Below are 162,110 nucleotides of genomic sequence, written 5' to 3'. Positions count from 1 at the left end.
GGCGGGAAGGGCGCAGCCTTGCGCACGATGCCGAGCACGACCTGATCGAAGTTTGGCGATCCGGAGCTTTGCAGGATGCGCAGGTCGTCGATGCCGCCACGGCTGCCGATGACGAATGTCACCACGGCATTGTTGAGCGCGGTGAGCTGCACCGCTGGAGGCACGGCACGATTGACCCGGCTGAGCTTGCGGATGACGTCGCCGCGATAGCTGTCCTCCGTGGCGCTGCCCACCTCTTTTTGCTTTTTGCCCTTGCTTGCGGTCTGCGCGGAGCGGATCTGGCCGTCGGCCGTGCCGCGCTTGTCGTCCGCTTCGCTTGCCGCGGCGGCTGGCGGGCTTGGCCTGGGGCTGGGCACAGGAGGTTGCGCGATGGCAGCGACTGTCTCGGGGGTTTCGGGTTGAACCTCCGGCTGTGCCGGCTCTTCGCTTTTTGCCGCAATGCTCTGATTGTCATCGCGAGGGGCATCGGTCACCAGTATATCGGGCGTCGACGAGGCCTGGCTCGCTGGCTTGGGTGACGGTGGCGTGGCCGCTTCCCGGACAGGTTGAGACGGCTCGACCGATTTCTCGGGCGGGATCGCGGCCTGGCGGGCCGGTGGTGGTTGGGGCGATGGAGCTAGACGAGCCGGTGCCGGTTTGGCCGGTTGCGGGTTGGGCACCAGTGTGACGTTCATCGCCTGCGGTTCGCGATCCAGCGCGCTGCCCGCCACCTTGTCGCCGGCCTGGTCGCTGCCTTGCGACTGCGCCGTATCCGGCAAGTCGGAAGCGCCTTTGGGCAGCGAGATCAGTAAAGCCGCCGCCACGCCGGCGTGAAGCAGGCAGGACACAACGATCGCCGCCGGCCATCTGCCTTTGCCTGCGGGCGGTGGCGTCAGGCCGATCGGTTCGGCTGGCGCTATCGCCAGATCGCTGCTGGCGTCGATGAGGGGGCTGGGTTCCTGCATGTCGCGGGGCGGAAATTGCAGCGGCCAGTGGAAGCTTGTCAAATCAAGATCAACCGCCCCGGACGGCGACAACGAGGCGCCCCACGGCGCGTGGGCCCCGGCGTTATTCAGGAATGCGGGATGAACGCCCACCGCCGCCCTCAGACGCCGAAGGCGATGCCGGTCTTGGTGTCGGTCTTCAGCCTGCGCATGCAGGCCGCTGGTTCGACGCCGGAGCCGGCGCATTCGGTCGCGCTGTTGATCAACACGCGGCTGACCTTGGCGCAGTCGGTGCCGGCGAGGTCAAACCGCGTCACCTTGGTCTTGCCGGACGGCAGGTCCTTGAAGTCGAGCACGGTCAGCCGGTCGACGACGCCGGCCTCGTTGAAGAGGGCGATCTCGAATGCCGCCTTGGTCAGGTCGGCGCCGAGGTTATTGTTGACCAGGAAGGTCAGCCGGCAGCCCTTGTCGGAAGGCTGCGCGGCATTGAGTTCGAGGGTCAGGACCGGCGCGGACTGTTCAGCCCACGCCGGAACCGTCGCAAGCGACATCGCAAGCGTCGAGGTCAGCAGACGAAGGGATGTCGTCAAGCTCGTCATGGTCATCAGCCTCCGAATCGCATTGTTGCCGCCAGCTTCAGCGTGATGCCGGGCTCGTAGGCCGCGAAGACCGGCTGCGACGGCTGGCCGGCCGTGGTGACGTTGAGCGGGTTGGCATATTTGACGTCGAACAGATTGTCGGCGCGGAAATCGATCTTCAGATTGTCTGTCGCTTGGTAGCTGGCGAAGGCATTGACCAGCGTGTAGTCGTCGGCGATCGGATTGCCCTTCGGCTTGACGTTGTACTGCACTTCGCCACCGACGGTCAGCTTGTCCTCGAGGAAACGCAGGCCGAGCTGGGCGGTGACCTGCGAGGAGGGGATGGTGGCGAGGTCGGCCTGCACGCCTTTGTAGGAAATGGTGTGGCCGTTGGTGATCGAGGCCGACAGGCCGGCATAACCCCACCCGGCGTCATACACGCCTTCCAGCTCAAAGCCGTCGATCTTGGCCTTGGCGAAATTCTGATACTGGGAGCAGATCGGGATGCCGGGTCCGAACGGACAGCCGCTGCCAGGAACGAATGGCGATAGCGTCACGGAATCGATGTAGTCGTCGACATCGTTGTTGAAATACGCCGCCTTGAGGCGCAGCGCGTCACCCGGCTCGAGAATGTCGTTCTGCTTGTAGTTGACGCCGAATTCCGTCGTCTTCCCGATCTCGGGCCGCAGATTTGGATTGGGCAGGAACGGGAAGGTCACGCCAGCCGGATGCATGCCACTGATCAGCGTCTCCGTCAGCGATGGCGACCGATATCCCTCGGCATAGGTGCCGTAGAATTGCAGCCCGTCGAGACCGGCGCTTTCGAAGGGCGATACACCAACCGTGATGCGCGGCGACAGCCGGTCGCCCGAGGTGTCGTGGGTGCTGTCCTTCAGGCTGTAATTGTCGTAGCGCAGCCCGGCGATGACTTCGAGCCAATCCCAGGTGAGCTTGTCCTGGACATAGGCGCCGGACACGTTGCGCTTGCCCGAGGGCGTGTAGAAGCTGTCGCCACCGGCGGAGCCGCCAGTTTCGACATTGTCTGCGACCCAATCGCCGCCATAGGTCAGTTCGTGCGCTATGCCGGCGGTCTCGAACCTGGATGTGTTCCAGATGTCGATGCTGGCCGTGCCGATATCGAAGGTCGAGGTCGATCCCGCCGGCAAAAGCGCGGGCAGGCCGGTGACCGGACTGAATCTGTTTTGCGGGATCAGGCTGGTGAGATCGAGATTGGTCTTGTTGTAGGACGTGTTGATATGGAGGTCGAGCCAGCTCTTGTCCTCGTCCGTGATGTTGTAGCGCGCGGTGAACGTATTCGACTTCAGGTCGACGTCATTGGTCGGAACGCCGCCGCTGATGTGATTGTTGAGCGGAACACCGCCGCTGATCTCGGTCCAGCCGTCGCTCGAGCCGACCCAGCCGAGCTTCAACTCGCTATTCTCTGTCGGCCGGATCGAGGTCTTGAGCATGCCGCTCAGGACGTCGAAGCCGGTGCCTGCGACGGTGTCGCCGCCACCTTCCTTGTAGTCGTCATAGTCGCGGTAGACGATGTTGCCGAGCACATCCCAGTTTTCGTTGATTTTGTAGGCACCCGTGGCGCTGGTGGTCCAACCCTTGCCGTTGCTTTCATAGCGCCCGGTTACCGAAGCGCCCCAGGTCTCGTCCGGCTTGAGGAAGTCGGCGGCGTCCTTGGTGTCGAAGAAGACGACGCCGCCGATCGCGCCCGAGCCGTATGTGTTGGCGACGGGGCCACGGATCACGTCGACGGATTTGACGAGCTCCGGATCGATGTAGAAGGTCGATTGCGTGCCGTGGTCGGAGCGCTGGAAATCCTGTCGCGCGCCGTCAACGATCACGGCGACGCGGCCGAAATCCTGCAGGCCGCGGATGTTGATGCTGGTGCTGACGCGCCGGGCGTCGGCCTGCGCGGCGACACCGGGCACGCCCAGCAGCATCTCGTTCGGCGTCGTTGCCATGCGGCGATCGAGCTGTTCCTGGTCGAGATGACTTGCCGAGGAAAGTGACTGGATCGCGGTCTCGCCGGTACGGCTGAGCACAAGGATCTTGTCGAGCAGGGTTGCGCCGGCGGGGGCTGCTTTTTCCTGCTCGGCTTTCGCGGTCTGATCCGTCTGCTGGCTCGCCGGCTGCGTTGCCTGCTGGGCGAAAGCCGAAGGCGCCGACAGTGCGATCGCCGCCACGCTTGCCCACAAAGCCGCCGCACCGTTCGCCGCCGATCGGCCGCGCCGTTCCCAAATCATCAACCCCATGCCCCAACTCCAAAGTCCATGTTCGATGCTGGCTGGCCCGGGGCTGGCTGGCATTTTTGATCGTATCCGGCGTCTTAAATGTTGACTCATTTAATCCGGTATTGCACTGACTAATAAACATGATTATTCAAGTCAAGAAATGAATCGGCAATCACGCAACGCCTAGCCAGATGCCCGGCACAGGAAGGGATCGACCCAGATGAACACCCACAATCCCAACGATTTTCGCTATCGCGTCCGCCGTTCCGATGACGCCTCCGCGCGCTTCGATCGGATTCCGTTGGCGGTGCGAACGCTGTCCAGCAACACGCTCTTCCAGGGCGAGCACGAGATCGGCATCGAGCATCATGGTGCTCTCTACCGGCTCAAGATCACCCGGCAGGGCAAGCTCATTCTCAACAAGTAAGACAAGGCAACAGGGGTAAGACATGGATCAGCGCGTAAAACCCGCCCCACATGAAATCCGGCGGGCACGGACGGAAAATCCGAAAACGCGCGAGCGTGACCTGGCAGGCCAGCTCGGCATTTCGGAAGCCGAACTGGTCGCCGCGCATTGCGGCGATGGCGTGGTGCGTGTCGAACCCCGCGTCAACGATCTTTTGACAGGACTGGAAGCGGTCGGCGAGGTGATGGCGCTGACCCGCAACGAGAGCGCCGTGCACGAAAAGATCGGCGTCTACGACAAGGTCGTTACCGGCAACCACAATGCGATGGTGCTGGGCGAAAACATCGACCTGCGCATTTTTCCGAAAGTCTGGGCGCATGGTTTTGCCGTCGAGAAGCGCGACGGCGACGACATCCGCCGCAGCCTGCAGTTCTTCGATACGGCCGGCGAGGCGGTGCACAAGGTGCATCTGCGCCCGGCCTCCAGCCTCTATGCCTACCAGAAGCTGGTCGCTTCGCTGGAATCATCGAACCAGGAGCCTACGATCGACATTTCAGGATCGGTTCCCGATGGGGAAAGCGAGACCGCCTCATCGACCGCGATCCTGGACGATCTGCGCGACCGCTGGAGCCGGCTGACGGACGTACACCAGTTCTTCGGCATGCTGAAGACTTTGAAGCTCAGCCGCCGCCAGGCGGTGCGCATGGTCGGCCAGGACTATGCGTGGCTGCTCGACAATGACGCGGTGCGCGCCATGTTCCATCACGCCGCCGAAGGCGAGATGCCGATCATGTGCTTCGTGGGCAATCGCGGCTGCATCCAGATCCATTCCGGTCCGGTCAAATCGATCAAGCCGATGGGGCCGTGGATCAACGTGCTCGACGAGACCTTCCATCTGCATCTGCGCACCGATCACATCCATGAAGTCTGGGCAGTGCGCAAGCCTACCAAGGACGGTCATGTCACCTCGCTCGAAGTCTATGCCGCCAATGGCGAGATGATCATCCAGTTCTTCGGCAAGCGCCACGAAGGCGAAAGCGAGCGCGACGACTGGCGCTTCCTGGCCGAGCACCTGCCGCGCATTCCAAGCCCGACGGCAGCCTGAGGAAAGAACCCCATGCGTTTTGTTGCGAGACTGTCCGCTTTGCGCGGATCGATGATCGGTTCTGCAATCGGTCTTTCCCTGACGTTTGCCGCATTGCAATCGGCTGGCGCCACCGAAGGAATTTCGGTCTTCGCCGACCCTTCGAAGGTCGTTGCCATTGGCGGGTCCATCACCGAGATCGTCTATGCGCTTGGTGAGGAAAAACGCCTTGCGGCGCGCGACTCCACCAGCCGGTATCCGAAAGCGGCACTTGACCTGCCCGATGTCGGCTATATGCGCCAGCTGTCGCCGGAAGGTGTGCTGTCAGTCAATCCGTCAGGCATATTGGCACTGCACGGCAGCGGCCCCAGGGAAGCGCTCGACGTGCTGAAGAAGAGCAGCGTGCCGTTCGTCGAGGTGCCCGACCGCTACGATCATGACGGTATTCTCGAAAAAATCCGCATCGTCGGCAAAGTTCTGGGCGTTGACGCCAAGGCCGAAGCGCTGGCTGCCCAGGTCGATGCCAGATTGAAGGCAGCCGAAAAGCAGACGGCCTCGATCGAGGAGCGCAAGCGGGTTCTTTTCGTGCTCTCGATGCAGGGCGGCAAAGTCCTCGCGGCCGGTAGCGATACCGCGGCCAACGGCATGATCAGGCTGGCCGGCGGCCTGAACGCCGTCGAAGGCTTTTCGGGCTACAAGCAACTGTCCGAGGAAGCGATCGTGACGGCCAGGCCCGACGTCATCATGGTGATGAACAATGCCGGCCCGCCGATCTCGGATGACGAGCTGTTTTCGAACGCGTCGATAGGTTCGACGCCGGCTGGCCTCGCCCGCAAGCTTATCCGCATGGACGGCAGTTATCTGCTCGGTTTCGGGCCGCGAACGGCTGATGCCATCCACGACCTGGCTGTTTCGCTTTATGGCGCCCAGGTCACGGACTGAACCGGCATGGCCGACCAATCCATTGCCGGGCCGGCCGGCGTGATGATGGCCGGCGAGGGCGATCGCTCCGGACGCGCCCGTCTCGTTATCGGCCTGTCCTGTGTCGTGCTTGCGCTGGCGGTGTTCCTGTCGCTGACGTCGGGGGCCTCGGATGCTTCCGCCGTCAAGGTCGTCGGCGACTGGCTGTCTGGCGCCGCACCGGTCGATGCGGCGCTGGATGCACGCGACCGTCTCATCGTCTATGATATCCGCTTGCCGCGTGTGGTGCTTGGCATGTTGATCGGCGCGGCCCTGGCGGTCTCCGGCGCGGTCATGCAGGGGCTGTTCCGCAATCCGTTGGCCGACCCCGGCCTTATCGGCGTTTCGGCAGGCGCCAGTCTCGGGGCCGTGTCGGTGATCGTGCTCGGCGCCTCGGTGCTTCTGCCCGTCACCGCCCTGTTCGGCACGTTTGCGCTGCCGCTGGCCGCTTTTTGCGGCGGGCTGACGGTCACGCTGCTGCTCTACACCGTTGCCACCCGGCAGGGCCGTACATCGGTCGCCACCATGCTGCTCGCCGGCCTCGCCATGGCCGCGCTTGCCATGGCGCTGACCGGCATCCTGATCTTCATGGCCGACGACCGGCAGTTGCGCGATCTGACCTTCTGGCAGCTTGGTTCGCTGGCCGGCGCGACATGGCAGAAGATCGGCTCCGTCGGCCCGATCATCGTGCTTTCGCTGGCGGCCATGCCGTTTCTCGCGCGCGGCCTCAATGCGCTGGCCCTGGGCGAAGCGACCGCCGGCCATCTCGGCATCCCAGTGCAACGGCTGAAATACACGGCCATTGTCGGTGTCTCGGCCGCCGTCGGCGCGTCTGTCGCGGTCAGTGGCGGCATCGGTTTCGTGGGCATCGTGGTGCCGCATCTGCTGCGCCTGCTGATCGGGCCCGACAATCGCTATTTGCTGCCAGCCTCCGCGCTTCTCGGCGCCTCGCTGCTGCTGCTTGCCGATGCGGTCGCCCGCACCATCGTGGCACCCGCCGAACTGCCGATCGGCATCGTCACGGCAATCGCCGGCGCGCCGTTCTTCCTGTGGATCCTGCTGCGCAAGCGCGGCATCGTCGATTTGTGAGATGTGCGATGATCGAGGCAAGAGACGTTTCGGTTGATATCGGCGGCAAGCGTATCGTCGGCGGTGTCGATTTCGACGCGCGGCCTGGCGAAATCGCGGCCATCGTCGGCCCCAATGGTTCGGGCAAGACGACCTTCCTCAAGGCGCTGTCAGGAGAGCTCGCCTATACGGGAACCGTCACTCTCAATGGCCGCAACCTCTCGGCGATGAAGCCGGTGGAGGTTGCCGTGCAACGCGCCGTGCTGCCGCAGGCAACGACGCTGTCGTTTCCGTTCACGGTCCGCGAAGTCGTCAAGCTCGGCCTTGTCGGCGGCCGCTCCGGCGCCCTGCCGGGCGAGGATGCGCGGCTGCCAGAGCGTGCGCTGGCACGCGTCGACCTCGATGGTTTTGCCGGGCGTTTCTACCAGGAGCTTTCCGGCGGCGAGCAGCAGCGCGTCCAGCTTGCGCGCGTTCTGTGCCAGGTCTGGGCACCGGTGCTCGACGGCAGGCCGCGTTATCTCTTCCTCGATGAACCGGTGTCCAGCCTCGATATCAAGCACCAGCTTATCATCATGAACATCGCCCGCGACTTCGCCAGGAGAGGCGGAGGCGTGGTCGCGATCCTGCACGACCTCAATCTGACGGCCATGTACGCCGACCGGATTTTCGTAATGCATCGCGGCCGCTTGGCCGCGACCGGATCGCCGCGGGAGGTGCTGAGCGACGATTTGATCGAGAAGGTGTTCGATTGCCGGCTCAAGGTCGGCGTGCTGCCGACCGGCAATACGCCATTCGTGTTGCCGCAGTCCGCCGCCTGAATCTACGGGTTTCTGGTCCGATATCGCCGGGAAAAAGGCTCAGGCGGCCGGCGCGCGGCGTTCCAGCAGGTCGATGCCAAGCAGGTTGCGGACATTGGGCCGTGCCGCGACGAGATCGGCGATGGTGTAGCGGGCAAGCACGGCGAAGAAGGCGTTGAGTGCTTCGCGCAGCGCCGAGTTCAAGGCGCAGCTGTCGACCAGCGGGCATTCGGCGGCATCGTTCTCGAAGCACTCCGCCATCGCGAAGCTTTCCTCTGTCACGCGCACGACGTCGAACAAGCTGATCGCTTCGGCGGCACGGCCGAGCCGTACTCCGCCATTCCTGCCACGCACCGTCTCGACCAGGCCGTTTTCGACCAGCGGCTGCAGGATCTTGAACAGAAACAGTTCCGATACGGAATAAGCGGCCGCGATCTCCGGTATACGGCTCAACCGATCATTGTTGGCGGCGCAATACATCAGGATGCGCATGGCATAGTTGGTTTGGCGGGTAAGCCGCATTTCATCCTCACAAAGCGCTGGCGCGGTGCGACCATGCCAGAGTCTAGAACTTTGCTGGCGTGGCTTTATCCGGATTTCGGATTCGGCACGCTGGCCTGAGCCGAATATGGCCTATACCTTGGAATAATTCCAGACTAGCTTGGTATTATAGCTGAATATTCTCGTCAACTTTATGTGCGCCGCCAGGCGAAGCGCACAGCGAATCCGATGTCACGGGCATTCCGGCCGTCGAAACACTAAATAGGCTGAGATCGACGAGGAGCGGCCATCCATGGATCAATCGGCCCATAGCCAGGCGCCAGCGCGTTTGGATGCAGACGCCGGCGCCAAGCTTTCCGCGCTGCGGCGGACAAAGTTCGTCGCCACGGCGGCACTGGCGCTGTGCGTGCTGGTCTTTGCCTTGGCCAAATCCTTCCAGAGCAGCTATCCGTGGCTCGGTTTCGTCGCTGCCTTTGCCGAAGCGGCAACCATCGGCGGCCTTGCCGACTGGTACGCGGTGGTGGCGCTGTTCAAGCGGCCGCTCGGGCTGCCGATCCCCCACACCGCCATCATCCCGGAAAACCAGGACCGCATCGCCGACAATCTCGGCCGTTTCATCGAGGTCAATTTCCTGGCGCCGGAACCGGTGCGTGAAAAACTTGCCGAGGTCGATTTTTCGGCGCTCGTCGCGGACTGGCTCGCCGATGCCGAGCGGGCGGCGGGCCTGTCGCGCTTCGTCGTGCGGCTGGTGCCGCAGACGCTTGCGGCGGTCGAGCAATCGGGCCTGCGCGGCTTCGTCACCAGCCGCATGCTCGAGCAGATCGAAAAAGTGCCGCTGGCGCCGCTCGCGGCCGAACTCCTGTCGGCGCTCACCGACGACCGTCGCCACCAGAAGCTGTTCGACGAGTTCATCAAGGTGATCGGCCGCTTCCTCAATGACGAGCAGGCGCTGGCAACCATGCGCGACAAGATCCGCGAGGAACTGCCGTCCTTGTTCAACCTATTCCGTGCCGATGCCTATCTCCTGAAGAAGATCGTCGCCTCCGCGGGCTCCCTGCTGGACGAGGTGCGGGCCGATCCGGATCACCCGATGCGGGCCGAGTTCGACCGTTTCGCGCAAGGTTTCGTCGAGCGGCTGCGGTCCTCGAAGCAGTATGCCAAGCGCGCGGAAAAGATGAAGCGCGATTTCCTCGCCAGGCCCGAGGTCAGGGCGCTGGCCGGCGACATGTGGGAGAGCCTCAGCCTGTTCATCGAACAGGATGCCAAGGCGCCGAACTCGCTGATCCGGGAACATCTTGCCAACATGTTCGTCGAGGTCGGCCGGCATCTGGCCGGCGATCCGCAGATCCGGGCCGACATGAACCAGGGATTCGTGGTGGCGCTGGCGTCCTTCGTGGAAAGCCAGAAAAGCGGCGTGTCGAAATTCATCGCGGATCAGGTCAAGCGCTGGGACCTTGCCCAGTTGACGCGGCTGATCGAGATGAACATCGGCAGGGACCTGCAATATATCCGTTTCAACGGCATGATCATCGGCGGGCTGGCCGGCATCGTCCTCTATACGATCGAGCTGCTGCTCCCGGTCAATTGATCGGTGTCGATCGCCGGGCTTGCGTTCGAAATGGACACGACACGTTCGAATGCTATTCTCCCGCTGAGGGCGTCCGCCAGTGCGGCAGAAGGGGAGAAGACAATCATGGCCAGACAACCGGAATCCGATTCCTTCATGGATATGTTCGGCAGATTCGGGCGCGACCTGAAGGTGCCCAATGTCGATGTCGAGGCGATCCTGGCGCATCACCGCAAGAATCTCGAGGCCCTTGAGAAATCCGCGCGGGCCGGCGCCGCCGGGGCTTCCTCGCTGTTGTCGAGGCAACGCGAAATGCTGCAGGATACGCTGCGCGAGATCGCCGAGATGGCGCAGAGCTACCGTGCTCCGGGCAATCCGCAGGAACTGATGGCAAAACAGACGGAATTTGCCAGGAAATCCTTCGAGGCCGCGCTCAAGAACGCCGGTGAAGTGGCTGAACTGGCGAGGAAATCGGGCACCGAATCGATCGATATCCTGCGCGCGCGCATCAAGGAGGCGATGGAAGAGGTCCGCTCCGGCTACGAAAAGAAATAGGCTGTTGGTGCTCTTGTTCTGTCTTCCGGCGGACACCCGCTCGCCATTCCGCAATCATGCGCATGGTTGTTGCATTAGCGTCACGCTATAAGCCCCGCGCGGCCCTGGCAGCCCCGAAAAACCGGATTCGGGCAGCAGTCGCGTGGTAAGGCAGGGTGCGAATGCGCCGGAACGGATTTGCGCAGAACGAATTGACAGAGACCGCCGGTTCGTGGTCCGGAAGCCTTGGAAGCGATCGGGAAAGCAGGAATGACGGAAGTACGGCCTAAAACGCCGCCAACCTACGAGCAGTTGAGAACGATGTCCGGACAGGAGCTGGGCATCTCGGAATGGACCACGGTCGACCAGAACCGTATCAACCAGTTCGCCGAATGCACCGGCGACCATCAATGGATACATGTCGATCCTGAACGAGCGCGGCGGCAAAGCCCGTTCCGCACCACGATCGCGCATGGCTATCTGACGCTGTCGATCATCGGCGCGCTGGCCCTCGAAATGGGGATCGTGCCCGAAAACACGCAGGCCGCCTTCAACTATGGGTTCGACAAGGTGCGGTTCCTGGCGCCGGTCAAGGTCGGCGCGCGCATCCGCCTGCGCACGACGCTGCTTTCCATGGAAGATAAAGGCCCGGGCCAATATCTGATGAAGGCCGCCAACACGGTCGAGATCGAGGGCGAGGAAAAGCCGGCGCTGATGGCTGAAACGCTGGTCATGCTTTACGAGCGGCGCAAACGTGCAGGGGCCTGACCGGCGCACCGCCAGGCCCCTTGGTCGTTTCCTTCAGCGGTCGTTGTCCGGCCTTGCCTGTCGGCTCCGCAAAAGCGTGAGTGAAAGCAGCGTTGCCGGCGCGAAAACAGCGGCATAGCAGGCCAGGGGCCAGACCGTGTCGCCGCCGAGCAGGAGCACGAAAAACGTTCCGGCGATGCCGACGATCAGGCTCTGGACGCAGAAATAGAGCGCCACTGCCGTGCCGGCGGCATCGCCGAAGGTTTCGAGCGCGCCATTGGCGGTCACCGATCCGGTAAAGACGATGCCCACGGCCATCACCCACATGGGCAGGACGAAGGTCGTAAAGGAGGGGGCGGCAAAGATCTGGCCGAGTGCCAGCATCGCCGCACCGACAAGCAACATCGCCATGCCGCGGGCGAGACTGCCGGCGACACCCCAGCGGGCGATGAACGATCTGGCAAATCGCGTGGTTGCGATCATCACCAGCGCCGCCGTTGCGAAGGCGATGCTGAAGCCGATCTGCGAGAAGCCGGCGCGATCGATGAGCACCCGGGGCGCTGTCGAAAAGAACACGAAGAACGTGCCCATCGCCGTGGCGAAGCCGAGCGTGTAGGTCCAGAAGGCGAAGCTGCCCAGGATCGTGCCGAACGCAGGACGCGCAGCAGAGCCCGTGGGCGGGCGCGTTTCATGCCATCGCAGCCATGCGTTGAACGTGGCCGCTACGGCCAGGATGGCGAGCGCGACGAAGATCGCGCGCCAGCCGAAACCTTTGGCGATCAGCGCGCCGGCTACCGGCCCCAGGGCAGGCACGAAAGCCAGCATGCCGCTGAACAGCCCGTAGATGACCGTACCCTGCGGTCGTCCGGCATAGACATCCCGGACGGTCGCGAAGGTTGCGACGAGAACAGCGGACGCGCCCATGGCCTGGACGACGCGCAGCGCGACGAAGGGTGTCGCGAGCGACGTGACGGCGAGCAGGATGGACGCGCCCGCGAACAGCAGTCCGCCGCCGATCAGGACCGGGCGTCTGCCGATCCGGTCGGAGACCGGACCGAACACGACCTGGCCGAGGCCAAGTGTGACCATGTAGAGGCTGAGCGTCAGCTGGATGATGGCTGGCGATGTGCCGAGAGCCTCCGGCATCTCCGGAACCACCGGCAAATAGATGTCCATGGCCAGCGAGGCGAGGATATCGAAAGGCGCCATCAGCAGGAGCGCCGAAGGCAAGGAATAGGCCCATGTCGAGGAGGGGCGTTTTGGGAAGGGCATGATTGAGCATCCGCACAAATGGTGAGATTTGGCGGCGATCTGCCGTTTTCATGGATGGTCTGATTTGACGGGGCAGAAGGCCGCAACAACGAGGTGTTGTCGCGGCTTACTTGTCTGCTGACTTGGTGGTTCCCATACTGCCGCCCCGAAGTTGAGATCGCGGAAAATGCGTTCGCGGGTCGGTCAGTACCAGCCTCGCAGGGGTTCGGCAACCTTTCGGGCCGACGCCGCAGCTTCGCCGCCGCCGATCACCGGCCGCTTCGGATCTCCGTGACCTTGGCCTCCGCACGGCTGACAGCGCGGAGCGACATCAGCGCCAGCAGCAGCGCGCACAACCCCAGGGCCGTCGCCGTCTGGAAGGTGACCTGCATGCCTCGGGCGGCCGAAGCCGCACTCAGAACGCCCTGGTCCGGTCCTTGCGGTCCGCCGGCGGCAACAGCGAATATGGCGCCCATCAGCGATGCGCCGGTGATGAGGCCGAGATTGCGCGACAGGTTGAGCAGGCCTGAAACCACGCCACGTTCATTTGCACTGACACCCGCCATGACGGCCGCGTTGTTGGAGGTCTGAAACAGGGCGTAGCCGAAGCAGGTGACGGTGATTGGAACGACATAGCTGGCAATGCCGAGACCGGTCAGGGCAAGCGACAGCAGGAATGTTCCCGCGGCGAGGATCGCCAGGCCGGCGGCCATCATCCTGACCGTTCCGAAGCGGTCTGTCAGCCGGCCAGCCAGCAGCGCCGACAGCGTCGAGACGAGCGGCCCGGTCGACAGCACCATGCCAACCAGCGTGGCATCCAGTCCGAGCCCGCGCGACAGGTAGAATGGAGCAACCACCAGGGTTGCCATCATCACAGTGGCGACGATCAAGCTCATGGCGAGGCCGGCACCCAGTCGCGGGCCGCGTAAGCTGGCGGGGCGGATGAGGGGTGCCTCGGCTTTCGCCTGTGCGATGGCGAACACGATGACGCCCATCCCGGCCGCGACCAGCAGGCCCAGATTGAGCATGCCGAAATTGCCCTTGCCAAGCGTCAACGCCAGGGCATAGGCACCGAGCGTGAGGGCGAGCAGGGCGGTGCCGATCACGTCAAATCTGCCTCGACCGGTTTCCGTTGTCCGGCTCCGCGCCGGCAAGGCACGCCAGGCGAGAGCGAAGGTCACGAGGCCGAGCGGGACATTGACGAGAAAGATCGCCCGCCAGCCAAGGCCGGCGATCAACAGACCCCCGAGCGAAGGCCCCAGTGTTGTGCCGATCGCGGACATGGCGCCGAGCAGCCCCATGGCGCTGCCGGTTCGTTCCTTGCTCACGGTTTCCGCGACGAAGGCCAGCGTCAGCGCCATCATCAGCGCGGCACCAAGCCCCTGGACGGCGCGCGCCGCGATCAGCAACCAGAGTGTCGGCGCCATGCCGCAAACCACCGATGCCAGGGTGAACAGCGCGATGCCACCAAGCAGCAAGGGCCGGCGCCCGAACATGTCGGCCAGCCGCCCGGCGCCGACGATCAGCGTGGTGATGGCGAGCAGATAGGCGAGAATCACCCATTGCACCGCCTGAAACGATGAATCGAAAGCCTGCATCAGGGATGGCAGGCCGACACTGGCGATGCTGGTTCCCAATGACGACAGCAGCGTGGCGAGCGACAGGCTGGCCAATGCCAGTCCGGCGGACCGGATGTGTTGGGGTGCCGATGTGAATTCCCGATCTTGCTCTGCGACTGCCAAGGCGATCTCCTTTCCGTCTGCTCCGGTGCTGGAGCTGTCGGAGATCTAGTCTCGTGGCTGATGCGGCGGAAGGCGCAGCATTTGCATCTTATTCATGCATCAAACGCCATGTCATGTTATGGTCGTCCCATGACATCCCCAGATCTCAATTTGCTGATTGCCCTCGATATCCTGCTTGCCGAAGGCAGCGTCGCGCGCGCCGCGCAACGTCTGCGTCTCAGCCCCTCGGCGATGAGCCGGACGCTGGCGCGGCTGCGCGAGGCGACAGGCGATCCTCTTTTGGTGCGCGCCGGGCGTGGTCTGGTGGCCACGCCGCGCGCGGAGGAACTTCGGCGACAGGTCGGCAGCGTCGTCCAGGACGCGGAAGGGCTCCTGCGCCCCGTCGAGTTGCTTGACCCCGGCAGGCTGGACCGGATTTTCACATTGCGCACCAACGAAAGCTTCGTCGAGGAGTTCGGGCCTCGCCTTGTCACCCGCGTCGAGGCCGATGCGCCAGGGGTGCGGCTGCGTTTTGCCGCGAAGTCCGACAAGGATGTGATGTCGCTGCGCGAGGCCGCGATCGACCTCGAAATCGGCGTTGCCGGCGAGACCGGACCCGAAGTTCGCATCCAGGCGCTGTTTCGTGATCGCTTCATCGGCGCCGTTCGATCAGGCCATCCTTTGAGCGAGGCGTTGATGACGCCCGAGCGCTATGCTGCGGGGCGCCACATAAGCGTCTCGCGGCGCGGTCGCGAGAAGGGGCCGATCGATGAGGCCCTGCGCGAGTTTGGCTTGCAGCGGAAGGTCGTGTGCATGGTCTCTGGTTTCTCGGCGGCACTCGCCATGGCGCGCGCCTCGGATCTGATCGCCAGCGTGCCCGAGCGCCATACGGCGGGAGCGCGCGCGGGGATGCACAGTTTCGCGCTGCCGGTCGCTACCCAGGAGGTGACGATCTCCATGCTCTGGCATCCGCGTCTCGACGCCGACCCGGCGCAGCGCTGGCTGCGCGAGTGCGTGCGTGCGGTCTGCGCCAGCCGCTGAGATCAGCACGCCATGGCGGTTTCCAGCACCTTGAAAATCCGCTTGTCTTCGCATTGGGCGACGTTGAAGCGCAGGAAACGGCTGGCCGTTCCGGACAGGCTGAACGCATTCCCGGGCGCCAGCACAACATTGTCGGTAAGCGCCCGGCGCGCGACTTGGGCTGCATCCACCCCATCGGGAAGTCTGCACCACAGGAACAGGCCGGCCGGCTGATCGATCCATGGCGTGATGCCGATCGCTTTCAGCCGGATGCCGGTCTCGGCCATAGCGCGCGCCAGCTTGGCGCGCAGCAAATCCATGTGCTTGCGGTAGCTGCCGTCCTTCAGCAGGGTCAGCACCAACTCGGCCGCCAGCCGTCCGCCGCCGAAAGTGGTGGCGATCTTGAGGTCGGTCAGGCCCTCGATCCAGTCGACGGGTGCTGCAATGAAGCCGCAGCGCACCGAGGCCGACAGCGTCTTTGAGAAACTGCCGATCTGGACGACGCGGCTGAGGCCATCGAAGGCCGCCAGTCTCGGGGCAGGGGTGTGCTCGAAATCGGCGAAGATGTCGTCCTCAACAATGGTCAGGTCCGACTGGTCGGCGAGCTTGAGCAAGCGGTGCGCGATGACCGGCGACAGGATCGCGCCGGTCGGGTTGTGGATGGCGGAGTTGGTGATGTAGAGGCGCGGCCGGTGCTCGGCGAGCGCCTGCGCGAACAGCTCGATATCGGGCCCCGACGGCGTGTAGGGCACGCTAACGACCTTGGCGCGGTGGGCGCGCAGCAGGGCGTGAAAATTGAAGTAGCAGGGGTCGTCGACCAGCACCGTGTCGCCGGGTTCGATTAGGAACCGGCATAAGAGGTCGATGGCCTGCGTGCCTGATTCCGTAAGCATGACTTGTTCGGGCGAGACCTCAATGCCGTGCCCGGCCATGCGCCGCGCCAGCAGTTGCCGCAACGGCGGCAGGCCGAGCGGCGTGCCGTAATCGGCCAGCGCGACATCGTCGGCGCGCGCCACCGTACGCAGCGTGCGGCGTAAGCCGGCCTGCGGCATCCACGAGGCTGGAAGCCAGCCGCAGCCGGGCTTCAGGGTCTCGTCGCTGGCGTCCAGCGACTGGCGCGAGACCCAGAGCGGGTCGACGGCACGGTCAAGCCGGGGACCGATCTCGGCCAGCGACAGCGGCGCCAGTGCGCCGGCGGCGTAGAAGCCCGAGCCCGGTCGGGAGCGGATCGTGCCTTCGGCGGCGAGCCGCTCATAGGCTTCGACGACGGTGGATTTGGACACCTGCATGGATTGGGCGAAGGCGCGGATCGACGGCAGCCGCGCTCCCGGTGTCAGGCTGCGCGCGGCAATCCGTTGGCGGATGGTGGCCATGACGCCTTCGACGAGGGTTCCGCCACTGTCGAGCTTCGCAGGCAGTTCGTCCATCTGTACCGTCCAGAAAGCCATTACAGTTTTGTCGAATTGTACTGCATTGTCTCTGGTGGCGCCATAGTCGCAGGCCCGATAGAGGGCGAAACGAACGGAGCCTGCGATGGACAAGACGGCGAGCGGCTGGGTGAACGGATTCTTGGGCGTCCTGATCTTCTCAGGCTCGTTGCCGGCCACACGTGTGGCGGTGATGGATCTCGATCCGACATTCGTGACATCGGCCCGCGCGGTCATAGCCGGCCTGCTTGGTCTCACGCTCCTGCTGGCGTTCGGTGAGAAGCGTCCGGCGCGTCATGATATCTTGTCGCTCGTCATCGTCGCGCTGGGCGTTGTGGTCGGCTTTCCCTTGCTGACGGCATTGGCGCTCAAACATGTCACCGCGGCCCACTCCATCATCTTCGTTGGCCTGCTGCCGCTGGCGACAGCCATTTTCGGCGTGCTGCGTGGCGGCGAAAGACCGAGGCCGGCCTTCTGGCTGTTCTCATGCCTGGGCAGCGCGCTGGTGGCGGGTTTCGCGCTCGCGCAAGGCGTGACGGCCTCGCCGGTCGGCGATGGGCTGATGCTCGCGGCCATCATCGTCTGCGGCCTGGGCTACGCCGAGGGTGCCGCACTGTCGCGCAGGCTCGGCGGCTGGCAAGTGATCTGCTGGGCGCTGGTGCTGTCGCTGCCGGTCATGCTGGTGCTGACCCTTGTCACCTTGCCGCCCTCCTTCGGCACGGTAGGGGCCAGCGCCTGGATCGGCCTTGCCTATGTCTCGCTGTTCAGCATGCTGATCGGCTTCGTCTTCTGGTATCGCGGCCTGGCCCAGGGCGGCATCGCGGCGGTCGGGCAATTGCAGTTGCTGCAGCCGTTTTTCGGGCTCGCATTGGCGGCGACGCTGCTGCATGAGCAGGTCAGCCCGCTGATGGTCGTCGTTACGCTGGGCGTGGTGGCATGCGTGTTCGGCGCGAAGAAATTCGCCAAGCGCGATTTGCCGAGGCGTGCCGCCGCTTAGCGGTTACTGGAACTTCGTCACCACGCCGATGCCGATGCCCTCGAAGCCGCCCATCGCCATCAAGGCCGCGGGCGCCTCGTCGAGGCCGATCTTCCTGCCGACCAGCAATTCGGGCTTGAGCTTGCCGGTGCGGATCATTTCCATCATCGCCTGGTAGCGGAAGGCCTGCATGCCGTGGCTGCCGAGGATCTCGAGTTCGAAGGCGATCACCTTGCTCATGGGTACGGCGGCCCTGGCATGGTCGCCGAGCATCAGTCCGACCTGAACATGGCGGCCGCGCCGGCGCAGGTTGGAAATCGAGTTGAAACAAGTGGTCGGATGGCCGAGCGCGTCCATGGACATATGCGCGCCGCCATTCGTGATCTGCTTGACGGCCTTCACCACATTCGGCGTGGTCGAGGCGTTGACGGTCGCAACCGCACCGATCTTCCTGGCAAACTCAAGCTTTTCGTCGGTAAGGTCGATGGCAACGACATTGGCTCCCATCGCGCTGGCGATCATGATGGCTGACAGGCCGACGCCGCCGCAGCCATGAACGGCGACCCATTCTCCCGGTCTCACCCGTCCCTGGTCGACGATGGCCCTGAAGGAGGTGACGAAACGGCAGCCAAGGCTGGCGGCCGTGGCAAACTCCATCTCCTCGGGCAGGCGCACGAGATTGGTGTCGGCAAAATCGATCGCGACATATTCGGCGAAGGAGCCCCAGGCGGTGAAGCCGGGCTGGAACTGATGCTCGCAGACCTGATGATTGCCCGATGTGCATTCGAAGCAGTGGCCGCAGCCGCCGACGAAGGGGACGGTGACGCGATCGCCGGCCTTCCAGTTGGTGACGCGCTTGCCTGCTGCCACCACGACACCCGCCAACTCGTGCCCCGGCACATGCGGCAGGCTGATATCGTCGTCGTGGCCCATCCAGCCATGCCAGTCGCTGCGGCATAGCCCTGTCGCCTCGACCTTGATGACGACGCCATCGGCGGCCGGTTTGGGATCGGGGACGGTCTGGATCGTCGGCGCTTCGCCGAATTTCTCGAAGACGACGGCTTTCATCGGTCACTCCACCCTTGAGACGGCACGCATCACCGGAAACGATTACCCGATTCCCTGGCCGGTCAAGCGGAAATCGATTCCGCCAGGGCTGGCGGTTTCCCGGCATGGAGCAGCGCGGTCAGCTGTTTTCCTTGGTGCGGAAATCGGCGAGCCTCGTATCGCCGGGGGCAAGAAGACGGCCGTCTTCGGCGTGAACCTCGAGCCGCCCGATCGGCCTGCCGCTCTGCGTGTCGACCATGAAGGTGTAGGGCTCGCCCGGGCCTGAGAAATAGGTCTCGCCCCATTGCCGCATGGCGACCAGCACATAGAACAGGCCGCGTCCTTTCTGCGTCAGCACATATTCGTGATGCGCGCTGCCATCGGGCGCCGGAACGGTCTCGAGGATGCCGTGCGTAACCAGATTGCGCAGGCGCGCCGATAGGATGTTCTTGGCGACGCCGAGGCTCTTCTGAAACTCGCTGAAACGCCGCAAGCCGTCGAAGGCGTCGCGTACGATAAGCAGCGACCACCAGTCGCCGATCGCATCGAGCGGCCGGGCTATGAGGCAGTCCGCACTCTGATGGCTCGTTCGTTTCACCATGGCAATCGTTGGTCCAGATCCATCATCTTGGTTGCAAGATAAAACTGTTCCGTCTATCCAGCAAGAGGTTTCAAGTTGAAACCTTTTATGGAGAGCGACATGAATCTGCAGGTGGTGAACGGCGCAACGGCAAGCGCGGAGCGGTTCGGTGAGCCGCCGCAGGTCGTGCCGGCGTCACCACCGGGACTGCCGGGAATGACCGCACTGGTCTTCGCCATTGCCTGTGGCTTGAGCGTTGCCAACGTCTATTTCGCCCATCCGCTGCTCGACGCCATGGCGCATGATTTCGCCATCGCGCCGGCCTCGGTCGGCATCGTGGTGACGGTCACGCAGATCGGCTATGCGCTCGGCCTGTTCTTCATCGTGCCGCTGGGCGACCTGTTCGACCGCCGCAAGCTGATCGCCGGGCAAGCGATCCTTTCCGCCGTGGCGCTGATCGTGGTCGGGGTCGCGCCGAACGCCGCGATGCTGCTGGCCAGCCTGGCGATTGTCGGGCTGCTCGCCGTGGTGGTGCAGGTGCTGGTGGCCTACGCCGCCGACCTCGCTCTGCCGTCCGAGCGGGGGCGGGCGGTCGGCACTGTCACCAGCGGGGTCATAACCGGCATCCTGCTTGCCCGCTTCGTCGCCGGCGTCGTCGCCGATCTCGCCGGCTGGCGCTGGGTCTATCTTGTCTCGGCGGCGCTGACGCTCCTCATGGCGGTGACTCTGTATCTCATCCTGCCGCGCCACGACGAGGCGGAGCGGCCCCGCACCCCCTATCCGCGCCTGCTCGGTTCGGTGGTGCAGTTGTTCGTGCAGGAGCCGCTGCTGCGCGTGCGCGCGGTGCTCGCCATGCTGATCTTCGCCAGCTTCAACGTGCTGTGGGCGCCGCTGGTGCTGCCGCTGAGCGCCGCGCCATTTTCGCTCTCGCACACCGAAATCGGACTGTTCGGCCTTGCCGGCGTCGTCGGCGCGCTGGGCGCGCGCTGGACAGGCGGCCTCGTCGATCGTGGGCGCGGCCAGCAGGTCACCGGCCTCGGCCTGCTTCTGATGATCGCGGCCTGGCTGCCGATCGCCTTCATGGGCCAATCGCTGTGGCTGCTTGTCGCCGGCATCGTCATGCTGGACCTCGCGATCCAGGCCGTCCATGTCACCAACCAGAGCCTGATTTTTTCGCGGCGGCCGGATGCGCGCAGTCGCCTGGTCGGCGGCTACATGATCTTCTATTCGCTCGGCAGCGCGCTCGGCTCCATTGCCTCGACCATGATTTTTGGCGCCTGGGGCTGGAGCGGTGTTTGCATGCTTGGCGGCGGTGTCGCTCTGGCGGCGCTGGTGTTCTGGGCGGCGACGCTAAGGCTAGGGCACTAGTTAGGGCGGGGTATCAAGCAACGGTTGCCGTTTGCGAACCCATTCGTCAGCTTCGGCATCCCACGGCCAAACCCCGGAAGTTGTTGGAAAAATTAGCTGCATAATCCGGAAATCCGAGCCGTCGTAGAACCAGATATCCCAACCGAAATGTTCAGGATAGTGGTCTGGATGGACCGAGCCGAACTGACAGTCGAAGCCGCCTCCCAAGAACCCTGACGCCCGCTCTGCGACGCTGAACCTCTCGCCGCTGCGTACTCGTCGGCAATACTCGTTGATGATGGTCTGCGAAAGTTCCGGCTTGAGTCCGACGACGACCAGTTCAGGGACTTTGAAATTGTGTTCTATCCCCACCGAGTACGCGAATGGCGGATGCTCGTCCTCCTCCAGCACATAGAGGATATGACAGCCGTACTCTTCGATATCGGCGAGCGTCTTGGCTTCCTCGGGATCTTTGGCTTCTCTACTCGGCATCGATCTGGTTCTGTGGAGCGGCTTTCTGGAAGGCCGGCAGCGCCATGCAGGCGGCGTTGATGCGGGTGATCGTCGGGTAGGGCGTCAGGTCGACGCCGAAGCGGGCATTGCTGGCGATCTGCGCGGCGAGGCAGATGTCGGCGAGCCCAGGCGTCTCGCCATGGCAGAATGTTCCGGTCTGCGGCGACGATGCCAGGATCTTTTCAAGCGGCTGAAAACCTTCGTTCACCCAATGGCGGAACCAGTTGGTGATGTCCTGGTCGCTGGCGCCGAACAAAGTGCGCAGCGAGGTCAGCACGCGCAGATTGTTCACCGGGTGGATGTCGCAGGCGATCATCTGCGCCAGCATTCGCACGCGCGCCCGGCCAAGGGCGTCCTTCGGCAGCAGCGGCGGTTCGGGATGGATCTCGTCGAGATATTCGATGATCGCCAGCGACTGCGTCAACAGCGTGCCGCCGTCGAGCACCAAGGCCGGCACCAGCCCTTGCGGATTGACCGCGAGATAGGCGGGTTCCAGATGCTCGCCATGGCGCAGATGATGGGGGACGTAGTCATAGCTCAGCCCCTTCATCTCCAGCGCGATCCGCGCCCGGTAGGAGGTGGAGGAACGATAGTAATTATGCAGGACGAGGTCGCTCATGAACTCACTTCGGTTGGCCGATGGTCACTTCGATCGTGCCGATGCCGTCGACACCGCCCGACATCGTCTCGCCCGGCCTGACCGCGCCGACACCTGCCGGCGTGCCGGTGAAGATCAGGTCGCCGGCCTGCAATTCCACGCCCTCGCTACAGATCGAGATGATGTCCGGTAGCGACCAGATCAGTTCGGCGAGGTCGGCATCCTGTTTCACCGCGCCGTCGACGGCAAGCCAGATGCGCCCCTTCGCCGGGTGCCCGGATTTCTGCGCGGCAATCAGCGGGCCGCAAGGTGCTGAACGGTCGAAGGCCTTCGACCAGTCCCAGGGCCTGGCCGCTTTCTTGGCGGCGTCCTGCAAATCGCGGCGGGTGAGGTCGATGCCGACGCCATAGCCCCAGACATGGTCCAGCGCCTCGTCGCGGGAAATACGAAAGCCCGGTGTACCGATCGCGACAACCAGCTCGATCTCGAAGTGGAGGTTTTCGGTCAGCGGCGGGTAGGGGATCACGGCACCGGAATCGACCACGGCATCGGCCGGCTTGGTGAAGAAGAAGGGCGGATCACGCTCGTCATTGCCGAACTCGCGCGCATGCGCCGCATAGTTGCGGCCGACGCAGAAAATGCGCCGCACTGCAAAGCGTTCGCTCGAACCCGCAATGGCGAGAGAAGGCGTTGGCGGGACAGGAAGGACGAAGGCGGTCATGGCGGTCTCTGCGTTTGATGCTGGCGGCACATTCGGCTGATTTCCGGGGCCGGGCAAGGCGTCGCTTTTCATAAAGCACGGGCTTTGCCGCGGCTGTACAAGGAATTCAAGCCTCCCATCATTTTTGCAGCGATGAACGCCGCAACCGGCGATAGACTATTTGCTAATAATCCGACCCTGGTCGGGAGACTATGGTATGGCCGGTAAACCGGAACGAGCCCCATGACGTCAGCCACCGATCGCGCCCGGTTTCTCATCATCGACGATCATCCGCTGTTTCGCGAGGCGCTGCATAGCGCGGTGCAGATGGCCTATCCGGAGGTCGATACGGTCGAGGCGCGCTCGATCGCCGAGGCGCTTGACCTGCTGGCCGATGCAAAGCCGTTCGACCTTGCGCTGCTCGACCTCAGCATGCCCGACGTGCACGGCTTCGACGGGTTGTTGCAGCTCAGGACCCGCTATCCGCGCCTGCCGGTGGTGATCGTGTCGGGCTATGAGGAGCCGAGGATCATTTCCGAGGCGTTGTCCTACGGTGCGGCCGGTTTCATCCCGAAATCGGCGCGCAAGAGCGATCTCGCCGCCGCCATCCGCTCGGTAATGGACGGCGCGATCTATGTACCGGAAACCTATGAAGGCCTCCCGCCGGGCGCTGACAGCACCGATCGCGCCGACATGCTCCAGCGCCTTTCCAAGCTGACGCCGCAGCAATTGCGCGTCCTGCAGATGCTGCGCCAGGGCCTGCTCAACAAACAGATCGCCTACGAGTTGCAGGTCGGCGAAACGACGGTGAAGGCGCATGTCTCGGAGATACTGCGCAAGCTCAACGTCTATAGCCGCACCCAAGCGGTTATCGAGGTGTCGAAGCTGGACAATGCGGAGTTGTTCAGGGATCTGGTCGGGTTCTGAGCCGTTGCCTTCCACGCCAGGGATTCAAGCCAGCAGATGCGCCAGCAGGGCGCGCAATTGCGCCGGCTTCAGCGGTTTGCGCATCAGCTCGATGCCGCCCGCTCGCGCCGCCTTGGCGACGGCTTCGGAACTGTCGGCGGTGACAATCAGCGCCGGCACGGCGCGGCCGAGATAGTCGCGGACTTCCGCTATCGTGGCGGTGCCGAGGTCGCCGCCATCGAGATGCTGGTCGGCAATGATGATGTCGGGCACCCAGTCGGTGTCGCCGAGCATGTCGAGCGCATCGTCGGTCGAGGTCGCGGCCCGCACCAGGCACTGCCAGCGTTCGAGCAGGAAGGTCATCGCCTCCAGCACCTCGGCGTCGTTCTCGATCAGCAGCACCTTGGTGCCGAACAGGCCGTAGCCGCGCGGTCGTTCCAGGCTGGCGGCGCTGGCGATGGCGTCGGCGGGCACGCCGATGCCGACGGGAACATCGATATGGAAGATGGTGCCGCGGCCGACCCTGGACGAAAATGTCACGGGATGGCCGAGCGCGCCGGCCATGCGGCGCACGATGGCCAGCCCGAGCCCAAGACCGCCGCCATCGAGTTCCGCATTGGCCGGCAAGGTGCCGCGATGGAATTCCTCGAACACCGCTTCGCGCTGATCCTCGGGAATGCCGCAGCCGGTATCGGCAACATCGATGCGGATGGTGTCGCCGCGATGGCGCGTGCCGACCAGCACCCCGCCCGAGCGTGTATAGCCCAGCGCGTTGGACAGAATATTCTGCAGGATGCGGCGCAGCAGCGTCCTGTCCGAACGGACCACGGCATTGACCGGCCGGAATTTCAGCGACAGGCCCTTCAATTCCGCCACCGGCTGGAAATCCGAGCGCAGCGAAGAGAACAGCGCCTCCAGGCTGACGTCGCTAACATCGGGCCGGACGACGCCGGCATCGAGCTTGGAAATGTCGAGCAAGGTGCGTAGCAGGTCTTCCATCGTCTCCAGCGAGCGCTCGACTTGCCGCACGAGCTTCCTGCCTTCATCGCTGGTCTGCACTTCGGCGAGCGCCGAGACGGAGAGGTGGGCGGCGTTCAGCGGCTGCAGCACATCGTGGCTGGCGGCGGCGAGGAAGCGTGTCTTGGACAGGTTCGCCAGCTCGGCGTTTTCCTTGGCGGCGCTGAGGTCGATGTTCGACTGTTCCAGCCTGCGCAGGGTCGAATGCAGTTCCTCGGTGCGATCGCGCACCCGGTTTTCCAGCGAGATCGCCGTCTGGAACAGCGAAAAGGCATTGCCCTGCTGGTCCATCGAGCGCTCGACGCGGCTGACCAAAGCGGCGTTGATCTTCTTCAGCCTGTCGAGATCGTTGATGTCCCTGAGAGGCATGCTGTCTTGCCGCCTATTCAGCCGCTTGCCGGTCGCCGAAAGCGATGCCGGTGAAGGTCTGGTTCAGGTGCATCGAGCGGTATTGTTCGCCATAGGTACCGAAGCCGACGACATTGTTGACCCTGTAGAGCTCGGAAATATCCCGGAAGACCTGCCGGTTGCGCGCGTCCAGCCGGCGCAGCACGCAATCGAAGCCGAGGATCATGTCGATGCCGCCAAGCCTTTTCTCGACTTCGCGCAATGCCGCGCGTGTCGATTCCACCATGTCCTTGGGCTGGGCGATCGACAACACGACACCGTCGTCGATGGCGCAGAAGAAGGACAGCGAGCCATCCGCGTGCATCCGCTGGATCGAACGGCAGTAATATTCTCCACCCACCTTCACCACGACGGGATGGGAAGCGAAGCTGAGCGGCGTCAGGGTCTGCGGCACGATGCCCACCGAAGCGGCATATTCCTCCGCCGCATTGGTGGCGTTGAACTCGCGCACGATGCGATGATCGGGGTCGGAGGCGGTCACCACCAGCTTTTCGTCGGTGGGAACGAAATTGTCGGTCTTGAAGACGTGGAAAGGTATTTCGGTGGCGACCAGCACGATGATGGCGCTGTCGGAGGAGACCTTGCCGTTGGAGATCAGGCTCGTCGTTTCGAATTTCAGGTCGTCGCCGGCCGAGCCGCCTAGCAGCGGTATGTCGTCGAGACCCCAGTGGATGGCCGAGCTCACCGCTTCCTCGGCATAGGACAGCCCGTCGATGAAGCAGAGTGCGAAGATGTTCTTGGACAGATCGCCGCCGACGCGGCCCCGCAAACTGCGCCGCAACGCCTCGACTTCGCCGGTTATCCTGTCCATACCCGACGAGGAGAGGTTGTCGACCATGGCGCTGACCGCGGTGAAGGATCTCGACGGAAGCAGCATCGCCAGCACATGACCTTCCTCGAGGCCGGCCGGCGTGATTTCGCCGGCGGTCGAGCAGCCGGCATGGTGCAGCGTGGGCGCGTGCGTCGACAAGGCCCGCGAGAGGGCGCCTGCCTCGACGAGGCTTTGGGAAAAGAACAGAAGGGCGAAACCGGCATCGATGGCGGCGGCCTCGGCGGCTACCGCGCGCGCGAAGACATCAGGGTCGGGCTCGTCCGTCGTCAGCGCCGACAAGCCGCATGCGTAGCGCGTCCGTGAACTTGTCAGCGGCGTTCTCCCGCATTTCCTCCAACGCCTTCTTATGCGCGGCTTTTCAAGTGCTTCTTGCGCGCGGGCGTCGAAGACATTGTTGCCGCCTGAAGCCGTTTTGGCAATGGGGCCACGGGAACGTGCTTTGGGGCCCTGGCCATGATCGAAAGTACAATGATCCGGCTTTTTGGTCCTGCTGTTTTTTGTGCGTTGTGCGGTGTACGAATAACGCATGGCCGAAGTGCAAACGGCTCGTCGGCAGCGTGATGACCAAGGTTGATACCCAGGGAGGATTCATGTCGGACGTCTCGTTGATGGTGAACGGCAAGCGCATCGGCGCCGCCGCCGAGGACCGAACGCTTCTGGTTCATTTCCTGCGTGAAAATCTCGGGCTGACCGGAACGCATGTCGGTTGCGACACCTCGCAATGCGGCGCTTGCGTGGTCCATGTCGACGGCAAGGCGGTCAAGTCCTGCACGATGCTCGCGGTTCAGGCGTCCGGATCGACCGTGGTCACCATCGAAGGTCTCGCCGACGGCACCGACCTGCATCCCGTGCAGGCGGCGTTCAAGGAACATCACGGCCTGCAATGCGGCTTCTGCACGCCGGGCATGATCATGACGGCAACCGACATGATCAACCGCCATCCCGAAGGCCTCGATGAGGCGACGGTGCGGGCCGAGCTCGAAGGCAATATCTGCCGCTGCACCGGCTACCACAACATCGTGAAGGCCATCCTCGCCGCCTCGAAGACGATGGCGAAGGGCGCCGCGAAGGGCAAGGCGAAGCAAGCTGCGTGAGTGACGAGTGAGTAGTCGGTAGTCAGTAGTCGGTCCGAATCGACGGCGATATTCACTACCAACTACTTCCTACTCACTACTTCCTACTCACTATCTCGGGAGATTTCCATGGGTATCGAAGGTGTTGGCGCTCGGGTTGCGCGCAAGGAAGACAAGAGGTTCATCACCGGCGCCGGCCGCTATGTCGACGACATGGTGGTGCCGGGCATGAAGCATGCGGTCTTCGTGCGCAGCCCTCACGCGCATGCGCAGATCAAGAAGATCGACGTGAAAAAGGCGCGAGCCATGCCGGGTGTCATCGGTGTGCTGACCGGCAAGGAACTCAAGGCCGACGGCATCGGCAACCTGATCTGCGGCTGGATGATCCATTCCAAGGATGGCTCACCCATGAAGATGGGCGCATGGTCGCCGCTGGCCGTCGACAAGGTCCGCTATGTCGGCGATGCGATCGTCATCGTTGTCGCCGAAACCAAGGGTCAGGCGCGCGATGCGGCCGAAGCCGTCGAGATCACCTACAAGGAATTGAAGGCGGTGGTCGACGCGACCAGGGCGCTTCAAAAAGGCGCGCCGCAGATCCATGCCGAGGCCGAGGATAATCTGATCTTCGACTGGGAGATCGGCGACGGCAAGGCGACCGACGCGGCGATCAAGGCGGCAGCCCATGTCACCCGCATGAAGATCGTCAACAACCGGCTGGTTCCCAACGCCATGGAGCCGCGCGCAGCCCTTGGCCATTACGACAGGGCCGAGGATCACTATACCTGCTGGACGACATCGCAGAACCCGCATGTCGCGCGGCTGGTGATGAGCGCCTTCTACAATGTCGCCCCCGAAAACAAGCTGCGCGTGATCGCGCCGGACGTCGGCGGCGGCTTCGGTTCGAAGATCTACATCTATCCCGAAGAGATCGTCTGCCTGTGGGCCTCCAAGAAGACCGGCGTTCCGGTCAAATGGGTCGCCGACCGCACCGAAAGCTTCCTTACCGACGCGCATGGCCGCGACCATGTCTCCACGGTCGAGATGGCCTTCGACAAGAACAACCGGATCACCGGTTTCAAGGTCGACACGATCGCCAATCTCGGCGCCTACATGTCGCTGTTCTCGTCCTGCGTGCCGACCTACCTCTACGCGACGCTGTTGTCGGGGCAGTACGACATTCCCGCCATCCACGCCAATGTGCGCACCGTCTACACCAACACGGCGCCCGTCGATGCCTATCGCGGGGCAGGGCGGCCGGAAGCCACCTATCTTCTGGAACGCACAATGGAAGCCGCCGCGCGCGAACTCGGCGTCTCCCCGGCCGAACTACGGCGCAAGAACTTCATTACGAGCTTTCCGCACCAGACACCGGTGATCATGAACTATGACGCCGGTGACTATGGTGCTTCGCTCGACGCCGCGATGAAGAGTGCCGACTATGATGGCTTTGCCAAACGCAAGGCCGCGGCGGCGAAGCAAGGCAAGCTGCGCGGCATCGGCATGAGCTGCTACATCGAAGCCTGCGGCATCGCGCCGTCGGCAGCGGTCGGCTCGCTCGGCGCCGGCGTCGGTCTGTGGGAATCGGCAGAGGTGAGGGTCAATGCCGTCGGCACGATCGAGGTGCTGACCGGCTCGCACAGCCATGGCCAGGGGCACGAGACGACCTTCGCGCAATTGGTCACCCAGCGCTTCGGCGTGCCGCTAGACTCGGTCTCCATCGTCCATGGCGATACCGACAAGGTGCAGATGGGCATGGGCACCTACGGTTCGCGCTCGGGCGCCGTCGGCATGTCTGCCGTATCCAAGGCGCTCGACAAGGTCGAGGCAAAGGCCAAGAAGATTGCCGCCCACCAGCTCGAGGCGGACGAAAACGACATCGTCATCGAGAATGGTGAAGTCAAGGTAGCCGGCACCGACAAGAGCCTGCCGTGGTTCCAGGTGGCGCTTGCCGCCTATACCGCGCACAATCTGCCGGCGGGTATGGAGCCGGGGCTGAAGGAAACGGCGTTCTACGATCCGGCGAACTTCACCTTCCCGGCGGGCTGCTATATCTGCGAGGTCGAGATCGATCCGGAGACTGGGACGACCGAAATCGTGCAGTTCGTGGCGGCCGACGATTTCGGCAACATCATCAATCCGATGATCGTCGAGGGCCAGGTGCATGGCGGCATCGCGCAAGGGGTGGGCCAGGCCCTTCTGGAAGGCGCCCATTACGACGCCAGCGGCCAGCTTCTGACCGCCAGCTACATGGACTACACCATGCCGCGCGCGGGCGACCTGCCGTCGTTCAAGGTCTCCACTTCCAACACGCCATGTCCGAGCAATCCGCTCGGCATCAAGGGCTGCGGCGAGGCGGGCGCCATCGGCTCGCCTCCGGCCGTGATCAATGCCATCACCGATGCCATCGGCATCGCCGATATCGCGATGCCAGCCTCACCGGCGACGGTGTGGGCAGCGATACGGGGGAAGAAATGAGTGAGTAGGGAGTGGTAAGTAGGGGATGGGCACTGCCGGAGATGGAAGCATCCCTACTCACTACTCACTACTCACTACTCCCTAATCACTACTGCCTAGCCACTTCACGGGAGGAACCCATGTACGCAGTCAACTACCACCGCGCCGCTTCTGTCACCGACGCCGCCAAGCTGGTGAAGAGCGGCGACGCCAAGCTGCTGTCGGGTGGCATGACGCTGATCCCGGCAATGAAGACGCGGCTTGCGGCTCCTTCCGACCTGGTCGACCTGTCGCGCATCAAGGATCTGCAGGGCGTCAAGGTGTCAGGCAAGACGGTCACCATCGGCGCTGCCACCACTCATTTCGATGTCGCCAATGACGAGAAGCTGCACAAGGCCTGCCCCGCGCTTGCCCATCTGGCGTCGCTGATTGGCGATCCGGCGGTACGCCACAAGGGCACGATCGGCGGTTCGATCGCCAACAATGATCCGGCGGCCGATTATCCGGCAGCGATGCTGGCGCTGGGCGCCACCATCGTCACCAACAAGCGCGAGATACCGGCCGACAAGTTCTTCAAGGGCTTGTTCGAAACCGCCTTGAAAGATGGCGAGATCGTCACGGCGGTCTCATTCACCGCACCGGCGAAGGCAGCGTACGAAAAATTCCGCAACCCGGCCTCTCGCTACGCGATTGTCGGCGTGTTCGTGGCCAAGGGTAAGGATGGCGTCAGCGTTGCCGTTACCGGCGCCGGCGATGACGGTGTCTTCCGATCGAAGGAGATCGAGGCGGCGCTTGCAAGGAACTTCGATGCGGCTTCGCTCAACGGCGTGAAAGTGCCGGCCAAGAACCTGATGAGCGACATTCACGCTTCCGCCGACTACCGCGCCAATCTGGTGGCGGTCATGGCCAAGCGGGCGGTGGCGGCAGCCAACGCTTGAGCCAGTTTCATCGCGAATGGGGAGGGGCCGTAACGGCCCTTTCTCGTTCCTGGCGCCAGCGGCTGTCGGATCCGCCGTGTTGCGTCCTTTGCTCAAAGCAGTTCCGGCTCATACTTGCCCAGGAACTGCATCGGCGACAATCTCGCACTTGCACAAACTTATATTGCACTGCAGTATGAGTTGGGGCGGGAATGCGAGCCGGGTTCGGACTTGAGTACCGCCGTGCCCTTTCGCATGCCAATGCGAAAGGATCGGCATGTCCGAAATTTCCGCGACAGACGTGGTTCCGTCCCGAACGGTCGCCGACAGACCGGCCAGGACCAGACTGGCCTATCTCGATGGCTGGCGCGGCCTGTCGATCGCGCTGGTGCTGATCGGGCACTTTTTTCCGATCCCCGGAATCAATCTTGGCGTGCTGGGGGTCGAATTCTTCTTCGTGCTCAGCGGCCGGCTGATGGCCGAAATCCTGTTCATCGAACGCTACCCCTTGAAGAAATTCTTCAAACGCCGCTTCTCGCGCATCTATCCGGCGCTGCTGGTTTTCGTCGTCGTCGCCTTGGTCACGCTCTCCGGCACGTTCATAACCTTCAAATGGAAGGCCGCCCTGACGGCGCTGACATTCACCTACAATTATGCCGGAATTCTCCTGAACCGGGCCGGCGCGCTCGACCACATCTGGTCGCTATGCATCGAGGAGCATGCCTACATCATGCTCGCGGCCATCAGCGCGATCGTTGCCAGCCGCAGCCGCGTCGTCCCGCTTCTGCTGGTCCTGGCACTGCTGGCCATGGCCAATGGCGCGGTTTCCTATTGGTTCCTGCACATGGACTATGAAGCCACATACTGGCGCACCGACGTGCACATCGCCTCGATCCTGCTGTCGGCCGCCATCTGCCTGCTCAAGGCCGACGGCAAGCTGCCAGGCTTGCTGAAGGGGCCGTATGTCGCCGTGACCGCGGCCGCGGCGGCGGTGCTCCTGTTCATGGACACGGTGCCGACCCCGATCCACTACCTGCTCGCGGTGCTGTTGCTGGCGATTGCCGTCAACACGCTGGATTTCAGCACGCGGTTCTTGTCCGGATGGCTGTCATCCCTGCCGATGACGACGCTGGGCCTGTGGTCCTACTCGCTGTACCTGTGGCAGCAGCCCTTCTACAAATTCGTCTACGAGCAAGGTAGCAATCCATGGCCGATGCTGGCCGGCGTCTTTGCCTGCGCGCTCTGCAGCTACTACGTCATCGAGCGCCCGGCGCGCGAATGGCTCAACCGCAATTGGTGATCTGGGCAACGCCACTGCGCCATACCGGAAAGTCAGGCTGCGGGCGGGCTATGGAGTGGAAGGCCGTATGGCATCCCGTCAGGCAGGCCAGCTCGTCTCTTCGGCCAGACAGGCCTTAGCCCGCTTCGCCCCGCGGCGTTGTCCAGCGATGGTTCCAGTGCCGGCAAATTATAGTCTAAAGGCCGCATCGGCGAGCAGTTGGCGGCCGAACAGATATGCGCCAATAGCCGACAGATGACCTTCGGGCAGCGCCAGCCATCCCCGTCCCTTGATGAATGGCTCGCACGTTCTGGCATCGGTGATCGAACAGAACAGACGAGCTGAATCGAGAGTGGTGAAGCGACCGCCTTCCAAGGCGCGCATCGCACTGAAGTTGCGTTCGGCTTCTGCAACAGTGGCAGGGATGGCGCCGATTGTGGCGTCGCCATTGGCCATGAGGTTTCGAGCCTTCCAGTCCTCTAAGCTCATGAATTGTGGCATATCGCTTAGCCAGTAAATCTTTGCACCCATAGGTCGCCAATAGGCAATAGCTTCGTCGATCTGAGCGGCGGTGTAGATCGTCGGTAGTTGCTTGTTGGCAATTATCAAGCGGCTGAAGGGATGTGCCTTCGCATATGTCCTCACCCGATCAAATATCGCTGCGCAATCCGCGCTCATCAAGCTCGGAACGGCAGAGCATCCCGCTCCGGTCATCTGAGCGACATCGATGCCGTTGAGTTTTAACGCCGCCGCTTTGTCTGCCGCATGGCTGTCACCGACAACAAGAACTGAAGCACCTGAAGCTGTACCGGTGCACGCCCAATCGCGAAGGAACTGGTTGATAGGCGGGCTCATGTCGGCTCGAAAGTGACATACGCCCATACCGATTGCTTTGTTGCGACGGCTGCCCTGATCGTCCACAGTGCCAACTGCCGCAAAGTACTTGTCTACCATGGCGCCGTACCGGAAAGCGAAGCCGGATGAAGCTGTTCCGCCGACGCCGAACGTAACGAATGCCGCGATCGAGCATAGAGTGGCGACAAAAATGCCGCGCCGATTGAACCTGCTCCTGTCGCGGAACGGCCTTTCCACATACCTCCAGGTGGCGACCGCCAGGACAGTGCTGGCGAGCAGCAATGCGGCCGTCTGTGCTGGCGAGAGCGGCCCCAGCTCTCGAACTCTGGCCAACGCTAGAAGGGGCTGATGCCAGAGATAGAGCGAATAGGAAATAAGCCCGAGGTGGGTGACGCCTGTGCTCCCCAGAACCTTGGCAACGCCACTCGCCTTGTCGGTCGATACCAACACCAGCGCAGTTCCCAGGCAGACAGGGATCGCTAAAAAAATCGGCTCCGCGCTTCCTAGGACAAACAGGGTTAGGACGATCAAGCCAATTCCAAGGGTCGCCAAGCCCCCTTGAAAGGGAAGCTTTCGTCCACTCAAAAATGCGCATGACGAGCCGATCAACAACTCCCATGCTCTGGTATCTGGCCGATAGAATGCAGCGTCGGGCGAGGACATTGCTACAAGATGAGACAGGGCAAGCGAGGCAACAGCCAGACCGGCAATCGCAAGAGCAAGCGACCTGTCCGCCGCGCGCACAAACACCAGAAGAGCCAGCGGGAACACTACATAAAACTGCTCTTCAACCCCCAGGCTCCAGAGGTGGATTAATGGCTGCTGGTCGGAGGCGGTAGAAAAGTAATGGGTCTGAGCCAGAAACCAGAAGTTCGCGCTAAAGGTAAAGGCTGAGATCACCGAGCCGACGAACTCGTCCATCCGGATAGGCGTCAGGACAAACCACGCGCCTATCGAAGACGCCGCCACCACGGTCACCAAGGCAGGTACGATCCTGCGCGCGCGACGTTCGTAGAACCCTAGCAACGATATTGTGCCGGTCCGCTGCCGCTCTTCGAGCAGGAGGCTGGTTATGAGGTAACCGCTGATGACGAAGAAGATGTCGACGCCCAGATAGCCATTTGCAAAGCCGGTGACGCCGGCATGGAAGAAGACAACAAGCAGCACGGCAACGGCGCGCAGGCCGTCAACCTGTGGACGGTAGGCGAGTTTTCTAACTGAAGCGCCGGTAAGCTGTTGCGGCTCAACAAATGCCACTGTGGTCAAGAAACGAAGCCCTCTGGGAAGGTTTGGAGACATGTACACTGCTGATCGAGGCAACTCCAGCCAAAGCCTTTCCAGCCGGCATGGCCGCGCGCCCGTGCCCTTGCGCGCGACCCGACCGATGCCTTGCCCTTGCCGTCGAGCGGCACGACTTCCTTGTAGACATCGCCCCACCACAGCGGCAGCAATTGGGCGTCGGACAGCACGTCCCACACTTGCCGGGGCGTGCTGGCCGGAATGTGCCAGCTTTCGTCAAAGCGGAAGACGTTGCTTGGCATCGCGGTTCCTCCGATCAATGAATGTTGCCCTGTTTGCCGGCGGCCGGCTTGGCGGCTGCCGACAATGTCGGGCAATTACACCGGCTATTTGGCAGACACCCCAAAGGTTGCCTTTCTTTCGGCAATATACTTATCATGATTGCTTGCCACGCAACGCGTCTTACGACGCTTGAGTGGTTGCGGACCGGGGTTCGGCGTCAGGTGGGTAGGCGCCTTGGGATGGGCGGTTGGATGCGTAGGGTTGTCGCGGCTCTGGGGCTGGTGCTGTGGTGCGTCTTGTTTGCCTTGCCGTCGTCGGCCGCCGGCAAGGTGGCGCTGGTCATCGGCAATTCCAACTATGAACATGTTGCCCAGCTTCCCAATCCGAAGAACGACGCCGACGACGTGGCGGCGGCTCTTGACCATATTGGATTTTCGGTAACGAAGGAGACCGATGTTACCTTCGACGGGCTGAGGCGGGCGCTCAGCGCGTTCGCGCGCGATGCCGCGCAGGCTGACATGGCCATTGTCTTCTTCGCCGGCCACGGTATCGAAGTCGACAAACACAATTTCCTGCTGCCGACCGACGCCAACCTCGAGAGCGACCTGGACGTCAATTTCCAGACCGTACCGCTGGATATGGTCGTGGATGCCGTAAGCCGGGCGCACGGCCTGAGAATGGTCTTCCTCGACGCCTGCCGAAACAATCCATTCGCCAATCGCATGCGTATGTCGGACGCGACGCGCTCGATCGGGCGGGGCTTGTCGCCGATCGAGCCCAAGGGCAGCACGATCGTCTTCTATTCCGCTCGCGATGGAACCGTCGCCAGCGACGGATCGGGGCGCAACAGCCCGTACAGCCAGGCCCTGCTCAAATATCTGCCGCAGGCCGACCTCGACGTCGACAAGATGCTGCGCAAGGTCCGGGAGGACGTGATGGAGGCCACCAACGGCATCCAGGAGCCGACGTCCTACGGCCTGTTGCCGAGCAAGGATATTTTCCTGTTTCAGTCACGGTCGGCGGTTTCCCTGGTCGAGAATGCAAAGGCGGATGCTCCGTCACCGACGGTCCCGCCGGTGCCGCCGGCCGACCAGGCCGCGACCGAATGGGCGGCGATCGAGAACACCAACAGCCCGGCAATGCTGCTGATATTCATCCAAGCACACGGCGATACCGTGTATGCGAAATATGCCCAGGCAAGGCTTGCCGAATTGCAGGAGCGTGAACGGCAAAGCCAGCAAGTCTCGGCACAGCAGCAACCCGCTCAGCCGACATTTCCGGCACCCAACCAGGTGTCGTCACAGCAATACAATGTCGCTTCCGCCGCGCCGGTCCTGCCGTCCCGTCACTGGTATCTGGCAACCTATTCCAATATGGATTTCTACGGTGGCGATCTGTATTCGAAAGGCTTGGCGTCCGCCTCGCTGGATCAATGCGCACAGATTTGTGCCGGCAACCTTTCGTGCAAGCTTTTTACCTATAACAGGGAAAAAAACCGCTGTTTTCCAAAATCGGGCTATTCCTACGCCCAGATCATGACGGGTGCTCAAGCCGGCTACTTCTTCGAAAGCGAGCGTCGGGACCAGGCTCCGACGTTCAGGGCCGAGTGGGAGATCTTTGTGAAGGCCGACCTTCTGGGCGGCGACCATTACTCCGCCAGGGCAAACTCCTATGACGACTGCCTGCTGATGTGTAAGTCGGACCAGTCGTGCCGCGCCTTCTCTTACGTGCCGTTCGGCAAAAGCAAGAGCTGCTGGATCAAAACGTTCGCGGCGACGTTGCCTACCCGCAGTCAAAAGACGGAGCGGGGCATTGTGTCGGGAAGGCGCGTCGACGCAACCGTCCAGCCGGACGGCGTTTACGACACGGCCGCCAGGTAGTGCGCGTATTGTTACCACCGTCACGGCTATGGTTAACGATCGGTTAGAGACCTCGACGTATTGATTGACGAGAAACCGTCAAACGGGAGATTCGAAGTGTTCTCCACCACTCTGTCAGCCGGACTTGTTTCGGTGCTGCTGATGAGTTCAGCGGTAGTCGCCGGCCAGCAGGCAAAGCCGATGCAGCAGTCCGGACAGGAGCCGGCGAGCACATCGAGCCTGGCGCCCGCTCCAGCCGAAACCGATGGCAAATCGGCCGCCCCGCGAGGCCCCGGCGATCCGAGCCTTCGCATGATGATTGGGCAGATGATCCTGGTCGGGTTCAGTGGAACCTCAGTGGACGCGCCATCGGTCGTCGCGGTCAGGCGCGAGATAGCCGACGGCAGTATCGGCGGAGTGATGTACCTTTCCGACAATGTCAGCGACAGAGCGCATGTCGCCGACATGAACGCCGCGTTCCTGGCCGCTAACCAGAAGCTGCCGCCGTTCATCTCCGTCGATGAAGAGGGCGGTGCGATCGCGAGATTGACCGCCGAGAACGGATTTCACGAGGTCCCGGCTGCCGTCGATGTCGCCAGGAAATTTACGCCTCGCGGCGCCTATGAACTCTATTCCGGCCTTGCGACGGAATTGCGCGAATGGGGGTTTAATCTCAATTTCGGCCCCGTGGCGGATCTTAACGTCAACCCGGCCAACCCCATCATCGGCAGACTGGGCAGGAGTTTCTCCAACAATCCGGAAATCGTTGCCCAATATGGCGCGGCCTTCGTCAGAGCGCATCGCGATGCCGGGGTCGTGACCACGCTGAAGCATTTTCCCGGGCATGGCTCCAGCACGACCGACAGCCACAAAGGGCTGGCCGACGTATCGGACACCTGGTCGAGCCTGGAGTTGGTCCCGTTTCGCAAGCTGATCAACGCGGGTTACGCGGATTCGGTCATGGTCGGCCATATCTACGACAAGGGGCTGCAGAAAGGCGAAGCGGTTGGCCCTGCCTCGCTTTCGTCGGCGATCGTGAGCGACTTGTTGCGCAAGAAACTTCGCTTCCAGGGGTTGGTCTTTTCGGATGATCTGCAGATGGATGCGGTGGAAAAACGCTATTCCCTTGCCGGCGCCGTGGTGCGCGCGGTCGAGGCGGGAGACGACATACTGATCTTCTCCAACCACAAGAATCCGGACGCTGATCTGCCCGCAAAGGTCATCGACATTCTCATGGCCGAAGCCCGCAGAAACAAGCTGGTCGCGACCAACATCGTCAAATCGTTTGCCAAGATATCGGCCCTCAAGGCTGGCCTTGCGGAGCGGGGTGCTTCAAAGGTGGATATGCTTTCGACCAAATCCATCGATCCCAATGGCGCAAATCAGGTGATGCCGGCCGATGTGGAGATGGTCAGGCGCGACGTCGCCTTGAAGGTCATCGGACTGCCGGGTTGACCGTGCGCCTTAGCCAGCCTTGGCCAGTTCCCGCACGTAATAGCGCACCGCCTTCTTGCCGCCATGGATCACCGCGTCGCCGACTTCGGTAAAACCGAGGGCGGCATGGAAGGCATCCGAGCCAGGATTGGGCGGGTCGAGATTGACCTCGCAGGTGACCAGCTTGTGGCCGGCGCTCTCGGCATGCTCGAAAAGGTCTCGATAGAGGCGGCGTGCATGGCCGCGGCCTCTGGCCTGCGCCGCGACGACGACGCGGTCGACATAGATGAACCTCTCGTAGCGCTCGCGGAACCAGACGAAGTTCGGACTGTCGTAGTTCGCGTCCTGGTCGAAGGTCATGATGAAGGCTTCGAGATCGCCGATGCGGCGGGCGTAGAAGGACTGGCCGAGCAGGAACGACAGCCGTTCAGCTTCTAGCCACGATAACTCGGCGGCGTGCTCGTTGTTGAGCGCCAATATGGCGGCTTCGTCGGTCTGCGCTATGCGGTCTATCGGAGAACTCATGCCTTGGCTGCCCTGATCGTTGCCGCCACCCGCGGTGTATCGGTCAGTGTGTTGCGGTATTCGCGGTCGAGATCGGAGCCGCCCATGCCGACCTTCGGATTGCGGTAGCGCATGGCGCTCGGCACGTCCTTCAGGGCGGCGAAATGCATTTCGGCAAGGCCTGTCTTTGCGCGCACCTCGGCGATGTTGCCGAGATCGAGCCCGCCGCAACCGAGGATGATGATGCGCGTGCCGGCCTGGCGTACCAGTTCCGCCAGCAAAGGCAGGCCCTCGACGGCTGTGTCGCGCTGGCCGCTGGTCAGCACGCGGCCGACCTTGCAGCGGATCAGCGCTTCCAGCGCCTCGGCGGGATCGCGCGTCATGTCGAAGGCGCGGTGGCAGGTGACGTTCAACGAGCCGGCAGCCTCGGTCAGTTCGCCCATGCGCTGCTCGTCGATGGTTCCGTCGGCCTTCAGGCAGCCGAACACCACGCCGGGCACGCCGAGTTCCCGGAGCGCCGCGACGTCGGCCAGCATCGAACGGTACTCGGTTTCACTGTAGAGAAAATCACCGCCACGCGGCCGCACCATGACGTGAAACGGCACGGCTGCCTGGTCGAGCGCCGCGCGCACCGTTCCAAGGCTCGGCGTGATGCCGCCCTCGATCAGGCTGGCGCACAATTCAACCCGGTCGGCGCCCGCGGCCTGCGCGGCGAGCAGGCCGTCAATGCCTTCGACACAGATTTCGATCAGCGGCGGGCGGATTTGCATGGTCAACGGGCGATCCGGTTCATGATGTCGTGGAGAGCCCTAGCATCAGGACGGCCGGCGCGAAAGCGTGAACGCCACGCCGCCATTTGGACCAGCGGCTACTGACGCAATTCCGTGTTCTTGGCGCCTTCCTCGACCTGATCGATCACCAGGAGCTTGACCTCGACATCACCGATATTGGTGGCCTGATGCCATTGCCCGATCATCTCGATGATGAAATCGCCCGTCTTGTAGGTGTTGCTGTTGCCGGTCTCGACATTGGTGACCTTGAGCGTTCCGGCCTCGACATAGGCGTAGCGCGGGAAGGGGTGGCGATGCACCGGCAAGGTCGCGCCAACCGCGATCTGGTATCTCGAAACCAGCACCTGCACGTTTTTCTGCGGCAGCGTGATCGGCTGGCCGGAGGCGGTGGCTGTCTTCGAAGCCAGCGGAGTGACGACGACGGGCGTGCCGCTGCTGTCGAGTGCCAGGGCACAATTTGCATAGAGCGCTGCCGCAGCCAGCAACAGTGAAACCGGAATTTTGCGCATGATGTCCTCCCTCAACCACCGCATCTATCGCGCGGAGGTGCCTGGTGCGCAAGCCGAATACAGCCGCCGCTGAGGGGCGCTTTCCGGAGGCGTTTAGTCCTGCAACACAGGATGATCGTGACCCCCTACGACGCCTGTCGAGAACAGGGTTTCGAAATACTCGACCTTGAGATCGAACGATTTGAGCAGCTTTTGGGTGCTTGGCTTGACGACGGCATCGTCGAAATCGCCTTTGATGAAATGGGCCGACGAATCCATGTCTTCCCAAAAGCTCATCACGACGAGTTCGTTGTCGGTTCCCCTGACCTTGCGCGCCAGCGTGGCGCCGAGGTGCCCGGGAAGGTCGGCCATCTCGACAAAAGTCGTTCGCCGCAAGTGGTCCGCATAGGCATCCAGCACCTCGGTGGAGCCGGCGACTGCCCGCCAGAAGCGAATGATCATGCTTTTCTCCCTTCCTCGCCCATATGCGACACGCATCTGACTGCCATGATAGCGGAGGGCGGAAGGACAGGCCAAGCCGCGCTTAACCCCTCGTGGCGAGGCGAAACGCGCTTGTGATTGTCGAGACCGGGATGCGGCGTGAAGGCCGATTCTGTTACTGTCGCATCGTTCGCGGCCCTTCCGCGTCCGCCATCGGCAGCTATGTCTTTGGAAATTGTTGGCTCCCCGGGCCGGATTCGAACCAGCGACCAACCGGTTAACAGCCGGTTGCTCTACCACTGAGCTACCGGGGAACAGAGGCTCTTCAGCAAGTGGCGCTGCCTATAGCAAACCCTTTTCGGCTTTGCAAAGAAGCATTTCGCATTTTTACGAGACTTTTTCACACAGCGGTTTGTGGCAATCGGCTGCGCCCGTCCTCATATTAGCCGTCTTGGCGGCGGGCGCGGAACCAAAATGGCGGTCGTGGCTTGGATAAACAGCCTGTGACGAGGCCGCGAACGGACCAGTCATTCGAGATGAGCGCAGCAAGCGAAAACCAGTTACCGGCTCGAAAAATCTCCGTTTTCGGGCGGGAATTCACAATGCCGCAATCGCGTGGGCTGCGAATCGCCATCGGCGTGCTTTTGACAATTGGCGGCATTCTCGGCTTCCTGCCGATTCTCGGTTTCTGGATGGTGCCGCTCGGATTGCTGGTGCTTTCCTATGAATTCGCCATGGTACGCCGCCATCGCCGCCGCTTCGTCGTCTGGTGGGAGCGCCGGCGTCGCCCGAATTGAATTGCGGCCCAGCCATATCCTCGTTGCACGGTCTCTTATGCCTTCGCCGGGGCCGCCTTGGGCTCAACTGGTTTGCCGCCCGTTCCTTGCCGCGCCCCCCTTCCTTGCCGCAAGGTCTCGCGGATCTCCTTGAGGACGGCGGCGGCCGAAGCGAGGCGCGCGCGCTCGCGCGGTGAAAGCCAGGCTGTGTCCAGCGCGATGCGGTCGATGGCATGACGCAGCAACTCCTCGCATGCCGCCAGCGGCGGATCGGTTGATGCCGTGGTTGCTTTCTCCAGGCTTCTGGGCTGCATTGGCGCACTCCTCCTCGTTTCTCAACGGTGGCATGCGCGCCGGGTTTCTCGCGATCGCCGGGCATGCTTAATGTTTGGCTAATGTGGAGGCGCCAGCCCGCCGGCCGCGGTGTCTGCAAAGGGGAGCCGAATTCGTGCAGGGGAAACCGCCTGGAATGCGCGGTCGCCGCTTGACGGCATTTTCGCCGCAACCTATTGGAACCGGGTGGAACGCCGGGAGCAACGAGGCCTCGTGGCGGAGTGGTTACGCAGAGGACTGCAAATCCTTGCACCCCGGTTCGATTCCGGGCGAGGCCTCCAATGCCCCAGGCTCCCGCGCGTCAGCGCCGGAGCCTGAAGTTCCTGTCCAATGAACCGCGACCGTGTCGCGGAAAGCGAGGCTTGGAACATGAGCGCTGATTTTTCCGAACTTCGCGTCAAGATGGTCGACGGTCAGGTTCGCACCACCGATGTGACCAGCGCGCCGTTGCTGGAAGCGATGCTTGTCGTGCCGCGCGAGCTTTTCGTCGGCGATCGCCAGCGCGACCTGGCCTATATCGACGAGGACATCCGCATCGCCGACAGTGCTGACGGCTCGCGCTACCTGATGGAAGCCTCGCCGCTGGCCAAGCTGATGCAACTGGCCGAGATCAGCCCGGCCGATTCGGCGCTCGATGTCGGCTGCGGCACCGGCTACGCCTCGGCAATCCTGTCGCGACTGGCGAAATCGGTCGTGGCGCTCGAAAGCGATTCGACCTTGGCGCAAACGGCTGCGTCGACCCTTTCGAGCCTTGGCTGCGGCAATGTGACCGTGGTTCAGGGCGCGCTGGCGCAAGGCCATGCGGGGAAGGCGCCTTACGACGTCGTCTTCGTCGGCGGCAGCGTCGGCAAGGTGCCGGCTTCGCTGCTCGACCAACTCGCCGAAGGCGGCCGCCTCGTGGCCGTCGAAGGGCAGGGCAATTCCGGCGTGGCGCGACTATTTTTCAAGGCTGGGGGGGTTGTAACCGGGAGAAGGGCATTTAATGCGGCAATTAAGCCACTACCCGGATTCGAACGTGAGCATGCTTTCGAATTCTGAATGATTTGGCCTTGCGGCAAAGGCTTTGTCATGGTCGCTTGGATTTGAACGATCGTCGCTGATCCCAGACTGGGGGCACTTTGGGCTGCGCGACAGGGAACATGAAACACGCCGTTCGGGCTGCTCAAAGGGAGAAGCTGGCGCGGCGCGGTTCCCATGGAAAACGAATGAGGGTTAAACCGTGCCGTCAGTACGCAAGTCACTTTTCACCGCCGTCCTTGTCTCGGCGACCGCGCTGTCCCCGCTGGCTGCTTCAGCTGAAACCATTTCCGGTGCGCTTGCAAAAGCCTATCAGTACAATTCCACGCTGAATGCATCGCGTGCCGGCGTGCGTGTCACCGACGAGGGCGTGGCCATCGCCAAGTCGGGCTGGCGCCCGACGGTCACCGGATCGGCCAACATCGACTATACGAATACGCGCCAGGCTAATGGCGGCGGCAATTCGAAGCTGACAAGCGGCAGCTACGGCATTCAGATCAATCAGTCGCTGTTCGATGGTTTTCAGACGAAAAACAATGTGGCGGCGGCCGAATCCCAGGTGAAGGCGTCGGTCGAAAGCCTGCGCAACACCGAGGAAAACACGCTGTTCAGCGCGGCCACCGCCTATATGGACGTGATTCGCGATCGCCAGATCGCGGTGCTGACCGAGCAGAACCTGCAGTTCCTGACCGAGCAGGCGCGCGCGGCGCGCTCTCGCTTCGAGGTTGGCGAAGGCACGCGCACCGACGTCGCGCAGGCCGATGCCTCGCGTGCTTCCGCGGTGGCATCGTTGAGCGCGGCGCGCGCGCAGGCGCTGGCCAGTGCGGCGACCTATCATCAGGTCGTCGGCGACGAGCCGGGCAAGCTCAAGCCCGCTTCGCCCTTGGGCAGGCTGCTGCCGTCGAGCCTCGATTCCGCGATCGCCATCGGCTCGGCCGAACACCCGGCCATCCTCGCCACCCAGCATCTGGTCGATGCCGCTGCGTTTTCGGTGAAATCCTCAGAGGGCGCGCTGCTGCCGCAACTGTCGGCTTCGGCCGGTATTTCGGAAAATTATCGCAACGCCATACCCGATGTCCAAGGTTCCAACGGCAATTCGACCTCGGCCAACATCGGCGCGACGCTCACAATTCCGATCTATTCCGGTGGCCGCACCTCGGCTGTCGTGCGGCAGAACAAGGAATCGCTCGGCCAGGCGCGTATCCAGGTCGACGTCAGCCGCGATCAGGTGCGCCAGGCTGTCGCCACCGCATGGTCGCAATATACCGCCGCGCAGCAGAGCGTATCGGCGAACAAGCAGGTGATCGACGCCGCGCAACTGGCGCTGAACGGCGTCATCGAGGAGCGCAATGTCGGCCAGCGCACGACGCTCGACGTGCTCAATGCGCAGGCAGCCGTCATCACCGCCAAGATCAACCAGGCCAATTCCGAGCATGACGTGGTCGTGGCGAGCTATGCGATCCTTTCGGCAATGGGCCGCCTTTCGGTCGAGCGGCTTGCGCTGCAGGTGACGAAGTACCGGCCGGAAGAGCACTACAACGCCGTCAAGGACAAGTGGATCGGCCTGCGCACGCCGGATGGCCGCTAGGCTCTCCGTTCGAACGGCGTTTCCGGCCCGGGCGATTCGACCGGAAACGCCCGGGCGACCTGTGGCCGGCGTCATTGCCGAAGGGGACCGTCACACGGTTCCGGCGGAATCGCTCTAATCTGTTGAAATCCCACATGTCCCCAGATTGGGGATTCTCGCGCGGCAATCCGTCGGTTACGCTGTCGCCATGATTCGAATCCGGCCTTGCCGGAGCGGAAAACCTGCAACGGGTCACAAGGGCGGCGGATGTGACGATGGCAACGGCAAGCAGCGCGCAGCGCGAACCTTCCATGGAAGAGATACTGGCTTCCATCAGAAGGATCATCGAGGATAGCGACAACGGCCGCAAGCAGCCTGGCGAGGGCGAGGAGTTGCGGCAGGACCTCGCGCCAGCGCCGGGTACTGTTCCGGCCGCCGACATCGATGCGTTCCGGGCCGAACTGCATGCCGCCCCTGAAGTCAGGAGCCCGGCTGTGGAAGTGCAAGCGCCGGCGACCGCGCGCATGGAAGCGCCGCCGCTTGCCGATACGCCTCCTGGCAGGGCGCCGATAACGCTGGCTGAAGTCAGCGCCCGGGTTGCCGCCGAGCCATCGCCTGCCGTCAGGCTCGACCCGCCGGCGGCGCCGGCGGAGGTTGCAACGAGTGAAGCCATCGTCGCCGATTGGCGCCGCGAGATCGCGGCGGTTGGCGAGCAAGCCAGGGCGATGCCGGACAGGAGCATCCGCAAGCCCGCGGCACAGCCGGAGGAAGCGGCGAGCGAACCGGTGACGGAACCTGCGATCGAACAGCCTTTGTCCGTCGATGCTACAGCGGCACAGGTGCGCGCCCAGGCAAACGAGGCGCTGGCGGCGCGTCCCGCGATTGTTTCCGAACATACCGGCCGACAGGTCGCGGCCGCCTTCGGCGAACTGTCCGACGCCTTTGCCAGCCGCAGCAAGAAGACATTCGACGAGATGGCCGAGGAGATGCTGCGGCCGATGCTCCAGGATTGGCTCGACAACAATCTGCCGACACTGGTCGAAAGGCTGGTGCGCGAGGAGATCGAGCGCGTCGCGCGCGGGGCGCAGTAATCTCCTCCAACGACCACTCTCGAAACGCCGCCCATGAGGCGGCGTTTTTTGTCGACGAGATCAGCCCGCGCTGGTCGCGAAGCAGACGAGGTTGCCGTCGGGGTCCTTCACGATGAACGTGCGCGCGCCCCAGGGTTCGGTCCGCAATGTCTGGTGGAACGGGGCCGTGGCCGCCTGATATTCCAGAAACAGAGCCTTGATGTTGTCGACAATGATCGTTGCCGCCAGCAGGTCATCGGCCGAACTGGCGGCGAGTGGAGGCTTGTCGACATGGCGCAGGTTGAGCCTTGCGCCGTCGCGGATGATCTGGGCGTAGAAGGGCGGCTCACCATAGGTGAAGCGCGTCTCGAAGCCGAGTTTTTGCCGGTAGAAATTACAGGCCGTTACGATGTCGCTGACAAAGAGCTGCGGCTCGGCAAAGGCAAGGTGCGGTTTTGCGGCGTCTGTTGCTGCATGATCGGTCACGGTTTGAAGACCTTCCGTCAGCGCCTGCCAGCTTTCGAAACCTGACTTCCTGGCGACAAGTTCCTGGGCATCGGCAAGCTTGAAGCCGTGATCGAGGATCTGGCTGTCGCTGAGGTCGTGAAAACGCGGCAAGAACCATCCGATCACAGCGGCGACGGGATAGTACCGCTCGCGGTGCCATTTCAGATAGAGCTTGGCCTGTTTCTTGTGGTGTTCGAGGCTCGTCATGGGCGCATTTGTGGGGTTGAGGTGGTGTAGGCGGGCAATGCCCCTCCGGCCGGAAGCCGATGCGCCCTACAGCAGCGCCTGTACGGTATGGCTATGACGCCCCGCGGTCAAGCGGTGAGTGCCTCGCGCCAGCACCTTCGTTGAAATGAGCGCGGGCAGGCCTATCTGCTTCTCATCAACCAAGGCTGCCTCGCGGTTGACTTGGCCAAGACCTTCCGATTTACACCGGACCAGAAAAATCCCGACAGCGCGGACCGTTTTCCCATGCTTGAAAAGACCTACGACGCAAAAACCGTCGAGCCGAAGATCGCCAAGGTGTGGGAGGACGCCGACGCGTTTCGCGCCGGCGCCGGTGCGGAGGAGGGGGCCGAGGCCTTCACCATCGTCATTCCGCCGCCCAATGTCACCGGCTCGCTGCATATGGGCCACGCGCTCAACAACACGTTGCAGGATATTCTGATCCGCTTCGAACGCATGCGCGGCAAGAACGTCTTGTGGCAGCCCGGCATGGACCATGCCGGCATCGCCACGCAGATGGTGGTCGAGCGGCAGTTGATGGAGAAGCAGATCCACCGCCGCGATCTCACTCGCGAGGAGTTTGTCGACAAGGTGTGGGAATGGAAGGCCGAATCGGGTGGGTTGATCTTCAACCAGCTGAAAAGGCTCGGCGCCTCGGCCGACTGGTCGCGCGAACGCTTCACCATGGATGAAGGCCTGTCGAAGGCCGTCCTGGAAGTCTTCGTCACGCTCTACAAGGAAGGCCTGATTTACAAGGACAAGCGCCTTGTGAACTGGGACCCGAAGCTGTTGACCGCGATTTCCGACCTCGAGGTCGAGCAGCACGAGGTCAACGGCAATCTCTGGCACTTCCGCTATCCGATCGAGGGCGTGGCGTTCGATCCGGAGAATCCGAAGACGTTCATCGTCGTGGCCACGACGCGCCCCGAGACGATGCTGGGCGATACAGCCGTCGCGGTGCATCCCGACGACGAGCGCTTCCGGCATCTCGTCGGCAAGAACGTCGTGCTGCCGATCGTCGGGCGCAAGATCCCTGTCGTGGCTGACGAATATTCCGATCCGGAGAAAGGCTCCGGAGCGGTCAAGATCACGCCGGCGCATGATTTCAACGACTTCGAGGTCGGCCGAAGACACGCACTGTGGATCATAAACATCTTTGATCGAGAAGCTAAAATCCTCAAAGAATTTGAGGTGACCAAATCGCTCTCTCGATCAAGTCATGAACGTACCGACGTTAATGTTTTCGTAGCCACCCCCGACAGCGGCCAACCCGGTTACGGGGAAGTGCCCGTTCAATTTCAGGGCCTCGACCGTTTCGTCGCACGCAAGAAGATCGTCGAGCTGATGGAAGCCGGCGGCTTCCTCGACAAGGTCGAACCGCACCGCCATGCCGTGCCGCATGGCGACCGCGGCGGCGTGCCTATCGAACCGCTGCTGACCGAGCAGTGGTACGCGGACGCCGCCGAACTCGCCAAGCCGGCCATCGCTTCCGTGCGCGAGGGCCGCACCAGGATCATCCCCAGCAGCTGGGAAAAAACCTACTTCCAGTGGATGGAGAATATCGAGCCCTGGTGCATTTCGCGTCAGCTCTGGTGGGGCCATCAGATTCCGGCTTGGTACGGGCCGGACGGACGCGTCTTTGTCGAGAAGACCGAGGAAGAGGCGCTGGGCGCTGCGATCGAATATTACCTTGCCTTGGAAGGGCCCTGGAAGGCCTGGGTCGAAGACAAGCTGGAGAACTTCAAGCCCGGCGAAATCCTGACCCGCGACGAGGATGTGCTCGACACCTGGTTCTCCTCGGCGCTGTGGCCATTCTCGACGCTCGGCTGGCCGGAACAGACGCCCGAGCTGAAGACCTACTACCAGACAGACGTGCTGGTGACCGGTTTCGATCTCATCTTCTTCTGGGTCGCCCGCATGATGATGATGGGGCTGCACTTCATGGAAGAGGAGCCGTTCCACACCGTCTACATGCATGCGCTGGTGCGCGACAAGAACGGCGCCAAGATGTCGAAGTCGAAAGGCAACGTCATCGACCCGCTCGACCTGATCGACGAATACGGCGCCGACGCGCTGCGTTTCACGCTTGCCGTGATGGCGGCGCAGGGGCGCGACGTGAAGCTCGATCCGGCGCGCATTGCCGGCTACCGCAATTTCGGTACCAAGCTTTGGAATGCGACGCGGTTCGCCGAAATGAACGAGGTCGCGCGCAATGACGATTTCTGGCTGAACGACGCCAAGCTGGCCGTCAACCGCTGGATCCTGACCGAGCTGACACGCGCGGCGCGCGAAGTCACCGATGGCATCACCTCATACCGCTTCAACGAGGCGGCGGGCGCCGCCTACCGCTTTGTCTGGAACCTGTTCTGCGACTGGTATCTGGAACTCTTGAAGCCGGTGTTCATGGGCACGGACGAGGCAGCCAAGGCCGAGAGCCGCGCCTGCGTCGCTTTCGTGCTCGACGAGATCTACAAGCTCTTGCATCCGATGATGCCGTTCATGACCGAAGAGTTGTGGGCGCAGACCGCGGGCGAGGGCAGGGAACGCGCCTCGCTGCTTTGCCACGCCGCCTGGCCGTCGCCGGATTTCGAGGACGCGCAAGCGGCCGCCGATATCAACTGGCTGGTCGATCTCGTCTCCGGCATCCGTTCGGTACGCTCGGAGATGAACGTGCCGCCAGCCGCAATTGCGCCGCTGGTCGTGGTCGGTGCCAATGAGGTGACGCGCGAGCGGCTGGCTCGCGAGGACTCGGCTATCAAGCGGCTGGCACGTGTCGGCGATATCTCGCTCGCCGATGCCGCCCCCAAGGGGTCGGCACAGATCGTGCTCAACGAGGCGACGATCTGCCTGCCGCTTGGCAGCCTGATCGACCTCACCGCGGAGGCCGCGCGGCTGCAGAAGGAACTGGTCAAGGTGACCGAGGAAATCGCACGCCTGCACAAGAAACTGTCGAACGAGAGATTCGTCGCCAGCGCGCCAGCCGAGATCGTCGAAGCCGAGCGCGAAAAGCTGGCTGAATATCGCGACGCCCAGGACAAGCTTTCGGTGGCGCTGACCAGGGTTCGCGACGCCGGCTGAACGACGGATTCGCCTTTGGCGCGGGATCGTATGCCCCTGCGTCATTGCCTCGAAAACAGGCATTCCGTTGCGTTAATGTTGACGTAAACGGAAACTTTTAGCCCCATTGTTGCCATAATGTAACAATGGGGCTTGATTCCCTCAAAACCAGCTGTTTTTGAGCCTTTTTGGGCCATTTTTGTTCGTTTTATCGCCCGGTGGGGCATGCGTCAGGTCGTTTTCGAGCTTATATCGCCCATCTCTATTTTGTCGAAAATGCGTTTGCCTGACATGTACATGTACGCCCCAGGAATTCGTTGTTGCACCGTTAACCTGAATTGGCTCTAGCTTGATGCAACAGTTATTCGGGGAGGACATCCATGAACAATTTGCGTCTGAAAGTACTGCTGGGGGCGGGGTGCTTTTCGGTGGCCTTGGTGGGCGCGGCACATGCCGGCGGCTTTTCGCGCGGTAACGCTGATACGGACATTCTCTTCGAGGATGGCAATTTCAACATGCGAGCCGGCGTAACGTATGTCTCGCCGCATCGTGAATTCACCAAGAATCCAAACCCGGCGCTTGTGGGTACCGAATACACGGATGATTATGTAATCCCGTCGGCGGCTGTGAAGTTCAACCTGACCGACAATTTGCGTTGCGCGGGGACGATGGTCGATAACAATGGTGGCTCTACCACCTACGACTTCCCGAAGGTCAGCGGAAAGCTTTCCGAGGAATTCACGACCAATGAAAAGGCGCTGACATGCGGCGTCAAATTCAACGTTGGGCGCGGTAATCTTTGGATTCTCGGTGGCGGGTTCACGGAAAATCTCGAGTATACCCGCGTCAATGCGCTGGGGACGCTTCCTCCATTTAACGTTGCGCTCCCAAATGCGAATCTTGATTTATCCGGACAGGACTTTGGTTACCGCCTTGGAGTGGCGTACGAGATTCCTGAGATAGCCCTCCGTGCCCAATTGATGTACCGGTCTGGAACCAGCTATGGCGCTGACGGGACCCTCACAGTGCCGACGGCGGCTTTGCTGGGCGCGCAGGCTAAGCAACTTCAGGCGGCTGCGATAGCTGCGTACGGAAATAACGATCCCGTTCTTGGTGCGGCGCTGGCCCTGCAAGCAGCAAACGCGCTAACGCAGGCCAACCTTGCTGCCGCCAATGGCTTGGAAACCGCGGCGCCGGCCACCGGGACAGGCAATCTGCCGCAGAGCGTCGAAATGAAACTTCAGTCGGGCATCGCACCCGGCTGGCTCGCCTTCGGATCGGCCAAATGGACGGATTGGAGTGTCCAGAAGGCCCTCATCGTGAGCTCGCCCATAACCAGCACCGTCGACACGTACAACTGGAAGGACGGCTGGACCATCACGGGCGGTGTAGGGCATGCCTTCACGGACCGTCTCTCCGGCCTTGTCAGCCTGACATGGGATCAAGGCGTTGGAACCGGTTGGGACCTCACCAGCGATACCTATACGCTTGCTGTCGGCGGGTCCTATAAAGATGGCATGGGTGGTGAATTGCGCGGTGGCGTTGGTCTCAGCTACCTGACATCCGCAGCCGAAACCCAGTATGCGGAAGTACCTGGCGTATCAGGCAACCAGGCGGTCAAAGCCGGCTACGCAGTCGCGGTGAATCTTGGCTACGCCATCAAGTGGTAGATTCGTCAGATTTTCAGCAAAGGCCGGGCATCGCCCGGCCTTTTTGTTTGATGGGTCATCAACGCATCTCGAAGAATCCGAGCTGTTTTGATGGGGGATTTTCTCTGCAGGTGCATATTAGCGGCATTGCATGTTCTTCCTTTGACGTAAACGGAAGTTTTTGCGTGGATGTTGCCATAATGTAACAACGTGCAAATTGGTTGCGAAAATGCGCATTTCGGTTTGCTACGTATCTGGTTTTCAGCGGTTTTCTTGGATTTTCGTGGCCGGATGAGTGCTTTTTTAGTCGGCAATGGCCACCGATCCGGACTGATGAGCTCATCCAGAAAATATGTACATGTACGCCTCTTGAAATCGTTGTTGCGTCTACAATGCGAATTGGTTCTTGCTTGGTTTGTGCTCGAATTCGGAGAGGAGACTCAATGCACAAGCTGAAGGCACTGCTGGGGGCGGGGTGCTTTTCACTGGTCTTGATCGGCACGGCGGTTAATGCAGCGCATGCCGGCGGCCTCGAGCGTGGCGGTTACGATATCGATCTTCTGTTCGATCCTGCTCCGTTCGCGTCCGATGTTGGCGCGACATACGTGATGCCTCAACGCGACCTCAAAAACGCGACGGATACGTCCGGCGCGGGGCTTGCGATCAAAAGCACTGCCCGCAACACCGAGGGTTACTGGGTGCCTTACGTCGGTGTGAAGGCGGAGGTCGTAAAGGGCGTCGACTGCATGTTCGACTACTCGCAGCCATGGGGCGCGAGTTCGAATCCAGGCATCTGGAACGGTTCCTATTCCAACATCAACACCCAGATCAAAAGCAACAACTACGCTGGAACCTGCTCCTACAAGATGGATGCCGGCAAAGGACAGCTCCGCTTCATCGGCGGCGTTTTCTACCAGGAAGTATATGGTTTCAAGGAAAGCTACGCGAGCCCGGACTTGGGCACCACGATTGGCCGTGTCGATCTGACCAGCAGCGGCTGGGGCTGGCGCGCCGGCATCGCCTACGAAATCCCCGACATCGCATTGCGTGCCAGCCTGGTCTACAATTCGCAGGTCAAGCTCGATAATATTTCCGGCACGTTGAATATCGGTGGGGTCGTCAACAACATCTATGCGCCAACCCAAGCGATGCCGGATTCGTTGGAGTTCAAGCTGCAATCCGGCATCGCTCCCGGCTGGCTCGCTTTCGGTTCGGTGAAGTGGGTCAATTGGAGCGTGCTGCAGAGCGTTCCGATTTGCTCGCCCGAGACCCAGGCTTTCGGCTGTACGACAGTTTCCCCATATCCGGTCAGATTGACGTCGCTCGACCTGATGTATCGCGACGGATGGACGGTAACAGGCGGCATTGGCCACCAGTTCAATGAACAATGGAGCGGCGCCGCCCAGATCTCGTGGGACCGCGGCACGTCGCACGGCTATGGCGACCAGACCGATACCTGGACGCTTGGCGGCGGCGTTGCCTACACGCCGATGCCCAACATCGAACTGCGCCTGGCTGGCGCCATTGGTGTTCTGACCAGCGGCCACTCCGGTACGCTGACCGACGCGAATGGCTATACCGCCGGCACCGAGGTCCGCTACGACTTTGGCAACGATCTGGTCTCGGCGCTATCCGGCGGCGTCAAGATCAAGTTCTAATCAATTGAAATTTTTACAGAAAGGCCGAGAACCGCTCGGCCTTTTTTTGTTATCCGGAAATTGTCTGTGCCTTCGGCATTCAAGCGGAGTTGCATATAAGACGCACTGGCGCCGCCTCATGCAAATGTGACGTTTTGGCAACACTTTCTGAACAACCCCTGCGCTAGAAGTCAGGCCGAGGAAATTGCCCATTTCCCGCCATAAACCCGGCGCACCTCGAAGTTGTCTCGGGACACGCGCCAAAAGGCTCGGCGATGGGACAGGCCGCACCGCCCGCGGCAAGGATGAGAATGGACGCCAAGGTCATTTCAAAGGCTAAGCTCCCTAGCCGCTATGTGACTGTCGGGCCGGCGCGTGCGCCGCACCGTTCCTATCTCTATGCCATGGGCCTGTCGGCGGCCGAGATCGCGCAGCCGCTGGTCGGCGTCGCCTCCTGCTGGAACGAGGCGGCTCCCTGCAACATCTCGCTGATGCGCCAGGCGCAAGTGGTCAAGAAGGGCGTTGCCGCGGCCAACGGTACGCCGCGCGAGTTCTGCACCATCACCGTTACCGACGGCATCGCCATGGGCCACCAGGGCATGAAGTCCTCGCTGGTGTCGCGCGAGGTCATCGCCGATTCGGTCGAGCTCACCATGCGCGGCCACTGCTACGACGCGCTGGTTGGTCTTGCCGGCTGCGACAAGTCGTTGCCAGGCATGATGATGGCCATGGTGCGTCTCAACGTGCCTTCGATCTTCATCTATGGCGGTTCCATCCTGCCCGGCAGCTATCGCGGCCGGCAGATCACCGTGCAGGACGTGTTCGAGGCGGTCGGACAGCATTCGGTCGGTACGATCGGCGATGCCGAACTGCTCGAGATCGAACAGGCCGCCTGTCCGTCGGCCGGGTCTTGCGGGGCCCAGTTCACGGCCAACACCATGGCCACCGTCGCCGAGGCGATCGGCCTGGCGCTGCCCTATTCCTGTGGCGCGCCGGCGCCCTACGAGATGCGCGACCGTTTCAATTTCGCCTCCGGCGAAAAGGTCATGGAACTGATCGCAAAAAACATCCGGCCGCGCGACATCGTCACGCTGAAGGCGCTGGAAAACGCGGCGACCGTGGTTTCGGCCACCGGCGGCTCGACCAATGCGGCACTTCACCTGCCGGCGATCGCGCATGAGGCGGGGATCAAGTTCGACCTGTTCGACGTTGCGCGCATCTTCGAGAAGACGCCTTACATCGCCGACCTCAAGCCGGGCGGCAAATATGTCGCCAAGGACATGTTCGAGGCCGGCGGTATTCCGTTGCTGATGAAGACCTTGCTCGACCATGGTTACCTGCATGGCGACTGCCTGACGGTGACTGGCCGCACTTTGGCCGAAAACATGCAGCACGTTGCCTGGAATGAGCATCAAGACGTGGTCCGCCCGGCCAACAGCCCCATTACCCAAACCGGCGGTGTCGTGGGGTTGAAGGGAAACCTTGCCCCAGAAGGCGCGATCGTGAAGGTCGCGGGCATGGCGGAGTTGAAATTCTCCGGCCCGGCGCGCTGCTTCGATTCGGAAGAGGAATGTTTCGAGGCGGTGACCAACCGCGCCTATCGGGAAGGCGAGGTTCTGGTCATCCGTTATGAAGGGCCGCGCGGCGGCCCCGGCATGCGCGAGATGCTGTCGACGACGGCGGCACTCTACGGCCAGGGCATGGGCGGCAAGGTGGCGCTGATCACCGATGGCCGTTTCTCGGGCGCGACGCGCGGCTTCTGCATCGGCCATGTCGGGCCGGAGGCGGCGGTGGGCGGTCCCATCGGCCTGATCAGGGATGGCGATCTGATCTCGATCGACGCGGTGAACGGCACGATCGAGGTGGCTCTGTCCGACGCCGAACTGGCGGCGCGAGCGAAGGATTGGAAGGCGCGCAAGACCGACTATCAGTCGGGCGCGATATGGAAATACGCACAGACGGTCGGGTCTGCCCGCGACGGCGCGGTCACCCATCCGGGCGGTGCGAGTGAAACACATTGTTATGCGGATATCTGAGTTGTTGAAGTCAACACCAGAGTTGTTGAGGTCATCTGTCCGTTCGGCACTGGTCGCGGTTGCGATCTTTGGCGCCGTGGGCCAGGCCATGGCCTTCGACGACAAGGTGTTCGACGACAAGACCGGCGTGAAGCCGCAGTCGAGCCCCTGGGCGGTGTTCCAGTTCGGCTTCTCCGCCTATAAGAGCGGCCACAAGGAACAGGCGGCCGAGGCCTACAAATACGCCGCCGAAAACGGCCAGATCGGCGCCACCTGGAAGCTCGCGCGCATGTATGCCGAAGGCGATGGCGTGGCGCGCGACGATTATGAGGCGTTCAAGTTCTTCTCGGAGATCGTCGACCAGGATGTCGAGCCAGGCTCCCCGGAAGAAAGCTACGTCTCCGACGCGCTGGTGGCGCTGGGCGATTATCTGCGCAAGGGCATTCCCGGCAGCCCGGTGACCGAGAACGAGGTGGCGGCGCAGGAATACTACATGCGCGCCGCCGCCAACTACCGCAACCCGAACGCGCAGTTCGAGATGGGGCAGATGTTCCTGAAGGGCGAGGGCGGCGTAAAGGCCAGCGTCAAGCAGGCCGGGCGCTGGTTCCAGCTCGCTGCCGAAAAAGGTCATGCCGGGGCACAGGCGACGCTCGGCCATCTCCTGTTCCAGAGCGGCAAGGTCGTGCGCGGCCTGGCGATGATGACCGCGGCGCTCGAACGTGCGTCACCAGCCGATCAGCCCTGGATTCGCGGCATGCAGGAAGAGGCCTTTGCCGCCGCCGGCGAAGCCGACCGCCGCACGGCGATCTCGCTCGCCGACGACATCCTGACCAAGGGCAACAACGCCGATCAGTAATGGACGATCTCCCCGTCCACGGGAGATGAGCAGGCGAGAGAGATCAGTTTTCGGTTGGCTCGGTCGGCACCATGCTTGGCGCTGGTGTCGAAATCGGCGTCACATGCAGGTGCGGCGCCATGGTGTTGGCGGGGCAGGAGTCACCCACCTTTGTCCAGGATGTGTTGTTGAGCACCATGTCGCAGCGGGCGAGGTGGCTCTGGTCGGCAACGTTCAGGCAAGCGGTCTGGCCGACCTGATACGACTTTCCATTGGCCAGGCATTCCTGGGCGGCGAAAGCCGACGCGGGAGCCGCCATGGCCAAAGCCAAGCCGATCGGACAAAGAAGAACTCGCGTGGTCATGGAAACCCCGGCCGCCATGATGATTTCCCATCATGCGCCTGAATGTGGCGATAGAAGGTCCGCTGTCCGGATCAGGCCGGCTGCAAGGCCAGGTCGATCGCCACGGGGACGTGATCGGACGGCTTTTCCCAGGCGCGCACATGCTTTTCGATCGAGGCCGAGGAGAACCGGTTCGCGGCTTCCGGCGACAGCAGCAGATGGTCGATACGGATGCCGTTGTTCTTCTGCCAGGCGCCGGCCTGGTAATCCCAGAAGGTGTAGGTGTCCGGCGCGTCGGTGACCGCGCGGACCGCCTCGGTGAAGCCAAGATTGAGCAGGCGGCGGAAGGCCTGCCGCGTCTGCGGCTGGAAGAGCGCGTCGCCCAGCCAGTTTTCAGGGAACCTGGCGTCGATCGGCTCGGGAATGACGTTGTAGTCGCCGGCCAGTACCAAGGCCTCCTCCAGCCTCAAGCGGTCCTGCGCCCACCGTTCCAGCCGCGCCATCCAGGACAGCTTGTAAGGGAATTTCTTCTCGTCATCGATCGGGTTGCCGTTCGGCAGATAGAGCGAGGCGACGCGCAGCGCGCCTTTGTCGGTCGAGAAAACGCCCTCGATGAAACGCGCCTGCTCGTCGGTATCGTCGCCCGGCAGGCCGCGGTTGACTTCATCGAAGCGCAGTTTCGACAGCAGGGCGACGCCGTTGAAGCCCTTCTGGCCATGGGTTTCGACATTGTAGCCGAGCGCCTCGATCTCGGCGCGCGGGAACTGCTCGTCGACCGTCTTGATTTCCTGCAGGCAGACGATGTCGGGCGCGCTCTCGGTCAGCCAATGGGTGAGGTTGCCGATGCGGGCGCGAACGCCGTTGATGTTCCAGGTGACGATTTTCATGACGGTCTATTCTTCCTGCGGCGGATGGCGTTCGACGAGGCCGATCGTATTGCCTGCCGGGTCCTTTAGGAAGGCCATCCACTCGCTTTCCCCCGGCGGTCCGAAGGTGCCTTCGGTATCGCGATGGACAAGCGCGGGCGGCGCGGTGAAGGGGACGCCCGCGGCTTTCGCCTCGGCGTGGAAGGCTTCCAGCCCCGTTATGTCGAGATAGACCGTGCCGGCCGGAATGCCGTCGGTGAACAGCAGGCGCACGTCGCCGGCCATGATGAAGGCGATACCGGGAGGATCGTAGCGGGCGTGAACGCCCATGCCGAGTACGTCGCGCCAGAAGGCCAGCGTCGAATCAAGATGACGTCCGGCCGACAGCGCGACCTGACGGACTGCGCCGATACCGCTCATACTGGGGCTCCCGGAAGTCGGCTCTCGCCATTATCCGAGAGAATCTGCTCGATCGCCTCCGCGAGATGCGAGGCCTGTTCGCGTGTCGTCCCTTCGTCCATCCAGTCACAGGCGTTGTAGAGGTCTCCGAGCCAAGGCGGAAAGTTGTACTTTTGCTCGATGAAAGAAATCATGCGGCAGACCTGGAACGGTTCGATGTCGCCTTGCAGGTAGGTCCCGATGCGCCGCAGGAATAGCTTGCGCGCTACCTCCCCGGCTTGGGCCGAGCCGTCGTTGAAATCAGGAAAACGTCGAGCCACCAGCGACTTTAGATGGCCTGGGGTTTTTCCAAGAGCCGGAGCGTTCCTTGGATTGCATCGCAGCAATTGGAGATAATCTTCGTCATCGGCATAGGTGGGCGACGCCGTGTGGCGGCTTGCCCAGTCAACGATATCCGAATCGGTGATCGCTTCCATCTCGCGGGCGAGAAGAACCGTAACCGGATCCTCGTGGCCCTCGAGAAACGGCTTCATGTCGTCAAATGCTGAAGCTCGTGCCGCAGCCGCAGGAGGCGACCGCATTCGGGTTTCTGATCTGGAACGACTGGCCCATCAGATCGTCGACGAAGTCGATCACCGAGCCGCCCATATAGACGAGCGACAGATCGTCGATCAGCACCGTGGCGCCGTCCTTCTCGATGGCGACGTCGTCATCGTTGCGCGCATCGACCAGCTCGAACTTGTAGGAAAATCCGGAGCAGCCGCCGCCTTCGACGGAAACGCGCAACGCCGTCTTGCCGGCATCGGCCGAAACAATCCTGGCGATCCGCTTGGCGGCGGCCTCGGTCATCTCGACTTTCATGGCGGTCTTGGCATCCGCGCCCATGGGCGTCACCTTGCTTTCGGTTTCACATGATAGGTATGAAGCGCGACGGGCCAAGTCAACAGGATCAAGTCAACTGCGGCGGCATCAGCCATGACCAATGAGTTGGGCGACATCGGATTCGGCTATCGGCCGCGCGCGGCCTATGCCACGGACCCGGCCCGTTCGCGCGGCCGCCTGTTCGACGAGGTCGAAAGCCCGACCCGCACGCCGTTCCAGCGCGACCGCGACCGGATCATCCATTCGACGGCCTTCCGCCGGCTCAAGCACAAGACGCAGGTCTTCATCGCCCATGAGGGCGACCACTACCGCACAAGGCTGACCCATTCGATCGAGGTGGCGCAGATCGCACGCGCGCTGGCCCGGGCGCTGCGCGGCGACGAAGATCTCGCCGAGGCGGTGGCGCTGGTGCATGATTTCGGCCACACGCCCTTTGGCCACACGGGCGAGGACGCGCTGAACGAAAAGATGGCGGCGTGGGGCGGCTTCGACCACAATGCGCAGTCGCTGCGCATCGTGACGCGGCTGGAGGCACGCTACGCCGAATTCGACGGGCTCAATCTGAGCTGGGAGACGCTGGAGGGCCTGGTCAAGCACAATGGTCCGCTCACCGACAGCAGCGGCAAGGGTCTGAAAGGGCCGGTGCCGCAGGCGATTCGCGATTACTCGCAGTTGCAGGATCTCGAGCTCGACCGCTTCGCCGGCATCGAGGCGCAATGCGCGGCGATCGCCGACGATATCGCCTACAACACGCATGACATCGACGACGGGCTGCGGTCAGGGCTGCTGACGCTCGACATGCTGAAGGTCGTTTCGCTGCCTGGCTCGCTCCTCAGGGGCGTGCGCGAGCGCTATCCCAGGCTGGACGACGTGCGCACCGGCCACGAGCTGATGCGGCGGCAGATAACGGCCATGGTCGAGGATGTGATCAAGTCGACGACCGCCAATCTGGAGCGAATCCGGCCGCAGAGCGCCGACGCGGTGCGGGCGGCGGGCGAGACGATGGTGACGTTCTCGGCCGAGATGGCGCAAGCCGAGAAGGAACTGAAGGCTTTTCTCTACAAGCATCTTTACCGGCACACGGAGGTCATGCGGGTGCGCGCCGACGCCGAGCAGATCGTCAGGGATCTCTTCGACGCCTATTTCGCCGACCCGCGCGCCATGCCGGACGGCTGGCGCGAAGGGCTGGATCGCGCCGAGGATCGCATCAAGGCACGCAGCGTCGCCGATTTCCTGGCCGGTATGACCGACACTTACGCGCTCAAGGAACACAGGCGTTTGTTTGACCGCACGCCGGATTTGAGCTAGGGCGGGCTCGATTTGCCGGCCAAAGGGCCGGATTCGTCATAAAGCCGCCAGAGCATACACCATGAACATCTTCGCCGATTTCACCGCGCGGGTCGTAAAAGCCGTCGAAGCGCTTGATCTGAAAGACAAGGATGGCGTTTCGCCTGACCTGTCGCGCATAGCGGTCGAGCCGCCGCGCGACGCCAGCCATGGCGATCTCGCGACCAATGCGGCAATGGTGCTGGCCAAGCCCACAGGGCAGAACCCGCGCGCGCTAGCCGAGAAACTGGCGGAGGCGCTGCGGACCGACAAGGATGTCGCCGCCGCCGAGGTCGCGGGGCCCGGGTTCGTCAACCTGCGGCTCAAGGACGGCTTCTGGCACGCCCATCTGTCGGCGCTTCTGGGCGAGGGGCGCAACTATGGCCGCTCGACGATCGGGGCAGGGCGGAAGACCAATGTCGAATACGTCTCGGCCAACCCGACGGGACCGATGCATGTCGGTCATTGCCGGGGTGCCGTCGTCGGCGACGCGCTCGCCAATCTGATGGCGTTCGCCGGTTACGACGTGACCAAGGAATATGTCATCAACGACGCCGGCGGGCAGATCGACGTGCTCGGCCGCTCGGTCATACTGCGGTATCGGGAGGCGCTCGGCGACGAGATAGGTGAGATTCCGCACGGCCTCTATCCTGGCGATTATCTCGTCCCTCTCGGCCAGGCGCTAGCCAAGGAATTTGGCCGGAGCCTGCTGCAGATGCCGGACGAGGAGGCGCTGGCCATCGTCAAGGATCGCGCCATCGACGCGATGATGGCGATGATCCGCGAGGATCTGGCGCTGCTCAACGTGCATCACGATGTGTTCTTCTCCGAACGCACGCTGCACGCCGACAATGCCAGGAAGATCCGCTCGGCGATCAACGATCTGACGCTGAAGGGCCATATCTACAAGGGCAAGCTGCCGCCGCCCAAGGGCGAGAAGCCGGACGACTGGGAAGACCGCGAGCAGACACTGTTCCGCTCGACCGCGGTCGGCGACGACATGGACCGGGCGCTGGTCAAGTCGGACGGCGCGTTCACCTATTTCGCCGCCGATGTGGCTTATCTCAAGGACAAGGTCGATCGGGGCTTCGTCGACCTGATCTATGTGCTCGGCGCCGACCATGGCGGCTACGTCAAGCGGCTGGAGGCCCTGGCGCGGGCTATTGCCGGCGACGAGGTGAAGCTCACTGTTCTTTTGTGCAACCTGGTCAAGCTGTTTCGCGATGGCGAGCCGGTGCGGATGTCGAAGCGGTCCGGCGATTTCGTGACGCTGCGCGAGGTGGTGGAAGAAGTTGGACGCGATGCGATCCGCTTCATGATGCTCTACCGCAAGAGCGATGCGCCGCTCGACTTCGATTTCGCCAAGGTGACCGAGCAGTCGAAGGACAATCCGGTGTTTTATGTGCAGTATGCCTCGGCGCGCTGCCATTCGGTGTTCCGGCAGGCGAGCGAACAGTTGGGCGAGGCCAATTTCGACCGCAACAGCCTGGCGGCCGCAGCAATTTCGCTGACCGACGAAGGTGAAATCGGGCTGATCAGGAAGCTTGCGGAATATCCGCGCCTGATCGAGTCCGCCGCACTTGCGCTGGAACCGCATCGGCTGGCATTTTACCTCTATGATCTGGCTTCCAGTTTCCATGGACACTGGAACCGGGGCACGGATAATCCGGACTTACGTTTTGTTAAGGTTAACGATCGTAAATTGACGCATGCCAGACTAGGGCTGGTGCAGGCTGTTTCGGACGTTCTGACGTCCGGCCTGACGTTGATCGGAGCCGCTGCGCCCACCGAAATGCGTTAGGTTTGACTAAAAAACCTGTCACCTTTTGCCCACATTGCGCTGGTAAGGGCCAACCCTGCGCGACGTCCATGGCGTCCGAATGAGTGCGAGTTCGGGAACAATAATGGCAGACAGAACCCAGCTGAGAGTAGCCGACAACAACGACATCGCCGACGATGATCCGTTCGCGGAACTGACCAGGATCATGGGATTTGACCCGCGTCAGCCAGTCAAGCCGCAGGCGCCAGCCCAGCCGAAAGCCGATGTCGCCGATCAGGCCGCGGAAGAGGGCGATTTCGACATCGATCTTGAAAAAGAGCTGATGGGCGAATTCGACGCCGCCGACAGTCTTGCCGCTCCAGTTGTCGAGGCTCGTGAGCCGGCATACGAGCCGGTGACCGTCGACGTGGCGGACGACGATCTCGCGCTGTCGCTCGACGATGATTTCCACCTGGACCTGACTGATGTCGACGACCATGCGGCCGTTGCCAGCCATGCCAACCCCGGCACCGCGCAAGCGGTGCCGTCCGTCGAGCCTGCCTTCGACGCCGATTTCGACAATGCCGTCGCCAGTTCGCTCGAAGACGTTTCGCCTTACGACGACGACCTGCCGATGGAGGACGAGCTCGCCGCCTCGCTCGACGGCGATTTCCATATCGAGGACGCGGCTCCCGAGATCCAGCACGCCGTTGCCCAGCCTCCGGTTGCCGAAATGCCCGTGGCCGCCGAGCCGGTCGCCGATCATGAGTTCGACGATGCGATGGCGATGTCGCTCGAAGACGAGCTGATGCTCGATGCCGATTCGGCGAACCAGCGCCATGCGGCTGCCGTCGACTATCCAGAGCCGGCGCTGGCTGCCGAGGCCGAAACCCAGGCGATCTCCGACGAGGATTTCGTCGGTCACTTCGACAATGCCATGGCCGATATCGATGCGGGTTTCGATGTGCAGGCTGATGAGCGGCCGGCTTTTGCCGGAGCGCAAACGCACGAGTTGCCTGCTGGTGTCGTCGACACCGGCGAAGAGGCTCCGAACGCTGAAGCCGTTCCGGATGAGGCTTTCGATCTGAACCTGGACGAGGCGTTCGCCGAACTTGCCGAAGAGCCCGTGGCTGAAATCGCCGCAGCGCCCGCACAGCCGGCTGCGCCGCTGGCAGCCGTGGCGCCGCCGGTGCAGGCCCCCATCGCTGAGGAGCGAAGCCTCGAAGACGAATTGAACGCGCTTCTGGGCACCATGACCGCACGCACGCTGCCGTCGGCCAGGGAGCCGGTCGCGCCTCGGCCGATCGTGGCCCAACCGGCCGCCGCCCCCGTTCAGGCGCCTCCCGCCGCGACGGCAAAGGCCGCGCAGGAGCCGGCCGACCTGGTTGGCGACCTCGACTGGGACCTGGACGAAACAGCATCCCCGGATGTGCGGCACGCAGATTCCGCACAGGCCGCCAATGCCAACCTCGACGATTTGCTGCTCGATGAGCTCCAGAACCATGATTTTGGTTCGCATGCCAGCGAACAGGGCGATGTCGATTTCGACAACGACGCCTTCGACGCCGCGTTGGCCGGGAGCATCGACCCGCGGGATGGAACAGCTTCCAGCCAGGAGCAGGTCGATTCGCTGGATTGGTTGGCGGATCGTTCCGAACCGTCGGAGCCGGCCCGTTCCTGGAGCCGCGTGACGCCGGTTCCCCAGCAGCCGGCTTTTGCCGCGCAGCCTGCCGCCTCGATGGTCGCGAGAGCGGCCGCCCCGGAAGTGGTGCCGTCCTATCGTGCGGCCGAGCCGGTTGCCGCTGCTTCTTATGCCGCTCCCGCGTCGGCGCCGCAGCCGCGCCAGTCCCCGCGCTATGAAGAAATGCCCGATGTCGAGACAGTCGATGTGCCGGAGCGCGTCGTGGCGCTGGCCGACGATCTCGACATTCCGGAGTTGCATTTCGAGGAAGATGAGCCGACCGCATCCGGCTATGACGATCTCGACGCTGAATTCGCCAGCCTTCTGACTGAAATGAATTCGGTTGACGTCGCGCCGGCTGCTGCCGGCAGCGCGGCCTATGCCGACGAATCCTACAATGCCGGGTTCAATCAGGGGTATGGCGCGGCCAATCAGGCATATGAAGAGCCGAGGCCGGCCTATCAGCCGGAAGCGCGGACCTATGCGGCGCGGCCGGCGGAGATGCCTGCTCGTGCGGCGGCTGCCTCGACCTATGCCGATGCCGCCGAAGGCTTCGATCTCGACAATCTGCCCGGCAGCCAGCCGGTCTCGCAGGCGGACGATTTCGCCGTCGACGAACTCGACTACGACCCCGAGCTGGACGAGGCGATGTCGGTTCCGGGCCTCGGCGAGCGGGAAGCTCAGAGGCCGTCGGGACGGCGCGGCCTGTTCATTGCCGCGATTGTCGGTGCCGTGGCTGTTGCCGGCGGTCTTGGCGCCTTTGCGCTGTCCTTCGGCGACAAGGGCGGCAGCGAAGCGCCTGTCATCGTCAAGGCAGACAATTCGCCGATCAAGGTCAAGCCGGAAAATCCCGGCGGCACCGTGGTGCCGAACCAGGACAACAAGGTCTATGACGCGGTGGTCAAGGGCGCGAAGCCGGCCGAGCCGGTCCAGCAGAAGCTTGTCACCAACGTCGAGGAACCGGTGGACGTGCAGGCGAAGGACCCGGCCCGCGCGGTCGATCTTTCTCCTGACCAGAATGCTGCCTCCGGCACGGATGCAGGCGGCGAAGTTTCGACCGCCGGTGCGGCTCCGGCCGATAATGCGGCACCCGCGCCGAAGTCGGAGGATCGCATCGCCCAGGTGCTGCAGGATACCGACAAGGGCACCAACAACGATGTCGTGGCCGTTGCGCCGCGCAAGGTCAGGACCATGGTGGTCAAGTCCGACGGCTCGCTTGTGGCGCGCGAGGAGCCGGCTCCAGCGGCACCGCAGGTGGCCGCGGCAGAGCCGACCGATCCGGCCCCGCAGCATGTGGCGCCTGCCGGCCAGGCGGATGCCGACCAGACTGGCACCGTGGCACCCGCCGCCACGCAGGCCGACGACGAGCCGGCGCTGAAGCCGGCAGCCAAGCCCGCCAAGGTTGAGGCCAAGGCGCAGTCGGCCAACACGCCGGCCAAGGTCGCGATCGCTCCGCAGCGTCCCTCCGACCAGCCGGTCGACGTGGTCGGCGAGGTCAAGCCAGATCAGGTCGCTTCCATCGATCCGGCCGCAACCGCGACCGGCAGCGGTTCGTGGTCGATGCAGATCGCCTCGCAGCCGACGGTGGAGAGCGCCCAGTCGACCTACCAGGATCTGCAGCGCCGCTATGGCGGCGTGCTTTCCGGCCGCACGGCAAACATCGTCAAGGCCGAGATCGCCGGCAAGGGCACGTTCTACCGCGTTCGCGTTCCGGCCCAGTCGCGCAACGACGCCATCAACCTGTGCAGCAGCTACAAGGCCGCCGGCGGCAACTGCTTCGTATCGCGCTAGAGATCGATCCAATCCTGCAAAGCCGGCGCGGCCATGCCCGCGCCGGCTTTTTCTTTGCCGAGGCATTCATATGCCTGACTTTTTCATGTGGAAGCATGTTTTGCAGCCCACCCCATCCGGGCAGGGCGATTCCCTTTGGCCGCGCGAAGCCCTAGACTCCTGAAATGACCGAATCAAAATCCATGATCCTCGGCTGTGCCGGGAAATCGCTCACCCGCGAAGAAATCCGTTTCTATCGCAACGAATGCCCGTGGGCCTTCATCCTGTTCGCCCGCAACATCGGCGAGACAGAGCAGATCCGCGATCTGGTCGCCGAAATGCGCGACTGCATCGGCCGCCCCGACGCACTGGTCTTCATCGACCAGGAAGGCGGCAGGGTGCAGCGCCTGCGGCCGCCGCTGGCGCCGAATTATCCGGCCGGCGGCGCGCTTGGCGCCTTGTGGCGCGATGATCATGATGCCGGTGCCCGTGCCGCCTGGCTGATGGCGCGCCTGCATGCCTTCGACCTGTTGCGCTACGGCATCACGGCGGATTGCCTGCCGGTGCTCGACGTGCCGATCGAGGGTGCCAGCGATGTCATCGGCGCGCGCGCATACGGCAAGGACCCGCGCCCGGTCATCGAGTTGGGCCGCGCCGCGGCCGAAGGCTTGATGTCGGGCGGGGTGCTGCCGGTGATGAAGCATATTCCGGGGCACGGCCGGGCCTTTGCGGACACGCATTTCGAGCTGCCGGTCGTCGATGCATCGCTGGGCGATCTGCAGCGGCACGACTTTGCTCCGTTCCGGGAGCTCAGCCATCTGCCGATGGCAATGACCGCGCATGTCGTCTACAGCGCGATCGATCCCAAGAACCCGGCAACTACGTCCGGCAAAGTCATCGACGAGATCATTCGGCGCGAGATCGGCTTCGATGGGCTGCTGATGAGCGACGACACCTCGATGAAGGCACTTTCTGGGGATTTCCCGACAAAGGCGGCCTCGATCCTTGCGGCGGGCTGCGATCTGGTCCTTCACTGCAACGGTGTTTTCGAGGAGATGGCCGGCATAGCATCGCGCACGACGGGGCTGGAAGGCAAGTCGCTGGAGCGCGCCAAGCGGGCGATGACCTATATACAGAAGCATGACACGGCCGAAGAAACCGAGATCCGTGCCGAGTTCGCCACCTATTTCGACGCGGTGGCCTGACAGAGAGGAAGCGAGAGGCAGTGGCGGAAGCATTGGAAAGCAAGGCCGCGAAGGCCGCACCGATGGACCGCCTGTGGGCCGAGAACGACGATTCACGGCTGACGGGCGACCCGTCGCTGGTCGTCGACGTGGCCGGTTTCGAAGGTCCGCTCGATCTTCTCCTGCATCTTGCCCGCAACCAGAAGGTCGACCTGGCGCGTATCTCCATCCTGGCGCTGGCCGAACAGTATCTGGCTTTCATCGAGACAGCGAGGACGCTGCGGCTGGAACTGGCCGCCGACTATCTGGTGATGGCGGCGTGGCTCGCCTTTCTCAAGTCGAAGCTCCTGATCCCCAAGCAGCCGGGCGAGGAGGGCGAAAGCGGCGAGGAACTGGCGGCGGTGCTGCAATTCCGGCTGAAGCGGCTCGAAGCCATGCGCGACGCGGCGGCGCGGCTGGTGAACCGCAACCGGCTCGGCCGCGACGTTTTCGCGCGCGGCATGCCCGAAATGGTCATCATCGAGAAGCGCAACAGCTACTCGGCGTCGCTCTACGATCTCTTGACCGCCTATGCCCAGCAGCGGCAAAAGCAGGCGATCACCAATGTGACGATCGCCAGGCGCGGTGTCTGGTCGCTCAAGGACGCCCGCGACATCCTCACCCGGCTGATAGGCTCGTTGCGCGAATGGACCGCGCTCGACAGTTTCCTGATCGACTATCTGGCGAGCCCGGAAGAGCGCCGCACCGCGATCGCCAGTTCGTTCGCGGCGACGCTCGAATTGGTGCGCGAGCGCAAGATGGACGTGCGGCAGGACGAGGTGTTCGCACCCATCTACCTGCGCGACCACCGCGCACAGACAATCAAGGCAGTCGAGGTGGCATCATGAGCGAAAGCGCCAACGCTTCGGTCATCCCGTTCAAGGTGGACGACGAGCCGGAAGAGGGCGAGATCGACCAGGCCCAGAATCCGGGGCAGAATCCGGCCGAGCGCATGCATATGGCGGAAGCCATGCGCATGGCCGAGGCGATCGTGTTCGCCAGCGCCGAACCCGTCAGCGAAAAGCAGCTCGCCGCCCGGCTTCCCGACGGTATCAATGTCGCAGCGGCCATGGCCGAACTGCAGGAGATTTATGCGCGCCGCGGCGTCAACCTGGTGCGTGTCGGCGACGCCTGGGCGTTCCGCACAGCCGGCGACCTGGCGTTCCTGATGAGCCGCGACACGGTGCAGCAGCGCAAGCTGTCGCGGGCGGCGCTCGAAGTGCTGGCGATCATAGCCTATCACCAGCCGGTGACGCGCGCCGAGATCGAGGACATCAGAGGCGTCGAGACCTCCAAGGGGACGCTCGACACGTTGCTGGAGACGGAATGGGTGCGCATGCGTGGCCGCCGCAAAACGCCCGGCCGTCCCGTCACCTACGGAACCACCGAAACTTTCCTCGACCATTTCGCGCTCGAGGAAATCCGCGATCTTCCCGGCATGGAGGAACTCAAGGGTGCCGGCCTGCTTTCAGGCCGCATGCCGTCGAACTTCTCCATTCCGCAGCCGCCGGCCGATCCCGATGCGCTGACGGAGGATGAGGATCCCTTGACGGACATCGACCTCGAGGAGCTCGGCCTCTTGACGCCGCGCGTCACGGAAGATTGACCGCGAGCGCCTGTCAAAAGCCGCCTTGCGGCTTTACATGCGCCGTTTGGTAGCGGGCAGCATCGCCGAAAATGCGTGACATCCGACACCCTTTCATAAACTCTGTCGCGGTTGTGTTTGAATCCCAACGCGAAAACGCATAGATCATCGCCAGGGAAAACATTCGAGAGAGATTTGCTATGGGTTCATTTTCGATTTGGCACTGGATGATCGTGCTGGTCATCGTGCTTCTGGTGTTCGGCCGCGGCAAGATCCCCGAGCTGATGGGCGACATGGCCAAGGGCATCAAGAGCTTCAAGAAGGGCATGGCCGACGACGACGTTGCCGACGACAAGCGCACCGTCGAGCACCGTGCCGACGAGACCGTTTCGGCCGCGAAGGAAAAGGCCAGCAAGAGCTGAGCTAGAAGTTCTAGTCGGAACAGATTGTCATGTTTGAAGTCGGCTGGACCGAAATGCTGGTGATCGCGATCGTCATGATCGTGGTCGTCGGGCCGAAGGATTTGCCCAACATGCTGCGCACTTTCGGCCGCACGACGGCGAAGCTGCGGGCGATGGCCGCGGACTTCCAGAAACAGTTCAACGAGGCTTTGAAGGAAGCCGAGCTCGACGACGTCAAGAAGTCGGTCGACGAGCTCAGAGGCTTGAGCCCGGTCGCCGAGATCAAGAAGCAGCTCAATCCGTTCGAACAGGCGGCGGCGGATGTGCGCGCCGGTGTCGACGCGGCGATGAAGCCGAAGCCGGCCGCCGATCCGGCAGCGCCAGCGGCTTCGACGCCGCAAGCAGCAGAGCCGCTGAAGAACGGCGCGACTGAAATGCCCGGTGTCAAAGGGCCGGAGGCCACGACATCGGCCCCGACTTTTCCGGCAATGACCGATGAATCGGTGGTGGCGGCCACCACGGAACCTGCCATGGCGCCGAAGGTCGCCGCGGCCCGGAAAGCCGCCAAGCCGGCGCCAGCAGCAAAAGCGCCGTCCAAGGCATCTTCCAAGGCCGTGACGGCAAAAGCCGCACCCGCGGCGACGGCAAAAGCCGGACCCGCAGTGACGGCAAAAGCCGCACCCGCAAAGGCGCCGACAAAGGCAACGACAGCGGCTATGCCCGTGACGAAGCCTGCCGCTGCCAAGGCGTCAGCGAAAACTGAACCGAAACCTGCTGTGGCCAAGAAGCCGGCAGCCAAAAAGACGGCTGGAGCCGCCAAGTGAGCGTTTCGGACAAGGAAAAGGACGAGATCGAGAAATCGTCGGCACCGCTGATCGAGCATCTCATCGAGTTGCGCCGCCGGCTGATCTGGTCGCTCGGCGGCTTCTTCGTGGCCTTTCTGGTGTGCTTCTTCTTCGCCAAGAAGCTGTTCAACCTCTTGGTCGTGCCGTTCAAATGGGCGACGAAGTGGGCTGGACTTGATCCGCACAAGGTCGAGCTGATCTACACCGCGCCGCAGGAATTCTTCTTCACGCAGGTGAAGCTCGCCATGTTCGGCGGCATGGTCATCGCGTTCCCGCTGATTGCCACGCAGATTTATAAATTCATTGCTCCGGGCCTCTACAAGAACGAACGCAATGCCTTCCTGCCATTCCTGATCGCGTCGCCGATCCTGTTCCTGATGGGCGCCTCGCTGGTCTATTTCTTCTTCACGCCGATGGTGATGTGGTTCTTCCTCGCCATGCAGCAGTCAGGCACGGACGAGCAGGTGCAGATTTCGCTCCTGCCGAAAGTGTCGGAATATCTCAGCCTGATCATGACGCTGATCTTCTCTTTCGGCCTGGTGTTCCAGCTGCCGGTGGTGACCAGCCTGATGACGCGCGTCGGCATGCTGTCGTCCAAGGCGCTGGCCGAGAAGCGCAAATGGGCGATCGTCATCGCCTTCGTCGTCGCCGCGGTGCTGACGCCGCCTGATCCGATGAGCCAGATCGGCTTGGCCATACCGACCATCCTGCTCTACGAGGTCGCCATCTGGTCGGCCCGCCTGATCGAGCGCAGCCAGGAGCGCGAGCGCCTGGCGCGCGAGAAACAGGAGGCCGAAGAGACCGCCGCGGACAAGACACCGGACGAGCCCCCGGCGCCAGCTGCCTCATAAGACACCTGGCGGCGGCGGAAAACGACAACCGCCGCCCAGCCTCATCTTGCATCGATGAAAGATGCGGTTTACGCCCTCAAACCTTAGCTTGAGGACGGATAGACCATGCTTGACATCAAATGGATTCGCGACAACCCGAAGGCCCTTGTCGAGGCGCTGGTCAAGCGCTCGTGGCCATCGGAGGAGGCGCAGTCCACGGTCGATGATCTGATCAGCCGCGACGAGGCGCGGCGCGAGCACGTCACCGAGCTGCAGACCAAGCAGGAGCGCCGCAACGCCGCCTCCAAGGAGATCGGTAACGCCATGCGTTCGGGCGATGCGGCATTGGCCGAAAAGCTCAAGGCCGAAGTCGGCGAGATCAAGACCTTCATCCAGAACGGCGAGGCGCGCGAGCGCGAGTTGGACAAGGCGCTGAACGATGCGCTGGCGGTGCTGCCCAATGTGCCGTTCGACGACGTACCGGTCGGCAAGGACGAGCACGACAATGTCGTCAAGCACATCGTCGGCAAGGCGCCGACGCGGCCGAACTGGGTGAAGGAGCATTTCGAAATCGGCGAAGCGCTCGGCATGATGGATTTCGAGCGCGCGGCGAAGCTGTCGGGTTCGCGCTTCACCGTGCTCAAGGGCGGCCTGGCGCGGCTGGAACGCGCGATCGGCCAGTTCATGCTCGATCTGCACACGACCGAGCACGGCTATGAGGAAGTAATCCCACCGCTGATGGTGCGCGACGAGGTGCTGTTCGGCACCAACCAGCTGCCGAAGTTCGAGGAGGATCTGTTCTTCACGCCGCACGGCGAGGGCAGGCTCGGGCTGATCCCCACCGCCGAGGTGCCGCTCACCAACCTGGTGCGCGAGGAGATATCAGCGCATGAAAAACTGCCGCTGCGCTACACCGCGCTGACGCCATGCTTCCGTTCTGAGGCAGGCTCTGCCGGCCGTGATACGCGCGGCATGCTGCGCCAGCATCAATTCTACAAGGTCGAGCTGGTGTCGATCACCGACCAGGAGTCCTCGCTCGCCGAGCATGAGCGGATGACGCAATGCGCCGAGGAAGTGCTGAAGCGGCTGGAACTGCCGTTCCGGACCATGGTGCTGTGTACCGGCGACATGGGTTTTGGCGCACGCAAGACCTACGACATCGAGGTCTGGCTGCCCGGCCAGAACGCGTATCGCGAAATCTCGTCTTGCTCGGTCTGTGGCGATTTCCAGGCCAGGCGCATGGACGCCCGCTACAAGGACAGGGACGGCAAGGGCAACCGCTTCGTCCATACGCTGAATGGTTCGGGCACCGCCGTTGGCCGCGCTCTCATTGCCGTCATCGAAAACTACCAGAATGAGGATGGCAGCGTAACGATTCCTGAAGTGCTGCGGCCTTACATGGGCGGTCTGGAAAAGATCGAATCGAAATAATGCGCATCCTTCTGACCAATGACGACGGCATTCATGCCGAGGGCCTGGCGGCGCTCGAACGCGTCGCGCGCACGCTGTCCGACGATGTCTGGGTGGTGGCGCCGGAGCAGGACCAGTCGGGCTACGCGCATTCGCTGTCGATCTCGGAGCCGCTGCGCCTGAGGAAAATCGGCGAGAAGCATTTCGCCGTGCGCGGCACGCCGACCGATTGCGTCATCATGGGCGTGAAGAAAATCCTGCCCGGCGCGCCCGACCTCATCCTGTCGGGCATCAACTCCGGCGCCAACATTGCCGATGACGTAACCTATTCGGGCACAGTCGCCGGCGCGATGGAGGGCGCGCTGCTCGGCATCCGCTCGATCGCACTCAGCCAGGGCTACAGCTATGTCGGGGAGGACCGGATCGTCCCCTACGAGACAACGGAAGCGCTGGCGCCGGCGCTGCTGAAGAAGCTCGTCGCGACGCCGCTTCCCGACGGTGTGCTGCTCAACGTCAATTTCCCCAACTGCCTTCCCGAGGAGGTCGCCGGCACTGTGGTGACCACGCAAGGCAAGCTGGTTCACAGCCTGTGGGTCGACGAGCGCCGCGACGGGCGCGGCCTGCCTTACTACTGGCTGCGCTTCGGCCGCGAGCCGGTCGAAGGCAAGCAGGGAACCGACCTCCATGCGCTGCGCAACCGGCTGGTGTCGGTTACGCCGCTGCAGCTTGACCTTACCGCGCATGAGATCCGTGACCAGTTGAGCAAGGCGTTGTCATAAACAAGGTTTTGGCATGAACCAGGGTTTCCCCATCGATGACCGCGAAGGATTTGCCGCGTTCCTGCTGCGCCTGCGCGGCAGGGGAACGGTGCCGAAGGCGCTGATCGCGGCTTTCGAGGCGACGCCGCGGCGTGGCTTCCTGGCAGCGCAATTCCACCAGATCGCCTGGTCGGATCGCATGCTGCCGATCGAATGCGGCGAAGCCATCGAAGGGGCCGACATGCAGGCCGCGGTGATCGCCGCCCTTGCCATCGAAGAGGGGAACCGCGTGCTCGAGATCGGCACCGGTTCCGGCTACACCTCGGCTGTCATGTCGCGGCTGGCGGCTCGGGTGGTCACCATCGACCGCTACAAGACGCTGGTCGAGCAAGCCAGGCAGCGTTTCGAAGCGCTCGGCATCGGCAACGCCATCGTGCGGCAGGCCGATGGTTCCAACGGATTGCCCAATGAGGGGCCGTTCGACCGTATCGTCGCCTGGGCGGCCTTCGACAGTCTGCCGCGCTTCCTGCTCGACCAGTTGTCGAGTGGCGGTATCGTCATTGCGCCGATCGGGCCGGAGGAGGGCGAGCAGGTGCTGGCCAAGCTCACCAAGGTCGGCAGCCGATTCGAACGCGAGGATATCGGCATGGTGCGGTTGCAGCCGATCCTGCGCAGTCTTGCGGCCGTCATCTGATATCAGGCCGCAGTCTTCGATATTCTTCAGCCGCCAAAGCGGTAGTTGAGGCGCAAGCCGACCAGATCGACGCTCTGGCTGATGCTGTCCGTGCCGAACGCGAATCCACCGATACCGACCGGCGTGAAAGTAACGTCCTTGTCGGGCATGAACAGGTGGTCGTATTCGATCCCCAGCGACCAATTCGGGGCGAAGCCATATTCGAGGCCGGCGCCCAGGACGGCGCCCCAGCGGGTTTGATCGTCCGCATCGCCGGCGAGCGTGTCGGGCGAAGGCGTGCTGACGACGTCGAAATGGTTGCCGGTGACGGCCACGCCGCCCTTGGCGTAGACGAGGGCATTGCTGAAGCTGTAACCGATCTGGCCAGTCAACAATCCATACCAGTCGACATGGGAACGATTTGTGAAGGCAGGGAAAATGTCGGACTGGTTCGAGCCCTTCAGGTCAGCCCAGTTGCCTTGCGCTTCCACACCGAAGACCCAATCGTTGCGCTGCCAGCGATAGCCGATCTGGGCGCCGGCTGTTGCGCCGGTGGCGTTGTGACAGCCCTCGTCAAAGGTCAGGCCGGGGAACGGCGTCGTGTCCCAGCAGGAATGGCCCGATCCCCAGCCGCCATTGGCGCCGATATAGAGGCCGCTCCAGTCGTAGCTGGCGGCAACCGGGGTCGTGACAAGATCGGCGGCGAATCCATGCGTGGCCGTACCCAAGGCAATTGCAGCCGTCACGGCGAGCAGAACGTGTTTCATCGGCGCCTCCCAAGCTGCCTTGACGCTACCCGATCCTAGCCTCGAAGTACTGTTACCCCATCGCAACAGTCGGAACTATTTCAGGAATTCTGCAGGATATGACAACCCTCCTTGAACGTAAGACCGGGTGAACGACGGCGCTGCCCTGCGATCGGCCTCCGCTCCAAGGTCACCTACAAAATGTTTTAAGAAAATTTTCGTCGGATTCTAATGGGTTAACCGGCCAGTAACATTAACGCGCTTTAATCCTGCCCAGTTGGTGCAGAGTTTGTGCGGGTTAGTGCGATGCAACTCAGTGTTTTGAAGGCAAATGGTCGCAATCTGGCGCGGGGCTGCGCTGTCTTGATGATTGCAGGTGCGGCGGCCGGGTGCAGTTCCCAGGCTTCGCGGTTCAACAGCGTCGATGACGTGTTCACTTCCTCGACCAACAATCAGCGCACCATCATCAACAAGCAGGATGCCGTGCAGCCTTATCCGGGCGATGTCTCGGCCGCTCCGCTCGACGGCAGCCACACGCAATCGGTGAGCCGCTCCAGCCTCGAGCCGGTTTCGAGCCGGCCGTTGCCGCCGCCGGTTTCCGCGCAGGCGCAGCCGGCTCCGGCACCAGCCGCCAACCCGGTGCGTGTCGCATCGGCACCCGCTTTGGTGCGTCCGGCGCCGCATGTCGACAGGACGACGACCGGCACTGTCGCCCCGGCGGCCAAGCCTTTCAAGGAAGCGCAGCCGGACCAGCCGAGGATGGCCCAGGCAGGCACGCCGCACGCGACCGAAATCGTCGTCAGGGACGGCGAAACCATTTCCGGCCTGGCGGCCCACTACAAGGTGCCGGCCGACGTCATCATGAAAGTGAACGGGCTGAGCCCGACCAAGGGGCTGAAGACCGGTCAGAAGATCGTCATTCCGGCCTACGCCTATTCGAGCAAGGCCGAGCCGAAGGTTGCCGACGCCAAGCCGGTGAAGGACGGCAAGCACGATCTGCCGGCCACCGCGCCGGACAAGGTCGCCGTGCTGCCGCAGCAGCCCAAGTTGAAGGAGGGCAAGTCCGCTGCCCAGGTCGATGCGTCGGCCGCGGCAAGCCAGCCCAAGGAACCCAAGCCGGCACAGGTGGCCAAGACCGCCGGCGGCGCCGGCACCTATACGGTCCAGTCGGGCGACACGATGTCCTCGATTGCCAGGAAGACCGGCGTCGGCGTCGTTGCGCTGAAGCAGGCCAACGGCATGAAGGACGGCATATTGAAGATCGGCCAGACCCTGAAGGTGCCGGCCGGCGGAACGGCGACGGTCGCCAGCGCCAAGCCGGTCAAGGTCGATCCGGTGACCACGGCAACCACGCAGGCCCCGGCAAAAGCCACACCCTCGGAAACGCTGGCCTCCTACACGCCGCCGAAGAAGGACGCCAAGGTCATTCAGCAGGCCGAGGATGAAGATGCGGTGGCGCCGGACGCAACCGGCATCGGCAAGATGCGCTGGCCGGTGCGCGGCCGGGTGATCTCCGGTTTCGGATCCGGCAAGGACGGCGTCGACATCGCCGTGCCCACCGGCACGCCGGTCAAGGCGGCCGAGAACGGCGTCGTCATCTACGCCGGCGACGGCTTGAAGGAATTCGGCAACACGGTGCTGGTGCGCCACGAGAACGGTCTCGTCACTGTCTATGGCCACGCCAGCTCGATCGAAGTGCAGCGCGGCCAGAAGGTCAAGCGCGGCCAGGAGATCGCTCTGTCGGGCATGAGCGGCACAACGGACTCACCGAAGCTGCACTTCGAAGTGCGCAAGAATTCGGCTCCGGTCGATCCGTCGGGCTATCTCGAATAGAAGAAAAAAAGCGACATGCGGGCCGTCTGACCTCCAGTCCAGCCCGCCGGCTCAGCCCGCTCCGCAAGGAGCGGGCTTTTTCAGTTCATCAAAGGCTGCCGCGTCAGAGATGATCGCGCAACGTGTCGGCGATCATCTCCTCCAGGCTGCTGGCCTTGACGCCGAGGAGCGTCTCGGCGTCGGAAGAATCGACCAGCAAGGGCCTCTCGAAAAGATAACTCATCTCGATGAGCTCATGCATGCCCAAGGCCTCCATCTCGGCCGTGGAATAGGAGCGTATCTCGGAGACCTCGCGCCGAAGCATCGCGGCGGCCTTCCAGATGAGCTGGCGGGGCGAGGCGTATTGCGAGGGAACGTGAAACGCTCGCCCCCATTCGCCTGTGTAACGGGAAGCCGCCACCAGTGTCCTGGCGACGTCCTTGGTGAAGGCCCAAGCATGCGCCGCGTCGAGGTTTCCAATGAACGCCGTTGGCTTGCCCTCGATGATGGAGGGCAGCGCGACCAGTGAAAAATAGCTGATCGCGCCCTGTCCGAGATAGTCGCTGGACCGCACCTCGATCGCCGGTACATCGGCACGCAAAGCCCGTTGCCACATGATCGTCCTGGCGGTTCCTTTCCTGGAGGTCGGATCCAGGGGAAGACCGGAGCGAAGCGGGCTATCGGCATTTTCCCCATAGCCGTACAGATTTCCGAGCACGATGAGCTTTGCTCCGACGGTTTCGGCCGCGCGCACGGTGCCATCGACGATCGGGAAGAAATCGGTCGGCCACCTGTGATAGGCGGCCATGGCACACATGAAGATCGCATCGGCGCCGCGGCACACGCGCGAGAGCTCCGACGCGTCAGTGGCGTCGGCCTGTACGGCCCGTACGTTGCGCAATGCATTCGAGCCGACACTCCGGCTCGTCAACACCACGTCATGGCCATCCTCGCCAAGGAGGCGGGCGGTCTCACGCCCGACCGGACCTGCTCCGACAACAACAAAGGAACTCATATCGTAACCTCTCTTTCAAGCCTGTTGGAGAGGTGCAGATAGCGGTCGGCGGCATTGAAAATCGCGCGGGAATTGCCAAATCTTGAACAGGTTTCGCCATGAATCGAGAGAGCATGCGTTCGCAATTCGCCCCGGATCGACAATCATACGAGGTAGCGCTGGCTGCCCGGCATGTCGAAGCCGGCGTCCATCGCCTGTCGCGGGCGCCGCACCATCGCATCATGGTGCATGCAAGCGCGGCGACACGCTCCTATTGCGCTACGGTGGGACGATATTTCGTGAGGCGTGCCGGCGATATCGACCTGGTGCCAGCGGGTCAGGAGGGCGGCTTCGAGGCCGAGACCGCCTTCGACACGATGGAGATCGCGTTGCAGCCGGCCTTGATGGAGAGGGTGGCGTCGGAGCTTGGCGGCAAGGCGCAAGCAGCGCGGCTCGACACGCGTCACCTGCTTCGTGACCAGCGCATCGAACATCTCGCCCGAGCGCTCGAGAGCGAACTGAACGCAGCGGCGCCGAGCGACCCATTGTTTGCCGACAGCATCGGCGCCGCACTGGCGGTGAGGCTGCTTGGCCTCGGTGAGCCCGATGTCGAACGCACGAACCGTTTGTCGGACAATCAGCTCAAGCGCGTGCTGGAGTACATTGAAGCCGCTCTCCATGAGCCGCTTTCCATCGATCGACTAAGCCGTGTTGCCGGCGCGAGCAACTCGCATTTGCGGACATGGTTCAAGCTGGCGACCGGTGTCACGCTGCACCGCTATGTGCTGCGGCGGCGCGTCGAACGTGCCCGGCTTCTGCTGCAGCGAGGCAATCTCAGCATAAGCGAAGTGGCTGAATTGACCGGCTTCGCGCATCAGTCGCATCTGGCGCACTGGATGCGCCGCGAGATCGGCCAAACGCCGGGCGACCTGCGGCGGATTCAGCCACCCAAATGATGAAGCGTCGGATCGCGCCAGCGACGCGATCCAATGCTTCAGTCGTTCAGCGGCTTGCCGAGCCGGCCGGCCAGGTCCTGCGTGAATTGCCAGGCGACACGGCCGGAGCGGCTGCCGCGCGTCGTTGCCCATTCCAGCGCTTCCGCCCGCAACTGCTCCTGGTCGATGTCGAGGCCATGATGACTGGCATAGCCGTTGATCATGTCGAGATATTCGTCCTGCGAACATTTGTGGAAGCCGAGCCAGAGGCCGAAACGGTCCGACAGCGAGACCTTTTCCTCGACCGCTTCGGACGGATTGATGGCGGTCGAGCGCTCATTGTCGATCATGTCGCGCGGCAACAGATGGCGGCGGTTCGACGTGGCGTAGAAGATGACATTGGCCGGGCGGCCCTCGACGCCGCCTTCGAGCGCCGCCTTCAGCGACTTGTAGGACGTGTCGTCATGATCGAAGGAAAGGTCGTCGCAGAACAGGATGACGCGGAAGGGGGCAGCCTTCAGCAAGCCCATCAGCTTTGGCAGCGTGTCGATGTCCTCGCGATGGATCTCGATGAGCTTCAGCGGCAAGTCCGATTTGGCCCTGGCGTTGATCTGTGCGTGCACGGCCTTGACCAGCGACGATTTGCCCATGCCACGAGCGCCCCACAACAGAACGTTGTTGGCGGCGAAGCCGGCGGCGAAACGCTCGGTGTTGTCGACGAGGATGTCGCGGACGCGGTCGACGCCGCGGATCAGGCCGATATCGACGCGGTTGACCTTGCGCACCGGTTCCAGATAGCCCGGATCGGCCTGCCAGACGAAGCAATCGGCCACGTTGAGGTCGGTTTCAGGCACCGGCGGTGGCGCAAGGCGGCCTACGGCCTCGATCAGGCGGTCGAGTTTCTGGTTCAGGGCGTCGATGGTGCTGTCGGTCATTTCAGGTCTTTGGGTCCGTTTTCTTGGGCGGGCAGGGTGGGGCCGTTCGATTTCGCAAGGTTCGAAACCGCCTCCAACCTTTTGTTCGAGCGTGATCTTTTCGCAAAACCGGCTCGCGCTTTCGGCGATGATGCTCTAACACGGCTAAACAGGCCGGAAAAGCAGCCGATTTGCCGGGCGGCGCAGTTGCATTGACAACTTTACCGACTATATTCCGGCCAAATTTCACGAGGCCGCCAAATTTCACTGCATTCGGTTTGGCGGCCGTTTTTCAAAATTCAGGAGTACCTCGATGTTCGTGACACCGGCATACGCCCAAGGCGTTGGCGCCTCGCCCGACATGTTCATCAGCATTTTGCCGTTTGTCCTGATTTTCGTGATCATGTATTTTCTGATCATCCGCCCGCAGCGCACGCAGCTCAAGAAGCGCGGCGAGATGCTGGCGGCGGTTCGTCGCGGCGACACGGTCGTCACCGGCGGCGGCTTCGTCGGCAAGGTGACGAAGGTGATCGACGACAACGAACTCGAAATCGACCTCGGCGGCGGCACCAAGGTGACGGCGCTGCGCTCGACGATCGCCGATGTGCGCGTCAAGGGCGAACCGGTCGCCAACCAGAACGCCAAGAAATAATCCAATTCCAGGCGGAGCGATCCGCGGATACGCTCTGACGGACGACGCCATATGCTTTACTTCTCGCGCTTCAAGATGATCCTGATCTGGCTGGCCGTGGCCGCCACAGTGGTCCTGGCCGCGCCCAATCTCATTCCCGCCAGCACGTTGGCACAGCTTCCGAGCTGGGTGCCGAAGCGGCAGATGACGCTCGGTCTCGACCTGCAGGGCGGCTCGCACATCCTGCTCGAGATGAACCAGAACGATCTGATCAAGGATCGGCTGGAGACGACCCGCGATGAAATCCGCACGCTGCTGCGCGATGCCAAGATCGGCTATACGGGTCTCGGCGGCACGGGGCGGACCTTGCAGGTTCGCATCACCGATCCGGCACAACTGGATGCGGCCAAGGCAGCCTTGAAGACCTTGACCGATCCTGTCGCGGCCGGCCTGTTCACCGGCGGATCCATCCAGGAAATGGCTCTGGACGATTCCGAGCCGGGTCTGCTCAAGTTCACCGTCACCGACGCCGGCATCAAATACCGTACGTCGACCGCCTTGGCGCAGTCGATCGAAGTGGTGGAGCGCCGCGTCAACGAACTCGGCACGACCGAACCGATCGTGCAGCGGCAAGGCGACGACCGCATCCTCGTCCAGGTGCCTGGCCTTCAGGACCCGCAGCGGCTGAAGGAAATCCTCGGCCAGACCGCGAAGCTGACCTTCCAGATGGTCGACCAGTCGATGCCGGTGCAGGACGCGCTCAAGGGGCGCCCGCCCGCCGGTTCTTCCGTGCTCTATTCGCAGGACGATCCGCCGGTTCCCTACCTGATCGAGAACCGCGTCATCGTATCGGGCGAAAATCTCGTCGACGCGCAGGCGACATACAATTCGCAGAACAACGAGCCGGTGGTTTCGTTCCGCTTCGATTCGAAGGGAGCAGCCCGCTTCGGCCAGGCGACGTCGCAGAATGTCGGCAAGCTGTTTGCCATCATCCTCGACAACCAGGTGATCTCGGCACCGCAGATTCGCGAGCCGATTCTCGGCGGCACCGGCCAGATATCAGGCAATTTCACCGCACAGAGCGCGAACGATCTCGCAGTGCTCCTTCGTGCCGGCGCGCTGCCGGCGACGCTGACGGTCATCGAGGAACGCACCGTCGGGCCGGGCCTTGGCCAGGATTCGATTCACGCCGGCAAAGTCGCCGGCATCATCGGCTCGATCCTCGTCGTCGCCTTCATGTTCGTCGCTTACGGTTTCCTCGGCTTCCTCGCCAACATCGCGCTGGCGGTGCACGTTGCGATGATCGTCGCGCTGCTGTCCCTGCTTGGGGCGACACTGACCTTACCCGGTATCGCCGGTATCGTGCTCACCATCGGCATGGCGGTCGATTCCAACGTGCTGATCTACGAACGTATCCGCGAGGAGCGACGAAACGGGCGATCCGTGATCCAGGCGATCGATACGGGCTTCACCAAGGCGCTGGCGACGATCGTCGACTCAAACGTCACGTCGCTGATCGCCACTGTCGTTCTGTTCTATCTCGGCAGCGGACCGATCAAGGGCTTCGCCATCACTTTCGCCATCGGCATTCTGACCACGGTGTTCACCGCGTTCACCTTTACGCGCCTGCTGGTGTCGATGTGGCTGCGCCGCGCCCGCCCGAAGGAACTGCCGAGGGCACCTGTCACCATCATTCCGCCCGGCACGAAAATTCCGTTCATGGGCATAAGGCGCTGGACGTTCGCCTTGTCGAGCATCCTGTCGGTCCTGTCGGTCGTGCTGTTCATGACGGTCGACATCAACTACGGCATCGATTTCAAGGGCGGCTCGCTGATCGAGGTGCAGTCCAAGAGCGGCGACGCCAATCTCGGCGATATCCGCAAGCGATTGACCGAGCTCAACATCGGCGAAGTGCAGGTGCAGCAGTTCGGCGCGCCCAACGACGTGTTGATCCGGGTCGGCTCGCAAGATGCGGGCGAGAACGCCGAGCAGACCGTGATCGACAAAGTTCGCGGCGAACTGCAGGATCAGTATGATTTCCGCCGCGTCGAAGTCGTCGGCCCGACCGTCTCGGGTGAGTTGGCCAAGCAAGGCACGATCGCCATGCTGGTCGCGCTGGTCGGCATTCTGATCTATGTCTGGTTCCGCTTCGAATGGCAGTTCGCGGTCGGCGCCATCGTTGCGACGGTGCATGACGTGGTCATGACGCTTGGCTTCTTCGTCATCACCGGGCTTGAATTCAACCAGTCGTCACTGGCGGCAATCCTGACCATCATCGGCTATTCGCTGAACGATACGATCGTGGTCTATGACCGCGTCCGCGAGGATCTGCGAAAATACAAGCGAATGCCGTTGCCGCAGCTGCTGAACAACGCCATCAACGAGACGCTTTCGAGAACAACGCTCACCTCGGTGACCACGGCCCTGGCCCTGCTGGCGCTGGTGCTGTTCGGCGGCGAAGTCATCCGCTCCTTCACCATGGCCATGCTGTTCGGCGTCGTCTTCGGCACCTATTCGTCGATCTTCATCGCCGCACCGCTGCTCATCCTGTTCAAGCTGCGGCCACAGGCCACGGCTGACGAGGAGAAGCCGGTCGGCGGCGGCAAGGCGGTCGCGACCTGACGCGCGGCCCCGAAGGGGTGACTAAGTTGGCGACCGGCAAAGGCATCGTCATCCGCGAGGCGCATTTTCCGGGCCGCGCGCCGATCGAGGCTTACGGCAATGGCGGGTTCCGCTTTGCCGACATGTCGCATCGCGGCTCGCTGCTCTGCCTGCCTTCCGGCATTCATGGCTGGGAGCCGGCGGAGCCGCTTGATCTGACGGTGGCCGATTTCGACAAGCTGCTGGCCGAGGCGGACAAGGTCGAGATCCTGCTGGTCGGCATGGGCAAGGATCTCCGGCCGTTGCCGCCGGCGCTGCGGGCGGCGCTGAAGGAGGCAGGCATCGCGTCCGACCCGATGTCCACCGGGGCAGCCGTTCGGACCTACAATGTGCTTCTGGCGGAAGACCGCGCCGTCGCCGCCGCGCTCATCGCCGTCGATTGACATGTCGGGGAATGCAGAAATCGTCATGGATGCGGTGCGGGCCGCCGACCATGACCGGTATCTGACGGCGCTCTACGCGCCGGCCGACAAGCGCGCCGCGCTGTTTTCGCTCTATGCCTTCAATGCCGAGATCGCAGGCATTCGCGACCGCATCCACGAGCCGTTGCCCGGTGAGGTGCGGCTGCAATGGTGGCGCGATGTCATTGCCGCCGGCGGCGAGGCGGGTGCGGGTCATCCTGTTGCCGAAGCCCTGAACGCCACCATCGCGACATCCAGGCTGCCGAAACTGGCCTTCGAGAACATGCTCGAGGCACGCATCTTCGATCTCTACGACGATCCCATGCCGTCGCGCACCGATCTCGAAGGCTATTGCGGGGAGACTGCGGCCGCGCTGATCCAGCTTGCGGCGATGGTGCTCGATCCGGTCGAGGCTCCACGTTTCGCCGAGCTTGCGGGAAGGGCGGGTTGCGCTCAGGCGATTACGGGCCTTTTGCTGCTGCTGCCACTGCACCGCCGGCGCGGGCAATGTTTCGTGCCGGCCGACATATTGGCCGCGGCGGGGTCGTCGCCGGAAGAGTTTGTCGCCGGCGATGGCGGGGCCGGGGCAGAACGTGTGGTGGCGGCGATGATCGCGCTGGCGCGCGAGCATCTCACGGTCTTCACGCGAGGAGCTGCTGCGCTGCCGGCATCGCTGCGCCCGGCGTTTTTGCCGCTGGCGATGTCACGGGCTTATCTGGCGAAGATCGAAAAGGGTGCCCCGCTTCGTGACACCCCCCGGCTCTCGGCGTTGCGACGTCACTGGTTGACGCTGCGTCGCGCGACGCAGGGCTGGCCGGCACTTTGACGTAAACGTCAACCATGTTAAGCATTCAATCGGAACCGTTGCTTGAGACAACGGGCCGAGGAGATGCCTGTCCATGAGCTTGCCCGTGCTGGTCGCGATCGTCGTGCTTGGCATCGCGCTGTCGGTCGCCGCGGTGCATTTCACCGGGGGCAGCCGCAAGGCAAGGCTCGCCGACGCGCAACAGGCGCGCGAACGTTTTGCGCAGGATTATCCTGATGAAGACGCAACGGCCGTCCGGCTTACATCCGACGGTCAGGCCGCTTTCCTGGAGTTGGGGAGAGGGCGTCTCGGCATCGTTCAGGCCATAGGCGATTGTTTCCTGACCCGTGTCGTCACATCTGGTGATGTCGCGGCGCTGACCTTGGAGACAGCCACCGCCATCACTTTGCGGATTGGCGATTTCACCTGGAAGGGCGGCCGATTCACCTTCACCGACGCTGCCGATACAAGGGCGGTGCTGGACGCGCTTCAGGCCCGACCGCAGAATTCCGCCAAAGAGGCCGCCTGATGGACAACTACAATTTCCCGCAAGTCACCCAATTGGCCATTCCGTTCTTCGTCGCTGCGATCCTGATCGAGCTCTGGCTGGTGTGCACCGGCCGCGCCAAGGGCTCGTTCGAGACGCGCGATACGTTGACCAGCCTGATGATGGGCACCGGCAATGTCGTCGCAGGGTTGCTGCTGGGCGTCGTGTCCTATTGGGCGCTGCTGTGGCTGTGGCAGTTCCGCGTCTTCAATCTGGGCCTGTCGGTCTGGGTGTTCCTGGCCGCCTTCCTGCTCGATGATTTGCGCTACTATGTCTATCATCGCATCGCGCACCGGGTGCGCTGGGTGTGGGCCGAACATGTCAATCACCATTCCAGCCAGCACTACAATCTGTCGACGGCGCTCCGGCAGAGCTGGACCGGGCTGTTCACCTTCATGTTCGTGCTGCAGGCGCCGCTGGTGCTGCTGGGCTTCCACCCGGCGGTGATCGCCTTCGTCTTCGGTTTCAACCTGGTCTGGCAGTTCTGGATTCACACCGAGACCATCGGCAAGATGTGGGGCTGGTTCGAATTCATCTTCAACACCCCTTCGCACCACCGCGTCCACCACGCCACCAATCCGCGCTATCTCGACGCCAACTATGCCGGCACGCTGATCATCTGGGACCGCATGTTCGGCACCTTCGTCGCGGAGCTTGAGGAAGATCGGCCACGCTACGGCATCGTCAAAAATCTCGGCACCTTCAATCCGCTGAAAGTGGCTTTTCACGAGTGGATCGGCATGTTCAAGGATGCCTTCGCGCTGGGGCTGACGCCCGGCGAGCGCCTGAACTACCTGATCAAGCCGCCCGGCTGGAGCCATGACGGCTCGCGCGATACGTCCGAGACGCTGAAGGCAGCCTATGTCAGGCGCAATCCGGGTGAGGCGGGCAAGCCCGGGTTGCCGATGGCGGGGGCTGAGCCGGCTGAGTAGTTCTGCTATGACGGCTCGCTCGATCCGCCATCGCGCATCATCGTCTCAAAGTCTCGGCCGCCATAGAAGATTTTGACGATGCGCACGAGATCATTGTCGACGACATAGGCGATAATGGCCGAATGCTCGAATGGAACGGTTCGCAACCCTGGCATGATGTCGTCGCGGGAACGGCCACCGCGAGGCGCATTGCCGATGCCCTGGCAGCGCTCTTCGAGTCGATCGACGAATGGATGGCGACGCGCTCGCTTCCGCTCTGGTCGAAGGTGTAGCTGGTAATCGAGTCCAGATCCGCGATCGCTTCTTCGCTAAGAGTGACGGCGAGACGCTGGATCATCGCTCTCTCTCGCCATCTCCGAAATCCGCTTTCTTACTTTTTCGATCGCTTCACCCAATGGAACGTCCGGCCGCTTGTTCTCAATAGACCTCTTCACGCGCGCCCGCATGGCGGCCATCCGCTCTGCGTGTTCATCCTCCTCGCGCTGGAAGGCGCGAAGGGCTGCCCGAATGACCTCACTGGCCGAGCCGAACGAGCCATCCTCGACCTTCGCTCGGATCATCCGCGCCATGGCTGGCGTCACGGTGATGGACAGTTTCTCGGCGGATTCCATGGGCCGACTCCTTTGGGCATAGAAGTAGGATACCATACCACTCTATGCCCAAATCCAACCAAGACGCGGCGACCGTCTACTCCGCCGCTTCCGCCGTCTCTGCCGGCAATCCCAGCCACTGCCGGCAATCGGCGCGCGCCCTTGACGTGATCGCATGGCGCTTGGCTACGGTCTTGTCCTTGCCGCGCAGGCGCTTTCCTTCGACTTTCTGCGCTTCGACCGGTGGGAACAGGCCGAAATTGACGTTCATCGGCTGGAAAGAGCGCTTGCCCGGCTCGTCGTCGGAAACGATATGGCCGCCGGTGATGTGGTTGAGCAGCGCGCCAAAAGCGGTGGTGAGCGGCGGCAGGGACGGTGCGTGGCCCAGCCGCTCGGCCGCGGCGAAGCGGCCGGCGAGCAGGCCGATGGCGGCACTTTCCACATAACCCTCGCAGCCGGTGATCTGGCCGGCAAAACGCAGGCCGGGCCTCGACTTCAGCTGCAGCGATGGATCGAGCAAGGTCGGCGAATTGATGTAGGTGTTGCGGTGCAGGCCGCCCAGCCGCGCAAAATCGGCGTTTTTCAGTCCGGGGATGGTGCGGAAGACGCGCACCTGCTCGGCGTGCTTCAGCTTGGTCTGGAAGCCGACCATGTTGTAGAGCGTACCCAGCGCATTGTCCTGGCGCAGCTGGACGACGGCATAGGCCTTAACCGTTGGATTATGCGCATTGGTCAGGCCCATCGGCTTCATCGGCCCGTAGCGCAGCGTCTCGACACCGCGCTCGGCCATCACTTCGATCGGCAGGCAGCCGTCGAAATAGGGCGTGCCTTCCCATTGCTTGAATTCGGTCTTCTGGCCATCGACCAGCGCCTGGACAAAGGCGAAGTACTGGTCCTTGTCCATGGGGCAGTTGATGTAGTCCTTGCCGGTCCCGCCAGGGCCGACCTTGTCGTAGCGCGACTGGAACCAGGCCGTGTTCATGTCGATCGTGTCGAAATGGATGATCGGCGCGATGGCATCGAAGAAGGCCAGCGCATCCGCCCCGGTCGCTTCGGCGATCGATTGGGCGAGCGAGGGCGCGGTCAGCGGCCCGGTGGCGATGATCGCCTGGTCCCAATCCGCCGGCGGCAGGCCGGGCACTTCCTCGCGCTGGATTGATATCAGCGGATGCGCCTCGAGCTTTTTTGTCACCGCGTCGGAAAAACCATCGCGGTCGACAGCGAGCGCGCCCCCGGCCGGCACCTGGTTGGCGTCGCCGGCGCTCATGATCAACGACCCGGCGAGCCGCATTTCGGCGTGCAAGAGGCCAACGGCGTTGTTTTCGGCGTCGTCGGAGCGGAAGGAATTGGAGCAGACCAGTTCGGCCAACCCATCGGTCTTGTGGGCATCGGTGCCGCGAACAGGGCGCATTTCATGCAGGATCACGGGAATGCCGGCCTGCGCCGCCTGCCATGCGGCTTCGGAACCGGCAAGGCCGCCGCCGATAATGTGGATTGGATTGCTGCTCATGGCGCCGGAATAATCGCTTGCCGTCGCGATTGCAATTGTCGGGCGCCGGCACGGCGAACGGCTGCTTGCGAAAGCCTGCCCCTGAAAACAACAACACCCGCCGGGGGAGGAGGTCCGGCGGGTGTCGTTTTGGGGGTCGACCCTCGGGAGGAGGTGAAGGCCGACCGTATTCGTCATCGCCGGGGAGGAGGTCGGCTCAGACGAAATTCTCTTCGCCGGTTAGAGAGGGGCGAAACCTCTGGGGCAAAATTCGTTTTGCCCCCTTGGGGAAACAACGCCCGCCGCGGGAGGAGGTGCGGCGGGCGCCGTTTGGGTGGCCGACCCTCGGGAGGAGGTGAAGGTCGGGCCTATTCGTCATCGCCGGGGAGGAGGTCGGCTCAGACGAAATTCTTTTCGCCGGATAGAGAGGGGCGAAACCTCTGGGGCAGATGCCCCGGGGGAACAACGCCCGCCGCGGGAGGAGGTGCGGTGGGCGCCGTTTTGGTGGTCAACCCTTGGGAGGAGGATAAGGGCTGACCGTCTTCGCTGGTCTCGGGGAGGAGGTCGATCCCAGCGAAATTCCTTGATTAGATCGCCTTGCGGGCGATGATCTTGATTTCGTCGCGGACGATACCGAGATCATGCAGCTGGCGGTTCGAAAGGCGACCCAGCTCGGTAACCGTCTCGCGATAGACGCGCCAGTTACGATAGTTGCGGATCAGGTTCATTGTCATGCTCATTTCAAAACTGGTTCGGACCATTCGCGGTCCGAAGGATTAGACCGCCTTGCGAGCGACGTAGGGAATGTCGCTGCGGCTGATGCCGAGGTCGGTCAGTTCACGGTTGCTCAGGCGGCTCAGCTCGGAAACGGTGTCCCGGTAGCGGCGCCAGTTGCGGTAGTTGCGGATCAGGTTCATGGTAGTTCTCGTTTCGTCTTTCTTGCGGATCATTCCGTTTGTGTACGAACCATAAATAGGGGGACCCATATCGATTTAAAAGCGCTATGGCTGCATGGCAGCAATGCAAATTGTGCAATGCAACATTAACGCGGCTTCACGGACCTGACATAAAGAAGCCAGAATCAGAAAGTGCCGTGACGTCAACGGTTTGGCTGCCTCGGCTAAAAAGACGACCAGGTGGGGAGAGGGACATGGCGGGCTACTCGACGCGGGTCAGGGCCGACATCGAGCGATGGCAACAGGCGGGGCTGATCGAGGCTTCGACGGCCGACGCGCTGAGGCGCGATGTCGAGGTCAACACACGCCAGTCGCTCAGCTTCGGTTCGATCCTCGCAATGATGGCGGCCCTGCTCTTTGGAGCCGCCATCCTGATCTTCGTCGCCGCCAATTGGGAGGCGATTCCGCGGCTGGCGCGGGTGGCCGCGCTGTTTGCGGTCATTCTCGGCGGCTATGTCGGCGGCGCGGTGCTGAAGACACGCGATCATGCGGCAATCGGCGAAGCCCTGTGGATCGTGGCGGCCGCCGCGTTCGGTGGTTCGATCGCGCTGATCGGCCAGATGTATCATTTGTCGGGCGACGAGGCGTCGGCGCTGGTCACCTGGGGCACGGGTACGGCGTTGGCGGCGGTGGCGTTGCGCTCCAACCCTTTGACCGTGGCAGCGGTCGGCATCGCCGATGCCTGGCTGTTCCTGAAGGGCTTCGACTATTACAACCGCAGCAACTTTCCACATCTCTTCGTCGTCATGGCGATCGTGCTATTCGCCATATCGTTCTGGACCCGCAGCCAGCCGGCACGGCACCTGGTCGTTATCTCCGTGCTTTTCTATCTGGTGCTGTTGGCCGGGAATCACGCGACGCTGCCGGTCGCGATCCCCCTGGTCATTGTCTCTATCGTGCTTTTTGCGGCTTCCGTGTTCGCGCCAGAGCCAGTCGACAAGATCGTGCAGCTTGGCGGCCGCCTGCCGTTGCACGCATTGCTCGGTTTTCTCACCGGCCTGGCCATCATCCAGTTCGAACTGGCCGACGAAAGTACCTACAACAGCGGTTTCACCCTTGCCTCGGTCGTGGCATTGGCCGGCATCGTCGCGGCAATCGTGCTCGCCGGCCGCGAGAGCCGTGGGCTGCGCTGGCTTGCCTATCTCGGCTTCGCCTTCGAACTCGCCACGATCTATGTGGTGACGTTGCAATCCATGCTCGACACGGCCGGTTTCTTCCTGGCCGCGGCAGTGCTGCTCGGCATTCTGGCAATCGTCATCATCCGCGTCGAAAAACGCATGAAGGATCCAGTCAGCGGAGGAGCCACGGCATGATGACCGGGAAAAGGCTTGTCATTTCGGCGCTGGTGCTGGCGATCGTCCAGATCGGCTTCCTGAGCTGGATCATCGCCGGCCGCGCGGCGATCTTGCGTAGCGGCAAGGAAGTGCTGTTGAAGATCGAACCCATCGATCCGCGCGACCTGTTACGCGGCGACTATATCATCCTCGGCTATGACATCTCGCGCATTCCGGTGAAGATGATCGCCAACGTTCCAGCCGACAAATTCTCCAGCGACGACACCTCGATCGTGGTTCGCCTGAAGAAGGGTGCCGATGGTTATTGGGTCCCGACAACCGCCTGGTTCGGCAAGGCGCCGACGCCGGCCGGTGCCGACGAGGCCGATATCTCGGGCCATGTCGCCGCGGGGTGGGATCTGCGAAGCGAGGGAATGACGATCGCGCCGGACTACGGCATCGAACGTTTCTACCTGCCGGAAGGCCAGGGCATTGCAATCCAGGACGACATGCGGGTGCGCCCGTTCGGGATCAAGCTGGCGCTCTCCGCCGACGGCACCGCACAGATCAAGGCGCTGATGGACGGCGACAAGACACTGTTCGAGGAACCGCTCTATTAGGGTGTGGTAAGGAGGATTTCCTTCGCCGGCGCGTAGGAGGAGACCTTCGGCTGCCGGCGCCTCGGGTGGCCTGCCATCCGCAGCTCGAAGAGCGAAGGATGGTGCGGATGAAGGGACTCGAACCCCCACGCCTTTCGGCACTGGAACCTAAATCCAGGGCGTCTACCAGTTCCGCCACATCCGCATGTCCCGGCAATCCCATGTAGCCATCATTCTGTCAATGTCACGGACAAGAAGTCGGTTTGGAGCCGAAATGTTGGTTATTCGCCTAAACGCGAAGATGGTTGAAAATTAGGCTCGCCTGTGACAAAAGGCGTGTCGAATGTGACGGGACGCGACGATCCGCTTCTGCAGAATGTGATAAGAAGTAGGAAAAACAAGAACTTATTCACATCTTGGAACGCAGTTTGGAAGAGTTTGAGCCGTATTTGCGGTCAAATCGCCAGGTTCCGTACCAAAAGCCATTTCCGGCAAGATTATACCGGCAGGCTGTGAACGGCAGGGAGCCGTTTGGCAGCCTCATTGGTGAAAACAAAGGTTTTACGATGCAGGTCACCGAAACACTCAATTCCGGTCTCAAGCGCGAGATCAAGATCACCGTGCCGGCCGGTGACATGGAAGCCAAGCTGATGGCACGGCTGTCGGACGCACGCGACAAGGTTCGCATCAACGGCTTCCGTCCGGGCAAGGTGCCGGTGCAGCACCTGCGCAAGGTCTACGGCAAGTCGTTCATGGCCGAAGTGGTCAACGAGATCCTCAACGACTCGACCCGTTCCATCATCACCGGGCGCGGCGAGAAGGCGGCCATGCAGCCCGAAGTCATCATGACCGAGGACGAGAAGGAAGCCGAGAAGATCCTGGCCGGCGGCGCCGATTTCGAGTTCCGCCTCAACTATGAGGTCATCCCGGCGATCGAGATCAAGGATTTTTCCGACATCAAGGTGACGCGCCAGGTGTTCGACGTTCCGGATTCGGAAATCGACGATCAGGTCAAGCGCGTTGCCGAATCGGCGCGCAGCTACGAGCCCAAGACCGGCAAGGCCGCCGAGGGCGACCGCGTCTCCATCGACTATGTCGGCAAGATCGACGGCGAGGCTTTCGCCGGCGGCGCCGGCAACGACCAGCCGCTGGTGCTGGGCTCGAAGGAGTTCATTCCCGGCTTCGAGGACCAGCTGGTCGGCACCAAGGCCGGTGACGAGAAGCAGGTCACCGTGACCTTCCCGGAAAACTACCAGGCGGCGCATCTTGCCGGCAAGGAAGCGACCTTCGACGTCACCGTCAAGGAGGTGTCGAAGCCCGGCGAACTGGAAATCAACGACGAGACGGCCAAGAACCTCGGCCTGGAGTCGCTGGACAAGCTGCGTGAGATCGTGCGCGGCCAGATCGAGAATCAGTTCGGCTCGATGACGCGCCAGAAGGTCAAGCGCCAGCTGCTCGACCAGCTCGACGCGGCCTATTCGTTCGAAGCGCCCTCGAAGCTCGTCGAAGCGGAATTCAACAACATCTGGGCGCAGGTCAACCGCGACCTGGAAGCCGCCGGCCGCACCTTCGCCGACGAAGAGACGACCGAAGAAGAGGCGCGCGCCGAGTATCTGCGCCTTGCCGAGCGCCGCGTGCGCCTCGGCCTGGTGCTGGCAGAGATCGGCGAGAAGGCCGGGGTCACGGTGTCCGACGAGGAACTGCAGCGCGGCCTGTTCGAGCAGGTCCGCCGTTTCCCGGCCAACCAGCAGCAGGAAGCCTTCGAATTCTACCGCAGCAACCCCGAGGCGCTGAACGCGCTGAGGGCGCCGATGTTCGAGGAGAAGGTGGTCGACCACCTGCTCGGCCAGATTTCGGTCACCGACGTCAAGGTCAGCAAGGAAGAGCTGATGGCCGATGACGAGGAGGCCGAAACCACGACCAAGGCGAAGCCGGCCAAGAAGGCCGCCTCGAAGAAGGCCGAAGCCAAGGCAAGCGACGCCGACGACGCGGAAGAGCCGAAGAAGAAGGCCGCGCCGAAGAAGAAAGCTGCCAAGGACGCCGAATAAGTCCGCGTACTCCGACGAATTTCGAAAGGCCGCCTCCGGGCGGCCTTTTTCGTTGCGAAACTGCAACATCGGATTCGGCTCGTGATGGTGCCGGTGGCGATACGAAGCCTGGATCATTATCTGGTTGGTTGAAGACCCGGAAATAATTGGAGACGTCGTTGGGGGTGTTCGCGGAAATGAGGCGCGCTGGTGCCTCGATGCTTGTCCTTGCCTTGGCCTGCGGCACCGCCGAGGCCGGCACGGACAATTGGCGTTTCGACAGCGGCAATGATGGTCTCGTCACCGCGTCGGTCTATGCCACCAACAAGCTGATCACCGGCGGCGGTGCGCTGAGCTACAGTCCGGTACTGACCATTGCCTGCCGGGCCGATGGCGATCCGGCCTGGACCGAATGGCTGCAGTTGAACGACGCGGTCTCCGCCAGCCGAAAAATCACCGTGTCGGTCGCCATCGACGGCGACAGCAAATTCGACGAGAGCTGGTCCGTCGGCACACGCGGCAGGGTGCTGATGCGCGACGGCGCCGACGGCATCAAGCGCCTGGTTCCGGCTAACCGCCTGCTGCTGTCGTGGCGCTTCGGACTGTTGTCCGGGCGCGGCCAGGCCGATTTCGACTTGGCGGGGTTCAGCGAGGCGGTCAACCAGATTGCCGGCAACTGCAAAACCGATCCGCCCTGATTTCGAAAAGCCTCTGCTTCAGCTCGGCTCTAGCGGCACCATTTCTCGACCGCGAGCGCAATCGCCTTCGTGCAATCGACGAGATCGCGCACCGAAACGCGTTCGTTAGGCTGGTGCGCCTGCGCCGGGTCACCCGGGCCGAAGTTGACGGTCGGCGTATTGCCGAGGCCGGTCGGCAAACCAATATCGCTATGCGCGCCAAAGCCGCTCAGCACCGGCGACAGATCGGCTTGCCCGACCGCTTGCTGGAAGACCCCGACGAACGGATTGTCCGCCGGGATTTCCGCGCAATCGGCGTCGAGGATCCACTCGACGCGGGCAGGGTGCTTTCGCAGATAAGGGTCCGCCTGGCAGACATTGGCGATATGCTCTTCGATCTCGCGTTTGACGTTGCCGCCCAGCTTGAATTCGTCATGCTCGCTCGGCAGGTACTGCGCGTCGATGATGATCTCGCCGCGGCCGGCCATCGAGGAGGGGTGCTCGCCGGCATTGATCTGAGTGACGATGATCTGGTTGGGGAGGTCCATCAGCGGGTGGTTCTTCCTGGGGTCGAACATCCAGCGCCGGTTGAGGATATCGATGCCGTCGAGGATCTGCCGGCAGAGCTGCACGGCATCGACCGGGCCGCTCGAATACCAGGCGTTCGGCGTCAATTCGGCGTGGCCGCCTATGCCGTCGATGATGATCCTGCCCCAGAGAATTCCGTGACAGAGCGGCGCGATCTTGTTCGCCGTCGGTTCGGTCATGATGCCGGCATCGGCACGAAAGCCGCGATCGACCATGGCGAGCGAGCCCATGCCGCCGATCTCCTCGTCGACGACGGTGGTGAAGACGATGTCGCCGGACAGGGGAACCTTGAGTTCCCTCAGAATCTCGACCGCCATCAGCATGCAGGCGACGCCGCCCTTCATATCCACTGTGCCACGGCCATGCAGGAAGCCGTCCTTCAGCACGGGTTGGAACGGATCGGTGGCCCAATGTCCGGCGGCGCCCGGCGGGACGACGTCGATATGGCCGGTCAACATGATGGACCGGCCGCCGCCGGTGCCCTTCAATACACCGCCGAGATTTGGCCGGCCATCGAACGTCCTGCCCTTGTTGGCGCCCGCGCGCCCCTTGTATTTCTCATAGAGCGCCGGGCCGTCCGGATCCCAGAGATCGGTCGTGAAGCCGAGCGCCTCGATACGCTTCTGCAGATAGAGCTGGCAGTCACGCTCGCCGGGACCTGCTTCCTTCGGGTTGGATTTCACGATCGAAGGGAAGGCGACGAGATCGCTCAGCGTTTCGACGATGCGATCGGCCGCTGCCTCGACGCGCGCGGCGATGGTCTCTTCCATGGAAGGCATTATGATCTCCAACGTTGGGAAAGCCGGTCGGCAAGCAGGACGAACACCAGAAGGGCGCCGACGATCCCCACCTGCCAGACCGTGTTGATGTTCAGTTGCAGAAGGCCGGTCTTCAGCGTGACCAGCAAAAGGACCGCCGCGAAAATGCCGCCGACGCCGCCGCGCCCGCCAGTGATGACGATGCCTCCGAGCATTGCGGCGGTCAGCGATTCGAGCTCGAGGTTCTGGCCGATATTGGGTCTGCCGCTGCCCAGCCAGGCGAGCGAGACGAGGCCGGCGGCGCCGGCAAGCGCGCCGCTCAGCACGTAGAGAATGAAGCGAACACGACCGACCGGGATGCCAACCAGTTTGGCGGATCGCTCGTTGAAGCCCATGGCGTAGATCCAGCGCCCCCAGGCAGTCGTCATCAGCACAAGGCCGGCCAGTGCGAAACACGGGATGGCGAGTGTGAGGAAGGGCACGGGAATGCCAAGGACGACGCCGCGACCCCACAGCAGCAGCCATGCGGGCACGCCCGACTGCGCCGCGCCGCCAGTGACCGCGAGCGCGACACCGGAATAGACGAAGAATGTACCGAGCGTGGCGATGAAGGGAAGAAGCGCAAGACCGTTGACCAGCCATCCGTTCATGGCGCCCAGCGCGGCGCCGGCGAGGATGCAGACCGCCGGCAGCAGGACTGGCGGCAGGCCCAGTTTGAGCGCCAGCATGGCGATGATGGCGGAGAGCGAGACCGCGCCGCCGATTGACAGGTCTATGCCGGTTCCGCCGGCCAGGATGACAAGGCCTTGTCCGAGGCCGACCAGGGCCAGGATGGTCGAGAACTGGAGGACGGTGGTGACGGTGCCGAGATTGAAGACCGATGGCTTCAGCGCGAGCAGGCCGACAATGACGATCAGCCAGAGCCCGCACAGAAGTGCCAGCGTCAGCGCGGGGCCTTGCAGGTTCCTTAGCGTTTTCATGCGCGGGCTCGCCGGAACCGGGCCAAGGGAAGGCGGTTGGAGGCGGCTTCGAAGCCGAGCACGCCAAGAATGAGAACACCCGTGACAACCGGCTGCCAAAGCGAAGGCACGCCAATCAGGAGCAGGCCGTTCTGCAGGATTCTGAGCAACAGCACGCCAAACACGGTGCCGATCAAGCTGCATCGCCCGCCCAATATGCTGGTGCCGCCCAGGATGACAGCTGCGATCGCATCGAGCGCCAGTGTGCTGCCGATCGTCATTTCGACATTGCGGTAGGTGGCGACATAGAAAGTGGCGGCAATGCCGGTGAGGACACCGCTGATGACGAAGGTCGCGAAGCGTATCTTGACCACCGGGATTCCGGACAGCCGCGCCTTCTCTTCCGAATTACCGATTGCCAGCAGGTGCAATCCATAAGGCGTGCGCCGCAATGCCAGCCACACGGCCAGATAGGCAATGGCTATGGCGAAGGCGGCGACCGGGATGCCGATGACCGTGGTCGAGAGAAGGTCGGTGAGGCTCGAAGGCAGGCCGGAAAGCCATTGCCCGCCGAGAAGGACGAAGATAGCGGTGCGGTAGACACCAAGCAGGCCAAGCGTTCCGACGATGGCCGGAACGCGGCCGAGGACGATGACGGCGGCGGTCACGCAGCCGAGCAATGCCCCGACCAAAGGCCCTGAAATGATCGCCAGGAACGGGCTGCCGTCGGCGCTCACTATGCGCCCGACGGCAATGGCGACGAGGCCCATGACGATCCCGATGGACACATCGATGCCGCCCATGGCCAGCAGCAAGGTCATGCCGAGGCCGATCAATAAAAGCTCGACGCTGTTGCGCAGCACCGTCACCGCGTTGCCCGAGGTGGCGTAGTGCGGCGAGGCGACGGAAAAGATGACGATCGCCAGCAGACAGGCGACAAGCAATGACCACTCCCGCCCGTTCATGGAGAAGATACCGTTTCCAGACTGCCGCACCGCGCTCACGTCAGGGCTCAGAAGTTGAACTTGTCGACATTGTCCTTGGTGAAGACGGCCGGCGGGCCGAGCAGCAGAATGCCCTTGGCCGCGTCATAGGTCGCGGGCTTTTCCAGACCCGCGATCTTGTTCTCGGCCTCGAAGCTCTTGCCGTCGATCAACTGCTTGCCGGCCCAAACCGTGAGGTAACCGAGCTGCTCGGGATCCCACAACACGGTGAAGCCGAAGGCGCCGCTCTTCAGGTAGGAGCGGGCGGTGTTCGGGCTGCAATAGCCGGCACCGATGACCGAGCCGATCTTGCCGGCGGTCTCGATCGCCTGGGCGACGCCCGGGCATGTCGAGGAGGCAACGGCGATGATGGCCTTGATATCGGGATTGGCGGCCATGAGGTCACCCGAGATATGCGCGGCGCGCTCGGCCGTGCCGCCGGCGAATTGCGGGGCGAGGAGCTTCAGCTTCGGATATTTGGCGGTGGCCTGTTTCTGCATGAAGCCGATCCAGGCGTTCAGATTGGACGCCGTTGCTTCGCCCGAGACGATGCCGATCGTCGCGTCCTCGCCGACGCGCTTGACGAGCTCGTCGATGATCGTCGTGCCAAGGCCTTCGTCGGTGGCCTGCGCGACATAGACCGCGCGGCCGCTGTCGGGCGCGTCGCTGTCGCTGGTGAACAGTTTGATCCCCTTGGCCTTGGCGCTTTCCACCACGGGAGCGATGCTAGAGGCATCGAGCACGCTGACGGAAATGGCCTCGACGCCCTGGTCGATCAGGTTCTGGACGATCTGCAACTGGTCAACCGGATTGGTGTCGACCGGGCCGGAATAGATGAAGTCGACGCCGAGGTCCTTGGCGGCGCGATTGCCGCCGGCCTCCATGGCGTTGAAATAGGGAATGCCGATCAGTTGCGGAACGAAGGCAACCTTGTGTTTGTCTGCCGCATGCGCGGCCGCGGCAATGACGAGCGACAGCGCCGAGGCGGCGAGCACTTTCCTGAGATGTGAAAGCATTTTGGTTTGATCCTCTCTGGAATGACGCGCGTTTCAGTTTGTTTTTTCGAGCGCCCGCACGTCGGGATGAGCGCCTGTTATGAGCGAAACGACTTCCTCGTGATTGGTCTCGGCCGCCAGCCGCTCGGCCACCTTGCGGCCGCGCCGGAAGACGACGATGCGGTCGGCGACTTCGAACACTTCGGAAATGTTGTGGCTGATGAGGACGACGGCGCAGCCGCGCGCGGCGAGCCGCCGCGTCAGCGCCAGCACCTTGCGGCTCTCGGCCACGGCAAGCGCCGCGGTCGGCTCGTCCATGATGACCAGCCTGGCATTCAGATTGAGAGCCCGGCAGATGGCGACGGCCTGGCGCTGGCCGCCAGACAGGCTGCCGACCGGCGCTTCCGGATCGGAAATATGGGCGTCGAGTTCCTGCAGCAGACCGTCGACGCGCTGCCGCATTTCCTTCCGTTTCAGGAAGGGAACGCCCAAAATGGAGCGTTTCAATTCGCGGCCGAGAAAGACGTTTTCGGCGATCGACAGGTTTTCGGACAGCGCCAGCTCCTGGAAAATCGTCGCTATGCCTGAGGCGGCCGCATCCTTTGGCGAGGAAAAAGCGACCGGGCTGCCTTCGATGACGATCTCCCCGTCGCTCGGCCGATGAGCGCCCGCCAGGATCTTGATGAAGGTCGATTTGCCCGCGCCATTGTCGCCGAGCAGCGCCAGCACCTCGCCGGAGCGGATTTCCAGATCGACATTGGCGAGCGCGGTGAGCGCGCCGAAGCGTTTGGCGATGTTCCTGGCGACAAGAAATGGGGCGGTCATGACGGTTCCTCCCGCGCTTGCGGATCGGCTAGACGGCCTTGCTGACCCAGCGCAGCACATTGGTCCAAAGCCTGGTGTATCCGGGCCATTCGACAAAGCTGTTCGGCAGCCAGTGCGGGCCGATATCCGAGGTCCAGGCCAGGGTGCGGCCCTTTCCATGACGCCCGGTAACCAGCAGGGGATGGCTGCCCTGATCCTGAGGCAGCCGGGCCAGGATCTCGACATCGTCGCGGTCGCGGGCGACCACCTCGTTGGCGCCGAGCAGGATCGGCCATTCACCCTGGATGCCGGCAAAGATCGGATGATCGCCGGGGCCGGTGATCTCGGGCCGGAAGCCCTCGGGAATTTCGAGCCGGTCGTCGTGGAGAAGGCAAGTTACCGGCAATGCCTCCTCGACCGCCGTCCGGTGCCAGCGGGCCTTGCCGTCGATGCCCTGAAAACTGAAATAGCCGCCGATCATGACCAGCCCGCCGCCGGCTTGCGTCCAGTCGCGCAGGAGCTTCAGCCGATTGGGCACGGTCTTGCCGTGCAGCCAGACATCGGGATGCAGCAGCAGCGAGTTGGCGCCGATGTCGGAGAGGATGATGGCCTTGTATTGCGACAGGCCTTCCATGGTGAAAGGCAGCTTTTCGACGGCTTCGTGCGCCGGCATGTATTCGAGATCGAACTCGCTCTCCTTCAGGGCATTGACCAGAGGTGTCGCGCCAAGATGGAAGGTGACGCTGCCGAACTGGTCGAAGCCCTTGTAGTGGGTGGCCGAACTCATCCAGCTCTCGCCGACCAGAAGGACTTTCGTTTTCGCCATGTCCATGTTCTCCCGATATCGTCCATTTGGTTTGCCGCCCGATGCGCCGGGTCAGGCAAAGCGTTGATTCAACTGGCCATAACGTCGTTGGCCGAGGCGGTGGCCTTCAGTGTCGCAAAGTCGGCTATGTATCCTTGTGCGCCCTCGACCGTGGTCGTCAGGCTGGCGCCGACCGCCGCGTAGCGGGCAGCCGTTTCCAGCGACGCGCCGTGCAGCCACAGGCTGAGGAAGATACCGGCGAAGCTGTCGCCGGCGCCCGTCGCGTCCACCCTGTTGACAGGCAGTGCCGGCACTTCGATCTGGGGGCCACCCGTTGCCGGAAAGACGACAGCGCCAAATTCGCCAAGGGTGAGCACGACCGTTCCGCGCCGCTTGATGCACGACAGCATCAGCCGCACCGCTTCGATCATTGTCGCCATCCGGGTGCGAAAGTCGAAAATCTCCCGGATCATCACATCGTTGATGAAGGTCAGGTCGACCTGTTTGACCATCTGCGTGAAGGCTTCCGGGGTCCGCGCACTCTTGGGCAGGCCGGCCGAATGCATACTCACCTTCCAGCCTGCCTGGTGAAAGCGCTCGATGGACGCGGTCATCGTTTCATAGTGAAACCCTTCAATATGAAGGCAGGCGGGGCGCGGCTCCGGCTGGATATCGAGATTGGCGGTCAAATCGACTTCGCCAAGTTCAAACGGTTCGCTGATGATGGTGCGGCTGCCGTTGCGCTCGATGATGACGATCGCCTGCGAAAGCCGGTTGTTGGGCGTGCTGCGGATGGGCAATGCATGCACGCCGAGCTTGGCAAGTTCGCCCAGCGCCCAGTCGCTCTCCGCATCCCTGCCGACCGCCGTCGCCAGTTCGACATCGAGCGCGTAGGGCGCGCCGACCCCGGCGGCGGCAACCGCGAGATTGGCGGCGGGGCCGCCCAGCGCCTTTTCGATATGGCTGGCGGTGATACGGTCGTCGCGATGCGGCAGCACGTCGACCCGGCACAGGAAGTCGACGCTGACGCGGCCGGCAACCAGGAGCCTCGGCAGATGGTCAAGGTTCTTTGGCCGCTGCGGCGCACGACCGGGCAGGGAGCGGGCGAACGAACTCGGCCGGTACATCAGGGTCGCGATCGCCTTCTCGATGCGCTCCCGCGTGCCGTCCTTCAGCCCGGCGGTTCCATTGATGAAGTTCGAAACCGTGCCGATGGAGACACCGGCGGTTCGTGCGACATCCGCTATGGTCGGGCGCTTGCGTTGCAACGGCATGATCCAATTGAAGCGTTTCAAACGCTAGCAGCGGAACATGCCGTTCCTCAACGAAATTATCTTCTAAAGATACTGGACCTAGCCAGCCGTCTTAGGAAATTGATCCGAAAGCGCGCCAGGGTGGGCGTGGTTCGTTCCAAGATTGAACATTTTTCAAATCCCGGGCTCAGATCAAGAGCAGGCCCTTCATGCTGGCATAGCCCTTGCGCCCGATGATGATGTGGTCGTGCACGGCAATTCCCAGCCGCTTGCCGGCGTCGATGATCTCTTTTGTCATCTCGATATCGGCGCGCGACGGCGTCGGGTCGCCTGAAGGGTGGTTGTGGACCAGGATGACGGCCGTCGCCGAGAGTTCCAGCGCGCGCTTGACCACCTCGCGGGGATAGACCGGCGTGTGGTCGACCGTGCCGGTCTGCTGCACCTCGTCCGATATCAGCGCGTTCTTCTTGTCCAGGAACAGGATGCGGAACTGCTCGCGTGCCTCGAAAGCCATGGCGGCCCGGCAATAGTCGAGAAGCAGCTGCCAGGATGAGAGGATTTCGCGGCCATGCACCTCGCCGCGCGCCATGCGTTGCGCCGTCGCCGCCACCACCTTGAGGTCGAGCGCCACTGCCGGACCGATGCCCTTGACCTCCTGCAGCAGGCCGATGGGTGCCCCAAGCACTTCGGCCAGCGTGCCGAAGCGCGCCAGCAAGGCCTTGGCGACAGGCTTGGTGTCGGAGCGCGGGATCAGCCGGAAAAGCAGGAGTTCCAGAAGCTCATAATCGGGCAAGGCATCGGGACCGGCCGAGGCAAAACGCTCGCGCAGGCGATCGCGGTGGCCGAGATATCCAGGCTTTTCGTCCGGAACCGGCCTGGCCTTCGCGGCTGACCGGACCGGCACTTCGGAGAAGAAACTCCGCTCGTCGTCATCACCGGTCATCCGCCCCCGCTTCCAGACAATCAATCGGCATGTCCGATCCGGCAAAATATTAGGCTGGCAAGCCGGCACGGTCGAGTGCTTTCACGACGGTCGGTGCCAACCGCTGCAAGTATTACCTGGGCAGAGGCGTCCCTTGTTCATTCGACCTTGCCGGCAAGCCCGTCCATTACCGTCCTGATAAGCGGCACATCCTTGATATCCGTGTGCACGACCAGCCAGAGTTCACGGGTGAGGGGGGCTTCCGCCAACGGAAGGCTGGTCAAACCTTGGCCGGTGGCCATGAAATCCGGCAGCAAGGCGATGCCGCCGCCGGCTTTGACGGCAGCCAGCTGAAACTCCAGCGTGGAGCCGCGGATCGCGACCGGGCGATCTCCCGCGATCCGCGCAAGCAGCCTCTCCTGGGGAGACGACGACATGGTTTGCTCATAGCCGATGAAGGTCCAGTTCGCCTCGCGCGTCGCGGCAAGATAGTTGGGGTCGCCGTAGAGGCTGAAACCGATTTCGCCGATCCTGGTGACGGTCAGGTCGCCCTGATCGGGGCGCGCCATGCGCACGGCGATGTCGGCCTCCCTGCGCCCCAGCGAGGCATAGCGCGTCTCGCCGATGACCACGATGTTGATGCCGGGATGTCGCTGGCGGATGCGAACGAACCGCTCGGTCAGCAGCGCCGTCGCCAGGGTTGGCGGGGCACTTATCCTGACCGTTCCCGCATGCCGGCTGTCGATATTCAGACCGGCGCGCTCGATCGTCAGGGAATCCTCGCTCATGCGCGCCGCGATGGTGGCGATCTCCTGGCCCTTGGCCGTAAGCGACAGGCGCCGTCCGCGCCGGTCGACGAGCTTGGCGCCGATGCTCTCTTCCAAATGCGCTATTCGCCTTGCCACGGTGGCATGCTCCACGCCCAGCGCCCGGGCAGCCGCCGAAAGCGTGCCCAGACGCGAAAGCGCATGAAAATGGCGGAGGTCTTCCCAATCCAGCATCCGTTTATTTTTTCCCATTGCGTGGGAGTTTATAGGGAATTTTCCATCAGGCTGTCATCTGGCATCCTCGCTGTCGCGTTTTGGATCGGGAGAATGAGGATGGATATTGCCGTTAAGCTGATCGCCACGGGGGGCATCGATCAATTGCGGGTGCTGGAAAGCGCGCCGCAATCTCCAGGCCCCCTGGAAGTTCGCCTTCGTCATGAGGCTATTGGCGTCAATTTTCTCGACATCTACCATCGCAAGGGCATCTATCCGCTGCCTTCCTATCCCCATGTGCTCGGCGCCGAGGGTGCCGGAATCGTTGAAGAGGTTGGTTCCGATGTCGCATTTCTCGCGCCGGGGGACCGCATTGCCTATGCCGGCGCTCCCGTCGGCGGCTACAGCTCGACACGGCTGCTGCCGGCCGCGCGGGCGATCAAGCTGCCCGACGGGGTCGACGCCCGAATCGCGGCGGCATCGACATTGAAGGGCATGACCGCCTACATGCTGCTCCGCCGCACCTATGCTGTGAAGCCGGGCACGGTCATGCTGGTGCATGCGGCGGCGGGCGGGCTCGGCGCCATTCTGGTCCGCTGGGCGAAGCATCTTGGTGCTACGGTGATCGGTACCGTCAGCTCCGAGGAAAAGGCCGCTCTTGCCTGGTCCCATGGCGCCGATCATCTCATCGTCGGGCGCGATGCCGACATCATCGGGCGGACTCTGGATCTCACGCAGGGGCGCGGCGTGGATGTCGGCTATGACGGCATCGGTGGCGCCATGCTGGCAAAGACCATCCAATGTATCCGGCCGTTCGGCACCGCCGTCAGTTTCGGCCAGGCCGCAGGGCCAATCCCGCCGGTTTCGCTTGACCAGTTGCGGCCCAACCGCGCTCTTGCCCACCCAAGCATAATGGCGGCGACAGGCGACCAGGCTTTCTACACCGAAGCCGCGGCGAGCGTGCTCGACGCGTTTCGCCTGGGCATCACAGCGACCATTGGCGGCGAATTCGCGCTCGCCGACGCCGGTCAAGCCCATACCGAACTCGAAGCCGGGCGCACCGCCGGAAGTCTGTTGCTGATCCCTTAGACGCCTGGTGGCGTCAGGCCGGCAGTCCCGGGCGGTCGAGCTTTTTGGGCGACAGCGTGAAAATCTCGCAGCCCGCGTCGGTAACGCCGACCGTGTGCTCGTATTGCGCCGACAGCGAGCGGTCGCGTGTCACCGCCGTCCAGCCGTCCGACAATACCTTCACATGCGGCCGGCCGAGATTGATCATCGGCTCGATGGTGAAGATCATGCCGGGTCGCATCTCCACGCCTTCATTGACGTTGCCGTAATGGAGGATGTTGGGCGCGTCGTGAAACAGCTGGCCGACGCCGTGACCGCAGAAGTCGCGCACCACCGAGCAGCGTTCGGCTTCGGCATAAGTCTGGATGGCGGCGCCGATTGCACCGGTGCGCGCGCCCGGCCTGACGGCGGCGATGCCGCGCATCAGGCATTCATGGGTGACTTCCAGCAGGCGTTCGGCGGCGCGCTTGATCGTGCCGACCGGATACATGCGCGAGGAATCGCCGTGCCAGCCATCGAGGATGTAGGTCACGTCGATATTGACGATATCGCCATCCTTCAGCGGCTTGTTGTCGGGAATGCCGTGACAGACAACATGGTTGATCGAGGTGCAGGACGATTTCGTGTAACCGCGATAGTTGAGCGTGGCGGGCAGTGCGCCATGGTCCATGCCGAACTCGAAGACGAAACGGTCGATGGCGTCGGTGGTGACGCCCGGGCCGACCATCGGCGCCAGTTCGTCCAGGCAGCGCGCGGTGAGGTCGCATGCCTTGCGCATGCCGGCAAAGCCTTCCTCGCCGTAGAGGCGGATCTGGCCGGTGTTTCTGAGCGGTGCCGTGGCGGCGTCGAGATAGGTGACCATTTTGCCCGTATAGAAGATGGCGCGCCGCGGGAACGCTGGCGCCAGGATGACTCCAGATTTGGCACTTGGGGGCGAAAGGTTCAAGAAAGAACTGCCTGGTCCTGCCTCGGCCGCCCGAATATTTGCTGGCGAGGCGATGCTTTTTGCGGGTTTTGCATGGGTTTGCTTTCCTTTCAGGCCGTCATGCGTTAGGCCGGCTCGATGTTTCGGAGATCTCGTCCGTTCCCGGCGCCCGAGCGCGTCAAGCCGCGCGGGACGCCACTGACGGCAGCCTGCTCATGTCTGATGGGCCTGGTGCTGCTGGCGATGCTGTGCCTCGGCCGGCCGGACACGCCCATCTTCGCGGATCCTGCTCAGGGCGCGGCCAGCGTCGGTATCGAAAGCTCGGGTGAGGTCGCGGCGCTCCTGCGGGGCACCAACAAAGCGCAGGCCCTGGAAGTTCGCAGCACACGGCCGATGCTCGCCAAGTTCGCCGGCGGCCATGCGGCCCTGCCGGCTCCGCAGGCCGCTTTTCTCGGCTTCTCCCTGCCACTGCCGGCAAGGTTTGTCGCCGCGGATGAGGCTGTTTGCCCACCCTGCATAAGCGCCAACCAGCCGCGCGCGCCGCCATCCATGCCGGCCTGAGCGGTCCAGGGCCGCCTTTCACCTTCATTCATCTCATTCGCGTCGCGACCCATGCGGCGGCTGTCGGCCGCGCATTGGCCGCGTGGCGCGTCGTTTACGGATCATTGCAATGCAACGCATCAAGACCTTCAAAAGCCTATCGCGCGCGGCCTCCGCCGCGTCATTTCTGTCCGTTCAGGCGCTCATCTGCATCGGAACCGTTTATTGGGCGGTCGCCGAGACGCTCTATTTGTCGGGAGCCGGAGCGCTCGTCCTCGGCGCCCTGTTCGCCTTGCCGTCGGCCTACGTTCTGCTGATGGTGGTGCGGATGGCCTTCGATGCGGAGACCGACCCGGCTAACCAGTGACCACGGCTCCAGGGCCCCGTGACCGACAGGTCACGGGCGTCCGGAGAGCCCTGCGCCAGCAAAGGATCGCGGCCGACCGCGGCAAAACGTCCTTTTCCGCAGTAACGACACATTCCCGCGGCATAGGATGCTTCGAGCAACTTTTTACGACGAGCCGCGTTGCTTGGGCGATGCCGGTTCGGGAGATGTCGCATGGACAGATTGCAATTCGAGGTGCCGGTGCGCATCGCACCAGGTCCCGGCTTGCCAGTCGAGGAAATCTACGGCGTCGAGCAGGCGCTCGATTTTCTGCAGGACTGGCCGGCGCGCCGGCAGGGACCGGTGTATCAGAAGGCATTCAATGCCTGTTTCGGCGCCACGGTGGATGTGGTCAAGACCGAAGATGCCTGCCGGGCGTTCATGGCGTTCTGCCGCGTCACCGGCCTGATGGCCGGCGACATGATGGCGCCACGCAAGCGCGGCGGCGAGGCCAGAGCGCTGCAGGCCTGAGGGCCGCTTCGGGTACCCTGATAAACCCCGTTAACTGCCAGTACACATGAGCGTGTCGCGCGGACGACGCATGATCGGGCGCGCCGTTAAGCTTCCGTTTCCAACTTCGCGGTTAGCCATTGCTTGTTCGGCAATGGTTGATTCGTTGCGTCAGTGTCATGGTTCGGAAGATGTCCCCAGAAAAAGTCCGTGCGTTCCCGATCGATCGTCAGCTATTCCTAGTCCGGGACGTTGCCGCCAAGCTCGGCAACCTGCATGGCGAGACCGCCACCTCGTTCTGGAAGGCAAAAGCGGCGGAATTGCTCGACCTCGTTATCGGGGCGGGCAGCGACAAAACGTCAGCCAGTGACGAAGTGCGCAGGTTCTTCCTTGCCGTACAGCGAGAATTATTGGCCGGATCAGTTGTTGAGCCGGCGCCGCTTCTTTCCGCCTGAAGCAGAGTTTAGTCCATGGGTTTGCGCTACTTACTCCAATAGTGCGTAATCACGAGATGCTTGCTGCCATTTCTGTGTCCAGCCAGCAACATCGTATCTAAATTACCTCATCCCAATTCTTGGGAATACCCGCCCTCCGCCGCAATCTGCTAGGTTGCATTAGCAAGGGATGATTCGTGCTGGGCTGGCGCGGGTCGGGGGGTGATGATGGCTCATCTTCGGGGGAGAGCGGTCGAGGCTCATCGTGTTTCAGCGTGGCTGAAGCAGGGGTTCCTCGGCCTTCCAGCGATTGCGGCAGTGGCGGCCATTGTCATGGCTGCGTCGCTGCTGATGAGCTCGACCCGTTCCGCCGAAGCGGCTTGCACCGGACCAAGTGGCGGCGTGGAGAGTTGTACAGGCTCTGGAACGCAATCGAACATTCATTACGATGCGTCGGATGGCGTCACGACGCTCAACGTCAACACGCTGGACATCGATCCCAGCCGAATCTCCCTGACCGGTACCGGGGCTGCGCCCGCGGCTCCCGGCGAAGCCCATTATACCTGCAGCACCGTCCCGAGTGACTGTACGATCACCCTGGCAGTGCCGGCGAACGGGAGCGACCCGGCAAAGCCCGAGACGTGCGTGGTCAAAGGCACCGCGCCGTCCGGCACGACCTGCGTACCGCCCCCGGCGAAGGCTGCAACCGGACCCTCCGGCAATGCCGGTCCGACGTTGACGGTCAACTACAACCAGCCTTCGGCCAATCCCGGCACGCCAGGCAGCGGCACGGTCGCGGCGACCGGCACCATCGGTGTTCTCGGCGCCTCGAACGGCAGCCGTGGCGGCAACGGCAGCAATGGGTACGTCTTTGCCAATGGCGGCGATGGCCACAACGGCGCCGATGGTGGCGTCGTTACCGTCAACGTCAACGGTGCCATCACCACCACCAACAACTGTTCGTTGTCCGCGCCTTGCCCAAGCGCCGGCATCGTGGCCAGCAGCGTTGGCGGCGATGGCGGTGACGGAGGCGACGCCAAGGGGATTTCCGGCAATGCCGGCAATGGCGGCCTCGGCGGCAGCGGCGGCACGGCAACGGCCAATTTCAATGGCGGAAGTATTGAGACGTCCGGCAATTTTTCGGCCGGCGTGGTCGCGATAAGTCAGGGCGGTCATGGCGGCAACGGCGGCGGCGGCGGCGGCCTGGTCTTCAATCCTGGCGGTGGCAGCCCGGCCGGCGCCGGCGGCAACGCCAATGTCTTTACCGGCGTGGGCACGACGATCACCACGCATGGCGTCTACTCGCACGGCATCGTCGCGCAGTCGATCGGCGGCGGCGGCGGCGGCAGTGCTGGCGGTTTCGGCCTGTTCTCGTCCTCGGGCGGCAGCGGCGGCAATGGCGGCAATGGCGGCGTCGTCAGTGTCGTGAACAATGCCGCGATCACGACCTGGGGCAACAATTCCCAGGGCATCCTCGCCCAGACGATCGGCGGCGGCGGCGGCGACGGCGGTTCGAATTTCGGCTTGTTCGCCTCGGGCGGCAGCGGCAGCCTCGGCGGCAATGGCGGTCCTGCCAATGTCGTAACGGTCGGCGTCACCAACTCCGGTGCGATCGTCACCCATGGTCAGGAATCGAACGGCATCCTGGCGCAGTCGATCGGCGGCGGCGGCGGCAATGGCGGCAATTCGGGCGGTCTCGTGGCGCTCGGCGGCAGTGGATCTTCAACCACCAATGGCGGCATCGTCGAGGTGACGAACACCGCGGCAGGCTCGATCAGCACCTATGGCAAGCAGTCGGCCGGCATCTTCGCGCAATCCGTCGGCGGCGGCGGCGGCAATGGCGGCAGCGCCGGCGGCCTGTTCACCGCGGGTGGATCGGGTGGCGCCGGCGGCAATGGCTCGCGGGTCACGGTGACTAATGCCGGCGACATAGAGACCGGAATAAATGGTGCTGGTTCCGTCAGTTCCGCCGGCATTTTCGCCCAGTCCGTCGGCGGTGGCGGCGGCAATGGCGGCGGTGCGTTTTCCGGAAGTGTCGGCTTCAGCGTCGCGCTGGGCGGCTCCGGCGCTCCCGGCGGCGACGCCGGTGTGGTGCAGGTGCTGCGCGATGCCTCGAACACAGCCTATTCGATCATCACCCATGGCGACAATTCCGACGCCGTCTTCGCGCAATCAGTCGGCGGCGGCGGCGGCAATGGCGGGTTCTCCGTTTCCGTCGCGGCTGGCGCGGTTGCCCTTGCCATGGGTGGAACGGCGGGCAATGGCGGTGTCGGCAAGGCCGTCACCGTGCAGACGGCAGGTACACTCACCACCCATGGCGACGGGTCGCGGGGTATTTTCGCGCAGTCGATCGGCGGTGGTGGCGGCAATGGCGGCGCGGCGATCGCCATCGCTGCCAACAGCACCGGCTTTGCCGCCGCGATCGGCATCGGCGGTTCCGGCGGCAAAGGTGGCGCATCGGATGTCGTCACCGTGTCGAGCCTCAGCGACATTTCGACGGAGGGCGACAATGCAGGCGGCATCGTCGCGCAGTCGGTCGGCGGCGGCGGCGGCAATGGCGGCTATTCGATCGGCGGGGCGATTGGCGGCATCGGACTTGCCGTCAACATTGGCGGCAAGGGCAATAGCGGCGGCGCCGGCGCGAACGTGATCGTCGGCAGCTCCGGCTCGATCCACACGCAAGGTGCCAGTTCGACCGGCATTCTGGCGCAATCGATCGGCGGTGGCGGCGGCAATGGTGGCTTCACCGTTGCGGCCTCGATCGGCGCGGCGTCCGCAAGCATCGGACTTGGCGGCGCTGGTTCCGTGGGCAGCAATGCCGGTGACGTCACCGTCAATGCCGACGGCGCCGGTCACATGATCAGCAAGGCCGGTTACGGCACGTGGAATTTGATCACCGAAGGCAAGAATGCCGCCGGTATCCAGGCAGAAAGTATCGGCGGTGGCGGCGGTAATGGCGGCTTTTCGGGCAGCCTGGCGCTGGGCGGAGTTGCCAGCGGCGGCGTCAGCCTTGGCGGCACGGGCGCGGGCGGCGGCGACGCCGGTACGGTTACGGTCAACAATGGCAAGAAAGACAATAGCGGCGTCATCACGCAGAACAGCATTCTGACCATCGACGACCATTCGATCGGCATCCTGGCGCAATCAATCGGCGGCGGTGGCGGCAATGGCGGGTTCGCGATCACGCTGACCGGTTCCGGGTCCATTGAGGGCGCGGGCGGCTCGGCCGCGGTTTCGGTCGGCGGCAACGGCGCCTCCGGCGGCGTCGGCAAGGATGTCACCGTCACCAACTATGGCAACATAGCCACGTATGGCAAACAATCAGCCGGTATCCTGGCTCAATCGCTGGGCGGCGGTGGTGGCAATGGTGGTTTCAGCGTCGGCGCTGCTTTCACCTCCGGCGCTCTCGGCGTGTCCGTGGCCGTCGGCGGCGGCGGTGGCACTGGGCGCGACGCGGGTCCGGTCACGGTCACTTCGACCGGCAACATCGAAACGCATGGCGATCAGTCGGCAGGCATCCTGGCGCAGTCGGTCGGCGGCGGCGGCGGCAATGGCGGCTTCGCCGGAGCTGGCACGATCACGCTGCAAGGCGCCAGCGTATCGGTGGGCCTTGGCGGCAACGGCGCCGGCGGTGGCAGCGCGAAGACTGTCAAGGTCACCTCCACCGGCGACATCACCACCTATGGCGACCAGTCGATCGGCATCCTGGCGCAATCCGTCGGCGGCGGCGGCGGCAATGGCGGCTCGACCGTATCGCTGGCGGTCGGACAACAAGCCGGCATCGCCGTCGGCCTCGGTGGCAAGGGCGGAGCCGCAGGCAACGGCCTCGATGTCACGGTCGTATCCACCGGCAACATCTCGACCGGTAAGGACTTTGCCGTCGGTGATGTGCGCGGCACTGGCGCGGCGGGCATACTCGCTCAATCGCTGGGCGGTGGTGGCGGCAATGGCGGCTTTGCCGGATCGCTTGGCGGCGGCCAGTCGATCGCGGTCGGCGTGTCGCTCGGCGGCAACGGCGCCGGCGGCGGCAGCGCCGACATCGTCAAGGTGACCAGCACCGGCAACATCTCGACCAATTTCGACAATTCCTCCGGCATCATCGCGCAATCGATCGGCGGCGGCGGCGGCAATGGCGGCTTCGCGATTGCCCTGTCCGGCGCAATCGGCGATCCCGACGCCGCAACGGCTGCCGTTGCCATAGGCGGCAAAGGTGGCGTCGGCGGCGTCGGCAAGGATGTAACGGTGACCAGTACCGGCACGATCGTCACGACCGGCAAGTTTTCCAACGGCATACTGGCGCAATCGATCGGCGGCGGCGGCGGCAATGGCGGCTTCGCCATCGCAGGGTCGGCGACGACAGGCAATGCCGGCATCGGCGTCGGCGTCGGTGGCTCGGGCGCAACCGGTTCGACCGCCAGCAAGGTGGTCGTCAACAGCTACAGCCTGGTCGATGGCAGCGGCCAGCCGGTGCTGCAAGCTCCGGCCTCGAATGTGGTTTCGATCTGGACCCAGGGCGACAATTCTTCCGGTATCTTCGCGCAGTCGGTCGGCGGCGGCGGCGGTTCGGGCGGTTTCGCAGGCAGCCTCGGCGTCGGGCTTGGCGGTGGCGGGCTGGGTGTCAGCATCGGCGGCGGCGCCGGGTCCGGCTCGAATGCCGACACGGTCACCGTCACCAGCTACAACAACATACTGACGCAAGGAAAAGACTCATTCGGCATCCTGGCGCAGTCGGTGGGCGGCGGCGGCGGCAATGGCGGTTTTGCCATCGCGCTGTCGGGCAGCAACGCCATGGCAGCCAGCGTCGCGGTCGGCGGCTCCGGCTCGAGCGGCGGTGGCGCCGAGGTCGTCACCGTCACCAGCCACGGCAACATCGAGACCGATGGCGATGGTTCGCATGCGATCTTCGCGCAATCGGTCGGCGGCGGCGGCGGCAATGGTGGCGGCGCCGTGGCCGGCACGCTGACCGGGCGCGGCGCGGGCAGTCTTGCCGTCGGCGTCGGCGGTTCGGGCGACAATGGTGGCGACGCCAAATCGGTGACGGTCACCTCTACCGGCGACCTCAGGACCGAAGGCTTGAAGTCGGACGGCATCCTGGCGCAGTCGATCGGCGGCGGCGGCGGCAATGGCGGCTTCTCCGGCGCGATCGCGGTCACCGCGGGTCAGGGCGCGGTGGGCGTCGGTGTCGGCGGTTCGGGCGCGGGCGGCGGCAACGCCGATACGGTCACGGTGACCTCGACGGGCAATATCGTCACGGTCAAGAACGGTTCGAACGGCATTCTGGCGCAATCGGTGGGCGGCGGCGGCGGCAATGGCGGCGCGGCGGTCACCATCGCGGGCTCCGCGCAACAGGCAGCAGCGGCTGTTTCCGTCGGCGGCAGCGGCGCCAAGGGCGGCACGTCCAAACTGGTCACGGTCAACAATATCGGCACGATCAACACCACGGGCGACAAGGCGAACGGCATTCTTGCCCAGTCGATCGGCGGTGGCGGCGGCACAGGCGGCTTCGCGATCTCCGGAGAGATGGTCGTCGACGGCGCCGGCGGCGCAGCCGTCAGCGTTGGCGGCAACGGTGGTGCCGGCCAGGATGGCGGTCCCGTCATCGTCAACAGCAATGTCGGCACCACGCTCGCCAACAACATCGCGACCATTCACACTGTCGGCGGCGATTCCAACGGCATCTTCGCGCAGTCCGTCGGTGGCGGCGGCGGCGACGGCGGCTTCTCAGGCGCGATTTCGGTCGCCGGCCAGAATGCCAAGGCCGCGATCGGCGTTTCCGTCGGCGGCTCAGGCGCGGGCTCGGGCAACGGCAAGACGGTCAACGTCACTTCGGTCGACAACATCCTGACCGAGGGCAATGGCGCGAACGGCATTCTGGCGCAGTCGGTCGGCGGCGGCGGCGGCAATGGCGGCTTTGCCTTCTCGGCGACCATCAAGGGCTCGCTCGGCAAGAACCAGAGCAAGAACGGAGCGGTCTCGGTATCGCTTGGCGGCGGTGCCGGCTCCGGCGGCAACGGCGAGAAGGTGACGGTGGATTCGACCGGTATCATCCAGACCGGCGGCGATAAGGCGTTCGGCGTGCTGGCGCAGTCGATCGGCGGTGGCGGCGGCAATGGCGGCCTCAGTGTGGCGGCAGCTCTCAATCTGGGCGAGGACGGCAATCAGATCACGGCGGCTGTCGGCGGCGAGGGCGGCGGCGGCGGCAAGGGCGGCGAAGTCCTGTTGACGCGCCACGGCGCGACAACCACCACCGGCGACAAGTCCGTCGGCCTGTTCGCGCAATCGGTCGGCGGCAGCGGCGGCAGCGGCGGCATGTCGATCTCCGGCGCGATCGCAGGTACCGACGGCAAGACCTTGTCGGCGAGCGTCGGCGGCTTCGGCGGCTCGGGCTCGAGCAGCAGCAAGGTGACCGTCGACAATACGGGCGCCATTTCGACCTACGGCGTCGAAGCCCACGCCATTCAGGCACAGTCGATCGGCGGCGGCGGCGGCGATGGCGGCATGGCGGTCTCCGGTGTGATCGGCTCGCTCGGCAACGGGAAGAACTTCAACGTCGGCGTCACCGTCGGCGGCCTTGGCGGCGATGGAGCCACTGCCGGCGATGTCTTCGTCACCAATCACGGTCTGCTGCAGACAGGCCTGCTCGCTGCCGGCCAGACCGTAACCACCGGCGACGGCGCCTACGGCATCTTCGCGCAGTCGATCGGCGGCGGCGGCGGCAATGGCGGCAATGCCATCACCGGCGTGCTCGGCGTCAACGGCAACAATGCGGGCACGCAGGTCAATATCAGCGTCGCGGTCGGCGGCGCGGCCGGCAACGGCAATACGGGCGGCAACGTCACCATCAGACAGTATGGCGGCATCGAGACCCATGGCGTGGGTTCCTTCGGTATCCTGGCGCAGTCGATCGGCGGCGGCGGCGGCACCGGCGGGCGCGCCAACTCGATCTCGCTGCAGCTTGGCGCCAAATGCACCTTGCCCACCGTCTGCTCTCCCGCGAGCGGCAAGCCGGGCTGGAACCTGCAGGCGGTGGTCGGTGGCGCCGGCGGAACCGGCAATGACGCCCAGACGGTCGACGTCGGCAATTATGATTTCATCATAACGCATGGCGACAAGTCGTCCGGCATCGTCGCACAGTCGATCGGCGGCGGCGGCGGCATTGGCGGCGACGCTTATGTCGGCACGGGAGGCCTTTTCGACAATCCAATACAGGTTGATCCAACGCTGCTGCTGAAGCCGCTCGGCACAGCCAGCATGGCCAGGTCGGGTGCTGTCGCCATCGGCGGCAACGGCGCCGGCGGCGGCAATGGCGGCACGGTCATCGTCACCAACGAAGGCGCGATCCAGACAAACGGCACCAAGTCGGACGGCATCCATGCGCAGTCGATCGGCGGCGGCGGCGGCGATGGCGGCGACGGCGAGGCCGGCGCGCTCGGCACGGTCGGCATCGGCGGCAAGGGTGCGGCCGCCGGCAATGGCGGCTCGGTCACCGTGACCAACGGCAAGACGGATCTCAGCCAGGTCACGGTGGCGACAATCGAGACTTTCGGCACGGGGACACTTCCGGCGGATGCTCCGCCGAGTGCCAAGCCGGAAGAGGGCTTTTCGGCCGGCATCTTTGCGCAATCGGTCGGCGGCGGCGGCGGCACGGGCGGCGGCGCCGGCGGCCTGCTGTCGCTGGGTGGCTCCGGCAAGGCCGGCGGCTTTGGTGGCCATGTCATCGTCGACAATTACGGTGGCATTGTTACGCATGCCGATGATTCCGTTGGTATTTTCGCACAGTCGATCGGTGGCGGCGGCGGCGCGGGCGGCTCGCTCGGCATCAGCGCGATCGCCGTCGGCGGCTCCGGCGGCTCCAGTGGCAATGGCGGCCAGGTCGATGTCACCAACAACGCCGTGATCATAACGGACGGCATCGATTCCTATGCGATCCAGGCGCAGTCGGTGGGTGGCGGCGGCGGTTCGGGCGGCGGCAAGAATGGCGGCATCACCGGCTCGATCCCAGCCGTGATCTCAATCGGTGGCGCCGGCGGCTCGTCCGGCATCGGCGGCATCGTCAATGTCACCAACAACAACAGCCTGCACACGACCGGCGCCGGCGCGGATGGCATCAACGCCCAGTCGATCGGCGGCGGCGGCGGTTCGGGTGGCCGCGCGATCGGCTTCATCGCGGTCGGCGGCAAGGGCGGAGATGTCGGCGACGGCACCACTGCCGGCAGCAACGGCGGCGGCGGCGCGGTTACCGTCAACAACAATGCCAACGGCACGATCCTCGTTGAAGGCGTCGGCGCCCATGGCATCTTCGCGCAGTCGGTCGGCGCCGGCGGCGGGTCGGGCGGTGGTGGCATCGGTGCCAGCATCGTGCCGACTTCGATCGGTGTCGGCGGCGATGGCGGCAGTTCGGGCGATGGCGGCATCGTCACCGTCAACAACCATGGCGACATCACCACCGTATCGGCAGGTTCGGTGGCGATCTTCGCCGAATCGATCGGTGGCGGCGGCGGCACCGGCGCGATGAGCATCGCCGCGGCGCTCAGCCCGGGCGCCTTGACATTCGGCATCGGTGGCGATGGTGGCGCCAACGGCAAGGGTGGGGACGTCAACGTCACCAATTTCATCGACGGCTTCATCCACACGCAAGGTTTTGGCTCGACCGGCATCATGGCGCAGTCGGTTGGCGGCGGCGGCGGCAATGGCGGCGCCAGCTACTCGGTGGCCGGCGGCGTTCCCGGCTTCTCGCTGGCGCTCGGCGGCAAGGGTGCGGCCGGCGGCGACGGCGGTATGGTCACGGTCGTCAACAATGGCCAGATGCAGCTCGATGGTGACAACTCGGTCGCGATTTTTGCCCAGTCGGTTGGCGGCGGCGGCGGCAGCGGCGGTACCGCGATCGCGGCGACAATCGGCCCGCCCGTGTTCATAGGCGGTGATGATGGCGCAACCGGCAAGGGTGGCAATGTCTCCGTCACCAACACCGGCGTGATCGTGCTGAAAGGCAAAGGCTCGGTCGGCATCTTCGCGCAGTCGGTCGGCGGCGGCGGCGGCGTGATGACCGCCGGCACCGACGGTATCATCCAGGCCGTCAACGGGGGCAAGGGCGATGGCGGCGTCGTGACGATCAACAGCACGGTCGCCATGCTGATAACCGGCGAGAATTCGGTCGGCGTCTTTGGCCAGAGCATCGGCGGCGGCGGCGGTGTCGGCGGTTTCTCCGGCAACTATCTCGGCCTCGACCAGGCTCCGGCTGCAAGCAGTATGATGATGATGGCCATGGACGCCGCCCCACAGGGCTTCATGGGCAGCGCCGGCGGCGCCGGGGTCGGCGGCAACGTGACGTTCGAACAAAAGGCCGACCTCTTTGTCACCGGCAAGAATTCGTCCGCGCTGATGGAGCAGAGCTCGGGTGGCAGCGGGGACATAGCTGACAATGGCGATATCAACGTCACCATCGCCAAAGACGTCTTTGTCCTCGGCGGCTCGGGTGCCGGTGCCGGCGTCAGCTACCTCGACGGCAGGAACAATGTGCTGGTCAACGACGGCATTGTCGGCGCGGTCACCGGCGATGACGGCTGTACTCCTGGCGCGGCCGATCCCAATTGCGATCGCAAGATCGACGGCTATGCCATGCGCGGCGGTATCGGCAACGACACCTACAACAATTTCAAGGACACGATGGGCTCGATTGCCCTGGGTGCCGGCCAGAATGCCTTCAACAACGAGAAGGACGCCATTTACCGCATGGGCGATACCGTCGACCTCGGCCTGACGGGACAGTTCAGCAATGACGGCTATGTCGCGCCCGGCGATCTCGATCGCGTGATGACGACCTATGTGACCGGCAACTGGACTCAATCGGCGCTCGGCACCTATCTGCTCGATCTCGATCTCGATCCGGAGGCCGACCAGATCAACATCACCGGCACGGCGAACCTCGATGGCAAGGTCAACCTCAACATCATGGAACCAGGAGCCGCGAAGCCGGGCACCGAGGAGTACCTGATCCTGCACGCCGATCACGGCGTGACCGACAACGGGCTGGTGCTCGACTCGATCCCCAGCGCGGTCGCTCAGTATAAGCTGCTCTACCCGAATCCCGAGGATGTCGTTCTCAACGTCGACATCAACTTCGCCCGCACCGGCCTGACCGAGAACCAGACCTCCGTCGGCCAGGCCGTCAATGCCATTCAGACGGACCTGACCTCGCCGGCCTTCGAGAAGATCGCCGCGGCGTTGTTCTACATTCCGACGCTCGATCAACTTGGCGCTGTCTATGATTCGATCTCGGGCGAGGGTGTTTCGGGCTTCGAACAGCCGCAGTTCGACGCCTACGACACATTCATGGCCTCGATGAACCGCCAGGCGAATTTCTGGCGCACCGGGCTCGGCACAAATCCGACGGATCGCTCCGTCGCGCCGCAGGCCTATGACGAGCCGGCGACGAAGAAGAAGGATCCGTTCAAGGCCATGCAGCCGGACGAACGGCGCTGGAGCTATTGGGCAACAGCCGGCGGCAATGCGGGCGATTTGAGCGGCGATGCGGTCGTGGGCAGTGCCGAAAACGTCTACAGGGGCGGCAGCTTCGCGGCCGGTCTCGAATCCGTCGGTGATTCCGACATGGTGACCGGCTTTGCGCTGGGTGGCGCGGCAGCGTCCTTCGCCGTCGACGGCCGCCAGACTTCGGGCAACATCATCGGCGCCCAGGCCGGCGCCTATGTGGCGCGCAAATGGGATCACTTCTACATCAATGGCGGGCTTGCCTTCGGCCTCTACAACAACAACGTCCACCGGGCCACCTCGGTCCCTGGCTCGAACGCGCCGCTCGATCCCGTGCCCGCCATCACGACGGAGAATTGGCGCAGCAATTTCCTGAGCGCCGGTTTTGGCACCAATGTGGAGGCCGGCTGGCGCGAGCAGGTCGGCGATGGCGCCATCACGCCGTTCGCCGCAATGCAGTTCTCCTTCCTGTCGATGGATGCCTTCGACGAAACGTCGCTTGGCGGCGGTGCGCTGGGGCTGAGTTTCGACCAGCGGGTGATAACCTCGCTGCCGGTCTCGCTCGGCCTGCAACTCGACACGACGATCCCCGTCGGCGGCGACCGGTCGCTGCAGGCCTGGGGACGTGCCGCATGGGTGCACGAGTTCGAACCCGACCGCTCGGTCAGGCCGAGCTTCCAGGCAGCCCCCGGCTATTCCTTCGTGATCCAGGGTGCCGCGGCGGCAGAGGATGCGGTTGCCGTCGATGCCGGCTTGAAGATGAACTGGAGCAGCAACACTTCGATGTTTGCCACGTTCGACGGCAAGTTCGGCGACGGCGTTCAGACCTATGGCGGCAATGTCGGCCTCAGGGTGAACTGGTAGGAAAGACACGGCAGGAGAGGGCGTACAAGGCCGTGGGACCCTTGTGGAGGCGGATGCGTTTCAAGTCCGCGAGACGAGTCTCGGATCGCCTCTTTCCTGCCATTTGACACGCTCTTTTCCACAATCGTGCGTTGCCGAAAGTTTTATCCAGGGCGTCAAGAAACTTTAAACTTCTGCCCTTTACCAAAGCACGTATGGCCTCGTGGCGGAGCGGCTACGCTAGAGACTGCAAATCTCGGAAGCCTCGGTTCGATTCCGAGGCGAGGCCTCCAAAATTCCGAAGCAGGTGGATCGACGGATCGGGGATCGGCTGGACGCCGAACCGGTCCGTCGCCGCGTCACGCCAAGCGATTTCCGTCCGCGTGTAAATTATTCTAGCGGAAGAGATATTTCGACACTTCGGGATTGCCGCGGCGCCACATCACGTTGTCCAGGAAGTAATGGTGCACGTTGATGAAAATCAGCACGATGAAGAAGAACAGCGACGATCCCAGGACCTCCTGATTGTAGGGGACAAGGGCTGTCAGCACGGTTGGAACCAGCCAGAAACCCAGGCCGCCGAGCAGGAGGCCGGCCGAGATGAACTCCAGAAGCCGCACCCAGTAGGCCGAGCCAAGAAAGGACAGGATTCTGGATTGCGGGGCCTTTTCGGCATCGGGCCCGTCGCGTTCGACATTGCTCTGGTAACGCCAGACCACCGCCAGATATTGCAAGGAATGGAGCGCCGGGACCACCAGCAGCCAAAGCGGGTTTGTCCTTACGATCAGGATCCAGAGATAGAGCGACGCGATATAGGCGATGACGCCGTTGTAGGGCAGGCTGCCGCCATTCTTGCTCCAGCGATTGATCAGCATCACGACAGTGGCGGCAGTCGAAGCGGCGGCGGCCGACAGCGCGATCGCATTCAGCCATGCAGGGGTTGCGAACGTATAATATTCGAGGCCCAGATAATTGGCCTGGCTGACCGCTGTGTTCGTCTGAAGCCATGCGAACAGCCAGACGGTATAGCTGTTGACCAGCAGGATCTTCTTGTCCGGATCGGTGAAGAACCTGCGCTTCAGGACGGCATCCACCATCAACATGCCGTAGCCCTGCTTGACGTAGTGCCAGCCGACGAAAAAGAACATGGCGTTGGTCGCATTGCCCAGCAGCCGGGCGTTTGCCGTTATCGCGCCATAGGCAAAAAATGCGGCCATGAGCAGGGGAACGACAATGCCGGCGAGGATGTAGCGGATTTGGAGGCCGCCATCGTATCCGTCACCGCGCAGCTTGCGCCCGAAATTGCGATAGAAGAGCTGGTACGAGTGGGCGAAGTGCGGATAGTTGATCACATAAGCCAGGAAAAGCATCGTCGCCGCGACGAGACCTTCGTATTTGAGCGGCACGAAGTACAGCGCGGGCAAGATCAGGAACGCGCTGCCGCCAAGCATCAGGAAGTCCGCCAGCGGACCAAAGAGATACCTTGGTGGTGGCGTAGCCGCAGGAGCGCGTACATCAGCCGAAAGGTGAACTGTCATATGAGCGCTCCCTTCGGATCATATTTAACCACCGGCCAGGTTGCGCGACAAGGTCGCGATGTCTGGCTGGCACATCCGCCCGTGACAACTACCCCCGCGAAGAGGTCTTCAGTGAGAATCGACAGACCCGTCCCTGTTAAAGACCAACTCACCGTTGGGCATGCCGCCCGGGGAATAAAACACGATCTTGTTCCCCTCAATCCCGTAACCAGGAGAGATGTCAGCCCCGAAAAATAGGGTAATCGGCTCGGCGCCGCTAAGAACTCCTTTTAATTCCGGAGCTCCGAATTTCGCCAATTTCTGTTTTTCGGCATTTTCATCACCATACCAGAAAGTGCCGTCCACGTTCGCAACCAGACGCTCGCCACTTAGAACCAAAAGGCAAGATTTCTGTTCATTTCCTATCTGGCAATCATAGTCTACGATCATATCCCTGACGCCGTTTCGATCGATGTCGTAAAGCGTAATCTCCTTGAAGTTGCAGCCAAGGGACGAATACCAATTCGCGGTGTGGTTGCCGTGCACGAAGCTGAGGTTCCCGCCATATCTATCGTTGCTGAGCCCGACAGTTTCCGGCTTGCCGTCGGCATCAAGGTCGAAATCGAACCTCGCCTGCTCACATGATTGAACAACCCCTTCAGTGAGATGGCCCTCATTCCAATCGATCTTGGGTCGGTCGGTGCTGTCAGCCGATGCCCGCCAATCGTATAGCGACAACATGCAGTCGAAGTTGGCTGTCGACACGGTGACGGCACCATTGGGGGCTGCTTTCATAATGTCGCAAGCGTCCCCCGGTCGAACGCTGTGTCTCGCCGAGAGGGTAGGCTCTCCTCCTTGCCATTGTGACTTCCGCCACTGAATTTCCGGCGTCTTTCTGAGCAGGTAGGCCGGCAACTCCAGCTGGAGGCTTGCCGATGACACGACGTGCGCGGTGAGGGCAACGTCTGCTCCCCATCCCAACTCAAGACGTGGGAGCTGCTTACCGCCGGTCGCGGAACTTACTCCGTTACGGGTATCGATGAGTGCCGACAGGATCGTCGGCTTGTCCCGGATATTGGCCGCGAAGATTTCAGCGAAAGGGCTGTTTTTTCCGTTCAGCGTATCAATTGCCGGCTGTCCGCTCGATGCGGAAAAAGCAATCGTGTATTCGCCGCCTCCTGAAGGGTCGGTATCGACCTGGGCAGGCGACAATGGCCTCACGCTGCGGACCGTGACATCGTCCAGGACGGGCTTGGCGTCCCCGGCGCTGGCGATTGCCTGTTTTACATCGACAATCGTGCGGCATGCATCGAAGACGACGAGAACTTTCCGATAGCCGAGCTTGGAGATCGCGGCGATTATCTGCGAGATTGGCTGATAGTCGCTCGAGTTGGCGGCCGAGGTGAGTGAAAACGAGGGAAAGAGCAATGCTGCATCGCCATTCACGGTGGCGGCGTGGCCCGCATAGTAGAAGATAAACACATCCTTGCGAGGGCTGGTCTTGTAACTGCCGATAGCGCTGGCAAGCGACGCCTGTGTCACATCCATTATCGTCGTTGACGCGATACCGCGCGATTTCAGCGCGGCGCCAACAAGAGCGGCATCAGCGGCCGGCGTCTTGAGTTTCGCCACATCCAAATAGTCGTCATTCGCGACGAGCAAGGCATCAATGCTGTTGCCCGTGATGATGTCGTTGGGAAACGACAGCTCCAGTCCGCTGAGTGTAATCGCGCCGGAAGGGGAGGTTCCGGCAACAGGTTGGGCGACGGCTGTATTTCCGGCCCGGGATGTGTCGGCTATGTCGAGTTCGGCTGACATGCTAGAATAGAGTTCGATCTGTCGTGCGTAGGAATCCGATAGGCACGCGATGTCGTTGCCGCAAAGATTACGGGTGCGAAGCCAGTTTCTTTGTAACTGTTGCAGCTCAGCCTTCCGAGGGACGACGCCGTTCAACGTCGAGAACATTCCGGTGAGATTGATTTCCTGTCGTCGCAACGACTCGTCGCCGCAGATGGCGAGTTCGGCAGGCGATTTGGCTTTGCCACACCATTCGGGGACAGAGTTGTCGTTGGTCGCCGATAGTGACCGAAGGTCTTCAACTTCACCTTCCAGGACCTGTCTTATACAATTTCCGTCGACCGAACACGCTATTCGTTCCCTTGTGCGCGCGCGACCTATTCCCGCTACCGCGGATCGTCCGAGTTTTTTGGCTGTTTCTGCATAGGTCTTGCTCATGAGTGCCTCCAAGGCACCCAATTGTGGGTCAGCGCAAATTACCTTCTCATCCGGCCTTTTTGCCTTCCTGCAATCAAAGCTCGGCGAACTGGCCGTCCAAGCTGGCGCAGCGGCGAGAAATGCAATGGCAAAAAGAAGAATTGCTGACAGTCGCATGCAACGCCTAAACTCAAACCGCCAACATTTCTTTCGCGGAAGTCTGGCAGGATAGTGACGTACGAATGTTTACGCGACAAGCGGGTTGCGTGGTGTCTGCCAACTCAGGCGTGGATTCTTGATTTCCCGGGGCGGCGCAGATCGCAGCTTCGTCGGCTGCCCGGCAAATTCGCCGCGGTGATCCGGCCATGGAAAAATCTGGTACGCCCAAGGGGAATCGAACCCCTGTTACCGCCGTGAAAGGGCGTCTTCTGACACAATATGAGATTTTCTGACACTCTATTACACAATTGATTTTGCTACGCTTTATCGCCTATGATGTCACGTCGTCTCAGGTGGTCTCAGCAGTCGGAAAGCAACGAATTCGGCAACGAATTCTAACGGAGCATGTTCATGGCGCAACGGCGCAGCCTTCTTTCGAGCAAAACAAGCAGAGCTGCACTGCCGCCATCAGACGCGCCAGAGTGGGAAGTAATCAGCCCGGGCGTCCGGCTCGGATACCGGCGAGGGCGCGGCAGCCGCGGGCAGGGCGGTTCATGGCTGGCGGCTTCGCGATCTGTTGAAGGGAAGCGGCTGCAGGAGCGCATCGGTCGCGCCGACGACGTGATCGCGGCCGACGGCCTGAAGACCTTGACGCACGAGCAGGCGAAGGACGCCGCCAGGACTTGGGCTAAGTCTCTGAAGGCCGGCGGCGAGCAGCCGGAAGCGTTGACCGTGAATGCGGCGCTTGATCGCTATTTCGAGGCGCGCGCGGCGGAAGGGATGAAGGCAATCAAGGATGCGCGATCGCGAGCGGCTTTTCACATCCGGCCGAAGCTTGGGTCGATCAAGGTGGCGGATCTGACGATCGAGAAAGTTCGCGCCTGGCGCGACGGGATGGTCACCGCTCACAAGAGGTTGCGCACATCGAAGCTCGCCGAGAAGGCGAACACAGTCGCCGTCGATCTATTCGACCCGGAAGTGATCCGGCGCCGGCGGGACACGGCCAACAGAACGCTCACTACGCTGAAAGCAGCCCTCAATTGGGCCTTCAACAATCGTCTTGTGACCGACGATGCTGCGTGGCGCCTGGTGAAGCCCTATCGCGGCACGACGGCGGCGCGCGTTCGCTTCCTGTCACCGGACGAGCAGAAGAAGCTAATTGCCTCGAGCAACGGTGCAATTCGCGATCTTGTTTCGGCCGCGCTGGTGACAGGCGCCCGGTTCGGCGAACTCGCGCGGCTGAGGGTTGCGGACTACGACGCCGCGAACAAGTCGGTGTTCGTCGCCGAGAGTAAAAGCGGCAAGCCGCGGCACATCCCGTTGCCGGCCGGCGGGGCTGATCTGTTCGAACGATTAGCTTCTAACCGGCCCGGCGGCGAGCCGCTACTTCGGCAAGAGAATGGCACGGCATGGGCGCCGGCGATCTACCATCGGCCATGGAAAGCGCTGCTTGCCCAAGCAAAGCTTTCAGACGTGACGCTGCACGAGCTCCGGCACACCTACGCCAGCACTATGGTGCGCAACGGCGCGCCGCTGATCGTTGTGGCGCAGGCGCTTGGCCACAGCGATACCAGGATGGCAGAGAAGCACTATGCGCACCTTGCGCCGTCCTACGTCGCGGACACTATCAGGCGGCTTGCGCCGGATATCTGACAGCCCCGGAAGAAGCCACCGTCAAAAGCGTCGATCTTTCCCTATGGAGCGGATTCCTTTGGAGAATGGGCAAACCCCGAGCCCAACGTCCTTGCGTATGCATTTGGCTTCTTATAGTGGCTGCTTCAATCAGAGAATACTTTATGAGATTTCCAGACGAGAGTTGGCGTCGTTGGCACTACTACCGCGCCAGAAATGAACAGAGGAAGCGCACTCGGCAACGTCGAAGCCGAGCGATTTTGTTGTTTCGCGACGGCCACCTATTCCCAGCCATCGGTATCCCCTCGAGTTATGCGCCAGCCGACTGCCGACTATTCGACAACACCGACGAATACGTCGGTTTTCTGGATTCCATCCGCTATTCGATGAAAATCACAACAGCCAGGCGCCGCGGAATCTTTGAAGCGAAGCGTCGGGATGACCCTTATCGGCCGGCCGGCAAACCCCGTCGGATCGGAAAATTTGTATCGTTTGACCGCATTCTTCAGATTGATCCCGCCGGGGCTCTGGTCCTTGCCGCGGAATTTGACCGCGCTCGACGACGCTTCGGAGCCAGGCTTCCAGCGGTGAATGTGCCGAACTGGAATCCCGAAATCCGACGAACGCTTGAGGGGCTCGGGTTTTTTACGCTGCTTGAAATCGGGGAGAAACCCCCCATGTTAAGCCTGGAAGATCAGACCGGAACTTGGCGCGTGGCTCCGTTCCTTTCTGATCGCCGGGTTAGTCCAGAGCTCGCGGGGCCGCCGCTTCAAACGCTTGTTAGCGCTCTTGGCGTTGAAGATGCCGATTTCTTTGCCGATACGAAGCTCCGCCAGCTTTTTCGCTCGGTCGTGGACGGAATGGCGAATGTTGTCGACCACGCCTATCCTCCTCTAGCGGTCGTCTTTCCGCATGTCGGCAGATGGTGGCTGACTGGGGCCGTGGATTTTGAAAACAGACGATTAACCATGACGCTTTATGATCAGGGCATCACAATTCCGGCTAGCCTTGCGTCCAATGCCGACAAGACAAACCTGTCCGCTCGCGCGTCGCTCCAAAAACTGCTACGACGAGGCCCAACGGACGCCGATCTCGTGGAATTCGCGGTGAACAATCATGTCACAACTACCGGTGATGAGCAGCGGGGCAAGGGTCTCGGCAAGCTTTTGAGTTTTGTCGACGCGTGCGAAACCGGCGAACTGAGGGTCATGAGTAGGCGCGGCGTCTACAAGTACACGAAGGGCCGCGCTGCAACCAAAGCCGAGCTCGCATGTTCCATTGGTGGTACCTTGATCAGCTGGCAAGTTGGGTTATAAGGACCCGCCCATGCAGGAGAAGACTATGATACAGTTTGCGGAGTTTACACGCTTTCCTGGCGCTGGCCTCCGCGAGCAGGGTGGTTACAGCGGTCAGCAATTCCGGGAAGATATCCTTACGCCGGCTTTGAGAACGGCCAAGGAGACTGGCTCGCTTGTGGTGGTGAATTTGGATGGAACGATGGGGCTGTCGACAGCTTTTTCGAGGGAAGCTTTCGGCGGCCTGGTTTCCAGAGACGGGTTCACATCAGCGGAGTTGAAGGCGTTGTTGGTGATCGAAGGCGAGGACCCTTCGTCGTCCGTTTTCATCAAGGAAGCCTGGGAATACATTGCCTCCGCTAAGCCCGCCGCCGTCCACTGAGGTTTCGCTTTTGCCGAGCTGGGCGTCCGGGGCGGCGATCGGATTCATTTCAGCCTTTTTAATCCAAGCGTTCGTCGGTCACTGGAAACTGTGGGTCGATCAGCGGAAGGCTATAGTTGACGATTTTTGCAAAGCGCTGAACGATGCTCAGCAAGCCGGCGTCAAGTATTACAGCCGCGATCATGTCCAAGGCGGCAGCGATGAAGAGCCTGCGCGGGAAGCTATCTACTCCCAGAAGATTGTCACCGACCTCTACGGGATACTCGATCGTCGGTTTGGGCCATTAACTCCCGCCTGCGAAACTGCATTCCGCGGATTTCGAGAGACGATGACCGGAGAAGGGTATCTGGTCGCGGGCGCAGGATCGTTTCGCCGAGCAAGCGAGGTCACTGTTTCGGCTGCTCACTGCTCAGCCGTCGTAAAAGACTGGGCCTGCGGGCAGATAGGGCCTACAGCGAGTTGCGCCGTTTGGCTAAGGCGGCAACTCAGGTCATGGGGCTTATGGACAAGCGGCTAGCGATCAACACAGCGTCTCGCATGCCACCCCGTCGCCGTCCCGATCCAGCTTCCCGCCCCACGAGCAATTCTGCAGATACCATTGGGCTTCGTCGCACGAGCTGATCTGCTTGCACGTCCGCCGCGGCGCGCATGAATAGCCGCTCTGCGCCACCAGCTTGCGGCTGATGATGCCGAGCGGCTGACGAGCCGGCGCCGCGCCATCAGCATGCGATGCGCGCCATTCCCACGGCGCGTCGAACTTGCCGACCCATAGACCGAGCCTGGCGGCTTCTGCCTCCGCCTGTTGCGGCGCGTAGGCGCCGTTGCTGTAGCGCGGCCAATCGAGCGCCTGGCCATGCTCAACCATCCACGCCGACACGCTGGCGCCGTCGGCGCGCCGGCAGTTGCCGACGAAGCGGTGATAGCGGTCCCACTCCACAAATTTGCATTGCACCGGCCGTGACGCCGACAGGAAGCTGTCCAGCGCTTCGGCCGATCGCCGGCCGCATGGGTATTCGAAGCCCTTGGCGTCGTCGCAATATTGCTTGCTCTCCGGCGCGTCGATGCCGTTGAACCGGATCCTCTGACCGTGAACTTCGATCGTGTCGCCGTCGATCACCGATGCGACGCCAGTGATCGGCTCCGGCTGGGGGCCGAGCAAATCCGGCAGGCGGTCGCCGTGCTGCATGAACGTCTGCGCGGCAAGCGCGCCGGCTGCGGCAACGGTCAGGAAGATCAGCCGCCGCGGTACGCTCGCCCAACGCAGGGCACGCAAGCGTCTGGCGCCGGTGCGCTTGCGCCATTGATCGGATCGGTTGTCGTAGCGGGATTTGTCCATTGATTACGCCGACCAGCCGGGCCAGGTGCTGTCGATCATCGGCGCGCCGGCGCAGTAATAGTCGTCGACGAACCGTCCGGTGGCCCTGTCCCGACACCGCCAAATCAGAACATAGTTTTGTCCGTAGAACTGGTCCCATGCCACACCGTAAACAGTGGGAGGCGGTCGGTAATAACCGCCGCCGTAGCCATTGTTCGCGGCAACAGCAACCGCCGCACCACCTACAGCGGCCACCGCTATTCCGGTTGCAACAGCATTATCGGCCTGTACAAGCCTCATGCACTTGTCTGCAGTCGCCCCGCGACGAACAAGCAGAGCGGCCACCCTGGTTCTATATTGCTCATCAGTGCTCGTCGCCAGCACATGGCACAGCGCAACCGTATTCATCGCAGTGAGATCGGCATCGGATACAACAGGGCTCGTTGAGCAGCCGGTAAGAATCAGCGTGGTGCACACAACGACTTGCGATTTTTTCATTTGATTTCCCCCACCTAAACAATGGGGCAAACTCATCTCGAGAGTCCAGAGATTTATTTGGATGGCGGTTAGCCGATTTTGGTTCTGCTCCCGAGGCCCGAGCGGTTCAGGTCCCGATTCTGCGAAGGTAGACTTCGCGCAAAGCGCGCTGATCAATCTTTTTCCGCAGTTCAGACCGCTATATCGGCTCGGCCTTCATCAACTCCGGTCACGATATCCGCAATCGGCTCTAGAAGCGCGTCCACGCCTAACCGGCGCCGAAGGGCTGGCCATATCGACCGGCTCAAAATCGGCAACCAACCCCACCGCCGCTCGTTGACCTATGCTGGTTGATCCCAGCACTCCAGAACCTGCCCGCTACCAAGACCTCTCCGGTGGCGGGCTTTTTTGTCCTTGTTTGGCTTCATCAAGGATGCGCTGCGCCTCCTCGCGGGTGAGGCCGCACTTGCGGGCATAGTATTCAGCCTCCGCCGTGATCTCGCGATCGGCGACAAGCTCCATGTTATTTCGCTTCTTTCCCACATTGGAATCATAACACGAAACCTGGTTTCAGCCCAGTTGGAACCATCTCGATCAGGCGAAGTTGGGTTTATGTTCGGAAGCCCCCTCAACCGAGCAGACAAACAGAAGCCCGCCACCGTCCCTCAGTGGCGGGCTTTTGCTTGACACGGTGGAGCACCCACGGCAGTTTCCGCCCATTGAGGGACAACCGGGGACTCCCATGAAGAAGACATACGAAAAGCCAACCGTCACGAAGCGCCAGCGTTTGAGCGCGGTCACTGCCCAGGTGCCGTCAAGTCAGACCAACGTCGACTGAATTTTGCCAACGCAACCAAAGCCCGCTGGCCCGGCCGGCGGGCTTTTCGTTTCTGGAACCTTTTGAGCGCAGGAAGATTAAGGCGCCGGGTTTAGAGCGGGTGGTGCAAGGTGCGGCGGCAATACCTTGTCGAGGTGATGGCCGGATCGTCAGTCTTATCAACGACCACGGTCGAGGCGAAGTTGCCTTTTGCGGCGGCAGAGGCACGAATTGGCCTTCCTGTCACCTTCAGGACTTCGAGACGGGTGGGAGACAATTGGTTGCGCGTTACCGAGACGACGGGCAGAAAACGAGCATTTGCCTATGTCATTCGACAGGGATTCGACGCGACCATCACCGCAGGGGAAGAACACTGAAAGCTCGCCGGACGGCGCAACAGCTAAACCATCTGGACTCCAGCGCGCGTTGTGATTTTATCGCATTCTTGCGTTGAGGGAGTTGCACCATGCCTATGCGGCAAGAGGCCTTGGTGGCCGGCAATTTCACGCCGTCCGAGGTTGAATTTCTGGGGCGTGTTTTCGACCAGCTCAAGGTTGAAGGACAGTCACAAGCCGACCGGGATCTGCTCGCGTCCCGCATCATCGCCAACTATATGGCAGGCGTAAGGGATGAGGCCGAACTGGTCTCGCTGTCGAGGCAGCCGCTCGGCCGGTAGCGAGTGTCTAGGAAGCGGCTCTAACCGGCGACGGCCAGACAACAACATTTGAGGTTTTGTCGCTAAAATTTCGTCGGGAACTTTTGCGGCACTCGGCTCTTTCTTGGCGCAACAGACCAAGGGAGGCCTTTCATGGCACAGCGCAAGGTCGATCGCGAAAAAATCGAAAGAGCCGATAGGGAAAGCAAGCTGGTCCTCGATGCGGAACGGAAGGCGCGGGCCGACAAGACGGCCAGATTGAGGGAGCAACGGCTTAAATCGCAGTTATCAGCGCAGGAACCCAAGCCTGGCAAGAAGCTTTAAGCTTGATGAGCTCGCGCGGCCTCAACTTCCTCGATCAATGGATCGCGAACAACGTCCCCGAGACCGCCCAGGCGGATGTCATTTCGGTGGACGAACTCACTCACAAGCTTATAGCCGACGCCAAGGCGATCGGCATCAAGCGGGCGGAAATAGACGAGGAGGTCGACAGTCTATATCGCACGATCCTCGACGCGATCGTGCATTTCGATCCGGGCCTGCCGGAATGAGTGCGCGCGGACGGGAGTTCCTCGACGCCTGGGTGGCAAGTCACTTGCCCGACGAAACGGGCGGCAATCCGATCGCCGCCAGCGATCTGGCCGACCAGATGATGAAAGCGGCAGGCGAGGCGGGGATCGCCCCAAGCGAGCTGCATGAAGAGGTAGGGAGCGTGTTCGAAGTGATCTTCGAAGCGATGGCGCGTCGACGCGATGGTTGACTAGTTCTCAATGCGTTCCCATTTTGGTCTTCCTGACGGCAAAGATTGAGTAGTCCCAAAATGTGCGGACGCGTTTTCGTAAAGACTACTATCCCCGACATGGTGCGGCGGTTCGAGTTCGCCCATCCGGGCGAGGTTGAGCGGCTGGGCAACAGCTTCCCGCTGTGGAACGGCGCGCCCAGCCTTACCTATCCGATCATCATCCGCGAAGAGCTGTCGACCAGTATGGCCGGCTTCGTCTCCGCGCGCTGGGGACTGGTGCCCGGCTGGGCGCGCGATGGCGGCGGACGGCCGCCGCCCGTCAACGCGCGTTGCGAGACGATCGCCAGCAATGGCATGTTCCGCAAGGCCTATGCCTCCCGCCGCTGCCTGGTTCCCGTCGACGGCTATTTCGAATGGCAGAAGCTCGACCCGTCGGGCAAGAAGAAGCAGCCCTATGCCATTGCCATGCAGTCTGGCGAGCCCTTCGCGATGGCCGGCATCTGGGAAGAATATGCCGACAAGGCGACGGGCGAATTGGTCCGAACCTTCGCCGTTGTCACCTGTGAGCCGAACTCGCTGATGGCGACCATCCATGACAGGATGCCGGTGATCCTCGCGCCGGCCGACTACATGCGCTGGCTCGGACCGGAACAGGATCCTCGCGACCTGATGAAGCCGTTCCCATCCGATCTGATGAAGATGTGGCCCATCGGCAGCAAGGTCGGATCGCCGCGGAACAATACGCCCGACATCATTGACGAGATCGGCCTTGGGCCTAGTGACCTGTTTGACGTTTGACGGCCGCGTTGCGCTTCGGAGCGTCAACCCTGTCCAGAAAGGTCTGAAGAGCCAGCATCATGGTCTTGGCGCCTTGCTTGCTAAGTGAGAATTGGGTGACCCCGTCCTCTGTCAGAAGCCCGACTATACATATGGTTGGCCGAGGCTCATCGCCGTCCATGTCAATCGTGCAGCCACGAACCGCAGGCAATACCTGAATTTTCGGTCGTTTCATTCCTTGCCTCACAGATACCGCTCGCCGTCATCCTTGTGCTCGAAACAGAACCAGTGCGATTCCTGCCGTGGCCTGTTGAATCCGAAGCCGGCATGTTTGTCGCAGCCCTCATGCTCGCATGTGTGGCCCAGCACTCGGGCACGCTCTCGCGGCGCCGGCGTCATGCCCTCAGCGAGTTTGGTCGGTTCGTCACTCATGCGGGATAGATTCCACAACACGGCTTGACCGGCAAGGAAAGTTGTTCCTTTTCTGTTCACGGGTGGGCGACTCTCAAAAGGTGTCGCAATGGCTAGATCGAAACCGTCAAAGCAACTGTCGCAGGATGAAATTGATCGCTTTCTGGTGGCAGCGGAGGCGCTGCACCTGAGTATCGTTAAGCCTTTCATATCCCCACATTGTGACCACTACAGGCAGACGCGTGTCCTGCATGAGGTTTTGCTGAAGGTGGTGCGGGACGTGACCGGGAAGGAAGTCGCGTTCATACAGTGGAACACGACCGGGCCGGTGCGCGACCCCCTTCCGAAAGGGTAGCTATCCCGCAGGAGTCCGATGGCCCATTCCAAAGACAGGGCCAATTCGAAGCCGGCAAGCTCCAGTCGCGCGGGGTAGATGTCATCAAACATACACCGCTCCATTCGTCGGCGTGACGGTGGAGTTGCCGGGCAGATAAGTGCTGCCAGCGCCACCTGTAGAGATAACCGCGAGGGTATCGGCAATGTAACGTGGACCTGTTACCGAAGCCGCAGTTCCGGCCCACGTATTGCCGTTGAGAAAGATGATAGCCCCGGCGTCGCCGGTAACGAAGGCGCTGCTGAAAGCGAGCGTGTTGGAGAATGTGACAGTCATTCCCTGCACACGACAGATAGCACCGCCAGTGACTGCTATGTGACGTGAGGCATTTCCGCTTACGGAATAGTTGCCAATGGCCCCCACAACGGCGCCATCCACAGCGAATAGCTGATAGAGCAATCCAGTGCCAAAATCGACGTTTCTAAATTCTATACGGCTCGTCCCGGAGGGCCAGAGGCCAAACACTGTCCCTGTCGCGGTGCTCTCGATGCGCACCCCGCGCACGCTATAGATAGTCGTAACATTTGTGTTCTTAAGGCCGGCAACACTGCCTGCCGCGACCCCGGTCACCCGTAGAATGACATTCGAGGGCGTCGTTTCATCGCCCACGATGATAACCGAACCGGCCCCCACGCATACTTTGCCCACCAATCCCGTATTTCCGAGATTGTATGTTCCCGCACCGAGTTGAATGGTGATGTCGTAGATGGAGTTGTCGAGCGACGCCGCAACGTCAATAGCCTTCTGAACGGTTAGGAATGCGCCGCCGGCGTTGTTGACCAGACCCGTGTTGCTGTCCGAACCCGTGGTCAAAACATAATAGGTTCGGGCTGCTGTTAGCACCTCGCGCGCTGTCGCCCACTCCGGCGCTGTCAGCGCGGAATTCTGCCGAAGAACCTGGAGCGGTGATCCTTTGCCCAACCTCTGCGGACCAGTCCCATCCCGATAGAGGACATCGCCTTGCGTCGTCAGCACCGAAACGCCGACACCAGTCGCGCCAGTAGGTCCGGTCGCCCCCGTGGCACCGACGCCGCCAGTCACGCCCGTTGCGCCCACCGCTCCCGTGACGCCAGTGGGGCCTGTTGCACCGACCGCTCCCGTAACGCCGGTCGGACCGGTCGCGCCAATAGGCCCTGTCGCGCCGACGGAGCCATTCGTTCCAGCGGGGCCGGTGGCTCCGATCGGCCCCGTGGCTCCTATGGGACCGGTAGAACCGGCCGGGCCCGTTGCGCCTGCTGTACCCGTTGGCCCCGTAGCGCCTACGGGACCAGCGACGCCGGACGGTCCCGTAGCACCGATGCCGGCCGGTCCGCTCGGCCCCGTGGGGCCAGTTGGCCCGGTCGGGCCGTCGCCGCGCAACAGCGCCAGGACTTGCGGCGAAAGGCTGTCGGGAGTGACCTTGCCGTTCGGCAGCGCGCCGTCGGATCGGCGCACATCGGCCAGGGCGTCGATGGTCTGATCGATGCCCTTTTTCAGATTTGCCAGGTCGTTTTTGAGCTGCGAACCCGGAAACGGATTCTGCTGTTGCTCTTGCTGGAACGCGACGTAATCGTAAGCGAGAGGCGGTTTCGCGGGAGAGGGCATTTTGCATCACGCACGACTGCACTTTCCCGAACGCGCCGGCATGGCGCACGCTCATGAGATGAGATCGATGGGGAAAGTGGGTGAAACATGCCCCGGAGGCCGGGGCGGTGATGCAGCTGCTCGAGTTCTGCGATTTGCCAGCGAATGTAGAATTCTATCACGTTGCTCCCGGCAAGCACAACGAAATATGGTCAGAAATCTTATTAACTAAATTAGCCCCTTATAGAGAGTTCGGGACGGGAGCTCTCTTATGAACAAGCTTTTCTATGGGGACAATCTTGACATCCTGCGAAACAAGGTCCGCGATGAAAGCGCAGACCTGATCTATCTGGATCCACCTTTCAAATCGGACGCCAATTACAACGTCTTCTTTCAGGCGGCGTCTCCTGCCAATGAGGCAGACGCCCAAGTGGAAGCTTTCAAGGATACTTGGCGGTGGGGTGAAGCTGCGGAAGCAGCGTATGACGATGTTCGCAATCACGGGAAGCTTGGCCAGGCATTGTCGGGTATTCGTAGATGGCTTGGTGATCAGAATGCGATGATGGCCTATCTCGCGATGATGGCCGTCCGATTTGTCGAGCTGCAGCGCGTTCTCAAACCAACGGGCTCGATCTATCTTCACTGCGACCCAACAGCATCGCACTATCTCAAGATCCTGCTCGACGCGACGTTCGGCCACGACTGGTTTCGGAACGAGATCATCTGGAAGCGAACCAACTCCCGGAGCACCGTTGGCCAATGGCCTCGATTGCACGATACGCTGCTGATGTATTCAAACCCGAGCTCGGCAACATTCAATGCACAACGCGTTCTTGGAGAGGCAGCCAAGCTCCCGCACACCCTTATTACGGGTCCAGATGGGTTGAAGTATCAGACGTACGAGATGACCGGTGCCGGCATCACCAAAGAGGGCGAAAGCGGCCAGCCTTGGCGCGGATACAACCCAAGTAAGATGGGGCGGCATTGGGGAAATAGCGTCATTCAGATGGAGGCTTGGGACTTGGCCGGTCTGATACATTGGCCAAAGAACGGAGGCTGGCCACGCCGGCGCGCTGACAAGCCATTCGATGCATCGCAACGACAGGTCGTCGTTGGCGATGTTTGGACCGATATCGATCGCTTGAACCAAACTGCCAAAGAGCGATTAGGCTATCCAACCCAGAAGCCTTTAGCGCTGTTGGAAAGAGTGCTGCAGGCTTCGTCCCGTGAGGGCGATGTGGTGCTTGACCCGTTCTGCGGGTGCGGCACCGCTGTTGACGCGGCCGAGAAGCTTCACCGTCAATGGATTGGAATTGATGTCGCACACTATGCTGTTACGCTCATCGAAGAGCGGTTAGCGCGGTGGCGGGCGGGCGCGGTCTATGAGGTCTACGGTAGACCGACAACCCTGGCTGGCGCCCGAGAACTGGCCCATCGCGATAAGCATCAGTTCCAATGGTGGGCTGCGTGGCTACTTGGAGCGCAGAGCTATCAACGCGACGAGAAGAAGGGGGCTGATCAGGGTATTGATGGACGAGTCGCGTACAAGAACGGGCCTTATGGCGATGGCCAAATCATCATCTCGGTAAAAGGCGGCGAGCACATAGGCGTGCAAATGGTCCGCGACTTGCGGGGTGTAATCGAACGGGAAGAGGCCGAAATGGGGATCTTGATCTGTTTGGCTACGCCAACGGCTCCGATGATGGTTGAGGCGACCCGCGCGGGCTTTGTTCCGAAGTCGGCTCACGGCAGACTACCTCGGCTTCAGGTCGTAACGATCGAGGATATCTTAGATCGGCGTCTTCCCCAATTGCCGCCAATCCCACGACCGGAGCGCCATGTCCCTACGCGCCGAAAAACCTCTCGTGATCAGTTGGAGTTGCTGCTTCCAACCGCTGGCGACGCGCCCGTTCGGATCCGGGGAGAATTCATCGATCCGAGATTTATGAAGTTCGGGCGCGATAGAAAACAGCAAGGCGTGGAGGCTTAAGCGAGTTAGCGAGGCGCGGATAGTGTCTGGCCGGCTTCCCAAGCCGTCCGCGCCGCCGCGTCCCCATAGGCGTTTCCTGGCCGACGATTGGCCATGTCGCGGATCAGATCGACCGATCGTGGATCCACGAACAAATCGGCGAGCGTGCGCACGTTGCGGCCGAGCGCCACGCGCCGCACCGCATCGCCGGCGTTTGTCACAAGGCCGGCTAGGCGTCGCGGGATCAGATCGGGGCGCGTCAACGCCGACAACAGCGAGCCGTCCCCAAGACTGTCGGAAATCTGCCGATTAAACTCGGTCGGGCTTCCCGGCGGCCGGCGCCGCATCGTTCCCTGCAGCACGTCCAACATCTCGCCCATTTGGTCAGCGGTCTGCGCGCCGCCGGGAAGCGCGCGCAGCACAGCGTCGAGCACTTCGGCGCGTTGATCGTTGCCGGCGACGCTCTGGTGGAACTTGGCTCCCGCCGTCTCACGGCTGCCGCCTTGCGTTTCGGTCTGCGCTTTCGAATAGCGATCGGACAGATTTTGACGGACCAGCGCCGCGGCAATCTCGGGATCCTGGCCTGCCAAGCGCGCAACCGCATCGGCCGTCTCAGACGCTGAGCCAGCCAACGGATTTTGCGGCAAAACCGCATCGGCCGCGGTGGCGGTATCCGAAGCTGAAGCCAGCCGCCCAACCGGCCCATGCTCGAGCGGGTTCAACTGCGTGCGTCGCAGTTGCTCCTGTGTCGCCAGCGCTTGGGCATATTCCGGCGATTGGGTTGTCGCGATCGCGCGGGCATCGACGGCGCCGGTCCGCTGCCTGGCTGCGAGCTCTGGCCCGTAAAGCGGGTTTGCAGAATTCGACAGGGCCTCGCCACGCGCCGCCATGTCCTTGGTGACAGCATCGATCACGCCGATCGAATTGTCCGGCAGATTGGCGTAGTCCGGCGCGATCTCGGGATTGTTCCGCAGCCGCTGCACCGCCGCGGTGAACCTCGGGTCGGCGGCGATCGGCGCGAACTGTGCGTCGGGGATAATCTGCGTCTGCGCGGCGTCGTAGAGAGAACGCGTCTGCGCGTTGATGCCTTGGCGGGTCTGATCGATCACCGCGTTCGCAGCGTCGGCCGCCTGCGGGCCAAGCGTGTAGGGATTTGAGTTTTGCGGGGCAATCTGGTCGAGCACACCGCTGACGGCGTTGTCGACCTGCTCGGGGCGCCGGGCGAAGAACGGCGCCGTGACGTTACCGCCAGCGGTCGAGCCTTCGACGACACGCAAGATATCGGGCAACCGCGATGCACCGTTACGAGCTTGCGCGACCGCTTCTGGCCCACTCAGCCGGATGCCCGTGCCGTTGTTCTGCAGCGTCTGCGCCGCCTGCCAATCGGCATCGGTCATTCCGTCCGTAGCGCGCCGAATGACCGCCTCCGGTGCGTTTTGAGCACGGACGCCGGCTGTGCCAGCATTGCCGACCAGCGCGCCGAGAAAGCGCATCATGCCTTCATACGGGGTGCCGTCTGCCATCTCGCCGGCGGCTTCAGACGTGACAGCGGGCGCCACCACATTCCCAAGCGCGTCCTCGCCGTAGCGCGCAAGCTTGCTCAACGCCGTCGGCACTGTACGGGCAGCCTTACCCGGCAGGCCGCCAGGCGCGGCGAACTCGGCGATTGCTCCCGCAAACCTGCCGGGCGTCGTCTGCGGCGTGTGCAGCACGTCGTCCATCTTGTCGCGCACCTTGTCCTGCGCGTCGTAAAGCATGCTGTTGACGCCGTTCATCGGCTGCGCGCGACGCACCAGTTCCTCTTCGGAAAGGGGCTCGGCTCCGATAGCGTAGCGCACGCCATTTTCGGCCTTGTTGTACAGATAATTTCCGGCCCCTTCGACCATGCGGCTTAGAGTGACAGGGAACATGATTGTCTCGGCCAATCCGCGCGGAAGCCCGGATGCCGCCGATTCGGCCACGTCCTTGGCGGTCGAAATCTGTGGCTGCGCGGCAGGTGTTGTCGATAACTGAGCAGACAGCGTCCCGAGTGCATTCGCGATTTCATCATCCGAAAAATCGTCGGGAAACTCTACGCGCTGGCCTTCGTATTCGACGATTTTGAAACCGGGCGGCAGCGCCGGCGCGCCGGAAGAACTGCCCGGCGGCGCGTCAAATTGGTGGAAAACATTGCCGGCCGGCTTTCCGGCGGCAGGCGCATCGAACTGGTCGAAGACGTTGCCGCCAGCGCCCGCCGGCGCATACCGCGTCCACGGGCCTGTCGCTGGCGCCGGGGACGGTGCGGGCGCATCGGGAAAAGCCGCGAAAGCATCTGCCGGTGCCGGCTGCTGAACAACGCGGTAGCCGGCCGGAATGGGAGGCGCTTGATACTTCGTCCAGGGTCCGACACGATCGCCTTTAGAGGCTGCGGTCACGAGTGCGCTCCAATCAAAGAACCTAGCGCATCGGCGCTGCGTTGGTTCGCTGAACGATATGCCGAGCTATTAGCTCGGCGGTGAGCGCGGCTGCCCGAGTTCCGCATTGTTCCGGCAAATCCATCATAGCCGTTCTGCGTTCGCGGTGCCAGCGTCCTGCGGCACGGCGAGGGCAGTCCGCTTCGTCATGCTCTGGAGGGTACGCACCGTCTTGGCGGCACGACGCTGTCGGATGGCGAACACCAGGTCCGCGGTTCGGATCTCATTCCGAAGACACTGCAAATAGTCCTGGTGATCGAACAATTCGTCTCTGTCGATCGTCTCGCGATAGTCGTCGACATTTGCCCAAAGGAGGATTTCCACGACGATCGCATTGAACCCTTTCGTGAGATAGCGGAGGCGCCAGCCGACGGTGCTGTTCTCGACAGCGCGACGAGCTTGCCCGACCGCGTCGATCATCTGGTCCCTGTCGGCCGGATGGAGGTGGAGCTTGGACTTGCGGCTGCAGAAACCGTTTATCGCCAAGCGGCCTTGGAAGAGCAGATCGGTATCGGGCAGAGCGAGCTTGGCGAAAGCCCAAATGAGACGCTCGACTTCCTCGTGATGCGCGGTTTCCTCCGGGGATGGCAGATCGCCGTCGAACGCCTCGTCGGCGTCAGGGAAGAGCGGTTCGACGACAGAAAGCGGCATGCGAAATCCTTTCGGTTTCGGCGGCTTGGTCGTCTGATGTGGAAGGTAGGGCGGCCCGGAGCGCCGATAAACGGGAAAGTTCGGGCGAATTACCGCGTCAGGTCAAAGTTTCGATTTGGCTGAAATTTGTTTGGCCGTCCGCCGGGGTTCCGGCCGCGCGCATGTGACTGTGCCACGGGGTGCACCCGGCCCTTCGGCCAGGTGGTGGCCGGAGAGGCGACGCCGGCGCAGCGTCAGAGGCGTCGCCTCTCACGCTCGCCCGGCAACTCCGACCGAGCCGCCCTAGTTGATCTCTTAGAGCGCCACCGCTGTCTTCGAATACGCCTCAAGCGCCTTCGTATATTCATGCTGGGCTGCGGCGCGAGCTTCGAGAATATCCCGGATGGCGTCACGAACCTCGTCGAGCTTGGCGGAGATGTGGATCATGCAATCGCCCGGTCCGTAGGTTTTGATAACCGGGTCTTGCCCGCCGCACGCCATCCTGAATGCTTTGATGACGCCGACCGAGACAAACTGATGCAGGTAGACATACTGCCAAAACTCACCGTCGACCTTCTCGATTCCGACGCCCCAATTGAAGGGCTCGTTTGCCACCAGCATCTGGTTAAATTCGCCGAAGCTCGGCCAGTTTCGTGCTCTTTTCATTGCCTCGTACCTTCCCGCCCGCTCTTCAAAGGGGCTCACCTTCCCGGGCTGAAAAGACCAGCACGATGGTTCCGCGCGCCTTTAGCCTTTCGGCCTGGACATCCGCGTGCGGACCCGGGAAGAGTTATAGCATCTAGCACTATCGCTTAGCGTGCGAAATGGCTTTTCAATTCCACCTTCAGAATACGGTTAACGTAATTGTTGTCAATATTATTTGCGTTGAGCGTAGTATAGTCAATTTTGTCGGTTTACGTCATTTGACGTTACTTTACACGACTGATCAAAGTGGCGGCATTGCCTTCATTCTGGTGATTCTTATAGGTACACCTTTCACGAACCGTCATTTTGTATAGTTCGATAAATACCCTTGACGACTTAAAGCGAACTGGTATTTATCGAACCACTCAAATCGAACTAAAGGGGTCGCCGATGTTTGTCCGTGCCTATCTCCGCGCCAGCACGAAAGAGCAGGACGCCAGCCGCGCAAGGGCGGATCTCGTTTCTTTTGCGAAAGACAAAGGCCTGCGAATTGCTGCGACGTACGTTGAAAACGAGAGCGGCGCCTCTCTCGCCCGGCCGGAGCTCTTCAGGTTGCTCGCCGATTGTCAGCCTGGTGACATCCTGCTGATCGAGCAAGTCGACCGCCTTAGCCGGCTGAGTGCCGTGGATTGGGAACGGCTGAAGGACGAGATACGCCAGCGGCGCGTCCGAATTGTCGCACTGGACCTTCCGACAAGTCACAGCATGGCGACTGCCGGCGATGACGATTTCACGGCTCGCATGTTGGAAGCGCTTAACGGCATGTTGCTCGACATGCTCGCTGCGATCGCCCGCAAGGACTATGATGATCGGCGGCGCCGGCAAGCCCAAGGGATTCAAAAAGCCAAGGGCGAAGGAAAGTACCGGGGGCGGCCAGAGGATGAGCAGCGTAACGCTGCCATTTCGAAAATGTTGAAAAGCGGGCAAAGCTGGTCCAGCATTGTCGCGGCAACCGGCGCCTCGAGAAGCACGTTGGCGAGGCTGACTAAACGGGTGGCTTGACGAGGGGCGCATGGGAACGATTTTGCTCTACGGACTTGGCGTCGTGGTCGTCGCATACGCGGGCGTCTGGCTCTACGGCAGTTGGACATTGAGCGGCGCCGGCCTTCCGCGTTTGCGCTCGTCGCCGTCGATCGGCGACCTGGTTGCGCGTGAGGAAGCTGAACAGGCCATGCGCAAGGCACGGGACGCCTAATCGAAAACGCTGCCCGGATCGCCGTCCGCCGACGACCGGCTTCGTTTCAAGCGGGCAACTGCGCGATTTAGTTCTTCCGATGTCATCTCCGCCGGCGACTTGTCCTGTTCAGCCTGACGGTCGGATCGGTCGAGCAACCCACCAATCTGCATCAACGTGCGCTGAGCTGATGCTTTGGCTTGTGCGGGCGCCTTCGCATCTCTGCAAACGGCGAGCGCGGTTTCATAGGCAACCTCGATCCCTTCTACGCGAGCGCGCCGAATGATCGCTGCGCGCCGCCGCTCATCGTCATCAAAATCGTCATTGTCGATCATTCGAATACGCCCTTTGCGTTTTGGATTTGCATCTCGGCCAGTCGAGCCTTAGCCGCATCGATCTCAGCCTGGAGAGCAAGCACTTCGGGAGATGGCGGTTTCGGCGGCGCCGATGCCAGCTTCCGCAACTCTGCGTCAGCCTTCCGTTTGCGCCTTCGGCTCTCCCTCTGCGCGGCGCTGCCTGGCCGGTGGTCACGCTGCCACTGCTCATAAGCGGCGCGTTCCTCTAGCGACATACGTTTCATGCGCTTTTTGCGCTTCGTTGCGGCCCGATCGATATCGGTTAGTTTGCGATTCAATTTCTCCGTTGCCGCGGCCGACTTCCCGTCCGGCCAGACATGTCGGTGCCATTGATCACCGCGGCCGGTCTTGCCCCCGTGGTATCTGCAACGACCATTTTCCAGCGCCAGGTTCTGGCACGGTTGCCCATCTCGCTTCCTGGCCGCGCCGCACTTCGGCAATAGATGCCGCTTGGCGTTCCACTTGCGCAGCGTGGCGCGGCCGATGGCGATCGCTGCCGGGCTGCCGCGCCATCCGCCTGGCCGTGTGTGCAGGCCGGGGCGTCTCACGGCCGATTTCCTATCGCGAACTGGTGAGGTATCGCCAAGCCCGCTCGAGACCGTGGAAGTGGTCGGGCTAGTCGGCCCGACAACCACTCCCGTAGGGAGACGAGCACCGACAAGCCGACAAGCATTGAAATCATTGAGTTTTTTTGGAGCTTGTCGCTTTTCGCCGACCGACAAGACCGACAAGCTGGACCGACATACGGCGTATGCACTTGAATTTCCTTCACATTTTGCTTGTCGCCGACAAGCCATCGACAAGCGCCGTCAAGCATTTTCTGCCCCCGCTGGCGACAAGCCAATTTCTCGCTTTACGAACCACGGAGCCGTCTCATGAGGCCTTTTTCGGAAAGCCAATATGCGTACAAACTGTCCGGCTCGTTCAATCGAGACACCCGATTTCAATGCGGATGTAACTAGCCCGGATAGTGACGGGCGTCCCTTTGCGGCCGTAAGCCCCTGTTGGCGAAGATCCTCGCCAACCGTGTCCAGAATGCCTTGCAAACCGCACTCATCGAACTCGCCCATCACCACATCAACAATCCTGGCGATCTCGCTGGCCTTCTCCTGGTCGACGTTCCGAGCACCGGCGGCCTTCAATCGGCTCTCGATATCGACGAGTTCCAGCACAGGCGCGAAATCACCTTCGGCCTTCAGTCGTGCAGCCGGATCGTCGTCGAACAGCGCTTTCGCTGTGCCAGGCGGCAAGCCGCTGCCGTTGTTCACGGCAACTGCAATGCGCTGCATGACGATCGGGGTTGTCGGCTTCCGGCTGTGGCTAAGCTTTGCGTAGTCGAGCCGCAACATGTAGTCGTCGGGCGAAACGCCCCAATCCTTTTCGTCGTCGGTTCCGGTGACGTTGCAAAGCGTGAAGGCGCTCCGAACCTTGCCGACCGCAGCAAAAGCACCACGGCCAGCGCCCATATCGCCGCGCTGATCCCGGCTGCCTTTCGAAGTGTGATGGATCAGTTCGATGGCCACACGGTTGCGCGCGGCGATGTTCGCCAGTTCCTGCAGGAGAGCGTTCATGTCGTCGTTGCTGTTCTCGATGCCGCCATTCATCAGGCTGATCTGCGGATCGAGCACGATCAGCACGGGCCTATGCTCTTGAATACGGCTTTCCAAAAGATCGGCGCCCCTCGCTCTCACCAGCGGCTTTCGCGTGTCTGGCCGGTGCATGATGGTCAAAGCTTCGTCGTCAACGCCCGACCACAAAATGATCGGATGAATCATGTCGTTGGGCTCGAGGCGGAGATACTGCTGAAAGGCCGACACGCGGCGCTGCATTTCGTCCAGTCGATCTTCCGCGTTGTAGACGATGACAGGGCCAGTGCGGTGGAGTTGTTCGAATCCTTGGCCATTCGCGCCGCGCAGCAACGCCCGTCGGCCCGTAGCGATTATCAACGCATCTCGTATCGCAAAAGTCGACTTGCTGATTCCCGGCTCGCCGACGCATTGCGTCACGTCGCCGATCGGCAGCCGCGGCTCGATCAGCATTTCCCGCACCGGAAGCTGCTTCGGGTCAACCAGGCCGGTCACGACGAGCAAGCCGGTCGTCGGGATTTTCTCGTGGTACTTGGCTGCCAAATCTTCGACGAGGCGGTAATCGGCACCGCCATGAGCTTGGCTCACAATGTGAGGATATGAGCCGTCGGTGTAGATGATCGCCTTGTTGCGACCGCCGCCGTAGTCAGGTTCGATCGGATCGGCGCACGTCTTGCGATGGAAGAACTCTTTGTTGGCCAGGATCTCGTCGATCGTGACCCATTTTCCATCGTCAAGGCGGATTTCGAAGCTGCCAATCAACTCTGAACGTTCGACTGCCGCCGCAACGATGCGTTCGGCCGTTTCGCGCAGCACGCACTTACTGACATGCCGCTCAATTTCGCCCTCCCGGTATTGGGCCGCGATAGCTTCAGCACGCGAAGCGCATGAGCTCTTGATTTCGTCGATGCGCTTGGCGAGTTCCACTCTCTCGGCATCTGACAGCGGCGCGAGCTTGGTCGTATCGAGGAAGCCGCCGGCCGCATTGATGATGCGGGGATCTCGCGCACCAGGCGTATAAGCGAGCCGGCTATCGCTCAGGATAGCATCTGCTTCATACCAGAGACGCTCCGGCCCCTTGGTCGCGATCCTGTCGATCAAGGTGCGAACCGATACGGCGCCGCTCTTCGAAATGAACGGGAAGCCGAACCCGGCTAGGACCAGGCGATCAAAGAGCCGATCGGTGAATTCAGCGATGTCGGAGCCGTCCAAAACAAAGGCATAGCGATGCTGACCGGAGTTTGCGCCCGTTGTCTGGTCGTTGGCGCTATTCCTGACGCCCGTCGATGAAGACGGTCGCATGACCAAACAGGCGTCAGCGAACCCCGGAAACACGCCAGCCAGCGCACCGCTGATTTCTCCCGCCGTCGCGCGCACCCGCTGCCTGATGTCTTCGGGCCAATCTTTCACATCAAAATCGAGACCAAGCACGGCGGCGCCGGCTTGATGCGCAAAGAAAGCCTTGCCGCGGTTGATGGCGTCAGGAGCGCTCGACAGCATCGCTTCGGTTACGATCGCCGTCGTATCCTTGCCGTCCGGCGGCGGCGTCAGCACAAGCGCTTCATTCGATTGCAGCGAAGTCAATGCCGCCGCGAATGACCTGGCGATCTCGGGCGCGGTGCCACTCAATCCAATGCGTCTTGCCGTACCGGATGTCATGCCAGGACTGCGCGTGCTGACGGGCTTCCCGGCGCTATCAATGCTGAACGATTTAGTTAGCGCGCCCGCGCTCTGCAGAACCGAGAATGCCAGATTGCACTTTTGCTGAGGTGCGGACGCATCGGCGAACAGCTCGACAACTTGGGGTCGGCGAGCCATATCTCGCACCTGGTCCCATGTGGGCTTTGCTGGCTGCGCGGAAGCGTGTACACTCACGGGGCTGATAACCTTCTTCCCGCCGGCCCGCTGTTGACGCAGCGGCCGGCTTTTCAGTTTTTAGGTGTTGTCCACGACAAGCCGCAGCGCTGGGGCGCGATGCGGCGCCGGGACGCCAGAAACGGCGCTATCGACGAGCCGGGCCAGGCTCCGCACTTCTACGGCGAGTGGACCGCCAGGCGTCACGCGGCAACCGCGCAGACGGCCCTCGCCGATCCTGTCGCGGACCCATGACGGTGAACGGGCAACGATTTGGCCGGCTTCAGCGATCGTAACGAATGCTCGGTCGCGCCACGGAATGTGCTTGGTCGGATTGGTCTGCATCGGTCGTCTCCTGGTTTGCGAAACGACATGGTGCCGATCAGTGCAGCGCCGAAAAAGGAACGAAACGGGCAGATTTTCGGCGCAAGGCTTGATCGGTTCGCTCGATCGCAAGTCCGTTGGCCAGACGATCGAGTTCTTGCTGAAGACCGAGCACGATTTCGGCGGTCGCTTGCAACGCGCGTTCCTTCGGGATGGCCCGGCTGGCGAAGGCGATGCTCATTGTCCGAAGAAAGAGCTTGCCGCTCTTCTCGACACGGCTCTTCGTGGCCGGCGAGCCCAACCAGCGAGCGGCCTGCGCAGCCGCATTCGGCTGCCCGGCGAAGCGATAGAGAGCCGCTGCGTAGATGGCGCGCTGGACGAAAGACAACTCCGGCCGACCGCGGCGCTTCGGGGTGAAAGACTGCTCCCACTGCAACAGCCATTCCGTGACCAGGATCATTTCATGCCCGATCAACCGTTCGACCGTCGCGGCGTCGCCAGTCAGTGCGCAGCCTTGGGCCTTCAGCATCTCGACCGTCATCTGGCGGACCACATCAGGCCGGAAGAAGTCGAGAATGCCGGAGGGTGCGTCGAGGGCTACGATTGCTCTCTCGAGCAGGGAAGGGGCCGCCGTCATGATGCAGCCTTGACGCAGCGCTCGAGAAACGCGTCGGCGTCGGCGCGGCGTACCAACGTCCGGCTGCCAATGTGGAATTTTGGAAGATCGCCCGATCGGAGGAGGCGCCAGACTGACGCTCGGCTGATGCGAAAATAGATGGCTGTTTCGCTGACCGTCAGGACGGCGGGTGAATTGGCAGTATGCTGGACGCCCATGGATGACCTCGGCTCGGAGCGCATGCGCTCGCGGTTGAATGGCCAAAAATCCGAGTCATCCGTTTCAAAAGCGGCCAGTTGCCTAAGGGTGTATCAGGCTGAAGCATTTAAGTCAATAAAAACAATCGGTTAGAATATCGACATACGAAATGAGCCTAAGCTGTTGAACCCGCTTGCTCAAATCGGTGTGCAACCGTCTCGTCTCGCAGAAAGGTCGAATCGAATTCTGCGCACCCTGGTCGAAGGCGGCGTTTGAATGCATTCGCAAAGCAACGAATTCGACAACGAAAAATCGGAACGCTCGCGCTCAATCGCCGCAAAGCCAAGGATTTCAAGGGAAGTCGGTGGTACGCCCAAGGGGAATCGAACCCCTGTTACCGCCGTGAAAGGGCGGTGTCCTAACCGCTAGACGATGGGCGCGCTCAGACGAAGCGGCTTATACTGACGTTGCGCGCAACCGGCAACCCGTTAGGTGCCGCCATGGACAACTTTTTTCCAGCCTGCCAAATCGGTGATTTCTCAAGGACTGGGCAAGGGCTGGCGATCGGCGGCAACGCCTGCGGCTTCGTCCTGACGTGACGTGCGAGTTTCGGTTGGGCGGCTAGCCGTCACCGCCGCCGCTGCGCCGGCGGCAGCGCCAGTTCCAGTCGCGCTCTGGACCGACGTCGACATGGACCGATTCGGTGTGGCAGTAGGTGCCGACGCCGCCGCGGCCGGGCATGGTCCTGATGTAGTTCGCCAGCTCCCATTTGGAGACGCCCGGCACCTGGATGTCGGCGGCGGCGCAATACATGTGCAGCGAATTCTTGGCGCCGTTGGCGCGGCGGTTGCGGGCCGGGTCGCGGTAGCCCGAGGTGACCACCATCTTGCGGCCGTAATGGCCTTCGATCGTCTTCAGCACGCGCACCAGCGACGGCTTCAGGCAGGCGACGTCCACGCTCTCGTTCTGCTTCAGGAGGCCGTTAGGCGCCAGGCGGGCCATGCCGGCGGCGGACGCGACCTGATAGCTGCCGCCGGAACCTTCATCCTCATTGAGGTCGACGTCGCTTTCGTCGTCGAGGCCGGATTTGCGCTTGATCTCGAACAGCGCCGTCTGGCGCACGCCGGGCAGGGCGTCGCTGCCCGTGATGTGATTGGTGTCGCCGCCGGTCGAGGCCAACTGTATCGGTTTCGCCGCGGAATCGGCCGAGGCCAGCGTGATGATCGGCTTTGCCGCGGCCGGGGCAGGCTTGGCCTGCACGGGTGGCTGTTCGCCCGATCGCGTGTTGACCAGCGGAGCAGGCGTTGCCGATGCGGGCGTGGCGCCGAACATGGAGGCCAGGAAGCCTTTTTTCCTGGGTGCTTCGGCTTGCGGCATTTCGCCAGCGGTCACATAGACCGGATTGTTCATTACAGGCGCCGCGGCCGGCTTCGGCGCGATCGCGGCGGCATCGGCGGCGGCGATCTTCTGGGCGACCGCGTCGGTCTCCTGTGCCGTCTGCACCGGCTGCTGCAAGGCCTGCGGCGTCTGTCCCGCGATCGTGTCCGCGCCGGCCGGGGTGGTGAGCGGGAAGGTGGCTTGCGGCTTGGCCACCGGTACGTAGGCAACCTTTTCGGGGAGCGCCGTATCCGTCTCGCTCATCACGGTCGTCTGCTCCGTCGCCACCTGCGACGACGAATCGGCGGCGGCGACCGTCTTGCCCGTGGAGGCCGCATTGATGTCCGACGCGGAGGCATTGTAGCCGGGCATTCCAACCGACATTGTCGGGTCGCCGGCGGATGTACAGGAGGCCAGAAGCATCGAGCAGAGCGCTGCCACAATGGCGCGGCGTTCTCCCTTTGCGAGGCTCCATCCTGCTGATTTCAAAGTCAAATTCCCCCTCGATGTCCGGTCGGTGATCCGTGGCGCCGACCAGTGTGTCCGCGTCAGGGTGACCTTTGTCTCCGATCCGGAAACGAGACCTGTGTCAAATCAGCAAGCCTGTGAGTATTTTTGCCGTGATTGCCGAATTGCGGCTGCTTGATGGTTGACGACTCCATTTCGCCCGCTTTTACGGGGCCGTCAACTCACCACACATTACAGTCGGTTACACACGCACCTTGACATAGGTACCGGGAGCATCGCCCAAGGTTTTCATATGCTTGCCGGGTTTGCGGGCCGGTACGCGGGCGTTGTCCTTAGCCTCTATCCAGCTTTGCCAATGCGGCCACCAGGATCCCGGATGGTCCGTGGCCTTTGCCAGCCACTGGTCGAAATCGCCCCTGGGCGGGCCCCCGGTCCAGTACTGGTATTTGTTGGATGCGGGCGGATTGACGACGCCCGCGATATGGCCCGATCCCGCCATCACATAGTCGACCGTGCCGCCGAAATATTTCGAACCGAGGAAGACCGACAGAGCCGGTGCGATGTGATCTTCCCTGGAAGCGAGGTTGTAAATCGGAATGGTGACGTCGCCGAGCGAGACGGTGCGGCCCGCCAGTTCCATCGTGCCGCGCGAGAGATTGTTCTCGAGATAGCAGTTGCGCAGGTAGAAGGAATGGTTGGCTGCCGCCATTCGGGTCGAATCGGCGTTCCAGTAGAGCAGGTCGAAGGGCAGGGGATCCTTGCCGCGCATGTAATTGTTGACGACATAGGGCCAGATCAGGTCGCCCGAGCGCAGCATGTTGAAGGCGGTGGCCATCTTGGTGCCGTCGAGGTAGCCCTTTTCGTTCATCGATCTTTCGACCGCCGCGACCTGTTCCTCATCGACGAAGACTTTCAGGTCGCCGGCATGGGTGAAGTCGACCTGGGTGGTGAAGAAGGTCGCCGATTTGATGCGGTCATCGCCTTCCCCAGCCATCAGCGCCAATGCCGCGGCCAGCAGCGTGCCGCCGACGCAGTAGCCGATGGCGTTGACGTCGCGTTCGCCGGTCGCCTTTTCGATCGTGTCGAGGCCGTATTGCAGGCCTTCCCTGATGTAGGCTTCCCAGTTCTTGGCGCCGTGGCGTTCGTCCGGATTGATCCAGGAGATGACGAAAACGGTATGGCCCTGCTCGATCGCCCAGCGGATGAAGGATTTCTGCGGGTTGAGGTCGAGGATGTAGAACTTGTTGATCCAGGGCGGGCAGATCAGCAGTGGTCGCTTCAGCACCGTCTCGGTTGACGCGTCATACTGGATGATCTCGGCGACATCGCTGCGGCCGACCACCTTGCCAGGGGTCATCGCTATGTTGCGGCCGATCTCGAAGGGAGAATAATCGGCCTGGCGCAGTTTCAGGTCGCCCTTGCCGGCGGCGATATCCTCGGCCAGCATTTTCATGCCGCGCACCAGGTTCTCGCCGTTGGAGGCGACGGTCTCGCGAAACAGTTCGGGATTGGTCAGGATGAAATTGGACGGCGAAATGGCGTTGGACACCTGCTTGACGTAGAAGCTCGCCTTGTGGCGGGTGTGCTCGTCCAGGCCCTCGGCGTGATCGACCAATTCCGACGCCCAGCGCGAGGTGACGAGATAGGCCTGCTTGAGGAAGTCGAAGAAGGCGTTGCGGCCCCATTCCGGATCCTGGAAGCGCTTGTCGCCGCGCTCCGGCTTGACGGCATCGTCGGGACCATCGGCGTTGGGACTGACCCGCTGGATGGCATTGGCCCAGACCGTCATGTAGCCGGCGAACAGCCGCGTCTGCGCCTCGAGCGCGCGCTGCGGATCGGCAAGCCAGTATTCCGAGAGCTTGGAGAAAGTCTTGACCATGTCGACGACGGGCTCGGCGACATGGTCGCGCACCTCACCCTTTTCGCGCGGTTCGGCCCAGGCGGACGCCGCCTTGCCGGCCTGCTCGATCATCCGCGCCATGTTCAGCGCGAAGCGTTCCGGGTCCTTAACCAGATATTGCTCGACCGTCGAAGGTCCGCCATCTTCCGTTTTGCCCGAATCGGGTGTTTTGGACATGGTTCGCGGGGTTCCTCCGGAAGCGTTTTCTTGACATATTAACATGGGACATCCGACAGGGTCCAATCTCGCTCTACCCCGGCTGCCAAGGAAACAATATGACGATTAAGTTTGGCGAGACTGTTTTTTTCGGTGCCGGCCATTTTTGCCGCATCGGCGCGGCGCTCCTGTTCGTGGCTGTTGCCGGATGCTCGAGCACCAATACAGGCGGTCCGGTGCCGATGGCCTCCGACGCGGGCCCGAAGGACACCGGCACCTTCCCGAACCTCAACATCCCGCCGCAAGTGGCGAACAAGCAATTCACGGAAGCCGAGCGAAATGCCAAGCTCGCCGAACTCAAGGCCGACAAGAGCCGGCAGGGCGCCAAGAGCGGCGGCGTCACCAGTCAGGCGGCGCTGACCGATCTCGCCAAGAAGCATGGTCCGCAGACGCTGCAGCAGATCGAAGGCAAATGCGACCCCGCCCTCGACCCTACCTGCAAATGAGTATATAGGGCGCGCCCAACGCCCTTATATATCCGGGCCCCCTTTGCTGTCTGGAACTGCCATGGAAGAATTTCACAAGGTCCGCCGGCTTCCGCCTTACGTGTTCGAGCAGGTCAACCGGCTCAAGGCCAGTGCCCGTTCGCGCGGCGCCGATATCGTCGACCTTGGCATGGGCAATCCGGATCTGCCGACGCCCAAGGCCATCGTCGACAAATTGTGCGAGGTCGTGCGCGATCCGCGTACGCACCGCTATTCCTCCTCGCGCGGCATTCCCGGCCTGCGCCGCGCCCAGGCCAACTATTACGCCCGCCGCTTCGGCGTGAAGCTCAATCCCGACACGCAAGTGGTGGCGACCCTTGGCTCCAAGGAAGGTTTCGCCAACATGGCGCAGGCGATCACCGCGCCCGGCGACGTGATCCTGTGCCCAAACCCGACCTATCCGATCCACGCTTTCGGCTTCATCATGTCGGGCGGCGTCATCCGCTCGCTGCAGGTCGAGCCCGATGACGGCTTCATCCCGGCGGTCGAGCGCGGCATCCGGCATTCGATCCCGAAGCCGCTGGCGCTTATCCTCAACTACCCGTCGAACCCGACGGCGCTGGTCGCATCGCTCGATTTCTACAAGGACGTGGTCGCCTTCGCGAAGAAGAACGACATCATCATCCTGTCCGACCTTGCCTATTCTGAAATCTATTTCGACGGCAATCCGCCGCCTTCCGTGCTGCAGGTTCCGGGCGCCATCGATGTCTGCGTCGAGTTCACCTCGATGTCGAAGACCTTCTCCATGCCCGGCTGGCGCATGGGGTTCGCGGTTGGCAATGAGCGGCTGATCTCGGCGCTGACCCGGGTCAAGTCCTATCTCGACTATGGTGCCTTCACCCCGATCCAGGTGGCGGCCGCGCACGCGCTCAATGGCGACGGCGCCGACATCGCCGAGGTGCGCGACATCTATCACAAGCGCCGCGACGTGATGGTCGATGCCTTCGGGCGCGCCGGATGGACCATTCCGGCGCCGGCGGCATCGATGTTCGCCTGGGCGCCGATCCCCGAGCCGTTCCGGCATCTGGGATCGCTCGAATTCTCCAAGCTGCTCATCGAGCATGCCGACGTGGCAGTGGCGCCGGGTGTCGGCTTCGGCGAGCATGGCGATGATTTCGTGCGCGTGGCGCTGGTCGAGAACGAGCACCGGATTCGCCAGGCGGCGCGCAACATCAAGCGCTTCCTGTCGACCAGCGCCAAGCAGCCCAACAATGTGGTGCCGCTTTCCGCCCACCGGTAAGTACAATTTCGATCTGACTTGAGGGACGTCGCCTTTCCATGGCTGAAGCATTGCGTGTTGGAATTGCCGGTCTTGGCACGGTCGGCGCATCGGTGGCGCGCGTGCTGCGCGACAAGGCGGCGGAACTGACCCGCCAATGCGGTCGCGACATCATCGTGTCGGCGGTCTCGGCCCGCGACCGCAAGCGCGACCGCGGCATCGATCTCAGCGGCGCGACATGGTTCGACGACCCGGTGAAGATGGCGCAGACCGCCGAGATCGACGTTTTCGTCGAGCTTATAGGTGGCGACGAGGGGCCGGCGCGGGCCTCGGTCAAGGCCGCCCTCGAAGCCGGCCGCCATGTCGTCACCGCCAACAAGGCGCTGCTTGCCAAGCACGGCGTGGCGCTTGCCGAGATCGCCGAGAAGAAGGGCGTGCTGCTCAACTACGAGGCTGCGGTTGCCGGCGGCATTCCCGTCATCAAGACCATGCGCGAAGCGATGGCCGGCAACTCGGTCACCCGCGTGTTCGGCATTCTCAACGGCACCTGCAACTATATCCTGACGCGCATGGAAGCCGAGGGCGTCTCCTTCGACGTCGTGCTGAAGGACGCGCAGCGGCTGGGTTATGCCGAAGCCGATCCGACCTTCGACATCGAGGGCCATGACACCGCGCACAAGCTGTCGATCCTGACCAGCCTTGCCTTCGGCACCAAGATCGCGGCCAACGACATCTACATGGAAGGCATTTCCAACATCACCCAGGCCGACATCCGCGCGGCTGGCGATCTCGGCTACCGGATCAAGCTGCTCGGCGTCGCCCAGCGCACCGAAAGCGGCATCGAGCAGCGCGTGCACCCAACCATGGTGCCGACGGCTTCGGTCATCGCACAGGTTCATGGCGTGACCAATGCGGTGGCCATCGAGACCGATATCCTGGGCGAACTGCTGCTTTCCGGCCCAGGCGCGGGCGGCAATGCCACCGCCTCGGCAGTCATCGGCGACGTCGCCGACATCGCCAAGAGCCGGCCGGGCTTCCAGCACGGTCCGGTCTTCGGCCGGCCGGCGAAGGAGTTGAAGCCTTACAAGAAGGCGCAGATGCGCAGCCATGCGGGCGGCTACTTCATCCGGCTGACCGTGCATGATCGCATCGGCGTGTTCGCGGCGATCGCCAAGCGCATGGCCGACAACGATATCTCGCTGGAATCGATCGTCCAGCACGCGGTCAGCGGCGAGGCGGTGGCGCAGAAGACCGTGATCCTCGTCACCCACGAAACGACAGAGGCCGCCGTGCGCAAGGCTGTCGACGGCATCACCAAGGACGGCCATCTGACCGACAAGCCGCAGGTCATCCGCATCGAGCGGGCAGGGTAGCAGGCACCAGGGATCCGGCGGGCTTCACCACTGCCGGCGCATTTCGGTTCGGTGAGGATGTATCGGAACGAATTCGAGCCGGCGCCGTTCTCTTGGGCAGCAACCAAGGGAGCCTGCTTCATGGCCGATACCAACAAATCCGACAGCCCTGGCATTGATGACATCCAGAAGACGCTGGAAAAGCAGATCGCCGACCTGCGCAAGGAGATCACCAAGATCAACAAGAGCATTGCGGCACGCAGCGCGGAAATGCTCGACGATGCCAGCGAACAGGCATCGGATTTCTACGACACAGCCGCTTCCCGTGCCTCGCGGACGGCGCAGCAGTTGCGCAGCCAGGCGCAGGCGGTGTCGGAAGTCGCTCGCGAAAATCCAGGCACCACGACCGCCGTGGTTGGCGTGATCGGCCTGCTCGGCTTTCTCGCCGGCATTGCCGTCGGCCAGTCGATGAACGACACGTCGCGCCGCTGGTATTGACAGCGCCGGACTGGAGCCGGCGTCGCCGGCTCATCTCCCGTTTCAGGACATCATTCGAAGGAGGGCATCATGGCTTCGTCCGTGTTGATCGGCATTCTGATCACGTTTCTGGTCATCATTCTTGTTCTCTATCTTGTGCAACGACTGCCGCTCGACGCCAGGATGAGGCAGATCGTGCAGATCATCGTCATCATCATCGGCATCATTTCGCTGCTTAAATACCTGGCGGTCTTCTAACTCGCGAAGGGGCAGTAACTCTGCGTTTCATACCGGTCCGGTGTTTCTCAAGCCGGGCCGGAATAATTTTAGGAACGCTGTTCAATCGATTGATATTGCTATCCTTTCGATAAAACCGGCGGCAGGTCTTGCCGTTGTCATGCTCGTTTGACAAAACAAGCGCGCCTCCGGCGGGAGGCGGCATGAAACGAGGATTTGCCGAAATGAATGTGGCCCAGAATATCGTCGCCGGCCTTGACCGGATACTCACCATGGAACTTGTGCGCGTCATCGAACGGGCCGCGGTGGCGGCCGCCAGGCTGCGTGGACGCGGAGACGAAAAGGCCGCCGACCAGGTCGCCGTCGATGCGATGCGCCAGGAACTCAACCGGCTTGCGATCAAGGGCACGGTGGTGATCGGCGAGGGCGAGCGGGACGAGGCCCCGATGCTTTATATCGGCGAGGAGGTCGGCACCGGCAAAGGCCCGGCCGTCGATATCGCGCTCGATCCGCTCGAAGGCACGACGATCTGCGCCAAGAACCTGCCGAACGCGCTCGCCGTGATTGCGATCGCCGAGAAGGGAAGCCTGCTTTTCGCGCCTGATGTCTACATGGACAAGATCGCGGTTGGCCCCGGCTACGCCGAGGGCGTCATCGACATCGATGCCTCGCCGGCCGACAACATTGCCAGCCTTGCTAAAGCCAAGGGCGTCGCGGTGTCCGACATCGCGGCCTGTATCCTCGACCGGCCGCGCCATGCCAAGCTGATCGAAGCGGTGCGCGCCACGGGGGCCGCAATCCGGCTGATCGGTGACGGTGACGTCGCCGGCGTCATCCACACCACGGATCCGGAGGAAACCGGCATCGACATCTATCTCGGCACCGGAGGCGCGCCGGAAGGCGTTCTGGCCGCGGCGGCGTTGCGCTGCACCGGCGGCCAGATGCAGGGCAGGCTGATCCTCGATACGCCCGAGAAGATCGCCCGTGCGGCGAAGATGGGCATTGCCGATCCGAAGCGGATCTACCACGCGGAAGACATGGCGCGCGGCGACGTTTTGTTCGCGGCCACCGGTGTAACCGACGGCAACATGCTGGCCGGCGTCAAGTTCGGCCGCACCACTATCACCACGCATACGATCGTGCTGCGCTCCTCGTCGCGGACCGTGCGGGAGATCAAGGCCCGGCACCAGGATCTGGATAAGTTCTAGACCTGCTTGCGAAGCCGAGCCGCAGTTGTTAGCCATCCAGCTGCCTGCGATGGTGGCAGGGGTTTAACGACGAGGCCTCCCGACCGGCAGGCGGCCCTGTTTGCAGGGGCGGCATGCCATGGTCCGGGTGCAAGGCTGAAGGGCGGAAAGCGTAGTTTTTCTTGAAGTCTCCCGCGATGCGAAGATCGGTGAATCGCCTGGCTTTGCCGGCCTTTGTTCGTGCATGTCGTCATCCAAAACCGCTGCACACTTTTGCGCGACATGCATTATCCTGCCGCCAACCATGAGTTGGCAAAGCGCATGACGGGCGAAAGGCGCCTTTTCCTCGATGTCAGGCAGTCGGCTACCGGCCTCTCCTGGGAGCACCGGCTGTCTGAACGGCAGGACATGATCGCGCTTGCCATCGCGCAGGGCCATGGTGTGCCCGACATCGTCGCCCGCGTCCTTGCCGGACGCGGAGTCAGCGCCGAGCAGACCGAGCGGTTTCTCGATCCGACGATCCGCGACCTGCTGCCCAACCCGGCATCGCTGACCGACATGGACAAGGCGGCCATCCGCATCGCCACCGCCGTCGTGGCCCGGGAAAAGGTAGCGATCTTCGGCGACTACGATGTCGACGGCGCCGCCTCTTCGGCTCTCTTGAAACGGTTCCTGGCGCATTTCTCAGTGCCTTCGGAAATCTATATCCCGGACCGCATCTTCGAGGGCTACGGGCCCAATCCCGATGCCATGCGCGAACTGGTCTCGCGCGGCGCGACGCTGATCGTCACCGTGGATTGCGGCACCAACAGCGCCGTTTCCATCGAGGCGGCCAAGGAGGCGGGGGCCGATGTCGTGGTGCTGGACCATCACCAGGTGGGCGGCGCGTTGCCGGCGGCGCATGCAGTGGTCAATCCAAATCGCGACGACGACCTTTCCGGGCAGGGTCATCTCTGCGCCGCCGGTGTGGTCTTTCTCGCTCTGGTGCAAACCGCGAAGGTCCTGCGCGGAATGACCGACGCCCCCCAGCCGGACCTGCTTTCGCTACTCGATCTCGTGGCGCTTGCCACCGTCTGCGACGTGGTGCCGCTCACCGGCGTCAATCGCGCCTTCGTCGTCAAGGGCCTGCAGGTGGCGCGCCAGCAGAAGAACGAAGGGATGGCCGCCCTTGCGCGGGTGTCGCGCATCGGCGAGCCGATCGGCACCTTCCATCTCTCCTATCTGATCGGCCCGCGCATCAATGCGGGCGGGCGCATCGGCGATGCCGCGCTCGGCAGCCGCCTGCTTGCGACCGACGATCCGGTCGAAGCGCAGACCATCGCCGAGACGCTCGACCGGCTGAACCAGGAGCGGCAGCAGATGGAGCAGGAGATGCTCGCCGCGGCGCGCGCCGAGGCCGATGCCGAGCTCGCGGGCGGCAGCGGTCCGGCGATCGTCGTCACCGCCAGCAACAACTGGCATCCCGGCATTGTCGGCCTGCTTGCTTCACGGCTGAAGGACCACGCAAGGCGACCGGCTTTCGCCATCGCCTTCAACGCCGTGGGCATCGGCACCGGTTCGGGCCGTTCCGTGTCTGGCTTCGATCTCGGCCGGCTGGTGCGCGAAGCCGCCGATGCCGGCCTCATCGTCAAGGGCGGCGGCCATGGTATGGCGGCCGGCATCACCGTCGAGCGTGCAAGGTTGGGCGAACTCAGGGCCTTCTTCGAGGAGCGGGCGGCGGCGGACGTTTTCCGCTTGCAGGATGAGGAAAGCCTGGCGATCGATGGCGCGCTTGCCGCCGAGGGTGCGACGCTCGGCCTGCTCGACGCGCTGGAGAAGGCCGGCCCTTTCGGCGCCGGGCATGTCGCGCCGGTCTTCGCCCTGCCACGCCATCGGCTGGTCGACATCAGGCCGGTCGGCACCAACCATATTCGCGCCGATTTGCAGTCGGAGAGCGGCGGCCGCATCCAGGCGATAGCGTTTCGCGCCGTCGACACCGTGCTCGGCGAATTCCTGTTCAAGAACCGGGGCAAGACGGTGCATGTCGCCGGCTCACTGTCGGGCAATTACTGGAATGGCAACCGCACGGTCCAGTTCCGCATCATCGACGCCGCGCGGGCGTAGCCGCACCGTAATCAGGCAATTCAGCCGGCCGGCGCATAACGCAGCAGCGTGACACCCTGGGCGAGGCTTTGCGTGCCAAGCGGTTTCAGCGCCAGCGAGAGGCCGGACTGAAAATATGGCTTGCCGCCGCCCAGCACGACGGGATGCATGTAGAGCCGGTATTCGTCGATGAGGCCGGCGCGCGCCAGGGAGGCGGCAAGATCGGCGCCGCCGAGGATGACGGGGCCGCCGGCCTGTGCCTTGAGAGCTGTTAACGTGTTGCCGACGTCGCCACTCACCAGCCGGGCATTGGGACCGACCTGCCGGAGCGTGGTCGAAAAAACGATCTTCGGTGTTTCGCGCCATGCCCGGGCAAAATCCCGCTCGACCTCGGTGTCGCCGGTCTCGCGCTCAGGGCTGTCCCAGAAGCGCATCATCTCGTACATGCGGCGTCCGGCGAGCACGGCGGAGGCCTCTCTCATCATGTCGTTGAAATGCTGGTGCAGTTCCGCTTCGGGCACCGGCAAGCCGATGTCCTCGTCCGATTGCGCGATATAGCCATCCAGCGACGTCAGCATGGAATAGATTATTTCAGCCATCGGTGCCTCCATTCGATTCTCAGCAGACGACCATAACCAATTGCAATTTGCAATCGGTTTGTCGAGAGGCTGACGGAACTGGGACGATACTTCGTGGCTCCGCTGCGGGCGGAACGCATAAACCTTATCGAAGGGAGTGCCAGCTCAGGCCAGAACCGTCTGCAGCCGGGTCAGTTCGCCGATCTGCGCCATCGTCGCCTGGTAGCCGAGCTGGATCGCCTCGTCGGCACGATGGAATTCGGTCAGGCCGATATGGCTGAGCTTGGGCTGCAGTGACATGTCTGGCGGATCGCCGGCAAGTCTGGCGCGAGAAATACGGTCCTGGATGATATTGAAGGCTTCGACCATGACGCCGGTGATGCCGAGGCGCGTCTGGTGCGGCTGGTGTTCGCCGCCAGCCTGGCCAGGCCTTGGCGCATCCTTTTCGACGACCAGCTCGCCGGCACTGTGCTTGATCACGGCGGCGCGACCGAACAGATCGTAGTGAAGATTGACCGCCACGACGAGCGGTTGCTCATAGGCGCGGCAGACCGAAACCGGCACAGGATTGACCAGCGCGCCATCGACCAGCACGCGACCGTTGCAATCGACCGGTTCGAACACGCCAGGCAGCGCGTAGGATGCACGCATGGCGGTGATGAGGGAGCCGCTCGACAGCCAGATCTCGTGGCCGGTGCGGATTTCCGAGGCGACGCAGACGAACGGCTTGGGCAGGTCCTCGAAACGGACGCCGGCAACGTGCTCGCGCAATCGAGCATCCAGTTTCATGCCGCCGAAGAGGCCGCTGCCGCGCAGATTGAGATCGAGCAGGCCGAAGATGCGGCGTCTGGTAAGGCTGCGGGCGAACTCTTCCAGCTCATCCAGTTTGCCGGCGAGGTAACAGCCGCCGACCAAGGCGCCGATCGAGGTGCCGGCGATCATGGAGACTTCGATGCCGGCTTCATCGAGCGCGCGCAACACGCCGATATGAGCCCAGCCTCTGGCGCAACCGCCGCCCAAGGCAAGCGAAATACCTGTTTTCCTGGGAGATTTCGTTTCGGATGCGCCTCCGGCCGAGGACAGGCCGTTGGCCTCCCTGACATCTGGTCTGTTACGCAATGACGCCCATTCGAGCATCACGATCTCCCTTGTCCCACGGCTAATATACGGATGGGCCGTATCGAAATGATGAATCTGAGTGGTCGGTGTGAGGCAGAAGGTTCAAGACGATGGCTTCCGATACGTGATTTCCGCATCGAACAGCGGCTTGCTGCCATCGTCGGCAAGGGTCGCCTTGCCGTCGGTCAGCCCCACCGTCCGATAAAAGCAGGAACGCCGGCCGGTGTGACAGGTTGCGTCGTGGCCCAACACTTTCACGCGAAGCCACAATGCGTCCTGGTCACAATCCGTGAGCATTTCGACGACATGCTGGAGATTGCCCGAGGTTTCGCCCTTCTTCCAGAGCATGTCGCGCGAGCGTGACCAGTAATGCGCGACGCCCGTCTCGAGCGTCAGCGCCAGCGCCTGGGCATTCATATGCGCGACCATCAGCAGCATGCCGTCGGCGGCATCGGTGACGACGACGGTGACGAGGCCCGCGGCGTCGAAGCGCGGCGAGAACACCGCGCCATCTTCCAGCATCTTCTTGTCCGAGGGAGATTTTGGAAATTCCAGTGCCGACATATCAGGTCTATTTTCCTTTTGACCGTGATGCCGGCGAGGGGCTTCAGGCCCCGCCGCGCACCATGGTGACGAAACGAACCTGTTCCTCGGGCGTGTCCTTGAAGACGCCGGTGAAGGTCGAGGTCAGCGTGGTTGAACCCTGCTTGCGGATGCCGCGCATGGCCATGCACATGTGCTCGGCCTCGATCATGACGGCGACGCCGCGCGGATTGAGCACGTCCTGGATGACGCCGGCGATCTGCGCTGTCATGGCTTCCTGCGTCTGCAGGCGATGGGCGAAGATATCGACGACGCGTGCGATCTTGGACAGGCCGACGACCTTGCCGTCGGGCAGGTATCCGACATGCGCCTTGCCGATGATCGGCACCATGTGGTGCTCGCAATGCGAGTGGAACTGGATGTCCCTGACGATGACCAGATCATCGTAGCCAGCAACCTCCTCGAAGGTGCGGCCGAGTTCCTCCGCCGGGCACATGTCGTAGCCGCCGAACATTTCACGGTAGGCCTTGGCGACGCGCTTGGGGGTGTCGATGAGACCCTCGCGATCCGGATTGTCGCCGGTCCAGCGCAAAAGCGTGCGCACGGCGGCCTCGACCTCGGCTTCGCTCGGACGGTCAGTGACCGGCTTTTCCATATAGGCGGACTGGGGCATGAGTTTCTTGATGACGGCATCCATAAAAGGCGTCTCCCGTAGTTCCTCTCACAGGAGGAACGAGTTGAACGGACCACGACCTTCGGCGTCGGAAACTCGCCCCGTTTCCAGCCCCGTAAGCGGCGTGAACAATTTTGGCAAGGACACGCGGTTTTCGTCGCCTTGTCGATGCCGGACTGCCAGCATTATATAAGGGCGTGGCGAGCGAAAGGAAGACGCGTCAGCGGCAATCGCTGTTCGCTTGGCGGCGACGGATTGGAAAATAATGATCAACGACGTCTACAACGCGAAAATTCTCGGTTTTGCCGGAAACATCGCCCGCATCGGGCGGCTCGATCATCCCGACGCGACCGCGAAGGCGCATTCCAAGCTGTGTGGCTCGACTGTTACCGTCGACCTCAAGATGGAAGACGGCGTGGTCACAGATTTTGCCCATGACGTGAAGGCCTGCGCGCTCGGCCAGGCATCGTCCTCGATCATGGCGCAACATGTCGTTGGCGCCAGCGCCGAGGAATTGCGCGCGGTGCGCGAGACCATGCTGAAGATGCTGAAGGAGAACGGCCAGCCGCCACAAGGCCGCTTCGCCGACCTCAAATATCTGGAACCGGTGCGCGACTACAAAGCACGCCATGCCTCGACCATGCTGACTTTCGACGCCGTGATCGATGCCATCGGCCAGATCGAGAAGAAACGCGCCGAAGAAGCGGCGTGACGTTGCGATTTCACCTTTTCGCGATGCGGAGCCGCCCGCGACCCCGTTTTTTCCATGGATTGGTATTCGCCTGGAGTCTTGTCGGCGCGCTCGTCTTGAGTTGCGGCGTGAGCCGGGCCGACGTAGCTGTCACGCGCGATATCGGCGATTATCTGATGAAGGCCATCCAAGGCTGCTGGAACGTGCCTGCAGACACCACAAGCATCGCGCGCGTTCAAATCAGCCTGAACAAGGACGGATCGCTCGCCGGTCCGCCAAGGATTCTCGGTCCCGTGACTCCGCCGCGAGACCAGGTTGCAAGGGCTGCCGTGCGCGCGATCACACGTTGCGCGCCGTTCCCCGGACTGGTGCCCTATGCGGCCAGTTACGATTTGTGGCGCTCTGTCGTCCTCACATTCAACCCGGCAGAAGACCCGGCGGCGGGGCATCCGTCCATCGACTCCAAGGACCTCGATAAACTTCTCGAAAAGTACAAGAAGTAGCGCATTCCCGCCAGCGCAGAGGCTCAGGCCGAAGCCTTGAGGATCTGCCTGCTCTCAGCGAATTCGCGTCTTAGCCAATCGGCGAAGGCAGCGGCCGGTTCAGAGAGATCGTGCAAATCCCTGGCCACCAGCCAATAGGCGCCGGACGCGACGTCGATGTCGAACGGCTTGACCAGTGTTCCGGCCGCCAGTTCCTCGCCAATCTGCAGGAGATCGCCCAGCGCCACGCCGTGGCCAAGCAGCGCGGCCTGCTTCGACAGCGAGGCATCCGCCAGCATCGGGCCGCGCGCGGGCACGGTATCGGCGGGCACCCCAGCCGCCTCGAACCAGCGCGCCCAGCCCTGGCGGTTCTCCTCATGCAAAAGCGTGTAGCGGGCAAGGTCGGCGGGTGTCTCGAGGACCGGTCCCGACGAAAGCAGAACCGGCGACAGGACCGGCGAATCGACTGTCGAGGCCAGCCGCTCGGCCTCGGCGCGCGGCCATGAGGTGGCATGCGCGCTGAAGCGCAGGGCGAGTTCGGGCTGGTCGCCGCGGAACTCGATCAGCCTTGGGTCGACTTCGAGGGAAACGTCGATATCGGGTCGCAATTGCCGGAACCGGTTGAGCCTGGGCACCAGCCACACGGCGGCGAGCGAAGGTTCGACGCTGACCCGAACGACGGACTGTGCCGGCGTGGCGACGAGATCGCCGAGCAGGCTGTCGATCGCATCGAAACTCCTGACCAGTTGAGCAAGCAGCCGGCGGCCCGCATCCGTCAGTTCCACGCGGCGATGGTGCCGTTCGAAAAGCGGCTGGCGCAGGAAAGTTTCGAGTTCGCGGATCTGCCGGCTGATCGCGGCCTGCGAGACGAAAAGCTCCTCAGCGGCCTTGCTGAAACTCAGATGACGGCCGGCCGCCTCGAAGCTTCTCAGTGCCGTCAATGGCAGGCGTCCACGCTTCATTCGCATAACTCAGGATTATCCGAAGCGGAAATTATACTAGTTTGAAGGCGAAGGCCAGCGGCGGTCTAATCCAGGTCAAAGGAGACCAGCCATGATCCAGTTCCTGACCATTTTCGGTGATGTGATGCGGATCGCGACGTTTCAATGGCGCGACGAACGACGCGATGCAAGGCATCACGAAGAGTGGACCCGCCCTGATCAGCGGGCACCTTCGGCCGGCCGACGGCCATTTCGCCGCTCGCGTCCGTGACCGCAAGGCGAACGGCATTGCGTTCTCCGGTGCAAGCGCACATCTATCACCAGGAAACGCGGAGATCGCAGTGGGCGAGCACGGGCATGCGCATAGAGCCGGGGCGCCGAGGCGCGGCCGCAACTGGCCTGGCCCCTGGCGCAGGACGCCCGGCCGCTTGCTCGGCACGTCGTTCGTGCGGCTTTATCAACTGACGCTGTCCGGCTTCGTCGGCAATTCCTGCCGGCACTTGCCGACCTGTTCGGAATACGCGCATGAGGCGATCGCCCGGCACGGCCTTTGGGCCGGCGGCTGGATGGGCCTGTTCCGCGTGCTGCGCTGCGGTCCGTTCGGAACGCACGGCGTCGATCTCGTGCCGGAGTTGCTGGCGCCGGGCTACGCCTGGTTCATGCCATGGCGGTACTGGCGGATTGGCCGCAAGAGCAGCGAAGGGCAGGGATGAGAGCGCGGGCCGCGCCGCGCCGGTTAATGATCCGGTAGGGTTAACGCCAGCCTGCACAACAACTGCGCATTTGAGACAAAATCGAGACAAGAGACCTCGCTAAGCCCGCTCGCGAACCCATCTGAAGCGAGCATCCCATGCGTAACATCGACCGTCTTCCTTTCATCCTGGCCGGAGTCCTGTTCCTGCTTGCCTGGCTGCTGGGGTTCCCGTTGCGTGCGCAATCGGCGCCGCTTGGCGAGGTAAAATGCACGCTCATCGCCGATGCCCGGAGCGGCAAGACGCTTTATCAGGACGGCACCTGCGACCAGCGGTTCAGCCCGGCCTCGACATTCAAGGTGCCGCTTGCGCTGATCGGCTACGATGCCGGCATCCTCGCCGATCAACATACGCCGACATGGGACTATAAGCCCGAATTCAAGGCGGTGAAGCGCGACCAGAAATCGGTCGATCCGACGATCTGGGAGCGTGATTCCATCATCTGGTATTCGCGCGAGATCACCCGCCGGCTCGGCGGCGATAAGTTTGCCGGCTATGTATCAAAGTTCAACTACGGCAATTCAGACGTGTCAGGCAATCCCGGCAAGGATGATGGGCTGACGCACTCCTGGGTCAATTCCTCGCTGAAGATCACGCCGGTCGAACAGGTCGCGTTCCTGCGCCAGCTGCTTGCCGGCAAGATGCCGGTGTCGGCGAAGGCGCATGAAATGACGCGCGCCATCCTGCCGAGCTTCAAGGCTGGCGATTGGTCCGTCCAGGGCAAGACCGGCAGCACCAGGCTCGGCGAGGCCGGCAAGGACAAGCGTTCGCTCGGCTGGTTCGTCGGCTGGGCACAGAAAGACGGGCGCCAGATCGTGTTCGCCCGGCTGGTTGTCAACACGAAGCGGACCGACCTGCCGAAGGGTCTGGCGACGCGCGCCGAATTCCTGAAGGACCTGCCGGGGCTCGTGGACTGAGACGTCGGTCTTCGTGAAGCACGTTTCCTGAGTTGCTTCACACGCTTCGGCGTGCCCGGATGATGTGGCCACCGGCATTCTTCGCCGTTCCTTGTGGCGCGCCGGAGAAGCGATCGAAGATCTCGCCGCTCGCGAGGTCTTCGATGTCGTCGAAGCCGAGCTCGCGCAACGATTTCGCCAGGTCGGCGGGATCAAAGAAGCTGATCCATGGTTCCCCGACAGATGCGACGCGCGCCGCGTGAAAGGCCAGCGCGGCCCGTCCGGCGGCGTCGCGGTTCTCGACCGGTTCGCTATAGTCGAATACGACCTCCGAACCAGGGATGCCGGCAATCCAGGACAGCGTGTCGAAGATCGCAACCTTCGTCAGGTAGGGCACGACTCCCAGCCAGATGAAGACGCTCGGCCAGGTCGTTTGCAAACCCGCAATTGCCAGTTCTTGGGACAGGCTTTGCCGCTCGAAATTGATCGGTACGAATGTGGTGCCGGGTGGCTCGGCGAGACCGGCATCGGCGATGCATTTGCGCTTCCAGGCCTGCGTTGCAGGGTGGTCGACTTCGAACACTCCCAGGTCGGGATATGGGTTGCGCAGTGAAAACGTGTCGAGGCCGGCGCCAAGCACCACAAGTTGACGGACGCCGCGCCGCACCGCAGCGGCCAGCCAGTCCTCCGCCAGGCGAGCCCGCGCCGCAACGAACAGGCGCATGCGGCGGCTGCGCTCGTCTTCCTGCTCAAGCGCCTGCGCTACGGGGGCGGACGCGCCCAGAATCGCGATCGCGTAGGGATCGCGAAACAGGCCTGCCTGCGGCGAAAACTGATGGAGGGCCCTCATGCGTGCGACGCCGAAGGCGGTTCGGCTGGGTATAGCGTCTTCCATGTCGACAATTCCCGGCTATTGCGGCGATGTTCGGGGGCTGGGTGACGAGCCCGCGACGTCCGTGGCGATATTTCCTGGCGGCCAGATATCAGCGCTCTTTACCTCGGCCGGCAGTGCCTCTAAAACCCGCGCGCTGCCGTTTGTCCCTGTGATTGGCGCATCCGGCTTTACCTATGCATGTCTTGACCCCAAAACTGCCACACACTTTTGGGTGACATGCATTCAACCACCCGCGCTCGTTTGCGGGACTGGATAGGAGATAACCATGCTGAATTCCGTTTCCCTGACATTTCCCGATGGCTCTGTACGCGACTACGACGCTGCGATGACCGGCGCCGGCCTCGCCGAATCGATCTCGAAGTCGCTGGCCAAGAAGGCCGTGGCCTATGCCATCGACGGCACCGTGCGCGATCTCAGTGATCCGCTGGGCAAGTCCGGCAAGGTCGAGATTATCACCCGCGACGATGCGCGCGCGCTTGAGCTTATCCGCCACGATACCGCGCACGTGCTGGCCGAAGCGGTGCAGGAGATATGGCCGGGAACGCAGGTGACCATCGGGCCGGTGATCGAGAACGGATTCTATTACGACTTCGCCCGCAACGAGCCGTTCACGCCGGACGATTTCCCGATGATCGAGAAGAAGATGCGCGAGATCATCGCGCGCAACAAGCCGTTCACCAAGGAAGTCTGGTCGCGCGACAAGGCCAGACAAGTCTTCGCCGAGAAGGGCGAGCGCTACAAGCTTGAACTGATCGACGCCATTCCCGAGGACCAGGATCTCAAGATCTACGCCCAGGGCGACTGGTTCGATCTCTGCCGTGGACCGCATATGGCCTCGACGGGCCAGATCGGCAACGCCTTCAAGCTGATGAAGGTGGCCGGCGCATACTGGCGCGGCGATTCGAACAATCCGATGCTGACGCGCATCTACGGCACGGCCTGGGCCGACCAGGCGCAGCTCGAAGCCTACCAGACGATGCTGGAGGAGGCCGAGAAGCGCGACCACCGTAAGCTCGGCCGCGAGATGGACCTGTTCCACTTCCAGGAAGAGGGGCCGGGTGTCGTCTTCTGGCACGCCAAGGGCTGGAAGATGTTCCAGAACCTGGTCAACTACATGCGCCGCCGGCTCGACGAGCAGGGCTATCAGGAGGTCAACGCGCCCCAGGTGCTCGACAAGAGCCTGTGGGAGACCTCGGGCCACTGGGGCTGGTATCGCGACGCCATGTTCAAGGTGACAGTCGCCGGCGATGAAACCGATGACGACCGCATCTTCGCACTGAAGCCGATGAACTGCCCGGGTCACGTGCAGATTTTCAAGCATGGGCTGAAATCCTATCGCGACCTGCCGGTGAAGCTTGCTGAATTCGGCAATGTGCATCGCTACGAACCGTCGGGCGCGCTGCACGGGCTGATGCGCGTGCGCGGCTTCACGCAGGACGATGCCCATATCTTCTGCACCGAGGAGCAACTGGCGTCGGAATGCCTGCGCATCAACGATCTGATCCTGTCGACCTATGCCGATTTCGGTTTCGACGAAATCAGAGTCAAACTGTCGACACGGCCCGAAAAGCGCGTCGGCACGGATGAGGCCTGGGATCATGCCGAGGCGATCATGGGTGCCGTGCTGGAAACGATCAGGACGAGGTCCGGCAACCGCATCAAGACCTCGATCAACCCGGGCGAGGGCGCCTTCTACGGGCCGAAATTCGAATATGTGCTGAAGGATGCGATCGGCCGCGAATGGCAGTGCGGGACGACGCAGGTCGACTTCAACCTGCCGGAGCGTTTCGGCGCCTTCTACATCGGCTCGGATTCGGAAAAGAAGCAGCCGGTCATGGTGCACCGCGCCATCTGCGGTTCGATGGAGCGGTTCCTCGGCATCCTGATCGAGAACTATTCCGGCCATTTCCCGCTGTGGTTCGCGCCGCTGCAGGTGGTGGTGGCGACGATCACCTCGGACGCCGACGACTATGCCAACGAGGTGGTGGCGAAGCTGAAAGCCGCCGGCTTGCTGGCGGAAGCCGACCTGCGCAACGAGAAGATCAACTACAAGGTCCGCGAGCACTCGCTGGCCAAGGTGCCTGTCATCCTCGTCTGCGGCAAGCGTGAGGCCGAGGAGCAGACGGTGAACATGCGTCGGCTCGGCTCGCGCGACCAGGAATCGCTCGGCCTAGCCGACGCGATCGAGCGGCTGACCGAGGAAGCCGTCACGCCCGATCGCCGGCGCAAGCGCGCTGCCTGATCAGACATTTTCGCGACCGAATGGCGGTGGAGCGATCCACCGCCATTTTCATATCCCTGTCACGGCAACGTTGTAACGAACCCGGATGCTCAAGCTGAAATCGCGCGAACGACCATTCCCTGAGCTTTCCTACGCCAATCCGCGCCAGCCGGCGCTGACGCGCTGGGTCATCCATTCGATCGAGGGCCTGTCGGGCCGCGACCGCTTTGCCGCGCTCTATGATTTCTGGCGCCGCCAGGTGGTGCCGACGGGCGAGCGTATCTTCAGCCGCATGCTCGAACTCATCGACGTGCGTGTACAGAGCCCCGACCAGTGGCCCCCGGCGCGGTTGCCCGACACACCGCTGGTGATTGTCGCCAACCATCCGTTTGGCATTGGCGACGGTATTGCCGTGCTGTCGCTGGTCGAGCAGATGGGGCGGCCATTCCGGGTGATGATCCACAAGGATCTGCTCAAGATCCGCGAGATGGAACCCTATTCGCTGCCGATCGATTTTTCCGAAACCAAGGACGCGCTGAAGAACAACATGGCCGTGCGCCACGAGGCGGTGCGGCTTTTGAAAGAGGGCGTCACCATCGTGGTGTTTCCGGCCGGCGGCGTCGCCACCGCGCCCAAGGGTTTTGGCCGGGCGCGCGACCTGCCCTGGAAAATGTTTCCGGCGCGCCTGGTCCAGGACGCCAAGGCGTCGGTCATTCCGATGCATTTTTCCGGGCAGAATGGCAGGTTGTTCCACCTGGTCAGCGGGCCGATGAACATGGCCGAGCGCGACGGCCGCGTGGCAAAGTTCGTCGGCAAGGCTTCGCTGACGCTGCGCCTTTCAATGCTCATCCGCGAGTTCGCGCGGCTGTCCGGCAAGGCGATCGACGTTCGCGTCGGCGACGTGCTGAGCTGGAGCGAACTGGAGCCCTTGCGCGATCGCAAAGTATTGCTGGATCGTCTTTATCGCGGAGTGTTCGACCTGGCGCCGACGTTGCCGCGCCGCCGGATTCCCTTCTTGCCGGCGCGCACCAAGCTCGCCGCCTGAGGACTAGAGCGTTTCATGTTTTGACGGAAACGTAACCAGCGTTTTCGAAATAGTTCCTGCATTCGGCTGCCTCGATGGTT

General features: G+C 62.7%; 152 protein-coding genes and 5 tRNA genes. 85 read left to right on the top strand and 72 right to left on the bottom strand.

Annotation, left to right across the window (positions count from 1 at the left end; translation table 11 throughout):
• From FJ967_RS25405 to FJ967_RS25395, 3 genes are all read right to left on the bottom strand, one after another.
• A partial coding sequence (locus FJ967_RS25405) for a TonB family protein (RefSeq protein WP_140734933.1) occupies positions 1-944 on the bottom strand: 944 nt, incomplete at its 3' end.
• Positions 945-1,084: 140 nt separating this feature from the next.
• Positions 1,085-1,522, bottom strand: coding sequence for a hypothetical protein (locus FJ967_RS25400; RefSeq protein WP_140734931.1), 438 nt, complete (start codon positions 1,520-1,522; stop codon positions 1,085-1,087).
• Positions 1,523-1,527: 5 nt separating this feature from the next.
• Complete coding sequence (locus FJ967_RS25395; protein WP_140734929.1) at positions 1,528-3,768, bottom strand: TonB-dependent hemoglobin/transferrin/lactoferrin family receptor; 2,241 nt, start codon at positions 3,766-3,768, stop codon at positions 1,528-1,530.
• A gap of 199 nt (positions 3,769-3,967) precedes the next feature.
• Between FJ967_RS25395 and hemP the strand changes: the two genes are divergently transcribed.
• From hemP to FJ967_RS25370, 5 genes are read left to right on the top strand one after another with little or no spacing between them, the layout of a single operon-like run.
• Positions 3,968-4,174 carry a hemin uptake protein HemP gene (hemP, locus tag FJ967_RS25390; RefSeq protein ID WP_027051401.1) on the top strand — a complete coding sequence of 69 codons (207 nt, stop codon included), beginning with the start codon at positions 3,968-3,970 and terminating at the stop codon, positions 4,172-4,174.
• Positions 4,175-4,196: 22 nt separating this feature from the next.
• The gene (locus FJ967_RS25385; protein ID WP_140734927.1) at positions 4,197-5,258 is read left to right on the top strand and encodes a hemin-degrading factor; all 1,062 of its coding nucleotides are present in this window, start codon (positions 4,197-4,199) and stop codon (positions 5,256-5,258) included.
• 12 nt (positions 5,259-5,270) lie between these two features.
• A complete protein-coding gene (locus tag FJ967_RS25380) occupies positions 5,271-6,179 on the top strand; it encodes a hemin ABC transporter substrate-binding protein (protein WP_140734925.1) in 909 nt (302 codons plus the stop codon).
• A 6-nt stretch (positions 6,180-6,185) separates the two neighbouring features.
• The gene (locus FJ967_RS25375; protein ID WP_140734923.1) at positions 6,186-7,286 is read left to right on the top strand and encodes an iron ABC transporter permease; all 1,101 of its coding nucleotides are present in this window, start codon (positions 6,186-6,188) and stop codon (positions 7,284-7,286) included.
• A gap of 8 nt (positions 7,287-7,294) precedes the next feature.
• A complete protein-coding gene (locus FJ967_RS25370) occupies positions 7,295-8,083 on the top strand; it encodes a heme ABC transporter ATP-binding protein (RefSeq protein WP_140734921.1) in 789 nt (262 codons plus the stop codon).
• A 39-nt stretch (positions 8,084-8,122) separates the two neighbouring features.
• Here the strand turns inward: FJ967_RS25370 and rirA are convergent, their stop codons facing one another.
• Complete coding sequence (rirA, locus tag FJ967_RS25365) at positions 8,123-8,584, bottom strand: iron-responsive transcriptional regulator RirA (RefSeq protein ID WP_140734919.1); 462 nt, start codon at positions 8,582-8,584, stop codon at positions 8,123-8,125.
• A 271-nt stretch (positions 8,585-8,855) separates the two neighbouring features.
• Here rirA and FJ967_RS25360 point away from each other — a divergent pair, with 271 nt between their 5' ends.
• From FJ967_RS25360 to FJ967_RS25350, 3 genes are all read left to right on the top strand, one after another.
• Positions 8,856-10,151 carry a DUF445 domain-containing protein gene (locus FJ967_RS25360; protein WP_140734917.1) on the top strand — a complete coding sequence of 432 codons (1,296 nt, stop codon included), beginning with the start codon at positions 8,856-8,858 and terminating at the stop codon, positions 10,149-10,151.
• 105 nt (positions 10,152-10,256) lie between these two features.
• Positions 10,257-10,685: a phasin family protein gene (locus FJ967_RS25355; RefSeq protein WP_140734915.1), complete on the top strand. Its 429-nt coding sequence runs from the start codon at positions 10,257-10,259 to the stop codon at positions 10,683-10,685.
• A gap of 249 nt (positions 10,686-10,934) precedes the next feature.
• A complete protein-coding gene (locus tag FJ967_RS25350) occupies positions 10,935-11,432 on the top strand; it encodes a MaoC family dehydratase (protein WP_140734913.1) in 498 nt (165 codons plus the stop codon).
• Positions 11,433-11,465: 33 nt separating this feature from the next.
• Here FJ967_RS25350 and cml read toward each other — a convergent pair whose 3' ends face one another.
• Both cml and FJ967_RS25340 read right to left on the bottom strand, forming a co-directional pair.
• Positions 11,466-12,683 carry a CmlA/FloR family chloramphenicol efflux MFS transporter gene (gene cml, locus FJ967_RS25345; RefSeq protein WP_140734911.1) on the bottom strand — a complete coding sequence of 406 codons (1,218 nt, stop codon included), beginning with the start codon at positions 12,681-12,683 and terminating at the stop codon, positions 11,466-11,468.
• A gap of 248 nt (positions 12,684-12,931) precedes the next feature.
• Entirely contained in the window at positions 12,932-14,404 is a 1,473-nt protein-coding gene (locus tag FJ967_RS25340) for an MFS transporter (RefSeq protein ID WP_140734909.1), read from the bottom strand.
• A 129-nt stretch (positions 14,405-14,533) separates the two neighbouring features.
• On the opposite strand from FJ967_RS25340, the gene FJ967_RS25335 reads away from it, so the two are divergent.
• Positions 14,534-15,424: a LysR family transcriptional regulator gene (locus tag FJ967_RS25335; RefSeq protein WP_140734953.1), complete on the top strand. Its 891-nt coding sequence runs from the start codon at positions 14,534-14,536 to the stop codon at positions 15,422-15,424.
• A gap of 2 nt (positions 15,425-15,426) precedes the next feature.
• Here FJ967_RS25335 and FJ967_RS25330 read toward each other — a convergent pair whose 3' ends face one another.
• The gene (locus tag FJ967_RS25330; RefSeq protein WP_140734907.1) at positions 15,427-16,830 is read right to left on the bottom strand and encodes a PLP-dependent aminotransferase family protein; all 1,404 of its coding nucleotides are present in this window, start codon (positions 16,828-16,830) and stop codon (positions 15,427-15,429) included.
• 106 nt (positions 16,831-16,936) lie between these two features.
• Between FJ967_RS25330 and FJ967_RS25325 the strand changes: the two genes are divergently transcribed.
• Positions 16,937-17,827 (top strand): DMT family transporter, encoded by an 891-nt coding sequence (locus FJ967_RS25325; protein WP_140734905.1) that lies wholly within the window; start codon positions 16,937-16,939, stop codon positions 17,825-17,827.
• A gap of 3 nt (positions 17,828-17,830) precedes the next feature.
• On the opposite strand, the gene FJ967_RS25320 is transcribed toward FJ967_RS25325, so the two are convergent.
• A complete protein-coding gene (locus FJ967_RS25320) occupies positions 17,831-18,874 on the bottom strand; it encodes a zinc-dependent alcohol dehydrogenase family protein (RefSeq protein WP_140734903.1) in 1,044 nt (347 codons plus the stop codon).
• 118 nt (positions 18,875-18,992) lie between these two features.
• Positions 18,993-19,454 carry a helix-turn-helix domain-containing protein gene (locus FJ967_RS25315; RefSeq protein WP_140734901.1) on the bottom strand — a complete coding sequence of 154 codons (462 nt, stop codon included), beginning with the start codon at positions 19,452-19,454 and terminating at the stop codon, positions 18,993-18,995.
• A 99-nt stretch (positions 19,455-19,553) separates the two neighbouring features.
• Between FJ967_RS25315 and FJ967_RS25310 the strand changes: the two genes are divergently transcribed.
• Complete coding sequence (locus FJ967_RS25310; RefSeq protein ID WP_140734899.1) at positions 19,554-20,801, top strand: MFS transporter; 1,248 nt, start codon at positions 19,554-19,556, stop codon at positions 20,799-20,801.
• Here the strand turns inward: FJ967_RS25310 and FJ967_RS25305 are convergent, their stop codons facing one another.
• From FJ967_RS25305 to FJ967_RS25295, 3 genes are read right to left on the bottom strand one after another with little or no spacing between them, the layout of a single operon-like run.
• Positions 20,802-21,272 carry a DUF4262 domain-containing protein gene (locus tag FJ967_RS25305; protein WP_140734897.1) on the bottom strand — a complete coding sequence of 157 codons (471 nt, stop codon included), beginning with the start codon at positions 21,270-21,272 and terminating at the stop codon, positions 20,802-20,804.
• Complete coding sequence (maiA, locus tag FJ967_RS25300) at positions 21,262-21,912, bottom strand: maleylacetoacetate isomerase (RefSeq protein WP_140734895.1); 651 nt, start codon at positions 21,910-21,912, stop codon at positions 21,262-21,264. The genes FJ967_RS25305 and maiA overlap by 11 nt, the downstream gene beginning before the upstream one ends.
• Before the next feature lie 4 nt (positions 21,913-21,916).
• Complete coding sequence (locus FJ967_RS25295) at positions 21,917-22,612, bottom strand: fumarylacetoacetate hydrolase family protein (RefSeq protein WP_140734893.1); 696 nt, start codon at positions 22,610-22,612, stop codon at positions 21,917-21,919.
• Between the two features lie 222 nt (positions 22,613-22,834).
• Here FJ967_RS25295 and FJ967_RS25290 point away from each other — a divergent pair, with 222 nt between their 5' ends.
• Entirely contained in the window at positions 22,835-23,518 is a 684-nt protein-coding gene (locus tag FJ967_RS25290; RefSeq protein ID WP_140734891.1) for a response regulator transcription factor, read from the top strand.
• A 24-nt stretch (positions 23,519-23,542) separates the two neighbouring features.
• Here FJ967_RS25290 and FJ967_RS25285 read toward each other — a convergent pair whose 3' ends face one another.
• Together FJ967_RS25285 and FJ967_RS25280 are read right to left on the bottom strand one after the other, a co-directional pair.
• Complete coding sequence (locus FJ967_RS25285) at positions 23,543-24,883, bottom strand: hybrid sensor histidine kinase/response regulator (RefSeq protein WP_140734889.1); 1,341 nt, start codon at positions 24,881-24,883, stop codon at positions 23,543-23,545.
• A 13-nt stretch (positions 24,884-24,896) separates the two neighbouring features.
• Positions 24,897-26,033: an FIST signal transduction protein gene (locus FJ967_RS25280; RefSeq protein ID WP_140734887.1), complete on the bottom strand. Its 1,137-nt coding sequence runs from the start codon at positions 26,031-26,033 to the stop codon at positions 24,897-24,899.
• Between the two features lie 311 nt (positions 26,034-26,344).
• On the opposite strand from FJ967_RS25280, the gene FJ967_RS25275 reads away from it, so the two are divergent.
• From FJ967_RS25275 to FJ967_RS25260, 4 genes are all read left to right on the top strand, one after another.
• On the top strand, positions 26,345-26,848 hold the full coding sequence (locus FJ967_RS25275; protein ID WP_140734885.1) for a (2Fe-2S)-binding protein: 504 nt from the start codon (positions 26,345-26,347) through the stop codon (positions 26,846-26,848).
• A gap of 108 nt (positions 26,849-26,956) precedes the next feature.
• On the top strand, positions 26,957-29,302 hold the full coding sequence (locus FJ967_RS25270; protein WP_140734883.1) for a xanthine dehydrogenase family protein molybdopterin-binding subunit: 2,346 nt from the start codon (positions 26,957-26,959) through the stop codon (positions 29,300-29,302).
• Positions 29,303-29,421: 119 nt separating this feature from the next.
• Positions 29,422-30,219, top strand: coding sequence for a xanthine dehydrogenase family protein subunit M (locus tag FJ967_RS25265; protein WP_140734881.1), 798 nt, complete (start codon positions 29,422-29,424; stop codon positions 30,217-30,219).
• Positions 30,220-30,475: 256 nt separating this feature from the next.
• Positions 30,476-31,498 carry an acyltransferase gene (locus tag FJ967_RS25260; protein WP_140734879.1) on the top strand — a complete coding sequence of 341 codons (1,023 nt, stop codon included), beginning with the start codon at positions 30,476-30,478 and terminating at the stop codon, positions 31,496-31,498.
• 168 nt (positions 31,499-31,666) lie between these two features.
• Here the strand turns inward: FJ967_RS25260 and FJ967_RS25255 are convergent, their stop codons facing one another.
• Both FJ967_RS25255 and FJ967_RS25250 read right to left on the bottom strand, forming a co-directional pair.
• The gene (locus FJ967_RS25255) at positions 31,667-33,589 is read right to left on the bottom strand and encodes an acyltransferase family protein (protein ID WP_246675379.1); all 1,923 of its coding nucleotides are present in this window, start codon (positions 33,587-33,589) and stop codon (positions 31,667-31,669) included.
• A 5-nt stretch (positions 33,590-33,594) separates the two neighbouring features.
• On the bottom strand, positions 33,595-33,873 hold the full coding sequence (locus tag FJ967_RS25250; protein ID WP_246675378.1) for a hypothetical protein: 279 nt from the start codon (positions 33,871-33,873) through the stop codon (positions 33,595-33,597).
• A gap of 48 nt (positions 33,874-33,921) precedes the next feature.
• Between FJ967_RS25250 and FJ967_RS25245 the strand changes: the two genes are divergently transcribed.
• Both FJ967_RS25245 and FJ967_RS25240 read left to right on the top strand, forming a co-directional pair.
• The gene (locus FJ967_RS25245) at positions 33,922-35,733 is read left to right on the top strand and encodes a caspase family protein (protein WP_181176139.1); all 1,812 of its coding nucleotides are present in this window, start codon (positions 33,922-33,924) and stop codon (positions 35,731-35,733) included.
• Between the two features lie 96 nt (positions 35,734-35,829).
• A complete protein-coding gene (locus FJ967_RS25240) occupies positions 35,830-37,167 on the top strand; it encodes a glycoside hydrolase family 3 N-terminal domain-containing protein (RefSeq protein WP_140734873.1) in 1,338 nt (445 codons plus the stop codon).
• 9 nt (positions 37,168-37,176) lie between these two features.
• Here FJ967_RS25240 and FJ967_RS25235 read toward each other — a convergent pair whose 3' ends face one another.
• The 5 genes from FJ967_RS25235 to FJ967_RS25215 form a co-directional block, all read right to left on the bottom strand.
• Positions 37,177-37,671 carry a GNAT family N-acetyltransferase gene (locus FJ967_RS25235; RefSeq protein WP_140734871.1) on the bottom strand — a complete coding sequence of 165 codons (495 nt, stop codon included), beginning with the start codon at positions 37,669-37,671 and terminating at the stop codon, positions 37,177-37,179.
• Positions 37,668-38,420: a copper homeostasis protein CutC gene (locus FJ967_RS25230; protein WP_140734951.1), complete on the bottom strand. Its 753-nt coding sequence runs from the start codon at positions 38,418-38,420 to the stop codon at positions 37,668-37,670. Before FJ967_RS25230 ends, FJ967_RS25235 begins: the two co-directional genes overlap by 4 nt.
• 98 nt (positions 38,421-38,518) lie before the next feature.
• Complete coding sequence (locus tag FJ967_RS25225) at positions 38,519-38,950, bottom strand: cupin domain-containing protein (protein ID WP_140734869.1); 432 nt, start codon at positions 38,948-38,950, stop codon at positions 38,519-38,521.
• 93 nt (positions 38,951-39,043) lie between these two features.
• Positions 39,044-39,391 carry a hypothetical protein gene (locus tag FJ967_RS25220; RefSeq protein ID WP_140734867.1) on the bottom strand — a complete coding sequence of 116 codons (348 nt, stop codon included), beginning with the start codon at positions 39,389-39,391 and terminating at the stop codon, positions 39,044-39,046.
• Positions 39,392-39,609: 218 nt separating this feature from the next.
• Positions 39,610-39,684, bottom strand: a tRNA-Asn gene (locus FJ967_RS25215).
• 222 nt (positions 39,685-39,906) lie between these two features.
• On the opposite strand from FJ967_RS25215, the gene FJ967_RS25210 reads away from it, so the two are divergent.
• Entirely contained in the window at positions 39,907-40,167 is a 261-nt protein-coding gene (locus FJ967_RS25210) for a hypothetical protein (protein WP_140734865.1), read from the top strand.
• Between the two features lie 35 nt (positions 40,168-40,202).
• Here the strand turns inward: FJ967_RS25210 and FJ967_RS25205 are convergent, their stop codons facing one another.
• Complete coding sequence (locus tag FJ967_RS25205) at positions 40,203-40,460, bottom strand: hypothetical protein (RefSeq protein ID WP_140734863.1); 258 nt, start codon at positions 40,458-40,460, stop codon at positions 40,203-40,205.
• A gap of 226 nt (positions 40,461-40,686) precedes the next feature.
• Between FJ967_RS25205 and FJ967_RS25200 the strand changes: the two genes are divergently transcribed.
• From FJ967_RS25200 to FJ967_RS25185, 4 genes are all read left to right on the top strand, one after another.
• Positions 40,687-40,760 (top strand) — tRNA-Cys (locus FJ967_RS25200).
• An 88-nt stretch (positions 40,761-40,848) separates the two neighbouring features.
• Entirely contained in the window at positions 40,849-41,517 is a 669-nt protein-coding gene (locus tag FJ967_RS25195) for a protein-L-isoaspartate O-methyltransferase (protein WP_140734861.1), read from the top strand.
• 181 nt (positions 41,518-41,698) lie between these two features.
• Positions 41,699-43,084 (top strand): TolC family outer membrane protein, encoded by a 1,386-nt coding sequence (locus FJ967_RS25190; RefSeq protein ID WP_140734859.1) that lies wholly within the window; start codon positions 41,699-41,701, stop codon positions 43,082-43,084.
• 254 nt (positions 43,085-43,338) lie between these two features.
• Positions 43,339-44,154 carry a PopZ family protein gene (locus FJ967_RS25185; protein ID WP_140734857.1) on the top strand — a complete coding sequence of 272 codons (816 nt, stop codon included), beginning with the start codon at positions 43,339-43,341 and terminating at the stop codon, positions 44,152-44,154.
• Between the two features lie 60 nt (positions 44,155-44,214).
• On the opposite strand, the gene FJ967_RS25180 is transcribed toward FJ967_RS25185, so the two are convergent.
• Positions 44,215-44,847, bottom strand: coding sequence for a VOC family protein (locus FJ967_RS25180; RefSeq protein WP_140734855.1), 633 nt, complete (start codon positions 44,845-44,847; stop codon positions 44,215-44,217).
• A 264-nt stretch (positions 44,848-45,111) separates the two neighbouring features.
• On the opposite strand from FJ967_RS25180, the gene FJ967_RS25175 reads away from it, so the two are divergent.
• From FJ967_RS25175 to FJ967_RS25155, 5 genes are all read left to right on the top strand, one after another.
• Positions 45,112-47,943 (top strand): valine--tRNA ligase, encoded by a 2,832-nt coding sequence (locus tag FJ967_RS25175; RefSeq protein ID WP_140734853.1) that lies wholly within the window; start codon positions 45,112-45,114, stop codon positions 47,941-47,943.
• A gap of 359 nt (positions 47,944-48,302) precedes the next feature.
• Complete coding sequence (locus FJ967_RS25170; RefSeq protein ID WP_140734851.1) at positions 48,303-49,592, top strand: outer membrane protein transport protein; 1,290 nt, start codon at positions 48,303-48,305, stop codon at positions 49,590-49,592.
• 422 nt (positions 49,593-50,014) lie between these two features.
• Complete coding sequence (locus FJ967_RS25165) at positions 50,015-51,229, top strand: OmpP1/FadL family transporter (protein WP_140734849.1); 1,215 nt, start codon at positions 50,015-50,017, stop codon at positions 51,227-51,229.
• Positions 51,230-51,519: 290 nt separating this feature from the next.
• Positions 51,520-53,244 carry a dihydroxy-acid dehydratase gene (gene ilvD / locus FJ967_RS25160; RefSeq protein WP_140734847.1) on the top strand — a complete coding sequence of 575 codons (1,725 nt, stop codon included), beginning with the start codon at positions 51,520-51,522 and terminating at the stop codon, positions 53,242-53,244.
• A complete protein-coding gene (locus FJ967_RS25155; protein WP_140734949.1) occupies positions 53,231-54,079 on the top strand; it encodes a tetratricopeptide repeat protein in 849 nt (282 codons plus the stop codon). Before ilvD ends, FJ967_RS25155 begins: the two co-directional genes overlap by 14 nt.
• Before the next feature lie 43 nt (positions 54,080-54,122).
• Here FJ967_RS25155 and FJ967_RS25150 read toward each other — a convergent pair whose 3' ends face one another.
• The 5 genes from FJ967_RS25150 to erpA are packed head-to-tail and all read right to left on the bottom strand — an operon-like array spanning position 54,123 to position 56,551.
• Complete coding sequence (locus FJ967_RS25150) at positions 54,123-54,440, bottom strand: hypothetical protein (RefSeq protein WP_181176138.1); 318 nt, start codon at positions 54,438-54,440, stop codon at positions 54,123-54,125.
• Positions 54,441-54,493: 53 nt separating this feature from the next.
• Positions 54,494-55,288 carry an exodeoxyribonuclease III gene (gene xth, locus FJ967_RS25145; protein WP_140734845.1) on the bottom strand — a complete coding sequence of 265 codons (795 nt, stop codon included), beginning with the start codon at positions 55,286-55,288 and terminating at the stop codon, positions 54,494-54,496.
• 6 nt (positions 55,289-55,294) lie between these two features.
• Entirely contained in the window at positions 55,295-55,687 is a 393-nt protein-coding gene (locus tag FJ967_RS25140; protein ID WP_140734843.1) for a VOC family protein, read from the bottom strand.
• Positions 55,684-56,199 (bottom strand): hypothetical protein, encoded by a 516-nt coding sequence (locus FJ967_RS25135; protein ID WP_140734841.1) that lies wholly within the window; start codon positions 56,197-56,199, stop codon positions 55,684-55,686. Before FJ967_RS25135 ends, FJ967_RS25140 begins: the two co-directional genes overlap by 4 nt.
• Before the next feature lie 4 nt (positions 56,200-56,203).
• On the bottom strand, positions 56,204-56,551 hold the full coding sequence (gene erpA, locus FJ967_RS25130; RefSeq protein ID WP_140734839.1) for an iron-sulfur cluster insertion protein ErpA: 348 nt from the start codon (positions 56,549-56,551) through the stop codon (positions 56,204-56,206).
• A 90-nt stretch (positions 56,552-56,641) separates the two neighbouring features.
• Here erpA and FJ967_RS25125 point away from each other — a divergent pair, with 90 nt between their 5' ends.
• From FJ967_RS25125 to FJ967_RS25070, 12 genes are all read left to right on the top strand, one after another.
• Complete coding sequence (locus FJ967_RS25125; RefSeq protein WP_140734837.1) at positions 56,642-57,856, top strand: deoxyguanosinetriphosphate triphosphohydrolase; 1,215 nt, start codon at positions 56,642-56,644, stop codon at positions 57,854-57,856.
• A gap of 61 nt (positions 57,857-57,917) precedes the next feature.
• Entirely contained in the window at positions 57,918-59,675 is a 1,758-nt protein-coding gene (gene argS / locus FJ967_RS25120) for an arginine--tRNA ligase (RefSeq protein WP_140734835.1), read from the top strand.
• 103 nt (positions 59,676-59,778) lie between these two features.
• A complete protein-coding gene (locus FJ967_RS25115) occupies positions 59,779-63,105 on the top strand; it encodes an SPOR domain-containing protein (RefSeq protein ID WP_140734833.1) in 3,327 nt (1,108 codons plus the stop codon).
• 164 nt (positions 63,106-63,269) lie between these two features.
• Positions 63,270-64,289: a beta-N-acetylhexosaminidase gene (nagZ, locus tag FJ967_RS25110; protein ID WP_140734831.1), complete on the top strand. Its 1,020-nt coding sequence runs from the start codon at positions 63,270-63,272 to the stop codon at positions 64,287-64,289.
• Positions 64,290-64,351: 62 nt separating this feature from the next.
• The gene (locus FJ967_RS25105; protein WP_140734945.1) at positions 64,352-65,155 is read left to right on the top strand and encodes a ScpA family protein; all 804 of its coding nucleotides are present in this window, start codon (positions 64,352-64,354) and stop codon (positions 65,153-65,155) included.
• On the top strand, positions 65,152-65,913 hold the full coding sequence (gene scpB, locus FJ967_RS25100) for an SMC-Scp complex subunit ScpB (RefSeq protein WP_140734829.1): 762 nt from the start codon (positions 65,152-65,154) through the stop codon (positions 65,911-65,913). The genes FJ967_RS25105 and scpB overlap by 4 nt, the downstream gene beginning before the upstream one ends.
• Positions 65,914-66,092: 179 nt before the next feature.
• A complete protein-coding gene (locus tag FJ967_RS25095) occupies positions 66,093-66,314 on the top strand; it encodes a twin-arginine translocase TatA/TatE family subunit (protein WP_015317533.1) in 222 nt (73 codons plus the stop codon).
• A 29-nt stretch (positions 66,315-66,343) separates the two neighbouring features.
• Positions 66,344-67,117, top strand: a complete 774-nt coding sequence (gene tatB, locus FJ967_RS25090) for a Sec-independent protein translocase protein TatB (protein ID WP_140734827.1) — start codon at positions 66,344-66,346, stop codon at positions 67,115-67,117.
• A complete protein-coding gene (gene tatC, locus FJ967_RS25085) occupies positions 67,114-67,989 on the top strand; it encodes a twin-arginine translocase subunit TatC (protein WP_140734825.1) in 876 nt (291 codons plus the stop codon). The genes tatB and tatC overlap by 4 nt, the downstream gene beginning before the upstream one ends.
• A gap of 105 nt (positions 67,990-68,094) precedes the next feature.
• Complete coding sequence (gene serS, locus FJ967_RS25080) at positions 68,095-69,399, top strand: serine--tRNA ligase (protein WP_140734823.1); 1,305 nt, start codon at positions 68,095-68,097, stop codon at positions 69,397-69,399.
• Positions 69,399-70,157: a 5'/3'-nucleotidase SurE gene (gene surE, locus FJ967_RS25075; protein WP_140734821.1), complete on the top strand. Its 759-nt coding sequence runs from the start codon at positions 69,399-69,401 to the stop codon at positions 70,155-70,157. The genes serS and surE overlap by 1 nt, the downstream gene beginning before the upstream one ends.
• A gap of 13 nt (positions 70,158-70,170) precedes the next feature.
• The gene (locus tag FJ967_RS25070; RefSeq protein WP_140734819.1) at positions 70,171-70,830 is read left to right on the top strand and encodes a protein-L-isoaspartate(D-aspartate) O-methyltransferase; all 660 of its coding nucleotides are present in this window, start codon (positions 70,171-70,173) and stop codon (positions 70,828-70,830) included.
• Between the two features lie 26 nt (positions 70,831-70,856).
• Here the strand turns inward: FJ967_RS25070 and FJ967_RS25065 are convergent, their stop codons facing one another.
• A complete protein-coding gene (locus tag FJ967_RS25065) occupies positions 70,857-71,576 on the bottom strand; it encodes an outer membrane beta-barrel protein (RefSeq protein WP_140734817.1) in 720 nt (239 codons plus the stop codon).
• 285 nt (positions 71,577-71,861) lie between these two features.
• On the opposite strand from FJ967_RS25065, the gene FJ967_RS25060 reads away from it, so the two are divergent.
• Positions 71,862-73,388 (top strand): peptidoglycan DD-metalloendopeptidase family protein, encoded by a 1,527-nt coding sequence (locus tag FJ967_RS25060; RefSeq protein WP_140734815.1) that lies wholly within the window; start codon positions 71,862-71,864, stop codon positions 73,386-73,388.
• A gap of 103 nt (positions 73,389-73,491) precedes the next feature.
• On the opposite strand, the gene FJ967_RS25055 is transcribed toward FJ967_RS25060, so the two are convergent.
• A complete protein-coding gene (locus tag FJ967_RS25055; RefSeq protein WP_140734813.1) occupies positions 73,492-74,382 on the bottom strand; it encodes an NAD-dependent epimerase/dehydratase family protein in 891 nt (296 codons plus the stop codon).
• Positions 74,383-74,495: 113 nt separating this feature from the next.
• On the opposite strand from FJ967_RS25055, the gene FJ967_RS25050 reads away from it, so the two are divergent.
• Positions 74,496-75,317, top strand: coding sequence for an AraC family transcriptional regulator (locus tag FJ967_RS25050; RefSeq protein ID WP_140734811.1), 822 nt, complete (start codon positions 74,496-74,498; stop codon positions 75,315-75,317).
• Between the two features lie 38 nt (positions 75,318-75,355).
• On the opposite strand, the gene FJ967_RS25045 is transcribed toward FJ967_RS25050, so the two are convergent.
• A complete protein-coding gene (locus FJ967_RS25045; protein WP_140734809.1) occupies positions 75,356-76,231 on the bottom strand; it encodes an ATP-binding protein in 876 nt (291 codons plus the stop codon).
• 292 nt (positions 76,232-76,523) lie between these two features.
• Here FJ967_RS25045 and yajC point away from each other — a divergent pair, with 292 nt between their 5' ends.
• The 6 genes from yajC (at position 76,524) to FJ967_RS25015 (ending at position 82,187) form a co-directional block, all read left to right on the top strand.
• A complete protein-coding gene (gene yajC, locus FJ967_RS25040; protein ID WP_008876289.1) occupies positions 76,524-76,862 on the top strand; it encodes a preprotein translocase subunit YajC in 339 nt (112 codons plus the stop codon).
• A gap of 51 nt (positions 76,863-76,913) precedes the next feature.
• Positions 76,914-79,463: a protein translocase subunit SecDF gene (gene secDF, locus FJ967_RS25035; protein WP_140734807.1), complete on the top strand. Its 2,550-nt coding sequence runs from the start codon at positions 76,914-76,916 to the stop codon at positions 79,461-79,463.
• Between the two features lie 26 nt (positions 79,464-79,489).
• The gene (locus FJ967_RS25030; RefSeq protein ID WP_140734805.1) at positions 79,490-79,885 is read left to right on the top strand and encodes an Mth938-like domain-containing protein; all 396 of its coding nucleotides are present in this window, start codon (positions 79,490-79,492) and stop codon (positions 79,883-79,885) included.
• A 1-nt stretch (position 79,886) separates the two neighbouring features.
• Positions 79,887-80,729 carry a phytoene/squalene synthase family protein gene (locus FJ967_RS25025; protein ID WP_181176137.1) on the top strand — a complete coding sequence of 281 codons (843 nt, stop codon included), beginning with the start codon at positions 79,887-79,889 and terminating at the stop codon, positions 80,727-80,729.
• Between the two features lie 85 nt (positions 80,730-80,814).
• The gene (locus FJ967_RS25020) at positions 80,815-81,237 is read left to right on the top strand and encodes a hypothetical protein (protein ID WP_246675377.1); all 423 of its coding nucleotides are present in this window, start codon (positions 80,815-80,817) and stop codon (positions 81,235-81,237) included.
• Positions 81,237-82,187, top strand: a complete 951-nt coding sequence (locus FJ967_RS25015; protein WP_181176136.1) for a sterol desaturase family protein — start codon at positions 81,237-81,239, stop codon at positions 82,185-82,187. Before FJ967_RS25020 ends, FJ967_RS25015 begins: the two co-directional genes overlap by 1 nt.
• Positions 82,188-82,192: 5 nt before the next feature.
• Here the strand turns inward: FJ967_RS25015 and FJ967_RS34100 are convergent, their stop codons facing one another.
• The 5 genes from FJ967_RS34100 to FJ967_RS24990 form a co-directional block, all read right to left on the bottom strand.
• Positions 82,193-82,384, bottom strand: a complete 192-nt coding sequence (locus FJ967_RS34100; RefSeq protein ID WP_348643111.1) for a type II toxin-antitoxin system RelE/ParE family toxin — start codon at positions 82,382-82,384, stop codon at positions 82,193-82,195.
• A gap of 111 nt (positions 82,385-82,495) precedes the next feature.
• The gene (locus tag FJ967_RS25005; protein WP_140734799.1) at positions 82,496-82,798 is read right to left on the bottom strand and encodes a type II toxin-antitoxin system ParD family antitoxin; all 303 of its coding nucleotides are present in this window, start codon (positions 82,796-82,798) and stop codon (positions 82,496-82,498) included.
• Between the two features lie 76 nt (positions 82,799-82,874).
• Entirely contained in the window at positions 82,875-84,287 is a 1,413-nt protein-coding gene (trmFO, locus tag FJ967_RS25000) for a methylenetetrahydrofolate--tRNA-(uracil(54)-C(5))-methyltransferase (FADH(2)-oxidizing) TrmFO (protein ID WP_140734797.1), read from the bottom strand.
• 566 nt (positions 84,288-84,853) lie between these two features.
• Positions 84,854-84,994 carry a DUF1127 domain-containing protein gene (locus tag FJ967_RS24995; protein ID WP_065005581.1) on the bottom strand — a complete coding sequence of 47 codons (141 nt, stop codon included), beginning with the start codon at positions 84,992-84,994 and terminating at the stop codon, positions 84,854-84,856.
• Between the two features lie 48 nt (positions 84,995-85,042).
• Positions 85,043-85,183, bottom strand: a complete 141-nt coding sequence (locus tag FJ967_RS24990; RefSeq protein ID WP_013531315.1) for a DUF1127 domain-containing protein — start codon at positions 85,181-85,183, stop codon at positions 85,043-85,045.
• A 233-nt stretch (positions 85,184-85,416) separates the two neighbouring features.
• On the opposite strand from FJ967_RS24990, the gene FJ967_RS24985 reads away from it, so the two are divergent.
• Positions 85,417-86,535, top strand: a complete 1,119-nt coding sequence (locus tag FJ967_RS24985) for a DUF2157 domain-containing protein (protein ID WP_140734795.1) — start codon at positions 85,417-85,419, stop codon at positions 86,533-86,535.
• Positions 86,532-87,116 (top strand): GDYXXLXY domain-containing protein, encoded by a 585-nt coding sequence (locus FJ967_RS24980; protein ID WP_140734793.1) that lies wholly within the window; start codon positions 86,532-86,534, stop codon positions 87,114-87,116. Before FJ967_RS24985 ends, FJ967_RS24980 begins: the two co-directional genes overlap by 4 nt.
• Positions 87,117-87,215: 99 nt before the next feature.
• Here FJ967_RS24980 and FJ967_RS24975 read toward each other — a convergent pair.
• Positions 87,216-87,300, bottom strand: a tRNA-Leu gene (locus FJ967_RS24975).
• 361 nt (positions 87,301-87,661) lie between these two features.
• On the opposite strand from FJ967_RS24975, the gene tig reads away from it, so the two are divergent.
• A complete protein-coding gene (gene tig / locus FJ967_RS24970; RefSeq protein ID WP_140734791.1) occupies positions 87,662-89,143 on the top strand; it encodes a trigger factor in 1,482 nt (493 codons plus the stop codon).
• A gap of 176 nt (positions 89,144-89,319) precedes the next feature.
• The gene (locus FJ967_RS24965) at positions 89,320-89,820 is read left to right on the top strand and encodes a hypothetical protein (RefSeq protein ID WP_181176135.1); all 501 of its coding nucleotides are present in this window, start codon (positions 89,320-89,322) and stop codon (positions 89,818-89,820) included.
• A gap of 29 nt (positions 89,821-89,849) precedes the next feature.
• Here the strand turns inward: FJ967_RS24965 and FJ967_RS24960 are convergent, their stop codons facing one another.
• The 9 genes from FJ967_RS24960 to FJ967_RS24920 all read right to left on the bottom strand — a co-directional run bounded on the left by FJ967_RS24960 (position 89,850) and on the right by FJ967_RS24920 (position 98,867).
• Positions 89,850-91,166 (bottom strand): ArgE/DapE family deacylase, encoded by a 1,317-nt coding sequence (locus tag FJ967_RS24960; RefSeq protein ID WP_140734787.1) that lies wholly within the window; start codon positions 91,164-91,166, stop codon positions 89,850-89,852.
• Entirely contained in the window at positions 91,166-92,125 is a 960-nt protein-coding gene (locus FJ967_RS24955) for an ABC transporter permease (RefSeq protein ID WP_140734785.1), read from the bottom strand. Before FJ967_RS24955 ends, FJ967_RS24960 begins: the two co-directional genes overlap by 1 nt.
• A complete protein-coding gene (locus FJ967_RS24950; RefSeq protein WP_246675376.1) occupies positions 92,122-93,048 on the bottom strand; it encodes an ABC transporter permease in 927 nt (308 codons plus the stop codon). Before FJ967_RS24950 ends, FJ967_RS24955 begins: the two co-directional genes overlap by 4 nt.
• A gap of 68 nt (positions 93,049-93,116) precedes the next feature.
• The gene (locus FJ967_RS24945) at positions 93,117-94,103 is read right to left on the bottom strand and encodes an autoinducer 2 ABC transporter substrate-binding protein (protein WP_140734783.1); all 987 of its coding nucleotides are present in this window, start codon (positions 94,101-94,103) and stop codon (positions 93,117-93,119) included.
• 33 nt (positions 94,104-94,136) lie between these two features.
• On the bottom strand, positions 94,137-94,907 hold the full coding sequence (locus tag FJ967_RS24940) for an ATP-binding cassette domain-containing protein (RefSeq protein WP_140734781.1): 771 nt from the start codon (positions 94,905-94,907) through the stop codon (positions 94,137-94,139).
• Between the two features lie 28 nt (positions 94,908-94,935).
• On the bottom strand, positions 94,936-95,712 hold the full coding sequence (locus FJ967_RS24935) for a glutamine amidotransferase (protein WP_140734778.1): 777 nt from the start codon (positions 95,710-95,712) through the stop codon (positions 94,936-94,938).
• Positions 95,713-95,780: 68 nt separating this feature from the next.
• On the bottom strand, positions 95,781-96,965 hold the full coding sequence (locus FJ967_RS24930; RefSeq protein WP_140734776.1) for a PfkB family carbohydrate kinase: 1,185 nt from the start codon (positions 96,963-96,965) through the stop codon (positions 95,781-95,783).
• Between the two features lie 166 nt (positions 96,966-97,131).
• Entirely contained in the window at positions 97,132-97,887 is a 756-nt protein-coding gene (gene radC / locus FJ967_RS24925; protein ID WP_140734774.1) for a DNA repair protein RadC, read from the bottom strand.
• A 137-nt stretch (positions 97,888-98,024) separates the two neighbouring features.
• Positions 98,025-98,867: a LysR family transcriptional regulator gene (locus tag FJ967_RS24920; RefSeq protein WP_140734772.1), complete on the bottom strand. Its 843-nt coding sequence runs from the start codon at positions 98,865-98,867 to the stop codon at positions 98,025-98,027.
• A gap of 99 nt (positions 98,868-98,966) precedes the next feature.
• On the opposite strand from FJ967_RS24920, the gene FJ967_RS24915 reads away from it, so the two are divergent.
• On the top strand, positions 98,967-99,935 hold the full coding sequence (locus tag FJ967_RS24915) for a quinone oxidoreductase (RefSeq protein WP_140734939.1): 969 nt from the start codon (positions 98,967-98,969) through the stop codon (positions 99,933-99,935).
• Between the two features lie 13 nt (positions 99,936-99,948).
• On the opposite strand, the gene map is transcribed toward FJ967_RS24915, so the two are convergent.
• The gene (map, locus tag FJ967_RS24910; RefSeq protein ID WP_140734937.1) at positions 99,949-100,776 is read right to left on the bottom strand and encodes a type I methionyl aminopeptidase; all 828 of its coding nucleotides are present in this window, start codon (positions 100,774-100,776) and stop codon (positions 99,949-99,951) included.
• Positions 100,777-101,061: 285 nt separating this feature from the next.
• Between map and FJ967_RS24905 the strand changes: the two genes are divergently transcribed.
• The 6 genes from FJ967_RS24905 (at position 101,062) to FJ967_RS24880 (ending at position 114,272) form a co-directional block, all read left to right on the top strand.
• The gene (locus FJ967_RS24905; RefSeq protein WP_140734770.1) at positions 101,062-101,400 is read left to right on the top strand and encodes a hypothetical protein; all 339 of its coding nucleotides are present in this window, start codon (positions 101,062-101,064) and stop codon (positions 101,398-101,400) included.
• 109 nt (positions 101,401-101,509) lie between these two features.
• The gene (locus tag FJ967_RS24900; RefSeq protein ID WP_140734768.1) at positions 101,510-101,746 is read left to right on the top strand and encodes a hypothetical protein; all 237 of its coding nucleotides are present in this window, start codon (positions 101,510-101,512) and stop codon (positions 101,744-101,746) included.
• A 192-nt stretch (positions 101,747-101,938) separates the two neighbouring features.
• A complete protein-coding gene (locus FJ967_RS24895) occupies positions 101,939-102,235 on the top strand; it encodes a DUF982 domain-containing protein (protein ID WP_127276690.1) in 297 nt (98 codons plus the stop codon).
• A gap of 170 nt (positions 102,236-102,405) precedes the next feature.
• A complete protein-coding gene (locus FJ967_RS24890) occupies positions 102,406-102,669 on the top strand; it encodes a DUF6074 family protein (RefSeq protein ID WP_140734766.1) in 264 nt (87 codons plus the stop codon).
• A 207-nt stretch (positions 102,670-102,876) separates the two neighbouring features.
• Positions 102,877-114,000 (top strand): hypothetical protein, encoded by an 11,124-nt coding sequence (locus FJ967_RS24885; protein ID WP_140734764.1) that lies wholly within the window; start codon positions 102,877-102,879, stop codon positions 113,998-114,000.
• A 196-nt stretch (positions 114,001-114,196) separates the two neighbouring features.
• Positions 114,197-114,272: transfer RNA gene (locus FJ967_RS24880), tRNA-Cys, on the top strand.
• A 102-nt stretch (positions 114,273-114,374) separates the two neighbouring features.
• Here FJ967_RS24880 and FJ967_RS24875 read toward each other — a convergent pair.
• Both FJ967_RS24875 and FJ967_RS24870 read right to left on the bottom strand, forming a co-directional pair.
• Complete coding sequence (locus tag FJ967_RS24875) at positions 114,375-115,430, bottom strand: hypothetical protein (RefSeq protein ID WP_246675375.1); 1,056 nt, start codon at positions 115,428-115,430, stop codon at positions 114,375-114,377.
• 195 nt (positions 115,431-115,625) lie between these two features.
• On the bottom strand, positions 115,626-117,731 hold the full coding sequence (locus FJ967_RS24870; RefSeq protein WP_140734760.1) for a caspase family protein: 2,106 nt from the start codon (positions 117,729-117,731) through the stop codon (positions 115,626-115,628).
• A 549-nt stretch (positions 117,732-118,280) separates the two neighbouring features.
• Between FJ967_RS24870 and FJ967_RS24865 the strand changes: the two genes are divergently transcribed.
• The 3 genes from FJ967_RS24865 to FJ967_RS24855 all read left to right on the top strand — a co-directional run bounded on the left by FJ967_RS24865 (position 118,281) and on the right by FJ967_RS24855 (position 121,178).
• Complete coding sequence (locus FJ967_RS24865; RefSeq protein ID WP_140734758.1) at positions 118,281-119,522, top strand: site-specific integrase; 1,242 nt, start codon at positions 118,281-118,283, stop codon at positions 119,520-119,522.
• Between the two features lie 242 nt (positions 119,523-119,764).
• Positions 119,765-120,817, top strand: a complete 1,053-nt coding sequence (locus FJ967_RS24860) for a hypothetical protein (protein ID WP_140734756.1) — start codon at positions 119,765-119,767, stop codon at positions 120,815-120,817.
• A gap of 25 nt (positions 120,818-120,842) precedes the next feature.
• On the top strand, positions 120,843-121,178 hold the full coding sequence (locus FJ967_RS24855; RefSeq protein WP_181176134.1) for an STAS-like domain-containing protein: 336 nt from the start codon (positions 120,843-120,845) through the stop codon (positions 121,176-121,178).
• A 520-nt stretch (positions 121,179-121,698) separates the two neighbouring features.
• Here FJ967_RS24855 and FJ967_RS24850 read toward each other — a convergent pair.
• The 3 genes from FJ967_RS24850 to FJ967_RS33510 form a co-directional block, all read right to left on the bottom strand.
• Positions 121,699-122,514: an excalibur calcium-binding domain-containing protein gene (locus tag FJ967_RS24850; RefSeq protein WP_140734752.1), complete on the bottom strand. Its 816-nt coding sequence runs from the start codon at positions 122,512-122,514 to the stop codon at positions 121,699-121,701.
• A 3-nt stretch (positions 122,515-122,517) separates the two neighbouring features.
• Positions 122,518-122,991 carry a hypothetical protein gene (locus tag FJ967_RS24845; protein ID WP_140734750.1) on the bottom strand — a complete coding sequence of 158 codons (474 nt, stop codon included), beginning with the start codon at positions 122,989-122,991 and terminating at the stop codon, positions 122,518-122,520.
• A 357-nt stretch (positions 122,992-123,348) separates the two neighbouring features.
• Positions 123,349-123,492 carry a hypothetical protein gene (locus tag FJ967_RS33510; RefSeq protein WP_181176133.1) on the bottom strand — a complete coding sequence of 48 codons (144 nt, stop codon included), beginning with the start codon at positions 123,490-123,492 and terminating at the stop codon, positions 123,349-123,351.
• Positions 123,493-124,253: 761 nt separating this feature from the next.
• Here FJ967_RS33510 and FJ967_RS24840 point away from each other — a divergent pair.
• From FJ967_RS24840 to FJ967_RS24825, 5 genes are all read left to right on the top strand, one after another.
• Entirely contained in the window at positions 124,254-124,463 is a 210-nt protein-coding gene (locus FJ967_RS24840; protein WP_140734748.1) for a hypothetical protein, read from the top strand.
• Positions 124,464-124,595: 132 nt separating this feature from the next.
• The gene (locus FJ967_RS33505) at positions 124,596-124,766 is read left to right on the top strand and encodes a hypothetical protein (RefSeq protein ID WP_181176132.1); all 171 of its coding nucleotides are present in this window, start codon (positions 124,596-124,598) and stop codon (positions 124,764-124,766) included.
• A gap of 5 nt (positions 124,767-124,771) precedes the next feature.
• On the top strand, positions 124,772-124,993 hold the full coding sequence (locus FJ967_RS24835; protein ID WP_140734746.1) for a DUF768 domain-containing protein: 222 nt from the start codon (positions 124,772-124,774) through the stop codon (positions 124,991-124,993).
• A 44-nt stretch (positions 124,994-125,037) separates the two neighbouring features.
• Positions 125,038-125,202 (top strand): hypothetical protein, encoded by a 165-nt coding sequence (locus FJ967_RS24830; RefSeq protein ID WP_246675374.1) that lies wholly within the window; start codon positions 125,038-125,040, stop codon positions 125,200-125,202.
• Between the two features lie 60 nt (positions 125,203-125,262).
• Positions 125,263-125,982 (top strand): SOS response-associated peptidase, encoded by a 720-nt coding sequence (locus FJ967_RS24825; protein ID WP_140734742.1) that lies wholly within the window; start codon positions 125,263-125,265, stop codon positions 125,980-125,982.
• A gap of 222 nt (positions 125,983-126,204) precedes the next feature.
• On the opposite strand, the gene FJ967_RS24815 is transcribed toward FJ967_RS24825, so the two are convergent.
• Positions 126,205-126,393, bottom strand: coding sequence for a hypothetical protein (locus FJ967_RS24815; protein ID WP_140734738.1), 189 nt, complete (start codon positions 126,391-126,393; stop codon positions 126,205-126,207).
• An 88-nt stretch (positions 126,394-126,481) separates the two neighbouring features.
• Here FJ967_RS24815 and FJ967_RS33805 point away from each other — a divergent pair, with 88 nt between their 5' ends.
• Positions 126,482-126,727, top strand: coding sequence for a hypothetical protein (locus FJ967_RS33805; protein WP_140734736.1), 246 nt, complete (start codon positions 126,482-126,484; stop codon positions 126,725-126,727).
• An 84-nt stretch (positions 126,728-126,811) separates the two neighbouring features.
• Here the strand turns inward: FJ967_RS33805 and FJ967_RS34030 are convergent, their stop codons facing one another.
• Positions 126,812-128,350: a collagen-like protein gene (locus FJ967_RS34030; protein WP_140734734.1), complete on the bottom strand. Its 1,539-nt coding sequence runs from the start codon at positions 128,348-128,350 to the stop codon at positions 126,812-126,814.
• 250 nt (positions 128,351-128,600) lie between these two features.
• On the opposite strand from FJ967_RS34030, the gene FJ967_RS24800 reads away from it, so the two are divergent.
• Complete coding sequence (locus FJ967_RS24800) at positions 128,601-130,319, top strand: DNA methyltransferase (RefSeq protein WP_140734732.1); 1,719 nt, start codon at positions 128,601-128,603, stop codon at positions 130,317-130,319.
• A 5-nt stretch (positions 130,320-130,324) separates the two neighbouring features.
• On the opposite strand, the gene FJ967_RS24795 is transcribed toward FJ967_RS24800, so the two are convergent.
• From FJ967_RS24795 to FJ967_RS24785, 3 genes are all read right to left on the bottom strand, one after another.
• Positions 130,325-132,712: a hypothetical protein gene (locus FJ967_RS24795; RefSeq protein ID WP_140734730.1), complete on the bottom strand. Its 2,388-nt coding sequence runs from the start codon at positions 132,710-132,712 to the stop codon at positions 130,325-130,327.
• A gap of 123 nt (positions 132,713-132,835) precedes the next feature.
• Positions 132,836-133,402, bottom strand: coding sequence for a hypothetical protein (locus tag FJ967_RS24790; RefSeq protein ID WP_140734728.1), 567 nt, complete (start codon positions 133,400-133,402; stop codon positions 132,836-132,838).
• 294 nt (positions 133,403-133,696) lie between these two features.
• The gene (locus tag FJ967_RS24785) at positions 133,697-134,047 is read right to left on the bottom strand and encodes a hypothetical protein (protein ID WP_140734726.1); all 351 of its coding nucleotides are present in this window, start codon (positions 134,045-134,047) and stop codon (positions 133,697-133,699) included.
• Positions 134,048-134,476: 429 nt separating this feature from the next.
• On the opposite strand from FJ967_RS24785, the gene FJ967_RS24780 reads away from it, so the two are divergent.
• Both FJ967_RS24780 and FJ967_RS24775 read left to right on the top strand, forming a co-directional pair.
• Positions 134,477-135,088: a recombinase family protein gene (locus tag FJ967_RS24780; RefSeq protein ID WP_140734724.1), complete on the top strand. Its 612-nt coding sequence runs from the start codon at positions 134,477-134,479 to the stop codon at positions 135,086-135,088.
• 10 nt (positions 135,089-135,098) lie between these two features.
• Positions 135,099-135,281 carry a hypothetical protein gene (locus FJ967_RS24775; protein ID WP_140734722.1) on the top strand — a complete coding sequence of 61 codons (183 nt, stop codon included), beginning with the start codon at positions 135,099-135,101 and terminating at the stop codon, positions 135,279-135,281.
• On the opposite strand, the gene FJ967_RS24770 is transcribed toward FJ967_RS24775, so the two are convergent.
• The 9 genes from FJ967_RS24770 to phaC form a co-directional block, all read right to left on the bottom strand.
• Positions 135,278-135,595 (bottom strand): hypothetical protein, encoded by a 318-nt coding sequence (locus FJ967_RS24770; RefSeq protein WP_140734720.1) that lies wholly within the window; start codon positions 135,593-135,595, stop codon positions 135,278-135,280. The two genes, FJ967_RS24775 and FJ967_RS24770, sit on opposite strands and share 4 nt — an antisense overlap.
• Complete coding sequence (locus FJ967_RS24765) at positions 135,592-136,164, bottom strand: HGGxSTG domain-containing protein (RefSeq protein ID WP_140734718.1); 573 nt, start codon at positions 136,162-136,164, stop codon at positions 135,592-135,594. The genes FJ967_RS24770 and FJ967_RS24765 overlap by 4 nt, the downstream gene beginning before the upstream one ends.
• Positions 136,165-136,425: 261 nt before the next feature.
• Positions 136,426-139,020 (bottom strand): AAA family ATPase, encoded by a 2,595-nt coding sequence (locus FJ967_RS24760; RefSeq protein ID WP_140734716.1) that lies wholly within the window; start codon positions 139,018-139,020, stop codon positions 136,426-136,428.
• A 117-nt stretch (positions 139,021-139,137) separates the two neighbouring features.
• Complete coding sequence (locus tag FJ967_RS24755; RefSeq protein ID WP_140734714.1) at positions 139,138-139,401, bottom strand: hypothetical protein; 264 nt, start codon at positions 139,399-139,401, stop codon at positions 139,138-139,140.
• A 37-nt stretch (positions 139,402-139,438) separates the two neighbouring features.
• The gene (locus FJ967_RS24750; protein WP_140734713.1) at positions 139,439-140,017 is read right to left on the bottom strand and encodes a hypothetical protein; all 579 of its coding nucleotides are present in this window, start codon (positions 140,015-140,017) and stop codon (positions 139,439-139,441) included.
• Positions 140,014-140,214, bottom strand: a complete 201-nt coding sequence (locus FJ967_RS24745; RefSeq protein ID WP_140734711.1) for a helix-turn-helix domain-containing protein — start codon at positions 140,212-140,214, stop codon at positions 140,014-140,016. Before FJ967_RS24745 ends, FJ967_RS24750 begins: the two co-directional genes overlap by 4 nt.
• A gap of 345 nt (positions 140,215-140,559) precedes the next feature.
• Positions 140,560-140,634, bottom strand: a tRNA-Glu gene (locus tag FJ967_RS24740).
• A gap of 181 nt (positions 140,635-140,815) precedes the next feature.
• On the bottom strand, positions 140,816-142,066 hold the full coding sequence (locus FJ967_RS24735; protein ID WP_140734709.1) for a YcbK family protein: 1,251 nt from the start codon (positions 142,064-142,066) through the stop codon (positions 140,816-140,818).
• Positions 142,067-142,280: 214 nt separating this feature from the next.
• Positions 142,281-144,116: a class I poly(R)-hydroxyalkanoic acid synthase gene (gene phaC / locus FJ967_RS24730; protein WP_140734707.1), complete on the bottom strand. Its 1,836-nt coding sequence runs from the start codon at positions 144,114-144,116 to the stop codon at positions 142,281-142,283.
• A 98-nt stretch (positions 144,117-144,214) separates the two neighbouring features.
• Between phaC and FJ967_RS24725 the strand changes: the two genes are divergently transcribed.
• The 7 genes from FJ967_RS24725 (at position 144,215) to recJ (ending at position 151,215) form a co-directional block, all read left to right on the top strand.
• Complete coding sequence (locus FJ967_RS24725) at positions 144,215-144,601, top strand: hypothetical protein (RefSeq protein ID WP_140734705.1); 387 nt, start codon at positions 144,215-144,217, stop codon at positions 144,599-144,601.
• Positions 144,602-144,662: 61 nt separating this feature from the next.
• Complete coding sequence (locus tag FJ967_RS24720; RefSeq protein WP_140734703.1) at positions 144,663-145,880, top strand: LL-diaminopimelate aminotransferase; 1,218 nt, start codon at positions 144,663-144,665, stop codon at positions 145,878-145,880.
• 38 nt (positions 145,881-145,918) lie between these two features.
• The gene (locus FJ967_RS24715) at positions 145,919-147,232 is read left to right on the top strand and encodes a homoserine dehydrogenase (protein ID WP_140734701.1); all 1,314 of its coding nucleotides are present in this window, start codon (positions 145,919-145,921) and stop codon (positions 147,230-147,232) included.
• 120 nt (positions 147,233-147,352) lie between these two features.
• The gene (locus FJ967_RS24710) at positions 147,353-147,709 is read left to right on the top strand and encodes a hypothetical protein (RefSeq protein WP_140734699.1); all 357 of its coding nucleotides are present in this window, start codon (positions 147,353-147,355) and stop codon (positions 147,707-147,709) included.
• Between the two features lie 69 nt (positions 147,710-147,778).
• Complete coding sequence (locus FJ967_RS24705) at positions 147,779-147,946, top strand: Thivi_2564 family membrane protein (RefSeq protein WP_081295122.1); 168 nt, start codon at positions 147,779-147,781, stop codon at positions 147,944-147,946.
• Positions 147,947-148,149: 203 nt separating this feature from the next.
• Positions 148,150-149,133 carry a class II fructose-bisphosphatase gene (gene glpX / locus FJ967_RS24700; protein ID WP_140734935.1) on the top strand — a complete coding sequence of 328 codons (984 nt, stop codon included), beginning with the start codon at positions 148,150-148,152 and terminating at the stop codon, positions 149,131-149,133.
• A gap of 300 nt (positions 149,134-149,433) precedes the next feature.
• Positions 149,434-151,215, top strand: coding sequence for a single-stranded-DNA-specific exonuclease RecJ (gene recJ, locus FJ967_RS24695; RefSeq protein WP_140734697.1), 1,782 nt, complete (start codon positions 149,434-149,436; stop codon positions 151,213-151,215).
• Positions 151,216-151,235: 20 nt separating this feature from the next.
• On the opposite strand, the gene FJ967_RS24690 is transcribed toward recJ, so the two are convergent.
• The 4 genes from FJ967_RS24690 to folE all read right to left on the bottom strand — a co-directional run bounded on the left by FJ967_RS24690 (position 151,236) and on the right by folE (position 154,131).
• Positions 151,236-151,793, bottom strand: coding sequence for a dihydrofolate reductase family protein (locus FJ967_RS24690; protein ID WP_140734695.1), 558 nt, complete (start codon positions 151,791-151,793; stop codon positions 151,236-151,238).
• Positions 151,794-151,937: 144 nt separating this feature from the next.
• Positions 151,938-152,909 carry a patatin family protein gene (locus FJ967_RS24685; protein ID WP_140734693.1) on the bottom strand — a complete coding sequence of 324 codons (972 nt, stop codon included), beginning with the start codon at positions 152,907-152,909 and terminating at the stop codon, positions 151,938-151,940.
• A gap of 84 nt (positions 152,910-152,993) precedes the next feature.
• On the bottom strand, positions 152,994-153,455 hold the full coding sequence (gene hisI / locus FJ967_RS24680; RefSeq protein ID WP_140734691.1) for a phosphoribosyl-AMP cyclohydrolase: 462 nt from the start codon (positions 153,453-153,455) through the stop codon (positions 152,994-152,996).
• Between the two features lie 43 nt (positions 153,456-153,498).
• The gene (gene folE, locus FJ967_RS24675; RefSeq protein WP_140734689.1) at positions 153,499-154,131 is read right to left on the bottom strand and encodes a GTP cyclohydrolase I FolE; all 633 of its coding nucleotides are present in this window, start codon (positions 154,129-154,131) and stop codon (positions 153,499-153,501) included.
• 241 nt (positions 154,132-154,372) lie between these two features.
• Here folE and FJ967_RS24670 point away from each other — a divergent pair, with 241 nt between their 5' ends.
• Both FJ967_RS24670 and FJ967_RS24665 read left to right on the top strand, forming a co-directional pair.
• Entirely contained in the window at positions 154,373-154,819 is a 447-nt protein-coding gene (locus tag FJ967_RS24670; RefSeq protein ID WP_140734687.1) for an iron-sulfur cluster assembly scaffold protein, read from the top strand.
• Positions 154,816-155,301 carry a cell envelope integrity protein TolA gene (locus FJ967_RS24665; protein ID WP_140734686.1) on the top strand — a complete coding sequence of 162 codons (486 nt, stop codon included), beginning with the start codon at positions 154,816-154,818 and terminating at the stop codon, positions 155,299-155,301. The genes FJ967_RS24670 and FJ967_RS24665 overlap by 4 nt, the downstream gene beginning before the upstream one ends.
• Before the next feature lie 23 nt (positions 155,302-155,324).
• Here FJ967_RS24665 and FJ967_RS24660 read toward each other — a convergent pair whose 3' ends face one another.
• Entirely contained in the window at positions 155,325-156,242 is a 918-nt protein-coding gene (locus tag FJ967_RS24660; RefSeq protein WP_140734684.1) for a LysR substrate-binding domain-containing protein, read from the bottom strand.
• A 91-nt stretch (positions 156,243-156,333) separates the two neighbouring features.
• Here FJ967_RS24660 and FJ967_RS33500 point away from each other — a divergent pair, with 91 nt between their 5' ends.
• The 3 genes from FJ967_RS33500 (at position 156,334) to blaOXA (ending at position 157,890) form a co-directional block, all read left to right on the top strand.
• Positions 156,334-156,492: a hypothetical protein gene (locus tag FJ967_RS33500; protein ID WP_181176131.1), complete on the top strand. Its 159-nt coding sequence runs from the start codon at positions 156,334-156,336 to the stop codon at positions 156,490-156,492.
• 70 nt (positions 156,493-156,562) lie between these two features.
• Positions 156,563-156,934, top strand: a complete 372-nt coding sequence (gene yidD, locus FJ967_RS24655) for a membrane protein insertion efficiency factor YidD (protein WP_140734682.1) — start codon at positions 156,563-156,565, stop codon at positions 156,932-156,934.
• 137 nt (positions 156,935-157,071) lie between these two features.
• Positions 157,072-157,890: a class D beta-lactamase gene (gene blaOXA / locus FJ967_RS24650; RefSeq protein ID WP_140734680.1), complete on the top strand. Its 819-nt coding sequence runs from the start codon at positions 157,072-157,074 to the stop codon at positions 157,888-157,890.
• 37 nt (positions 157,891-157,927) lie between these two features.
• Here the strand turns inward: blaOXA and FJ967_RS24645 are convergent, their stop codons facing one another.
• Positions 157,928-158,764, bottom strand: coding sequence for an SAM-dependent methyltransferase (locus FJ967_RS24645; protein WP_140734678.1), 837 nt, complete (start codon positions 158,762-158,764; stop codon positions 157,928-157,930).
• 265 nt (positions 158,765-159,029) lie between these two features.
• Here FJ967_RS24645 and thrS point away from each other — a divergent pair, with 265 nt between their 5' ends.
• Positions 159,030-161,006 carry a threonine--tRNA ligase gene (gene thrS / locus FJ967_RS24640; protein ID WP_140734676.1) on the top strand — a complete coding sequence of 659 codons (1,977 nt, stop codon included), beginning with the start codon at positions 159,030-159,032 and terminating at the stop codon, positions 161,004-161,006.
• An 85-nt stretch (positions 161,007-161,091) separates the two neighbouring features.
• Entirely contained in the window at positions 161,092-162,030 is a 939-nt protein-coding gene (locus FJ967_RS24635) for a GNAT family N-acetyltransferase (protein ID WP_140734674.1), read from the top strand.
• Positions 162,031-162,110 lie beyond the last annotated feature (80 nt).

Origin of the sequence: Mesorhizobium sp. B2-3-4 (genome assembly GCF_006442315.1) — a bacterium.
Taxonomy (GTDB): domain Bacteria; phylum Pseudomonadota; class Alphaproteobacteria; order Rhizobiales; family Rhizobiaceae; genus Mesorhizobium.
Note: the sequence above shows the minus strand (reverse complement) of the source record. Positions and strands in the feature narration are given on the sequence as shown.

Excerpts from the sequence above, each read along its gene's own strand:
- FJ967_RS25165 (WP_140734849.1), top strand. The coding sequence starts at position 50,015 with ATGCACAAGCTGAAGGCACTGCTGGGGGCGGGGTGCTTTTCACTGGTC.
- FJ967_RS24940 (WP_140734781.1), bottom strand. The coding sequence starts at position 94,907 with ATGACCGCCCCATTTCTTGTCGCCAGGAACATCGCCAAACGCTTCGGC.
- tig (WP_140734791.1), top strand. The coding sequence starts at position 87,662 with ATGCAGGTCACCGAAACACTCAATTCCGGTCTCAAGCGCGAGATCAAG.
- scpB (WP_140734829.1), top strand. The coding sequence starts at position 65,152 with ATGAGCGAAAGCGCCAACGCTTCGGTCATCCCGTTCAAGGTGGACGAC.
- FJ967_RS25360 (WP_140734917.1), top strand. The coding sequence starts at position 8,856 with ATGGATCAATCGGCCCATAGCCAGGCGCCAGCGCGTTTGGATGCAGAC.
- FJ967_RS25205 (WP_140734863.1), bottom strand. The coding sequence starts at position 40,460 with ATGCAGCCCAGAAGCCTGGAGAAAGCAACCACGGCATCAACCGATCCG.
- FJ967_RS25285 (WP_140734889.1), bottom strand. The coding sequence starts at position 24,883 with ATGCCTCTCAGGGACATCAACGATCTCGACAGGCTGAAGAAGATCAAC.
- radC (WP_140734774.1), bottom strand. The coding sequence starts at position 97,887 with ATGACCGGTGATGACGACGAGCGGAGTTTCTTCTCCGAAGTGCCGGTC.
- FJ967_RS24915 (WP_140734939.1), top strand. The coding sequence starts at position 98,967 with ATGGATATTGCCGTTAAGCTGATCGCCACGGGGGGCATCGATCAATTG.
- FJ967_RS25310 (WP_140734899.1), top strand. The coding sequence starts at position 19,554 with ATGAATCTGCAGGTGGTGAACGGCGCAACGGCAAGCGCGGAGCGGTTC.
- FJ967_RS25135 (WP_140734841.1), bottom strand. The coding sequence starts at position 56,199 with ATGAAGCCGTTTCTCGAGGGCCACGAGGATCCGGTTACGGTTCTTCTC.
- glpX (WP_140734935.1), top strand. The coding sequence starts at position 148,150 with ATGAATGTGGCCCAGAATATCGTCGCCGGCCTTGACCGGATACTCACC.
- FJ967_RS25015 (WP_181176136.1), top strand. The coding sequence starts at position 81,237 with ATGGACAACTACAATTTCCCGCAAGTCACCCAATTGGCCATTCCGTTC.
- FJ967_RS24900 (WP_140734768.1), top strand. The coding sequence starts at position 101,510 with ATGCAACGCATCAAGACCTTCAAAAGCCTATCGCGCGCGGCCTCCGCC.
- FJ967_RS25250 (WP_246675378.1), bottom strand. The coding sequence starts at position 33,873 with ATGCCAAGCAACGTCTTCCGCTTTGACGAAAGCTGGCACATTCCGGCC.
- FJ967_RS25270 (WP_140734883.1), top strand. The coding sequence starts at position 26,957 with ATGGGTATCGAAGGTGTTGGCGCTCGGGTTGCGCGCAAGGAAGACAAG.
- FJ967_RS25220 (WP_140734867.1), bottom strand. The coding sequence starts at position 39,391 with ATGATCATTCGCTTCTGGCGGGCAGTCGCCGGCTCCACCGAGGTGCTG.
- FJ967_RS24850 (WP_140734752.1), bottom strand. The coding sequence starts at position 122,514 with ATGGACAAATCCCGCTACGACAACCGATCCGATCAATGGCGCAAGCGC.
- FJ967_RS24870 (WP_140734760.1), bottom strand. The coding sequence starts at position 117,731 with ATGAGCAAGACCTATGCAGAAACAGCCAAAAAACTCGGACGATCCGCG.
- FJ967_RS25385 (WP_140734927.1), top strand. The coding sequence starts at position 4,197 with ATGGATCAGCGCGTAAAACCCGCCCCACATGAAATCCGGCGGGCACGG.
- FJ967_RS24690 (WP_140734695.1), bottom strand. The coding sequence starts at position 151,793 with ATGGCTGAAATAATCTATTCCATGCTGACGTCGCTGGATGGCTATATC.
- maiA (WP_140734895.1), bottom strand. The coding sequence starts at position 21,912 with ATGAGCGACCTCGTCCTGCATAATTACTATCGTTCCTCCACCTCCTAC.
- FJ967_RS25295 (WP_140734893.1), bottom strand. The coding sequence starts at position 22,612 with ATGACCGCCTTCGTCCTTCCTGTCCCGCCAACGCCTTCTCTCGCCATT.
- FJ967_RS24815 (WP_140734738.1), bottom strand. The coding sequence starts at position 126,393 with ATGAGTGACGAACCGACCAAACTCGCTGAGGGCATGACGCCGGCGCCG.
- FJ967_RS25025 (WP_181176137.1), top strand. The coding sequence starts at position 79,887 with ATGTCGGGGAATGCAGAAATCGTCATGGATGCGGTGCGGGCCGCCGAC.
- FJ967_RS24955 (WP_140734785.1), bottom strand. The coding sequence starts at position 92,125 with ATGAAAACGCTAAGGAACCTGCAAGGCCCCGCGCTGACGCTGGCACTT.
- FJ967_RS24685 (WP_140734693.1), bottom strand. The coding sequence starts at position 152,909 with ATGCTCGAATGGGCGTCATTGCGTAACAGACCAGATGTCAGGGAGGCC.
- FJ967_RS24725 (WP_140734705.1), top strand. The coding sequence starts at position 144,215 with ATGACGATTAAGTTTGGCGAGACTGTTTTTTTCGGTGCCGGCCATTTT.
- hisI (WP_140734691.1), bottom strand. The coding sequence starts at position 153,455 with ATGTCGGCACTGGAATTTCCAAAATCTCCCTCGGACAAGAAGATGCTG.
- FJ967_RS25350 (WP_140734913.1), top strand. The coding sequence starts at position 10,935 with ATGACGGAAGTACGGCCTAAAACGCCGCCAACCTACGAGCAGTTGAGA.
- FJ967_RS24660 (WP_140734684.1), bottom strand. The coding sequence starts at position 156,242 with ATGAAGCGTGGACGCCTGCCATTGACGGCACTGAGAAGCTTCGAGGCG.
- FJ967_RS25235 (WP_140734871.1), bottom strand. The coding sequence starts at position 37,671 with ATGAGTTCTCCGATAGACCGCATAGCGCAGACCGACGAAGCCGCCATA.
- blaOXA (WP_140734680.1), top strand. The coding sequence starts at position 157,072 with ATGCGTAACATCGACCGTCTTCCTTTCATCCTGGCCGGAGTCCTGTTC.
- FJ967_RS25265 (WP_140734881.1), top strand. The coding sequence starts at position 29,422 with ATGTACGCAGTCAACTACCACCGCGCCGCTTCTGTCACCGACGCCGCC.
- surE (WP_140734821.1), top strand. The coding sequence starts at position 69,399 with ATGCGCATCCTTCTGACCAATGACGACGGCATTCATGCCGAGGGCCTG.
- FJ967_RS25290 (WP_140734891.1), top strand. The coding sequence starts at position 22,835 with ATGACGTCAGCCACCGATCGCGCCCGGTTTCTCATCATCGACGATCAT.
- FJ967_RS25155 (WP_140734949.1), top strand. The coding sequence starts at position 53,231 with ATGCGGATATCTGAGTTGTTGAAGTCAACACCAGAGTTGTTGAGGTCA.
- FJ967_RS25140 (WP_140734843.1), bottom strand. The coding sequence starts at position 55,687 with ATGAGCGGTATCGGCGCAGTCCGTCAGGTCGCGCTGTCGGCCGGACGT.
- FJ967_RS24980 (WP_140734793.1), top strand. The coding sequence starts at position 86,532 with ATGATGACCGGGAAAAGGCTTGTCATTTCGGCGCTGGTGCTGGCGATC.
- FJ967_RS24985 (WP_140734795.1), top strand. The coding sequence starts at position 85,417 with ATGGCGGGCTACTCGACGCGGGTCAGGGCCGACATCGAGCGATGGCAA.
- FJ967_RS25095 (WP_015317533.1), top strand. The coding sequence starts at position 66,093 with ATGGGTTCATTTTCGATTTGGCACTGGATGATCGTGCTGGTCATCGTG.
- FJ967_RS25375 (WP_140734923.1), top strand. The coding sequence starts at position 6,186 with ATGGCCGACCAATCCATTGCCGGGCCGGCCGGCGTGATGATGGCCGGC.
- FJ967_RS24875 (WP_246675375.1), bottom strand. The coding sequence starts at position 115,430 with ATGCTTGGCGGCAGCGCGTTCCTGATCTTGCCCGCGCTGTACTTCGTG.
- FJ967_RS24645 (WP_140734678.1), bottom strand. The coding sequence starts at position 158,764 with ATGGAAGACGCTATACCCAGCCGAACCGCCTTCGGCGTCGCACGCATG.
- FJ967_RS24895 (WP_127276690.1), top strand. The coding sequence starts at position 101,939 with ATGGACAGATTGCAATTCGAGGTGCCGGTGCGCATCGCACCAGGTCCC.
- FJ967_RS25070 (WP_140734819.1), top strand. The coding sequence starts at position 70,171 with ATGAACCAGGGTTTCCCCATCGATGACCGCGAAGGATTTGCCGCGTTC.
- argS (WP_140734835.1), top strand. The coding sequence starts at position 57,918 with ATGAACATCTTCGCCGATTTCACCGCGCGGGTCGTAAAAGCCGTCGAA.
- phaC (WP_140734707.1), bottom strand. The coding sequence starts at position 144,116 with ATGTCCAAAACACCCGATTCGGGCAAAACGGAAGATGGCGGACCTTCG.
- FJ967_RS25050 (WP_140734811.1), top strand. The coding sequence starts at position 74,496 with ATGCGTTCGCAATTCGCCCCGGATCGACAATCATACGAGGTAGCGCTG.
- FJ967_RS25275 (WP_140734885.1), top strand. The coding sequence starts at position 26,345 with ATGTCGGACGTCTCGTTGATGGTGAACGGCAAGCGCATCGGCGCCGCC.
- FJ967_RS24780 (WP_140734724.1), top strand. The coding sequence starts at position 134,477 with ATGTTTGTCCGTGCCTATCTCCGCGCCAGCACGAAAGAGCAGGACGCC.
- FJ967_RS24770 (WP_140734720.1), bottom strand. The coding sequence starts at position 135,595 with ATGATCGACAATGACGATTTTGATGACGATGAGCGGCGGCGCGCAGCG.
- FJ967_RS24930 (WP_140734776.1), bottom strand. The coding sequence starts at position 96,965 with ATGCCGTTGCAACGCAAGCGCCCGACCATAGCGGATGTCGCACGAACC.
- nagZ (WP_140734831.1), top strand. The coding sequence starts at position 63,270 with ATGACCGAATCAAAATCCATGATCCTCGGCTGTGCCGGGAAATCGCTC.
- FJ967_RS24760 (WP_140734716.1), bottom strand. The coding sequence starts at position 139,020 with ATGGCTCGCCGACCCCAAGTTGTCGAGCTGTTCGCCGATGCGTCCGCA.
- FJ967_RS34030 (WP_140734734.1), bottom strand. The coding sequence starts at position 128,350 with ATGCCCTCTCCCGCGAAACCGCCTCTCGCTTACGATTACGTCGCGTTC.
- FJ967_RS24865 (WP_140734758.1), top strand. The coding sequence starts at position 118,281 with ATGGCGCAACGGCGCAGCCTTCTTTCGAGCAAAACAAGCAGAGCTGCA.
- FJ967_RS24840 (WP_140734748.1), top strand. The coding sequence starts at position 124,254 with ATGCCTATGCGGCAAGAGGCCTTGGTGGCCGGCAATTTCACGCCGTCC.
- tatB (WP_140734827.1), top strand. The coding sequence starts at position 66,344 with ATGTTTGAAGTCGGCTGGACCGAAATGCTGGTGATCGCGATCGTCATG.
- FJ967_RS33505 (WP_181176132.1), top strand. The coding sequence starts at position 124,596 with ATGGCACAGCGCAAGGTCGATCGCGAAAAAATCGAAAGAGCCGATAGG.
- yajC (WP_008876289.1), top strand. The coding sequence starts at position 76,524 with ATGTTCGTGACACCGGCATACGCCCAAGGCGTTGGCGCCTCGCCCGAC.
- FJ967_RS25180 (WP_140734855.1), bottom strand. The coding sequence starts at position 44,847 with ATGACGAGCCTCGAACACCACAAGAAACAGGCCAAGCTCTATCTGAAA.
- FJ967_RS24635 (WP_140734674.1), top strand. The coding sequence starts at position 161,092 with ATGCTCAAGCTGAAATCGCGCGAACGACCATTCCCTGAGCTTTCCTAC.
- FJ967_RS25150 (WP_181176138.1), bottom strand. The coding sequence starts at position 54,440 with ATGGCGGCCGGGGTTTCCATGACCACGCGAGTTCTTCTTTGTCCGATC.
- FJ967_RS24705 (WP_081295122.1), top strand. The coding sequence starts at position 147,779 with ATGGCTTCGTCCGTGTTGATCGGCATTCTGATCACGTTTCTGGTCATC.
- map (WP_140734937.1), bottom strand. The coding sequence starts at position 100,776 with ATGGTCACCTATCTCGACGCCGCCACGGCACCGCTCAGAAACACCGGC.
- FJ967_RS25330 (WP_140734907.1), bottom strand. The coding sequence starts at position 16,830 with ATGGACGAACTGCCTGCGAAGCTCGACAGTGGCGGAACCCTCGTCGAA.
- FJ967_RS25325 (WP_140734905.1), top strand. The coding sequence starts at position 16,937 with ATGGACAAGACGGCGAGCGGCTGGGTGAACGGATTCTTGGGCGTCCTG.
- xth (WP_140734845.1), bottom strand. The coding sequence starts at position 55,288 with ATGAAAATCGTCACCTGGAACATCAACGGCGTTCGCGCCCGCATCGGC.
- secDF (WP_140734807.1), top strand. The coding sequence starts at position 76,914 with ATGCTTTACTTCTCGCGCTTCAAGATGATCCTGATCTGGCTGGCCGTG.
- FJ967_RS24710 (WP_140734699.1), top strand. The coding sequence starts at position 147,353 with ATGGCCGATACCAACAAATCCGACAGCCCTGGCATTGATGACATCCAG.
- FJ967_RS25005 (WP_140734799.1), bottom strand. The coding sequence starts at position 82,798 with ATGGAATCCGCCGAGAAACTGTCCATCACCGTGACGCCAGCCATGGCG.
- recJ (WP_140734697.1), top strand. The coding sequence starts at position 149,434 with ATGACGGGCGAAAGGCGCCTTTTCCTCGATGTCAGGCAGTCGGCTACC.
- FJ967_RS24715 (WP_140734701.1), top strand. The coding sequence starts at position 145,919 with ATGGCTGAAGCATTGCGTGTTGGAATTGCCGGTCTTGGCACGGTCGGC.
- erpA (WP_140734839.1), bottom strand. The coding sequence starts at position 56,551 with ATGGGCGCGGATGCCAAGACCGCCATGAAAGTCGAGATGACCGAGGCC.
- FJ967_RS25395 (WP_140734929.1), bottom strand. The coding sequence starts at position 3,768 with ATGGGGTTGATGATTTGGGAACGGCGCGGCCGATCGGCGGCGAACGGT.
- FJ967_RS24670 (WP_140734687.1), top strand. The coding sequence starts at position 154,373 with ATGATCAACGACGTCTACAACGCGAAAATTCTCGGTTTTGCCGGAAAC.
- thrS (WP_140734676.1), top strand. The coding sequence starts at position 159,030 with ATGCTGAATTCCGTTTCCCTGACATTTCCCGATGGCTCTGTACGCGAC.
- FJ967_RS25260 (WP_140734879.1), top strand. The coding sequence starts at position 30,476 with ATGTCCGAAATTTCCGCGACAGACGTGGTTCCGTCCCGAACGGTCGCC.
- folE (WP_140734689.1), bottom strand. The coding sequence starts at position 154,131 with ATGGATGCCGTCATCAAGAAACTCATGCCCCAGTCCGCCTATATGGAA.
- FJ967_RS24750 (WP_140734713.1), bottom strand. The coding sequence starts at position 140,017 with ATGACGGCGGCCCCTTCCCTGCTCGAGAGAGCAATCGTAGCCCTCGAC.
- FJ967_RS25060 (WP_140734815.1), top strand. The coding sequence starts at position 71,862 with ATGCAACTCAGTGTTTTGAAGGCAAATGGTCGCAATCTGGCGCGGGGC.
- FJ967_RS25185 (WP_140734857.1), top strand. The coding sequence starts at position 43,339 with ATGGCAACGGCAAGCAGCGCGCAGCGCGAACCTTCCATGGAAGAGATA.
- FJ967_RS25210 (WP_140734865.1), top strand. The coding sequence starts at position 39,907 with ATGAGCGCAGCAAGCGAAAACCAGTTACCGGCTCGAAAAATCTCCGTT.
- FJ967_RS24960 (WP_140734787.1), bottom strand. The coding sequence starts at position 91,166 with ATGCCTTCCATGGAAGAGACCATCGCCGCGCGCGTCGAGGCAGCGGCC.
- FJ967_RS25370 (WP_140734921.1), top strand. The coding sequence starts at position 7,295 with ATGATCGAGGCAAGAGACGTTTCGGTTGATATCGGCGGCAAGCGTATC.
- FJ967_RS33805 (WP_140734736.1), top strand. The coding sequence starts at position 126,482 with ATGGCTAGATCGAAACCGTCAAAGCAACTGTCGCAGGATGAAATTGAT.
- FJ967_RS24800 (WP_140734732.1), top strand. The coding sequence starts at position 128,601 with ATGAACAAGCTTTTCTATGGGGACAATCTTGACATCCTGCGAAACAAG.
- FJ967_RS24890 (WP_140734766.1), top strand. The coding sequence starts at position 102,406 with ATGTCCCCAGAAAAAGTCCGTGCGTTCCCGATCGATCGTCAGCTATTC.
- FJ967_RS25045 (WP_140734809.1), bottom strand. The coding sequence starts at position 76,231 with ATGACCGACAGCACCATCGACGCCCTGAACCAGAAACTCGACCGCCTG.
- FJ967_RS24855 (WP_181176134.1), top strand. The coding sequence starts at position 120,843 with ATGATACAGTTTGCGGAGTTTACACGCTTTCCTGGCGCTGGCCTCCGC.
- serS (WP_140734823.1), top strand. The coding sequence starts at position 68,095 with ATGCTTGACATCAAATGGATTCGCGACAACCCGAAGGCCCTTGTCGAG.
- ilvD (WP_140734847.1), top strand. The coding sequence starts at position 51,520 with ATGGACGCCAAGGTCATTTCAAAGGCTAAGCTCCCTAGCCGCTATGTG.
- FJ967_RS25355 (WP_140734915.1), top strand. The coding sequence starts at position 10,257 with ATGGCCAGACAACCGGAATCCGATTCCTTCATGGATATGTTCGGCAGA.
- FJ967_RS25115 (WP_140734833.1), top strand. The coding sequence starts at position 59,779 with ATGGCAGACAGAACCCAGCTGAGAGTAGCCGACAACAACGACATCGCC.
- trmFO (WP_140734797.1), bottom strand. The coding sequence starts at position 84,287 with ATGAGCAGCAATCCAATCCACATTATCGGCGGCGGCCTTGCCGGTTCC.
- FJ967_RS25170 (WP_140734851.1), top strand. The coding sequence starts at position 48,303 with ATGAACAATTTGCGTCTGAAAGTACTGCTGGGGGCGGGGTGCTTTTCG.
- FJ967_RS24720 (WP_140734703.1), top strand. The coding sequence starts at position 144,663 with ATGGAAGAATTTCACAAGGTCCGCCGGCTTCCGCCTTACGTGTTCGAG.
- FJ967_RS33510 (WP_181176133.1), bottom strand. The coding sequence starts at position 123,492 with ATGGAGCTTGTCGCCGATCGCGAGATCACGGCGGAGGCTGAATACTAT.
- FJ967_RS24845 (WP_140734750.1), bottom strand. The coding sequence starts at position 122,991 with ATGAAAAAATCGCAAGTCGTTGTGTGCACCACGCTGATTCTTACCGGC.
- FJ967_RS25105 (WP_140734945.1), top strand. The coding sequence starts at position 64,352 with ATGGACCGCCTGTGGGCCGAGAACGACGATTCACGGCTGACGGGCGAC.
- FJ967_RS25315 (WP_140734901.1), bottom strand. The coding sequence starts at position 19,454 with ATGGTGAAACGAACGAGCCATCAGAGTGCGGACTGCCTCATAGCCCGG.
- FJ967_RS25225 (WP_140734869.1), bottom strand. The coding sequence starts at position 38,950 with ATGCGCAAAATTCCGGTTTCACTGTTGCTGGCTGCGGCAGCGCTCTAT.
- FJ967_RS24775 (WP_140734722.1), top strand. The coding sequence starts at position 135,099 with ATGGGAACGATTTTGCTCTACGGACTTGGCGTCGTGGTCGTCGCATAC.
- FJ967_RS24905 (WP_140734770.1), top strand. The coding sequence starts at position 101,062 with ATGGGCCTGGTGCTGCTGGCGATGCTGTGCCTCGGCCGGCCGGACACG.
- FJ967_RS25380 (WP_140734925.1), top strand. The coding sequence starts at position 5,271 with ATGCGTTTTGTTGCGAGACTGTCCGCTTTGCGCGGATCGATGATCGGT.
- FJ967_RS25400 (WP_140734931.1), bottom strand. The coding sequence starts at position 1,522 with ATGACGAGCTTGACGACATCCCTTCGTCTGCTGACCTCGACGCTTGCG.
- hemP (WP_027051401.1), top strand. The coding sequence starts at position 3,968 with ATGAACACCCACAATCCCAACGATTTTCGCTATCGCGTCCGCCGTTCC.
- rirA (WP_140734919.1), bottom strand. The coding sequence starts at position 8,584 with ATGCGGCTTACCCGCCAAACCAACTATGCCATGCGCATCCTGATGTAT.
- FJ967_RS24835 (WP_140734746.1), top strand. The coding sequence starts at position 124,772 with ATGAGCTCGCGCGGCCTCAACTTCCTCGATCAATGGATCGCGAACAAC.
- FJ967_RS24995 (WP_065005581.1), bottom strand. The coding sequence starts at position 84,994 with ATGAACCTGATCCGCAACTATCGTAACTGGCGCGTCTATCGCGAGACG.
- FJ967_RS25305 (WP_140734897.1), bottom strand. The coding sequence starts at position 21,272 with ATGCCGAGTAGAGAAGCCAAAGATCCCGAGGAAGCCAAGACGCTCGCC.
- FJ967_RS24785 (WP_140734726.1), bottom strand. The coding sequence starts at position 134,047 with ATGAAAAGAGCACGAAACTGGCCGAGCTTCGGCGAATTTAACCAGATG.
- FJ967_RS24945 (WP_140734783.1), bottom strand. The coding sequence starts at position 94,103 with ATGCTTTCACATCTCAGGAAAGTGCTCGCCGCCTCGGCGCTGTCGCTC.
- FJ967_RS24990 (WP_013531315.1), bottom strand. The coding sequence starts at position 85,183 with ATGAACCTGATCCGCAACTACCGCAACTGGCGCCGCTACCGGGACACC.
- FJ967_RS33500 (WP_181176131.1), top strand. The coding sequence starts at position 156,334 with ATGATCCAGTTCCTGACCATTTTCGGTGATGTGATGCGGATCGCGACG.
- FJ967_RS25125 (WP_140734837.1), top strand. The coding sequence starts at position 56,642 with ATGACCAATGAGTTGGGCGACATCGGATTCGGCTATCGGCCGCGCGCG.
- FJ967_RS25335 (WP_140734953.1), top strand. The coding sequence starts at position 14,534 with ATGACATCCCCAGATCTCAATTTGCTGATTGCCCTCGATATCCTGCTT.
- FJ967_RS25065 (WP_140734817.1), bottom strand. The coding sequence starts at position 71,576 with ATGAAACACGTTCTGCTCGCCGTGACGGCTGCAATTGCCTTGGGTACG.
- FJ967_RS24935 (WP_140734778.1), bottom strand. The coding sequence starts at position 95,712 with ATGGCGAAAACGAAAGTCCTTCTGGTCGGCGAGAGCTGGATGAGTTCG.
- FJ967_RS25320 (WP_140734903.1), bottom strand. The coding sequence starts at position 18,874 with ATGAAAGCCGTCGTCTTCGAGAAATTCGGCGAAGCGCCGACGATCCAG.
- FJ967_RS25195 (WP_140734861.1), top strand. The coding sequence starts at position 40,849 with ATGAGCGCTGATTTTTCCGAACTTCGCGTCAAGATGGTCGACGGTCAG.
- FJ967_RS25175 (WP_140734853.1), top strand. The coding sequence starts at position 45,112 with ATGCTTGAAAAGACCTACGACGCAAAAACCGTCGAGCCGAAGATCGCC.
- FJ967_RS25230 (WP_140734951.1), bottom strand. The coding sequence starts at position 38,420 with ATGCAAATCCGCCCGCCGCTGATCGAAATCTGTGTCGAAGGCATTGAC.
- FJ967_RS24965 (WP_181176135.1), top strand. The coding sequence starts at position 89,320 with ATGAGGCGCGCTGGTGCCTCGATGCTTGTCCTTGCCTTGGCCTGCGGC.
- cml (WP_140734911.1), bottom strand. The coding sequence starts at position 12,683 with ATGCCCTTCCCAAAACGCCCCTCCTCGACATGGGCCTATTCCTTGCCT.
- FJ967_RS25055 (WP_140734813.1), bottom strand. The coding sequence starts at position 74,382 with ATGAGTTCCTTTGTTGTTGTCGGAGCAGGTCCGGTCGGGCGTGAGACC.
- FJ967_RS24790 (WP_140734728.1), bottom strand. The coding sequence starts at position 133,402 with ATGCCGCTTTCTGTCGTCGAACCGCTCTTCCCTGACGCCGACGAGGCG.
- FJ967_RS24920 (WP_140734772.1), bottom strand. The coding sequence starts at position 98,867 with ATGCTGGATTGGGAAGACCTCCGCCATTTTCATGCGCTTTCGCGTCTG.
- FJ967_RS24885 (WP_140734764.1), top strand. The coding sequence starts at position 102,877 with ATGGCTCATCTTCGGGGGAGAGCGGTCGAGGCTCATCGTGTTTCAGCG.
- FJ967_RS24825 (WP_140734742.1), top strand. The coding sequence starts at position 125,263 with ATGTGCGGACGCGTTTTCGTAAAGACTACTATCCCCGACATGGTGCGG.
- FJ967_RS24755 (WP_140734714.1), bottom strand. The coding sequence starts at position 139,401 with ATGCAGACCAATCCGACCAAGCACATTCCGTGGCGCGACCGAGCATTC.
- FJ967_RS24745 (WP_140734711.1), bottom strand. The coding sequence starts at position 140,214 with ATGGGCGTCCAGCATACTGCCAATTCACCCGCCGTCCTGACGGTCAGC.